The sequence below is a fragment of the Nocardia paucivorans NBRC 100373 genome (assembly GCF_000308675.1).
Taxonomy (GTDB): domain Bacteria; phylum Actinomycetota; class Actinomycetes; order Mycobacteriales; family Mycobacteriaceae; genus Nocardia; species Nocardia paucivorans.
The window spans coordinates 1-230,686 of the sequence record NZ_BAGE01000030.1; the positions used below are offsets into that span (position 1 = coordinate 1).

Here is a 230,686-nt window from a genome sequence, read left to right on the forward strand (position 1 = left end):
ACAGAACGCCGGGTCGACCGTGGCTCTGGGCCGATGTCGGTTGGCGCCCAATCACGCGGATTCAACCATGAACGGCGGTCGCGGCCACCTCAACGCGAGCCACCATTCGAAAAACCTGTGTGCCTTGTTGTGGTCCGCAAGCGAAGTCCTGGTAGGGAAGCCGCTACAAATGGGCCGGTTTTGCGGCTTCGTGGCCGTATCGCTTCGGTGTGGTGGCTTACCGCGTTTCCGATAGTGCGGCCGACGCGGCCGGGGCGGCGGCCGCGCGGTCGGCGGGAACCAGGCCGATACGGGTGCGGCGGTCGAGTAGGTCGCTCGCATCCATGGCGCCCTCATTGGTTACCCCCCAGACGAACTCGGCGGCGATGACATCCACGCCTGGAGCCACGGGATCGGCGAGAGCCGGATTCGTCTCGGCGAGGGCGGCAACGGCAGACGCTTCACCACCATAACGATCGATCAGGAGCCGCGGGGCGCGGATTCGGTCCCGGGCCGGACCGGTGACCGCGCCGACCAGGGGGAGATCTTCGGTGCGGCAAGGGCCCGCCGCAAGACCCGCGTGTCGAATGGCGGCGTCCACGGCGTCCTCGGCCATGCGGCGGTAGGTGGTGAGTTTGCCGCCGACCACGGTGACGACGCCGGCGGGTGAGAGCAGCACCGCGTGCTCGCGGGATATATCGGCGGTGCTGTCGGCCCCGGTGCGCAACAGTGGGCGCAGGCCGGCGAAGGCGCCCCGGATATCGGCATGGGTCAGGGGCGCGCGGAGGACGGAATCGACGGTGTCGAGCAGGAAATCGATCTCGGTGTCGGTGGGGCGCGGCTCGTCGGGGACGGGTCCGGGCGCATCCTCATCGGTGAGGCCCAGATAGACCCGGCCGTGGGCGGCCGGGAGAGCGAAGACGAAACGGCCGATGCTGCCGGGCACCGGAACGGTGAGGGCAGCGGTGAGCCCACCGAAGGACTCGGCATCGAACACCAGATGGGTGCCGCGGCTGGGACGTAGTTCGATACTCGGATCGATCCGGTCGGCCCAGACGCCGGTCGCGTTGATCACAGCCCGGGCACGCACGGTGAGGGTTTCGCCGGTACAGGTGTCGCGTAGCGACGCCGAGTCGCCGGTGACCGCGTCGGCCTCCACCCGGGTGAGCACGGACGCCCCGTAGGAGGCAGCCGTACGTGCCAGAGCGACCACCAGCCGGGCATCGTCCACCAGTTGGCCGTCCCAGGCCTGGATACCGCCACGCAGTCCGGTCCGGCGGAGGGTGGGGGCCAGTCGCAGCGCCTCGGCCGGCGACACCCGACGGGAGCGGGGCAGATGTGCGGCCGATGTGCCGGCGGCCCGGCGCAGCAGATCGCCCGCCGCGAAACCCACTCGGGTGAGGGTGCGTTGGGTCCGCGTGATACCTGGTAGCAGTGGAACCAGTTGGGGGAGCGGTCGCACCAGATGCGGCGCGGTGCGGGTGAGCAGAATCCCGCGTTCCACCGCACTCTCGTGGGCGAGTCCGATATGGCCGCTCGCCAGATACCGCAGACCGCCATGGACCAGCTTCGAGCTCCATCGGCTGGTGCCGAAGGCCAGATCCTGCCGTTCCACCAGGACGGTACGCAATCGGCGGGTCGCGGCGTCGAGGGCGATACCGGCTCCGGTCACTCCACCGCCGATGACCAGCAGGTCGATGTGAGGTTCGTCGCCCAGCGCGGTCAACTCACGCTGTCGTCTGGCGGCGTTCAGGGCGGAATCGGTATGCGGTGACGACATCGTCTCGGCCTTTCCCGGGCCGTCGGCCCGCCTTCCGGATACGAGCGCTTCCCTTATGCGGACGGGGACCTTCGTGGTCCGCGCCTTCGAGTCTGCCTCGTCGATATCCGATGGCGATGGAACCGAGGAACAGGTGACGTTCGTCGCAGTGCGCGGGTATCGGCCCGCCTGCGTCGACCTGCCCGAAATGTCGCTTTCATCCGCGGAGCAAACGGAGAGCGCATCCAAGTCGCGGACCCGGTTGGTTATGGTGACCGTGCTGGTAGATGCGGTGCGAGCATCGGATCGTGGCCGTTGGGCGCGTCCGGCCGCCCGGTGTGCGCACCGAGTGCCACACTGGGGCCCGTGAACCGGATGTGGCAACCTGCCGGCATCGACCCCACCGCAAATCCCCCCGCAGGTCGGGTCGCACCCGATATGGTGTGGGATGCCTGGGGTGTCCCCGAAGGGCATGCCCCGCTATCGGAGCGGATTCGCGGCCTGCTGACGCAGGTCTTCGGAATCTCCGGCGAGCCGGCGGCTCATCGTGATGAGGGCGATGTGCCGCTGCGCTCGTCGGAGCTTTCCGCCGACCACCGCGCCGGCCTGAGCACGGTGGTCGGCGTCGACCGGGTATCCACCGAGCATCGCGACAGACTGCGACACGCGGGCGGTAAGAGCACCCTCGATCTGCTGCGCCGTCGCGCCGAGGGTCCGCAGGACGCACCGGACGCCGTTGTCTTCCCCGCCGACCACGACCAGGTGGCGGCGGTGCTCACCTATTGCGCCGACCACGAGATAGCGGTGGTTCCGTTCGGCGGCGGCACCAGCGTGGTGGGCGGCCTCGATCCGGTGCGTGGCCGTTTCACGGCGGTGATCTCCCTGGATCTGCGTGGGTTGAACGAGCTGCTCGCGGTCGACCCGGTGAGCCGGACCGCCACCTTCGGCGCGGGTGTCACCGGACCGCGTGCCGAGGGGCTGCTGGCCGAACACGGTCTGTCGTTGGGGCATTTCCCGCAAAGTTTCGAATTCGCCAGTATCGGGGGGTTCGCCGCCACTCGCTCGTCGGGACAGGCCTCGTTCGGATACGGGCGGTTCGACGATATGGTGCAGCGTCTGCGTATCGCGACCCCCACCGGGACGGTGACCGTGGGCCGCGCGCCCGCCTCGGCGGCCGGTCCGGATCTGCGCGAGCTGTTCCTCGGTTCCGAGGGCACGCTCGGGGTGATCACGGAGGTGACCGTGCGGGTTCATCCGATCCCGGAGGACACCCATTACGAGGCGTGGACGTTTCCGGATTTCGACACCGGGGTCGCGGCGCTGCGCGCGTTGGTGGGATCCGGTGCCACGCCGACCGTCCTGCGTCTGTCCGACGAGGCCGAAACCGCGCTCAACCTGGCCCGCGCCGCGGATATCGGCGGCCCGGCGGTCGGCGGCTGCCTGGCGGTGACGACCTTCGAGGGCGCGCGGGCGCATATCGCGGCCCGGAGTTCCGAGGCGGCGGCCGTGTTGCGCGCCGCGGGCGGCGCCTCGTTGGGGCCGGAACCCGCACGACAGTGGGAACACGGTCGGTTCGCCGCCCCCTACCTGCGTGATGCCCTCCTGGATGTGGGGGTGCTGTGCGAAACCCTGGAGACCGCCGGCTACTGGAGTGTGTTACCCGAGCTGAAGGCGAAGGTCACCGCCGCGCTGGTGGACCGGCTCACCGTCGGGGCTACACCCGCGTTGGTGATGTGCCATATATCACACACCTATCCGGCGGGAGCCTCCCTGTACTTCACCGTGGTCGCGGTGATGGGCGACGATCCGATCGCACGGTGGCAGGCGGCCAAACGAGCCGCGGGCGACGCCATCATGGCCGCCGGCGGAACCATCACCCACCATCACGCCGTCGGCGCCGACCACCGGGACTGGCTCCCCCAGGAAATCGGTGAGTTGGGCGTTCGGGTGCTCCGCGCGGTGAAACGCGAAATCGACCCGGTAGGCATCCTCAACCCGGGCACACTGTTGCCATGACCGAGCCGCAGCGGGGCGCGGTACGCGCCGCCACCATGGTGACGAACCCGATGGCCGGGCACGGTCGGGGTCGCGATACCGCGGCGTCCGTCGCGGCCCGCCTGATCGAGCGCGGTATCGAGGTCGGCGAGGTGCACGGTTCATCGGTGGCCGAGACCCTGGCGCGGCTGCGTGAGAATCTCGTCGGCTCCCACCCGGACGTCGTGGTCTGCGTCGGCGGCGACGGCATGGTCTCGGTCATTCTGGACGGACTCGCCCACGGCGGGATTCCGTTGGCGCTGGTGCCCTGCGGCACCGGCAATGATCTGGCGCGCGAATTCGGCATCCCCGACGACGATCCGGTCGCCGCCGCCGATCTGGTGCTCGACGGTCGAGTGCGCGATATTGATCTGGGACTCATAGAATTCGAGCGTTTCGGCTCGGGGATCGGCGCCGATCGCCCTTCTGCGGGCGATACCGGCTCCATGTGGTTCGCGACCGTCGCCGCGACAGGCTTCGATGCCCGGGTCACCCTGCGCGCCAACCGAATGCGCCGTCCGCACGGTTCGCTGCGCTACAGCCTCGCCGCGCTCGTCGAACTCGTTCACGGCACCACGGTGCCGTATCACATCGAGCTTTCTCATCGCGGCGTGGCGCAGGCGACGATCCTGGACACCGAAGCGGTGATGGTGGCGGTGGGCAATACCGGCACCTATGGCGGGGGTATGCGGATCTGCCCCGATGCCGTCGTCGACGACGGGCAATTGGAGGTCACCGTGGTCGGGGCGGTATCGCGTCCGGAGATGTTGCGATTGTTGCCCGCTTTGGCCTCGGGCCGGCGGGTCGATCATCCGGCCGTCACCCGCTATCGCGCCGAATGGTTGCGGCTCGACTCTCCGGGGGCTCCGGTCACCGCGGACGGTGAACCCGCGGGCACCTTGCCGGTGACGATGCGCAGCGTGCCCAGGGCACTGTCGTTGTTGGTCCCCTCCTGAGGGTGGGCCTCGGTGGCCCACATCGCCGTAGCCGTCAGGCGGCGAAGCGTATGCGCCGCACCCGGTCCATACCGGAGCGGTCGATCACGATCACCGAGGCCGGTTCCGGACACAGCCGTTGCCCCCGGTCGACGGCGGTCAGTAGGCGATTCCACCGAGAACAGTGCCGGCGGAACGAGATTCCCCCGACCCGTCGCCCCCGAGCGAACTGTCCGGCCCGGGCGATGGCGGCGGGCACATCGAGCAGAATCATGTGGAACTCGCGTCCGTGCCGGGTGGCCCACCGGCCCAGCAGACGGCGGGACCAGCCGTAGGTGGCACAGTCGTGGATCACCACCGGACCGGTGTGGTCGCGTAGCGCCGAGCGGATGCGAGCGAAATGCGCGAGGTGCACGACCGGCCGCCACAGCGGATAGGGCAGCCGGTGCAGCCGATGTCGCCAGGTGTTGCGGACATGATTGGAGTCGAGCACGAGCGTGTCGTCGGGGCCGTTCGGTGGCTCTTCGGCCTCGGCCGGGGAGCGGAACAGTCGGTGCAGCGCGGTGCTCTTGCCCGCGCCCGGGATACCGGCGAACAACAGTGCAGCCGTGCTCGGATAGCGCAGTTCCCGCACGTCACCGATATCGCGACCGCGTAGCTCGTGTCGTCCCTCCGGTCGGATGATCTCCGAATCGGGTTGGCCCAGACCGTGTTCGGGTGGATCCAGTGGTGCGGTATCGAGAGGTGGACTCACCTTCCCAGATTCCACAGTGCCCGTGCTTTCGGCAAGGTCGAAGCGGCAAGCTGAGAATTACTTGTGGATTCGGGCCGACGGCGGCGATCGATTGTAGGCTTACCTCGTGGGCGGTGTTCTTCGATGTCCCTCATCCATCGAAGAGCACCGCCTGCGTCGTGTCGAAGGCCGGGCCCGTGGTCACGGGTAGGACGGCAACCCTGCGGCGACCCTCCTGCGCCTACCACTAGAATCGCGGCGTGACCAGCGCAGCCCCTGACCATACGCGAAATCGCGCCGATGCCCTCCCCAAGAGCTGGAAACCCGGCGAGGTGGAGGCCGACCTGTACGAGCGCTGGGTAGCCGCCGGTTACTTCACCGCCGATCCGTCGAGCGGCAAGCCCGCGTACTCGATCGTGTTGCCGCCGCCGAACGTGACCGGTTCCCTGCACATGGGCCATGCCCTCGATCACACCCTCATGGACACCCTTGCCCGTCGGAAGCGGATGCAGGGGTACGAGGTGTTGTGGCTGCCCGGTATGGATCATGCCGGTATCGCCACCCAGACCGTGGTGGAGAAACAGCTGGCCGCCGAGGGCAAGACCAAAGAAGATCTCGGTCGCGAGCTGTTCACCCAAAAGGTGTGGGACTGGAAGCGCGAATCCGGTGGTGCCATCCAATGGCAGATGCGGGCCCTCGGCGACGGCGTGGACTGGTCGCGGGACCGGTTCACCATGGACGAGGGCCTGTCCCGGGCGGTGCAGACCATCTTCAAGCGGTTGTTCGACGCGGGCCTGATCTACCGGGCCGAACGTCTGGTGAACTGGTCGCCGAAACTGCGCACCGCCATCTCCGATATCGAGGTCAAATACGCCGATGTCGAAGGTGAGTTGGTTTCGCTGCGATACGGCTCGCTCGACGACGCCGAACCGCATGTGGTGGTCGCCACCACACGAGTGGAAACCATGCTCGGCGATACTGCGGTGGCGGTGCATCCGAACGATCCGCGCTACCGCGATCTGATCGGCACCACCCTCGAACATCCCATCACCGGCCGGCGGATCCCGGTCATCGCCGACGAATACGTCGATCCGGAGTTCGGTTCCGGTGCGGTCAAGATCACCCCGGCGCACGACCCCAACGACTTCGAAATAGGTCTGCGGCACAACCTGCCGATGCCGACCATCATGGACGAGCGCGGCCGGATCACCGGTACGGGGACCGAATTCGACGGGATGGACCGGTTCGAGGCACGGGTGAAGGTGCGTGAACGGCTTGCCGCCGATGGACGCGTGGTCGCCGAGAAGCGCCCCTATGTGCACAGCGTCGGCCATTCGGAACGCAGCGGCGAACCGATCGAACCGCGGTTGTCCATGCAGTGGTGGGTGAAGGTCGAGTCCCTGGCCAAGGCCGCCGGCGACGCGGTGCGCAACGGTGACACCGTCATCCATCCGGAGAGCCAGAAACCACGCTGGTTCGACTGGGTCGACGATATGCACGACTGGTGCATCTCCCGCCAGTTGTGGTGGGGCCACCGCATTCCGATCTGGTACGGCCCCGAAGGCGAAGTGGTGTGCGTCGGCCCGGACGAGACGCCGCCGGAAGGTTGGGTGCAGGATCCCGATGTCCTGGACACCTGGTTCTCGTCGGGATTGTGGCCGTTCTCCACCATGGGTTGGCCGAACGCTACCCCGGAGCTGGAGAAGTTCTATCCGACCAGCGTGCTGGTGACCGGCTACGACATCCTCTTCTTCTGGGTGGCCCGGATGATGATGTTCGGCACCTTCGTCGCCGAGGACGCCGCGATCACCGCGGGGAAGGGCGGCGCTCCCCAGGTGCCGTTCAAGGACGTGTTCCTGCACGGTTTGATCCGCGATCAGTACGGCAAGAAGATGTCGAAGTCGCGCGGCAACGGTATCGACCCCCTGGACTGGATCTCCGATTACGGTGCCGACGCGCTGCGGTTCACCCTGGCACGCGGCGCGCAACCCGGCGGTGACCTGTCCGTCGGCGAACCGCACGTCCTGGCCTCACGCAGTTTCATCACCAAACTGTTCAACGCGACCAAGTTCGCGTTGATGAACGGTGCCCACCCGGGTGACCTGCCCTCCCGCGACACCCTCACCGACGCCGACCGCTGGATTCTGGACCGGCTCGACGAGGTGCGCGCCGAGGTCGACGCCGCCTTCGACGCCTACGAGTTCGGCAAGGCATGTGAGGCGCTGTACCACTTCGCGTGGGACGAACTGTGCGACTGGTATCTGGAACTGTCCAAGGTGCAGTTCGCGGCGGATGAGGACCGTGCCGAATCCACCCGGGTGGTGTTGGGCAATGTTCTCGACGCTGTGCTGCGGCTGCTGCATCCGGTGATCCCGTTCGTCACCGAGACACTGTGGCGGGCATTGACCGGCGGGGAGTCCGTCGTCGTCGCCACCTGGCCGCGGAGCAGCGGGGTACCCGGTGACGCAGACTCTGCGCGACGGATCGCCGATCTCCAGCGTCTGGTCACCGAGATCCGGCGGTTCCGCAGCGATCAGGGACTGGCCGACAAGCAGAAGGTCGCGGCCCGGGTGATCGGTCTGGACGAGGCCGGAATCGCGCATATGCGTGATTCGGTGGCCAATCTCGCCCGACTCACCGAACCCGGCGACGGGTTCTCCGCCACCGCATCCGTGGAGGTGCGGTTGGGCACGACCACCGTCACCGTCGAGGTGGACACCTCGGGTGCCGTCGATCTGGCGGCCGAACGGCGCCGGTTGGAGAAGGACCTGGCCGCCGCCCGGAAGGAACTGGACACCACCACCGCCAAGCTCGCCAACGAGTCGTTCCTGGCCAAGGCGCCCGAGCAGGTGGTGGACAAGATCCGTACGCGTCGTGATGTGGCCGCCGCCGAGGTGGACCGGATCGGCGCCCGACTCGCCGAGCTGAGTGGCAAGTGAACGATCCGCGAGGCAACCGCGAACCGGAGCCACAGCACGGGACGGGCGCTCGCCTCGGTAGCGGTCCGTCGCCGGTGGATCTGGCGGAGATGGCGCTGGTCGAGGCCGAACTCGACCAACGCTGGCCGGAAACCAAGATCGAGCCGTCGCTCACCCGGATCGCCACCCTGATGGACGTGCTGGGGCATCCCCAACACGGTTATCCGGCCATCCATATCGCCGGCACCAATGGCAAGACGTCGGTCTCCCGGATGATCGACGCCCTGCTCACCGCCCTGCATCGCCGGACCGGACGGTTTACCAGCCCGCATCTGCAGTTGGCGACCGAACGGATCAGCATCGATAACGCGCCCATCTCCCCGGCCCGCTATGTGGAGCTCTATCGGGAACTGCAGCCGTATATCGAGATGATCGATCAGCAGTCGATCGCGGCGGGCGGGCCGGCATTGAGCAAGTTCGAGGTGCTCACCGCCATGGCCTACGCCGAGTTCGCGGAGGCCCCGGTGGATGTCGCGGTGGTGGAGACGGGGATGGGTGGTGCCTGGGACGCCACCAATGTCATCGACGGGCAGGTTGCGGTGATCACCCGGATCGGCCTCGACCACACCGAGTACCTGGGCTCGGACCTGGCCTCCATCGCCAAGGAGAAGGCGGGCATCATCAAGCCCCCCGCCGACAGCCTGGTGCCGGTGGACACCGTGGCGGTGCTCGGCGAACAGGACCCCGAGGTCATGGATGTGCTGTTGCGGCGCGCGGTGGAGGTCGACGCGTCGGTGGCCCGGGCGGGTTCGGAGTTCCGGGTCCTGGCCCGCCGGACCGCGGTCGGCGGCCAGCAGCTGGAACTGCAGGGTCTCGGCGGAGTGTACGACGAGATCTTCCTACCGCTGCACGGTGAGCATCAGGCCCATAATGCGGCGCTCGCCCTGGCCGCGGTGGAGGCGTTCTTCGGTGCGGGTATCGACCGGCAGTTGGACATCGATGCGATCCGAGCCGGTTTCGCCGCCGTGACCAGTCCGGGCCGGATGGAACGGATGCGCAGCGCGCCCACCATCTTCATCGACGCCGCGCACAACCCCGCCGGGGCGCAGGCGCTGGCCGCGACGCTGACCGCCGAGTTCGATTTCCGCAAGCTGGTGGGTGTGGTATCGGTCCTGTCCGACAAGGACGCGGCGGGAATACTGGCCCCCCTGGAATCGGTATTCGACGAGATCGTCGTCACCGATAACGGTTCTCCGCGTGCCATGGATGTGGAGCAACTCGCCAACCTGGCCGTTCAGCGTTTCGGCGACGAGCGGGTGGTGACCGCCTCCACTCTGCCCGACGCGCTGGAAACCGCCATCGCACTGGCCGAAGAGGTCGGGGAACCGGGCGAGACCATCTCCGGCGCGGGAATCGTGGTGACCGGTTCGGTGGTGACCGCGGGAGCCGCCCGCGCCCTCTTCGGCAAGGCCCCGGCATGAGCATGAGCGGTCGACGCCCGGAGACGGTAGCGCAGTGTGATCACGGAGGGCGCCCGGGAGTGCCGCGGAAGGACACAGCATGAGTGGAGCTCAGGACGACCCCGCGGCTCGGCCGGCACCGCCCGATCCCTGGAAGGGGTTGCGCGGCGTTATGGCGGGCGCACTGGTACTCGAGGCCATTACGGTGCTGCTGGCCTTGCCGGTGGTCGCCGACCTCGGCGGTGGACTGAGTTGGCTATCCTCCGGCTATCTGGTTTCGGTGGCGTTGGTGATGGTCGCGGGCGCCGGATTGCAGCGCCGGTCGTGGGCCATTCCGTTCAATCTCGGTATGCAGGTGCCGGTGCTGCTCGGCGGGTTCTTCCATCTGTCCATCGTGGTGATCGGGGTGGTGTTCATCGGGGTGTGGGCCTTCATCCTACTGTTGCGCGCGGATGTGCGGCGGCGCATGGAGCAGGGCACACTGCCCGCGCAGCGGATGCGGGACCGCTCGTAGACGGGCGGTGCGGCCGGTTCGGTCGCGCCCGATAAGCTGGCGCCGTGACAGAGCAGACATTGATGCTGATCAAACCCGACGGTGTCGAGCGCGGCCTGGTCGGTGAGGTGCTGAGCCGGGTCGAGCGCAAGGGCCTGAGGATCGCCGCCCTGGAGTTGAAGCAGGTCACCCCGGAGTTGGCGGGCGAACACTACGCCGAGCACGCCGACAAGCCGTTCTACGGTTCGCTGATCGAATTCATCACTTCCGGTCCGGTGGTGGCCGCGGTCCTGGAGGGTCCGCGCGCCATTGCCGCGTTCCGACAGGTGGCCGGTGGTACCGATCCGGTGGAGAAGGCGGTACCGGGCAGTATCCGCGGTGATCTGGCCCTGGAAACCCAGTCCAACCTGGTGCACGGCTCGGATTCCCCGGATTCGGCCAAGCGCGAGATCGCGCTCTGGTTCCCCGATTTTCCGCTCTGATCCGGCCCGTCTCCTCGGAGCGTACGGGCGGGTGCCCTGCCCGGTCGTATCGTGCGGCGGCCATCGGTCACCGGGTGCGGTCACGGCCTTTCATTCGCTCGGTTACACCCCGATGGGCGGGTGGTCCACAGCGCCGGTGGCGAACATCGGGCGCACTGTGTGGGATACTGGCAAGTGGTTGCGATCGGTAACGGTCGCGATCGGATGACACTTTGCGGGGCGATGCCGCCATCGCTGCCGCGGATCGATAGCCGGGATACTGGGCCGTCGTCCGCCTCGGCGCGCTGGATGAGCGCACGTGCCGCGGAGTTCAGCCATAGCCAGGCGCCGCGTGCCCAGTTGGCCCGACCGAGGTTCGACAGAGACGACCGGGCACGCGGGGCGAGACCATTGTTCTCGCGCAACCGCGCGAGGCGGACGGAAAGCGCCCCCGCGACGGCCGCGTCACTCTTCGAGGGACGCGCCCGGGGGTCCGAGGAGACTTCGTGGCCGATCAAGAGCCGCTGGACACAACATCACAGGATGTCGATCAATTGCCGGAGCGAATCCGAGTTCATGCACTGGCCAAGCGACTGGGGGTGACGAGCAAACGGATCCTCGCCAAACTCAGCGAGCTGGGGTCCGAGGCCCGTAGTCCGCAATCGAATGTGGAGCGGTCGGTTGCCGAGACCGTCCGTGATTCGCTGCGAACCCCACCGATACCCTCGCCGCCCGATGCCGGCGAATCCCCGGCGGGCGCTGCGACGCCCGGCGGAGAGGAACCTGGTCGGCATACCGAGGCCGTGGTCCCGAAGCCCGGCGGTGGGTCCGGGCAGATACCGGAGACCGTGACCGACGCGCAGACGCCCACCCCGGCGGCCGCCGAGGACGAATCCGCCGCCGAAGCCGAGTCCGCCTCGCCGGAAGCCGCCGAGGCGGTGCCCCAGGCCGCGGCGCACAGCACACCCACCTTCACCGCTCCGTTCACCGCCCCGGCCGGCCTGTTCGCCAGTCCGGTGCCGGAGGAGCCGACGGTCGCCGAGCCGGTCGTCTTCGAAACGGCCGTCGCGGCCCCGCTGTTCTTGCCCCCGGACACCAAGGTCGCCGAGGAATTGCGACGCAGGCGGCGCGCCGAGCGGGCCACCAACCGGTCCGAGGAGCCGACCGGCACCGATACCGAGGACGAAACCGTCGCCGAGGGCAGGACCGAGGAACAGGCCGCCGGCGAGGAACAGCCGCGTCGTCGTCGCCGGGGGCGGCGCGGACGTGGCCGAGGACGGGGTGAGCAGCACACCGAGAACGAGACCGGTACCGAGCAGGAAGGCTCGGCCGCCGAGTCGGGCGAACCCGCGACGGACACCGAGACCGTCGAGGAGCGATCGGCCGAACCCGCCGATACCGAGACCACGGAACAGGACGAGTCCGGCGATACCGAGACCGGTGCGAGCGCCGAGCCGAACGAGGGCACCCCGAGTCGACGTCGTCGCCGACGGCGGCGCCGTAAGGCGGGCGAATCCGGGGAGACCGAACCCGCCGACGACGATCCGCCCAATACCGTCGTGCACGAGCGCGAACCGCGGAACAAGAGCCGGGGTCGCGCGGTGGTCGACGAAGTTCAGGGCATTGCGGGTTCCACCAGGTTGGAGGCCAAACGGCAGCGTCGTCGCGATGGGCGCGAGGCCGGCCGGCGGCGGCCGCCGATCCTCACCGAATCGGAGTTCCTGGCTCGGCGCGAATCGGTGGATCGCGTGATGGTGGTTCGGGAGAAGGCGTTCCCCGGGCATCCCACCGCCACCCAGGTCGCCGTGCTCGAGGACAACATCCTGGTCGAGCACTTCGTCACCAGCACCGGGTCGGCCTCGATGGTGGGCAATGTCTACCTCGGCAAGGTACAGAACGTGCTGCCCAGTATGGAGGCGGCGTTCGTCGATATCGGCCGTGGTCGCAACGGGGTGCTCTACGCCGGTGAGGTCGACTGGGAGGCCGCCGGGCTCGGCGGTAAGGAACGCAAGATCGAGCAGGCGCTCAAGCCCGGTGACCAGGTGCTGGTCCAGGTGAGCAAGGACCCGGTCGGACACAAGGGCGCCCGGCTCACCACCCAGATCAGCCTGGCCGGCCGCTTCCTGGTGTATGTGCCGGGCGGTACCTCCACCGGTATCAGCCGCAAATTGCCCGATACCGAGCGCAAACGGCTCAAGGAGATTCTGCGCGAGATCGTGCCCGACGACGCCGGGGTGATCATTCGCACCGCGGCCGAGGGGGTCAGCGAGACCGAACTGACCCGCGACGTCGAACGACTACAGACCACCTGGCGCAAGATCAAGGAGGCCGCCGGGAAGGACTCCGGCGCGCCCAAGACCTTGTACGAGGAGCCCGACCTGCTGGTCAAGGTCGTGCGCGATCTGTTCAACGAGGACTTCTCCAAACTCGTCATCGAGGGCGAACGCTCCTGGAGCACGGTGCAGAGCTATATCGGCACCGTCGCGCCGGATCTGCTGGACCGGGTGATCCGGCACGAGAACAACGGCGTCGACGTCTTCGAGGCCTATCGGATCGACGAGCAATTGGCCAAGGCCCTCGATCGCAAGGTGTGGTTGCCCTCGGGCGGCACCCTGGTCATCGACCGCACCGAGGCGATGACGGTGATCGACGTCAACACCGGCAAGTTCACCGGTTCCGGCGGCGGCAATCTGGAGGAGACCGTCACCCGCAACAATCTCGAGGCCGCCGAGGAGATCGTGCGGCAGATGCGCCTGCGCGATATCGGCGGCATGATCGTCGTCGATTTCATCGATATGGTGCTCGAATCCAACCGTGACCTGGTGTTGCGTCGGCTCACCGAAGCCTTGGGCCGGGACCGCACTCGGCACCAGGTCTCCGAGGTGACCTCGCTCGGTCTGGTTCAGATGACCCGTAAGAAGCTGGGCACCGGCCTGGTGGAGGCGTTCTCCACCACCTGCGAGCACTGCCACGGACGCGGCATCGTGGTGCACAGTTATCCGGTGGAGCCGTCGTCCGCCGAGGACGGCGCCGGCCGGGGGCGGGAGTCCGGTTCGCGGCGGCGCCGGGGGCGGGACAAGTCCGCGGCGCCGGCGACGCCCGCCGCGCCCGTCACCGAATCCACCGGTGAGGATGCCGCTGTCAAACGGGCGCATCCCGTTGCGCTGGCCATGGCCGCGCATCAGGCGGAGGAGGCGGACGGCCGGGCCGAGGGAAGCGCGGAGTCGGTGGACACCGCGGAGGTCGCCGCGGAAGCGGTGGTGTCGGAAGCGGTCGTCTCCGAGGTCATAGAGGCCGTGCAGACCGGTGACACGGTGGTCGGTTCCGAGCCGGAGAGCGCGGAAGCTCGGTTCGCCGACGAGCGAGTGGTCGAAGAGGCCGTTGCCGCACCGTCGAGCGGTGGAGCGACCGGTACCGCCACATCCAACGGAGTGTCCACCGAGAACGGCCGACCGGCGCAGGATCGTCCCGCGGGCGACGAACCGCCGCCGCCGCGGCAGCGCCGCCGACGTCGGGTGGTGCGTTCGGCCGCCGCGCCGGATTCCGTCGCCGGCCGTACGGCTGTGGTGGGAGCGGAGCCGGTGAGCGAGGTCGAAGCCGGTGACGACTCGGCCACCGTCCTCGAATCCGCGCCGCACGCCTCCGGTTCGGCCACCGCCGTGACCGGTGCGGAGACGACCTCGGTCGAGGCCGCACCAACCGGTGACGAACCGACTCCGGCCGCCGTCGAGGAGGTCTCTCCCGCGGTCGAGCCGAGCGGTGCGGAGTCGGCCACGACGGAATCGACCACGACGGAATCGACTTCGCTCGCGACCGGTTCGGCTCCGGCCGGAGCCGGGGATGCCGATGCGGTGTCCGCGGCGGTGGAGCCTCCGGCCCGTCCGGCGCGGCGTCGGGCGGCTCGTCCGGCGGCGGCACCGGTCGCCGGTGCCCAGGCGACGGTCGTGAGTGTGGAGGCCGTCGGTCACGGCATATCGCGATCGGACGGTGGAGCGAGCGAGACGGTTTCCGTCGAGGAGGCCTCGGCCGACGCCGAGACGGCGGCCGTGACCGCCGTCGAGTCCGCCGACGGCACCGCGGCGACGGGAACACCGTCGGATACCGCCGAGCCGTCCCCCGCGGCGGATTCGGTGGCCGTGGCTTCGGGTGCGGAGGATGCCGCCGTCCGACCGGCGCGCCGCCGCCGGGTGGCGCGTTCGGCCGCGGCGCCGTCGCCGGACAGCAGCGGTGCGGTGTTCGTCCTGTCCGCCTCCGAACAATCGTCCGCCCCGGCCGTCGATTTCACGTCCGATGTGACTGTGACGCAGGTCCAACCGTCCGCGCAGCGGACGCGTCGTCGAGGTGCCGGTCGACCCGCGGGCCCACCGGCGGAAGAGAAGAGCTGATTCGCCCGAAATCCGGTGGGCGGAAAACGAGACCCTCGTCACCCGAGGGTCTCGTTTCCGTCTCGAGGGTGTCCTGCGGCGCGGGTTCGTATGGCGAAACCGGGGACCGGTTTGGAGGGCTACGCTCGTGTCCTGTAATCTTGGCCAGTCGCTGCCCGGCGGCAGCAGTGTGCTGTTCCGTGGCCGGTTCCCGATACCGAGAGCCACCAGGTGCTGAGGCGGCGGTGATTACCAGACCAGTCGTACGGCGGTTTCCGGTCCAATCGGATTTCCGCCGTGAGCGAGTGCCGAGCACTAGAGGAAGAAGGGCAGCCGACCGATGGCAACGTACGCGATCGTCAAGACCGGCGGAAAGCAGTACAAGGTCGCGGTCGGTGACCTGGTGAAGGTCGAGAAGATCGAAGGTGAGCCGGGCGCTTCCGTCGCCTTGTCGCCGGTGCTGGTCGTCGACGGCGCCGAGCTGACCACCGATGCGGACAAGCTGGCGAAGGTATCGGTATCGGCCGAGGTGGTCGAGCAGACCAAGGGCCCGAAGATCCGGATCCACAAGTTCAAGAACAAGACCGGCTACCACAAGCGCCAGGGTCACCGTCAGCCGCTGACGGTCCTGAAGGTCACCGGCATCAAGTAACGACCCGCAGGGCTGCACGGCCCGCGCTGAAGGAGTATCAGCAATGGCACATAAGAAGGGTGCGTCCAGCTCCCGGAACGGCCGCGATTCCAATTCCAAGCGGCTCGGCGTGAAGCGTTTCGGGGGACAGACCGTCAAGGCCGGGGAGATCCTGGTGCGGCAGCGTGGTACCCACTTCCACCCCGGTGTGAATGTCGGCCGCGGTGGCGACGACACGCTGTTCGCGCTGGCCGCGGGTGCGGTCGAGTTCGGCACCAAGCGTGGTCGCAAAACCGTCAACATTGTGGTTCCGGAGCCGGTCGAAGCCTGACCGGCCGACGACTTCACCACAGCCAGCGGGTCAGGGTGTACCACCCTGACCCGTTTTTCGTGTTCGTGCCCCAATGGATCGGTGATTCCGCGCCCACGGCGGCGGTTTCGCCGGCCCCCGCTCGAAGGAGGATGATTCGGCGTATGGCCAAGTTCATCGACCGTGTCGTACTTCAGGTGCGGGCCGGGAAGGGCGGGCACGGGTGTGCTTCGGTGCACCGGGAGAAGTTCAAACCGCTCGGTGGGCCCGACGGCGGCAACGGCGGCCGTGGGGGCGATGTGGTGTTGGAGGTGGATACCGGTGTGCACACACTGCTCGACTTCCACTTCCATCCGCATGCCAGGGCCGGGAACGGCCGACCGGGCGAGGGTGGGAACCGGAATGGTAAACAGGGCGAGGATCTGGTGTTGAAGGTGCCCGATGGCACCGTGGTCCTCGACTCCGACGGGGAGGTCCTGATGGACCTGGTCGGGGCCGGTAACCGTTTCGTGGTGGCCCGTGGCGGACGCGGTGGTCTCGGCAATGCCGCCCTGGTGTCGCGGGCGCGTAAGGCGCCCGGTTTCGCGCTGCTCGGGGAGGAGGGCGAGGAACGCGATGTCGTGCTCGAGCTGAAGTCCGTGGCCGATGTCGGCCTGGTCGGATTCCCGTCGGCGGGTAAGTCCTCGCTGGTGTCGGTGTTGTCGGCGGCCAAGCCGAAGGTGGCCGACTATCCGTTCACCACCCTGGTGCCGAACCTCGGTGTGGTGGTCGCCGGGGAGACCACCTTCACCATTGCCGATGTGCCCGGCCTGATCCCCGGCGCGAGCGAGGGCCGGGGGCTCGGTCTGGACTTCCTGCGGCATCTGGAACGCTGTGCGGTTCTCGCCCATGTCGTCGACTGCGCGACATTGGAGCCCGGCCGGGACCCCATCTCCGACGTGGACGCTCTCGAGGCCGAGCTCGCCGCCTACAAACCGGCCCTGAGCGCCGACAGCGAACTGGGTGAGCTCGCCGATCGTCCTCGCGTGGTGATCCTCAACAAGACCGATGTGCCCGATGCCGCGGAACTCGCCGAACTGGTGCGGCCCGAGTTCGCCGCCCGCGGCTGGCCGGTTTTCGAGATCTCGGCGGTGAGCCGCGCCGGTCTGCGCCCCCTGACCTTCGCGCTGGCCGAAATGGTTCGCACCTATCGGGCCGAGCATCCCAAGGCCGCGCCGAAGCGGCCGGTCATCCGCCCGGTCGCGGTGGACGACAGCGGTTTCACCGTGCTCCCCGATCCCGACGAGCCGGGTGGTTTCATCGTCCGCGGCGCCCGTCCCGAACGGTGGGTGCGGCAGACCCAATTCGACAACGACGAGGCCGTCGGATACCTGGCCGATCGTTTGGCCCGTCTCGGTGTCGAGGAGGAACTGGTGCGGATGGGCGCCGAACCGGGCGCCTCGGTGACCATCGGGGATGTCACCTTCGACTGGGAACCGCAGATCGCGGCGGGCGTCGATATCGTGCCCACCGGCCGCGGCACCGATGTCCGGTTGGAGCGGACCGATCGGGTGAGCGCGGCGGAACGCAAACATGCCTCGAGAGTGCGGCGTGGACTGGTAACCGATGAGGAAAACGGAGAAGTAGGCAGGTGAAACGCACCCGCGGAGCAGGGGACCGGCCGTGACCGGAACCCAGGAACTCAGCGCCGCCCGGCAGGCCGTCGCCGGGGCACGTCGAGTGGTGGTGAAGATCGGTTCGTCCGCGCTCACCAGTTTGAAGGGCGGCCTGGACCGCGCCCGCCTGGATCGGCTCGTCGACGCCGTAGAGGCACGGATGCGGGCGGGTTCGGATGTGGTGGTGGTGTCCTCCGGCGCGATCGGTGCGGGCCTGGCCCCGCTCGGTCTCACCCGCCGCCCCCGTGATCTGGCCACCAAACAGGCCGCGGCCAGCGTGGGGCAGTTGGCGCTCGCCCATGCCTGGGGGACCTCCTTCGCCCGCTACGGCAGGACGGTCGGGCAGGTTCTGCTCAGCGCCGATGATTTCGCCCGGCGCGAGAACCATCGCAATGCCCAACGCACCCTCGATCGGCTCCGCTCGCTCGGCGCTGTGCCCGTGGTGAACGAGAACGACACCGTCGCCACCGAGGAGATCCGGTTCGGCGACAACGACCGGTTGGCCGCGCTCGTCGCCCACCTCGTCGGCGCCGATGCGCTGATTCTGCTCTCGGATGTGTCAGGCCTCTACGACGGGGACCCGCGCAAGGGTGGGGCCAACTTCATTCCCGAGGTCCGTTCCAGCGCCGACCTCGACGGGGTGATCGCCGGTAGCGGGGGAGTTCTGGGCACCGGAGGAATGGCGTCCAAACTGTCCGCCGCGCGTCTGGCCGCCGATGCCGGAGTCCCGGTATTGCTCGCCGCGGCCGCGGCCGCCGATATCGCCTTGAGCAGCGGCACCGTGGGCACCGCGTTCGCGGCCCGCCCGGTGCGGTTGTCTGCGCGTAAGTTCTGGGTTCGACACGCGGCCGACAGCCGAGGGGCCATCCATATCGATGACGGTGCGGTCGCCGCGGTGGCCAACTGTCGCCGCTCCCTGCTCGCGGCGGGTATTACCGGTGTGCGCGGCCGTTTCCACGGCGGCGATGTCGTCGATCTCCTCGCCCCGGACGGCCGCGTCGTCGCCCGGGGAGTGGTCGAATACGATGCGGCCGAATTGTCGACCATGCTCGGACGATCCACCGCCGAACTCCCGGACACCATGCAGCGCCCGGTGATTCACGCCGACGACCTGGTCAAGGTGTAGCGCCGGCCGTGGATCAACCGGCGGGGGTGATTCCGAGCGTTTCGACGGCGGTGCGGGCGGCGGCGGCCACCAGGGCGTTGTCCGGTTCCGCATCTTGTTCGGATTTGGCGGTGAGCACGGCGATGACGATCGGAGCCCGTCCCGGCGGCCAGGTGACGGCGATGTCGAGGGCGCAACCGTAGGCGGAGCTTCCGGTTTTGTCGCCGACGGTCCAGTCGGCGGGTAGACCGGCCCGGATTCGGCTGTCGCCGGTGGTGTTGGCGATCAGCCATGAGCTCAGCCGGGTGCGTTCGGGTTCGGCGAGACCGTCGTCGACGACGAGTGCGCGATAGTCGGCGGCCAGCGCCGAGGGTGTGGTGGTGTCGCGCTCGTCACCGGGGATCGCGGTATTCAGTTCGGTTTCCCAACGGTCCAATCGTGAGACGTCGTCGCCGAGGGTGCGGAGGAAGGCAGTGAAGCCGGCCGGACCGTCGAGCAGTTTCAGGATCTGGTTGCCGGCGGTGTTGTCGGATCGGGTGATGGCGGCCTCGCACAGAGCGGCGACCGTCATACCGGTATCGACATGCTGCTCGGTCACCGGTGAGTACTCGACGAGGTCGGTCCGCGGATAACGGATCACCTGGTCGAAGAATCCCGACGCCAGGGGATGCTCGCGTAGCAGGGCGCCGCAGGCCAACCCCTTGAACATGGAGGCCATCGGGAACCGTTCCCCGGCGCGATAGGCGACGCTGCGGCCGTCGGCGGTGTCGACCGCGAATACGCCCAGTCGGGCGCCGTGTTCTGCTTCCAGCGCGGCGAACGGTTGGTCCGCGACGATCCGGGTGGTGGTCTGTGTCGCGGCCGTGGTCTCGGGGTCGGAACCACATGCGGTGGCGGTCGAGAGCGTGGCCACCGCCAGTGCGACAGCGACGAGCCGACGGCGGCCGAGGGGGAGAAATCGAGCAGATGCGGAGAGATTCACCGCTACAGCACAGCATTCACAAGCGGGCCGCGGCCAATATCCAACCTCACCGCAAACGAGTCGAGACCGATATCGGTGCAGTTCACAGCGGGGAAATGCGCTCAGTGGCGAGCTGTTCGAGCGATGGGTGACCGGTCGGATCGGGCTCCGGTCGGGTTTTCACGAGGTGGCGGCGGCTCCTCGGCCCGGGGTGCGGGTGTGCACCGGTTTCGCGCGGGCGGTCCACCGGCCTCGGTCGTAACCGACCTCGACGGGATGGGCGAAGGCGGTGGTGACATGGTCGGTGGTGAGCGTGTCGCGGGCCGTTCCCGATGCCACGGTGCGGCCGTCGGCGATGAGCAGTGCGTGGGTGGTGGTGCTCGGCAGTTCCTCCAGATGGTGGGTGACCAGGATGGAGGCGACATCCGGGTGGGTTTCGTCGAGGGTGTCGACGGTTTCCAGGAGCTGTTCGCGTGCGGCGACGTCCAGGCCGGTTGTCGGCTCGTCGAACAACAGGAGCCGTGGTTCGGCGATGAGCGCGCGGGCGATCAGGCTGCGACCGCGCTCCCCCTGGGAGAGGGTGGGCCAGCGGGCATCGGCCTTACCGGACAGGCCGACCGTGGCGATCATGTCGTCGGCGCGGCGAAGGTCGTCCGGGGTAGGGGTCCAACGCAGGGGGAGGTCGATGGTGGCGGTGATTCCGGTGAGCACCACTTCGCGCACGCTCAGCGGTGTCCTTAGTGGGTGGCGCGGGTTGACATGGCCGATATCGCGGCGCAATCGCTGTAGTTCCACTCGGCCCAGTTGTTGCCCGAGCACGCGAACCGTACCGGAGGTGGGAAATGTGACGGCGCCGCAGAAACCGAGCAGAGTGCTCTTTCCTGCCCCGTTCGGGCCGAGCAGTGCCCAGTGTTCCCCGGCGCGCACGGTGAGGGAGATGCCGTGGATGATCTGTTTGCCCTCGCGGCGAAACGTCACATCGGTCAGTTCCAGCACCGGTTCGGTGTTCACGGGTGTATCTCCTTCGGGGTGTCCGGGTTCCGAACGCACGGGCGACGTTCGGCGTGGGTGGGTGTGCCGCTCAGATGAGTGCCTCTTTCAGGGCGGACAGGTGACCGCGGCCGGCTTCGGCGGCCGCGGCGGGATCGCGGCGGGCGATCGCGTCGGCAAGATCCCGATGTGCGGCGTGGTCGGCCGATTCGGAGGTCATGGGACGGATTTTCAGCATGTCGATCATGGCCGGCCGCAGGCGGGGCAGGAATGTGTCGAAAATCTGGGTGAGCACATCGTTGTGGGCGGCGGCGACAACCGCCCGGTGGAAGGCCATATCGGCATCCACGAGTTCGGCGGTGGACAGGCCGGCGACGGCCCGACCGGCCAGGGTGCGGCGGATCGTCCGCAGATCGGCCGGGGTGCGGCGGACGGCGGCCAGGGCGGCCGCCTCGGACTCGATGGCGATCCGGGCCTCGATCACCGAGACGATGCCGGCGCGGCGCAGCAGGGTGTCCCAGTCGTCGGGGACGTCCAGCGCGGTGACGAACACCCCCGCTCCCTGTCGGCTGTCGAGCACACCTCGGCCGGCAAGTTCTCGAATGGCCTCGCGGAGTGTGGAGCGACCCACCCCCAGCTGCGCGGCGAGGGTGGTTTCGCCCGGTAGCCGGTGGCCGAGTGGCCACTCACCGGCGCGAATCCGTGTCAGCAGGAGTTCGGCGGCCTGGGCGGCGAGTGGATGGCGACGTACCCGAGCCGGGGGTGCGGGGTCGGGTCCGATACCGCGCGTGGCCATATCACCTCTCTGCTTGTCTGAGGAGTTTCGATCGGCTACATTCTAGCCACCATGACGCGCACCATGCTTCTCCTCGGCTGCCACGGCGGGGTCTGACCGACCGGCCCCCTGCCGTGGGGTCCTGTCGCGGCCGGTCGCCCATCGCTGTCACCGACCGAGGACAGAACATGAGCACACGCGCTTTCCCAACCATCGCCACCCCCGCCGGTGCGGTTCCGTCGGACGCTCCCGCCTGGAACCGGCAGCGGCACTCACAGATGTCGTCGCACCGCTACCGCAATGTCCACGAGCGGGTGGAGGTGCCGTCGCTCGACCGGGAATGGCCCCACGCGCGAATCACCCGCGCACCGCTGTGGGTACCCGTCGACCTGCGCGACGGTAATCAGGCCCTGGCCGAACCCATGGACCCCGAGCGCAAACGGCGCTTCTTCGAACTGCTGGTTGCCATGGGCTACAAGGAGATCGAGGTCGGATACCCCTCCGCCTCGCAAACCGACTTCGATTTCGTCCGGTTGCTCGTCGAGACCGATCTCGCCCCCGACGACGTCACGATCGTGGTGTTCACCCCTGCCCGGCGGGAACTGATCGAACGCACCGTCGCGGCGGTGCGCGGGATGCGCAACGAGGTCGTGATCCACCTGTACACCGCCACCGCGCCCACCTGGCGCGAGGTGGTGCTGGGCATGGACCGTGCCCGGGTGCGAGAACTGATCCTGGCCGGCGGCCGCGATGTGCTCGAACTCGCCGGTGATCTGCCGAATACCCGGTTCGAGTTCTCCCCGGAGGTGTTCAACCTCACCGAACCGGACTATGTCCTGGATATCTGTGACCGCATGACCGAACTGTGGGATGCCGACCCGCAGCGGCCGGTAATCCTGAACCTGCCCGCCACCGTGGAGGTCGCGACCCCCAACGTGTACGCCGACCAGATCGAATACATGCATCGCAATCTGCGCCGTCGCGACAGCGTGATCCTGTCGGTGCACCCGCACAACGACCGTGGAACCGGTATCGCCTGCGCGGAGCTCGCGCTCCTGGCCGGAGCGGAACGGGTGGAGGGCTGTGTGTTCGGCAACGGCGAGCGCACCGGCAATGTCGATATCGCCACGCTCGCGTTGAACCTGCATGCGCAGGGGGTGGACCCGATGATCGACTTCTCCGATATCGACGAGATCCGCCGCGTCGTCGAATACTGCACCCGGCTGCCGATCCACGCCCGACACCCGTATGTCGGCGATCTCGTGCACACGGCGTTCTCCGGTACCCACCAGGACGCGATCAAGAAGGGGATGGCCGAGCACCACGCCCGATCCGCGGCCACCGGCGTACCGGAACGTGAGCTCGATTGGCGGGTGCCTTATCTGCCGATCGACCCGGCCGATATCGGTCGCGACTACGCGGCCGTCATCCGGGTGAACTCCCAGTCCGGCAAGGGGGGTATCGCCTATCTGCTGCACACCGAGTACGGATTGGAATTGCCGCGTCGGCTGCAGATCGATTTCGCCCGTAAGGTCCAGTCCCATGCCGACAGCACGGGACTGGAGATCACCGCGGCCGAATTGCGGGAGCTGTTCGACTCGGCCTATCTCGATGCCCCCGATCACGCGCCGGTGGTATTGAAGGACCGGCGCAGCACCGGCGGCGACACCGAAATCACCCTCGTGGTCGACGGGACCACTCGGGTCGGCACCTATCGGAGCGCCGATCCGGTCGCCGCCCTCACCGAGGCATTGGCCGCCGCCGGGTACCCGGTCGAGATCCTGGAGGCGACCCGGCAGTCGGTTGCCACGGCGACCGAGCGGTATGCCATCACCTACCTGGAGTATCGGCGTGGAAGTGCCGTCGAATGGACTTGCGGCCGAGGGGAATCCGAGGAAGTGTCCGCTCTGGACGCGGTGATCCGAGCGGCCAATCGGACGGCCGTCGCGGTCGGTTGAGAGGATCCCGTCGATGAGCGCGCCCGCGCACGCCGGCTGCGCGTGAACGGGCGTGGTCCCGGGATTTCGAAACGGCCGAAAAGCGCGCTCCAGGGGATACATCGGAAAGTGCCGTGCGAATATCGAAGTCGTGAGCCGATTTCGGATGTCGACGATCGCGAATCGGGCCGGGCGTCGTAGGTGTTATGGCCGGAATCGCCGTGGCGGCCGAACGCCACGGTGTCACGATACGGGCAATGCCCGGCCTGGATCTGGGGAGGGCCGGCCGATTTGGCCGAAGAATGCGCCACCTGGGCTGTGCGGTATCGGGATCGGGGCATTGTCGGGCTGGATGCCGGTGGCAACGAACCGGGGCGCGGTGATGTCTCGCAGTTCGATCGGGCGGTGGCCATTGCCCGCGACCTACCGCGCCGGGGTGGACGGTTCTCTGTGCGAGGATGCCGTGCGGCAGCAATTGCGTGAGGTCGGTGATGCGGCATTCGGTGCTCCACCCGACCGTATCCGGCACGAGCCATGTTGATCCCATCCGGCGGCGGCAGAATCTGCGGTTTGTCGCCGGCTCGAGCGCTGGTGATCACCGCACGCGTTGGCAGGCCACGGCCATCAAGGGCGAGGCGCATCCTGGTGCTCGGTCCGCCCTCCGATCGTCCGAGTGCTTCTCCGGAAACGTCTGTGGCGCCCCCTTTTTCCAGGCCCCGACAGCGTGCCGATGGGCTCGTATCACACTCCAATCGACCGAGACGACCCATGCGCCTCGCCGACCGAATCGTCCTTGACGATCACTTCACCGAGGACCTTCTGCCAGGTCCTATCAGCGGTCCAGGTCCGTAACCGCTCATGCGCGGTTTTCCACGGTCCGTACCGTCTTCCTTTCCACGCGGATCTCCGCCCGCAGCAGTGCTGGACAGCAGGCGTTAAGTCGAGGTTAAGCCGATTACAAGCCGGCGCCACAACCGTGGTCGGCAGTTGGTATAGCGCAGGCTGGAGTTGACACAACATGAATCGACGTGCGAGCACGGCTATCGGGATTGCCGCAGTGGGAATCGTGGCCACAGGGCTACTGGCACCGCAGGCCGCCGCCGACCCCGCTCCGCAGCGACATACACTCGCGCCCGGTATCTGGTGCGTAGGGACGACCTGCCGCAACGACACCGATCGGACCTATCGTATCGACTGGGATGCGATCTGCTGGAATCTCGGAGCGACGCAGGAGTGGGTCACGGTCCCGGGGCAGCATACCTGGGTGGGACCGCACAACTGGGCGGGCCTGGACACCGAATGCCCAACCGAGCAGGAACCGGGCAGATGGGTGCAGGACCCGCCCTACTACTACAGTCCCTTCGATGGCCTGGGCTACTACAGGACTCCCCCACCGCGCTGGGAGTCCGGCGATGTTCACACGGGTGTGGTCCGGGATGCACGGTACACCGGTGCGGTTCCGGATGACTCGCAGCCTCCCGCCCCCTCACCGCTCGAATCCCTCCTGGGGCTTCCCAGCGGGTCCCTCCTGGGTCTTCCCAGCGGGTCGGCGGGCGGCTGAACGAGTCTCCTCGACGAGTCCGGAAGCTTTCTCCACCGGAGCGGATCGAGTCGTGTCGTCGAGGACGAAGTACCCGGTCGGGTCGGGGTTTCGGCAGTAATCGCCGAAACACGAGGACAAGGACTCGACCGGCGGTCACGCCGGCAAAGAACGTGCCTCGAAGTGTGGCCTCGGCGCTTCTCGTAGCTACCGACCGACGCCAGGCCCTGTCCGGTGATCCTCTGTGCCGGTTGGCGTCGGCTGTCATATGTGGTTGGTCGGGGCGAGTTGCCAGATCGTGTACAGGCGCAGATCGATCTCCTGCTACCGGTGTCGGGGCGGGATCGACGGCGGCGCGAGCACCGGCAGGTGACCGATGCGATCCTGTGAAACCACGAACCGGTGTTCCGTGGCGTGACCTGCCCGAACGACATGGACCGTGGAAGACCGCCCGTGAACGGCTTCGACCGTGGACCATTGACGGGGCCTGGTAGGCGATCCCGGCCGTGCCCCGATCGAGACGCCACTACGGCTGTGTCGGAATAACCCCTGGCTGATCCGGGAGTCGGGGCTCTTCGCCCGGCACCGGTCCGGTGACACCGGGCTGTCCGGCGGGGTCCGCGACAGGTGGCGGGCCCGGTGATTCCGGGGGCGCCGGTACGGGCGGTGGTCCCGGCGGGGGTGCAGGCGGGGCCGGTGGTGCCGGAGGCGGTGGTGGCGACGGAGGCGGCTGCGGGATCGGGGGTGTTTCGGCCGGCGCCGGGGGCGCCGCGGGCGGGTCCTCGCCGTTGTCCGGGTTCTCCGGACGCGGAGTCTCGGTGGGACCCGGCTCCTGGAATGGAGCCTGCGGCGGTGGAGTGCTCGGGGACTCACCGGGGGTGTGCGGAGATTCGTTCTCGGGTGCCCGTTGTGGGGGAGTCGTCTGGGTATGGGGGGAGCCGGCGTCGGACTCGGTTGCCGGTGGCTTCGCGGGAACATCGGGAGTGGGGGCCGAGCCGTTCGGCCCGCCGGCATCGGACGAGAGCAGATGAGGCGCGGATGCCGGGTGCGGTGGCGTGAGCGGCGCCGGGGCCTCCGGGACGGGTGGGGGTGGCGGAAGTGCCGGAACACCGGTGCCGGCCGCGGTGTAGGCGGGTTTGTACACCATGTTCATGGTGAGCACGGCCTCTTGACGCAGCGCCTCCTGCGCCATCTGCGCGTCGATGACGTTCGCGGCCTCGAGCAGCCGGGCGATGGTCCCGACCGGACCGGACGAGCCGGGCGGCACGACGGCCAGTTTGACCGCCTCGGCGGCGGCGGCCACCGCGCCCAGCCGGGTGCCGACCTGGGCGAGAACATCGGCCAGGTCGTTCACCGACTCGGCGAAACTCCGGGCGCTCGTGTAGGCGGCGTCGGCGGCCTCGCCTTCCCAACCCGCGGCGTTCATGACCCGTTCGACACTGTCGCGGGTGAGCGGGAACGAGGTGCGCAGGCCGGCGGCGGCCTGAAGCCACGCCCCGGAGGTGCGCAGGATCTCCACGGCATCCATCTGCTGGGTGGCGGCGTAGATGTCCTCGTGGCGCATGGATTCGAAATGCTCCATGGCGCTGATGTAGTTCGGGTCGGTGCCGGTCATCGCGGCATCCTCGCTTCCAGGGCGTGGATGGCCGCGGTATTGGCGGCGTCGGCCTCCTCGTACAGACCCCCGCTGATCAGGAAGGCCTCCTTCATCCGGTAAGCGGCCTCGATGTAGTGGTCGAGCAGGGCGGCCGCGTCGCGGGCCTTGTGGCCGAAACCGGCCTGCAACTGTTGTGCGGAGACCAGTCCGCCGAATCCACGGGGTTCGGCGGCCGATTCCAGACTCCGGCGCAGGAAGATCAGACGTTCGGCCTGCTGCTCGTAGAAGTCGGCGCAGCGACGGGCCGCATCCGGGTCGAATTCGACCGTCCCGGTATGCGCGGCCTGGCGAAACCGGGCGATATCGGCTCGGCTGTCCTCGATGCTCATGACAACACCCCTCCGTCGGTCGACTCAGGGTAACCGGAACCGGGTCCGCCGGGCAGGGGTGTGAACGACTCAGGAAGGGATGCGTTTCTGCAGGAGGTTTGCGATCTGTTCGGCGGATGCGGGCGCCATATGGACGTTTTCGTCGGTTCGCAGCAGGTAGCGGCCATCGTCCGCCACGTCCAACCAGGTGTAGTGCAACGGTGGGGGCGGGATGGGGCGGTCGAGTCGGGTCTCGATGCGGATATGTCCCCGAGCGGTGTGCCGGGCCCGAAGCAGCCTGCGGATCCGTGGTGCGGCGGGATCGGTGGGGACGACGGTTTCCTCGTCCCGGACCGCCGTCGCCGAGGCCGTGCGGGACGGTTGGCGTCCCGGTGGGGCGGCCGGGAGCAGGGCGGTGAAGCGGGTGCCGAGCCGGGAGCTGTGGCCGATGGATACCCGGACCGACCCGCCGAAGTCGGGTGTCCGGCCCGGTTCCTGGACGGCGAGGACCGCGCGGTCGTAGACGGTGCAGGCCAGGGCGCGGATCTCACCGCTCGGCCCGGCGGTCTCGCCGATGGCGACCATCCGGGTGTGCGGTGCGGCGAGAATGCGCAGACAGGCGGACAGATCGGGATCGCCGCCGAGGGGTAGACGTCGGTCGAGTTCGGCGCGCAGGACCTCGGCATCGCGATCGGTGCGGGGAGTTTCCAGAATCCGCAACGGGTACGGGATGCGGTCCAGGTCGGTTTCGCGCCAGATATGGGCGAATTCGTCGGGTGTGAAGGTCCAATTCATACCACTCGTCCCTTCGTCGACTCCGCCGTCACCACCACCGAGCCCTCCACAGCCTAACGGGCCGGTGACAGGTCCACGAATATGTCGGTGTGGCCGTGCGAAACGGTCTTTTGCGGTACGGTCGCGCCAGGGATCTCCCTTGTGACGCAGTGTCGATGCCCGAGATCTCGAAGGCCGACACAAGTCCCGAACACCCGATACCCCGCGCCCTCTCGGGTCGACTCGAAAAGGGAGTCCTCGACGGTACGGCGATCGGAATGGAGGCCGGCGTGCAGGTTCTCGGACCGTGGAGCGACGCGGTTTCGGTGGCGACCTCGGGCGGCAGGACGAGCGAGAGTCTGTACACATTACAAACGGCCGGTCTCCGAGTGCCGGAGTGGGCCGTGCTCGGGACCGAGGTATTCGCGGCCTTTCTCACCGATGTGCCGTCGACCGTGCTCGATGGCGGACCGGAACGCGGAAAGGTCTCCGCGGTGGGCGGGCTCGACGAGTGGATTTCGACGTATGCCCGGGTGCCGGATTCGGCGGCGGCACTGGCCGCCGCCGCTCGAATACGGGCCGCCATCATCGACACCGAGTTGCCCGAGTCGGTTCGGGCGGTGGTGGTCGAGGCGTATCAACGGGTCGGCGGCGGGGCGGTTGCGGTGCGTCCATCGGTGGTGGGAGAAGAAGACAGCGACGACTCGTATGCGGGGGTGTTCGACGCTTTTCTCGATGTCGATGGGGTGGACGCCGTATTGCGTCGGGTGCGGGACTGCTGGGCCTCGGTCTTCTCCGAACGGTCCGTGCGGTACGCGTTCACCCGCGGGCGGCCTCCGGTCACGCGGATCGCGGTGGTGTTGCAGCGGTTGGTGGCGGCGCGGGCGAGCGGGACCGTGTCCACCGCGAATCCGGTGACGGGAACCGCGGACGAGTCGGTGATCAGCGTGGTCTACGGGTCGGGAGCGGAGGCGGTCGACGCCGATTCGGTGGTGGTGGACGCGGCCGGGGCCGTGGTGCGGACAGCGGTGGGCGACCGGAATGTCGCGTACCACCCCATCGGAGAAGACGGTGTGGTGACCGAGAAACTTCTCGCCGAGCGACGTGGGAAGCCGGTATTGACCGATTCCGAGGTCGGCGAATTGGTCGAGCGTGCCAGGACGGCGGCCGCTCGTCTCGGAAGCCCGCAGGAGATCGAATGGGCGCTCGACGTGGACGGATTCTGGTTTCCGCGGACCTGCCCGATCACCGCGTCCGCTGCCGGGAGTCCGGGTGAAGTGCCACCGGCCGTGGAGGTTTCACTCGCGCCCGGGCGGGCGACAGGTGCACCGGACAGCGGCGCTACCGGTCCGCCGGCCGCCGTCGACCGCGAAACGGTGCGGCGGGCTCGGATCATGGGCGCCGGGGAAGACCTGTCTGCCGGTGAGTCACGGATCTGGGACGATTTCCCCCTCGTCGAGGGTTTCGATGGCACAACCTCACCGCTCACCTTCACCACCGTCGCCGATATCCACGGCCGGATGTACCGCGAGTACATGGCGTCGTTGGGAGTGCCCGACGAACAACTCCGACAGGCCGACGACTGGACCCCCCACCTGTTCGGGTACTTCCACGGCCGGATCTACTACAACCTGCTGCACTGGTATCGCGCGATGGGCATCGCACCCGGTGGTTCGCTTGCCCGAAGGGCACTCGCGGCCATGTTCGGGGTGCCCGAGCCGATCCCCGAAGATATGGCGAAAACCCTGCGTCCCTTCGTTTTCCGGAATCCGTTCGAACGGTTTCGGATACGAGCGGTCGTCACCGCGACCTTCATTCGGCGATTCTTCGAAATCGATGTGCTGATGCGGCGGTTCCGCACCGACTTCCACCGGGTCTACGACCGCTTCGACGCCATCGAATACCGCGATGCCGCGCAGGCCTACGCGGTCTACCGTCGGGTGGATCGCGATCTGGTGCGCCGTTGGGGTCCGTTGTTGGTGCTCGACGCCATCCTGCTGACCTGTATCGGCCTGCTGACCCGGCTGTTCCTGCCGAACATCCCCACGTGGCCGCTGCTCGAACCGATGGGGCCGGACCTGGATGTCGAATCGGCCGAACCCACCCGCGCTCTGACCGCATTGGCCCGGACCGCCCACGCCGATCCCGCGCTGGTCGAACTGCTGAACACCACCGATCCCCGGGACGGCTATCGGGCATTGCGCGAGGCGGGCCGGACGGACTTCCTCGCGGAGATCGAAACCTACCTGGATCGTTACGGCCATTACGCTCCGATGGAGCCGAAACTGGAGGTTCCGGATCCACGGGAGGATCCGTCGGTCCTGTTTGTCATGCTGCGCAGCGCGTTGGCGCGGGTCGGGGAGATCGAATGCGGTCTGGATTCCGCCGGCCGCCGTGCCGCCGCTCCGGCCTATCCGGACACCCACCTGCGTGGGATCCGCCGTCTCCTCTACGACCGGCTGTGGGCCAAGACCACCCGCTGTATCGCGTACCGGGAGCAGTTGCGCTTCTGTCGGGCTCGGGCCTTCGGTACGGTGCGGCGGATTATTCGGGTAATGGGCCGGGACCTGTTCGAACGCGGAATCGTCGATGATCCCGCCGATGTTTTCTACCTGACCGAGGCGGAACTGCGCGGTTGTTACGAGGGGGCGTCCACCGATCGGTTGCACGAGCTGGTCACCACGCGCAAGGCGCTGCGGACCCGCGACGCCGAACTGGCCGCACCGGCTCGTTTCACCACGGTGGGGCCGACGTTCGCATGGGCCGAATCGGCGGCCCCGGGATGGGTGCCGACCGCCGATATCCCGGCCGCGCCCGTCGGGACGGTATTCACCGGTACACCGTCGGCGGCGGGAGTGGTGGAGGGAATGGCGGTGGTGTCGGCCGAACCCCGGGATGCGGCGGGCGGGATTCTGGTCGCCCATCGTGCCGATCCGAGGTGGGTGGCGGTACTGCCCTCGGTCTCGGCGCTGGTGATCGAACGCTCCGGCCCGCTCACCCATATCGCGATCGTCGCCCGGGAACTCGGGGTGCCGACCGTGGTGCGGGTGTCCGGGGCCGTGACGAGGCTACGTACCGGAATGCGAATTCGGGTCGACGGCGGAGCCGGAACGGTTACCGTGTTGTCCGAAGGAGAGCACGATCGTGGTATCTGAGGAAGTGGGTCGCGGGCTCGGCGACCAGGGGGCCGATGTGCAGATGAGGGCGCCGTGCCGTGGTGAGGTGACCGGGGCGCGAAAACCACCGGTTTCCACCGATGCGGAGGCGATGCGGGCATTGCTGTCCCGGCTCACCCCACAGCGGGCGAAGGTGGAGGCGTATCTGGGCGATACCTACGTCCTGGAGAGTGTGGAACAGCTGAGTCGTTTGCGGGTGGACCCCGCGACCTTCGCCACCGGCCATTCGTTGTTACTGCTCAAACCCGAGGCGATTGTGGCGCGAGCGGTGGAGAGAACCTTGAAATGGTTGGGCGACAACGGTTATCGCGTACTCGATGCGGCGGCCGTTCCGGTCGACCGGCATCTGGTGCTCGCGCTGTGGTATTACGCCTGGAATATCGTCTCTCCCGAACGGCGTCGGCTGGTCGACCTGTCGGTCGATATCTCCGATGCCCTGGTGTTGGTGGTGACCGGCTCCGATGGGGAGTTGCCCGTTCCGGTCCGCTTGGCGGCCGCCGCGGGTGCCGTCGACCCGCCGCGGCGCAAGCCGGGTGAACTGCGGTATCTGCTGGGACGGCACGACCATCCGTTGGATCTCGTACACACCCCCGACGACCCCGCCGACGTATTGCGCGAAATGGCGATCTATTTCTCCGAGGCGCGGCGCGCGCAGGTCGTGGTGCGCTCCTACACCGGCGCGGACGGTCGGGAGGCCGCCCGCGCGGCGGCCGACCGGCTCTATGCGCGGACCTCGGCCCGATCATTCGATCGTTCGGCCGCGTTGGAGCGCGTCCTGCGTGCCTTCGACCGTGACGGTGCGCCGATACCAAGGGATTTCGATCCCCGCTCCGATGCCGATTGCGCTGCCCTGCTGGCCCGGGCCTGGGCCGAGGAGCGGGAGCTGGATCCGTGGTCGGTGATCGTGCTCGGCTCGTGTGTGCTGCCTATGCGGGCCGGCGCCGGGCCGCAGACCTTGGCTCCGGTCACCGTCTCCGACTGGTCGGCGGGCCGGGAATGAGGCCGGTGCCGCACCTGCGGCGCGGGTCGCGGATGGGGTGTGGACCCGGGCGGTGTTCTTCGGAAAAACGGTGAGCGGTATCGTCCCGGTATGTCCCAGCGCGTCATTCGGATCGCCACCCGGTCCAGTCCCATGGCCGTGGCCCAGGCCGAGCAGGTGGCGGAGGGCCTCGCGGAATTCGGGGTGGAATCCGAACTGGTGAAGGTCACCTCGGCCGGTGACCGTTGGATGGGTGATCTGTCGAAACTGGGCGGTAAAGGGGCGTTCGTCAAAGAGATCGACGACGCGCTGCTGCACGGTGACGCGGATCTGGCCGTGCACTGTCTCAAGGACATTCCCGGCGATATTCCCATTCCGCCGGGGCTGGCGTTCGCCGGATTTCCGCCGCGCGAGGATGTGCGGGACGCGATCATCACCCGCGACGGCCGACCATTGGCCGAACTACCCGAGACGGCGGTGATCGGCACCAGCTCGGTCCGACGTGCCGCGCAACTGCGCCTGCACTACCCGCATCTGACGGTGAAGCCGTTGCGCGGCAATATCAATACCCGCCTCGCTCGGCTGGAGGCGGGGCATTACGACGCCCTCGTCGCGGCGGTGGCGGGTCTGCATCGGGTGGGCAGGCCGGAACGTATTGCCGAGATACTGCCCATCGAGGTCATGTGCCCGCCCATCGGCGCCGGCATCATCGCTCTCGTCTGCCGGGACGACGACACCGAACTGCTCGAGCTGGCCGGTCGGCTCGACGATCCGACCACCCGCCGCCGTGCCGACGCCGAACGGGCCATGCTGCACGCCCTACAGGGCCATTGCAATTCGCCCATCGCCGGTGTCTGCACCGTCGAGGCGACGGGACGGCTCTCGTTGCGCGGCAAGGTGTTCGACCTCGACGGCACGCGGTGGTTGGATTCGCACCATTGGGGTGTGCCGGAGGATCCGCAGGCTCTGGGCTTCTTCGTCGGCTCGGATCTGTTGCGCCAGGGCGCGCGCGCACTCATTGATTCCATACCTCACTGATCCACACCGCACTGATCCATACCGCACCGAACCGCTCCCGATTCGCGTCACCCGGTCTCGCGGGCCGGGGTGTCGGCTCGGGCGCGGTGTCGGGTGGGTGTCGTCGTTGTGGCACACAGTAGTTCGCGAAATCATCCTATGATTATTCGCGAAAGCTGTCGTACCGCAATGATCGAGCTGAAATTAAACCTATATATGATGGCGTGTTTGAGACATCGACCGCTATTCGAATTCGAGAGTTCGGATATATAACCGCTGGTATTCCGCCGTATTTCCGATGAATGGTAAGTGAGCGACTATTCGCATGTTGTTACGGCGGTGGTAGCGTCGTGAAATGGGCGTTATGCTCGGCCGCGTATCCGAAACCGTCCGTCGGAGCCGGTTTTTCGCGAGTTTGGAAAATTGATTCGTGGTGGGGTGCCGTCACGAAGTAGGCAGGGGAGTTGGGGCCGTGGCCGAGTCGTCGCTTTCACCGGCCATCCGTGAGATCACGGATCGCTCCCCGATCATATGGCAGGGACCGCTACCGGCGCTCGGGGTATGCGTATTGGTGAGTACGGGCCCCATTGTGGCCGCGATTGTTTCGGTGCCCGAATCCGTGCGAGTGTTGACCACGGTCTGGATGACCATCGCCGCCGCACTCGTCTGCGCCGCGGTGACCGCCGCGGTGTATTTCCGGGGGGTGGCGCGTGCCGCCGAGGCCGAGGCAGTGGCGGCGAACGTTCGCGCTGCCGACGCCGAGGCCCGGGCCGCCGTCATCGTGGAATCCGCGGCCGCCCGACAGGCCGAGGCGAAGGCCAGTGAACGACGGCGCGCAGCCGCGACCGCGGCGATGGCGAACGCCGCCGGCCGTATGCAGGCCATGACAACCGGCATGCTCGCCACGCTCCGAGACCTCGAACACCGGTATTCCGAACACGAAGTACTCGCCGACCTGCTGAAACTGGACCACGATACGGCACGGGCCGGACGACTCGCCGACAGTATCGCCATCCTCAGCGGTGCCCGCACCGGCCGACGCTGGGCCAAACCTATCGAAATGGAACGCGTCCTGCGGGCCGCCATGGGACGGGTGAGCGGGTACCAGCGGGTGCGGTTGCGCGCCGTCGCCGCTATCGCGGTGGTCGGACACGCCGCCGAGGGTGTGATCCACGCGCTGGCCGAACTCGTCGACAACGCCTGCCAATTCTCCCCACCCACCACCGAGGTCCACATCTACGCCGCCGAGGTCCCGGCCGGGGTGGTGGTCACCATCGAGGACAGCGGGCTCGTGATGAGCGAAACGGCATTGCGGCGCGCACAGGAGACGGTATCCGGGAAAACCGAATCGTCCGCCGACGCGATCCAGGACCTCTCCTCGCTCAACGGCACCCGATTCGGTCTCGCCGTGGTCGGCCGGCTGGCCCGCAAACACGGGCTCACCGTCAACTATCGGCCCTCGGCCCTGGGCGGAACGGCCGCCGTGGTGGTCATCCCTCGCGAACTCACCACCCGGCCGGAGAACCGCCCCCAGACCGTTCGGCCGCAGCCCCAGGCCTTCGCCCCGCCGGAATCACCCGAATCACCCGACCCGGCGAGCGTCGCCGATCCGGTGACCGAGAAGTACCGGCCGGTGAGCGTGGTGAAACCGGCCGATCGAGCCCACGGGACACATGGTTTTCCGGCGCCCCCGGGACCGCCTCATCCCCGGACCGCCCCCGGCGTGTCCCCCGTCGGGGCGCAGGGCTCCCCATCCACCACACCCGTGCTCCCGCAACGTCGCCGCGGCCACACACTCGCCGCCGCGCATCCCGAGGGTCTACCCGCCCCCGCCCCGGCCGGCGTACCCATGCCGGTTCACCCGCCGTCACCTTCGGCGCTGGGGGCATTTCAACGCGCAGTAACCGGTCGCGGCAACGAGGCCGCGGTGCCGTCCCCCAGTTCCCAGTTCGACGCTCGGGAGAACCAATGACGACCGCATCGGACCCATACCGGCTGGATTGGCTGCTCCAGCGTCTGTTGGACACCACTCCGCACACTCGACACGCTCTGCTGGTCGCCTCCGACGGAATTCGGATCTGTCACACCTCCGGGCTGGCGGTGGAGCAGGCCGACCGTCTCTCCGCCATCGCCGCCGGTATCCAGGCCCTGGCCGCCGGCGCCGCGGCCGATTTCGGCGCCGGACGCGGCGGGGTGCGGCAGTCCATGACCGAATTCGACGGTGGGATCCTGTTCGTGGTCGGTACCGGATTGGGTGCCCAGATTGCGGTCCTGTCGGATGAGGAGGCCGACGCCGGACTGGTGGGGGCGCAGATGGCCGCGCTGGTCGAACAGGTGGGGGAGCATCTGACGGTTCCGCCGCGAGTAGGCGGGGCGAGCGCGCTATGACCCGGCACGGCCGCGTGAACCAACCCGGCCGCGACGACGTCCCCGACCGTTTCTACACGCTCACCGGTGGTCGCGCCTATACCGACACCGACGCCTTCGACGTCGTGACGTTGGTGGTGAGCGAATGCGACCCGACCCCGGGGATGCCGTCCGAACACGCGGCGATTCTGAGTATGTGTCAGGCCCCCACCGCGGTCGTGGAGATCGCGGCCGAGCTGCGTCTGCCCGTCGGTATCACCATGGTGCTGCTGTCGGATCTGCTGCACGCGGGTCGGATCACCGTCCGTCATCCCACCCCCGTCGTCCCCGACGAGCACGGGTATGCCGTGCCCGACCGGGGCACCCTCGAGAAGGTGCTCGTTGGATTACGTAGCCTATGACAGTCGCCCGACCCGAGCCCAGTTCCCGCTCCACGATACCGCTCGGTATCCGCTGAAGATCGTCGTCGTCGGCGGTTTCGGGGTCGGTAAGACCACCCTGGTGCGTTCGGTCAGCGAAATCCTGCCGTTGGACACCGAAGCGGTGATGACCGACGCCGGTGCGGGGGTCGACGATATCTCCGGGGTTGCCGAGAAACGCAGTACCACGGTCGCCTTCGACTTCGGGCGGATCACCCTGTCGCCCCAGCATGTGTTGTACGTATTCGGCGCACCCGGCCAGGAACGGTTCTGGTTCCTGTGGGATCAACTGTTCGCGGGCGCCCTCGGCGCGGTGGTGCTGGTGGATCCGCGGCGCATCGCCGATTCCTGGTACGCCATCGACCGACTGGAATACCAACACACCCCGTTCGTAGTGGCCTGCAACAACTTCGAACCCATATCACCTCGACCCGCGGAGATCCGCGCGGCGCTGGACCTGGACCCCGACGTACCGCTGGTCGACTGCGACGCCCGCTCCCGCGGATCGTGCAAACAGGTCCTGATCACCCTGGTCGAACACCTGATGACGCGCGTGACCTCGTCCGCCGGATCGGAGCCACTGTCGTGACCTATTTCGAAACCGAGCCTTCCCCGACCGAGGAGATACCGCGCGCCGCGGACTACCCCGCCCAACGGGACGACGCGATCCTGTTGGACGGACCCGGATTCCACACCGATCCGCATCGCCTCTACACCCGGATGCGGGGCGAACACGGTCCGGTGGTGGCCGTGGAACTCCCGGGCGGTATTCCGGCCTGGCTGGTGATCGGCTACCGCGAACTGCATCAGGTGACCACCGACCCGGATCTGTTCACCCGCGACCGCACCCTGTGGAATCAGTGGTCGAAGATTCCGCCGGACTGGCAACTGTTACCCATGGTCGGTGCCCCGAGTCCAGGAATCTATCACTGTGGCAATATCGAGCACCGCCGCCATGTGGCAATGGTCGATTCCGCCCTGGAATCGGTCGACCCGTTCGCATTGCGCGCCATCTGCGAGCAGTTGGCCGACCGGCTCGTCGACGGTTTCTGTGGTCGTGGCCAGGCCGATGTGGTGGCCGAATTCGCCGAACCGCTTCCGGTTCTGGTGCTGTCCTGGATTCTCGGTGTTTCCGAGGACGACGGTCCTCGCCTGGCGCGGACCATGAAGGCCCTTGCCGACGGTGGAGCCGACGCCCTCGTCGCGTATCAGCATTTCATCGACCATATGCAACAGTTGCTGCAGGAGAGACAGGCACATCCCGGCGACGATCTGGTGTCGCGGATGCTTGCCCACCCCGAACCGTTCAGCGACGAGGAATACCGCCTGGATCTGCAGGCGATCACCGCGGCCGGACATCTACCGACCGCCGACTGGATCGGCAACTCGGTGCGATTGATGCTCACCGACGAACGTTTCGCCGTCGCGCTCGGCGGTGCCCGACACAGTATCGGGCAGGCCATGAATGAGGTGCTGTGGGAGGACACACCCACCCAGATCCTCGTCGGCCGCTGGGCCTCCCGCGATACCCGGCTCGGAGACAAGACCATCTACGCCGGCGATATGGTGCTGCTGGGTCTGGCCGGCGCCAACGCCGACCCACATATCCGACAGCACACCGGCGACGGCGTCGAGCCCACCCATTCCGGCAACGCCGCGCATTTCGCTTTCGGCCACGGCGAATTCCGTTGCCCCTACCCCGCCCAACAGATCGCGGAGATCATCGCCCGAACCGGTATCGAGGTGCTGCTCGATCGGCTACCCGACCTGGATCTGGCCGTACCCGAGCGCGAGTTGCAGCGCCGCCCCTCACCGTTTCTGCGCGGAATGACCTCGCTACCGGTTGTTTTCACCCCTGTTCCCGCTGTCGGAGGTCGACCATGAGTTCACAATGTCCGCACGCCCTGACCATCGATCCCATGGTCGCCGACCTGGCGGGGGAGACACGGCAACTCGGCGCGGGTCCGGCACTGGCCCGAATCGAACTGCTCGGGGTGCCCGCCTGGACCGTCACCCGACACCAGGTGGCCCGTCGAATGCTCACCGACACCCGACTGGTCAAGGACATCAATGCCTGGTCGTTGTGGCAGACCGGGGTGGTGACCCGTCAGTGGCCGCTGATCGGCATGATCGATGCGGGCCGCTCCATGTTCACCGTCGACGGCCCCGAACACCGTCGGTTGCGGATCAAGACCACCAAGGCATTGGGTCCCCGCCGTCTCGGCACCCTGCGGTCACGAATCGAGCAGATCACCGCCGAACTCCTCGACGACCTCGCCGCCGCCGGATCCGACGGCGCGGTGGTGGACCTGAAATCGGTCTTCGCCTATCCGTTGCCCATGCGGGTGATCGGTGAGCTCATGGGCGTCGATCCCGCCGACCAGAACATGCTGCTGACCTCCTACAAGGCGTTCTTCTCTTTGCTCACCCCGCACGAGGAGCGCCTACGGGTGCTGGCCGAACTCGACGAGTACTACGCCCGGATGGTGCGCGCCAAAACCGCCGCCCCCACCGACGATCTCACCTCCGATTTCATCCACGACACCGAGCCGGGTATCGAACCCCTCACCGAGGAAGAGGTCATCGGTAATCTCGAGGCGCTGGTTGCCGCCGGCCACGAGACCACCGTCAGTCTGATCCTCACCACCGTCCGCGCCCTGCTCACCCATCCCGACCAACTGCGGCTGGTACGTGATGGTGACTACCCGTGGGAGGCAGCGATCGAGGAGACTCTGCGCTGGGACGGTCCGGTCAACCATCTGCTCATGCGGTTCGCCACCGAGGACATCACCGTCGAGGACACCACCATCGAAAAGGGGGAGGGCGTCGTCATCTCCTATCGGGCGATCGGTCGCGATACCGAGGTCCACGGCCCTGACGCCGACGATTTCGATATCACCCGTCCCACCGCGAATCGCAATATCTCCTTCGGCTACGGCCCGCATATCTGCCCCGGCGCGGCCCTGGCCCGCCTCGAGGCCCGGATCGCGCTACCCGCGCTGTTCGAGCGCTTCCCCGATCTGCGGCTCGCGGTGCCGGTGGAGGAGATCGTGAACCTTCCGGTGCTCACTCAGAACGATCTGGCGGCGTTCCCCATTCGGCTCGGTATCTGAGCGGCGATCGTGACCCGAGGATCGGTTTCCCGGCGTGTCACCCCCGGCCCGAGATCCGGTTCGCCCTACCCGAGTGTTTCCCGGCTCCGCGACTCGCCGATCCCGGTGCGCCATCTCCCGAATCGGTAGAATCACCGGTCCGGGGCACACCGGCAGCATGTGGCCATCGCCCGATCCGGACCGGCCACAGGCCGATCGAATTCGGTGGAACCGCCCCGACACAACGCATGTGCCTTTTCTGCGGCTCCCCGTCGTCGTGGTCGTCGGATACTCCGTGCACTGACCGGTTGTTCACCTGATTCGGGAGTACCACATATCGATTAGCCTCCGGAATCGGTGTCCGGTTGTGCACGCCGGACCCGGGGCAGGATGCGCGCAGGACAGTGATACCGGATGCGGTTTCCACAGTGCTGTCCTTCGGTGCTCCGTGATCGGCGCTGTTCTCCACTCCGATGAATTCACCGAGGAATTCCCGCCATGTAGGGCCCGGCGGTGGCGGTCACCGGTGTGCCGTCGGCGTCGAGCGCGTCGGTGTAGATCACGATTCGATTGGGAAAATGGCGGTACCGGAGATCTTTGTTTTCCAGACAGCACAACGTAATGGAGTTCGCCGCACGCTGTACTGGTGTATCGCCGCAGTCGGACTGCTATACGCACCATTGGCATTCGGCTATGCATGGCATCTTTTCGCGTCGGAGACACCGCGGCTGCACGATGCCGTCACCGGTCTCGTCGCCGGTCGGGAATATGCGGTCGGACAATATTCGGTCGAGTGGGTACGTGCCGATGACTACGCTGCTCACCCGGTTTTGATATTGCTGCACACCTCCCTCGGTGCGCTGGCCCTGACGCTGATATGGCCGCAGATGTCGCATACCATAAGGACCCGGCGACCGACCGTGCACCGGTGGACCGGCCGGGTGTACTTCGTACTGATGGCCGCAAGTATGGGGGCGGCCATCACTTTTCTGCTGCTACGCCCGCCCGCCGATTATCCGGGCTTCACCGCATTCGATCTGCAACTGTGGACGCTTGCTCTGGCAACATTGTGCACAGGTGGATTGGCGCTTCGGGCGATCCGACACGGCGATATCCTCACCCACCGGGCCTGGATGGGATTCCATACAGCGTTGATGATGACCGCACCGCTGCTACGGATATTGTGGATTATCCTGGCACCGTTACGGCCGGAATACCATCTGCTGACAAATCTCGGTGCCGGGTCGATCATGCTCGGAGTAATCGCGCCGGCCGGTGGGGCCGTGGCTTTCATGCTGACCGTTCGTAGCCGTGAACACGACGACGAGCAGCAATGCGGTCCGGCGATATACGTGGTTCTGGTCGCGACGGCGGTGATCGGTTCGTTCCTTTTCGCGACGTATCACCGACCGCTGCTCGCCATGGGACGCACCGATCTGCTGAGTGTTCACCTGGTGCCGGCCTGGGTGTATCTGCTGATCTGTGCGGTCGGGGTTGCTCGGGCGCGTCGCGCCGGCCTCCTGTCGCGAGAACGACTGTGGCGGTGGATGATGACCGGTGCCGCATCGGCTTCCGCGGCCGCCGCGTTCGTCGGCATCGTCCGCGATGCCCACTACGACAATATGGACGGTTTCGCCGCCGGCGCCATGATCGGTCCGGCTCTTCCCATCACTGTATCGTTCGCACTGGGCGTGCGGTATGTGGCGAATGCGTGGCAGGCCCTGGATCGCCCCCGTGCCGAGCAGGCGATGTCACTCGACCGAATGGAGGTCGAGGGCGCATGAGGTTACCCACGCTGGGAAATGTGCAGGCAGGCCGGTTCTGGGGGCGAGTCGCGAAGACGAGCGCGGGGATTACGATCGTGGCAGCGGCGATCGGGATTGCGGGCCCGCGTGGTGCGGCGCCATGGTGGTGGTTCTGCGTTCTCGGCGTCGTCTCCTGGAGCGTATGGCTCGGGGCAGCTCTGCTGCAACGGCGATCGCATATCGCCGAGCTCAGCTGTTCGGGCATATCGGCCGCGGCGCGGGATATCGCTTCGAGCGACCGGGAGATCGCCGCAGGCCACGACGTTCCGAGCGATCCTCGGGCGCTTGCCGCGCGAATCGCCCTCGCCGACGCCTACTGGTCCGCCCGTGACCACTGCAGCGCACTCGATCTGTACGAGAGCGCACTGATCGATGGTGTCCGATATCTCGGCTCCGATCATCCGTTGTCGTGGACCGCGTGGATACGCCTACGAGAATCCCGACAGGGGACACCGTTCTCGGATGCGCGGGGCGGAATTCGACCTTTCCCGAAAGTCCGCCACTACCTCTGGCTCTTCACACGCAGACCGCGTATCCCTCGTCGGATCGTCGATATGGAAGCCCGGATCGGCTTCGTTCCCCCGTACGGATGGACCCCGAGCACGCCACCGCCACGATCGAAGGGGGTCACGGTGCTCTGCCATCGGTACCTGCCGGGGCTGATTCTCGTCGGCGGGTATCCCGAGACCGAATGCGTCGAACGCGACGACGCCCGGGTGATCGATCGCCTGACCGACTACCTGAAGGCCGTCTATGTGGCGCCCGGGCGGTGCGTCGATACCGAGACGCGTGTTCTGCGCGGCCCGGGGACATACGGTCGTTCGAGCTTCTTCCGCCTCGTCTTCGATTCGGATGTCGGTGCGGTGACAGGAGAGGTCTACATCGCCGTGGTCCGGGCCGGAACGCGATCCTGGTTCGTCGGATGGCTGAGTGATTCCGGCGCACCGATCGATATCGAGGACGCGGAAAACCTTGCGCGCTCACTGCGTCCCATCACCCTGCCGCCGAGGTCCGAGCACGTACCTTCACCCGACCTGCCTCGACCGACGGATCTGACGCAGATATCCGGTTTGTTCCACGACCACGAGCCGATATCCCGTGACGAGGGGTGACCGGGCTCGGGCCGTGTTCTGTCGTGTCTTCGGACCGGTGATTTCACCGATGCCGGAACCACTCGTCGGATGGCCACGTGACCATTTCCTTTGTCCTCGTTCCGCTTGCACCGGCGATTTCGGCGGATCCGTTCGACGCTCGGGGAAGATCGTGTCCACGACCGGCGATTTACGTCTTATCCCGCCATCGGCAGCGGCCGACAATGCATGGGAAGCGGTGAGTTCTCCACCGCCGAAGAGATCGGACAGGAGAGCGGTGTGAGCCGAGCGTTGTGGATCGACCCGGAGCGTCTCCGGGCTCGTGCCGCAGCGTTTCGGCAGATCGGTGACGAGGTTCGGCAGGTGATGACACAGCTGCAGGTGACGTTGGCCGCGGAGGGACGATGGTGGGGCGAGGACGAATCCGGTGAGGCGTTCGCCCGAACCTATGAACCGGATGTGGACAAGGTGCTCGCCGCGGTTCGGGATATCGCCGCTGCGCTGCACGGGTTCGGTGCCCAAATATCGGGGACCGTCGATGCGGTGGTGGCCGCGGAACAGACGGCCCACACCCGAATGGAGAACACGAAGCTCACCGTCCTCTCCGGGCACCGTCCGCCCGGTGATGGTGTCTTTCCACCGGTGGATGGTGTCTTTCCACCGGTGGACGGTGTCTTTCCACCGGTGGACGGTGTCTTTCCACCGGTGGACGGACCGCGGGTCGTCGAAACACCGACCGCCACGGCACCGACCTCTACCACCGCGTCCACGTCTTCGACCCCCGTGGTTCCCTCGGTCTCCGGCGCGAACCCGGCACGTGGAGGGACGGGTACGGAGTTCGATGGCGATGCACCCGCATCCGGCGAGGACCGAGCCGACCGGGTGGGGGAGGGTCCGCCATCCCCCACGGACGAGGGGCACCAGGGTGTCGGTCCTGTCGACGGTCGCAACGAACAGCGGTCTTCGCACCGTGGTCGATTTCCCCGAGACGATGCGCGTGCGACTCGTGAACCGTCCGCCGCCCGCAATGGTTCGCCGGCCGGACCCGGGCGGGGCGGTATCGCCGACCCCGCCGGCCCACCCCGCGGTGCCGTGCCCTCCACGATCGGTGCCGCGGGAGATCGGAAACCGCCGAGCCTCCCGGGTGCGGGAAATACGGACCCTTTCGGTTCGTCGCCCGGGCAATCGTCACCCGCTCCCGCATCCGCCCGCCGGGAGGATGGCAGGTCCACGAAGAAGGACGGACCGTCGACGGTGCGCCGGCCGGCCGACGGCGGCCGGCCGGTGGTTGCGGTGGGTTCGGCGTCCGGGCCCCGCGTCGAGAGCAGCCTTGTGTGGCTCGCACGAAGATTGCGGGAACGCCACGGTATGGCGGTGGTCGGATTCGACAACCGTGATCTCGACGAGACCGTCGTCGGTGAGGTTTTCACGGCTATCGATGACGTGCTCACCAGATACCCGGTGATCACCGTCCGCGATATCGAGCTCGGCGATGTGCCCGGGGGCGAGCTCGTTCGCGTCGCTTCCCGGAGGCCGGAACCGGGCGCGGGGTCGGCGCTCTCGGAATGGACCGTCACCGTCGACGAGGAGGCAGTGACGAACCCCGATGGACTCGCCGAGGTCCTGCGAAACCCCCACCGTTCGGAGGCCACGGTTGCGGGTGCGAGGGCACGCGTGGTGTACGAGGCCACGGTTCGAGAGTTCGGTCGCGCCATCGATCGTGCCGGTGACCTGAAGGCTCGTGGCCGAGCGCAACGGACCTTGATCGCCGAATACCTGGGCGCGGACACCGAATACCGGAAGATGAGACTGACCCGTGTGGTGGCCGGTTATCGCCGCTGGCGGGACCAGTTGAGCGGGGGCAGCTTCGACAAGGGTGTCTTCGATCCGGCGGCAGCCCTGGTGGATGCCTTCACCGAGGTGATGCTCAACGGTGACAAGGCAGTCGAGCCGGCGAAGACGCTGTGTCGCCTGCTCATCGATACCGCGGATACCGTGAAGAACGCGAATCGGATGCAGCGCACGGATCGGCGTTCTCGACAGCGGCCGGCGGCATCGGCCTGAACGGGGTGTACGGGACGCAGGGGCGAGATCTGCCATGACGACGCCATCGCAGTGGTTGGCGGAGTTGCCGGCGCCGATTCAGGTTGTCGTGTTCGGCGCGGAGGTGCCGACGGCCGACACCGAAAGTGGTGAGCGGGTCGGGGCGGCCTTCGAACAGGCTGCCGCCGGGCTCGCACGCGCGGCCGAGCGCCTCGATGCCGAGATCGCCGCGCTCCCGGACTGTGTTCGGGAGGAGCTGCACGACCAGATCGCGGGTGCCGCGCGGCAGTTGTCCGAGGCCACGGCCGGTTCCGGAGAGTTCTGCCGCCGGTTGGCCGAAAGCACCGGACAATTCAATGCCGACACCGTGAAAGAGGTGGCCTCGATGGTCGCCTTCGGTCTCATGACGGTGTACCAGATTCTGGTTGCCGGAGGTTGGCATCCCATCAGGGCGTTCCAGCTCTTGTCCCAGGCCAGGGCAAAGCACTTGGCTCGGTGGGCGGAATTCGTGGGCAGGCGCGCCGGCCAAGGGGCTGCGGCGGCTGCCGAACGCGCCGCTCTGTCGGCGATCCAGGTGGGTGGTTTCGCCGTCTTCGCCGGCGGTGTCGATGCCGGGATCCAGGCCTGGCAGGTGGCTCAGGGCAGCCGCGACCGCATGGATTGGAAGTCGGTGGAGGTCGCGACGGTGGCCGGGGCCGGAGCAGCGGTCGGTGGTGCACTGGGAGCCGGGATGGCGGGGTCGGTACTGTCCCGTGTGCAGCGGTTGCCACCCGGTAGGTCGTCGCTCCTGGTGGGGGGTTCGGTGGTCGCCGTGGCGGGTGGGCTCGGTGGCGCCGTCGGCGGTGCGCTCGGGGGCTACGCCATGACCGACCAGTTCTCGCTGACGTGGGCGGAGGTCGGCAGCAATGTACTGCTCGGGATCGCCGAGGCGGCGGCGCACATTCGGGGACACACCGTCGTGTCGGCGAATCGCGAAGTCGGCCCCTTGCCTTCGATTCCGGGCCCGAACGGAATCTCGCCACTCATGGCATCGGATCCGCTCCGGCACTTCGACTCCGAGGCGACGCTCGGCATCGAATCGGATCCCGCTCTTGCGACGGAGAGCGTTTCGGAGGAGAGCTCCTCGAAGGAGAACACTGAGAACATCGGGCCGACCGAGGCAGCCGACCCACGAACCGGTGCTGTCGAAGCGACGAGCGGACGACCGATGTCGACCGCACCCGTCGAGGTGTCGGTATCCGCGAAGGACACGGGCGCGAAGGGCGCGGCGACGAGCGGGTCAACGGCTGTTTCCGCATCCGGTGTGGTCGATCCGGGCAGGGTGACCGTGACCGAGCGCACCGCCTCGGTGGGGGGTGGAACCGAAAGGAGAGGGCCCGCGGCGGAGACGTTCGAGCCGGTGCTGCGGAAGAGATGGGTGCCCGGTGTCGCGGGTGAGCGCGGACATTGGGTGGCGGAACCGGGGCCGACCGAGCCCGCCGATGTCACCGTTCGCCCGGGACCCGAGGCCGCCGCACACGAACCACCCTTGGTTCTCGAACAGGTATCCGATGGTCCGGACGGTTGGGCGGTCGCGACGGTGGAGCAGGCGAAGGAACCACCTCGGGTCGTGGAGGTGGTGCCGGATGAGCCGGGTCATTCGCGGGTTCGGGAGCTCGGGTCGGCGGAGCCGTCGAGGTTCGAGGCCGACGAGAAGGCCGCGTGGTCGTCCTCGGAACCGGAGTCGGACGCACCGATGGTGGTGGACCTGCATCCGGTGCCCGGTACGGATCACTGGGCAGCGGGCGGGGTCGTGGCCGAACTGGGGGCCTCGGAATTCGAAGGTGCCGTCCGCACACAGGAGCAGGAGCAGCTCACCCCCACACAGCAACGATTACAGGATGCGGCCCAGGACATCCTGGACGACTACCACGCCCGTTCGGACTCCTCCGTGCCGGAGGAGTCGCGACCGGAGAACATATCCGAGTCGGCGCTGCGGGATATGTTGCTCAACGGCACCGAACACGAGTCACTTCTCGCGGCGATCGAAACGGTCCGGCGACGCACTGGCAAGCTGCTGTATCGAGAACAGCTGATGGGTGTGCTGGCCATGCGCGAGGGGCTGGTACCGGAAATGGTTCCCGGCAGCGGTAAAACGCTCACCGCGGCGGTGCACAATGTCTGGTCGGCGATACACCGTGGACCGGCATTGCTGGTCACCAGCTCCGATCCACTGGCCTACGAGGCATTCGCCGAAAGCTCCGCGATATTCGGTGACTCCGGTGTGACGTTCGTGCGGATAGACCCGGATCGACCGGTGCCGCTGCCGGAGAACGGCCGGCCCACCGTGTACATCACCACCCAGGACGCGCTGGGTTTCGCCGAACTGCGTGGCAATCTGGGCGAGCTGACCTTCACGGTGGGCACGATCGATGAGATCGACGCGGCGCTGTTCTACATGAACCCGCTCTATGTGCTCAGCGATGGTGCGGTGGCGCCCGCCGACGCGGAGATGAGGCAGGCCGTTGTCGCGGCACGCGATTTCGTCGACGAGAAGTTGGCTTCGGGTGCGTTGACGGAAGCCGATTTCGGACGTGACCCGACCCGGCCCCGCTCGCCCGCCCGCCTGACCGACGAGGGACTGGAGAAGGCCCGCCGGCTGTGGGACGGCCGACTGTCCGACGACGATGTGAAGCGGATCAATGCTGCCGCCGCGGTCGCGCTGGGAGATTTCGTCGAAGGCGACCATTTCGTGATGCACGACGGACGGCCGGTGATCATCGACCAGGTTTCCCACAAGGTCATGCGCGACCCTCGGACGGCGTTGGAGAGCCGGTGGCACGATATCGCCCCCGCCATCGAGGCCGCCATGATCAAGAAATACGAATCTCTCGGTCTGAGACACGATTTCGTTGTCCACGGCAATTCGGATACCGCTACGAGCGTCACCCTGCGCGAGGTGTTGCAGCGGCGTGTCGAGTCACTCACCGGTACCTCCGGAACAGTGCGGAATGTGGCCGATGTGCTCTCGCAGGTATACGGGACCGGGGAAGCGGTCGCGATTCCCCGTACCAAAGAACACCGCCTCGAGTACGGCGGAGCCATCGTCGCGGAGGACCAACAAGGCAAGCTGATCAACCTGGTGGAAAACCTCGTTCGCATCCATCGCGACGAGAACCTGCCGCAACTCGTGCCGGCCCAGCGCAACAGCGATGTCGACCGGATCCACACCGAGCTGAGCAAACAGCTACCGGATGCCTCGATCCGCGTCGTGGATGCGAAATGGATTCTCGAGCAGGGAGTCGACTGGGAGGATCGCCTGCACGAGATCGTGGAGAGCGCGGGCGAGCCGGGAACGATCACCATCATCAACATGCAGGGCGCCCGCGGTAACGACTACAAGGTCACGGACGCCATATCCCGGGCCGGTGGCATCGTCGCGCACCTCTACGGTCGTTCTCCGCTGTCGGAGGATGTGGACATCCAGGCCCGAAACCGGGTCGCCCGAAACGGTCAACGCGGTCGGGTACACGAATACCTCGCCTTCGACGACGCGGTATTCGATCGGCCCGACCATCCACTCGCCCAACTGGTCATCACCCGATACCGGGACGCCGAGGCCGCGTATCGGGCCGAACCCGGCGACGACCACCGTGCGGCACTGGACCGCGCCGAAGACGACATCGTCGAACTGGTGGACATACTGCAGGAAGAGGCCTTGCGCAGCCGAAAATCCGCCTTTCTGCGCGCGGCGAATGTGGTGGATGCCTCCGACGACGCGGATACCTCGACACCGGCCGAAATCGGTGCCGACCCCGTATCGGAGCTCTTCGGCGCACACTGGCTGCCACGCGCCGCGATATCGAATGCGGCGCAGGTGGACGATCCGGTATCGGATATCGGAGAAACGACCGATATCGCGGCACCGAGTGTCCCGGTCACCACGGCGGCGGCTGTTCCGGTGGAACCTGTCGAGAGTCCGCGGGCGACCTCGGATGAGAGGACTCCCGCGTCCGGGGCACTCCGTCCCGAGCCCATCGTCCCGATCGATCTCGCCCCGGATCCCGTCGACGGGAGAACGCGCGTGCCGGAAACACCCGGCGCGATTTCGCAGCGATCACGGCCGGGGAAACATTCGGAGTCGGACATGGTCGCCGCGATCGGCAATGACATGACCGATATCCGGGAAAACCGGACCGCTTCCTATGGTACCGAGCCCGCACTCGACGAATCGAATGCTCTACCAAGGGAAAACGCTGAGCTTTTCGAGGCGGACGCGGCAGCCCGTACGAGCGTCGGTAGGGCGGCGTCCCGCCATGGATTCGCCAGGGAACGTATCGGTTATCTGCTGGGTCCCTTCAGCGCCGATTATCACTCCGTTGTCGTGCCCCTCGTCGAATCGGTTCGCACGGGGGATGTTCGGGAGGTCATCGGCAGTCGTCTCTCGGACGAACCCCATTCTGCGCAACGTGGTGAGGCGCGATCCGGGCCGAACGACGATGTGAACGATCCGCCGCCGCGGCTGCCCGAGGTGGAGAGGAGGCGGGTTGCGGTCGGGCGTCGGAGTTCGCCCGATGAATATCGGGACGACATCGTCGTCCGATATGTGACGGGACCGGAACTCAGCGATCTGGCGTCTTCCCTGGTCGATTTGCATCCGGATGGTGATCCGGATCGGCTCGGCCTCGATTCGTGGGCGGAGCCGGAGAGCCGATGGGCAGCGGCGGTCGCCGAGCTGGGCGGACCGGGCGGGCGGCTCGTCGGATTCTGCCTCGGACAACGGAAGCAGGAATTCGATGGGACGTATGCGGGTATGCAAACGTCCCCGGATTCGGAGAATCGGGAGATATCGCACGTCCGGTTCGAGGAGCCCAACGTTCATATCACCGCGATGGTGGTGGACCGGAGCGCGCGTGGCTTCGACACGGCGGATGCGATGCTGAACGAGTTTCTCCTGAACCGATCCGAATCGTTGGTCAGCATGCAGGTGGATGCGAACGACAGGATCGCGATCGAGGTGGCCGAGCGGGTGGTCGGCCCGGGTTTTCATCCATGGGGGCACGAACTCGGCGCCGATAACCTGCTTTACCAGGGGCCGCGCTCCACCTCGAGGTTGCTCGAGCGGCGGCTACGGATGGATGGCCTCGTCCCCGCCCGAAGCGACGCGCGGCAAGGCGAGGAAAGCAAGCGGACGAATCCGAATATCGGTCGGGTACGGGCTCTGCTGCGGCATATCCCAGGTGCCCGAGGGTGCTATTCGGCACTCGCCACGGATTTCTTCCCCGACCTGACGGACGCGTCACCGCGGATCGGCGTGAATCTGCGGTCGATTCGGGAGCGGGCCCGGGTGGGGGCCGAGGAACTGGCGGCACGGCTGGGCCTGTCGGTGACCGAGCTCGACGGGTGGGAGACCGGATGGCAGGGGGAGGGTGACGGGAAGACCCGGAAACAGGTGCGGCTGTCGCAGGAGAACGTGTCCTGGTATCTGCGGGGACTGGCGTCGTTGTTGCCGGCCTCGGTGGCGGCACAGGCACGGATGGGGGCGGTGGCCCGCGGAGGTGACGGTGGTGAAGTGGGGGTGGCTCTTGCGGCATTGCGTATCGATGCCGGACTGGAGTCGGGGGTCATCGCCGACCGGGGCGGGTGGGCACCGGGGGCGGTGGAGCGGGTCGAGTCGGGGGTCACGAAATCTTCGGCGGAAGAGGTCGAGACATATCTGCGGGCATTGGCGCCCGGGGCGCCGCGGTACCCGGAGGGATATCGGAGTGTCGGGGAATATCTGAAATATCTTCGGCAAAGGTCCGGTGAGACGCTGTTCGAGGCGGCGACGGCGGTACGGACGACCCTCGGCGCGATGGACGACCAAGAGTCGGGACGGGTCGTGCCATCGCTGGAGACGGTGGGTACGTATCTCGACAGATACTCCGATGGCAGCGTGAGCATCGATGAGTGCGTCGAGGCATTTCCAGAGCTCAGGGCAGTGGCGTCACGGCGCGGGGGCGAAGCGGAGTCCGTCGGTTCGAAGTCCGATCGGGCCGAGCGCCGACAGGTCGCCGAGAAACCGGTGGCGTCGGTGACGACGAGTAGTGGCTCTCCGAAAGCGGTGCTGCTGCACGGGACGGCGGAGTCGACCGACGCCGCCGATCTCGTGTGGGCGATCGTGGCGGGTGCGGATGTGTTCGGAGGGCTCGACCGGCGGGCCGGGGCGATATTGCGGCGGTTTCCGGATTGGGAAGAGGTGACTTCGGCCGCCGATCGGAAGGACGGTGTGCGGTCCTTCGCGTTTCGGGTCTTCGCACGCAGGCCCGACGGCTCGGTGGACGACGGGCCGGATCGGATGAACGGCGGCGAGCCCGATACGGGGTGGGAGATGGAATACGAACCCGACCCGACGGTGGTGGGACGTCGTCGGCCGAAGGTGACCGAAGTGATTGTCCGGTTGAGAAGGTCGACGGTCGCGGGCGATTGGGTCGGTGAGGTGGCCGAGGTGTCGACCCGGCGGGATCCGGCATTGTGGAAGGCGGCGCGATGGCCGCAGGCCGCCCCGGATCCGGAGCGGGCCCAGCAGCTGGTCGGTGCCGGTGTGGGGGTGGCGGCCCGGGCGCTGCGACTGCTGGATGTCACAACGGTCGTCGCCGAGCACGGACCCGTCGACCACGGTACGACGGTTTTGGTCCGTACCGTCGACGGGACCGAGGAGATCCCGCTTCGGAACGACAATGCGTGCCGTTCGGTCACGGTGACGTTCACCGATGGAACCACGGCCGGATTCGATATCCGGGTCGATCCGGTTCATCGCCGCCTCGTGGTGAGTTCGCCGGATGGCCGATCGGTGTGGGCCGAGCAGATCCGGGTGTCGGGGTCGGCGTCCACACCGGAGATCGGGTCCGCGGTGACGATGGCGCTCACCCGCGCGTTGGCTCAGGTCGTGCATCGCCACCGCGGATTCGAGAAGGTGACGCCGACGGACCCACGGTATGTGCGGGAGAACGGGAAACTGGTGGCCACCCGGGCCGCCGTTCTGGATGCGGTGGTGTTGCTCGCGGCCGACGAGTTGCTTGCGTGGAAACCTCGGACGGACCGGCAGCGGCGATATTTCTTCGATCTTCGCCGCGAGGTTCTGCGTCGGCTGGAATTCGCTCGTGGGCCGCGCTTTCTGCAGCGTGAGCGCCTCGCCGCACTGCGTGCTGTCTCACCCCGGCTCGAGTATCCGATACGACGGCACTGGGGCCCGTTCAAGATCCGCAAACCGATGATGTTGCACTTCGAAGCGGCACCACCACTTCATGTGCACTATGGGCTGTCCTTGATAGCATCCGGATCCAATATTCTTCCCGCAATTATCGGTGATCCCGGGCAGACATTGCGATATTCCATCGGAAGTGCCACCGGATCTCTGTACATGGCCTTGAGCCGAAGTCAATCCTACCTCCATATCAGGCAGGCGGAAAATGCCGATACCGCCCCTCGATGGTTCATCTATCGAAACGACGGGAAGGATTTTTTCCGGGTACATGTCGGAGGAGCATTGGTGGATGCCACGGCACGAGTGGGGGGAAGCCTGGCCCTCATCGATGCCGGTGTGGCGATCAATCCTGCGCTGCTCGCCGAAATTTTCGGTCGACGCGTGGCGAGGGGGATATTACGAGGATTGCGGGCGAGTCGTATACAGCCCATGTACGCGGCCCCCCGCGATCTGGTGGAGCAGACTCTGGCCGTGGCGCGTCGTGAGGAGGTGTACGACCGGTACGCCGAACTGCGTGCGGAGTCGTTGCAGTGGGCGCGGCAGCTACGGAAATACCTCGACAGACCGGACGCGCCGGATGATGGCGAGTTGAACGAGCTCGCCCGGCTTCTGCACCATCTGTCCGCCGCGGCACAGGAGGCGGCCGAACAGATCGAACAGTACGGGCTCGGAGCTGCCGTATTGCGCACGAAGGCATCCCCGGTTCGGTCGCCGAGTATGTCTCGCATACTCCGGGTGAGCTGGTTGGAGCCCGTGGGCTCGATGGCCGTCGGTACTTTGGCCGGCCTGGTATTCGGCAACCCCTGGATCGGTCTTCTGGGAGCCGGTGGTGTGCTCTGGATGTTCCTCCGCGCTCGGCTCGGCGCGGTCGGCGAGCGGTACAAGGGCCGGGAACGAGCCACCCGGGTGCAGCGAAACAATGCGTATCGGGAAAAGCAATGGAACGACGGGATCCGGGATGCGCTCATCAGAATCGCCGAGCTACTCGAGAATTTGCCGGAGCTACCCGATCCGCTACCCGATGCGACGCGGAAGCCTCCTGGCATCTTTCCGTATTTCTGGTCCGGGCTGGTCGAAGCCGCCACGGAAATTCCGGCCGCCATCGCGGGCTTCTATATACCCGGCTACGGACCGACATTGGCGTGGGGTCTGTTCTTCGCCCGGATTCTCTCACCGATTGCCAATGCGTTACGGCAGTGCGGTGAGGAAATCTACGATGAACTCGGCGCGGCGCGGCGTGAGGTGATCGACGACCGGATCGCCTTGCACGAGGGCTCCGACGATCCGAGCGAGATCAAGCGTGGACTGACCGAGAGTTTGGCCGGATACATGGAGCTGGTGCGTAGTACCAAGGAGACATTCGTATCGGAGCACTACCCGGACTTCCCCGGTGCGGTATCGCCTGCGGCCGTATACCGGGAATTGATGAAACAAGGCGCGAACAAGAAGAGTTCAGGGGTGGTACTGAGACAATTCGGGCAGGTGGTGGCGGAGAAGGATACGCCGGAGTTGTTCGACGCTTTCGCCGCCGAGATCGCCGAGGGATTCGGCGAATTGGCGCCCGAGAAGCGTGCCGGGAAGGTGGCGGAGGCATTCCTGTACTGGCACGAGTCCCGTATGGCGGCGATCGGCAAGCTGGAAATGGTGGACCGGTATGCGGCCGAGTACCTTCCCCTCGAATTGCGTTTGGCGGGGTTGTTTCCCGAAGAGAAACGTACGCTGCTGAACCCGGAGTATTACGAGTTCGCTCGGGTGGTCGCGGAGCTGCCGATCGTGGCCGCGACCCCGGATTCTCATGAGATCGAGGACCACACCGGCCGATTCTTCGCGGTCCTGATGCTCGCCGCGGCCCGTAACGGGGTGTATGCGACCGATCACGACGATACCGGGATGTCGCGGCTCGATACCGTCTCGTTGGGCACCCTCCTGACCGTGGGGGCGAAGCTGATGGAACGGGATTTCGTGCGTTTGGCGCACGGAACGAGTTCGGACGATCTGCTCACCGATACGGTTCCATTGCGGGTGGGGGAATCGATCGATGCGCGGCAGGGGGCGAGCGTTGCCGCGGAGGGCGCGGCCGGGATCGGTGCGTACAGCCTGCGACTCGAGGGCGTCGAGGAACGGACGGCGTCGCGGAAGAAATTGCGTTCGGCCAGGCAGATTCTCCGTATTGCATTGGGGGACAAGTTTTTCCGTGAGGCATATATCGATCGCCTCGTTCGGTGGTTGGCCGATACGCAGGAGCCGATGGTCGAGGACGGTGGGCGGGTATTCGGTGGGTCCGATCCGATCGCGGTATGGCGTGTCGACCCCGCTACCGGTACGGGGCCGAATGAGGGTTTCACCCATGTGGCGAAGAACGGACCGACGGATAACGGTCCGGAGTCGGTCACTCGGCCGATTCCGGTGGTGAAACCTGTCGGTGACGGTCGCGAATATCCCCTCGAGAGGCTTCTTTCGTTCTACGCGGACGGCGTCGATCCGGTATTGCGTTCCGAGCTGCTGCGGGCCATGGTGAAGCGGGCCGCGGTGGGCGTGCGTATAGCCGACTCGAACGGTGGATCCGACAATGGAGCACACCGCCGGTGGGAAGCCGAGGTGGCCCGCCTGGAGGAGGAGATCGATCGGGTTCGGTCCGGGCATGATCCGACCGTTCCCCTCAACGAGGGCATCACCGCATTAAGGGTGGTCAACGATCTGGCCGGTCGCGATATCGTCTCCGAAATCGGTGAGCCGGGTTCGATATCCATGTCCGCGCAGGAATTGCAGGCGAATACGGCCGGCCGGGTCGTCATGCAGCCGAGTCACGTCGCACTGGCCGCCCGATTGGCGAACCCGCAGGATCGGGTTTCATCGGCACTGGTGGTGGACAGGGAGGGGGATCGGCCCTATGTGCTGACCGTCTGCGACGGCGTAGTGGTCAAGATCGATCCGCACAGTGGCCCGCCGCATGTCTTCGTGCCGACCACGGAAACCGAGAGCCCCTACGCGGTGCTTTTCGACTCGGATTTCGATGTGCTGCACCCGCTCGACGCCGGTGCGCACGTGCGTCCGCACACGGAGAATCGGTATTCGGAGTCGCTAGGGCGAAGGTTTCGCGGAGTCTATTCGACCGATATCACATTGGGTATCGTCTCGGAACGAATTGCCGCGGTCGCGGCCGAGGAAGGGGTCGATTCGGTCGTATCGGATGACAGAAGCCTGTGGGCACAAGCGTCCGACGAGCTGCGTCGACTGTTGCAGCGGCGTGAGCTCCTCGAACGGAAGTCTGCCGCGTTGCACACGCTGGCCGGTGAACACAAGCGGGCCGTGCTGGAGTATTTCTATTGCACGAACGAGTACGAGCGCCTCACCGCGCTGCGACGCTCGGTGCCGGAGGTGGCGTCACGGTTGCCCGAGATCGTCGAACGGCGCAAGCGAGCGGCGGACGAATATGTCCGACTCGGCAAACTTCTGGACACGAAGCTGGATGAACACCTGCCGGGGCAGGTGTTCATCCACCCGTCCGAGACGAACGATTACTGCGCGCCCGCCGCAGTGATGGACATGCACCAACTCACCGGCAACGACGGAATTCGATTCATAGGTCGCGACGTCAGCGGGTTCGGTGTGCCGACCTTCGAGATCGCCGCGGCATTGGGTGCCTACCCCACTGATTACGGTGATCACCTCGAGATGGCCGACGATCTCGTTTCCCTGGGACACGGCGCGACCATTCTGGTGGATGAGGAAGGGCACGTTTACGTACTGACGAACTATCGCGGCCTGATCCTGGTCAGCGACTGGAACGGCACGTTGTTGCACCTCTTCCCCCCGGAAGGCCGCGAGGTCGTGGAGAACCTCGAAGGCTATGTTTTCGCTCCCACGGCACAGGGCGGCATAGAACCTCTGCGGCCCATGGACGAGACGGTACGGGATGTGCTGATGGAGTTGGCCTCTCGATATGCTCGAATCGAACGGTCACAGGTCGGCCTCGAGGAAACGCGCGAGGCGCTGAAGAAGGTGCGTTCACACGATCCGGCACTCGTCGCCGATCTGACGGAGATCGAGAGGCGACTGAAGGACGCCCGAAGCGTTATCCGGCAACTCGAAGACGTCGGATACGCAATGGTGTACGAAGACCTCCCGGTCGTGGATCCCGATCACCTCGAGGTGATTCCGGATGGTTCGCTCGATGCGGTATCACTGAGAACCGTCCGGTACGAGCGGTTGCTCGACTCCTCGGATGCATTGTGGGGGGAACTGTTCCGCATACTGAAAGCCGGTGGTGCGGCAACCATCGATACGGATGTGGAACTGTTCCGTTCCGATGGCGTTCCCCGCGAGGTCGTGGATCGACTCACGCAGGCGGGTTTCGCCGACATCGCTTTCCTGTACAACGACGAATCGTTCACCCTCGACGCCGTTCCGATGGGATCCGACGGCCGATACACGGTTCGTGTGATCAAACCGGACGATGTGGCCGGCGAGTCCGATGGCCACTCCGTACGGCGGTCGGCTTCGCCGGCCGAGACGACGAAATCCCACCGTGATGCACGGTCCGGTACCAGGGCACACCGGACTCCGTGGGGAGACCGACCGGTGACGAACAGGGTCGACGCGGACCGGGCGGAGATCGTCGAGGCGGACGACGAGGCGTGGGAGGTGTACCTCGAAGGGGAGGAATCGGTATTGCCTCCCGAGTGGTACGAGCGATTCGAAGAGGAGCCGCCCACACATCCACTCGCCGGGTCGGGTCCGATTCGCGGCGCGCATTTCCCGGTCCCGGAGCTGAGGATGACAACCAACGATCCGGAGAAGATCGCGGCCTTGGGGGAGTTCTCGCTATGGCAGGCAGAGATCGCCAACACAGGGTTGTATCGGCTCTCCGAGCGGTGGGATTCGACGGATGAGCCCGTGGAAGGACATGTTCTGCTGTCACAACTGTATTGCTGGATATCGCACCAGCGGTATCTGCGCCAGGTATGGGCCATCGACCATGATCCCGCCGTCGCACGCACCGAATACGACCATCCCGAGGCCTTCCGTACCCTCCTCGACGACTACGACCACATCAATATCGACATTTTCGGAAACGTCCATGCGCGTCGCGAGGGATTCCGTTCCGACCCCGACCTGGCGAAGCGGTCTCTCGGCGCGGTGACGCCGGCATATCGGACCTCCCAGGCGATAGGTGAGATCATCCGGACACGGGTGGAGGCGGAGGCGCCGGATGGGGACGAGCTGCAGAACATCGTGGAATTGCCCGACGGCAGCCGGGTCGGCGGGACCGTTCTGTCCTGCCTCACCCCCGTCAGGCAGACCGTCGAGACGGCCCTGTCCGAAAACCGGGAAGCCATGTTCGCCGCCGCCATGACCGAACTCGCCGATATGTTCGGACATCGTCCACCCGATGTATCCGGTGACCTGTCGCGGCGCGCGGCGAATGTTGCCTACCTGCTTTTCCAGGCGCCGTTGACGACGCGGGGCAGTGATGCGACGATCCGGACCTTCCTCGTGGCCACGTTCACCTTCCTCTTCGGTCGACCGATCCGCCTGCCGCACGACATCGATGTGCGTGGCATATCGATGCGGCAGACGGACTTCGTCGAGTGGTTCACCGATATGTTGGACCGAGAATCGCGTGCCCACGAGCCAGGGTCGTCGGCAATACCGAGGACTCGCGATGTGGGGGGCTCGTCGTCCGAGAACAGGGCGGTCACGCAATCGGTCATCGGATCCGGGCCGCCCGGGGCCACACCATGGTCGTCGCGTGGAGGCGGCGCGCATCGCACCGTTGACGCCCACCCGCGCGGCGAAACAACGGAACCCGCCGCACGCCGAACCGATGGCGAAGCCGTATCCGCATCGGAACTCGCATCCGACTCCTCGGCCGTCCGTCCCGGGCGGTCCGCGGCCGTGATCGGACCGGCGGACAACGGTAAAGGTGTGGAGTCACGAAGTTCTCGAGACGAGCACCGACCGGAGCACGACGTGATGATCGGGCCGGAGGCATTCGGCGGGCTCGGTGCCTTGTTGTGGGAGCACGGTGTCGTGGTGGGCGCCGCCGCGGTATCGCTGACCTTGGAGGGCACGTTCGGTACGGGACTGGTCGAACTGTCGGTGCCCGAATGGGTGTACCGGCGGATGGCCGAACACCCGGAATGGGTGGAGTTGCCGCCGGACAGCGACGAGGGACAGCGAATGGTCGGTGGATATCCGGCCGATCACCTGCCTCGCCGCGGTGCGGGTCGTCCGTCCCTGGGATGGGGTCGGTTCCGCATATCGGTGGGGTGGCCGGGCCTGGTGCCGGTCCGGTACCGGGAGCGGACGGGACCGGACGGGCAGCGTCGCGATCCGATATCGCACGAGGAGCTGCGTGAGCGGGCATGGCGGGCCGAGGACGGTATGCGGGTCGCCGGACTGCCGGACGTGTACGCCTGGGCGCAGGAGCGGGACCTGCCCGCGGATGTCGAGCTCGCACAGACGATCAAGGATGCGCTACTGCATCCCACCCGCTCCCGGTTTCCGGCGCGAGTGCTGGAAGACGAAAGCGCGGAGATCATCGATATCCTGCGCACGCAATCACGTATCGTCGGCAAACCGTTCACCGAGGAAGCCCTGGCCGGAGACCCGAGAATCCGGCGTGCCGTGGCGCTGATCGCCGAGGGGGTGTACACCGCCCGAACGCTCTACGGCGATCCGCGGATCGGTCGGGCCAACCACCTGTACGGTTCGTTCGAACTCCGCGAATACCAGGTCGGTGCCTTCTACCACAACGGTGATCTCGCCGAGGGGCTGCGCGCCATCGTGCGCAACGGGCTGTTCCAGAACGGCGGGCCCGAGGACATTCTGCACGCCATGTGCGCTGCCGCATGGAGCGATGCCGTCTACGGCCACGGTCGTCGCAGCGACAACCCGGGCGGCCACGACGAGAGGCGCTCCGCCGAGCTCCTCGCGGCGCGGGCGCGGCTGTACGGTTTCGACGAAACCGTGGTGGCGGAGATGGTGCGGGCCGTGGAGGCCACCACATTCGTGGAGACGACGAAACGGCAGGCCGCCGCATTCACCGACGATCTGCGACAGCAGCAGGCGGCTGTGGCGGCGGGTGAGCGTCGTGGTATCGGTCAGTGGAATGCGGGCGAGGATCTGCACAACCTGTCGAGCCCCGAGATGGTGGTCGATGCCATCGGATTGGCGGTCGAAGACCTGATGTCGAAACGGGCCGGCGAACAGCGGATATTCGGTCGTATCCTGGCCCGGCTCGGTATCCGGGCCAACTACCTGCCCGAAGCATTGCGATTGATCGATGTCTACGGCGCCATGCGCTCGGGCGCCCCGGACGGCGACGGTATGACGGTGCGCACGGCATTCGCGGCGCACCTGCGAGGCAGCGCGGTGTTCGTCGACCCGGATGCCGCCGGCGGTCACCGCTACCCGGACGGCTGGCTGCTCGGTAATCGTGATATGCGCCGCGATCACGCGGTCCTGCTCCGCCGACTCGTCCATCGACTCGAAACCGATCCCGACTTCTCTCCTCTCGACGCCTTCTACGAGGCGTGCGAACACGCCGATCACATGCGGGAGAAATACTCGGGTTTCCGTTGGCAGCTGGTGATCCGACCCGGCGCGCAACCATGGAACCCGATCGCCGTGACGGAAGCCCTCCGGCGTCGGCTGCCCGGTGGGGACGGGCAGGGGGTGACGCGGGATGTGATCGACGGTGTGCTTCGGGTGATGGAGCTGGTCGCCCCCGATGCCGTGGATGCGCAACCGGCCCCGAACGGCAAGGCCGACGCGGCGATCGTGCTGACCATGACCGAGGATACGAATGGTCACCCCCGGTTGCGCGCGCAGTTGGATTACAGCGTGCTCGGGGCCCCGCCGAATCGGACGGCGTTGCACCGGGCACTGGCGGGAGTGGACTGCCGGATCTCGGTCGAGGAGCAACAGCCGCTCTGGATGACAGAGCAATTCCCCCGGTGTCGGGTACTGCTCGATTTCGCCCACCCCGTTGTCGACGACGAGCGTGATCGCACCGGATTCACGGACCCTGTGACGGAATCGGTGTCCGTGCCGATCACCATCGACGCCGATGCCGGGACGGTCACCCGCCGTGCACGGTCGCTGCTGGAGGCCGTCTCGGACAGGCGAGAGCACCTCGAGCGATTCGCCCTCCTCGTGGAAGCGCTGATGGTTCGTTGCGGGGTGATGGATATCGAGATACGTATCCATCGGAGCGACGACGGCGCGGTCGTCGATATGCGTGCCGGGAGTTGGGGTCTCGACCTGGAAATAGGGGAGGAACCGGCCACCACCGCGGTGCGGGTGCGATTCCCGGTGGCGCCGGAGCCGGGCGGAAGCGGACGTTCCGATGATCTACGGGAGATCCTTGCCGCCTTGTTACCGGACGCGCCCCTCTTCGCCGCAATGCTCACCGCGGAGGTGACCACCATCGGGTCCGGGGAGCTCACCATCGCGGTCACCGGGGTGCCCGGACATCGCACCGTAGAGTTCGTCCTCGACGGTGCCCGACCCGCACGAATCACCCGTATCGAACCTGCTTCCACTGTGCTCGAGCCGTCACCGGTCACCGCGGTGGATGTCCGGGACACCGATCCGACGATCACCGAGGACACCCCACACGACAACCTGTCGTTCACCATCCACATCTGCACCAAGGACGGCCCCGAGCGCCTGAGCGCACTCCTCTCCGATATCGCATCGGTGGCTCCCACTGTGGACACGGTGTTCGTCTACGACGATTCGGTGAACTGGGTCAGCCGGGTGCGTAATCGTTCCGCGTTGCAGAGCATGTCCTTCCGGACCGTTCATATCGATGAAAGTGCGCGTCGTGAGTTGTTGCGCGATATGCCCTGGCCCTCCCCGGAGGCGAAATCCTATGCGGCCTACGCTTTCAAAGAGCTGGGGAAGCCGAAGTGGGACTATGCCGGCGTCAGAGCATTGGTACATTTCATCGCGGCATCCGCATCGCCTGTGGAAAGCAAGCTCCTCTTTCTCGACGATGACTTGAGATTGATCGACGGCAGTTTCGGGGGGGAGAGGTATCGAGTCGATTCGGAGGCGATAGCACGGCTTCTCGCGGAACCGATATCTTCGGACGGTGTCGTGGGCGCCGAATTCGTTGGCCGACCGGACGTCTACGATGTCGAGTACGCCAGAAGTGCGATGAAGTTGGGCTACCGTGATGCCGGCCGCGGTGGGAACAATCGATTCGCCCTGGATTACGAAGATATCGAAAGAGAGGAGACCTGGGCCTCCAAGGTCTCCATCGGCGGCGGTTTCCTGCTGCTGAGCGGCAATGGTGCGCGGCAGGCTCCGATTCCGCATCACTACAACGAGGACTGTGTATTCATAACGGTATTGGAAGCATACGGATACCACGTAAAGGCGGCACCGTTCAAGCCATTGCATGCCGGTGGCAGAAGAGGCTTGGAATGGCGAATGTCCCTCGATCAACAGGTCGGTGCCATCGTGCAGAAATCGCTCGAGAAAGCCCTCGAAGAAGTGGGTATCGAGGATTTACCGACCCTGGCCGACAGAGCGATCGGGCATTGTGAAGACCACGCCAGGGCATCGACCGGGATCTGGAAGGAACTTTTCGCCGACCCCGACCGGCAGATCGATGAAATACATGCCCACAATGTGTATGCCCTGATGGATTATGAAAGGCTCGCGCGCGAGGCGCAAACGGTCATCGCCACCTACTTCCGGCAGTGGTTCGGGTGGCGGACGCTCATGGAGGACGCCGCGGTGTCGAATCATGTGCGACGGTTCATCGCGCGAGTGTCCACGCCATCGGTGTTCGACATCTCCTCGGCGGAACCCCGTGGGAAACACGATTGATCCGGAAACGAATTCGTCCGCATGGCGGGAACACTCGGTGAACTCGATCGGCTGCGATCCGAACCCTCGGCCGTCCCGCTCGCCGACCATGTCGACGCCGGGACACGCCATACGACATCACAGCCGGATTCGACGGTGAGGTGGTCCCGGGCAGTTCACGGAGCCGGGAAGCACGGAGAATGGCTGCAACAGGTTACGGTTCGGCCGGAAAGGGTGCGTGATTCCCGCACGATGCGGTAGTGGTGTGGTCCTTGTCGTTTCCGCTTCGACCGTGGGACATGGCGTCGAACTCGGTTTCGGTGGAGAAGGTGGGATTGCCCGTCGTCGGATGAAACCGAGGCGATGTTCATGCGCAGACGGCTCATCGGGTGGATCCGATATCGGAATCTGCTGCGGCCGGCTCGTCGCCTCGGCCACTTGCTCCGCGTTCGGGCAGTATCGCTGCCATCCAGGCCGGTACGTACCGCGTCGCGCGGGGGAAAAGTTCCAGCTCGTCCAGGACGGCTTGTCGGGGTGGTGTTCGCCGCCAACGGGTTTCGGTTCGGTATTCGACAGAGGTCGTGATCGGGTACTCGACCACCATGGCGGCCTCCGTCCAGGTGCCGACGCCGGTTCGGTACATTCCCGAACGCAGTTGCCGGAAGTATTCGGCCGACTCCTCGGCGGCCGGCTCCCATTCGCGGAGCCTGCCGTCGATACCCAGAACGTGCCCGATCGTTTCCTCGTGGTCACCGGTGGCGCGGTACATCACCCGGATCTGCGTCCGATCGGCCGGGGCGCGCAACACCAGCAGATCGGCGATCTTTCGGGTGAGATCACGTTGACCCTCGATGCCGAGCGGTGGGGAGACAGGGCCGCTCTTCTCGGACGGATCGGTGTTCGCCTCCACCGGCTCGAGCAGATGCCGAAGCCAGGAAGGAATCGTTTCCGTCGGACGGGGGTACGCCCCGAGATCGCGTCGGAACGCTTCGGGTGGTATCGGCGGATTCCACCGTGGGTCGTGGTCGTAGTTGTAGAAGACCCGGAACTCGCCCGGTGGATCGATCGTGTACCGCGCCGACAGCCAGGCACCGCGCTCCGGGACGTACATCACGGTGCGCAATCGTGCGAACATCTCCGCGATATACGGTGGCGGATCGATTGCCGCGTCGGTCGTATCCGGCATGATCACCGTGAGACCGACGTCCTGTATTCCCTTCACGATCCGCGCGATCAGATCGATCCTGCGCCACCCCACCGGCGCGATCTCGAGCAGCGCCGCGCCGATCCGCGGCAGCAGTTCCGCGTATTGCTGCTGTTGAGCCGCCGTGACCCGCGGTCCGGACATGATCACACCGACGGTCGTCCGATGACCGGTACCTTCCGGCGTGACCGCATGCCACGCACGTGGTCGGCCGAGGCCGTCGGTCGGGGCGAGCGGGGCGGCGCATATTCGATACCTCTGGTGTAGATCCTGCTGATGTCCATACTCTTTCCGAAGGTTCGTCACATCGACCGGCCTCGTACATTCTTGCCGCCTGTTCGCTGTTTCCGAATCGGTGAAGTTGCCGGTTCCGTGTATGTCACCGCGGCCGGGGTCGCGGTCGCCGGTTGGGTGTCGCGAGGGCCGGTATCGGTTGGTTGCCGAGGATTTGTGATGGCAATTTGCGATGGCCCGAGGACCGGTGATTTCGCCGATACCGCGACCGACCTACCGGGAGCACACTGGGCAGTGCTCGGTGTGGAGCCGCTCGCGGGTCGGTGACCGGCTCCATCCGTTGGTTCAGAAAGGCTGTTCCTTGTCCAGACCACTTCTCGTGCTCGCCGCGATCTACCTTGCCGTTATCGGTTTTTCGCTGCTTTTGGTACCGACACAGTTCGGTGTCGGCGCGGTGCCGAGCGATGCCTCACCGGAATTGCTCGCGTTGCTTCGGCTTCTCGGTGGACCGATGATCGGTATCGCGGTGTTGAACTGGATGTCCCGTGGGGCCGAGTCGGTGTCGATCCGTAACGCCGTTGTCCTGGCGAACCTGGTGGGTTTCGGTGTCGTGGCCGCCAACGATGTGTGGGGCGTGGCCACCGGTGAGGCACGTGACCTCGCCAAAATCTTTCTCGTAGTGCACCTGTTGTTCACGATCGCATTCGCCACCATATGGTTTCGCGCCGGCGGGCGGCGATCGGACGGTCGGGCGACGGCCGAAGATCGTTAGCCGCGAACCGGCTCGGTGGGTGCGGAAGCCGTCGGGCCACCGATGTCGGTGCACCACCACCGACGCCACCATCATCGGGATGCGCCCGAGAATTATCAGGTGTTCTCCGGAGAGAACGCCGGTCCGGTAGGGCAGCAGTAGTGCCGTGAACAGCAGATACATCGTCGCGGTCATCTCGGCCGCCTCGCGGCGTATCGTATTCGGCCCGCCGCGGCGACGGCCATTTCGGTTGCCGTGAGCATCTCCCGTGCGTCGGTGTTCGAACGCGACCCATCTCCGACGGTGGTGAGCCCCTGCCGCAGCAGTGGATCGGGTACCGCCACACCCACTTTCACGGCGGTCGTCATTTCCGGGTGGTGCAGCGCCATGCGGTGCAAGAGCATGCGCGATGTGGTCGAGGCGGTGCGGTGGCTGTGGTTGTGACGACCCCTTGATGGGTACCTTGACTATCCATAATGGAAAGTTAAACTATCCATTATGGATAGGTCCAGAGGCGAATCCGGTATGCGGATGGCGGAGTTGAGTCGGGAGTCGGGGGTGACGGTCGCGACGATCAAGTACTACCAACGAGAAGGGCTGCTCCCGCCCGGGGAACTGACCAGCCCTAACCAGGCTCGCTATGGCGCCACGCATGTGCGGCGCCTCAAATTGGTTCGCGCATTGATGGAGATCGGGGGATTGTCGGTGGCGAGCGTGCGGGAAATACTCGCCGCGATCGACGGATCGCAAAGCTCGACCCACGATGTCCTCGGATTGGTCCAACGCGGTTTGCCCACGCCTCGAACGGAAGTGAGCGATACGGACCGGGAATGGGCCCTGGAGCGTATCGAGCAGCTGCTCGCCGAGCGTGGTTGGCAGCCACCACCGTACTCTCCCTTGATCGAGACATTGGTCGGGGTGCTCTGCGCTCTCCGCGAGGTCGGTCACGAGTGGGTATTGGACGGATTGTCGTGTTACGCCGAGGCCGCCGACCGTATCGCTCGCGCCGATATAGATGCTGTCGCGCACCGTGGCTCCGTCGAGTCCATCGTCGAAGGCGCGCTGGTCGGCACCGTTCTCGGCGATGCCCTGTTGATCGTTCTGCGTCGTATGGCGCACGCCGAGATATCCAGAAGGCGATTCCGTGTTTCGCAGACCTGAGAGCCGGACCTCCGACAACGGATGCATGAACCGGGATGCCGTTGTCGAAACCAATGCGCACGAACCGCTCCGGTGTCCCTCCATCACAGAGAATGCAATGACGGAGACAACCGAGCCCACATTGATCGGTCGAGAGTCCGAGCGCGCGCTGTTGCACGATCTGCTGCGCCGAACCGCGGCCGGCAGCGGAGGTGCCGCGGTGGTGCACGGAGAGCCGGGCATCGGCAAGAGCGCCCTGGTGAACGATGTCGTGCGCGATACCAACGGGATTCGGATCCTGCGAGTGACCTGTGTCGAGCCGGAATCCGATCTCGGATACGCGATGCTGCATCGGCTGCTCACCCCCGCGATGAACCTGGTCGATCGATTGGCCGCGCCGCAGGCCGATGCGCTGCGCACCGTATTCGGGTTGGCCGCCGGCGACACCCCGGGCCGGTTCCTGATCGGTTCGGCGACGCTGTCCCTGCTGTCCGAACTGGCCGGCGAGCAGCCATTGGTGTGCCTGATCGATGATGCACAGTGGGCGGACCTTCCGTCCCGGCACGTTCTCGAGTTCGTGGCGCGGCGACTGGACACGGAACCGATCGCGGTGATCACGGCCGTGCGGGCCGAAGAACGGCCGTGGGTGGCCGACGATGTTCTCGATGTGCCGCTGACCGGACTGGACCGGGAATCGGCACGGGAACTGCTGCTGCACCGGGTCGGTGACCGATTGTCCATGGTGCAGCAGGAGGCCGTTCTGGATGCGGCGGCCGGGAATCCGCTGGCATTGTGTGAACTTCCGGTCGAGGTCCTGCGCGCGAACATGATGTCCGCACCGCTGCCGCTCGCCGAGGAATTGCAGCAGGCGTTCCTGCTCAGGGTGCGACGTCTCGCAGCGCCCGTACAACAGCTGATGCTGCTGATCGCCGCCGATGGTCATCCCCGATCCGATGTGGTGCGCCGCGCGTTGCCTCTCCTCGATCCACCGGTCGAATGGGAGACGATCGAACTCGATTCGGCGGAAAACCTGCTCGTCACCGACGAGACATCGGCCGTGGCGTTTCGCCACCCGCTGATTCGGTCGGCCGTTTATCACGGCGCCGACCCCATGGCACGCCGTCGCGCCCACCGTGCATTGGCCGTGGCACTGGAAGGTGAGGACGATACCCGCCGGGCATGGCATCTCGGGCAGGCCGTCACCGGACCGGACGAGGCGGTCGCCGAGGAGCTGCAACGGTCGGCCTACCGGGCGGGCCGTATCAGTACGGCGACCATGGCCGCCCTACTCGCGCGAAGCGCGGAGTTGAGCGCGATCGAGCCGCGGCGGTTGCGCCGCAGGGTCGAATCGGCCGCCGCGTGGTGGACCAGTGGGGACTTCGATCGTGCCGCGACGATGCTCGAGGGCATCGATCGTGACGACAGGATCGACGGGCCCCTACGGTGGGACATCCTCTGGCTGCGGGCCTCACTGGAATTGCATATCGGTAACCCTTCCGCCGTTCTGCCGCTCCTGCGACCGGTGCTGCCCACAGTGGCCGAGGCCGGTGTTCGGCACGCCCTTCCCCTGCTGGTGCTGTTCAACGAGGCCGCTTTCTGCGCCAACGCCGATGCGTGGTCACATGTTGCCGATGCCGCCGAGCGGCTCACCCCGAACGACAGCGGGGTGCAGGATGTACTCGCCCGGCTTCTTCGCGGAAGTTGCCGAGTTCGTGCCGGAAAGGACGCGGGACTGGCTCCCGACGATCTGGATGTGGTGGAGCAGCTCACCGATCCGGCCCATCTGTGGTGGGCCAGCGGATTCATGCTGGGACTCGGGCACCAGGACCGAGCGCGACGGTTGAGCAGACTGGCGGTGCATCATGCCCGGCGCCTGGGTGCCGTGGTCTTTCTCCCCTGGGCCCTGTGGCGGGTGGCCTGCGACGACATCGCATCCGGACGGTTCCGCTCGGCGGAGGCGCTCGCGGAGGAGGGCCGTCGGTTCGCGGAGGAAACCGGTCAGGTCAACGCGGGTTTGGCATTGCGCAGTGTGCTCGCCATGGTGGCCGCGTTGCGTGGTGACCCGGAGTCGGCCGCACGCCTTGCCCGGGAAGTGATGGTCGAGGCCCCCCCACGGGGCATGATGGGTGCCGTGGCTCTGGCCCATCGGGCGCTGGGGCTGCTCGAACTCGTCTCCGGCCGCCCCGAACGGGCATTGGAGCATTTGGCTCTCCCCTCGAGCGGCTCCTATCTCGGGCTTGCCATGGTGAACGTCCCCGATATGGTCGAGGCCGCGCTTCAGGCCGATCGGCGGGAAGCGATAGTCGAACCCCTCGCGCTGTTCACCCGGTGGGCGGATACGGCGGGCCTTCCGGAATTGAACGCCCTGGCCGCCCGGTGTCGGGCATTGCTCACCTCGGGGAAGGCCGCGTCCGAGGAGTTCCGTCGTGCCCTGACCCTGCACAGGCAGGCCGACCAACCGTTGGAATACGCGCGAACCCAGCTGTTGTTCGGTCGGCACCTGCGCCGCGAACGTCGCCCCTCCGCGGCCCGGGAACCCTTGCGGGTCGCCGTCGAAACCTTCGAAACCCTCGGCGCCGAAGCCTGGGCGAACCGTGCCCGTGCGGAATTGCGCGCCGCGGGTGAAACCCGTAGGGAGCCGACGGCCGAGGGGGCTGCTCTGCTCACGGCGCAGGAAGCTCGGATCGCCGATGCCGTCGCCGACGGGCTCACCAATCGGGAAATCGCCGCCCGCCTGTTCCTCAGCCCCCGGACCATCGACTACCACCTGCGAAAAGTCTTCACCAAGATGGGGGTCACCTCCCGCACCGAACTCACCCGAACCACCCTGGATGCCCGCGGCCGGAATCGAGAAGAGAGAAGTGATGCGTCCGATCGGACAGTCGAACATTCCTCGGCCGCGCTCACCCGTACCGAAAAGGCGTGGGCCGAGCGCGACCGGTCGACCGTTGCCCCTGCGGATCTACGAACCACACCGATCCGCAACGCGGGATAGCTTCGGGTCCATGCTGTACGGTCGCGACAAGGAACTGGCGGTATTGGCGACCATGGTGGAACGAGCACGTTCCGGGCACGGCGCGGCCGTGGTCGTACGCGGAGAGCCTGGAATCGGTAAGAGCGCACTCCTGCGCGATTTCGCGTCCCGGGTATCGGGAGTGCGGGTGCTGCGGGCCGCCGGGGTGGAACCCGAATCCGATATCGGTTACGCGACACTGCATCAACTGCTGCTACCGGTTCTGGATCGGGCCGACAGATTGCCGGCCCCGCAATCGGCTGCCCTGGAGGTCGTGTTCGGATTGGCCGCCGGCTCGGAACCCGATCGATTTCTGGTCGGTCTGGCGACCTTGTCGTTGCTGTCGGAGCTGGCCGGTGAACATCCCGTGGTGTGTGTGGTCGACGACATCCACTGGAGCGACCGCCTCTCGAAAGATGTATTGAGATTCGTGGCCAGAAGGATCGACACGGAGCCGATCGTGCTGGTGCTGGCATCGCGGACGAATGAGCGCCCCCCGCTGGGGCTACCCGGTGTGCTGGACATGCCCTTGCACGGATTGGATCGAGAAGCGGCGAAACGGCTCCTGGCCGAACGCACCGATATCCGGTTGTCGACGGATCGGCAGGACGCCATCGTGGACGCGACCGCGGGAAATCCGCTGGCGCTTCTCGAGCTTCCCTCGGCCGTCGTCCGCGACGGTGCCTCGGTGTCGCGGCAGGTCATTCTCAGCGATGGTCTGCGCGCTGCCTTCCTCACCAGGGTGCGGCGGCACACCCGACCGATACAGCGCCTGCTGTTGTTGATCGCGGCCGCCGGCCATCTACGGCGTGAGGTGTTGACCCACGCGGCCGCCGAGTTCGATGCCGCCTCGGTGGAGGAACTCGACGTATTGGACGACCTCGTCGAGACGGGGGCGGAACGAATAGCGCTTCGGCACCCGCTCATCCTCTCGGCCGTCTACCAGAGTGCCACCACATCGGATCGCCGTGACGCACACCGGGCGTTGGCAGCGGCAATGCACACCGTTACCGGAGAAAGCGATCGCTCCGTATGGCATCTGGGCCAGGCAACCGACGGTCCGGACGACGAGGTGGCCGAACAACTCGACCGGATGGCCAGAAAAGTTGTCCGAACCAGCTCGGCCACCGCGGCAGCGTTGTTCGCTCGCGCCGGTGAGTTGAGCACGGAAGGACCGCATCGCCTACGACGATGTTTCGAATCGGCCTTGGCCCACTGGAACAGTGGAGATGCCGACCACGCCCGGTCGATGCTCGAATTCCTCGACCGTCAGGAGCAGCTCGATGGGACACTGCGCCGGGACATCGCATGGTTGCGGGCTTCCATGGAATTACATACCGGGATACCGGCGGACGTGGTGGTCATGCTGCGTTCTCCCATCGCCGAAGCATTGGAAAACTCTCCACGGCAGGCCATTCCGTTACTGATGTTGTTCGGGGAAGCCGGCTTCCACGCGAACCAGTTCACCGCGTGGTCACAGCTCGTGGACGTCGCCGAGCGGGTACCTGCCTCCGGCAGCGACATGCACGACGCGCTGCTGGGACTGTTCCGGGGAGTGTGCCGGGTGTGGCGGGGCGAACCCGATGGATTGTCACCCGAGGACAAGGACATCGTGGAAACCCTCACCGACCCCGCCATGCTGTGCTGGGCCGGCGGCATGATGTGGAGTCTGGGCGAGCGGGAACGAGGGCGACACCTGAATCGGATGGCCGTACTGCACGCCCGCCGCACCGGAGCGGTCTCGCTGCTGGTGTGGGCCCTGGAACGGGAGGCGCTCGGCAATATCGTCGGCGGCGAATTCCGTGCGGCGGAGACGTCCGCGCAAGAAGGTTGTCAATTGGCCGAGGAGATCGGGCAGACCAACGCGAGCGTCTGCCATCGGAGCCTGCTGGCCTTGCTGGCCGCGTTCAGAGGCCATGAGCAGCGGGCACGGGATCTCGCCCACGAGGTGTTGGCCGAAGCCACGCCGCGTCGCCTCGCATTCGTCATCGCCACGGCCCGGCGGGCTCTCGCCGTGCTCGACCTGGCCGCCGGCCACCCGGGGGCGGCATTGGCGAATCTGCTCCCGGGAGCAGACCCCGTTCATCCGGGAGTTGTGCAGGTGTACATACCCGATCTGGTGGAGGCGGCGGTCAAGGCAGGAAGACCCGATGTGGCCACCAGATCGTTGAAACCACTCGCCCGATGGGCCGAATCGGTGAATTCGCCGGAGACGAACGCGCTGGTGGCACGCTGCCGGGCATTGCTCGCCGAGCCCGATACCGCCGAAGGCGAGTTCCGTCGGGCGCTCGTCCTGCACGAACGTGGTGATCAACCGATGGAATACGCGCGAACCCAGCTGTTGTTCGGCGAATACCTGCGTCGGCAGCGGCGTAGGGCGCAGGCCCGCGTGCCTTTACGCGCCGCGTACGACACATTCCGGTCTCTGGGGGCCATGGGGTGGGCCGAGCGTGCCTGCTCGGAACTGCGCGCGGCGGGGGAAAATGTCGAGCCCGTGTCGGTGGCGATCCGAACCGACGTGTTGACCCCGCAGGAAATACGTATCGTCACGGCTGTCGTCGAGGGCGCCACAAACCGTGAGATCGCCGCTCAAATGTTTCTCAGCACTCGAACGATCGACTATCACCTGCGGAAAATCTTCACCAAACTGGGCGTGAGATCCCGCCACGAGCTCATACGCATCACCCTAACCGAGTTCGGCCACCACTGACCGGGTGTTTCGGGAGGGTGTCGCGTTCGGAAGGGAGAAGTGTCTTCCACGGGACAGCCCGGGGTACCGCTGAATAATCGTGCGCTTGCTCATGGTTTCGCCAACTTCGTTTTCGGATCGGTTTTCCGATCGGTACGGGAGTCGGAGGGGAGTGGAGTTCCCGGTCGGGCGCGTAGCCGGCAAACACGCGAGAAGCCTCGACGGGACGGCGGATAGGGGCAAGGCTGCCGAGCGGCCGGATGAGAGTTCGGCGGAGTCATCGCCAAGTGAACAGATATTCGCTCGATGGTTCGGTGGTTTCCTTTGACCACGGTGTGTGCTACCTGCTCGGTAGTGAGATGGCATGCTGTCCGCTATGGCAGAATTCCCCCATTTCGGGGTTGAGCGGCCCCCGGCCGCCGATCGTGGGGTCGGTGGTGCACGCGTGCGGCGTCGGGGCGGTGACCTGTCCGGAGGATGAGGTCACCGCCATGGCGGCTCGTGGTCGGCCGCCGCCGATGACCGAGGTCAGTAGTTGTGGCAGGTGTCGGCGATGCGCCGGGCTATATCGCGATACCGCTGCGCTTCGGGGGCGTTGCTCCTTTCCTCCATGCGGGTGCGTGCCTCCGGGTGGGTGTCGAGATATTCCTGGGAGCGTTGTTTGCGCTGTTCGACGGGAAGTGCGAGGAATTCCTGTAGTTTCGTCTTCCCTTCCGGATTGGCGTCCAGGATGGCGGCGAGTTCTGGTGCCTCGGCCCGGATGGCGGCCTCGACCTGTGGATAACTGCAGGTGGTTTCGAGGAGCGCGGCCTCGATCGACTGTGCCGTGGCGCCGGTGGGGACCAGGAGCGGTCCTGCCGCCACCGCGCCGAGGACGAGAACCGTTCGCGCGATCCGCGCACGAAGGAAGGTCATACTGCAAACCCTTTCATATGGATGGTCGGATACCCGATCGTCGAGTACCCAGGACCCGTTACGAGTTCACCGATCCGAGAGTTCGGGTGCCGCCCGGAAAGGTGCGATGGTACGAAGAATCGTCGGTTATCGGTCGTCGTCGAGTTCGACCGCTTCCCGATCGGCCCGTTCGATCAGCGGGGACAGGTCGAAGACCGCGTTGTCGATATCGGCGTGTAGATCGCCGAGGCGACGGTAGCGTTCGGGCACGGTGGCGATGGTGAAATCGCTCGGGTGGATATCGGGGATCTCGTCCCAGCGCACCGGGGTGGAGACGGTTGCCTGCGGTGTGCCGCGCACCGAGTACGCCGCGGCGATGGTGTGGTCGCGGGCGTTCTGGTTGTAGTCGACGAACAACGCTCGCGGGTCGCGGTCGCGCCGCCACCAGGCGGTGGTCACATCCTCGGGTGCGCGGCGCTCGATCTCCCTGGCGAAGGTCGCCGCCGCGCGCCGAACCTCCCGGAAGCCGTAATCGGGTGCGATGCGGACATAGACGTGTAAACCGTGGCCGCCGGAGGTTTTCGGCCACCCGATCGCGCCGATCTCGTCCAGTACCTCGTGCACAACCCCTGCCACCCGCTGCACCCGCGACCACGGGCAGTCCGGCATCGGGTCCAGATCGATCCGCCATTCGTCGGGGTGTTCGGTATCGGTGCCGCGGGAATTCCACGGATGGAACTCCACGGTCGACATCTGTACCGCCCACAGCACATCGGCCAGTTCGCGGACGCAGAGCTCATCGGCGTGCCGGTCGTAGCGGGGAAAGTACACCCGCACCGTGGAGATCCAGTCCGGCGCGCCGGCGGGCAGCCGTTTCTGATGAACCTTCTTACCGGCCAGGCCCTTCGGGAAGCGGTGCAGCATGCACGGTCGGTCCCGCAGGGCGTTGACGATCCCGTCGCCGACACTCAGGTAATACTGCGCCAGATCCAGCTTGGTCGCGCCCGTCTCCGGGAAATACACCCGATCCGGATGCGTGATACGTATCGTGCGCTCACCGACCTCGAGCTCGACCGATGCCCCCTTACCGCTGCCCATGGCCCGACCCTAGCGGCGCGCACCGATATCGGCCGGGCGACACCGCGTCGGACATCACACTCGTGTCAGCTGCCGTTCGAGCCGGCGCAGCAGATCGTGGACGCGGGGATCGTGGGTGAGCACACCGTCGAGGACGGGGTTGACCACACCACGCAACAGTGCATAGGGCTGCCAGGTGGCGGGGGCGATGGTGCGTGCCGCCCGGCGTTCGATCCCGTCCGCGACGACCCGCGCGGCCCGGGTGGGGCTTATCCGCATCCGCAGCGGCCAGGGCAGCATCCGGTCCAGGGCGGCGCCGAGGTCGTCGCTGTCGAGGGTGTCATGGGTCATCGAGGTGTCGACGATGCCGAAATACGCGATTCCCGCCGTGGCGTCGAAGGGGGCCAATTCGATCCGCAGGGCACGGCCGAGTTGTTCCACCGCGGCCTTGCTGATCATGTAGGGGGAGCCGCCCATACCGGGGGTGAAGGCCGCGCACGAGGACACCACCACGATATGGCCGTGCGCGTCGACGACGTGCTCGAGTGCCGGGCGGACGGTGTTGAACACGCCGGTGAGATTGATATCGATGACCCGGTCGAAAGCGTCGCCGTCGATGGTGCGCAGGGTGGCCGGGCGGGGCACCACACCCGCATTGGCCACGACCACATCCACGTGGCCGAAGTGTCGCACCGCTTCCTCGACAGCGCCTTCCATCGCGGCGCGATCGGTGACGTCGGCGGCGACCGCGAGGGTGCGTTCGCCGACGGCGGTCGCCGCCGCCGCCACCCGTTCGGCGTCGATATCGACCAGGACGATCGAGGCCCCCCGTCGATACAGTTCGGTCGCCAGTTCGTACCCGATGCCCTGTGCCGCGCCGGTGATCAGCGCGACTCTTCCGGCGACCGGGTAGTTGTCGCGGAAGGGCAGTGTGCTGCGTAGCAGCTCCATCATCGGTTCACCTCGGGGTTCGTGCCGTTGTCCGGCGGGGTCCGGTGCGTGAAGCGCTGGAGTGGCGCGGGGATCTTCGATGCCGCCGGCAGCGCCCGGAACTGCCAGGTGTCGTCGCGGGGGAGGACACCGCCGCGTTGGGTGACGTCGAAGGCGTCGTACAGGGTTTCGCCCTCCTCCGTGAGGCCCTGTTCGTTGAAGTGATGACGGTCGACGGCCGGGCACTGGATGAAGCGACCGTTGCCGTCGGGAACTCGGGCGCTGGTCGTGCCGGCCGAGCCTGCGCAGGGCTTGCCGAAACTGTTCCTCATCGAACATGGCACTACCCTTCGACGGTCGCGCCCGCTCGTCCCAGGGGTGGTGGGTGTGGTCCGGCGCAACGAGAACACTCAACTTGAATCACATGATTCATGTTGAATCACCTGAAGTCAATGTCTCCGGTCGGGTGGTCGATGCGAGGATTGAGCCGTGAATGCACCCAAGCTGTGGCGCGGCCGGACGCTGCTCGATCGGTCGGCGGACCGGCGTGAGCAGCTGATCGAGGTGGGATTCGACCTGCTCGGCACAGTCGGTTCGGGCGCCGTGACCATGCGGGCCGTCACACGGCAGGCGAATCTGAGTCCGCGGTACTTCTACGAGAGTTTCGACAGTCGGGAAGCCCTGGTCACCGCTGTCTACGACCGGGTGGAGCAGGCATTGCTCGAGCGTTTGGGTGCCGTGCGTTACGACCCTGATCCCACCATTGCGGTCCGCGCGGCATTGGAGATCTGTGCCACCTATTTCGAGGAGGATCCCCGTCGGGCCCGTGTTCTGCTGCGGGAACCGCTCACCGATGACACCTTGCGTCGACACAGCGCCCACCGGACCCCGGCGTTCATTCGGGCGGTGGTGCCCAGACTCGGCGCCGAGGCTCTGGTGTCGAGCAATGACGAAACCCTGGCGATTGTCGGCACCGCGCTGGGCGGTGCCCTGATCGCGCTCTATGTGGACTGGGTCGACGGTCGGTTACCCGTTTCCCGGGACCGGCTGGTCGAGACGGCCGCCGAGATCGTCCTCTCGCTCGCACAGATCTGAAAAGACGGACGTCCCGCCGCCATGAGGCGTTACGGTTGAAGCGGAGCCTTCGGTTTCGGTTCGATCGATCGAGTGCGCTCGGCTCAACCGTGGCGAACGTATGTCGGTAGTTTGCGCAGCTCACGTACGTATTCGAGTCGTTGGACCGCTCCCGAGGTCGCGTTGTCGCTCAGGCCCGCGTCCAGGAGCGCGGCCCGAAGGTAGGTGGTGTCCACGTGGTCGAGGGCGGCCAGGATCTCCGGTCGTAGCTCCTCGTCTCTTCCTGCCCATTGGGCGAGGAAGTCGGATTTCATCGGTGCTGTGAAGGGGTCGGTGGATTCGGGGAATGCGCGGCCGTGGTCGATGGCGAGCAGGTCGAATGTGCCGTCGTCGTGGTGGACCGTGCGATAGTTCGCCGGGCGTCGGTCGAGGTTTCCCATGAGGTAGTCGAGTACCGCGACCTGTTGCTGTTGGAGTTCGTCGTAGTCGTGGACCGGTCTGGCGGGTTTCGATTCGAAGAATTGTTGGATCATGCCGGGTCCGGTGCGGTCGCCGTCCGGTTCCGGGGGTCCTGCTGTTCGGGCGGTGGGGGGAATTCGGTTGAAGCCGAGTATCTCGTCGAGGCGATATGCCGCGATCTCTCGATCCGTTTGCGCGCCCCGATATGGGCGGAAGTGGAACAGGCCGTCGTAGTCTTCTCCGCGTTCGGGTTTGTAGATGTTTACTGCCCCGTCGGTCGAACGCATCTTCCGGATGGTGGCGCTCGCGGCCTCACGGACATCCGCCAACATGTCCTCGTCGAATTCGACGTCGCTGCTCAATCGGCGTTCGGCCATGGCCCTTTCGGCCGCGCTGGGGCGATACGGTCGCGCCTCCGGCCGGTTCGGGCGCAGATGCAGCCGACCGTCCGGCGCTTCCCAGAGGAAGTGCGCACTACCTGTGCCGGGATGTTCGATCAGGTAGGCGCCCTCGCATATCAGGCCCCCGGTGGTGCGATAGAAGCGAACGATCGAGCGGGTGGCCTGATCCACTCGCTCGCACAAACCCAGAGCCAGGCGCTTGGAAACCTGTTCGAGGAGATCATCTTTTACCACCACCGGGCCGACCCATCGTGCGTTCGCCTCTATCGCTGTGCCGTATGCGGTGTCTTAGGGAATCAGAGCGGTGCGGTGAGTTCCAGTTGGATGCCGTCGGGGTCGTCGAAGGAGAGGATGACGATACCGAACTGGGCCATTTCGGTGATCTCGCCGTGTGGTATTCCGGCGGCGTCGAGTCGGGCCGCTGCGACGGCGAGTTCGTCACGGTCGGCCACGGCGAAGCTGAGGTGGTCCAGGCCTACGCGGTCCGGGTCGAATTGATCGCTCGGGTCCGCGACCGGGCGGAGGCCGAGCAGCATTCCGTTCGCCTGGAACACCACGCCGCCGTAGAGCCGGAACGGGTCGGTGCGTACCTCGGGGTCGTCGGGGCTGCCGGGGGATTCCGCGGCGACCGGGAAACCTAGCACTTCTTCGTAGAAGCGGCGAGATCGCCGGATATCGCGCACCGTCAACCGGACGTGGTGGGTGCCGGTGGTCGTGATCAAAGACATCAATGCTCCCGGAAAACGTGAGTTGTAATCGCCGGAGGCGTGTTCACGGCGGTCCGGCGAAATGGACGAGAAGACCGTATGGTCGGCCCGCCTCCGGGGCATAGCGCCGAATACGGCATTTTATGAGTCATTTCCGACACGGAGACGTGGCTCATTGCCCGAGGCGTGTCGTATGCGCCGGCGGTTGTTCCGATGCCTGCCGGGCAGGGGGACAACCGGGTGACGAACAATGGCAATACCTTGGCGATTGTCGGCGCCGCGCTGGGCGCTGCCCTGATCGCGCTCTATGTGGACTGGGTCGACGGTCGGTTACCCGTTTCCCGGGACCGGCCGGTCGGGACGGCCGCCGAGATCGTTCTCTCACTCATACAGATCCGCCGGGGCGAAGACCTGTCGCCGCCCCGGCGCGTTGTGACCGGTTTCGGTTCGATCGATCGAGTGCGCTCGGCTCAACCGTGGCGAACGTATGTCGGTAGTCTGCGCAGCTCACGTACGTATTCGAGTCGTTGGACCGCTCCCGAGGTCGCGTTGTCGCTCAGGCCCGCGTCCAGGAGCGCGGCCCGAAGGTAGGTGGTGTCCACGTGGTCGAGGGCGGCCAGGATCTCCGGTCGTAGCTCCTCGTCTCTTCCTGCCCATTGGGCGAGGAAGTCGGATTTCATCGGTGCTGTGAAGGGGTCGGTGGATTCGGGGAATGCGCGGCCGTGGTCGATGGCGAGCAGGTCGAATGTGCCGTCGTCGTGGTGGACCGTGCGATAGTTCGCCGGGCGTCGGTCGAGGTTTCCCATGAGGTAGTCGAGTACCGCGACCTGTTGCTGTTGGAGTTCGTCGTAGTCGTGGACCGGTCTGGCGGGTTTCGATTCGAAGAATTATTGGATCATGCCGGGTCCGGTGCGGTCGCCGTCCGGTTCCGGGGGTCCTGCTGTTCGGGCGGTGGGGGGAATTCGGTTGAAGCCGAGTATCTCGTCGAGGCGATATGCCGCGATCTCTCGATCCGTTTGCGCGCCCCGATATGGGCGGAAGTGGAACAGGCCGTCGTAGTCTTCTCCGCGTTCGGGTTTGTAGATGTTTACTGCCCCGTCGGTCGAACGCATCTTCCGGATGGTGGCGCTCGCGGCCTCGCCGCCGCCCACCAACGTGTTCGATTCGACATCGCCGACCAATCGGCGTTCGGCCATGGCCGTTTCGGCCGCGCTGGGTTGGTACGGATGCGTGCTCGGCCGATTCGGGCGCGGTCGCAACCGACCGGGCGGAACCTCCCAGAGAACATGCGTACTGCCCGTATCGGGGTGTTCGATCAGGTGGGTGACGTAGCACATCAGATCGCCGGCTGTGCGATAGCGGTCGGCCATCGAGCGGGTGACCTGCTTCGCCCGCTCACGCATGTCCAGAGCAAGACGGTTGAAGATCGTCTCGAGGGGACTGTCTTTCGCCGTCACCGGACCGGCCTACCGTTCGGTCGATCCGACCGCTGTGCAGTATTCGACGTTCTCGAAAATCTATGCATTGGCCTTGGAAATCAGAGCGGTGCGATGAGTTCCGGCCGTATTCCGGCGGCGTCGGGTCGGGCCGTTGCGGTGGTGGGTTCGGCGCGTACCTCGGGATCATCCGGGCCGGTGGGTGCTTCCGCGGCGACCGGGAAATCGAGCACTTCTTCGTGGAAGCGGCGAGATCGCTCGATATCGCACACCACCGGTTGGGCACGGTGGATGCCGCTGGCTGGGATCGAGGGCATCGAGGCTCCAGGAAGGCGGAAGTGGGGATCGCCGGAAGCGCGTTGGCGGCAGCCCAGCGAAATGGACGATAAGACCATATGACCGGTCCGCGTCGAAGAATAGTGTCGGTTCCGACATATTTTGTACTGTTTCCGACGTGGATATCGCGGTGTTCGCCATGGATGATGTCACCGACTTCGGGATGGCCGCTGTGTTGGAGGTCTTCGCCTTGGCCAACTCGCTCCGGGAGACGCTGGTGACGCCGCCGCCGCCCTGGCGGGTGCACACCGTATCGACCGCTACCAGTGTTCGGTCGGCCAACGGCTACACGATTCCCACCGTCCCCCTGTCCGGTAGCGCCGAAGAAGCCGTGGATCTCGCCGATTTCGGGGTGTTGATCGTGCCCGCCGTCCATGTGCTCGACGCAGAGGTGCTCATCCGGCGGGTATCGGCTTCCGAGAGCAGCCCGGTCCTGGAGTGGATCGCGCGGGCCCACGCGCACGGAATCCATGTGGCGGGCGCGTGTACGGGCACCTTCTTCCTGGCCGAGGCCGGTGTGCTCGACGGGCATTCCGCGACAACGAGTTGGTGGCTCGGCTCCGCCTTCCGGAAACGTTATCCGGCGGTCGTGCTGAACGAGCGCCTGACCTTGTGTTGCGGCGCGATGGTATCCACCGCCGGCGCCTCACTGTGCCATGTGGATCTGGCCCTGTCGCTCATCCACACGGTGAGTCCGGCACTGGCCGAGAAGGTGGCACGATGTCTGGCGGTGGGCGTAGGGCGGGCGCAGGCGGGGCACAGCGTGCCGGAAGCGGTGGCCCAGGGCAATGCGCTGATCGCCGACCTGGAGAGTTGGGTTCGGCAACACCTCGATGAACAGTTCCGCATCTCGGACGTCGCCCACGAGCTCGGCGTGACCGAACGCGGTCTGCAACGCGCGACGCAGGCAGAACTCGGCATGTCCCCCCGTGATTTCGTCAACGAGATCCGGTTGGAGCACGCCACGTATCTACTGCACACCACCTCCCTCCCGGTCGATGTGATAGCCGCCAGGGTCGGTTACCTCAATCCGGGCGCCCTGCGCGGCCTGGTACGACGACGGCGCGGCATGACCATCGCCCAGTTGCGTGCGACGCCGATGTCCTGGTGGGCGTTTTCGGCGAAAGGCGGAAATCATGCCCAACGGTATGGATCGGCGTTCGGTCCCGGCGGCTTCGACCGCGCCGGGTCGGATACGGCCCCCGAACCGACCCCGAATGCGCCTGTTCGGCCCCGGGTGTGACCCGGCGGTTCATCGACCGGGGCGTCGTGTACGCGTTCGCAGATGTGCCAGCGCCTGCTCGACGGACAGACAACCGGCAGTGGTCAATTCCAGGTCGGCCAGTGCGGACTCGTGGGCCTGCGTCGTGGCGGCGGCGGCGCAATCGACGATCGGATGTACGAACAGCCCGAGGTCGGTGCCGTGGCGGGCGGTCTGCTCGACGACGAGGTTCGTCGCCACACCGGTGATCAATACGGTGTTCAGATTCCGGGCCGCCAGCCACTGGGGCAGGGTGTTACCGGCCAGACACGATAGTTTTTGGGTATCGAACACTACTCCGGCTTCGGCCTGCTCGGCCATTTCCGGGATGATCTGCGCCCCGGCCGATTCCGGACGAAACTCCGTTTGCGCCTCGGCCGCCGCGCGCATGAACCCGGTATTGCGCACCAGATCGCCCTCTCCGACGGGAATGGTGAACCGTCCGAAAACTACCGGAATCCCCGCCTGCCGCGCGGCGGTGTGGAATGCGGTCGCGCGCTCGACCACGCCGCTGCGGGCGACCGGCTCGGCGAGCATGGGGCCGAAAAACCCTTCGGGCGCGATGACATTGACCTGCCAGTGCAGAGCGAGGACGGCGGTGCGGGCGGCATCGAGCGACATGCAGCCGATCATGCCGCAAACGAACTTCCGGCTCCGGCGTATCGGTCGACTCCGGTGGTCGCATGAGGTCATGGCCGCGGTATCGGACGGGTGGCGCCGACCCATGATACGGGCGGCAGCGTAGTGGTCCGGATCACCGGCGTCATCCGGTGCGGACATGTTAGCGAATGGTGGCGCGGGGTAGTCGCGGTAGCAGTGCGCTATGCACCCGACCCGATGCCGTTAATGCCGAAAGGACCAGATCCGCATGAGCACACCCGACACCACCACCCTGCAGACGCAGTTACGCGCCGTACTCGATCTGACCAATACCGAGATCCAGATCGCCGAGACCCGGATGGCGCAGGCCCGGACCGAGGCGGTGCGACGCGAGTTGTCCGAGAACGCCGACAATGGCCGGGCCCGTGCCGAGGCCATCGAGGCCGCGCTGCGTGAACTCGGCGGTGTACCGGAGGTGGTCGGCCCATTCCTGGGCCGGGCCGCCGCCATGATCAAGGCGATGGTCGAACAGGCCCAGCCGTTCGACGAAGCCCTGCTCGGCGACCTCACCCTCGAACACCAGCTGCTCGACCGGGCCCGCTATATCAAGGCTCTCGCGACCGCTGCTCGGCAGCCCGATGTCGTGGCGCTGGCGGAGCGGTTGATCACCGCACATTCGGCGACGGTGGACTGGTTGACCACCGTCCTGGCCGAGGATGCCCTCGGTGGGCCGGCCGCATTGCGCCGCACCCCGCTCCAAGCGGCCGCCGGAACCGCGGTCAAACTGGTCAACCTCCCGGTCACCTGGTCCACCCGCAGCCTGGACCGGGTATTGGACACCGTCCGCTCCACCCCGCCCGCGCTCGGTGAGTTGCTCGCCCAAGGGGCGCAGGCAGGTGATGTCGCGGTCAAAACCCTCACCGCCTCCCGCGACGCCGCCCTGCAAACCGCCGAGCAGGTCACCCGCCGCGAAGGTGCCGGTGTCGCCGCCGACGCCCTGCATTCGATCCGAACCGCGACCGGTGTTCTCGAACCCGACGAGTTGCCCATCGATGACTACGACGCTTTGAACGTGGGCCAGGCCGTCGCCGCGGTCAAGGAACTGACCGAACCCGCCGACGTGCGGGCGGTGGTGGCCTACGAGGAATCGCACAAGAATCGCAGCGGTGTCGTCTCGGCCGCTCAGACCCGACTCGCGGCGATCGCTCAGGAAGTCACCGGGATCGGCTGAATGCTCTGAGGACAATCGATTCCGCGCTTTCCGCGATAGTTTCCCGTGATAGGGGCATCGGCCCGGAATAGGTGCCGGGCCGATGCGGGATAGGGTTTTCGCTGTTCGTCGCGAGTTACTCGCTCGCCTCGCCGGCAGCGCCCTCGACCGCCTGCGGCGTGGCGCCGCGAACAGGGATCTTGCGCGATTCCGACTTCGGCGCCGCGATATCGTGCACCCGGATCCGCAGCAGGCCGTTGGCCTGCTCCGCCTCGACCGCGTCGGCGGTGACGTGCTCGGGGAGGGCGAACTCGCGGCGGAACGCACCACTGCGAATCTCTCGGATCAGCACGCCCTGCTTGTCGCCGGAGGTTTCCTCGCGGCGAGTGCCGCTGATGCACAGCCGATGGTCGACCACCTCCACCTCGACATCCTCACCGGACACACCCGGCAGTTCCAGGGTGATCACCACATCGTCGCCGTCTCGTACGACATCGGCGGCCGGTACGAACCCGGTCTTCGCCGGCGGCGTGGCGAAGGCGCGACGCATGATCGCATCGAATTCACCGTCGAACTGACGTACCAGGGCGGTGAACGGATCCCAACTCGTTCGAACGATGGCCATCTCTACCTCCTGATTTAGCACTCTGACTCCGAGAGTGCCAACGCATGGAGGGGGTGGATTGTTCCGGCGTCGACGCCCGGGACGGCAGACCGGTCACGGTGTGTCGGGACCGGCCTCCGTGGAATCGAACACCCACTGCCGGTAGCCCGGATGGGCATCGACGACGGGGACCGCGAGCACCTGTGGGGTTTCGTCGGAATGCTCGGCGTCCGCCCGTTCGATAATGGCCGGTACCAATGACCGGCGCGTATGCAGCACTACCAGGTTTTCGGTGTCGTCGTGGACCCGGCCGTCCCAGCGGTAAACGGAACGGACCCCCGAGATGATGTTCCCGCACGCCGCCAGGCGGGCCTCGACGAGGCGCCGGGTGAAACCGGCGAGCCATTCCGGGTCGCCGGAGGATACGGACACGTCTACGAGTTCGTCGTCGGACATGGGGTCAAGTTTCCCCGGCCATCGACCGAGGTTCACCTGTTCGGACGACAATGGCCACCCGAACGAGCGATAGGAGCCCACGGGAGGCGAGCAGATGACCGAGCGGCCCGAACGACATGTGAGAAGGGCGTGGCCGGCCACATGGTCCCGGATCGAAAGACCCACCCGGCGGGCATTACTCGGCTCGGCGGCCGGGCTGATCGTGACACCGGTGGCTCTCGGTATCGCGGCGAACGGGGCCGTGATCGCCAACCGATGGTGGGACGCAACGGACCGCTGGTTGGCGCCCGCCCAGTCCGTGCTCGGGGCGGGACTCCTGCTGCTGGTGGCCGTAACGGCGGTTTCCGCGCCGGGGGCGGCGATGGTGGCCGGACTGGTGTGGGGCATCGTGCCCGGACTGGTCCAGATCGCGTGCCCCGAGGACACCTACCGCATGATCGTCGCCGTACCCGGGCTGCCCACCGACCTGGACCGCGCCCTGCACACCTGGCTGTCGGGGGGAGTGGCGCTCATGATCGGGGTCCTGCTGTTCGGTGTGGGGCTCACCGCCACCGCGCGAGGGCGGAACCCGACGAGATAGCGGGTCGAAACCCGGACGTTCCGACCCGCTACCCACTCAACCCTTCACACACAGCACCTGACGCAGGGTCGCCACCACATCGACCAGATCGCGCTGGGCGTCGATCACCTCGTCGATGTTCTTGTACGCGGCCGGGATCTCGTCCACCACCCCCGCGTCCTTGCGCGACTCCACGCCCTCGGTCTGGGCGATCAGGTCCGCGACACTGAACTGCCGCTTGGCCGCATTACGGCTCATCCGCCGACCCGCGCCGTGCGAGGCCGACCAGAACGACGCCGGATTGCCCTTACCGCGCACCACATAGGAGCGGGTCCCCATCGAACCCGGGATGAGCGCGAGCTCGCCCGCGCCCGCGCGGACGGCGCCCTTACGGGTCACCAGCATGGGCGCACCATCGATCACTTCCTCGGACACATAATTGTGGTGGCAGCTGATCGGCGCGTCGAACCGGACCTCGCGGGTCGGGAATTCGTCGCGAACCGCCTGACACACCAGTGCCAGCATGACCGCCCGATTACGGGCCGCATACTCCTGTGCCCAGGTCAGATCGTGCCGGTAGGCGTCCATTTCCGGGGTGTTCGCCAGGAACACCGCCAGATCGCGGTCGACCAGGTTCTGGTTGTGCGGCAGTTTCCGGGCCACCGCCATATGGCGCTCGGCCAGTTCCTTGCCGATATTGCGGCTGCCCGAATGCAGCAGAATCCACACCCGATCGTCCTGGTCCAGGCAGATCTCGATGAAGTGGTTACCCCCGCCCAGGGTGCCCATCTGCTTGTGCGCCTTGGACTCGCGGTCGGCCACCGGGGCGTCGAGCTCGTTGAACCGCGACCAGAAGCGGTCCCAACCGGTGCGCAGGGTTTCGGTGGTCACCCCGGACGGCCGGGCTGCCAGCTTGTTCACCGGGACCGGATCGTTGTGCGCCGCGAATCCCACCGGTACTGCGGCCTCGATCCGGGAACGTAGCGAACGCAGACTGTCGGGAAGGTCGGCGGCCGTCAGATCGGTGCGGACGCTCTCCATCCCGCAGCCGATATCCACCCCGACCGCGGCCGGGGAGACGGCGTCGCGCATGGCGATCACCGAACCGACCGTGGCGCCCTTGCCGAGGTGCACATCCGGCATGACCCGGACCCCGTACACCCATTCCAACCGCGATATGTTCCGCAGCTGTTGCAGCGCGGCCGGTTCGATATCGCGCTCATGGGCCCACATCAACGTCCGTGCCCGGGTACCGGACAGCTCGACGGGAAACATTGTCTCGATCCTTCCGAATTTCGGGACGAGCGATTTCGGGACGAGCGGCTGCTCGTCCGCGCTATCCACGGTAGGCAGCGCGGCAGGGATCGGCACCTGAATTTCACCCCCGTCGGGCGGCACGCCGCTGGGCATCGCGTCGGCGGTCCGGACGGACGTCACCCCCGGTTGGGGGTCGGGTTTCGGCGTACGCGCTCGACAATCGCCGTAATCTCCGCCCGGTTCGGCAGGGAAGCGCTCGCGCCGAGCCGGGTGGTGGCGAGCGCGCCCGCGGCGCATGCCGGGGGCAGGGCCGCGGCCGGGCCGTCCGGCCAGAAAACGGCCAGGGCCCCGGTGAAGGCGTCACCAGCGCCGGTGGTGTCGATCACGTCGACCGCTATGCCGGGAACGGTCCGCTCGGCGGCGTCCGGGCCGCGGTAGCGGGCGCCGTTCGCGCCGAGGGTGACCACCAGATGCGGCACCGGGGCGAGTGTCGACCCCAGCCGGGTCGCCTCCCCGGAGTTCACCACCGCGACATCGACATGCGCCCACAGCTGCGGGGGAAGATCGCGTACCGGTGAAGGATTCAGCATCACGACGGTGTCGTGGGCGCGGGCATGCCGGACGGCGGCGGCCACCGTCGGGACGGGGATCTCCAGTTGACACAGCAGGATGTCGGCGGCGGCGATCACGGCCAGGTCGTCCTCGGCGAGTTCGGTCATCCGGGCATTGGCGCCGCCCACGACGATAATGGTGTTCTCCCCACTGTCGTCGACCACGATCGATGCGACACCGCTCGGTCCGTCGACGGTGCGCAGCCGTGCCGTGCCCACCCCGGATTCCGCGAGTGTGTCGCGCAATCGCGGCGCGAACACGTCGGTGCCGACGGCGCCGAGGAACTCCACCCGGCCACCGGCCCGGCTCGCCGCAATCGCCTGATTGGCCCCCTTCCCGCCGGGAACCGCGGTGAATCCGCTGCCGAGCACGGTTTCCCCCGGTTCGGGACGTCGATCGGTGGTTGTCACCAGGTCCATGTTGACGCTGCCGAGGACGGCGATCAGGGGTGCGCTCACCCGAAAAAACGTAGCGCGAATACGGAAAATCGACTCTTATACGACTCTTATACGTACGACTCTTATACGCCTGTCCGCGTGGCAGGGAGGTCGAATCTTATGTCGGGGAAGAAGTTATGGGAATTCCGGGTCGGTGTGTTCGCCACGGAAATCGAGGCGAGAGAGCTCGAGGAACGGATCGCCCGGCTGCTGTGTCCGGACCCGAACCATGCGTCGCCCTGTCCGGTTCCGTGGTCCATGTCGCTGTGTCCCGAGGAATATCTCGAGCCCGACGAGCAGGACATGTATCGCGATCTCGAGGAGCAGTACCGGATCGAGTCGCCGGGCCGGGACGAAACCCCGTAGTGGTGTGAGCCGGGTGCGCCGGCAGCCGGCGCGGAGGGACGCGCCGACAACGCTGCGGCTCGAGTTCTCGGGGTGCGTAGGCTATACCCCATGACCGTAGAAACGACGGCTGAGTTCGATGTGCGCGAAGCGGTCCACGATGCCGCGCGCAAGGCCCGTGTCGCCGCGCGGGTGCTCGCGCAGGCCACCACCGCAGAGAAGAACGAAGCCCTGCACGCCGCCGCGGATGCGCTGCTGGCCGCCGCCGATACCGTCCTGGCCGCCAATGGTGAGGATCTGGTGGCCGCGAAGGCCGCCGGCACCGCGGAATCGCTTTTGGACCGGTTGCGGCTCACCAAGGACCGGATCGATGGGATCGCCTCGGGGCTGCGTCAGGTGGCGGGGTTGCCCGACCCGGTCGGAGATGTGGTGCGCGGATCGACCCTGCCGAACGGGTTGGAGATCCGTCAGGTGCGGGTGCCGCTCGGGGTGGTGGGCATGGTGTACGAGGCCCGGCCCAATGTGACGGTCGACGCGTTCGGCTTGGCGCTCAAGTCCGGTAACGCGGCGCTACTGCGTGGGTCCTCGTCGGCGGCCCGGTCGAACGCGGCGCTGGTCGCGGTATTGCGTGAGGCGCTTGTCGCGCAGGGGCTCCCGGCCGATACGGTGCAGTTGCTGCCCAGCGAGGACCGGTCCAGCGTGACCCATCTGATCCAGGCGCGCGGACTGGTGGACGTGGTGATTCCGCGGGGCGGCGCGGGTCTGATCAATGCCGTGGTGCGCGACGCCCAGGTGCCGACCATCGAGACCGGCACCGGCAACTGCCATGTCTACGTGCACTCCGCCGCCGATCTGGACATGGCCGAGCAGATCCTGGTCAACGCCAAGACCCGGCGACCCAGTGTGTGCAACGCCGCCGAGACCGTGCTGATCGACTCGGCCATCGCCGACGCCGCACTGCCGCGCCTTACCCAGGCGCTCACCGACAAGGGTGTCACCCTGCACGGCGATCTGCCCGGTATGGTCCCGGCCACCGACACCGACTGGAGCGAGGAATACCTGGCCCTGGATATCGCGGTGAAGGTCGTCGACGATCTGGACGCCGCGGTGGATCACATCAACACGTGGGGCACCGGCCACACCGAGGCCATCGTCACCTCCGATCTGGCCGCGGCGCGGGCGTTCGCCAATCGTGTGGATGCCGCCGCCGTGATGGTGAACGCCTCCACCGCCTTCACCGACGGTGAGCAGTTCGGATTCGGCGCCGAGATCGGGATCTCCACCCAGAAACTGCACGCCCGTGGCCCGATGGGACTGCCGGAACTCACCACCACCAAATGGGTGGTGTGGGGTGAGGGACAGGTTCGGCCCGTCTGATGCGGACCCGCTCCCGGTAGCGTAGGGAGCAGAGTTCGATGGAAGGACGGCCGATGGAGCCTGCGAGCCCGATTACCCCACCGGTCCAGGAGCCGATTTTCGCATCGGTCGACGAGGTGACCGAACGTCTCGCCGAAACCGGTTACCTTGCCGATAAGGCCACCGCCACCTCGGTGTTCCTGGCCGACCGATTGGGTAAACCGCTGCTCATCGAAGGCCCGGCCGGGGTGGGAAAAACCGAGCTGGCGCGGGCCGTGGCGCAGACCGCCGGCGCGGAGCTGGTGCGATTGCAGTGTTACGAGGGCGTCGACGAGGCGCGGGCCCTGTACGAGTGGAATCACGCCAAACAGATCCTGCGCATCCAGGCCGCCGGCGAGAACGATTGGGCCGAGACCAAGGCCGATGTGTTCACCGAGGAGTTCCTGCTGTCGCGGCCGTTGCTCACCGCCATCCGGCGCACCGAACCGACGGTGTTGTTGATCGATGAGACCGACAAGGCCGATGTCGAGATCGAGGGCCTGCTGCTGGAGGTGCTCAGCGATTTCGCGGTGACCGTGCCCGAGCTCGGCACCATCACCGCCACCCGCCGCCCGTTCGTTGTGCTCACCTCGAACGCCACCCGCGAACTGTCGGAGGCGCTCAAACGGCGCTGTCTGTATCTGCACCTGGATTTCCCGGACGAGGACCTGGAGCGCCGGATCCTGGCGAGTCGGGTGCCGGAGTTGCCACAGGCGGTCGCCGCCCAGTTGGTGCGGATCGTGCACGTGCTGCGCGGTATGCAGTTGAAGAAACTGCCGTCGGTGGCCGAATCCATCGACTGGGGCCGCACCCTGCTCGCGCTCGGACATACCGATCTGGATGACGCCACCGTGCGTGCCACCCTGGGCGTGGTGCTCAAACACCACAGCGACCAGCAGCGCGCACTGGCCGAGCTCAAACCGGCGTGACATCGTGAACGAACGATCGGTCGTCGACGGGGACATGTCGCTGCACGCGCAGCACGGTCTGTCCGGGCATCTGGTGGGTTTCGTGGCGGCACTGCGGGCGCGCGGTATCGCGGTGGGACCGTCGGAGACGGTCGACGCCGGACGGGTGCTGTCGGTGCTCGACCTCATGGACCGGGAGGCGCTGCGCGAGGGCCTGGCGTGCGCGCTGCTGCGTCGCACCACCCACCGCGCCACTTTCGACGGATTGTTCGATCTGTGGTTCCCGCCGGCGATCGGTCTTCGGGAGGCGGAAACCGACGAGGTCGAGGTGCCGCGCCGGCCCGACGGCGCGGTGGATATCCCCGCCCTGCGTCGGATGCTGGCCGGGCTGCTCGCCGAGGAGGGTTCCGGCGACCGGTTGGCGGCGCTGGCCGGGGAGATGGTCGAACAGATGGGGCAGTACCAGTCGGCCCGGGGCACATCGTTCTCGGCGTATCAAACGCTCAAGGAAGTGCAGCTGCAAACCCTGTTGACGCAGGTCCTGGCCGGGATGAACAGACCGGACGCGAGCGATTTCGAGACCGAGGTGACGCGACGGGCCGCCCGCGCCCGGATCGACCGTTTCCGTGCCACCGTGGAGGCCGAGACCCGCCGGCGGATGGCCGAACGGATCGGTCGGGAGAAGGTCGCGAGCTACGGGGTGGCCAAACAGGCCGAGGAGGTCGACTTCCTGCGCGCCTCCCCGGCGGAACTGGCCGAACTGCGCCGCGGCACCCAACGATTGGCCCGGATTCTCGCCTCTCGACTTGCCGCCCGTCGCCGACACGCCCGACGGGGCGAGATCGACCTACGGCGCACCCTGCGCGCGTCCATGTCCACCGGTGGAGTGCCGATCGACCTGGTACATCGCAAACCGCGGCCCGGTCGACCCGAGCTGGTGCTGCTGTGCGATGTGTCCGGCTCCGTGGCCGGGTTCAGCCATTTCACCCTGCTGCTGGTGAGCGCGCTGCGGGAGCAGTTCTCCCGGGTCCGCATCTTCGCGTTCGTGGATCGCGCCGACGAGGTCACCCGGTTCTTCGACCCACACACCCAATTGGACGAGGCCATGCAGCGGATCTTCGCCGAGGCCGATATCGTCGGCTACGACGGACACTCCGACTACGGCAGCGCCCTCGTCGGATTCGCCCGGGACTTCCCCGGCGCCGTCACCAGCCGAAGCTCGCTGCTCATCCTCGGTGATGCCCGCACCAATTACCGCGATCCCGAGGTGGACACCCTGAGCGAGCTGGTCGCCACCGCCAAACACGCGCACTGGCTCAACCCGGAACCGCAGGCCCAGTGGGAATGGGGGGATTCGGCGGCGCGGCATTACCGGCAGGTCATCGAGATGCACGAATGCCGGTCGGCCGCCCAGCTGACGGCGGTGGTCTCCCGACTGCTTCCGGTCTGAGCCGTCGACCCACACCCGATAAGCTCGACTGCTATGCACACGACAGGCCGGGGCGGACGCAAGCTGGGGGTGATGGGTGGCACCTTCGACCCCATCCACCACGGTCACCTCGTCGCCGCCAGTGAGGTCGCGCACCGATTCGACCTCGACGAAGTGATCTTCGTCCCCACCGGGCAGCCGTGGCAGAAGGCGGATCGGCAGGTCAGCCCCGCCGAGGACCGCTATCTGATGACGGTGATCGCGACCGCGTCCAATCCGCGGTTCACGGTGAGTCGCGCCGACATCGACCGCGGCAAGGTCACCTACACGGTCGATACGCTGCGCGATCTGCACGCCCAGTATCCGGACGCCGAGCTGTACTTCATCACCGGTGCGGACGCGCTGGCGAATATCCTCACATGGCAGGATTGGGCGGAACTGTTCGATCTGGCGAAATTCGTGGGGGTGAGCCGGCCGGGGTACGAGCTGAACATCGATCATCTGGAGGAACATCTACATGATTTCCCCGATGACGCGGTGACCATGGTCGAAGTCCCGGCACTGGCGATCTCATCCAGCGAATGCCGCCGCCGGGCGGCGGAGAACCGACCCGTGTGGTACCTGGTGCCCGATGGTGTCGTGCAATACATATCGAAGCGGCACCTGTACGTGCCGCCCACAGTGGAGGGTAGTGAAATGAGCGGGTCGGACCCCGGCGAGGTGGCGCAGCGTGGCCCCGGAGGGTCCCCGTCCGTTTCCGATCACGACGGAATGAGCGAGGTGCACCGATGACAGCGTCGGCGGAAGCAGTGGAGATGGCGCAGGTCGCGGCGCTGGCGGCAGACGAGAAACTGGCCGCCGACGTGGTCGTGCTGGACGTCTCCGAGCAGCTGGTGGTGACCGACTGTTTCGTCATCGCCTCGGCGCCGAACGAACGTCAGGTGAACGCGATCGTCGACAATGTCGAGGAGAAGCTGCGTAACGCCGGGCATCGACCGGTACGTCGGGAAGGAACCCGCGAAGGACGTTGGGTGCTGCTGGACTATGTGGACATGGTGGTGCACATCCAGCACAACGACGAACGTAACTTCTACGCCCTGGAACGGCTGTGGAAGGACTGCCCCACTGTTCCCGTGGCGGGTCTCGGGGCCCCGCCCGCCGATCGTGATTCCGCCGGAGATACCGAGTGAGCAAGTACGCCGATGTGCGCACCCTGATTCTGCTGCGCCACGGACAAACCGAATGGAACGCCGACGACCGGATGCAGGGGCAGGTCGATACCGAACTCACCGATCTGGGTCGCCGCCAGGCCAAGGAGGCCGCGCGGGAACTGGTGACGCGCAAGGTGATCGGCATAGTCGCCTCCGATCTGAAACGCGCCTACGACACCGCGATGATCCTGGCCGAATCCACCTCGCTCGAGGTGAAACGGGATGAACGTCTGCGCGAAACCCACCTCGGCGAGTGGCAGGGTATGACCAGTCGCGAGTTCGACGCCGCCCATCCGGGCGCGCGGGTGGCCTGGCGGATGGACGCGAGCTATTCACCACCCGGCGGGGAGACCAAGCTCCAGGTCGGTGCGCGGGCGTTGCCGGTGGTGCGAGAACTGTACGCCGAACGGCAGGATTGGCCGGGCGCGACTATCATTCTGGTGGCGCACGGCGGGTTGATCGCTGCCCTCACGGCCGCGCTGCTGGATCTGCCGCCACGGAGCTGGCCCGCCCTCGGTGGTCTGGCCAACGCCAGCTGGGTGCAGCTGAGCAGTCACGGTCCGAGTATCGAACAGCCCGGGTGGCGCCTCGATGTGTGGAATGCAGCGGCAAAGGTAGCACCCGATGTCCTCTGAAGAACCGATCCGGCAGGTGCCGGACGAACTGTTTCGGAAAGTTTCCGCGAAACCGGAGCGACCCCTCCCCGACGCGCTGTTCGGCCCGCCGCCGCGCCCGGCCGAGAGCGAAACCGTCGCCGCGGACACGACCGACGCCGGTGACGACGGCGCGGAGGGCGACGAGCAGGCGGATTCGGAGGAAGTATCCGAATCCGGTGCGGGAGGTCGGCCCCCGCCCGGGTCGGATGCGGAACCGAGCCCATCGGCCGTAGCGGACGAGTCGACGCCGCAGCGGCCGGTGCTGCTCGTGATCGCCGATTCCCTGGCCTACTTCGGACCGAAAGGCGGCCTGCCCGCAGATCATCCACGGATCTGGCCGAATCTGGTGGCAGCCGAACTCGATTGGGATGTGGAGCTTGTCGCCCGAATCGGCTGGACCTGTCGGGACGCGTACTGGGCGTTGATCGGTGACCCGCGCGTCTGGGCGGCGGTGCCGCGTGCCGGCGCCGTGGTGTTCGCGGTCGGCGGGATGGACACCCTGCCCTCGCCGCTGCCCACCGCATTACGGGAGCAGATCCGCTATATCCGGCCGCCCGCGCTGCGCCGGGTGGTTCGGTCGGGGTACCAGTGGCTACAGCCGAAACTGTCCAGGCTCGGCCGGCCGGTGGCGCTGCCGCCGAAGGTGAGTATCGACTACCTGGAGAAGTCGCGGACGGCGTTGGCTCAACTGCGCCCCGACCTACCCGTGGTCGGGGTACTGCCGTCGGTACACGACTGCGCCGCCTACGGCCGGGTGCACAGCGGGCGGCCCGCCGCGGTACGCGCCCTCGAGGCCTGGTCGGCCCGTACCGGCGTGCCGTTGGTGGATCTCGCCGCCGCGGTACGCGACAATGTCTTCTCCGGAGAAGCGAATCCCGACGGTATCCACTGGGGATGGGCCGGGCACACCGCTGTGGCCAATGCGATGGTGAAAACTCTGCAGGAGGTCGGATAGTCCGTGGCGGTCGTGGTCGTCACCGATTCCTCCGCGAGTCTGCCCGCTCGGTTGGTCGAAGAGCTGGGCGTCGTCGTCGTCCCGTTGCACGTGCTGGTGGGCGACCGCACCCTGCGGGAAGGTGTCGACGAACTCGATATCGACTACACCTCCGACACCGTCACCACATCCGCGCCCGCACCCGGAGAGATGCGCGCGGCATACGAGCGTGCCTTGGAACACAGCGCCGGCGACGGTGTGGTGGCCGTGCACCTGTCCCGATTGCTCTCGTCCACTTGGGAATCCGGTCGGCAGGCCATCGAGGACATGGGCGCCGCCGACCGAGTTCGTCTGGTCGACTCCCTCGGCGCCGGTCTGGCGACCGGACTGCCGGTGCTCGCCGCCGCCCGCCGCGCCGCCACCGGCGCCCCATTGGCCGATGTCTACGACACCGCCGTCTCCGCCGCGGGCCGCTCCCGCTCGTTCATCCTGGTCAACCGCACCGAACAATTGCGCCGCGGTGGACGGCTCAGCTCCGTGGCCGGCTTCTTCGGCAGCGAATTGGTGACCAAACCCATCCTGCAACTCGTCGAGGGGCGGCTCGAACTCCGAGAAAAGGTGCGCACACGGTCGAAGGCGTACACCAAGCTGGTCGATGCGGCCGTGGCGGAGGTGCGTTCGAACAATGCGCGCGGGGCGACCGTCGCGGTGCAGCATCTGAGCGCGCCGGAGGGCGCCGAGGCGGTGACCGCGCAACTGCGGGAACGGATTCCGGAGATCGATGAATTCATTACCGCGGAGTTCGGACCCGTCCTGGCGGTGCATCTCGGAGTGGGGGCGGTGGGAGTGCTCGTCCTGCCCGACGGCTGCCGCTGAGTCCGTGCCCCGCGGTGTCGGCGCCGAAAAGGCCGTCGGCCCACATGATTCGAATATCGTTGCTCGCCGGCCGTTACCGGGACCGGGGAGAACGGGAACCATCTCGTTGCGGTCGTCATCCACAGGCCCGACTTATCCACAAACTTTTCGAAATACCTGGTAGGTCCATCTTTTCGGGGAAGAGATGACCCTAGCGTGGGTGGCATGTCACGTCACGACGAACGCGAGCGGATACGGCAACGATTGCTGGGGGCGAATATCGGATCTCGTGCCGGTACCCGTCGGGCCCCGGAACGCGACGCCGGCGGGAAGAGCAGTCGGCGTGAGGAGCCCCGAGTGGGACGACCGGAAGGGAAGATGCTCGAGCCCGATGAACTCGAGCCCGATGAACTCGAGCCCGATGAAAAGGCCACCGGTCGATGGCATCTCGACGCGCTTCCCGAAACGGATGAGTCCGACCGGGTCACGGATGCGCTCACCTTCGACCACGCCTCCACGCCCGCCGGCCGAGATCACGACGACCATACGGTGCGGATGCCCGGCCGGCTCGACGAGCCACCCGATACGGGGTGGCGAGAACGATTGGCGCCGGAGCGGTTTCGTGAGATACGTCTGGACCCGGGGCGACGCGGTGTACTCGCCATGGTCGGGATCGGGTTGCTGGCGGCATTGGTGACAGCCGTCGTCGTGCTGTGGGAGCGGCCGGTGGCGAACCCTGTGCCACCGCTGCCGCCCGCGCGTCCGATCGCGGCCGATGAGGCCGATCCCACGAAGGCGCCGATACTCGCCGCGTCGTCGACCGAGGCCCGCTCGGAGCGCAAACCCGCGCCGGAGTTGGTGGTGAGTGTGGTGGGGCTCGTGCACCGAGCCGGACTGGTCCGGCTGCCGCCGGGATCACGGGTGGCCGATGCCCTCGCCGCGGCGGGCGGTGTTCGCGCCGGGGCCGATCTCACCGGACTCAACCTGGCCCAACGCCTGTCCGACGGTGATCAGGTGCAGGTCGGCGCGGGCAACCCCGATTCCGGTGCGCACCGGTACGGCAGTGGTACCACCTCGAGCGGCGCCGCCGGTTCAGCGGGTTCGGGCGCCGATTCCACTCCGACATCGAGTGCACCGATCGACCTCAATACCGCCACCGAGGCCGAACTCGACGCCCTGCCCGGTATCGGTCCGGTCACCGCCCGCGCCATTATCGCCTGGCGAGAGAACAACGGACGCTTCACCGATATCGAACAGCTCGGTGAGGTCGACGGAATAGGTCCCGGCCGCTTGGCGCGTTTGCGCCGACTGGTGACGGTATGACACCGCCGGCCACCGCACCGGTTCCGAGTATCCGCGTCGGCGCACGCCCTGGATCGCCCGGTCGAACAGTACGTGTGCGCGCCGGGGATCGGTCGGCCGGAGAGGCGGTATTGGATGCTCGGCTGCTCCCCGCCGCGGTGTGCTGTTGGTTGGCAACGATTTCGGCGATAACCCTCGGGTGGCGGGTGGGTGTGGCCGTGGCGGTGGGAGCGGTCGTGGTGGCGTTCGGGCTGTGGGCGTGGTCGTCGGTCATCGGCCGACGCAACGAACGGAAGCGGGTTGTCGCTCTGGTTTTATTGGGCGCGGTTCTGTCGGGCGCCGGTTTCGCGGCGGTGGGCGCGTGGCGTGAATACCGCGTGTCCGAACATCCCTTGCGGGCGGTGCCCGCTACGGCATCGGTTCGAGTGGAGGCCACCGTCACCGATGATCCGAAACCGATACGTACCCGAATACCGGGAACCCACCGCCTGTGGATCGTGCGAGCCGACCTCCGCGAATACCATCACGGTGCCGAACGGATACGGGTCGGTGGAGCGGTGGTGATCCTGGCGAGCGGTGAGCAGTGGTCGGACCTGCTGCCCGGACAGCCGATCGAGTTCCGGGCCCGGCCGTCACCGCCGCGTCACAGCGACCTGACCGTGGCGAGTCTGCGTCCGCTCGGTCCACCGAGAATCACCGGCCCGCTGCCGTGGTGGCAGCGCCTGGCGGCCTCGGTACGGGCCGACCTGGTGGATGCCGCCACGCGGGCATTGCCACCGGAGTCGGCCGGTCTGCTCCCGGCTCTCGTCGTGGGAGACACCTCGGCCTTGTCCGACGAGGTGCGCGACGAATTCGGCACCGCCGGACTACAACACCTGTGTGTGGTCAGCGGAGCCAATTTCACTCTTGTCCTGACCGCGGTATTGGCCCTCGCCCGCCTGCTCACCCTCGGCCCGTATCCGTCCGCCACCTGCGCCGCCGTCGCGTTGGTGCTGTTCGTGGTGATCGCCCGACCGGATCCCAGTGTGTTGCGAGCGGCCGCCATGGGAGCGGTGACGCTGCTCGCCGTGGTCACCGGCCGCCGAAAACAGGCACTACCCGCCCTGTGCGCGGCCGTGCTCATCCTGCTCGCCGTATGGCCGGGCCTGGCCGTCCAGGCCGGATTCGCGTTGTCCGTTCTGGCCACCGGCGCGCTGATCCTGTTGGCTCCCGGCTGGGTCGACCGGTTGCGCGACCGCGGTTGGTGGCGGCTGCCGGCCGAGTCGGTCGCCGTCGCGGCGGCCGCGTTCGTGGTCACCACACCGTTGTTGATCGCCCTTACCGGGCGGCTCGGTCTGGTCGCCGTGGCCGCGAATGTTCTCGCCGCCCCCGTGGTCGCGCCGATCACCGTCCTGGGTGCCGTCGCCGCTGTTATCGCTCCGATGTGGATGCCGCTCGCCGAGGTGATCCTGCACTGCGCCGGGCCGCCGCTGTGGTGGCTGCTGACCGTGGCCGACCGCGCCGCCGCGATTCCCGGAGCCACGGTATCGGTGCCGGGCGGAACAACGGGTGGACTGGTCGCTGCCGTGCTCGTCGTCGTGGGTATCGGGGCGGTGCATTCCAGTGGCGTGCGCAGAGCGGTGGCCGCCGCCGCGGTGGGCGTGGTCGCCGTGCTGCTTCCCGTATCGGTTGTGAGCCACGCCCTGTCGGCATGAGCGGTATCGCGTTGATGATGAAGGCGGCCGAAGGATCGGGATGCAATTGCCCGGTCCGTGTTCCCTTCGGAGATCTGCCGTCTCCGGTGCGGCTATCCGGTGGGCCGTGTGCATCGCGGGCCTCGGAGCGCGAGTGCGAGCGCGACGACGGGGAAGAGCAGCAGCGACAGGTTGGGGAGCCGCCAGGCCGGACCGAAATGGCACGCCACCGGCAGCTCAGTGCGGTAACCAGCCCGGTTGTCCGGCCAACCACATGGCGGGCATCGGAATGGTCCGGTCCTCGACGATGCAGACCCATAGCGTCGCCTCCGACATTCCGTAGCGGCGCTTCATCTGCGTGATGTCGAGGTATTCCCGGGGTTCCTGCCGTTCGGCGCCGTTCAACCCGGGTTCCCATGTCGGCGGGATCTCGGGTTCCCAACCGGGACGCCGCTTTCCGCCCAGTACGACGGCGGGGGTCGGTACCCAGATGGGTCCGTTGTCCAACCAACGGGCCAAAGTACGCCAGTCGACGCCGGTTACGGACGAGAACTCGGACAGGTCCACGAATCGTGGAGCGTACGAGTCACGTTCGGCCCTGCCCCGCAGAATGGCACGTTTCCTCATCAGCCGGTGGGTCCTCGCTGCACAGCAACGGCGGTGTGGTCTGTTCGCGGACGATTCGTACTCCGACTTACGGACACGGCTCGCGTGTCGTGCGCTCGTGTGCGGTGACTCTCCGCCGATCACCGGCACAAGCGCGCTACACAGTAGCCCAAGGCATCTCGTCGAATCCAATGGAGGTGGGCGCGACCGCGACGACGTCGATCCTCAGTGCGATTTCGATGTATCACCTTGGGCCGCAGAACTACTCGCCGCAGCAAGGAGTCACTCGACGTTCGGCTCGGCCGAGACGCGGGCAACCGGGACCACCTCGGCGTCGGTGCTCGGGAAACCTGCCCGTGCCGGGTTGGCGGCTCCATCGGACACGGCGTGCCCGGGTTGGCGGGCCCGGTCGTAGGATCGGGCCGTGAGCGAACAGCCTGCGCCCGTGCATCTGGTTCTGGGAGACGAGGAACTACTGGTCGAACGGGCCGTGGCGGGGGTGACGGCCCAGGTCAGGGCGATCGCACCGGACCCGGAGGGGGTGCCGGTGGATCGGTTGCGCGCCGGTGACGCCAGTAGTGCGGAGTTGGCGGAGTTGCTGAGTCCGTCGCTGTTCGCGGAGGACCGGGTGGTGATCCTGGAATCGGCGGCGGAGGCCGGTAAGGATGCGGTCGCGGTGATCACCGACGCGGCGGCGAACCCACCGCCAGGAGTGGTGCTGGTCATATTGCACTCCGGTGGAGGGCGGGCCAAGGCATTGGTTCCCGCCCTGCGGAAGGTGGGGGCGATGGTGCACGACTGCGCGAAGCTCACCAAGGCCGGTGAGCGCGCGGAGTTCGTGCGGGGAGAGTTCCGGTCCGCGGGGGTGCGGGTGTCGGGGGATGTGGTGCAGGCGGTATTGGAGGCCGTGGGGTCGGATCTGCGGGAGCTGGCGGCGGCGTGCTCGCAGCTGGCGGCGGATACCGGGGGCAAGGTGGATGTGGCCGCGGTGCGGCGGTACTACTCCGGGAAGGCCGAGGTGACCGGGTTCGAGGTGGCCGATCGGACGGTTTCCGGTGATCGGGCCGCGGCGATGGAGGCGCTGCGCTGGGCCACCGACAGCGGGGTCCCGCACGTGTTGCTGGCCGATGCGTTGGCCGATTCGGTGCACACCATCGCGCGGGTCGGTGCGGCGGGGCGTGGGGATCCGTTCAAGCTCGCCGGTTCGCTGGGTATGCCGCCGTGGAAGGTGAAGAAAGCCCAGGCGCAGGCCCGGGACTGGACGCCCGAGGCCATCGGTTCCGCGCTACAGGTCGTGGCCGAACTCAATGCCGATGTCAAGGGCGGGGCCGCCGACTCGACATTCGCACTCGAGCATGCGGTTGTGCGAATACTCGCATTGCGCGGGCGGAACTGATCGCCGCGAGTATCCGTCGTGTTCGTCGGCGCGACGGCCGGACCGGGGCCCGGACGGTGTCATGACGACGCGCCACCGGGCCCCGACGGTTGTCGAGGGCTCAGTCCACCGAGCTGAGGTCGGGCATCTCGATCTCCTCGCCGGCCTCCTCGTAGCGTCCGTCCCAGTTCTCGTAGGTCGGGGGCTCCTCCTCGCGGGTGACGATCCACGCCAGCGCGTAACCGTCCTCCTCGTCGGGGACCAGCACATTCTCGATCTTCACGCCGAAGCCGAGAACTTCGGCGGCCTGGATCACGCCGGGCAGGTCTTCGGACCGAACCACGGCCTGGTTCGCATATACGGTCACCATGGGCGGCATGCTACGGCACATCCGCCCCCACTGTGTGGGACAGGTCCCTGGTAACGCGAAAAGCAGACCTCGAGGTCTCGGCGGGACGGACCGGCGGGTGGGCCCTCATCACCGCGGATCGCGGGCCTCTGTCCGCACGGCAGGGGCGGGTGTGTGGGATCCGATCGTGGCCGGTTCGGGCACCGGCACGGCTTGCGCAGCCGGTTCGACAATGGCGGCGGTCACCCGACGCACCACCGGTAGGACGATCAGCAGGGTGGGGAAGGCGATAACCCAGGACAGCAACCCAGGACAGCAACCCAGAACAGCAACCCAGGACAGCAGCCACATATCGAGCGCCGGACCGCTGCCGACCAGGGTGCTGACCAGCGAGACCACGCAGGTCATCAGGATCGACAGCAGCAGCGGCAGCGCTATCGGTGCGTATCGCGCGGGCAACTTGGCCGGACGGGAGAAGAAACCCGGACGGGAGAAGAAGCGAGAAATCCGAGAATCGGATACGGTACAACTCCGTAAGCGGTCGTGCGGCAACGGTCGCCGGACGGCGGACCGGTGCGTTGATTGACGTGAACGCTTACGGCGACCGAAATCGCGGCACCGAGAATGGAACACCCGGCGCCGCGAGGCAATCCCAGTGCTCAGCGGGTGGCGCCCTCGATCTTCAGGTCCCCGAAGACGACCTGTCGGGACATGGGACGCCGCAGGAACTCGTGCGGGAAGCCGAGGTCGACGGCACTGGCCGCATCCAACCGGGCCAGCTGTTCCTCGGCGAACTCGACCTCGAGCGCGCCCAGGTTGTCCTCCAGTTGCGCGGCGGTGCGGGCGCCGATGATGGGGGCGGTCACACCCGACTCGCGCAGCGTCCATGCGAGCGCCACCTGGGAGGGGGTCCGACCCATTTCGGCGGCGACCTCCTTGACCACATCGGCGATGGCCAACCCGCGTTCGGTCAGGGCGCCATTGGCGGCGGCGACGTTCTTGCGGGTGCCGGTGGGGGAGGCCTCCGCGGTGTGATCGAGATCGGCACGGCGGTACTTACCGGTGAGTACCCCGCTGCCCAGGGGCGACCACGGAACGACGCCCAGGCCCATTTCCCGAGCCATGGGGATCAGATCGCGTTCCACCGTGCGTTCGATCAGGCTGTACTCGATCTGCAAGGCGATGAGCGGGGACCAGCCGCGCAGGTCGGCGATCGTCTGCATCCGTGAGACCTGCCAGGCGGGTGCGTCGGAGATACCCACATAGAGCACCTTGCCGGCCCGGACCAGATCGTCCATACCACGCAGAATCTCCTCGACCGGGGTCAGGAAATCCCAGGCGTGCAGGTAGAGCAGGTCGATGTAATCGGTGTTCAGCCGGCGCAGGCCGGCCTCCACCGAGGCGAACATGCTCTTGCGGTGGTTGCCGCCGGAGTTGGGGTCGCCGGGCCGGCGCAGCATGGTGTACTTCGTGGCCAGCACCAGGGACTCCCGATTGGTGACGGTGAAATCGCCGAGCAGTTTCTCGGCCGTTCCATCGGTGTACTGGTTGGCGGTGTCGATGAAATTACCGCCCCGCTCGACGTAGGTGTCGAAGATCTTGCGGGCCTCGGCGGTGTCGGCGCCCCACCCCCAGTCGGTGCCGAAGGTCATCGTCCCCAGAGCGAGCGGGGATACCCGCAGGCCGGAACGGCCGAGAAGACGGTAGGTGTCCAGGGTGAGCGCGGCCATCGTGTTCTCCTGTGGTCGTCGGTGGTGTCGGGAGAATTCTGCGGCGGCGAAAAGCGCGCGGTAAGGGAAGATTCATCCTGGGAAAAGCAATCCCACCCAGCGGGTGCCGGGCCCGTACGATCGAAAACGATGACAGGAATGGTGAACGCGACATCGCCCCGAGGCGCGAGGCCCGGTAGCACGAGCTCGCGTAACCGCAAAGAGCCCGGTGGCCATGGTGTCGATCGAACACACGAGCTGGCGGCCTTTCTGCGCACCCGGCGGGAGCGGTTGGATCCCGGTGAGCTGGGTCTGCCGCTGCGCAGGCAGACGCGCCGCACTCCGGGGCTGCGGCGGGAGGAAGTGGCCGAGCTGGCGGGGGTCAGCACCGACTACATCGTCCGGCTGGAGCAGGGGCGCGGTCTGCGCCCGTCGCCGGAGGTGCTGGACGCGTTGGCCCGTGCGCTGCGATTGAGTGCCGACGAAACCGCCTACCTGTTCGATCTGGCCGAACAGCGCCGACCCGGTTCGGGGAAACCGAGTACGGTGGCCGAGCCGGCATTGGCCCTGCTGGTGGCGGAGCTGTCACCGCGGCCGGCCATGTTGGTGAACCATCGCTACGACATTCTGGTGTGGAACCCGGAGATGGCGGCCCTGATGCTCGATTTCGACACCTTGCCGCTCGAACAGCGCAACGCCATGTGGCTGTGTCTCATGCACGAGCGGCTGCGGGATTTCTACCTCGACCGAGAGCGGGTAATCCGGGAGGGTGTCGCGGATCTGCGCGCCGCCTGGGCCGGACATCCGGACGATCGCACGCTCGCGGAGCTGGTGGGGGAGTTGACGGCCCGCAGCCCGGAGTTCGCCGCGGCCTGGGCCGAAGGGGATGTGAAGGTGCGGGGGCGCGGGGTGAAACCGCTACGGCATCCGGAAGTCGGGACGTTGACCGTCGATTTCGAGGTGCTGATCCCGTTACAGGACCCGGATCAACGGCTGGTCATCTATCGGGCGGCCGATGCCGCCTCTCAGGTCGCGCTGGACCGATTGGCCGAAATGGCACGGGATCGCGCGCCACAGGTCGCCGACGCGGCATCGTAGTGGTGCTCGCGTGCGGCGGTAACACGAAAAGCCGCCGCGATCGTCGGAGCCGCGGCGGCGAACGTCGAAGTGAACGAGCTCGTCAGAGCTTGTTGAAGGCGAGCGCCAGGGCCGACTTCTTGTTCGCGGCCTGGTTGGCGTGGATAACGCCCTTGGAGGCGGCCTTGTCGAGCTTGCGGCTGACGACACGCAGCCGCTCGGCGGCGGCCTCCTTGTCACCGGCCTCGGCGGCGGCCCGGAAGCTGCGGATGTAGGTGCGCAGCTCGGACTTCACCGACTGGTTGCGCTGCCGCCGTGCCTCGTTGGTACGGATCCGCTTGATCTGGGACTTGATGTTGGCCACGCCTGTATCCTCTGATTCCTGTCGCTGGTTCGTCCGGAAAGTCTGTGCGCGCGCACCTGCCCCGAACGATTCCCGGCGCGGGGACAACGCGACGCCAAGGGGTCAGATTACCAGGACCGGGAAGCGTGGAGAAATCGCGGCTCGCCACCGGTAGGCAACCGGTACGCGGAGATCATTGAGAACGCGACACCACCGGCGTAACCTCCCAATCGTTTTTCGGCGCGAATTCAGCGGTACGACCAGGCATAACGGTGCTCCCGTTCCCGCGGGCGGCGCTCTTTTCGGAAATGATCGGGCCGGGCCCGAAAGCGACGGCACGACTCTCCGCGAGACTCGCTCGTTCCCACCGGATCCGGAAGGCGGACGTGTATGTCACCCACTGCTCAGGAAGTTGTCGAGAAGGACATCGAAACCCATTCCGATTTCGTGAAATGGGGTACGGAGACACTGGGCACCTTCGTCCTGGTGCTGGGCGGTGTCGGGACGGCGGTGCTGGCGGGGGAGAGGGTGGGCGCGCTCGGGGTCGCGCTGGCCTTCGGGCTGACGCTGATGTTTCTGGTCTACTCGATCGGGCCGATCTCCGGATGCCATGTGAATCCGGCGGTGACCGTGGGACAGCTGCTGCTCGGCCGGGTGTCCGCGCGCGTCGCGGTGGGCTATGTCGTCGCCCAGTTGATCGGCGCGTTCCTGGCGGGGCTGGTGCTGTTCGCGCTCGCGAAGAACCTGCCGTCCTACGACCGGTCGGTCGACGGCCTCGGCGCCAACGGCTGGGGTCGACACAGTCCCTCGGCGGTTCAGGGGCCGCTCGGTGCGGGCGTGATGCAGGACGGGTACGGGATGGCCGCCATGATCATCGTCGAGGTCGTGTTGACCGCGCTGCTGGTGTTCGTGGTGTTGGCCTCCACCGACCAGATCTCCGATGTGCCGTTGGCCGGGCTCTCGATCGGGGTCACCCTCGCCGTTGTCCATCTCGTCGCCATCCCGGTCGACAACACCTCGGTCAACCCGGCCCGCAGCCTCGGGGTCGCGCCCTACCAGGACGGTGCCCTGGGACAGGTGTGGGCGTTCGTGGTGTTCCCACTCATCGGTGGGATGCTGGGAGCCCTGGTCTACGGGCTGCTGTTCGGTCGGTCCCGGCAGATGGCGTCCTGACCATCCACGGTTTCCGCGCCGAGATCAGCTCCAGTGGTATTCGCGGACGAGTCGATGGGCCACCCGGTCGAACAGTTCCCGCGGCAGGATGGCGCCCTCCCGGCGGATACCGTCCTCGGGGACGTCGAGGACCCGATCCAGACGGACCCAGCTCGGCCTGCCCTGGTGATCCCAGACGCCGGCGCCGATGGCAATCCAATCGGGGTCGTGGTCGCGGACCGGATTCGACGACAGCATCAGCCCGAGCAAGGTGCGGTGGTCGCGTCCGACCACCAGGACCGGGCGGTCCTTGCCATTGCTCGGGTCCTCCTCGAACGGCACCCAGGTCCATACGATCTCGCCGGGGTCGGCCCGGCCGTCCAACTGCGGGGCGTAGACGATGCGCCGCGCCCGTTCGGAGGTCGGCACCGGGGTCGAGGCGGCCGGGCGGACCGGGATGGCGGGGGCGCGGCCGGCACGCCGGCGACCGCTCACGATATCGAGTGATGCCGCTCGCTGAAGTCGATCGACCAGCCGGGGAGCCTGCCGCCTGATCACCTTGGGGCCCTGCTCTTTCGCGATCGCGGTGAGCTGCTTGCCGAGATTGTTCCAATTGCGGGCCATCTCAGGAGGATAACGCCGTCCCACGACCGGTGGGGGCGCGTGCCGGTCGGTCGCCCGGGACCGGCGGAGGGGGCGGGGAGCCCACCATGGGACCATGGAGGGCAGCCGGCAATGAGTGGAGCCGAGGAAGTGGTCGCCGACGCGACCACGACCGACACCCGCTCGTTCCGATCGTCGACGCCGATACCCCTATGAGGAGTGGAGTGCCCGCCAGCTTCGCCGATACGACGTTCACCGATCCGTCCCGGATCCGGAACTTCTGCATCATCGCGCATATCGATCACGGCAAGTCGACGCTGGCCGACCGAATGTTGCAGTTGACCGGCGTGGTCGAGGAACGGCAGATGCGTGCCCAGTACCTGGACCGGATGGATATCGAACGGGAACGCGGTATCACCATCAAGGCCCAGAACGTCCGGTTGCCCTGGACCCCGACCAGTGGGGAGCACGCGGGCGAGAACTTCGTGCTGCACCTGATCGACACCCCCGGCCACGTCGACTTCACCTATGAGGTGTCGCGGGCGCTGGAGGCCTGTGAGGGTGCGATCCTGCTGGTCGACGCCGCGCAGGGCATCGAGGCGCAGACCCTGGCCAATCTGTATCTGGCTCTCGACAAGGATCTGGCCATCATCCCGGTGCTGAACAAGATCGACCTACCGGCCGCGGACCCCGATCGGTACGCCGCCGAGCTCGCCCATATCATCGGCTGCGAGCCCGAGGACGTACTGCGGGTGTCCGGTAAGACCGGCGTGGGTGTGCCGGAACTGCTGGATCAGGTGATCGCCCAGGTGCCGCCGCCGCAGGGGGAGGCGGACGCACCGGCCCGGGCGATGATCTTCGACTCGGTCTACGACACCTATCGCGGCGTGGTCACCTATGTGCGGGTAGTGGACGGCAAACTGACCCCGCGCGAGAAGATCAAGATGATGTCCACCGGCGCCACCCACGAACTGTTGGAGATCGGCATCGTCTCGCCCGAGCCCAAGCCCACCCAGGGCCTCGGGGTCGGTGAGGTGGGATACCTGATCACCGGGGTGAAGGACGTGCGCCAGTCGAAGGTCGGCGATACCGTCACCACGGCTCGAAACGGTGCCGTCGAGCCGCTCACCGGCTATCGGGAACCGCGCCCGATGGTGTATTCCGGGCTCTATCCGGTGGATGGTTCGGACTATCCGGACCTGCGCGACGCCCTGGAGAAGCTGCAGCTCAACGATGCCGCGCTCACCTATACCCCGGAAACCTCGGTGGCATTGGGCTTCGGCTTCCGCTGCGGTTTCCTCGGCCTGCTGCACATGGAGATCACCCGGGAACGGCTCCAGCGCGAATTCGATCTGGATCTGATTTCCACCGCGCCGAACGTGGTGTACCGGGTGCAGATGGACGACGGCTCCGAACATGTCGTCACCAATCCGTCGTACTGGCCGGAGGGCAAGGTGCGGACGGTATTCGAGCCGGTGGTCAAGTGCACCATCATCGCCCCGAGCGAATTCATCGGCGCCATCATGGAGTTGTGCCAGTCGCGACGCGGTGAACTCGGCGGGATGGACTACCTGTCCGAGACCCGGGTGGAGTTGCGCTATACGTTGCCGCTGGCCGAAATCATCTTCGACTTCTTCGATTCGCTGAAGTCGCGCACCCGCGGTTATGCCAGCCTCGACTACGAGGAGGCGGGCGAGCGGGAATCGCAGTTGGTGAAGGTGGACATCCTGTTGCAGGGCGAGGCGGTGGACGCGTTCAGCGCCATCGTGCACCGCGACGCCGCCCAGGCCTATGGACACAAGATGACCACCAAACTGCGGGAACTCATTCCGCGCCAGCAGTTCGAGGTGCCGATCCAGGCCGCGATCGGGTCGAAGATCATTGCCCGCGAGAATATCCGGGCCATCCGCAAGGACGTGCTCGCCAAGTGCTACGGCGGTGATATCAGCCGTAAGCGCAAACTGCTGGAGAAGCAGAAGGAAGGCAAGAAGCGGATGAAGACCATCGGCCGCGTGGACGTCCCGCAGGAGGCGTTCGTGGCGGCTCTGTCCTCGGATGCGCAAGCGGACAAACCCAAGGACAAGAAGTGACGACCACTCGGCCGTGCCGAGTCCGTCGGTTCCACGACTTTCCGCCGCGCCCGGTGCGTAGCACGTAGGCTCGACGAAAAACTCGACAACCGACGTGACAGCCGGCTTCGCCGCAAATATGGTGGTAGCGGTCTTCACTCGGCGGGCCCGGCGGTGAGGATGCGGGAGAGGCGAGAGTGGAGTTGTGGTATGACGCGTGATCTGCCCGGGGATGGCGGCGACGCGAATATCGCCGATGGCGACGCGAATATCACCGAACGTGGCGGTGATACCGCCTACACCATTGCCAATGGTGCTGCCACGGTGGCGCGGGGCGGTGCCTATGTGACCGGTGGCGCGTTGATGGCCGTCAACGGGGGTGGGGTCCCGGCGGGATCGAATTCGGAGAACGCGGACAGTCGTATCGCCGGGTGGGCCCACCCCGATGACCCCGACCCCGATACGCCGAGTCCGGTTGTCGAGTTCCCGGATCCGGTTCCCGACACGTCGGCGGCCCGGGGTTCGCAGCCCGGGATGGACGAGCCGCGCCCGGATATGAGCGTGACCATGCCGTTGCCGCGGCTGGACATCCAGGTCGGTATGGGGAATTCACATACCGGTTCCGCCCAGGCCGGTGGGGTGCCGCTCGAGGTGCCCGACACCAATGATCTGACCGAGATGGGCGTGCTCCCGGGCGGGGTCGGCACCGGTGTTCCGGCCGGTCCGCATCCGCCGGATCTCGGCGGGGAGGGCCTGCCCGGTCCGGCGCCGGGCGGCGGTATCCCAGGCCTGGAAGGCGTGCCAGGCCTGGGCGACGGTGGTTTTCGGCTGCCCGGTATGGGCCCCGGGGACGGTGCTGCGTCCCCACCCGGTTTCCACCTTCCGGATGCGGGACAGTTCACTCCCCCGGGACCGAATATCTTCGAACTGCCCGGTCTGAAAACCGTGTCGGCGCCGTTCGGCGAGGACGACAACTGGTCCGAGCTCGATACCGCGGTCCTGCCGATCATTGATCCGAACGCGCCGCCGCCCGATATCGAACCGGTGGCGGCTTCCGGGCCACGCGTTTCCGACAAGTCGGACGAAGAAGAGGAATCGGAGGGCGACGAGGGCGCCGGGTCGCTGTCCGATGCCATGCCGTGGGCGCATACGCCGGGGATGAACACCGGTGCCCCGTGGGCGGATACCTCCACGTCGCCGCTCGACGGCCCCGCCGACGCCGACCCCTTCGCCGGTGTGGGCGACGGCGGCGGGGTGGGCGCCGGTCTGTTCGTCCACTCCGGTACGAGCCTGGATTTCTCGGTCGGACCGGACGGCATCTACTTGAACGCCTCCTGGGATCTGCAGATCGACGTCCCCGTGGGGCGTGGTGTGGGCAACGAGTTGGACCAGTACAGCGACTGGATCACCGGCGGTTTCGATCCCACGTCCGCGCCCCGGGCAATGGCCGAACCCGACGAGACCGCGGGCCGGGACGGTTCGCTCGAACTCGGGTCCGGCACCACGGCCGGGTCGACCACCGGCACCGGTTCGACATCGGTGACGGGCCAGGCCGGGACACCGGCCGGTTCGGCGACATCGTCCGTATCCGGTGCCGCCGCGCCGGCTCCTGTCGCGCCGGCTCCTGCTACACCGATGGCCGCGGCCGCCCCGGCCACGCCGAGTGTTTCGTCTGCGCCGAGTGTTTCGTCTGCGCCGAGTGTTTCGTCTGCGCCGAGTGTTTCGTCTGCGCCGAGTGTTTCGTCTGCGCCGAGTGTTTCACCCGCGCCCGCTTCCATGCCCGCTTCCACGATGCCGGCTCCGGCCGCCGCGCCCGTCGCACCGGCGCCGCCCCCGGCTCCCGCGGCCTCGGTCGCGGCCGCCCCCGCCGCAGTGCAGCCGGTGGTGGCAACGCCATTGCAGACCACCATCCAGCCGGATGTCGCCACCACGCCCGTGGCGAATGTCATCACCCCGCCGGTGGGCACCTCACCGCTCGTCGTGCCCGCCGCCGATGTGCCCGCCCACTTCGGCCGTCCCCGCCCCGAGCCGGCGCGGGATACCCACTCCGGGCCGGGTGAGTATCCGGGGAACTCCGAGACCTTCGTTCCCTCGCCCACCACCGGCGGTGGGCCCGTTACGACGACCGACGCACCGACCACCGGCGCGGGGGTGAGCACCACGCCGACACCGGGAACCCAACCGAGCGTGCTACCCGGTGTGAGCGACACCACCTCGGCGGGTCGAACGCCGACCGGGACCGTCGAATCGGGTACTCCGACGACCGGGACCACCCTCCCGGGCACCACCGAGCCGGGAGCGACCACGAGCACACCCCTCGATCCGAGCGGTAGTGGCTCCGAAACCCCGGAGACCACGACCGGCGGTTCGTCGGTGGAGACGACGGGTAGCGCCCCACAGAGCCCCGACACCGCCGGGAGTACGGCGGGTACCACCACCGATTCGGGTGGTGCGAGCACCGGTTCCGAGGGTTCGCAGTCCGATACTTCCGACCAGTCCTCGTTCGTTCGTCCCACAACCGTCCCGGACTCGTCCGGCGGTGCGAGCACCTACGAGCCGCCGTCCACGGTCGATACCCCGCCCACCGTCGATACCCCGCCCACCGTCGATACCCCGCCCACGGTGGAGGTTCCGACGCTGGAACAGCCGAGCCCGGACGTATCGATACCGGATTACTCGACGCCGGACTACCCCACCCAGCCGCAAGTGCAGATCCCCACCAAACCGGCGCCGGTCCCGCAGCAGGATCTGCCGGGCCTGGGGTCGCCGGGCTTGGGGTCGCCGGGTCTGGGGTCGCCGGGCATCGGTACGAAACCGATCGCGGCCGACCACGCCGATCACACCGGTCTGCACGCGACGGTGGCCTCGATGAGCACGCAGGCCACCGACCATGCGACGCTCACGGGTAGCGGTTTGTCGGCGGGGCTGTCGCCGGACGTCGACCATGCCGCCGCCCATCTGGTTGCGAGTCCGGTGGACGACGTGTTTCTCTGAACTGCCGTTCGGTAACTCGTGTCCGGGAGGGGGCGGCGGCAAGGCAGGTGCATGCCGTGATCGAATGAGGGTGACGTAGTTGATGACAGTTAGGAGCCGGGCTTGTCTGCTGCAGCGGGACTGCAGCCCGCAACGGTGAAGAATCCGGAAGCCATGGCCCCGCTCATCAAGATCATCGATGAGCTGTACGGATCGGTTCGGTCCGCGGGCCGCGACGATCTCGGGGGTCGGCTCGGAATGGTGCGGGCCCGGGTCAGTGACACTCGGGTGCGGCTGGTGGTGGTAGGAGCACCCAAGAGTGGGATGAGCACCCTGGTCAATACCCTGGTCGGGGCACCGATCAGCGTGACCGACAGTCCGGCCGGTGTGCCGGTGGTCGTCGAGTACGGTCCCGAGCCGTCCGCGACGCTGGTGCGTTCGGTGGACGGTGGGCGGACCGAACGGCAACCGGTGGATCCACTCGATCCGCTTCCGGCGTTGACCGCCAAGGACGTGGTGCGCCTGGAGTTCGTCCATCCCGCTCCGCTGCTGGCGGAGGGGATCGTGCTGATGGACGCGCCCGGTACGGATGCCGACGATCGCGGCACCTGGTCGATGATCGCCGCCGCCGACGCCGTGCTCTATGTCGTCGATGCGGGCAACCGACTCGACAACGAGCAGATCGTCTACCTACAGCGGGTGCAGCAGCTCTGCCCGACCGTGATCTGTGTGCTCAACAAGATCGACCGGTATCCGTACTGGGCGCAGATCCAGGAAGAGAATCGGCAACTGCTCGATGCGGCGGGGTTGGCGTTCGCTGTCGCACCCGTCTCGGCGCAACTGCATCGTGAGGCGGAACACTCCGGCGATCGGCAGCGCGCCGTGGAGTCGGGGATACCGCAACTGCTCGAGCATCTGCGCGAGTATGTGGTGGCCAATGCCGACGCGGTGGCCACCGCGGCCGCGGTCCGCGATATTCGGCTGGTCAGCGACCATCTCGGTATGGGCCTGCGCAGTGAGGCGGAGACCCTGCGCGATCCGCAGCGCCGGGCCGAGATCACCCAACGATTGACCGCGGCCCGTGACGAGGCCGACCGGCTACGGCAGCGCAGCGCCAACTGGCAGATCGTTCTGGCCGACGGCAGCACCGAGCTGATGGCCGATATCGAACACGATCTGCGGCATCGGCTGCGCGGCCTGGTCCGGGACGCCGAGGCCAGAATCGCCAAGGGTGACCCGGGCCGCCGCTGGACCGCGTTCGGCTCCGACCTGGACGGGCGGATCGCCGACGCGATCGAGGAGAACTTCGAACTGGCGGAATACCGCGCCCAGGAGTTGGCCGAACAGGTGGCCGCGAAGTTTCCGGCCGATCATCGCATTCCCGATCTGCCGGATATGCGGGTGGATCCGGCGGAAGTGATGGAGCAGGTCACCCGACTGGAACCGTTGGAAAGCGGGCGGGACAGCATCCTGCAACAGGTGCTGTCGGTGCTGCGCGGATCGTACGGCGGTCTGCTGATGGTCGGTGTCGCGACCAGTCTGCTGGGAATGTCGCTGGTGAACTGGTATTCGGGGACGGCGGGTGTGCTTCTCGGCATCCATGCGTTGTGGGAGGATCGCCGCACCCGCACCCAACGCCGACAGGCCGAGGCCAAGGTCGCGGTGTCGCGGCTGATGGACGATGTGATCTTCCAGGTGGGCAAGGAATCCCGAAACCGACTGCGGGGAGTGCAGCGCGCGCTGCGGGACCACTTCACCGAGATCGCCACCGATACGATGCGCCGCGCCGAGGAGGCCCTGCGGATCGCCGAGGAAGAGGGCGAGAAGTACGGCGACAAGGGGCAGGCGCGGCTCGCGCACCTCGACGCCGAATTGCTCAAACTACGCGATCTGCGTCAGCGGGCCGACGGACTGCTCGCGGTCACTGCCTAGAGGAACGGGGGCTGCGTTTTCGGTGTTTTCGGCGGGGGCCCGCCGGCTTCACCCCACAGGCCGTATTCGTGGGGCGGATGGACCCCGTAACCTCCGCCGTTCCAGGTACCGTTCACCGGCATATGCGCGGGGCGGAAGGTACCGGCGAGCTGCGGTGACTCGGCGCGGATCACATGGGTGACGGCGTTGATGAGCGCCAGGTGGGTGAACGCCTGCGGATAATTGCCGAGGTGCCGGCCGGTGTGCGGGTCGATCTCCTCGGCGTAGAGCCGCAGCGGCCCGGCGTGTCCGAGCAGTCGTTCGCACAGCCGTCGGGCCCGGTCCACCTCCCCGATCTCCACCAGCGCCGAGACCAGCCAGAACGAGCAGATGGTGAAAGTGCCCTCGGACCCGGCCAGGCCGTCGTCGGTGGTCTCGGTGCGATAGCGCAATACCAGGCCGTTCTCGGTGAGCTCGTCGGCGATCCCGAGCACCGTCGCGCGCACCCGGGGGTCGTCGGCCGGCAGGAACCGGGTCAGCACCACCAACAGCAGGGACGCGTCCAAGGTGGTTCCGCCGTAGACCTGGGTGAACCGGCCGGCGGCATCCACACCGTGGGCGAGCACATCGGCCCGGATCTCCTCGGCGATCGCGGCCCAGCTCAGCGCGACCTCGGTCTGTCCGTGTAGTTCGGCCAGTTTCGCGCCGCGGTCCAGCGCCACCCAGCACATCACCTTCGACGAGGTGAAATGCTGTGGTTCCCCGCGTACCTCCCATATTCCGCGATCGGGTTCGCGCCAATGTGTGATGGCGGCGTCCACCTGCCGTTTCAGCATCGGCCACAACGACTCCGGCACGTGTCGACGCGATTTCACGTGCAGGTACACCGCATCCAGCATGGTGCCCCAGATATCGTGCTGCTCCTGGTTGTAGGCGCCGTTTCCGACCCGTACCGGTCGTGCGTGCTGATAGCCGCTGAGGTGTTCGAGACTGGATTCGACCAGTTCGCGTTCGCCGCCGATACCGTAAAGCACCTGCAGCGGTACCTCGTCGCCGTTGGGTCCGGTGGTGGCGTCGTAGAGAAAGGCGAAGAAGTCGTCGGCCTCCCGATCCAGGCCCAGGGTGTACAGGCCCCACAACGCGAAACTGGCATCGCGGACCCAGGTGTAGCGGTAGTCCCAGTTGCGTTCCCCACCCGGGGTTTCCGGGAGCGAGGTGGTGGCCGCCGCCATCAACGCGCCGGTGGGGGTGTAGGTGAGCCCCTTGAGGGTGAGCGCGCTGCGTTGGAGATAGTCGCGCCACCGGTGGTCGGGGAAGTTACCGAGAGTTATCCACTGCCGCCAGCATTCGATGGTCGTCCACATCTTCTGCGCGGCCTCGTCGAAGGTGCGGGGGGCGGGCAGCTCCGACCAGGTCAACGCCACGAACACCGAATCGCCCTCGCTCATGCGGGTGCGCGCCCGGGCTTGGCGGCCCTCCAGGCCCAGTCGCAGATCGGTGGTGAGTACCAGGGTCGGGCCGGTATCGGTGTCCGCGGGCACCGCGGTGGCCTCCTCGTACACCTTTCCGGTGTATTCCCAGGTGGCGGTGGCGCGGTGGTAGTCGAACGAGGGTTCGCAGCTCAATTCCAACTCGACCGTGCCGTTCACACATTTCACGGTGCGCAGCAGGATGTGCTCGGCATCCCAGTCGGTGGGGGTGCGGCGATGGGTTCGACTGCGCTGCTGAGTGCTGTGCCAGGGGCCGAGCACCAGCGCGTCGCGCACGATCAACCAACCCGTCTCGGTTTGCCAGGTGGTTTCCAGGATCATGCCGCCGGGCAGGTACCGGCGGGCGGCGGGAACATTGCACCCGTAAGGGCCGATGCGGAAATGACCGGCGCTGCGATCGAGGAGGGCGCCGAAAACGCTCGGTGAATCCGGACGAGGCAGACACATCCATTCGACCGAGCCGTTACCGGCGATCAGACAGTTGGTCTCACAGTCGGACAGGAATGCGTAGTCGTCGATCGGCGGGAAGTCGGCCGAGTACGGGGGCTCGACCGTTTCGTCGAGCGCCGCGGGACCGGGTGGGTCGGCTGAACTGTCGGTACTCGCCATACCACATCATGGGCCGACGGCGCTCGTCCGTCCACCCGGTCCCGGTCGCCCGGTGGTTCACACGCGCCGGATTCGGGCCAGCCAGGCGGCGGCCTCGACCGGACGGTCGGTGGGCAGCCCGAGCCGTTCGGCGTCCTCGGCGACGAGCTCGGTGACCCGCCCGCGGTAGTGCGCCGGGCTCAGCTCCTCCAGCTCCCACTCCGCGCCGGCGAAGGAGTCGCGGATGATGTGCTCGCCGATCCGGGGGCCGAAACCGACCTCCACATCCGACAGGGCCAGGATGTGGACGTATCCGCCCGGTGCGCAGACGGCGTGCAGGCCACGCACGTAGGTGTTGCGGGCCTCGGGGTTCTCTCCGAAGATGTGGAACAGCGCGCTGTCGACGACGGTGTCGAAGGTGCCGAGCCGCCCGGGGCCGTCGTCGGCGAGGGTGAGCACGTCCGCGACCTCGAAGCGGGCATTGGGCACGCCCTGTTCGGCGGCATTGCGGCGGGCGTATTCCACCGCGCTCGGGGACAGGTCCACGCCGAGTACGTCGTAGCCGAGCCGGGTGAGGGCGATGGTGTGTTCGCCCGCGCCGGTGCCGGGGTCCAGGACCCGGCCGCGGATCCGGCCGGCGCGCTCGAGGGCGACGATCGCCGGTTGCGGTTCGCCGATCACCCAGGGGGCGGTGTCGTTGTCATAGATCGCGTTCCAGTTATCGACCGACGGTGTCATGACCCCAGCCTGCAACCTCAATATGGGTTGAGGTCAAGGGCGGTGCCCCGGGCCGGTTGATCGTTGCCCATTCGTGCCGCTCGTTATCGACCCGTGACGTCGGCGTCCGTGCGGTGGACAGGTCGGTCGTCACAGATGTAGGTGATCGGAGCGCGTGGTTGTGACCCGCAGAGCGCGGGGCGGTACCTCGCCGATCGCGCGGATGCGTCGACGGTTCGCCGGCGGACCGATGTCCGGCCGGGTCGATTACGCTGGGTGCGTGGATCGTATCGCGGGATGGTGGGACGGTTTCGAACTGTGGGTGGCGGGACTTCCGTTCATCCCCCAGTTCCTGGTGGTGCTGGCCGGCATGGTGCCGATCAGCTTCGCCATCGCCTACCTGCTCGACCGTGGTTTGCAGAATGTCATGCGCCGGCTGGGCCGAGAGGAGAATCCCGGCGTCCCGGGACGAGTGTCGGCGGAAGCGGAGATACCCGAGTGGGAAGCCGAGGCGGTTCCGGCCGCAGTTGTGGTCCCGGCTCGGGAACATGTCGGAAGCGGTGCCCGCTGATGCCTCGTTCTCGCGTGCAATTGGCCCTGGTCGCCCTGTTGATCCTGGTGGTCGTCGCCTGGCTCTTCACCCGGTAGACGCAGTGGACGGGGCCTCGGGCCGGCCCGGGGGCGATGGTGGCCGGGGCCGATCCGGCCGGTTCGGTCCGATGACGATCGGGGCGGTGGACCACCCGGGTGCCGTCCTCGGAGCCGGTCGCCCCCGTTAGACTGGCTCGCGCCCCGCGGAACCATACGCGCTGTTCGCGCTCGTTTCGGCCGCCGGGCCGTGGCGGCGCCGTGACGCGGTTTCTCGTCCGAGAGCGCCGTCTTTGCTGTGCGCCGCCGATCTGCGGTCGATAGAAAGGTCCACCATGCCACGCACCCGTCTGCCCGCCGGGCGTCGACTCGTCGCCGTCCTCGTCGGCCTCGTGACCGTGGCGCTCTCCGCGTGCGCCGGCGGGCCCAGTGACGTGGTCGGGGCGCCGAGCGCCGACGGAAGCGGCGGCACCCTGGCCCTGTACGCCTACGCGGTCGCCAAACCCGGCTTCGACCTGGTGGTGCCGGAATTCAACCGGACCGAGGCGGGGGAGCAGGTGCGGGTCCAACAGTCCTACGGCGCGTCCGGGGACCAGTCGCGCAAGGTGGCCGACGGTGCCCCGGCCGATCTGGTGAGCTTCTCCACCGAACCCGATATCACCCGACTGGTGGACGCCGGGCTGGTGGAACGGAACTGGAATGCCGACGCCACCAGGGGGATCCCATTCGGTTCGGTGGTCGTGCTCGTCGTCCGCGCGGGAAATCCGAAGGATATCCGAGGCTGGGACGATCTACTGCGGCCCGATGTCGAGGTGGTGACTCCCAACCCGTTCAGCTCCGGTTCCGCGAAATGGAATCTGCTCGCCCCATATGCGGCCGTGAGCGAGGGCGGACGCGATCCTCGGGCCGGGCTGGACTACCTCACCCGGATGCTGGAGCGGGTCCGGGTGCAGCCGAAATCCGGCCGGGAAGCCACCGAGATGTTTCTGCAGGGCACCGGTGATGTGCTGATCAGCTATGAGAACGAGGCCTTGTTCGCCGAACGCCACGGCGACCCCTTCGAGCACGTCGTCCCCGAGGCCACCGTTCGGATCGAGAACCCGGTGGCCGTGTTGAAGAACACTCGAAACCGGGACCTGGCCGTTGCCTTCCGTGATTTCCTTTTCACCCCGGCCGGGCAGCGCGCGTGGGCGAAGGCGGGCTTCCGTCCCGTGGATCCGGGGGTGGCCGCCGAATTCGCCGCCGATTTCCCCACCCCGCCGCGGCTGTACACCGTTGCCGATCTCGGGGGCTGGGAGACGGTGAACGAGGAATTGTTCGCTCCGGACAGCGGCAGTATCGCCATCGTCTACGACAATGCCACCAAGTGACCGGTGACCCGGACCACACGCAATACTCGATAGTCGTGACCGATCCCAGCTTATGCACCGGGACCTCCCCCGATACCGCTTCCGGCGACCCTGCGGCCCCACGCGGACCCGCCGGGCGGTCCCTGCGCTCCCGACTGGGATTCAGCGGATCGGTGGGGCCGTTGGGGGTGGCCACGGCGGTGCTGTGGCTCAGCGTCATCGTGCTGCTGCCATTGGCGGCGCTCACCGTCAGCGCGTTCGATACCGGCTGGTCCGGGTTCTGGGACGCCGTCACCAGTCCGGTGGCATTGGCGTCGTTGCGGGTGACCGTTGTCGTCTCGGTGTTCGTGGCGTTGCTGAACGTGGTGATGGGCACCCTCGTGGCCTGGGTGCTGGTCCGGGACGAATTCCCCGGTAAAGGGATCGTCAATGCGCTCATCGATCTGCCGTTCGCATTGCCCACCATCGTGGCCAGTATCGTGCTGCTGTCGCTGTACGGGCCGAAGAGTCCGATCGATGTCCATCTCAACGCCACCCGGCCCGGTCTGGTGGTGGCCCTGGCCTTCGTGACCCTGCCGTTCGTGGTGCGGTCGGTGCAGCCGGTGCTCATCGAGGCCGATCGCGAGGTGGAGCAGGCGGCATTGTCGCTGGGCGCGAACAACTGGACCACCTTCCGTCGTATCGTGCTGCCCGCCCTGGCGCCGGCGATCATCAGCGGTGGTGGTCTGGCGTTCGCCCGCGCCATCGGCGAGTTCGGCTCGGTGGTGCTGATCGGCGGCAATATCCCGCGCGAGACCCAGATGGTTTCGCAGTACATCCAGCAGCAGATAGAGATCGACCGTCCGGTCGCCGCGGCTGCGGTGTCGGTGGCGCTGCTGGTCATCGCTTTCGCGACCCTGCTGGTGCTGCGGCTGTTCTCCGAGTGGACGGCCAGGAAGGAGCGCGCGGCCCGATGAAGTTGTCCGCCCCCACCCGTATCTCGCTGCGGGTACTCGCGCTCGGTTATCTGTTCGTTCTGTTGGTGCTGCCGTTGGGGGTGATCCTGGCCCGGTCGTTCGGCCGCGGGATCGCTGCCTTCATCGACCAGATCAGCACCCCCGCGGCCATCTCGGCGATCAATCTGTCGCTGCTCATCGTGGCCGTCGTGGTGCCGGTGAACGTGGTGTTCGGAGTGCTCATCGCATTGGCCCTGGTACGGGGAAACTTTCCCGGAAGGCGGTTGCTGCAAGGGCTGGTCGACCTCCCGTTCGCGGTATCGCCGGTGGTGGTCGGGGTCTCGCTGATCCTGCTGTGGGGGGCGGGTGGCTGGTTCGGCGGACTGGCCGAAATAGGGATCCAGGTGATCTTCGCGGTCCCGGGGATGATCATCGCCACCATTTTCGTGACCCTGCCGTTCGTGGTGCGTGAAGTGGAACCGGTGCTGCACGAGATCGGCGACGACCAGGAGCAGGCCGCCGCCACTCTCGGCGCGTCCGGGTGGCAGACGTTCCGGCGGATAACCCTGCCCGCCATCCGTTGGGGTCTCACCTACGGTGTGGTGCTCACCGTGGCCCGCGCGCTGGGCGAATTCGGTGCGGTGATCATGGTGTCGTCCGGGTTCGCCGGTGTCTCGCAAACCCTCACCCTGCTCGTCCATGCCCGCTATATCGACGATCACAACGATTTCGGCGCCTACTGCGCCGCCACTTTGCTGATGGGTATCGCGCTGCTCACCCTGCTGCTGATGACGCTGCTGGAACGCAAGCGGGAGACCCGTTGACCGCGTACGCCGGAGGCCGTCCATGATCACCGTGACCAATGCGCGCAAGCGCTACGGTTCCTTCGCCGCTCTCGACGATGTGAGCCTGGAAATACCGTCCGGGACGTTGACGGCGCTGCTCGGCCCGTCCGGGTCCGGTAAGTCGACCCTGCTGCGCAGTATCGCCGGATTGGAAACGCTGGATTCCGGGACGGTGCTGATCGCCGGTCGTGATGTCACCGGGGTGCCGCCGCAGAAACGCGGTATCGGCTTCGTGTTCCAGCACTACGCGGCATTCAAACATATGACCGTGCGCGACAATGTCGCCTTCGGTCTGAAGATCCGCAAACGCCCCAAGGCCGAGATCGTCGCCCGGGTGGACGAGTTGCTGGGCATTGTCGGGTTGGACGGGTTTCAACACCGTTATCCGGCGCAGTTGTCGGGTGGGCAACGGCAGCGGATGGCGCTGGCCCGTGCACTGGCGGTGGACCCGCAGGTGTTGCTGCTGGACGAGCCGTTCGGCGCGCTCGACGCCAAGGTGCGCGCGGATCTGCGCACCTGGTTGCGCCGCTTGCACGAGGAGGTGCACGTCACCACGGTCCTGGTCACGCACGACCAGGAGGAGGCGCTGGATGTGGCCGACCGGATCGCGGTGATGAATGCCGGTCGGATCGAACAGATCGGCAGCCCCTCCGATGTCTACGACCGGCCGGCCAACGAATTCGTCATGTCGTTTCTGGGGGCCGTGGCCCGGCTCAATGGGCATCTGGTGCGTCCGCACGATATCCGGGTGGGCCGCGATCCGAGTATGGCTTTGGCCGCGCACGAGGGAACCGCCGAATCGGCGGGGGTGACCCGGGCCGCCGTCGAACGGGTGGTGCGGCTCGGTTTCGAGGTGCGGGTGGAGTTGCGCAATGCCGCCACCGGCGATCTGTTCACCGCCCAGGTGACTCGTGGTGATGCCGAGGCATTGCGATTGGCCGAGGGGGAGACGGTGTACGTCCGTGCCACTCGGATCCCGGATCTGCCGAGGCGCTGAGCGGTTGCCGGCGGGGGAGATAACCGAGTGGCATATTTTCGGCAACCACCGGTAGGACATCGGTGCGTCCGCCGTGCGGATACGCGGCCGTCGGTGTAGTCCTGTTTACCGCGTGCCGGACCTGATCCACCTGCGGAATCGGTGGTTATGGTGTTGCTCGGGGGAGGAGGCGGTACCGGACAATGGGTTGTCCTCCGGTTGGCAGGTGTGATCGCGCAGTGGTTGCCTGTTGCCGTTCGAAGCGTGTCCGTTCGGCGATCAGGTGGGGTTCGATGGCTACAGGTCTCGGGTTGAGTATCGGCACGGTCAACGCGGTCTCCGCGCTGACGGGGATTCCGGAGGGGGCGGGGCGCGGGCGCCGGCGACGGCCGGAGTCGCCGTTCGTCACGACCCACCGCACCTCCCTCGTTTTCGACAGCACCGGCTTGGCCCGGCTGGGCACCATACCGCCGCACGGCCGGGTGATCACCGAATTCGCCGATCTCGGCCGGCCGGGGGCCAAGGGCGCGCGGATCGCGAACCACACCCTGCGGCCCGCCGATCTCGTGGCGGTCGTGGCGGACTGTCTGATCTCCGACGCCGGTCGCGATCCGCGTGGTGACGACGCCGAGGTCGTGCTCGCCCACCCGGTCGGGTACGACTCGGAGTTGGTGGCGATATTGCGGTCGGCGCTCGACGGGGCCGGGCTCGAACGGGTGCGATTGGTATCCGAACCGGTGGCGGCGGCAGCCTGGTTGGAGGCCGAATATGGTCCGTTGCTGCCGGGGGTGGCCCTGGTCTACGACCTGGGTGGTACCGCGTTGGACATCACGTTGGTGCGGGTGGGCGGTGGAAGTCCGGACGATCCGGTGATCGGTACGCCGCTGCGTTCGCGGGAGTTCGGCGGCCGGGCTTTCGGCGCATTGGTCGCCGAACGCTCCTGGGGCGGCCGGTTCGGCGGTGCGGGGGTGGGTTCGGATTCCGTGTCCGCCGACGCGTTGCGGGTGGATCATGTGCGCGAGTCGCTGGATCTGGTCTATCGCTGTCTGCGCTCGGCCGATGTCACCATGGCCGATGTCGACCGGATCCTGGTGGTGGGCGGTGCGTCCCGACCGGCGCAGGTGGCGCGGGTGTTGTCCGAGGAACTGGCCCGGCCGGTGGTCACCACCCCGGATCCGGAATGTGTGGTCGCGCTCGGAGCCTCCGTCCTGGCCCGGCGCGAGCGGGAGGCCGAGGTGTCGGAGCCGTCGGGTGCGCGTGGTCTTTCCCTTCTGTCCCGGCGTCGTCGGGTCGCCGTATCGGTCGGTTCGAGTGTCGCGGTGGTGGCCGCGGCCGGGTTGTCCGCCGATACGGTGTGGACCGGTCTGGCGCTGTTCGGGGCGGGCTGATCTCGGCGTCGGGTTGCTCGGTGGGTCCGCGGTCACTGTGTCCACCCCGTCTGATCAGGTGTGTTGACGGGGACCATTGTTGATGTAACTATTGGACACAGTAATGCGGACCCTATGAGAGGCAGTGACGACGATGTCTTCGGCCACGACGACCCCCGAGGTGGACCAGGTCCTCGCCCAGGCGCGGGAATACGCGGAGAAGCTGTTGCTGCTGTCGGAGGGATCGGTCAATCGACACTTCGATCCGTTCACCGACATCGACTGGGATAACCCCGATTTCGACGCCGACACCCGCCCCGAGCGGTGGATTCTGCCCGTTTCGGCCGATCCGCTGGGGCGTCACCCCTGGTATCGGGCGTTACCGGAGGACCTCAAGATCGCCATCGGCAAGTACCGGCAGGCCAATGTCGCCAAGGTCGGGCTCCAGTTCGAGGCCATCCTCATCAGTGGCATGATGCAGCATGTCTTCGGTCTGCCCAACGGCGATCCGGAATTCCGCTACTGCTCCCACGAGATGATCGAGGAGCACAACCACACCCTGATGTTCCAGGAGATGGTCAACCGGATCGGCGTCGATGTGCCCGGTATGGGTCCGCTGGTGCGCAAACTGCGTCATCTCGCGGTACCGGTGGCGGTGGCGTTCCCGAACCTGTTCTTCATGGCCGTGCTCGCCGGGGAGGAACCGATCGATCACATCCAGAAGGACATCCTGCGCTCGGGGGAGGAAGTGCACCCCATCATGCGTGGGGTCATGGCCATCCATGTGGCCGAGGAGGCCCGACACATCTCCTTCGCCCACGAATTCCTCAAGAAACACGTCCCGGAGGCCTCCGCGCGCGACAAGTTCGTGCTCTCGCTGGCCATGCCGGTGATCATGTGGATTCTGGGTCGGGCCATCGTGACCCCGCCGAAGAAGTTCTTCGAGGAGTTCGGTATCCCCGACAGCGTTCGCAAGGAATTGTTCTACGGGTCCGACGAGGCCAAACAGGTCTTCAGCGACTACTTCGGCGATGTTCGCGCCCTGGCCAAGGAGATCGGGCTGATGAACCCGATCGCCAAGCGGGTGTGGAAGGCCCTCGGTATCGACGGGCACACCACCCGCTACCGGTCCGAGCCGATGCGTGCCGCGGCGCGTCGCGCGGCCTGAGCGGCGGTAACGACCAGATGCCCTACGTCGTCACCCAGTCGTGCTGTAGCGACGCCTCCTGCGTCTACGCCTGTCCGGTCAATTGCATCCACCCCACCCCGGACGAGCCGGATTTCTTGTCGGCGGAAATGCTCTACGTCGATCCGCAGGCCTGCGTCGACTGTGGTGCCTGTGCGTCGGCCTGCCCGGTCGACGCCATCACCTCGTCCCGGAAACTGACCGCGGCGCAGCAGCCGTTCATCGAGATCAACGCCGACTTCTATCGGCAATCCCGGCCACGGCCGCTGCTCGCGCGCCCGGTGCCGCCCCCGCCGATCGATACCGCGCGGGGGCCGCTGCGGGTGGCGATCGTGGGATCCGGTCCGTCGGCCATGTACGCCGCCGACGAACTGCTCACCTGCCCGGACGTCTCGGTCACCGTCCTCGATCGGTTGCCGGTGCCCTACGGTCTGGCCCGTTTCGGGGTGGCGCCCGATCACGGCCGAACCCGACAGGTGTCGCGATTGTTCGACGTGATCTCCGCTCAGCCCGGCTTCGGCTCGTATCTCGATGTGGAGGTGGGCAAGCACATCTCTCACGAGGAACTGCTCGCCTACCACCACGCCGTGATCTACGCCGTCGGCGCGTCCGCGGACCGCAAACTCGGGATTCCGGGCGAGGGTCTGGCCGGAAACATCTCGGCCACCGATTTCGTCGCCTGGTACAACGGGCATCCCGACCACATCGATCGGGAATTCGACCTGTCCCACCGGCGGGTGGTGATCATCGGCAACGGCAATGTCGCGCTCGATGTGGCGCGGATCCTCGCCACCGACCCCGATGATCTGGCCGGCACCGATATCTCCCCGGTGGCGCTGGAGACCCTGCGACGCAGCGCCGTCGAGGAGATCGTGGTGTTGGGCCGACGCGGCCCCGCCGAATCGGCGTTCACCGTGCCGGAATTCGTCGGTCTGCTCGGCTCCGACGTGGATATCGTCATCGATGGTGACCTGCCGCCGATCACCGACGGCCTGACCTATCAGGTCGAACGGAAACTGCGACTGCTACACGGTGTGGCCGAGCGTCCGGTCGGCCGCCGCCGGCGCATCGTCTTCCGCTACCTGGCCTCGCCCCGGCGGATTCTGGGTCCCGATCGGGTGACCGGGCTCGAGGTGGTCCGCAACGAGCTCGTCACCGGCGACGACGGGCGGGCGCGGGCGGTGGCCACCGACGATATCGAGCTGCTCGAGGCCGGATTGGTGCTCACCTCCGTCGGTTATCGCGGGGTGCCGTTACCAGGGCTGCCGTTCGACGAGCGGGCCGGGATGATCCCCAACCGGGACGGCCGGGTGCTGGACGGCCCCGATGGCGCGGTGTTACCCGGAACCTATGTCACCGGGTGGATCAAACGCGGACCCACCGGGTTCATCGGCACCAACAAGTCCTGTGCCCAACAGACGGTGCGCCGGCTGGCCGAGGATTTCAATGCCGGGCGGCTGGCCGAACCGTCCGGCGGCGCCACCGGATTCGATCGGCTGTTGCGTGGTCGCCGACCGTCGGTGCGCGTGGCGGGTGCGGTCGTGCCGCCGGCCAAGGGGTTGCGCCGCCTGATCGCCCGCGCCTGAGCCCGGCGGCGCCCAGTATATGGTCGCGGTCGGTTTCTGTCGGTTGCCGACCGCGGCCGAGGGCTTGTGGGCAATCTATCGGCAATCTTTTGTGTAAGGGTTGGGAAGTGCGATACAGGGCGCTGTCGCCGGTTCGGATATTGCGCCGCAACGCGTTCCATGCGCTCGCTGTGAGATAGCGGAACCTTCCGGGTTGTCGGTGGATCGTGTTCCATCCAGGGGTGTGGATCACTTTTTTCAACGCTTCTACCTGGTGTTTCTGTTCGTGGTGTCGGAAGCGGTAATTTTTGGTTGCAATAGCTCTACGAAATCTCGCTCCGGCAGCTAACCTGTGGTGGCTGTTTGGAAGACGACCGCGGCCCATGGTTCTTCGCATGAGGGACGTGGTCACGGTGCGTTGACGGGATGGCGAATGACAACAGGGCTGGGTATCAGCATCGGCACAGTGAATGTCGTCTCGGCGCGGGTTGACGCCGAGCGACCGCGTCCGGCGGTGCGTATCCGCCGCACCGCCGTCGGATTCGACAGTACGGGCACGGCGCGACTCGGTGGTATCACCCGATTTCCCACCGCCGTGAACGAGTTCGCCGACCTGGGGCGCGACCCCGAATCGGTGTTCGTGGACGGGCGTATCTGGTCGCCCGCGAATATTTTCGCCTCGGTGGTGGCCGGGCTGCTCACAGGCGTGGAACCCGAGGTCGGGGTGGTGGCCACCCATCCCGCGGGCTATACCGACAAACAGGTCATGTTGCTGCGGCAGGCATTGGACCTGACCGGTGTGGGGCGGGTGCGGCTGGTTCCCGAGCCGGTGGCGGCCGTGCAATGGTTGGAACAGGAAAACGGCCCGCTCGACCCGGGTTTCGTTCTCGTATACGACCTGGGTGGCAACAGCCTCGACGTCACCATCGTGCGTACCGGGCCCGATTGGCCGGACCATCCGATGGTGGGAAAACCATTGCGTTCCTATGATTTCGGCGGCCGCCCGCTGGGCGCGATGATCGCCCGCTGCGCCGGCGACCGCCCGCTCGGCGCCCCCGCGGCGAAACCGGGCGGACTGTCGCTGCTGTCGATCGTCGACACCGAAAGCCTGCGCCGGGACCAGATCCGCGATTCGCTCGAACTGGTACGCGCGGCTGTCCGATCCGCCGGGATCACCATGTCCGATATCAACCGGCTGCTGCTGGTGGGTGGTGCGGCCCGCCCCCCGCAGGTGGCGAGCACCCTCGCCGAACTCGGCCTGCCGGTGACCGTTTCGGCCGACCCCGGACAGTGCACGGCCGTGGGCGCCGCCCTGCTGGCCGCACGCGACGCCGCCTCGGCGTCCGGGGGGCGGCCGCAGCGCGCCCCGCTCTTCTCCGGTGCCGCCCTGCTCTCCGCTGTCGCCATGTCGGCGGCGACCGTACTCGGTGGAAGCGCCGGTGATGCCGACCCACCTCCCGCATACGGTTATCCCGATCCGGGATCGGGAACGCTGCTGTACGAAATACACGGTCGGGCCATGGTCGAACGCACCCCCAGCGGTGGATGGAGTGTGCAGTACGGACCGCATGGCAGCGGCTCCACGGAGGTCGTTCCCGCCGGGATGGCCCATCCGCTCCTCGATCCGTCGCGCGTCGACAGCGGTTCGGCGCAGCGCACCGCCCCTCGGGGCATGCGTCACGGGCACCAACCGGCCCCCTATGCCGATCCCTCTCGCTTCGCCAACCCGCTGCCGTTCATCCGGCCGGCTCCGCATGTGCTGCATCCCCCGGCCGGTGCGTCGCATACGAGTCCGACGGCCCCATCCCCGGGGTCCCCGGATTCGGTTCCGTCGTCCGAACAACCCGCGAGCGGGCCGCTGCCCCGGCCCGGGGTTGTCCTGGGGGGTGGTTTCGGTGCGTCGGACGAGGACTCCACCGAGTCGCCCTCGTGGCCGATCGGTGTTCCGACGGTTCCGGGCATTACCGACGGTGTACTGCCGGGCGGTCCGAGCAAGTCGGATGCCGTCTCGGGTTCGGACACCGAAACGTCGTCGTCGAACGGTGTTTCCGGTGCGGCGGCCGCGAATGGGACCGCGACCCCGGCCGGTACCGGCGCGGGGAGGCAGTCGCCGAGTGGCACCCACGTGGGGAAGCAGTTGCCGGGCGGCCCGGTCGACGGGATATCGCCTGATACCTCCTCCGGCGTCGTCGCGCCGGGCGAGCATTTCTCGCCCGGCGGCCGCGGTGCGGCGCGCGCCGGCGATACCGGTCGCGGCGGTCGTCCCTCTCCCGGTGAGGTGCGTTCCGCGCCGTCCGGACCAGGTGCCGAGCCGGCGGGAAGTATCGGGGGGCGCAACCGAGCGGGTGCTTCCTCGTCCTCCGATCACGGCCCGTCACACCCTGCCGCGAAGCCCGGCAAGAGCGGGAAGGCGAGGGTATCCCCCGGTTCCCATGGCGGCTCCGCGCGAGGTGGCCGGGGTGGTCGATAGCCGGGATCTCCACCCCGTGCGGTCTTGTGACGATTCTCGGGAAAATCGGTGTTCGGATACCGGCGTGGGCGGCACAATCGAGCCGTGGGAAGTGATGGGGGAGCACCGCAGCTCATTGCTTTGGATGTGGATGGAACACTGTTGCAGACCGGTTCGCCGATCAGCCCCCGGGTGGTCGCCGCCGTGCGGGCGGCGGTCGCGGCGGGCGCGCATATCGTGGTGAGCACCGGGCGCACACTGCTCGCCACCCGTCCGGTACTGGCCGAACTGGGCTTGAGCCATGGGCATGCCCTCTGCTCCAATGGCGCCGTCCACCTCGATATCGCTCGCGATCGGCCGGTGGCCGTGCACTCCTTCGATCCGGCCCCCGCGATCGACGCTTTGCGCGCAATGTTTCCGGACATGATCTTCGCCGTGGAAAAGGTGGGTACAGGGACCTGGGCGAGTGGTATGAGCCCCGGCGAGTTCTTCCCGGGCGGGGAATATCTCGTGGTCGACGAGGCGATGCTGGGCAGCGAACCGACTCCGCGACTCAACTGCTGGTGGCCGGATGGCGAACCGGAGACGATGCGCCGGTTGCTCGCGACCTTGTCCGTACCGGATATCAGCTGGGTTCACGGCGAATTCGGTCCCTGGTTCACCATCTCCCGCGAGGGTGTTTCGAAGGGGTGGGCGCTGGAGCGGCTACGCCGCATACTCGACGTACCCCGCACCGCGACCCTCGCCATCGGCGACGGCTTCAACGATCGGGAAATGCTCATGTGGGCGGGGCATTCGGTCGCCATGGCGAATGCGCCCGCCGAGATTCACGCCCTCGCCGACGAAGTCACCGGTGATGTCGCCGCCGAGGGGGTGGCCGCCGTCCTGGAACGCTGGTTCCGTCGCTGACCGATCGCCGGAAGCGGCCGGTGTGGGCAGGGTTCAGGCCGAGAGCGGCAGCCGGTCGGCGATGGCGGAGTCATAGCGGTTCCACACGATTTCGGCCAAGGCATGGTGATCGCCCAGGACATCGGCGTGTACGACATCGGGTGCCGCACGTCGTAGCCGGTCGGTGAGCAGACCGGGGGCCAGAAACCAGGGAGCGACGACGATATGGTCGGCGCCGCGCTCTCGGAGGCGGGTCACGGCCTGCGTGATATCGGGCTCGGCGGTGGCGAAACAGGTTTCGGTTCGCCAGCCGGTCCAGGCCGCCAGATGTCGCGCGACCCGCATCGTGCGGATATTCGCCGTAGGCGACGAGGACCCCACGGCGGCCACCGCGACCGCGGGCCGGTCGGTGGTCGGGGGCGTGCCGGTGGTGGCGCACGCGGCCAGCACCCGGTCGCGCAGGACCGAGATCAGCCGAGGATCGGCCCCGAGCACCTGGGCCTGGGTCACCCGCTGCCACGGATACCGCTCGGCCGCGGCGGCCAGGATGCCCGGCAGGTCCACGCGGGCGTGGAAGGCGTTGCCCAGCAGTAGCGGCACCGCCACCGCATGGGTTTCGCCGCGCGCGGCGAGCGAATCGAGCACCTGCTCGACCGAGGGCTCGTTCAGATCGAGAAATGCGGTGCGCACCGCCGTCCCGGGACGCAGGGCGCGTACCCGGTCCACGATCGCGGCTACCGTGGTCGCGGACCGGGGATCACGGCTGCCGTGCGCCACCGCGACGAGCGTGGGAGCACCGGACATCAAGCGGAGGTTCCGACCTCGACGGAGGTGAGCACATCCCCGACCAGCCCGGCGGCGAGGGTATTGCCGCCGGCGGGATCGATGAGCAGGAAACTGCCGGTGTGCCGGTTGGCGCGGTAGGTGTCGACCGGGAGCGGTTCGGCCACCCGCACCGAGATCCGCCCGATATCGTTGAGCTGCAACGATTCCGGGTCCGGGTCGGCGGCCAGCCGCTGTTCGTCGAAACGCTCCAGCAGCCCGCCGACGATCGCCTGGGTGGTGCGGGTGCCGTGTTTGAGCAGCAGCCGGGCGCCCGGGCGCAGCGGCTTGTCGCCGAGCCAGCAGACGGTGGCGTCGAAGGTGTCGATCGGTTCCGGGGCGTCGTCGACCGAGGCGATGATATCGCCGCGGGAGATATCGACATCATCGGCCAGGATCAGGGTGATACTACGGCCGACCTGCGCCACCGCGAGCTCTCCGTCGGGGGTGTCGACCCGGGCGACGGTGCTGCGCACCCCGGAGGGAAGCACCACGATCTCGTCACCGGGGGAGACCGAACCGGCGGCGATCCGTCCGGCGTAGCCGCGATAATCCGGGTATTCGGGGGTGCGCGGCCGGATCACGTACTGCACCGGGAACCGTAGCCCCAGCGAACGAGCACCGGTGCTGTCGGCGTCGACCGGAACCGATTCCAGGTGTTCGATCAGCGAGGGGCCGTCGTAGTAGGGAGTGTTGGTGGAGCGAGAGGCGATATTGTCGCCGTGCAGCGCGGAGACCGGGATCTCCAGCACGTCCTCCTCCGACCAGCCGAGGGTGCCGGTGAGCTTGGTGAACTCGGCGGAGATCTCCTCGAACACCTTCGCCGCGGCCGTGATCCGCGCTTCCTCGGTGGGTTCGTCCCGGCCGATCAGATCGATCTTGTTCACCGCGAGCACCAGTTTCGGCACCCCCAGCAGCGCCAGGACCGCGGCATGCCGTCGGGTCTGCTCCACCACGCCCTTACGGGCATCCACCAGCAGGATCACCAGCTGCGCGGTGGACGCGCCGGAAACGGTGTTGCGGGTGTACTGGACGTGGCCGGGGGTGTCGGCCAGCACGAACGACCGTTTCGGGGTGGCGAAATAGCGGTAGGCGACATCGATGGTGATGCCCTGCTCGCGTTCGGCCCGCAGCCCGTCCACCAACAGTGACAGGTCCGGGGTCGACAAACCCTTGTCCACCGAGGCCCGGGTCACCGCATCGATCTGGTCGGCGAGCACGGACTTGGTGTCGTAGAGCAGACGTCCGACCAGGGTGGACTTGCCGTCGTCGACCGAACCGGCGGTGGCCAGTCGCAGTAGGTCGGACATATCAGAAGTAACCCTCTCGCTTGCGGTCTTCCATGGCGGCCTCGGAGACCCGGTCGTCCCCACGGGTGGCGCCACGTTCGGTCAGTCGGGACGCGGCGACCTCGGCCAGAATGGCCTCATTGGTGGCGGCGTCGGACAGGATGGCGCCGGTGGTGGAGCCGTCGCCCACGGTGCGGTACCGCACCGACCGGGTTTCGAGGACCTCACCCTCTCGAGGACCGCCCCACACCCCGGGCGTCATCCACATACCGTCGCGCTGGAACACCGGCCGCCGATGCGCGTAGTAGATGGTGGCCAGTTCCACGTTCTCCCGGGTGATGTAGCGCCAGATGTCCAGCTCGGTCCAGTTGGACAGCGGGAACACCCGCACATGCTCGCCCGGCGCGTGCCGACCGTTGTACAGGTTCCACAGTTCTGGGCGCTGCCGTTTCGGATCCCACTGACCGAAGGCGTTACGCAGCGAGAAGATCCGCTCCTTGGCGCGGGAACGCTCCTCGTCGCGTCGGCCGCCGCCGAAGACGGCGTCGAAACGATTCTCGCTGATCGCGTCGAGCAGCGGCACGGTCTGCAACGGATTGCGGATACCGTCGGGGCGCTCGGTGAGTCGTCCGTCGGCGAGATACTCCTCCACACTCGCCACGTGCAGCCGCAGACCGTACTGGGCGACCACATGATCGCGGAATTCGAGCACTTCCGGCAGATTGTGTCCGGTGTCCACGTGCAGCAGCGCGAACGGCAGCGGCGCCGGCCAGAATGCCTTGAGCGCCAGGTGCAGCAGCACGGTGGAGTCCTTGCCGCCGGAGAACAGGATCACCGGGCGTTCGAATTCACCCGCCACCTCGCGGAAGATATGGATGGCCTCCGACTCGAGCGCGGCGAGGGTGTCGAAATCGGTGATGCCGAGGGTACGTTCGGTGACTTCGGTCATGATGCGTGTAACCCACATTCGGTCTTCGAGAGGCCGGCCCACCGGCCACTGCGCGGATCGGAACCCGGCTCCGGCTTCCGTGTACACGGAGCGCAGCCGATGGACGGATATCCCTCCTCCACCAAGGGGTTGACGAGGATGGAGTGCTCATCGATGTATTCGGCCATGGCGTCGTCCGACCAGGCGGCAATGGGATTGATCTTGACCAGGCCGAATCCCTCGTCGAAGGAGATCAGCGGCGCATTGGCGCGGGTGGGGGCCTCCACCCGACGGATACCGGTGACCCAGGCGTTGTAGCCGGTCAACGAGTTCCGCAACGGCACCACCTTGCGCAGTCGGCAACATTCGTTGGCGTCCCGGGCGAACAGGTCCTTGCCGAGCAGCGCGTCCTGTTCGGCGACGGTGTGCTCGGGCCGGACGTTGATCACGTTCACCCCGTACACCGCTTCCACCGCATCCCGGGTGCCGATGGTCTCGGCGAAGTGATATCCGGTGTCCAGGAAGAGCACATCGACGCCGGGACGCACCTGGGCGGCCAGATGCACCAGCACCGCGTCCTGCATATTCGACGCCACGATATAGCCGGCCCCGAAGGTTTCGTCGGTCCAGCGCAGCAGGTCCGTCGCGGAGGCGTCGGGACCGAGTTCGGCGGCCCCTTTCTCCGCGAGAGCGCGCAATTCGTCGACCGGCAGCTTCGCGGGTCGCCGGTCGGATGTCGCTGTTGTCACAGTTGGATCTCCCATCACCGCAGGTCTGCTTCGTCGGCCCGAACGGCCCACTGCGCGAACCGTTCACCGTCGTGGCGGTTTTTGACGAAGTTGCGGACCACCCGCTCGATGTAGTCGCCCAGTTCGGCGCTGGTCACCTTGTGTTGGCGCAGTTTGCGGCCGAAACCGCTGTCGAGGCCGAGGCTGCCACCGAGATGAACCTGATAGCCCTCGACCTGATTCCCGTCGCCGTCGTCGACCAGCTGTCCCTTGAAGCCGATATCGGCGATCTGCGATCGGCCGCACGAGTTGGGGCAGCCATTGATATTGATCGTGATCGGCACGTCGAGCTGCGCGTTGATATCGGCCAGCCGCTGTTCCAGCTCGGGTGCCAGCACCTGGGAACGCTTGCGGGTCTCGACGAAGGACAGTTTGCAGAACTCGATCCCGGTGCAGGCCAGCAGATTGCGTCGCCAGATGGAGGGACGGGCCTGCAGACCCAGCGGTTCCAGTTCGGCGATCAGCTGCTCGACCTTGTCGTCGGGGACGTCGAGAATCACCAGCTTCTGGTAGGGGGTGAACCGGATCCGGTCCGATCCCACGCGCTCGGCCGCATCGGCGACCTCGGTCAGCACGGTGCCCGAGACCCGCCCGGCGATGGGGGAGAAGCCGACGGCGTTGAGGCCGTTGCGCAGCCGCTGCACGCCCACATGGTCGATCGGTTTGGCGGGCCGCTCCGGTGCCGGGCCGTCGATGAGCTTGCGTTTCAGGTATTCGTCCTCGAGCACCTGCCGGAACTTTTCGATACCCCAGTCCTTGACGAGGAACTTCAGCCGCGCCTTGGAGCGCAGACGGCGGTAGCCGTAGTCACGGAAGAGGCAGACCACCGCTTCCCAGACGTCCGGAACCTCGCCCAGCGGCACCCAGGCGCCGACCCGCTGGGCCAGCATGGGGTTGGTGGACAGGCCACCGCCGACCCACAGGTCCAGGCCTGGTCCGTGCTCGGGGTGGTTCACCCCGATGAACGCCACATCGTTGATCTCGTGCACCACATCCTGCTGGCCGGAGATCGCGGTCTTGAACTTGCGCGGCAGGTTGGCGTATTCCTTCTTGCCGATGTACCGGCGCACGATCTCCTCGATCGCGGGTGTGGGGTCGAGGATCTCGTCCAGGGACTCGCCGGCCAACGGGGAGCCCAGCACCACGCGCGGGCAGTCGCCGCACGCCTCGGTGGTCTGCAGACCCACCGATTCCAGGCGGCGCCAGATCTCCGGGACGTTCTCGATCTCGATCCAGTGGTACTGGACATTTTCCCGGTCGGACAGGTCGGCGGTATCGCGGGCGAATTCGGTGGAGATCCCACCGAGGGTGCGCAGCTGTTCGACATTGAGCGCGCCGCCGTCGCAGCGGACCCGCATCATGAAGTATTCGGCTTCGATCAGGTCGATGTTCTCGTCGCCGGTCCAGGTGCCGTCATAGCCCTGTTCGCGCTGGGTGTAGAGGCCCCACCAGCGGAAACGGCCGCGCAGATCGCCTTTGTCGATACTGTCGAAACCGTTTTTGGCGTAGATGTTCTCGATCCGGGCGCGAACGTTGAGCGGGTGGTCGTCCTTCTTGGACTGTTCGTTGGGGTTGAGCGGCTCCCGGTAGCCGAGGGCCCACTGGCCTTCGGCGCGGCGGCGCACCGGTTTGCCGGTACGGGCCCGGGGAGTGCGGGCGGGGCGGTCGGCGGCCGGACGAGCCGGAGAATCTGCCGCGGCAGTGGTATCGGCGTCGGTGCTCGACGTCATGAATTGCTCCTGCTGGGGTTTGTGGTACGTCCGTGCGGTCGGCGTGGGGGGCTGATCTCACGCCACGGTGTCAGCGCGGCCGGGGTCCTGGGGACAGGTGTCGCCGAGGGACCGAGAACGGGGCGCAGCTGAGCTACCGGGTGCAACCGGACAGACAGCAGGCGCTGCAGACGCGCTTGTAATCGACGTGGCGTCGTGCCACAAGTCGAACTCCCGATGCGCGCATGCGGCCCATTCTGCCACGTCAGAGGGGGCGCTTCGGCGGCGGATGGGATATTTCCCGCAAAATCACGGGAAATTCCCTGGAAGGCCGAAAAAATATGTGACAGTTGTCATATTTTCGCTGGGGAGCTCTGTGTGTGACCTGTTCCGGCCCCCGAGCGTCCCGGCTCGGGTTTGACCTCGAGTGCACTCGAGGTCCGAGAATCGGCGCCATGAGGTACGAACCTGCCGATACCGCCGCGGAACTGAAGGCGATCCACGACGTTATCGCCGCCGTGGAGCACACTCAGCGCCACGAACTGGTCGGCGATTTCGTGAACCTGTTCCGCGCCGATGCCATCTGGACCACCGCCCACGGCAAACGCCTGTTCGGGCGGGACGCCATTGCCGAATTCACCGCCAAGGTGCTGCCCGGTGCCATGAGCCCGGACGCGCTGCCGCGCTACGAGGTCGAGCATGTGCTGTTCATTCGTCCCGATGTGGCGGCGGTGAAGGTGCGCCAACGGTACGTGGATGTGACCGGCGCCACCGTGGGTGCCGAGGGCAGCCCGCTGTATGTCATGGCCAAGGAGGACGGTCGGTGGTTGCTCACCGCCAACCAGAACACCCAGGTGGTGGCGGACTGAACCGGCCGTTCACACTGGACGGGTGACTTCCGCGCCCTCGCTCGATTCCGAGACCCCGGTCCTGCGGGACTTCGGCGGCGGTCCGTTCGGCATCTACGTGCATGTGCCGTTCTGCGCCACTCGGTGCGGTTACTGCGACTTCAACACCTACACCGCGGGTGAACTGGGCAGCTCCTCCTCGCCGCAGTCCTGGCTGGAGGCGCTGCGCGGGGAGCTGGCCGAGGCGGCCCGGGCGTTCGAGCGGCTACCATCCCCCACTCCGGAGGTGGCGACGGTGTTCGTGGGCGGCGGTACCCCGTCGCTGCTCGGAGGCGACGGGCTGGCCTCGGTATTGGCGGCCGTACGTGCGGAGTTCCGCCTGGCCGCCGATGCCGAGGTGACCACCGAGTCGAACCCGGAGTCGACCTCGCCGGCCTTCTTCGAACGCATTCGCTCGGCCGGGTTCACCCGAATCTCGCTGGGGATGCAATCGGCGGCCGAACACGTGCTGGCCGTTCTCGACCGTACCCACACTCCCGGTCGGGCCGTCGCCGCCGCCCGCGAGGCCCGCACGGCCGGTTTCGAGCACATCAACCTCGACCTCATCTACGGCACCCCCGGCGAACGCGACAGCGACCTGGACGCGAGCCTGGACGCGGTACTCGACGCCGGTGTCGATCACGTCTCGGCCTATTCGCTCATCGTCGAGGACGGCACCGCGCTGGCCCGGCGGGTGCGCCGCGGCGAACTCCCCGCACCCGACGACGATGTTCTCGCCACCCGCTACGAACGGATCGACGCCCGCCTGGCGGCGGCCGGTCTCACCTGGTACGAGGTGTCGAATTGGGCGGTCGACGACGCCGCGCGCTGCCGGCACAACCTCGGTTACTGGGACGGTGGCGACTGGCTCGGGGCGGGCCCCGGCGCGCACAGCCATCTCGGTGGGGTGCGCTGGTGGAATGTCAAACACCCGGCCCGCTACGCCGACCGGGTCGCCCGCGGGGGGCTGCCCGCGGCGGGGTGGGAAGCGCTCACCGACGCGGACCGCTACCTCGAACGGGTCATGCTCGCCCTTCGGCTCCGCACCGGCCTGCCGCTGGGCGACCTCGACGCCACGGGTGCCGCCGCCGCGGAACAAGTGGTCGCCGACGGGCTCGCGACCATATCGGAGGAGCGTCTGATCCTCACCGATCGCGGACGACTGCTGGCCGACGGGGTGGTCCGGCGGCTACTCGCCTGATCGGACCGATCACCGGTCCGCACCGAGGAACCGATTCCCGATCGACGAGCGGTGTCGCAGCGGATGATCAGGACAACGACGACTCGATCGCGGAGTACGCGCACGCCACGGCGTCGTAGGGCGGCGGGAAATCGTGCGGCAGCATCGTTCCCCGATACGGCTGCGCCGCCTCGCCCGGGAAAAGGGGCCGGGAGCCGATGGACAGTCCGTCACTGCGGAGAACAATGCCGCACTGCGGAGAACAATGCCGTGGGGCTCTTGCGCCGGATTCCCTCGGTGAAACGAATAGCGGTGGGCACGCCGTTGCTGTCGATCGTTACGGTGACGCTGTCGTAGGAGGTCTGCGTACCGACAGCTGCTGCACCCGACCGTGCAGCGACCGGAATCATTGGGCTTTGCGCCCCATCTCCTCGGCCCATCGGGTCGGTCTTGCGGCGGCGCGGAACGGCTCGTCGGGCGCCCGGAATTCCCCCGCACACTTTGGATTCCGTTGTGAGCGGCCCGACGCTGTCACGAGGTGGGAGGCATGTGGCCTGGAAGATGGGTCGCGCGGATTTAGACTGAATACAGAACTCGGTGGTCCGAGGGCCGAGTTGGCAGGAAGTGGTGCGCCGGGAAACCGTGACGGCGTACAGGACAGCGAGGAGGTGCGGCCGATGTCGAGCACCGAGGATCGGCGCTTCGAGGTCCTGCGGGCGATCGTCGCAGACTATGTCGCAACCAAGGAGCCCATCGGGTCGAAGACGCTGGTGGAACGGCACAATCTGGGTGTGTCCAGCGCCACGGTTCGCAACGATATGGCGGTGCTCGAGGCCGAGGGTTACATCACCCAGCCGCACACCAGTTCCGGGCGGATCCCCACGGACAAGGGCTACCGACAGTTCGTCGACCGGATAGCCGAGGTGAAGCCGCTGTCGTCGGCGGAGCGCAAGGCGATTCTGAACTTCCTGGAGTCCGGCGTCGATCTCGACGATGTGCTGCGCCGCGGGGTGCGCTTGCTGGCCCAGCTCACCCGGCAGGTCGCAGTGGTGCAGTACCCGACGGTGTCCGCGTCGACGGTGCGCCACATCGAGGTGGTGGCGCTCAATCCGGCGCGATTGCTGCTGGTGGTGATCACCGATACCGGGCGCGTCGACCAGCGCATCGTGGAATTGGGTGCCCTCATCGACGACGAGGACCTCTCGGCCCTGCGCGCCATGCTGGGCGCCGCCATGGATGGCAAACGATTGGCCGCGGCATCGGCTGCCGTGGCGGACCTGCCCGAGCAGGCTCCGGTGCGGTTGCGTCATGTGCTGATCCGTGTGTCCACCGTGCTGGTGGAAACCCTGGTCGAACATCCGGAGGAGCGTTTGGTGCTCGGCGGGACCGCCAATCTCACCCGCAATGCGGCCGATTTCGGTTTCCCCGGTTCGCTGCGCGCGGTGTTGGAGGCACTCGAGGAGCAGGTCGTGGTGCTCAAGATTCTGGCCGCGGCCCAGCAACCGGGCACCGTGACGGTACGGATCGGCGAAGAGAATCAGGTCGAGGAGATGCGTAATACGTCGGTGGTCACCACCGGCTACGGCGCGGAAGGAGCGGTACTCGGCGGAATGGGTGTATTGGGGCCGACCCGAATGGATTATCCGGGCACGATCGCCTCGGTGGCGGCGGTGGCGCGGTATATCGGCGAGGTTTTGGCAAGCCGCTGACCCGCCTCATCGGGTTCGATACCGAGTCGCTGTTACTCTCGTGGGGCCGGCCGGATAAAGTTGAGTGGACCCGACTAAAAGTGTGCGGCCGCGGCAACCCTCGAACGAGCCATGCGGCCGGCCACGCGCAGTCGGAACGGTGGACAGCGACCAAGGACTAGAGAACTCAAGTGGCACGGGACTACTACGGACTGCTCGGCGTCGGTAAGAATGCGACCGACCAGGAGCTCAAACGCGCCTATCGCAAACTGGCCCGCGAACTGCATCCCGACGTCAACCCCGACCCGGAGGCGCAGGCTCGGTTCAAGGAGGTCTCCACCGCCTACGAGGTGCTGTCGGACCCGGAGAAGCGTCGCATCGTCGATCTGGGTGGCGACCCCTTGGAATCCGGTGGTGGCGCGGGCGGTTTCAGCGGCGCCGGATTCGGCGGCCTCGGCGATGTGTTCGAGGCGTTCTTCGGCGGTATGAGCGGGGCCGCGGGCGGTTCCCGCAAACCGCGCGGGCGAGTGCAGCCGGGCGCGGATTCGTTGGTTCGTACCCGCCTCAGCCTGGCCGAATGCGCGGTCGGAGTGACCAAGCACCTGACCGTGGACACCGCCATCCTCTGCGATCTGTGTCATGGATCGGGCACCAATGGCGACTCCAAGCCGGTGCGTTGCGAAACCTGCGGTGGCGCGGGTGAGGTCCAGTCCGTGCAGCGGTCCTTCCTGGGGCAGGTGATGACCTCGCGGCCGTGCCCGACCTGTCGGGGCGCCGGGGAAACCATTCCCGACCCCTGCCGCAAATGCGGTGGTGACGGACGGGTGCGGGCGCGCCGGGAGATCGCCGCGCCGATCCCGGCGGGTGTCGCCAACGGGATGCGGGTGCGGTTGGCCGCCCAGGGCGAGGTCGGTCCCGGTGGTGGGCACGCGGGCGATCTGTACGTGGAGATCGTGGAGCAGCCGCATGACACCTTCGTGCGCGACGGCGACGATCTGCACTGCACCGTGCGGGTGCCGATGGTCGACGCCGCGCTCGGCACCACCGTGGTGATCGATACCATCCTGGACGGTCCCGTCGAGCTGACCATTTCCCCCGGCACCCAGCCCGGCGAGATCGCGGTGCTGCGCGGGCACGGTATGCCGCGGCTGCGTTCCAGCGCCCGGGGCGATCTGATGGCCCACCTCGATATCGTCATCCCCACCAAACTGGACGGTAAGCAGGCCGATCTGCTGCGCAAGTTCAAGGGCATGCGCGAGCGCGACCGGGCCGAGGTCATGTCGACGCAGTCCGAGCACAACAGCGGCCTGTTCGCCCGGCTGCGTGCCTCGTTCAGCGGGCGCTGAGGCATTGGCCGCCACGGTCTTCTACCTGGACGAGATCCCCGAACCCGGCGCCGTCGCGGTCCTCGACGGCGCGGAGGGCCGGCACGCGGCGACGGTACGCCGGATCCGGGTGGGTGAGCCGATCACCCTGTCCGACGGGCGCGGGTTGCTCGCCGCGAGCGAGGTGGTCGCCGCGCAACGCGACCGCCTGGAATTGGTGGTGCGCGACCGAACTCGTGCCGAACCACCGGCACCACCGGTCACCGTGGTGCAGGCGCTGCCCAAATCCGATCGTTCCGAACTGGCCGTAGAGTTGATGACGGAGGCCGGGGTCGATGTGATCGTGCCGTGGCAGGCGGCCCGCTGTGTCGCGAACTGGGCGGCCAAGGCCGACAAGGGGGTGGGGAAGTGGCGTAACGCGGCCCGTGCCGCGGCCCGTCAGTCGCGCCGGCCTTACATTCCGGAGGTCACCGGTCTCCACGACACCGCGCAGGTGCTGGAGCTGGTGCGTTCGGCGCGGGCTGCCGGCGCGGTGGTGGCCGCATTGCACGAGTCGGGCGTCGCCCGTTTCGCCGAGCTGCCCTGGCGCGCGGCACCGGCGGTCGTACTGATCGTCGGCCCGGAAGGTGGACTCGACGACGCCGAGGTCGACGCGCTGGTCGAGGCCGGGGCCGAGGCGGTGCTGCTCGGTCCGACGGTGCTGCGCACCTCCACGGCCGCCGCGGTGGCGCTCGGTGCGCTGGGTGCGCTCACTTCTCGCTGGTGAGCCGGCCGAGGCCGCCGGAATCCGATCCGCGCCCCGGAGTCGTCGGGTAATCGGCTCGTTCATCGGCGGAAATGCCGGGTTCACCGAGGTGCGGGCCGCGGTTATTTCGGTGGGAGGCGTCGGTATCGCGCGTTAAACTTTGGAACGAAGACCTCATCACCGCGGATGCCCGTCGTCCACCGCGAGGGATTCGTGACAGCAGCTTCGAGACCGGAAAGCAGGCCATAGCCACTACGTGCGATCACAAGGCGATATCGGCGATCAGACCACTCCAGTGACCGGTGATGGCGCCGGCGGCAGTCGAAGCCCCGCGGCGCGTACCGTTCGCTCCAGTATCGAGCTCGCCCCCGAATCGGTATTCCCCTTCCTCGGCTCGGCCGATGAGAATCTGCGGGAACTCGAGCAGCTGATCGACGCCGATATCCATGTGCGTGGCAATACCGTCACCCTCACCGGTCGCGCCTCCGATGTGGCGCTGGCCGAACGGGTGGTGGAACAGCTGGTGGCGCTGACCGCCCGCAACCGGGTGGTGACCCCCGAGGCCGTGCGGCACACCGTGTCCATGCTCACCGAGGGCAGCGCCGAGTCCCCGGCCGAAGTGCTCAGTCTGGACATCCTGTCCCGACGCGGTAAGACAATCCGCCCCAAAACGCTCAACCAGAAGCGCTATGTCGACGCCATCGACGCCCACACCATTGTGTTCGGCGTCGGCCCCGCGGGTACGGGTAAGACCTATCTGGCCATGGCCAAGGCCGTTCAGGCATTGCAGACCAAACAGGTCGACCGCATCATCCTCACCCGTCCCGCGGTGGAGGCCGGCGAGCGGCTCGGTTTCCTGCCCGGCACGCTGAACGAGAAGATCGACCCGTATCTGCGTCCCCTCTACGACGCCCTGCACGACATGATGGACCCGGAGGCCATCCCGAAGCTGATGGCGGCCGGCGTGATCGAGGTCGCGCCCCTGGCGTATATGCGCGGACGCACCCTGAACTCGTCGTTCATCATTCTCGACGAGGCGCAGAACACCACCGGCGAGCAGATGAAGATGTTTTTGACCCGTCTCGGGTTCGGTTCGAAGATCGTGGTGACCGGCGATATCACCCAGGTCGACCTGCCCAGCGGGGCTCGGTCGGGACTGCGGGCCGCCACCGAGATCCTGTCCGCCATCGACGATATCCATTTCGCCGAGCTCACCAGCAGCGATGTCGTGCGGCACCGACTGGTCTCGGAAATCGTGGACGCCTACGACCGGTTCGAGGCCACGGCCCGCCCGCCGGTGGGACCGCATATGGCGGGCAATCGTGCCCAGCGTCGTGCGGCCGGGCGGGCGGGGCGGCGCTGACCGGCCCGGCGGCGGTGTGGTCCCGGGCAGGCCGACGGTCGGCGCGGGACGTTCCGGCGCGGGTTGCCGACCATGCCTCGGATAGGCTTGACCGGTGAGTATCGAGATCGCCAACGAGTCGGGTATGGACGTGCCCGAGGAAGACCTGGTGGGTATCGCGCGGTTCGTGATCGATCGGATGGAGGTGCATCCGGCCGCGGAACTGTCCATGGTGCTCGTCGATCTCGACACCATGGCCGATCTGCACATGCGCTGGATGGACTTGCCGGGGCCGACCGACGTGATGTCGTTCCCGATGGACGAACTCGAACCCGGGGGCCGTCCGGACAGCCCGGAACCCGGCCCCTCCATGCTCGGCGATATCGTGCTGTGCCCCGAATTCGCCCTCGACCAGGCCCGTAAGGCCGGACATTCGCTCGAACACGAGCTGGCGCTGCTCACCGTGCACGGAATGCTCCATCTGCTGGGCTACGACCATGCCGAGCCGGAGGAGGAGAAGGAGATGTTCGGGTTGCAGGCCCGGCTGCTCGAGGAATGGTACGAGAGTCTGCGCGAGGCGCGACGCCGGGCCGAATTGGCCGCCCGGGACGCTCGACTGCTGGGGAAAGCGGGTTTCACGGCGCCGGGTGACGCGCAGGCGTGAGCGAACCGGTTCTGCTGCTGCTCGCGGTTCTGCTCGTCCCGGTGGGTGGTGCGTTCGCGGCGCTCGATTCCGCGCTGAACACCATCTCCGCCGCTCGACTCGATGATATGGCCCGGCTCGAGCGACTCGGCGCGGCGCGGTTGAGCCGCATAATCGACGACCGACCGCGCTATGTGAACCTCATGGTGCTGTTGCGCATTCTGTGCGAGATAAGCGCCACGGTGCTGTTGGCCGCCGCATTGCTGACCATGTGGAGCAATACGGTGGCGCTGCTGGTCACGGCCGGGATCATGGTGTTGGTGAACTATGTGGTCATCGGGGTGGGGCCGCGCACCCTGGGCCGTCAACACGCCTATTCGATCGCCTTGACCGCGAGTCTGCCGCTGCAGTTCATCGGTGCGGTGCTGGGGCCGTTGAGCCGGCTGCTGATCCTCCTCGGTAACGCCATCACCCCCGGTAAGGGTTTTCGGAACGGGCCGTTCGCCTCCGAGATCGAACTGCGCGAAGTGGTCGATATGGCGCGTGAGCGTGGGGTGGTGGCCGATGAGGAACGCCGGATGATCCAGTCGGTGTTCGAACTCGGTGACACCACCGCCCGCGCGGTGATGGTGCCGCGTACCGAGATGGTGTGGATCGAAGCCGACAAATCGGTGGCGCAGGCCATGTCGCTGGCGGTGCGCAGCGGCCATTCCCGGATTCCGGTCATCGGCGAGAACGTCGACGACATCCTCGGCGTGGTGTATCTGAAGGATCTGGTTCCCTATGCCGATCGCGGTCGGAGTGTGCGGGTGCGCGAGGTGATGCGCGCGGCGGTGTTCTTGCCCGATTCCAAACCGTTGGACGCCCTGCTCGACGAGATGCAGCGGCGGCGTAACCATATGGCGCTGTTGGTGGACGAGTACGGCGGTATCGCGGGCCTGGTCACCATCGAGGACGTACTGGAGGAGATAGTCGGCGAGATCGCCGACGAATACGACACCGACGAGACCCCACCGATCGAGGAACTCGGCGACGGTCGCTACCGGGTGTCGGCGCGGCTGCCGATCGACGATCTGGGGGAGTTGTACGGATTGGAGATCGAGGCCGAGGACGTCGACACCGTCGGCGGGTTGTTGGCGCACGAACTGGGTCGGGTGCCGCTGCCCGGGGCGGAGGTCACGACACACGGTTTGCTGTTGCGCGGGGAGGGCGGTGCGGATGCACGCGGTCGGGTGCGGGTGCACACCGTGACGGTGCGGCGGACGCCCGAGCAGGACCGGGCGGACGCCACGAGCGCGGATTCGAACGATGAGGGGCCGGATCGGGAACACCCGTCCGGTCGGAACGAAGAGAGAGACGATGCCTGAACTGGATGCCGAGGACAACAAACTGTTGGTGTTGGCCCGCGGGGCGATGAGCCGCACCGGCGGAGGCAGCGGTGCGGCGATCCGCGATACCGACGGTCGCACCTATGCCGCCGGGGCAGTCGACCTTCAGGAGCTGCGGTTGACCGCGTTGCAGGCCGCGATTGCCGCCGCCATCTCCAGCGGTGCGGAGGGTTTCGAGGCCGCGGTCGTGGTCGGCGGCCGGTTCTCCGACTCCGGTGTCGCCGCGGTGCGCGAGGTGTCTCCCCAGGCCCGCATCATCTTCACCGACCGTTCCGGTGCGGTATTCGAGATAGCCGAAGGAGTCCACGGTGGCTGAACGAGGCGGGGAGTTCCGTTCCGGTTTCGTCTGTTTCGTCGGCCGGCCGAACACCGGCAAATCGACCCTGACCAATGCGCTGGTCGGCGCGAAGATTGCGATCACCTCGTCGCGTCCGCAGACCACCCGGCACACCATTCGCGGGATCGTGCACCGCGAACACGCCCAGTTGATCCTGGTCGACACCCCCGGTCTGCATCGACCGCGCACCCTGCTCGGGCAGCGACTCAACGATCTGGTGCGCGACACCTATTCCGAGGTCGATGTGATCGCCTTGTGCATCCCGGCCGACGAGAAGATCGGCCCCGGTGACCGTTGGATCGTGCAGCAGGTGCGGCAGATGGCCCCGAAGACCACGCTGCTCGGGGTCGTCACCAAGATCGATAAGGTAGGTCGCGAGCAGGTCGCCGAGCAACTGTTGGCGGTATCGCGATTACTGGGCCCGGAGGCCGAGATCGTGCCCGTCTCGGCGGTGAAGGGGGAACAGGTCGAGGTCCTCGTCGATGTCATCGCGGCGCAGATGCCGGAGGGTCCGGCGTTCTACCCCGACGGTGAGCTCACCGACGAGCCCGAGGAAACCCTGATGGCCGAACTCATTCGGGAGGCCGCACTCGAGGGTGTTCGCGACGAACTGCCGCATTCGCTGGCCGTGGTCATCGAAGAGGTGCTGCCGCGGGAAGGGCGGGAGGACATGCTCGATGTACACGCCCTGCTGTATGTGGAACGCCCCAGTCAGAAGGCGATCATCATCGGCAAAGGCGGTTCCCGCCTCAAGGAGGTGGGCACCAATGCCCGCAAGCAGATCGAACACATCCTCGGCACCCGTATCTATCTGAACCTGCACGTGAAGGTGGCCAAGGATTGGCAGCGCGACCCGAAACAGCTGGGTAAGTTGGGGTTCTGAGCGGCTTCCCGGTGAGGTCGGGTGTCACCACCACTGTTGGGGTCGGTGACGGTCCCAACGCAGTTCCGATTCCAGTTGTGCGGCCAGGGAAACCAGGCGGGATTCGGCGGCTGCCGGACCCATCAATTGAGCGCCGACCGGTAGACCGGTATCGGTGAACCCGGCCGGTACGTTCACGCTCGGCCAGCCGAGGACGTTCCACGGCCAGGTGTACGGGCAGGCGGCGGTGATGAGTTCGTCGGTGGCCCAGGAGCCGAGGCCGTCGATTTCCTGTACGCCGGGCGCGGGGGTGGCGGTGGTGGGGGCGAGGACCACGTCGAAGTCACGGAAGAACGCGCCGAATCGTTTGTGTAGCACTGGTTCCAGGCGACGGGCCAGTGTCAGGGCCGGGCCGCCGAGGAATCGCCCGAGACGGATATTGGCCCGGGTGCGGGGGTCGATCACGGCACCGGGGAATGCGCGGTGGGTGTCCCGGATACCGGCCATCGACCGGGGGAGAAACGATATGCCGGGCAGGATTCCGTAGGACAGGTCGGCGACCGTCACGGTATGGCCCAGTTTCCGCAGGGTGGTGGCGATTCGTCGCACACCGGCCTCGACCCGGGGATCGAGCGCGGTTCTGGTGGCGGTGAAGGGAATGCGCAGTGACAGTGCGATCCGCAGCCGGCCCGGGTCGCGGCCCACCGCATCGGACAGGACGAGCGGTTCCGGGGTGTGCAGATCGCCCGGATGTGGGCCGGCTGCCGCGTCGAGCAACAGGGCCGCGTCGGCGACCGTTCGGGCCAGCGGGCCGTTCACGGTGAGGCCGTGGAACGCCTCGGGTAGCGGCCAGGTGGATATCCGGCCACGTTGCGGTTTGATGCCCACCAGGTTGTTCCACGAGGCCGGAATGCGCACCGATCCGGCGCCGTCGGAGCCGAGGGCCGCGGGTACCAGCCCGGCGGCCACGGCGGCGGCCGATCCGCCGGAGGAGCCGCCGGGGGTGTGCTCGCGTGCCCACGGGTTGCGGGTGTAGCCGAAGGCGGCGCCGCTGGTGAACGGCCACTGGCCGTATTCGCAGGTGTGGGTTTTGCCGACGATCACCGCGCCCGCCGCGCGCAGTCGACGCACCGCTTCGGCGTCGGTGGTTTTCGGCGCGAACTCACCGCCGACGCCGAAGGCGGTGGGCTCACCGGCGATATCGGTATCGTCTTTGACCGCGATCGGCACGCCGAGCAGCGGTAGTCGCTCGCCTTTGGCGATTCGTCGATCCGCTTCGGCGGCCTCGGCGAGCGCCTTGTCCCGTCGGATGATCTTGAAGGCGTTGAGTGTGGTCCGGCTCGCCTCGATTCGGTCGAGCGCCGCGCTCACGGCCTGGACCGAACTGAGTCGCCCGTGCGCGATAGCCGCCGCGTGCTCGGCCAGTCCTAGTTCTTTCGCGGGTGGGGTGTCGGCGTCCGGGGCATTGTCGGTGAGCGGCATGAATACTCCGTCTTCTCGATTCTCGTTCTGCACGGTAACGCCGTATTGGTCAAACGTCCATATCTTGTCGGGTGTGGGTGCGGGTATCGGTCACCGGTCCGTGCAAGACTGTCGACGTGCGCTTGTATCGGGATCACGCCGTGGTGCTGCGCCAGCACAAACTGGGCGAGGCGGACCGTATCGTCACGCTGCTCACCCAACGGCACGGGTTGGTGCGGGCGGTGGCCAAGGGAGTCCGCCGCACCAAATCGCGGTTCGGGGCGCGATTGGAGCCCTTCGCCTATATCGATGTGCAACTGCACCCGGGCCGGAATCTGGACACCATCACCCAGGTACACACCGTGGAGGCCTTCGCGCCGGGCATCATCGACGACTACGGTCGTTACACCGCCGCCTGCGCCGTCCTGGAAACCGCCGAACGGTTGGCCGGTGAGGAACGCGCCCCCGTACCCCGGCTGCACACCCTCACCGCGGGCGCCCTGCGCGCCATCGCCGCCGGCCACCGCCCACACGAGCTGATTCTGGACGCCTATCTGCTGCGCGCCATGGACTGTGCCGGCTGGGCGCCCGCCCTGGACGAATGCGCCCGCTGCGCCACCCCCGGCCCACATCGCGCCTTCCATGTCGCCGCGGGCGGCGCGGTCTGCGTCAACTGCCGCCCGCCCGGTGCGACCACCCCGGCGCCCGAGGCGTTCCACCTGCTCTCGGCGTTGCGGCACGGAAACTGGGCCGAGGTCGACCGAATACCCGAACAGGTGCGGCGCCAGGCCAGTGGTCTGGTCGCGGCGCATCTGCAATGGCATCTGGAGCGGAAACTGCGCACCCTGCCGCTGTTGGAACGCTCGAACGAGGTGTCCGCCGACAGCCCCGGATCGGAGCCGAGCGCCACGGCTCCCGTGGGTGTGGGGGCCTAGGTTCGGCCGGTTCCCGGGAATTCCGACCGGCCTGCGGCGGGGCCGGCCGCATCAGGCAGGATGGACAAGGTGTTCCCGCGTCGTGACTCTTCCGGCCCGGACGTCTCGCCGTCCGAGGGCCGCCGTACAGTTCGTCCGCCGTCACCGCATCCGTCCGGGGCCCGTCCCCCGAAACTGCCCCCCGAACTGGTTCCCAGACATGTGGCGTTGGTGATGGACGGCAACGGTCGGTGGGCGCAGGAGCGGGGTCTACCGCGCACGGCCGGACACGAACGCGGTGAGGCCGTGCTCATGGATACCGTCGAGGGCTGTATCGAGATCGGTGTGAAGTGGTTGTCGGCGTACGCGTTCTCCACCGAGAACTGGCGGCGCAGCCCGGAGGAGGTGCGCTTCCTGATGGGCTTCAACCGGGATGTCATCCGCCGCCGTCGGGACGAGATGCACGAGATGGGTGTGCGGGTGCGTTGGGCCGGGCGGCGTCCTCGGTTGTGGCGTAGCGTGATCAAGGAGTTGGAGACCGCGCAGGAGCTCACCAAGGACAACACCGTCATGACGCTCACCATGTGCGTCAATTACGGGGGCCGCGCCGAGATCACCGACGCCGCCCGCGAGATCGCGCGCCGGGCGGCGGCGGGGGAGCTGGATCCGGAGAAGATCACCGAGGCCACCATCGCCCGGTTCCTCGACGAACCGGATATGCCGGATGTGGATCTGTTCCTGCGTCCGTCGGGTGAGTTCCGCAGTTCGAACTTCCTCATCTGGCAGTCGGCCTACGCCGAATACGTCTACCAGGACACGCTGTTCCCCGATTTCGACCGCCGCAATCTGTGGGAGGCCTGCCTGGCCTACGCCAAACGCGACCGACGGTTCGGAGGCACCAAATGAGCGATCCGGACACGACCTTGGCCCCCGATCTGGAACTACAGGCCCGCGCGGGTGCCTCGTTGGCGCTCTACGACATCGATGTGCGGGTCGACAACGACGGCTCGCTGCGGTTCGACTACGAGGGCGTGTTGTGTTCTCTGACCGCCGTCACCCTGACCCCCGGTCTGGATGTGCTGACCCTGACCTGCGTATTGGCCTGGGATCGCCCGCTCAAACCGCAGTTGCACAAACGGGTGGCCGAACGCAACAGCTCGTTGCAGTTCGGTTCGATCGTGGTGATCGGGCGCGACAAACTGGCCGATGTCATCCTGCGCTACACCTTCCCGGGTGCCGGTCTGGACGACCAGGCCCTGAGCACCATGCTGCTGCTGGTGCTATCGGGTGCCGCTCGGGCGCGTCAGGGTTTGCTGCCCTGATCCAACCGGGGGTCGAGCGTGTGGCCGTCAGCTCGTCGCCGATTGTCCGGGTTCGGAGGGAAACAGGGTCTCCACCCCGCGGATCAGGGTTTTCGCGTCGATATCACCGATGATCAGGCGTTGCAGGATATATCCGGGGAGCAGCCCGAACAGGGTGGCGGCGACGGCATCGATATCGGCATCGGCGGGTAGCCGGCCCGCCTCGCGCATTCGCTCGGCGTAGTCCCGCCATATCCCGCGGATGCCGACCATTGTCCGCTTCACATACACCGCGGCCTCGGAATCGGTCAGTCCCAGCGTCCAGGCCTGCGGCGCCAACCGCATTCGCCCCTCGTCCCCGCTCTGCGTATCGATCCAGGTGGTGGCGACGGCGATGACCTCGGCCGGGGACGGTAGTGGATCGCGGCGGATCACCTCGAGTAACACCTCGCGGACATCGGCCGACGCGTTCGAGGCCAGTTCGGCGACCAGGTCGTCCTTGCTCTTGAAATAGCGGTACACCGCGCCCGCCGACAGTCCCGATTCGGTGAAGACATCCTGCATGGACGTCTGGTGGAACCCTTTGCGGGCGAAGCAGCGCTGAGCTGCGTCGACGATCTGTTGGCGGCGGCGTTCCAGGTGTTCGTCACTGACCCGAGGCATGACCACAAAGTAAAACGAATATTCGTTCTTGACAACCGAGGGGGGCGGTGCGACGGTGGAGCCAACAAAAAGAACGAACCTCCGATTTTTGGGAGACGTCATGAAGTTCGTCCAGCGCGCCGTGGCCCTCGGACTCGCCGCCGCCCTCATCCAGGCGTTGATGCTGATCGCCTTCGCCTGGCCGGCCGCGCGTACCGCGCCGCGCGACCTTCCCATCGCCGTCAGCGGGCCCCAGGCCGACATGGTCGTGGGTCGACTGGAACAACAGAGCCCTGGCGCGTTCGAGCCGACCGTGCTACCCGACGAAAACGCGGTTCGGGCGGCGATCGCCGACCGTGAGGTCTACGGCGCGATCGTCACCGGCGGTGGGGCGCCGCGCGTGCTGGTGGCCTCGGCGGCGAGCCCGGTGGTCGCCCAACAGCTCACCCAGATCGGTCAGCTGATGGCCGGTGCGGCCATGACCCCCGTCGAGGATGTCGTGGCCACCGATCCCGACGATCCGCGCGGCGCCGGTTTCGGTGCCATGGCATTGCCGTTGGTCATGGCGGGTATCGCCGCGAGTGTGCTGTTGACGCTGCTGATCGACTCGGCGGCCGGTCGTCTCGTCGGCGCGCTCACCTTCGGGGTGGTGGGCGGTCTGCTGAGCATGGCGATCGTGCAGGGGTGGTTGTCCCTCATCCCCGGTGACTATCCGACCCTGTCCGCGGTGGCCGGGTTGATCTCGTTCGCGGTTGCCGGCTCGATCGTGGGCCTGAGCAGTGCGATCGGGCGGGCCGGAATCGCCCTCGGGGCGTTGACCATGCTGTTGGTCGGCAACCCGTTCTCGGGCGCCACCTCGGCGCCGGAGCTGCTGCCGCAGCCGTGGGGTGCCATCGGTCAGCTCCTGCCGCCCGGCGCGGGTGCGACCCTGCTGCGTTCGGTGGCGTTCTTCGACGGCGCCGGTGTCGGCAAGCCGTTGCTGGTGCTGCTGGGATGGGCCGCGGTCGGATCGGTGCTGCTCGGGATCGGAATGTTCCGGGACCGGCGCTCGAAAGGTTCGGCACCGACTCCGGAGGCGGAACCCGTTTCCGTCGCGGTGTGACTCGACGTCCCGCGAACACTTGCCGATATGGCTCGGGGCCCCTGCCGTCGGTGGTGGGGGCCCCGAGCCATATCTTGTCCGGGAAGGTCAATCATCCGGGTGGGTTTCGGCGCAGGCGCTGCAGCTGCCGAAGATTTCCAATGTATGGCTCACATCGGTGAAACCGTGCCGGTCCGCGACGGACTCGGCCCAGGCCTCCACGGTGGGACCCTCCACCTCGACCGTGCGCCCGCAGTGCCGGCACACCAGGTGATGGTGGTGGCCGGTGGAGCACTGCCGGTACATCGATTCCCCGGTGGAGGTGCGCAGCACATCGACCATCCCGGCGTCGGCCATCGACTGGAGGGTGCGGTAGACGGTGGTCAGGCCGATTCCCTCACCGCGGCGACGTAGTTCGTCGTGTAACTCCTGCGCGGAGCGGAAACGGTCGATATCGTCGAGCAGCGCGCTGATGGCGTTGCGCTGTCTGGTGCTGCGGATCCCCACCTTGTGCGTGGTGGCCGACTTGTCGATGGCCATGACTATAGGACCAATCACCCTTCTTCTTCGGCATGTGCGACTGCGTCGACCACGATATGCGCCAGATGGTCGTCGACGAGTTCGTAGAGGACCTCCCGGCCCGAACGCTCACCGTGTACCACCCCGGCGGATTTCAGAATCCGCAGGTGCTGGCTGACCAGCGGTTGTGTGACACCGAGGGCATCGACCAACTCGTGCACGCAGCGCGGCGACTCTCGCAGTTGTAGCACGATGGCGATGCGGACAGGGGCTGCGAGGGCGCGCAGTAGCTCGCCGGCGTTCTCCAACACACTCCGGGAGGGAATCGGGGCCGGGGCCGGGGAGCGGTAGGGGTTGTGCGGGGAAGCGGCGGCCGTATCGGTTGTCATCAGGGCAAACTCCTTATTGGAAACCGGTTCCATTTTGGTATGCACAGGTGCGCATGTCAAATATCGGTTCGGCTCACGGGTGTCGTGGTGCCGCTGTCCGTCCGTTCGACCCGGCTCGATAGGCTGTAACGGACCGCGATTTGTCTGCAAGGCGATACCGGGCCGGTGCAGTGCAATGCAGCCGAGGTCGCGTACGCCCGCTCCGGGCACCCCCGATTCCGACTCGTAGTGGATGGAGAAATCTCGCGTGGCACCCAAGTCGAAGGTGGACACCGTTGCCAACCTCGCCAAGCGCCGTGGGTTGGTGTACCCGTGCGGTGAGATCTACGGCGGTACCAAATCGGCGTGGGATTACGGGCCGCTGGGTGTGGAGCTCAAGGAGAACATCAAGAAGCAGTGGTGGCGTTCCATGGTCACCAGCCGCGAGGACGTGGTGGGTCTGGACTCCTCGGTGATCCTGCCGCGCGAGGTGTGGGTGGCATCGGGCCATGTGGAAACCTTCACCGATCCCCTGGTCGAATCGCTGTACACCCACAAGCGCTACCGCGCCGACCACCTACTCGAGGCGTACGAGGCCAAACACGGCCACCCGCCGGCCAATGGCCTCGCCGATATCAACGACCCGGAAACCGGCCAGCCCGGTAAGTGGACCGAACCCCGCAACTTCTCCGGTCTGCTGAAAACCTTCCTCGGTCCCGTCGACGACGAAGAAGGCCTGCACTACCTGCGCCCGGAAACCGCGCAGGGCATCTTCGTCAATTTCGCCAATGTGATGACCACCGCGCGGAAGAAGCCGCCGTTCGGCATCGCCCAGATCGGCAAGAGCTTCCGTAACGAGATCACCCCCGGCAACTTCATCTTCCGCACCCGCGAGTTCGAACAGATGGAGATGGAGTTCTTCGTCAAACCCGGCGAGGACGCCGAATGGCACAAGTACTGGATCGACACCCGTTTCTCCTGGTACACCGACCTCGGTATCGACCCCGACAATCTGCGACTGTACGACCACCCGAAGGAAAAACTGTCGCACTACTCGGCCGGCACCACCGATATCGAATACCGGTTCGGCTTCCAGGGTGGTGAATGGGGTGAGCTGGAAGGTATCGCCAATCGCACCGATTACGACCTGTCGACCCACTCCAAGCACTCCGGCACCGAACTGAGCTACTACGACCAGACCACCGGCGAGCGCTACATCCCCTATGTCATCGAGCCCGCGGCCGGTCTCACCCGCTCGCTGATGGCATTCCTGGTCGACGCCTATGCCGAGGACGAGGCTCCCAATGCCAAGGGCGGTGTGGACACCCGCACCGTATTGCGACTGGACCGCCGGTTGGCTCCGGTGAAGGCGGCCGTACTGCCGCTGTCGCGCAATGCCGATCTCACCCCCAAGGCCAAGGATCTCGCCGCGAAACTGCGCAAGAGCTGGAACGTCGAATTCGACGATGCCGGCGCCATCGGCCGCCGCTACCGACGCCAGGACGAGATCGGTACCCCGTTCTGCATCACGGTCGACTTCGACACCCTCGACGACCAGGCCGTCACGGTGCGTGAGCGCGACTCCATGGCGCAGGAACGCATCGCCCTCGACCAGGTCGAGGGATATCTGGCGCAGCGCCTGATCGGCTGCTGAACCCGCCTTTCGGTTCGCTCGGGCGGTGGGGCCTGGATGTCCGGCGGGTGCCGGAGGGTCAGGAGGCCGTGACCGCGGCCGCGACGAGCCGACCGATGGCCTGGCGGCGATGTTGCTGTCGCGCAGGATCGGCTGTGGCGTCGTCCAGGACGAGTCGGTCCAGGGTGGACAGCACCTGCCAACTGTGGCACAGCGACAGAATGGTCAGGAGCAGTTCTCGGGCCTGGGCATCGGTGAGCGAGGGAACTGCCCGGCGGATACCGGCGACTTTGTCGAGCATGCTTCGGTGTCGTTCGAGCTCGGCCACGGGGGCGCCGAGCTCGAGGCCTTCCCAGAACAGCAGCCGAGAGAAGGCCGGTGTCCGGCATACGTAGTCGAAATACCGCTCGGCGTAGTCGATCACCGCCTGCGGGCCGGTGCCGTCGATGGACACGGCATCGGCCAGTCTGGCCACCTCCCGCTCGACGACGATGGTGAACAGCCGATTCTTGGTCCCGAAGTATTTGTAGATGCGTTCCTTGTTGACCCCGGCCGCGGCGGCGATACGGTCCACGCGCGCCCCGGCGAGGCCGTGCTCGCAGAACTCCGCCGTGGCCGCGTCCAGTAAAAGCCGTTTGGTGCGTTCGGTGTCCCAGGCCATGGGCCTACCCTAACAAAATCTCCAACTAGATGGTTGCAATTCTGGTCGGACCTGGTGTCTACTCGATTTGCAACCAGTTAGTTGGAAATTAGGAGGGTTCCGTGTCCACTACTTGCGCCCCCGGTGAAGCCACCCGTGCAGCGCACGCCTTCCCGATGGCCGCCCCCTCGATACACGTCCGCGCCGTCATAACCTGGTTGGTCATATTTCCTCTGGTGGCCTTGGGTATGACCGTGATGGCCCCGTTCACCGGAGACTGGCCCCCGGTACTGCGTGCACTCGTCCTCACGGCCGTCGTGGTCCCCACCTCCGTCTACGTTTTGGTCCCACGACTACTCGCCGGTTACCAGCGGATCGTCGGTCGTTCGACCGAAAGGTCTCGCAGGCGGTGGGCGCCGTGGAACCGTCCGTCCGAGCCGGATGAAGGCCGGGTCGAATAGCGGTCGAGCCGGATCGTGCGGCGAGGAGAAACCCGGGGCTACGCGCCCTGATCGCGGTTTCCGTCGTCGCGGTCCGGCACGTCCCAGAAGGCGAGTTCGTGTCGCATACCGGTGCGGAAGAGTTGCTCGGCGCGCTCGGGATCGGTGACGGATTCGTCGAGCATCTGCGCGCAGCGGTGGGCGAGTTCGGCGAATCGGGGATCGGCATAGGTGTCGACCCACCGCCGGTAGCGCGGTTCGGCGGGCGGATTCCGGGCGAGCAGCGTTCCCAATGTCGAGTAACCCCACATACACGGGTACAACGCGGCCAGTCCATCGGGATAGGAGGCGGCCGAGTCGAGCAGAAACGACGTATAGGCGGCACACGGTTCGCCCTTGGTCGCGCCGGGTAGATCGGCTCCGAACTCGGCGGCCAGGTCGCGGTGCAGCGACAGCTCGTCGTGATAGGTCGAATACGCCAGATCGACCAGGTCTCCGAGGTGGTCGGGTGGGGCCTGCCAGGCCAGGCGGGCGAATACCCGCACATAGTCCAGCAGGAACAGATAGTCCTGTTCCAGCCATGATCGGAACACCGATTCCGGGAGATCGCCACGGGCGATACCGGCGACCGTCGGATGGTCGAGCTGTTCGAGGACCAGAGGTCGGCCGATGGTGTGCAGATACTCGGAGTACTCGGAGAAGCCCATGCCTCAGTGTGGCGTACGACCACTCGAAGGATTGCCGACTCGTAGGCGGCATACCTGAGCCCAACCGGGCACTGTTCGCAACGAGACAGGAGGTGGTCGTGAAGTACTTCGATACCGCTGGGCCGTGTCTGCCGGACCGGCACTATATTCTCGCCCGCGATCGAGCGTCACCCCAACGCCTGCCGCCATATCGCGCGTGGCCGGTACTTCGTGGCGCATGCGCCACGGCGGACGGGAAAGACCACCGGTCCGGCGGAGTTGGCGCATCGGCTCACTGCCGAAAGCGAGTATGTGACGCTGCATTATCGCTGCCCGGCCGTGGTGGTGCGGAAATCCGTGGCCGATCTCGCCGGCGCCGAGCAGAATCCTTGCCCGTGTTCGAGTTTCACGCAGAGCTGACCCCGGTGGACGGGCACGACCGTCTGCTCGATACGAGTGCGGGCCTCGACGGGTCGATGCTCGCATTGTGGACGACCGCGGAGGGCATGGAGATGCTCACCGCGCGATACCAGGATTCGGGTGGAGCATCGTTTCCGCGCAGCCGCGCCGAGCGTCCGGTGTCGGCGCGAGTGGTGATCTACGCGCCGCAGGTGTGCGCCGTCGTCCCGATCGCGGAACTGAGCTCCGCGTTCCCGACGGTGCAGACCTTCCCGGGCGGCGGGGTGTTGGTGGTCGGGAGCCGGTGTCGGTGGTCGCCGGAGGGCCCCGAGCACAATGCGGCCGTTTATGACCCGGATGGGTCGCTGGTGAGAGCCGGCGTCGTCGGTGACGGTATCGAGCACGTCGTGGTATCGGATTCCGGCGATATCTGGGTCGGCTACTTCGACGAAGGCATATTCGGGAACTTCGGATGGGGTGGTCCGGGACCTGAGCCGATCGGTAGGGCGGGGCTGGTTCGTTTCGATCGCTCACTGCGACCGGTATGGCACCTCGACGACCCCCATATGGCCGACTGCTACGCCCTCAATATCGAGGGTGATACGGCCTGGGCCTGCTATTACACCGAATTCCCGATCGCTCGGATCGTGGACGGCGACACGACGGTCTGGCAGACCCCGGAGGATATCGCCGGTGCGAAAGCCATGGCCGTGGCCGAGGGTCGGGTCGCGCTCTGCGGTGGGTACGGTCTCGACGGACAACGCCTGGTACTCGGTCGGCTCGACGGCGGACGATTTCATGTCGAGCGGGTGGATTCCCTCGACTTTCCGCGATCTCACGCATCGAACCACACCGCCCTGCACGGCCGAGGCGATACTTTTCATCTGATCGTCGATCGGCGTTGGTATCGAGCTCGTCCATTCGAATGACCAGCGGGTACGCGGTCCGGGAGCCGGAGAGGCGTCGTTTGACGGACTTTCGTCGGGAGCGGGCCGACCACATCCGATACGGCGCCGAACTTCCGGATCCGGTCGATACCGACCGCACCGCCGCGGTCGGTGTGGTGGTCGGTCAGAAACGCCCACCCGCGCTGAACCCGCCCGAATCGAACGACCCACCGAAGGAGGACGTGCGGTAGCCGCCGGAGGAACCGCCCGAACCGAGGCCGCCCAACATACCGCCGAGGAGGATGCCGCCGAGAACCGCACCGGTGTGGACCGTGCCGGTCGGCATATATCGCCCCTGCCATGCCTCCACGCTCATCTGCGCCTGCGCCAACGCCGTTCCGCCGAGTTCGGCGGCCCGACATGCCTCGGACAGAGCCTGATTCGGGTCGGTGTCCCGCAGCCGCCGCGCCTCGTCGAGATGGCGCTGCGCCTCGGAGAGTCGGGTGCGTGCCGTGGCATCGACCGCACCACGGCGGGGCGCGATGTAGTCGGCGGCGAACCGAATCCGGGTTCCCGCGTCGACGAGGGCCTGCTCGAGTTTGCGCTGTAGCTCCGCGGCCTCCAGTCGACGGCTCGAGGCGGCGGCGATCGCGCGGTCGAGGGCGGCGTCGGCGGCAACCGCGTCGTGGAAAAGGCCCAGGGGGTCGGATTCCCGGCGGGTTTCGGCGGCATCCAGTACCCGCCGCGCCGAGGTGGTGGCCGGGCCCAGGTCGGCGCCGCCGTAGTCGGTGAGTTCGTTCGCGGCGGCCAGATCGGTGCGCAGCTCCGCCAATACCGCCGGCAGCCCCTCCTGGGCCTGTCGGATATCCGCGCCCGCCCGCCGGACCGCTTCCAGCAGCTCGCGGGCCTGGCCGATGGATTTCTCGGCCGCTCGGATCGCCGCTACCGCGCCGCCCTGCTCACCCACCGGCCGGCGTAGCTCGGCGCGTCCGGAATCAATATTGTTCTCGGCGAAGGTAATTCGCTCCCGCGCCATGGCGATATTGTCCCGCACCGGGGCCAAGACCTCGGCCGGATAAGTATCGGTGAGGCGGCCCAGCTCCGCCTCCGCGTCCGGGATACGTCCGGTCACGTCCACCAGATCCCGAGTCAGGGTGTCCAGGCGGTCGCCCGCGTTGATGAGCAGATTCCGCATCTCGTCGAACTCGGTGACCCGGGCATCGAGTTCCCGGTCGGCGCGGCCGAGGGTATCGATCAACTCGAGCAACATGACCCGCTGCTCATCCGGAGTCTCCGGAATCGCGTCGTCGAGCCGTTGCCGCAACGAGAAAGCGTGCGCGACGGCCGCCCGCGCATTGTCCAAGGCGGTGCGAAACGGCAGGGTGGCGGTCTCGCCGAACTCCGCCACCGCCAGCTCCAGCTCCTCGGCGCTGGTGCGCACCGCATTGTCGACGGCGACGAGCAGCTCTCGTGAACGGGTGTGCAAAGTGTCCAGCGACAGCGAATTCAGCGCGGCGATATCCCCGGGTTCGATCTTCCGCGCCCGTGCCAACTCGGCTCGCTCCCGCTCACGCCGTCGTTTCCGGGAATACAACGCCAATACGCCGAGCGCCGCCGCGATAACCGCCGCGATAACCAGCACCGTCACCATATTGATCCCGCCCCCGGGCGCCGCCGCCGACCCGATCCCCTCGGCGGCCGCCACCCCCGCATCCGCCCACCGGTCGCTTCGCAGGGCGGGTTCGACATCCCGCGTGAGCACCGACTCCAGGTCCGAATCGGACACACCGCGCGGGCGTTCTCCGGTGAGGGCGTACTCGCGGCCCGCGACGGCCACCGCCAACAGCAGGTCCCGCTCGCCGAAACCGGACAGACGAGCCGTCCGTCCCGCCCACTGTTGCGGGGTGTGGCCCGCGAAGTCCCGCGCGTAATACACCCACAGCCGTATCCGGTGCTCGGCGTACAGTTCGTCCACCGCCGTGCGCACCCGGGCGTATGCGGGATCGTCGAGCGCTTCCGCCGTGTCCACCACATAGGTGTCCATCCGAGTGGGCGGCTCGGCCGTGGCGATCGGCACCCCCATCGGCAGGAGGACCGGCAGAAAGACGCCGAGGAGAAACCCGACCAGCGGGTGGGTACGGCGAGACGGCAGCGTCATGACCCGAATCTAGCGCGTGGCCGCCCGCCGGTCGCGTCTGTCGATAGAGTCGACATGTGATCGCCATCGACATCCCCTACACCGGCCATGTGTCCCCCGGCTCCGCACCGCAACGCCTCGATATCCCCGGCGCCCGGATGATCAAGATGGCGGTCGGCCCGATGGACAACAACACCTACCTGGTGCAATGCGCCGTCACCGGCGCCGCTTTGCTCATCGACGCCGCCAACGAGGCCGACCGGATCATCGAACTGATCGAACAGGAAGCCCCCGGCCGCGTCGGACTGATCGTCACCACCCACCAACACGCCGACCACTGGCAGGCCCTCGCCGCGGTCGCCGAGGCGACCGGTGCCCCCACCGCCGCCCACGCCCTCGACGCCGCCCCGCTTCCCGTCGCCCCGACCCGCACCCTCGCCGACGGCGACACCGTATCCGTCGGTGAGCTCACCTTCGAGGTCATCCACCTGGTCGGCCACACCCCGGGATCGGTCGCTCTCGCCCTCACCGACGGCTCCGGCCGGGTCCACCTCTATACAGGGGACTGCCTGTTTCCCGGTGGGGTCGGCAAGACGTGGAAACCGGAGGACTTCGACACCTTGTTCGCCGATGTCACCACCAAACTGTTCGACCGGTACGACGACGACACCATGGTGTATCCGGGACACGGGGACGACACCACCCTGGGCCTGGAACGGCCGCATCTGGACGAGTGGCGCGAGCGCCGGTGGTGACGTTCATTCCAGGTCGATCACCGTTTTCACCTCGTCGTCGGAGCGGGTGAACTCGTCGGCGACTCGGTCGAGCGGCACCCGGCGGGTGATCAGCGACGCCGTCCACGACCGGTCCGCGCGGGCCAGTATGTCGGCGGCCTTGCGGTAGTGACGCCTATTGGCGTTCACCGAACCGATCACCACGTCGTTTTCCAGAACGATCCCCCGGTTGAGCGCCCCGGCATCGATGTGGAGTGTCTGGCCTTCCGAGGACACACCGGTCAGGCAGGTGATGCCGTAGTGTCCGGTGCCGGCCATCGCCGCGACGATCACGGCCTTCGCGCCGGTGGCCTCGATCACCACATCCGGTTCGCACGCCTCGATCACCTGCTCCAGATCCCCGTGGTGATAGGTGGCGCCGAGCCCGCGAACCAGTTCCGGTTTCGAACCGTCGGTCACTCGATCCAGGACGTGGACCTCGAGGCCCTTCTGCACCCCGATCAACGCCGCCAACAGGCCGATCGGTCCGGCTCCGGTGACCAGCACACGCCGGGGCTCGAACCAACTGCGTCGGCCCACGTATTCGATCTGCTCCCAGGCCTTGGTCACCACACTCATCGGTTCGAGTAGGACTCCGACGTGTCCGAGTTCGGGGTCCACCCGCACCGCGTAGTCGGTTTCCACTGTCCACAGCTCACTGCCGTATCCGTCGAGTTCCTTGATGCCGCGTTCGCGGTAGCGGCCGTTGCGGCACATATCGAACTCTCCGTGCGCGCATGCCCCACACGGTTCGGGGTCGGGTCGACGCACCACCCCCACCACCAGATCCCCTTCGGCGAAACCCGATCCGGCGGGGGCCCGAACCACCCGGCCGAGGGATTCGTGTCCGAGCACCAGCCGGTCGCGGCCAGGCGGGGCCGTGCCGTAGGCGCCGTGGGCGATCTCCTTGTCCGTGCCGCACACTCCCAGCGCGATTCCTCGGACCAGCAGTTCGTCGTGGCCTGCCACCGCGTCGGGCACCTGCTCCACCCGCACCGAATCCCGTTGTTCCGGCCGCACTGTGATTGCCAGCATGCGCGGCGACTACCCGGTCCACCGCCGACCATGCCACGGGGTGGTCGCGCCGATGCTCAGGCCAGGTTCATCAGCTGCCGGCGCAGCCAGGTCAGTGGGGTGGTGCCGCCACCCACCTGGTACGACGGGTAGCTCTGATGGATACCGGATTTGATGAAGTCGTCGATCTGCTTCTTACGTTCTTCGTAGGCGGCACCGTTGAGTTGATCGTGCAGCAGACCGAGACCACCGGCGGCGAGGACGTCGTTGAGGAGGACGCTCGCCTGTTGCTGATAGTTACCGAACTGGGCGGGGTCCGGGTTGGAGATCTGGGCGAAGAAACCCGCGATGCGGGCGGCGAAATCCCCGGCGGGGGTGGAGCAGTACAGGTCGCCGATCGCGCAGAAGGTGTAGGTCCGTGGGCCGAGCAGACCGAAGCCGCCGAGGCGGGGACCGCCGGCCCCGGCGCCGGGAACCGCCGGGCCGATGAGGTTGTCGGTGGGGGATCGGCGCGGGTCGGCGACGAGCCCGACCAGGGCGACCCGATGCGGCGGTACCACGCCGAGGCCGGTGCCGATCTCGGCGGCGAGATCACCGGCGGCGTCGGCGCCCTGGCTGTAGCCCAACAGGGCGTAACGGGTTGCGCCGCAGCGCTGTGCGGTATCGGCGATCAGGGCGCGGGCACCGGCGATGGCCTCGTGCTTGGAACGGCCGTAGACCTCGCCTTCCCAGGGGAACGCGGTCGCCGAGTAGGCGACGTAGTCGGTGCGGGTGTCGCCCGGCAGATCGTCGGCGACCATGGCGAGCATCCCTTTGCCGGGGTCGGATTTCGAGGTTTCCCACGTGCCGGGGATGACGACGACATGAAGGTCCGGACAGGCCGTCGGGGCGGCGTGGGCGGCGGTGGTGGTGACGGTCGGTGCGGCGACGGCGGCGAGGGCGATCGCCAGGTGGACGGCGGTGTTCTTCCAGCGAGAAAACATTGGTACTCCGTGTGTTCACCAAGCGGCCACAGTCCGCCCGCCGGCCGTTCGGAGACCATCTACGCAGCCGTCGCGGATGCTGTCTGCCGGTTCCAACGCATTGAGTACATGGTGTGTGACAACAGAATTCGGCGCCATGACCGTGTGGTGGTCCGCTGCGTGGGCGCTCGTATTCCGAGTGTTCTACTACGTCACGGGCAACCGAGATTCGCTTCGACAGCAGTTTACCGGCGCCGTCGCCGCGACGGCTTCCTCGACACACCCGAACGAGCGCTTCGCGTGCGACCGGATGGATCGGTTTCCCGTTTCCGGTGGGCGCCGGTCTGTTCACCATCGGTCCTACGGGCGGACGGTGACCGTGAACTGCGGGCGGAACGGCCGCGTACGACGCCCACGAACTCCTCGACCGTCTCGGTGGTCGCCGCGGCGGGCCAGGCCAGGGCGATCCGTGTCGGCTCGATATCGGTGACCGGTCGATACACCACATCGCGTCGGGTGTGCAGGCGGGCGATGGAGTGGGGGACGACGGCGGCGCCGACACCCGCTGCCACCAGTTCGATCGTCATCGCGGCGGCATCGAGGTCGTCGGCGTCCTGCATGCGCTCCTCGGCCAGATCCGCGGTGGTGACCTCGGTGAACAGCGAGATCGGGTGCTCCTTGGGCACCACGACGACCGCCACCTCCTGATACAGCGGAATAACGTTGAGGCCCTCTCGTTCGATCGGCAGCCGAACGAAGCACATATCGACCCGGCCGGTGCGCAATGCCACCAGTTGCTCCGCCCCGGCCACCGGGAGCATCTCGAGTGGAATATCGGGGAACCGTTCCCGCCAGATCCGCTCCCATTTCGACACCGTGACCCCCGGGACGAACCCGATCCGCAACCCGGGATTCGGTCCGGGCGCGGATTCGGCGCCGGCCGCATCGAGCCGGGCCAGGGTCTGTCGGGCTTCGGCCAGCAGCTCGCGTCCGGCGTCGGTCAGCCGGGTCGGTCGCGCCCCCGGCACGAACAATGCCGTGCCCAGCTCCCGTTCCAGGTCGATGACGGTTCGGCTCAGCAGTTGGCGGGGAATGTGGAGGTTTTCGGCTGCCCGCGTGAAATGCAGCTCTTCGGCGACGGCGACGAATCGGCGCAGTCGTGTCACCTCGATGGAATCGGCCCGGCTCATTGCAGGCAGCGTATTGCACCTGCCCGGTGAGGCGGTACGGGTGGGCCGGATACGCTGGGGGAGTGAGTTCGGAGAAGAAACCGCAGATGCTGAAGCCGCTTACCGCGGCGAACAAGCTGGGCATTTACCTCGAGGCCGCCCCGGAGAGCTTCCGGAACTCACCGATTTCCCGAGAGGACCTCGACGCATTGCGTGCCGATCCGCCGGAGTGGCTGAGCGAACTGCGCCGGCGTGGGCCGTTCCCGCGGGATGTGGTCGCCCGCAAACTGGGCATCTCCAACAGCGGCCTGGCCCGTGCCGGAATCTCCGACGCGCTCACCGCCGACGAGATCGCCGCCCTGTCGGCCGACCCGCCGGAATGGCTGCTCCGGGAACGGGAAAGCTACGCCGCGGTCCGGCGGGAAAACGAACGGATCGAAGCCGAGCGGGAGCGCCGCCGGGCCGCGTCGAACCGGTCCGCCGGTAAACGGCGATAGTCCTTTTCGGACGGACCGGTCCGATACGAGGTCGTACCCGATCGGACCCGCGGGCTTCGTGGTCTCGTGGGGAAATCGTCACGGATAACGATTCGATCGAGAACTCCCACCAAGGTGGTTACGGTTGCGGGTGGATCGAGAGAGCCTCGGGTACTCGATAGGGCCGTTTTCGCACCCGAAAACCGGCTCCCACCAGGTCGAACCCGTGTCGTTTCCGCTTTCCGTCCCACTGTCTTCGCCCCGATGAGGCGGCACGGCCGGGTGCGGAGCTGCCGGCACACTCGACGACGTGAATTCGGCACCTCTGCGTACGCGCTCGGTATCGGTGAGGGAATCCAAGGTGACATCGGGGCTCGGCGCCGGGATGCTGCGCTGGGGAAGGCGGCTGCTCGGCGGAGCCATATTGATGGCATTGGTCCTGGTCGGGGGAACCGCGGTGCGGGTATGGCAGGTGGCGCGAATCAACGACTACACCCCGGCGGACGCGATCGTGGTGTTGGGTGCAGCACAGTACTCGGGGACGCCGTCGTCGGTGTTCGAGGCGCGGCTGGATCAGGCGTACAACCTGTTCGAGGCCGGGGTGGCGTCATTGGTGATCACGGTGGGTGGAAAGCAGGAAGGAGACCTGTACACCGAGGCCGCCTCCGGGAAGAACTATCTGATGGAGCGCGGGATCCCCGAGAAGAACATCCACGCTGTGGAAACCGGCTCCGACACCTTGCGCAGCGTCGAGGCGGTGGCCGAGGCGATGCGGGCGCGCGGACTGTCCTCGGCCGTGCTGGTGAGCGATCCGTGGCATTCGCTGCGCACCCGAACCATGGCGCGGGATACCGGACTCGACGCCTGGACCGCGCCCGCCCGCACCGGTCCGGCCGTCTACACCCGAGAGTCACAGCTGCACGGAATCACCCGGGAAACCCTGGCGCTGCTGTGGTATCAGCTCACCCACTTCTCCGCGGATTTCGAATACACCGCGCAGCAGTGACCTCGTCTCGGATCCGACGGGTGCCTTCCTCGACACCCCCGGAACGTGGACACGCGGCGTTCGGTTTGCCGAGTGACGGGCGGGAGCGCACCATCACCGCGTGATGTGGGATCAGGGTGATGCGGTGCGGATGCTCGCACCGTCCGAGCAGCGTTTCGTGCGGCACGGAACCTACACCGGACGCACCGTGTCGGTAATAGGTCGACTCGATATCGATGCCCTGCGAATAGCGTTCGCGGCATTGCGTCAGGAGTACCCGATACTGGTCTGCCGGATCGGTATCGATGCGGCCGGATACGGTCATCTGCTCAGACCTTCGCCCTTCGGACCTTCGGGGTTGTGGGTCGGTTACGGCGATCCCACGACCGTGCGATTGCCGGCCGCGCAGTTGGATCCGGGTGAGCAGTTGGCGTATCTCGACGTGGTGTGCTCGTCCCGCCCCCGAGCGCGAGTGACCCTGTTCGTACACCACGCCGTCGCCGACGGCGGGTTCTGCGTGGAGCTGTTCGCGCGGCTGTGGGATCACTACACCAGTTGGATGGAGACCGGCACCGCGCACATCGTCCGCCGCCCCTACCCCGAACCCCTGGAGCGGCATCTCGAACTACGCGGAATCACCCGTGGGACGCGTTCGGGACTCGAACGGGCCACCCACCCGCTACCGGTGGACACCACGGCCCCATACCTCGTCGGCTCCGACGGGAAACCGGCCGAGCCCGGCGAGAACTCGCTGGTGCGCCCCTGGCGACTCGTCTTCGACCGCGCCGATACGAGCCGGATCGTCGAATGGAGCCGTGCGCATCGGCTCACGGTGAACGCGCTGCTCACCGCGGCCGTCCTGCGCGCATACGCGTCGGTGACCGGGCCGTCCGTGGCTCCGGTCCACCTCGGGTGTCTCTATCCGGTGGATCTGCGGTCCCGGCTGGCCCCACCCGTGCCGGTTGCGGCGGGGACCAATATGGGTGGGCTCGCGTCGTTCGCGGACGATATCGACGAGTCCGTGGATCTGGTGGAGTTGGCGCGGCGGGTGGCGACGGTACTGCGCGACGATCTCGCCGACGGCGTTGTCGCGCAGTCGGCGCTGCATTTCCCCGACCATTTCGGTCCGAGTCGGATCTATTCGTCGGCCGGTCATATCGCGCTCACCAACACCGGGGTGGTGCCCGCCCCACGCACCCCGGCAGGTCTGCGGATCACCGACTACGAGATCGTCTACCTGTCCGCGCATCCGCGCCCGTCGCAGGGGGCGTCGGCGGCCGTCACGGTCCTGTCCTATACCTTCGCCGGACGGTTGGCCGTCGCCGTACTGGGCGGCCCCGACCCGGGACGGTTACTCGATACCGTCGCCACGGAACTCGGCGCGCCGGTACACCGGGAGGAGCCGCCGATGGCGGGCAGCCCGATCGGGTAAGTGGCGTGAGTTCGACGACCCGTCACCCGGTGGTGTGCGCACGCACGCCGTCCGGACACCACCGGGTGGCAGACTTGGGCCGATGAGTTACACCGAGCACGATCGGGAACGCATGGTCGGGGAAACCCCGAAAACCGCCGGGTTGGTCCCGAACGGAGCCCCCGGCAACGGGCACCGCAGCGATTTCGCACGTGATCGCGCCCGGGTGTTGCATTCGGCCGCGCTCCGCCGGCTCGCCGACAAAACCCAGGTCATGGGTCCGCGCGATGGCGACACCCCGCGCACCCGGCTCACCCACTCCCTGGAGGTTGCCCAGATCGGTCGCGGTATCGCCGAAGGCCTCGGCTGCGATCCGGACCTGGCCGAACTGGCCGGTCTTGCGCACGATATCGGCCACCCGCCCTACGGTCACAACGGTGAGAAGGCCCTCGACGCCTTCGCCGAACGTTATGGCGGTTTCGAGGGCAACGCCCAGAACCTGCGCATCCTCACCCGGCTCGAGCCGAAGGTGCTCGACGCCGACGGCCACAGTGTGGGCCTGAACCTCACCCGTGCCGCCCTCGACGCCACCGTCAAATACCCGTGGCAGCGCACCGGTCCCGGCACCAAATTCGGCGCCTACGAGGTGGACATCGACCGGTTGGCCTGGGTCCGCAAGGGCGCGCCGCCGCGCCGGCAGACCCTCGAATGCCAGATCATGGACTGGTCCGACGATGTCGCCTATTCGGTGCACGATGTCGAGGACGGCATCATCGCCGGTCGGATCGATCTGCGTGCCCTCGCCGATCCGGTGGAACGGATGGCGCTGGCCGAACTCGGGTGCGGACGCCATCCCGGACTGTCGGTGGACGATCTGGTCGCCGCCGCGCACCGACTGTGCGAACTGTCCGTGGTCACCGAGGTGTTCGACTACGACGCGACCCTGTCCGGGTCGGTCGCGCTCAAACGGCTCACCAGCGAACTCGTCGGACGGTTCGCCAATGCCGCGGTGGTGGCCACCCGGGAAGCCTGCGGGGCGAACCCGGTTCGCTACACCGCCGAACTGGTGGTTCCGCCGATAGCGGCGGCCGAGGTCGCACTCCTCAAAACGGTCGCGCTGCGCTATGTCATGTCCGATCCGGATCACAAACTCCGTCAGGCCGAACAACGCGCCCGTATCACCGCGGTCGCCGAACACCTGCTGGCCACCGCCCCCGCCGGCCTGGACCCGCTGCTGTTGCCCTGGTGGGACGCCGCCGGCGACGATACCGAGCGGGTGCGGGTGATCGTCGACCAGATCGCCTCCTACACCGAAAGCCGGCTGGAACGAATCGCGGCGGCATTGCCCGGCTGACGGTCGCGTCGGACCCCGGGGTTAGACTCTCGAGAGTGCCCGGACGAATACCTGATCGCGATATCGCGGCGATCCGCGAACGCGTCCGGATCGAGGATGTGGTCGGCGAGTACGTCGCGCTGAAAAGCGCAGGCCCCCACTCCATCAAGGGGCTGTGCCCGTTCCACGACGAGAAATCCCCCTCGTTCCACGTGCGTCCTCACCTGGGCTTGTTCCACTGTTTCGGCTGTAACGAGGGCGGCGATGTCTACGCCTTCCTGCAGAAGATCGAACACATCGGTTTCGTCGAGGCCGTCGAACAACTCGCCGACCGGATCGGCTACCGCATCAACTACGAGGGCGGCGGCACCTCGGTGCAGCGCGACCGAGGCACCCGTGCCCGGCTCGTCGCCGCCAATGCCGCCGCGCACGAGTTCTATATGGCCCGGCTGCGCGAACCCGACGCCGCCACGGCCCGCCGTTTCCTCGCCGAACGCAACTTCGACGAGGCGGCCATGACCCAGTTCGGTTGCGGCTACGCCCCCGATGGCTGGGACACGCTCACCAAACACCTGCTGAGCAAGGGATTCGAGTTCAAGGAGCTGGAGGCGGCCGGTCTGTCCCGGCAGGGCCGCCGTGGCCCCATCGACCGGTTCCACCGCCGGCTGCTGTGGCCCATCCGCAACCTCGGCGGTGATGTGATCGGCTTCGGCGCCCGCAAACTCTTCGACGACGACACCATGCCGGGTAAATACGTCAACACCCCGGAAACCGTGTTGTACAAGAAATCCCAGGTGCTGTTCGGTCTCGACCACGCCAAGCGGGAGATCGCCAAGAGCCGGCAGGCGGTGGTGGTCGAGGGCTACACCGATGTCATGGCCATGCATCTGGCCGGGGTGAAAACCGCTGTCGCCGCCTGCGGTACCGCCTTCGGTGACGAACATTTCGCGGTACTGCGCCGCCTGCTCATGGACGACAACTTCTGGAGCGGTGAGATCATCTTCACCTTCGACGGTGACGCCGCCGGTCAGGCCGCCGCGTTGAAGGCGTTCCTCGGCGACCAGAAGGTCGTCGGGAAGACATTCGTGGTGATCACCCCCGACGGCCAGGACCCGTGCGAGCTGCGGCAGCGTTCCGGCGATGCGGCGCTGCGCGATCTGGTGGCCCGTCGCGAACCCCTGTTCGACTACGCGCTGCGTCGCGAAATCGCCAAACGCGAGGACAGTCGCACCCACACCCTCGGTTATGAGAGCCAGGTGGAGGTCATGCAGTGGGCGGTGCCGATCGTCGCCCAACTACGCGACCACGGACTGCGTAAACGCTATGCCACCCAGCTGGCCGAATGGACCGGCTGGCACGATCCGGCGATGGTGCACCGTCGGGTCACCGAGGAGGCCCGGCGGCTACGCGGTGCCGCGGCCGGGACACCGGCCCGAGGTGGTTCCCGGGCCAAGAACGGCGGCGCGGAGGTCGCCGACCATCCGGCGGCCCGCCCCGACCCTCGCGACCCCACTCTCCTGTTCCAGCGGCAGGCCCTGGCCGCCGGTCTGCAATATCCGTCGATCGCCGGCCCCGCCTTCGACGCCCTGGAACCGGACGCCTTCACCCATCCCGCCTACCGCACCGTGCGCACCCTCATGGCCGAGGCGGGCGGGGTCGCGGCGGGTCGTTCGGGCGCCGACTGGGTCAACGCCGTCGGTGACCTTGCCTCCGATCTCACCATTCGCGCCCTCATCTCCGAACTCGCCGGTGAACCGCTTCCGGTGAAGAGCACCGACGATATTCCCCGGTTCATCACCGGGGTCCTGGCCCGCGCCCAGGAAGCGCTGGTAGGCCGGCAGATCGCCGAACTGAAATCGAAACTGCACCGGGTGTCGTCCACCGACCGGCCCGATGAGTACATGGCGTTGTTCGGCGACCTGGTGGCGTTGGAGCAGTACCGCAAGAGCCTGCTCGAGCAGGCCATGGGCAATTACGGCGACTTCGCCACCGGTTAGGGCGCGGTCCGCGGTTTCAGTTCGCGGGGCGAATATTGCGGTTGAACCGGAACATGTTCGTCGGGTCGTGGCGCGCTTTCAGCTCGGCGAGCCGAGCGTAGGTCTCGGGGCGGTATCCGGCCCTGGTCTGCGCTTCGTCGGCGGCGTGCCCGGCGCCGTACAGGAAACCGAGAATGTGCCCGACGGTCCACGGCGCCAATGCCGCTCGGACGGTGGCGGCGGGTTCCCCCGGTTCCGGTTCCGGTCCGGGCATGGTGATGGCGCGCACCACGTAACCGGCCGTGCGGTGATCGAGTGCCGGATCGGGATGACGGGGTTCGCGCAGGGCCCCACCCAGGTGCCGGATATCGATCACCACGCCCAGCCCGGCGTCGGGACCGGCCACCGCGAGCAGTGCCTCGATCGCTTCGGGGGTGAGGTCGTCGAGCAGCGCGTTGGTCGCGGCATAGGCGTGAGGATGGTCCGGGTCGGCATGGATGGTGTGCGAATCGGTGTAGGGCATGGCGCGCAGATCGTCCTCGAGCGGTGTGCCGATCGCGCGCAGCGGGGCGACGAGACGTTCGCATTCCTGGGTGTCGCCTTCGGCGGCGATGCGGATGGAGGCGGCGAACCGACCTCGTAGCGGTGCCGGGACCTGCGGGATATCCGGGTAGGCGAGCATGGTGAATGTCGAGGTGACCGTATCGGGTGCGGTCGCCGTCCAGTCCCGCCACACCTTCAGCGCCCGCGGGACCGACGGCGTGTCGAAGACGAGCCGGCCCCCGAATACGTCGGTGACCGGCACCAGACCCAGCTCCAGCGCGGTCACCACCCCGAAGTTGCCGCCGCTGCCCAGGACGGCGCCGAACAGTTCGTCGCCCGGCCGCAGTGTGTGGACCCGGCCGTCTGCGGTGACGAGTTCGATGGTCCGTACGTGATCCGCCGCATAGCCGTATCGACGGGCCAGCAACCCGACACCGCCGCCGAGTGTGTATCCGACGACACCAACCGAGGGTGACGAGCCGGTCAATGGCGCGAGCCCGTGCCGCGCCGCCGCCTCGATCAGCGCACCCGCCCGGACCCCGGCCTGGATCCACGCGCTTGCGCTCACCGGGTCGATCTCGATTCCGGTCATGCCGCGGGTGCTGATCAGCACACCACCCTCCGCGGCGACGGACAGTCCGTGTCCGGTGGCCTGCACCGCCACCGGCAATGCGTACCGGGCCGCGAATTCCACTGCCGCCCGGACATCCTCGGTGTGCCGCGCGGCGACGACCACGGCCGGACGGTGCCGGTAGGCGGTCTGGAAACCGGCGATCTCCTGGTCGTACTCCTCGGTCCCCGGACGTCGTATCGGCGCCGGGAAAGTGGCCGATTCGGCCTCGGCCGCGGCGGGGAGTTCGGTCTTCTCCAATGCGCTGTATCCCATACCTGCGACGATGCCGCACTTGATTTGATAAGTGAAACAGTTTGTTATTACCTTTGCGATAATCAAGAGTTATGGAGCTTCGGCAGCTGCGCTACTTCGTCACCGTGGTCGACGAAGGCGGTTTCACTCGTGCCGCACACCGTCTGCACCTGAGCCAACCCGGGCTCAGCGCCCAGATTCGGCAGCTGGAACGCGAACTCGGCCAACCCCTGTTGGACCGGGCCGCGCGCCGAGTGAAACCCACGGAGGTAGGCGCCGCGATACTGGCCGATGCCCGCGCCGCGCTCGCCGCCGCGGAACGGATCACCCACACCGTGGACGAATTCACCGGGCTGCTGCGCGGACAGGTCCGGGTCGGCCTCATCTCCGGCGCCGCGTCGGAAGAATTCGATCTGGTCCCCGTACTCGCCGCCTTTCACGAGGACCATCCTCAGGTGGGTATCGGCCTCGCCGAGGACACATCGGAACGCATGCTGGCCGCGCTGGTACGCGGGGACCTGGATATGGCGCTGGTCGGTCTGGCCGACGCGGAACTCGATCCGGGGCTCGGCGTGGACGTGATACTCGACACCCGCTTGGTCGCAGCCGTCGCCGCCCACGACGACCGGTACGGCCAGGTCATGCCGCTCACCGACTTACGTGACCGGCCGCTGATCTGCCTACCGGCCGGCACCGGGCTGCGCGGCGCTCTCCGACACGCCTGCGCGGCCGTCGGTTTCACCCCCGATATCGCTTTCGAAGCGGCGGCGCCACGCCAGTTGCTGCGGCTCGCCGCGCACGGATTGGGTATTGCGGTCGTCCCGGAGCTCACCACCGAGGAGGAAGAGGAATTCGGCGTCCGGACCCTGCCCATCGTGCAACCCGAACTGCGCGGCCGATTGGCCCTGGTCTGGCGCACCGATCGGCCCACCGTGCCGGCGGCGAAGGTTCTGCTCGGCCGGTTGCGCACAGCCCTCGGGTCGGGCGGCGTGTGAGGGGCAGACCGCCGCGATCGAAATCACCTCCGATGCGGTGGAACAAGATCGGCAACGCCGTCGCCGAACGGATGCCGCCCCCGATGCGGTGTGGCTGCCGTCTCAGCGGCGCAGCTGATCGTGCGGCACCATGAGCGTGGTGCGCTCGTCGATAGGCTTCATCGGCTCGAGCTTCGGTTGGGTGCTGAGCGAATCCGCCAGCTTCTGCCGCCCGATCTGCACCAGCTTGCGCGTCACCGGGCTTGCCGCGATCGCGCGCGCACCGGCGCTGATCTGCTCATAGCGCGCCCGCCCGGCCCTACTGCCCAGCACGTAGCCGGCACCGACGGCAATGATCAACCGCAGCATGTGGTCGAGCTCCTCCCAATCGTGACGTGCGGACACCATCCTGCCCGACGCCCACCACCCATGTCGATCCGCACCGCCGCGCAGCCCCCGGTCAACCCCGGTATTCGTCCGGGCCGCACGCCTGCGACTACGCGATTTGGGGGCTCGACCCTTCATAGGCTAGAGTTTCTCCTCGGTCCGACCGGAACGGGCGGGCCAGGGTAAACAATCCCCTATAGCTCAATTGGCAGAGCAGCCGACTGTTAATCGGCAGGTTACTGGTTCGAGTCCAGTTGGGGGAGCAGAAACAGCAGGTCGAGCCGTAAGAGCGTGTGGCCTGCTGTTGGTTTTTATCGATCACCAAAAATTTCCGCACCAATCTTTCATTCGTTCGAACGAGATGGTGATCGTTCTTCGTGAGTCCATGCCTTCGAGAAAGGCATCAGGCCGATCAATCCGAATCATCCGACCGCGCGTCACGCCGCCGATCCATCGGCGACCACCTGAGTGGTGAGGTGCCCGCTGTCGGCCCGTTCGACGAACAAGTCGAAAGGCCGGGTGTCGTTCCTGCCGTACTCCATCGTCCCGACCCGCATCGTCGAATACCCGCGGGCACAATTGCACACCCCGTCCGCCTTTTCGGCTTTGGAGGTGTCGTGAATGGCCCCTACATCGGAATCTCGACCTTGTCCGACAGGTCACGGTCATATCCGACCCGAACCGGCGGCCCGGAGCAGTTCGAACGGTATGTCGTGCTGGGCGTGGACGAACGGTGACTTGATATCGACGGTGAGTGGGTTGCCGAGTGAGAAGGACCGCCCATGATCGATGGCCACGACCTGCGTGTGCCCCTCCGCTATGACCGTGCGGTAGTTCCCCGTATGACGAATCCTCGCAAAATCCCCACCTCGCTTCCTCGGCTACGGCCATGGGAGCGAACTACTTCAAGGCGTGCCTCGTCGGATGCCGGGGCCAACGAGTGAGATCGCCTCGGGTTGTGGCTGCGGTGAAGGCCGTCCACTCGGCCGAGGTGAAGAGCAGGGTGGGGCCGGATGGGTTCTTCGAATCACGAACGCCCACGAGATTGTTCGGGAGGTAAGCAACTTCAACGCAGTTCGCGTTACCGCCGCTATGGCTGCTCTTGAACCACATGACCTTGGCGCTGCCGACCATGCCGTGCAGGGCCGACTCTCGAAGGATGACATCGAATGTCGCCGGTTGGTGTTTACGGGTGATCCTCATCTGCCGACGCATCCGCAACTTCACCCCCCCGGGCGTGTTCCTCAACGCCGTCATCGGGGTACACAGAACGGATGAGCACGCTCGCGTACGCGGAAGTCGGTAGCAACCCTGGCGCCGGCTCTGGTTCGTAGGTGGTGAGCCGCTGGGCCGATGCCTCCAGCCCGACGTAGAAGTCGAAGTTCTCGGGCATTACGTCGCCGTATTCGTACCATCAGTTCTTCTCATTGCCCTGGGCCGCCAACCCTTTCATGGCTGTGGTGTGTTCGGCATCGAAGCCGTAAACCTCGCACAGCGCGTCGAGGTCACCTTCACGTGCGGCCATCGTGCCCATCTCCATGCGTGGCAGGGTGCTGCTACCGCGGCCGATCAGGTCCGCTGCCTGACGCAAGGTGAGTCCGCATTCCTCCCTGCCGTTGCGCAGGTACTTTCTCAACTGCTGCCGTGCCAACGTCGAGCCGTCACCCGACATGTTCGCCTCCCTCCCAGGCCTTCCCTCGTGTGCATCAGCAGATCACGCCGGGATCGGCTCGGGTCCCGAGATGCGCATTTCCATGCAAACGATGCATAAGACCAGGACATATTGCAGAAATGGGGCAGGTCGAATGCAGTGATGACGATCGAACCGGCTCGGGCGGCCGTCCACCCGGCCGGCGAAGCCATCGAAGGGCGGCATCGGCGCAGTCCTCGGGGCCGGTGTTGAAGGCAATGGCCGCGGCGGGGGCATGTTGCCGGACCCGATTGATCACTTTCTCGAACAATCCGAGCAATGGCTCGTGTGTGCGGATACCACCCCCGATCACCACGCAGGCATAGTCCTTGCGGGTCAGGGCCGCCACGATCGCCCCTTCGGGGTCCTCGTCGAGTGCCACCTGGCAGTAGTCGGCCTCGATATCGAGTTCTGCGAACCGGTTCTTCTCTAGGGACAATTCCTTGTGAGCGCGATTGTCGACGATGATTCCCGTATCGATCGGGACCATCCGTACCTTCCTATGTGCATCAGGTCGTGTCGATACGACCATGCGTGCTTCGGGAACCGGGATGTTCCGGTGGTGACGTTCGAGCGGGTATGAGTGCCGTTCCACGGGATCGTCGGGGAGATGTCAGAACAGGTTTCCGCGGTGACACAGGCTTCCGGTGCGCCAGGAAGGCCCGGGGCGACTCGCATCGGAATCGAAGGTCCATTCGTCGATGGGGCCCGCGTTTTTCCAGTACAGGGTGCCGTGGGAATCGACGGAAACCTTGTACACGTATTCACGGCCCTCGACGAGTTGGTATCCGACGCAGTGGTCGTTGTGGTCGGTGCCGGGTTGGTGTGCTCCTACGCTGAACGAATCGGCCGGGTGTCCCAGGGCGCCCGGATTGTGGACATTGCTCGGGTCGTCCGTCGAGCCGCCGCGCACCCAGTGCGGTATACCGACATCGGTTGTCTCGCAGTGGAAATTCCTGCCGCCCGCTGTGACGGTTGTTCCGGAAGGGTACGGGATTCCGGCCCATAGGCACGGTTGTGCGGTTTCGGACGCGGGGGCGGGGGGTGCGGTGACGGCCGATCCGATAACGGCCGTGATGCTCGCCGCCAGCGCGATGGATGCGTACCGCATCGGTGCTGTTCGTGCGCCTCGAACTTCGGATGGACAATGGTTTTTCGGTCCCGTGTTCATGGTCGAGCTCTTTTCTCGGGATCTGTCCGTGCCGTGTCGTGGCAACATGTTTCATCACATATTAGGTAATGAAGCTCAATATATGGACGCTTTTCGAATTTATTCCTGATTTTTTGCAATCCGGAGGTGGGTGAGTCACCTTTGTGATAGGGGGTCCGGACGCTCGGGTAACGACTGCCATCAGGGGCATTGTGTCATCCGATGATTTCCATCCGCCGTCGGCGAGTTGGCTCTTACCGAAAATTATGGACCACGATCGGAGTCCGATCCGGGCGCGCCATCGCTCACCGCCCGCCTCGACATCCGGTCGCTCGAGCCGGCTCGGAACCGCACGATATGGCTGAAATGTGTTATCGGCGAGGGAATATGGTGTTGGCTTCTCGACCGCTGATCGGTTTCGTCCGGATCATGCGAATGCACAATCGATCCGGTTGAAATTCAGTAGTATTCATTGGTCGACGCGCGATTCGATCCTGAGCCCAAGGGGGGCGGAAGGGGACGTCGAATCGTGACCATTGGAGTTGCGAGGAGGGCGCATGTCCGTAACTCCATCGGTGCGCTCGAGCGCCGAGGAACGAGTTTGGCCCCGGGGAACACTCATGGCCAGATTGTCGGGGCGGGCCGGAAAAGACCTGTTGGCTCGGGCACGTCCGCGTGCGATATCGGCGGGGACGGTGTTGATGAGCCAGGGCGAGAAGCGCGACCATGTCCTTCTGCTTCGTTCCCGGGATGCGGAAACCGATGCCTGTGTGAAGATCAGCGCGACATCGCGCAGCGGACACGAGAGTCTGCTCGGTATTCGGGTCAGTGGTGATGTGGTCGGTGAGCTCGCCGCATTACGTGGTACACCCAGGACGGCGACGGTGACCACCTGCGCGGCGACTCTCGTGCACAGCATTCCACGTGACTCGTTCATCGCGTTTCTCAATGAACACACCGAGGCCTGGGAAGCCATGTGCCGCATGATCGCCGACCGGTTGGACTGGGCGAACCGTCGCCGGCTTGAGTTCACAGGTTATGACATCCCGGATCGGCTGGCCAGGGTGCTGTTGGAGTTGACCGAGCAATACGGGCGGGCGACGGCGAAAGGATATGACCTGGGGGTCCGGCTGTCGCATGCCGAGTTGGGGAAGTTGATCGGCGCGAGTGAGGACGCGATCGGGCTCGGTTTGCGTCGGTTGCGCGCACGACGGTTGGTGACCTCGGCGTATCGCAGCGTGACGATCAACGACCTGGATCGGTTACGTGAGTTCGCCGACGCCATGTGAATGAGTCCGGACCCCTGAATTTTCAGGAGTTTCGGTTTCCGATCCGTGCCACGCTCGGGGCGAGAGCCGTGCCGGGATGGCTCTCGCGGGGATATTCGCAGAGGGAGAGGTCTGTGGAAAAGGAAGTTGCTTTCAAACGGCGTTTGTTGATGTCGGTCGATGCGAAGGATTACGGCGCGGGGGACGACCGGCGTCAGTATGCCTTTCAGGATGCGCTCGTGAGGGTGTTGGACCGGGCCGCGGCTCGTTCGGGATTGGAGCGATCCACCTGGATCAAGCAGCCCGCGGGAGATGGTGAACTGGCGATTCTGCCATCGGAACAGTCGGAGCTGGAACACGTGGTCGTCGACGATTACGTCCGTGAGCTGGCGAATGCGCTCCGGGCGCACAATCACGATCTGCGTGACGAAGCCCGCCTGCGGCTGCGTCTCGCGATTCACTATGGGCCTTTCGCTCCGGCGGAGAACGGGTATGCCGGTCAGGGTGTTCTCACGGTCGCTCGACTGGTGGACGCCCCGCCGGTCAAGGAAACGCTCGAGGCGGTCCCCGCGGCCTGTCTCGCCGTGGTTCTCTCCGAACGGATATACATCGATACGATTGTGAATCGGCATACGTCACTGTCCGGGGACATGTTTCGCAAGGTGCGGATCCGGAACAAACAGTTCGACGGCGCCGCGTATCTGTATCTGCCGGGGCACGATGTTCACGCGATCCCGTTGTCCGAGGTGGATACGGTCGAGAAATCCGATTCGGATCGCACGGAGGTGGGTGCCGGTCGATATCGGCCGGCACCCGGTGAGGCACCGCCCGGCGTGAACACCACGATAAATGGTTATGTGAACATTCCCAGCGGCGTCATCGGTGTGGCATGGAATCGATGACGGAGGCGCCGGAACAGGGAAGTCCGGTGGGCGATATCGCGGCGGGTATGGCGGAACCGTCCGAAGCGATACCACGGGAGAACGGTGATCCCGTGAGGCCGTCGGACGAGTCGGTCCCGGAGCAGGAGGCCGGGATCGATGCCGATCAGATCAGACAGCTCAAACAGATATTCAACGGTCCGGTCATTGCCGACGGTGGTCGGTTCGGAATATTTACACACCCCACCGGGCCGGGGCGCCGCGAGGGAAGGATCGGCGGTTCCGAGATCGGTGAAATTCTGGCGGGTTTCGTTCCGCCGGAAGGTTACGATGCCGCTTTCGAAGCGTTGAGTGTCGACCATGTGGTCGTATTGAGGGGCCGGACCGGAACCGGGAAACGCACCGGGGCGCTATCTCTGCTGCGTGAGGTCATGGCGGGGGACCTGTTCGTCCTGCCGCCGATGAACGATATGGCCGGTCTCGCGGATCGGGAGTACGAAGCCGGGAACGGATACCTGCTCGAGGGCGTGGACGGAATTGCCCACGGGCACACGGAATTCAACTGGCGTCGAATTCGTGACCGCCTTCGTGCCGCGAATGCCTGGCTCGTGGTGACCGATGGTTCCGCGGAAACACCTCCGTCCGATCCGGTGGTGGGTGTGGCATGGGTTCGCCCCGACCCGCGGGCACTACTGACGGCGTGGTTCGGTGTCTCGGTCGGTCGGGCCGCCGATGCGCGGATAGGCGCGGAACTGGACGCTGTCGTAGCGGAATTACCGGATGATTTCCGGGTCGCGGAGCTGCGTGAGGTGGCACGGCGCGTCTTCGCGGGCGAAGGCGCTTCTTCCGCGCTACGGGTACTGGACTTTTCGGCTCAGAAGCGGGTTCGGGAATGGTTCGACTCGGCCGAGGCGCGAACGACGAGACAACTGCTCGAGGTCACCGTCCTGGTGTTTCTGGACCGAGTCGGTATTCGTCTCTTCGAGACATTGCTCGAACGGCTGGAACATCGGTTCGCCGAGCCGTCCGTGCCCGAGCCGGAGGAACCTGTGGCCGACGGGGCAGGAAACCTTCCCGATCATCGGCGAGCGTTGTTCGAGGACACCGGCCTGATTCGTGTCACAGACGGCGGATCTCGCGAGTTTCCGAAGCAATGGGTCGAGTTCCGAGAGGCTTCGTATCGCCGGTATGTCCTGGTGGAACTGTGGAAACGCATGGATACCGGGTACTGGGACACCGTTTGCGCGTGGGTGGGGGAGGTGATCACCGGTAGGAACGAAACCCATACGTCGCTACGCCGGTCCGTGGCGGACGCGCTCGGCGTATTGGCGTCGGTGGCCGTCGAAGAGGTGCAGGAGATGTATCTCGTGCCCTGGTCGAAGGGGAAAAACGGTGTGGTGGGACGGAATATGGCCGTCCTGGTCCTGTGGTCCATGTGTTTTTCGGAGCAGCGCGCCCCCTTTGCGCTGCGGACAGCGGTGAAGTGGGCGGAGGCGAGCAATCGAGCGCAACGACTGACCGCCGCCCTGGCCTTCAGCGGAGAGCTCGGTGTGACCTACCCGGACGAAGCCTGTCGACAACTGTGGCGGCTCGTCATCGGCAGTGATGATCCGAGAGATCGGTCCTCCGCGCAGGCGAGCCTTGTCGCCATGCTCACCGATGATTCCGCGGCCGATGCGGTATTGGCGATGCTCGAGGACGAGCATCGTCGGGACGATGCGGACCGGCGGGATCGACCGGCCGCCATGAATGCGACGGCCGCGCTGTTGACCTGCCCCGACGACACCGGTATGGACGGCGCCAGGCTCATGGCATACGTCCACCGGCACCGCGAGCGGTTACCCCGGGTGGCCGGGCTGTGGGCACTGCTGCTGCGCTACCGACCCTGCCGGCGTCGCGCGCTCGACGGTTTGCTCTCCGGCCTGGGAGCCCTGGCGCAGCACCCACCGGCGCCCGAGGAGACGGCGCGGGAATTGGGGGCGGCGCTCGCCGCCGAACTGCCCGCCCGGGAGCGGGTGGCGCTGGTACACGACCTGACCGTGCGTCTGGAATGGCTCACTCGCCGGCGAACGAATCCCTCGATACCGGATGGCCGTCGAATCGACGCCCTGGTGCGAATTCTGTTGACGTCCGTGGAAACGGACCATTCCATGTGGAGAACGTTCGATGAGATATCCCATCGTTGAACAACGCAATCTCGGTCCCGCCCACAGGCGAGGGCTGCGCCGACGTACCCGACGCCCCGGCGAACTGCCGATCCCGAATGCACACGAGGTGTTGGTCTACCGGGTTGCCGGCCGGTTCGTCACCGACAGCGGAGAATGGGGGCCCGACCACAAGCACGTGGTCGACGCGAATCACGTCAGCGTGGTCGATATGACCGTGAACGCGCCCGTGCTCGTGGTTCTGGCGGTGCCGACGGCCGATGCGAGCTTCTTCACCGTTCAGGTCACCTTCGAGTGCACGGTGGTGGACCCGGCTCTCGTGGTCCGCAATGGCAGAACGGACGCCCGGAACTCACTCGAGGGGTACCTGCGGAGCGCATACCGGTTGTTCGAGCTCGGACAGGATTTCCACCTCGTCGATATTGCCGGGTTTCGACGCGAGATCACGGCAGGTATCAGCGATTTCGTCCGGGAATCACCACCGTTCGACCCCGGAATCGAGACGAGGCTCGGTGGGATAGAGGTGACGCTTCCGAAAGACCTGGTCGAGTTCGAACAGCAACGTAGAAAGCTGTGGCATCAGAACATGCTCGCGGCCGAGGAATCCGGCCTCGTCCACAGCCTTGCCCGCAGATTGCAGGATCAGGAACAGGAGTTGCGAGAACTACGGCAGCTGCACGAGCAGATGCTGGAGCGGGACCTCGGCGCGTATCGGCTGGACGAGGCCCAGAAGTATTACGACAGGATCGGCTCGAACCCGCTGCTGGCGACCTATCTGGCCGTGGTCGGCGGCGAGATCGATCCGCGCGAGTTCGCCGAACGGTTGAGCGTGCGGGAGGAACGCGAACGAGACCGGCGCAACGAGATGACCGATCGTGTGTGGCGTGAACACCTCGACGCACTGAAGGTCTGGATGCGACGTGGGGGAGCCGACAATGTCAATGTCGACCCGGACAAGTTGGATCGCCTCTTCGACCGTTTCGTCGACGAAACCGTTGCCGCGCTCGAGACATTGCCCGCGAAGGACCGGAGGGGCTCGATCGAGGCGCGTCGGTCGCTCGAGGGGAGCGCCGATGTCGAGTGATCGCACGGATGTCGGGAAGCCGCGTCGAGCCGTGGGGCCGGTAGAAGCCGCGGCACGCATGGTGCGTCGATGGGGCACCGACGATCGGGAGGCCATCCAGAACACCTGGCGAGTTCTGGAGCTGGTGCTCGCACAGATCAAGCACGCGGAGACCAAGGCGATCGCCACCCTGGCCACCGCCGGGGTGCTTGGGCAGGTGTTGTTCACCGTTGTCCGGGCCGTTGGGGGCGAAGGTGGAAGTATCGTGTCGTTCGGCGCGGCCGTCTCCGCCGCCTTCGTGCTCTGCGCCGGGTTCTTCTCGATATGTGTGCTGTGGCCACGACTCAAAGCCGCCGAGACATCTCGCAACCTGTTCTATTTCGGCCGGTTCGCCGGCGACACCGACCTGACTCGCGACGCATACGTGCAGGCTCTGGTCGAGTTGAATCGACACCCCGAACACATGGTCGACCAGTTGGCGGCCCAGGTGTGGGACAACGCCGCCATCGCATACCGCAAGTACCGGCTCGCCAATGCGGCCGTTGCCGGCCTGCTGGCCGCGGTTGCTGCGCTGGCCATAACCGGTTGCGTCTTTCTGACGCAGAACGCCTGAGTTCGGAATGCGCCGATGGTCGTGTGTGGCCGAGGTGGACGGTTCTCCACCCGGGAGGGCTGCCGGGTACGGCATACGCCGTGCCGTATGGATGTAGGAGGTGCCGTGTGAGCCGTAAGCCATCCCGGTTCTCGGCGGAGATACGGTTGCGGTCCGGTATGCACCCCGCGGGGTCGAGCGGGTCGCGTGCGGTGTGCCGGGTACGGTCGCGGCGACAACAGGTGCCGGCGCCCCGATGCCGGTGCGCGAACGAGCGAGGTGGACCGAATGCTGTCGACTCCCTGGTCGCGGGATATGGGGTTACGTGCCCCGATAGTCAATGCGCCGATGGGCGGTGTCGCGGGCGGACGCCTCGCCGCGGCCGTCACCGCCGCCGGTGGACTCGGGATGATCGGGATGGGCAGTGCGGGCTCGGCCTCGCGGCTGACTGCCGAACTGGAACTGTTCGGTGGGGTCGGCGGGCCCTTCGGTATCGGGATGGTCGATTGGGTGCGGGCCCGGGAGCCGCAGCTGCTCGACATAGCCCTCGCGGCGCGGCCGACGGTGATCTCGATCGGTTTCACGGAGGATTTCTCCTGGGTCGAGCGGGTGCGTCGACACGGTGTGGTCGCGGTGACCCAGGTCTACGACGCGGCGCAGGCGCGTCGCGCTGTGGACGCGGGTGTGGATGTGATCGTGGCGCGGGGAGCCGAGGGCGGCGGTCACGGTGAGCCGTTGCTGGGCACACTGCCCTTGCTGGATGCAGTCCTGGACGCAGTCGATGTGCCGGTATTGGCGGCGGGTGGTATCTCCACCGGCCGGACCCTGGCCGCCGTGCTCGCGGCGGGCGCTTCCGGCGCCTGGCTGGGAACACGGCTGTCGATGTGCGCCGAGGCACTCACGCCGGACCGCGCCCGCGAGGCGTTGGTGCGCGCGGATGCGACCGACACCGTGGTCACGCGTGTCTTCGATATCGGCCAGAACCTGCCGTGGCCGACCCGTTTCCCCTCACGGGTATTGCGCAACGATTTCACCCGGCAGTGGGAGCACCATGAGGACGACCTGGCCGGCGCGTCGGCGGCCAAGGACGCATTGGCCGCGGCGATGGCCGGCGACGATCCGGCCGTGGCTCCGGTCGACGCCGGTGAAGGTGTGGGAATGCTGACCGAGAGCAGCCCGGCCGCTCAGGTCATCGACGAACTGTGCTCGACAGCGCATCGGTTGTTGAGCGGTTGGGGCGAGCGCTGAGGCAAAGGCCCCGATTGTTCGTTCGGTGCGAGCGGTGCCGTATCGCCAATGGTTGCTCGTTGGATTTCGGTCCTGGTGATTCCAATCGATGACGGGGCGCATTTCGTGCCCGATCATGGTGCGATCGCCGAGCCGTCCATGGGCGACCATGCGGCCCGTTCGGAATCGTTTCCTGCGCAGCAAGCGCCGAACATGAGGTCTTCCATGTCACGTGAATTACACCTTGCCGGTTTTCTGATCGCCTCACACGTAACGCATTCGCATGCCGCGTGGCGGCACCCCGGTTCGGAAACCGATTATCTGGGACCGGGTTATTACCGGCGGGTGGCGCAGACACTGGAACGCGGTAAGTTCGATTTCCTGTTCTTCGCCGATCTATTGGCAACGCCGGTGCGATACGGCAACGATATTCGGGTGCCGTTGCACAGCGGAACCCAGGCCTCGGCCACCATCGACCCTTCCCTGGTCGCCGCCGGACTGGCGAATGTGACCGACTCGCTCGGGCTCGCGATCACCAAATCCACCACCTATTTCCATCCCTATGAGGTGGCGCGGATCTTCGCCACCCTGGATCACCTGTCGGGTGGCCGGGCCGGATGGAATGTCGTCACCTCGCTCAATCAGGCCGAAGCGCAGAACTTCGGTCTCGACAACCACCTCGGCCACGACGAACGCTACGAGCGCGCGCACGAGTTCCTCGAGGTCGCCTACAAACTCTGGGGCAGTTGGGATGCCGACGCCCTCGTCCGGGACAAGGCCTCGGGGGTATTCGCCGATCCGGACAAGGTGCATGTCGTCGACCACAGCGGCACGTGGTTCAAAACCCGAGGACCGCTGACGGTGCCGCATTCCCCACAGAGCCGCCCGGTCATCATCCAGGCCGGTTCCTCGCCGATCGGTAAGGATTTCGCGGCCCGCTGGGCCGAGGCCGTCTTCGAGATCGACCCCACCCCGGAGGGTCGTAGGGCCTACTATGACGACCTCAAATCACGCGCATCCGACTTCGGCCGCAATCCCGACGACATCAAGATTTTTCCCTCGTTCGTTCCGTTCGTCGGCGAAACCGAGACCATCGCGCGCGAGAAACAGGCCTTCCACAACGAACTCGCCGACCCCGTTTCCGGCCTCATAACCCTGTCGGTGCACACCGACCACGATTTCTCCCGATACGATCTCGATGCTCCGATCGAAGACATCGTGGTTCCGGGCACCCAGGGTCTGTTCGATGTGGCCCGCCGCCTCAGCGTCCGCGACAACCTCACCCTGCGCGATATCGGGAAACTGTATGCCCAGGGTGTGCTCCTGCCCCAGTTCGTCGGCACCCCCGAACAGATCGCCGACCAGATCGAGGAGGGCTTCCGCGGCGGTGAGGCCGACGGGTACATCCTCTCCGCCGCCCAAGCACCGGGCACCTTCAACGATTTCGTCGACCTCGTCGTACCGGAACTCCAGCGTCGGGGTCTGTTCCGCACCGAGTACACCGGCACGACCCTGCGCGATCACCTCGGGTTGGGCCCGGCGAGTTTGCGGCCCGTACCGCGTGCGGTGCCGGCTGGGGCCGCGCGGTAACCCCGTCACTCGGTGTAGAGCCGCCTTCATCAATGTCTCGCCGAAATGTCTCGCCGAACCGGACGCAGATCCGGAGAATCCATCACGGCACGGGCCATACGATGTAGCTGTCTGCGTTCGTGAGATGATCTTTCGGCTCGGGGGCTGTGGTGGAAAGGATTTCGAGGGATCTCGAGGTGCTGCGGCGCAGCGGTACCGGTTCGGATCCGAGCTACGGGGAGCGCCTGGTGGGGTACGACCCGCTCGTATTGTTGGTCGACGCCGACAACAGTGTTCGGCGGCGGGCATGGGACGCCCTGAAAAGTACTCCCAAGGAGGAAGGTTTCCAGAGGCGTATCGCCGGATTCGTACAGTCGCTCGAACCCGAGGAGATACGGTTGCTGCTGACCGATCCGGACCCGGCGGTTCGGCGGCATCTATGGGATGTGCTCGACGGTTACGACGACGAGTCCGATACCGATCGGCTCGGTGCCGTGCTTCGGGTATTGGCGGACGACCGATTCGATTATGCCCGGTCGGACTGCGAGCAGATCATACGACGCGCTTGCCTCCGCGTGTTCGAGGATGTGGTGGAGGTGCTCGCCGACGATCCGCCACCGGGCCTGGCCGGGCGGCTTCGTCGTGCCTTCGGGATCTCCGCTCAGGAGCGACCGCTCGCATTATCGCCTCGTGCCGCCGATTCGATGATCCACTGTTGGCGGTGGTCGTGTGGACGGCACGGTGAGTTCGTCGCCGCACATCGATGCCGTCACCTGCCGGTTCTGGTGGCGTTATCGGCCAGTTCGTGTGCGGATATCCGCCGTTCGGCCGTGGAATCGTTGGTCGAATTCGGCCCTGGTGTGGTGGAGGTGCTGCGAGAGGTGCGGCGCAGCCGTTCGCCGTCGCGGTCCATGGCACTGGCCGTTATCGCGGAATTGGGCTGGCACAACTTGGATCCGGTGGACCTGATGGCCTTGTATCGGTTGATTCGCATCAAACAGCGAACCGAGACACCATCTCCTGTATCGCAGGAAGACTTCCACGCGTCGTGGTATGCGCTGCCGACCACCGATCGGGCGGCTGTCCTGGCGGCGTTCGATCTGCACGATCCGATTCCGGTGACGATGCGGATGGGGTTCGCGCCCTGGCAGGGGCATATGCCGGAGTACGTGGACGCGGATCTGCACGAGCTCGATGGTCCGTACCGGTATCGGTGGCTTCCGTACTCGCAGGTGTTCGTCACGCCTGCGTTGGACGGTTGGACCCTGGTGGTGTGGCAGGAGTTCTCCGGTGAATCCTTCGACGGGCGAATGTATCGCCGTCTCGAACGGTTGAGTCGACAATTCGGGGCGGCGCATTTCTATTCCCAAATGGACGACGGCAGTCTCGGTCTCGGCAGCGAGTGGTGCGTCGCCGAGTCGGGTACGGTTCGCGTGCACTGTGGCTGCTACGACGGTGAGGTACACGTCCACCGTTCCACCGAACTCGATCCGACGGTGCCCGCCGACGAGGCGGTTCGGGAATGGTTGGCCGCCAACGATCACGGCGAGGGGCATCGTCCCCCCGAACCGGAGCCGATCAATATAGATCTTCTGTCCGGGAAGAACCGGCTGCGAGCACGTTTCGGCCAGGATTCTCTCTCACTCGCCGAGGAGGATTATCAATACTCGAAAGAGGCCATGCAGGAGTGGGAGTGTGGTGTGCAGGGGGCGTCGTGGCGGTTGTCGGTGAGCCTGGAGACTCTCGGAGCCCATACCCGCGTTCAGGGATCCGGTGTGCTGGCCGTTCCGGCCGGTCGGCGCGATGTGGTGCGTCGCGGTCGGTTGCCGATCTGAACATCGGTCTCGATCGAGCGGTTTCCGGTACTTACGGCCGGTAATTTTGTTGTCGCACCTTGGATATCGCGATACCCAAGGGATAGATGACGGTGACCTCATCGGTCACCGGCTCGAAAAAGCGGCGGAGGCCGGACGCGGCGTGAACTCGTGGTGGTGTGCCGGGTGAGCAACGCTGGTAGGACTTCGGTCGTTCGTCGGCTCCTCAGGGGCCGGGGGTGCTGGGGTCAACCACAGCCCTGAAGTGTCGCGTCGGACAGCTCCGCGATGACGTCCTGTATGTCGTGGTGGGTGTGATAGGTGCGAAGCTGTCGCGTCGCGCCGTTGCCGCGGGCCAGGACGGCGTCCACCGTTTCGGCGACGAAGCGGTAATCGCCCAACTCCTCCAATGCCGGGCGGATACGGGCAATGAGTTCGGCCAGCCAGATCCGCCCCGGAATCTTCCGCCCATTCGTCGGGTCGACGAGTTCGCCCGCGATACCGTCACGTGCCGCCTTCCAGTACGCGAGCCGGAGCAACTCGTCGAATATCTTCGCCGGGGGTCGCTTCTGCACCGGTGCTGTGCGGGCGGTCAGCACCGTGGCGCGGATCAGGGTTGCCAGTAGGGCGGTTTCCTGTGCCGTTGCCGGGATATCGCTGATACGGATCTCCACGGTGGGATATCGCACCGACGGACGAACATCCCAGTACACCATTTTCCGGTCGAGGATGATGCCGTGGGACAACATCATCGCGACCATGGCGTCGTAGTCGGCCGCCGAATCGAAATACGGTGGGGGTCCCGCACTCGGCCACCGCCCCCACAGGATTCGGCGCCAACTCCGGTAACCGGTTTCCGCGCCGTGGTAGAGCGCCGAATTCGCGGTCAGCGCCAGGAACAGTGGCAGCCAGGGCCGCAGGAAATTACTCGCCCGAATGGCGGCATCCCGGTCCGGGACGCCGATATGGACGTGGCAGCCGCATACCTGCTGTTCGTGCGCCGGCCTGCCGTAGTTCTCGACGATACGCCGATTGCGCGGTGTCGCGGTGATCGGAATATCGTCCGAAACGGTCGGTGGAACCGCGACGGCGAGCAGGCGGGCTCCGTTCTTCTCGGCGCACGAGGCGATGGTGCGTCGCAGCTCGCACAGTTCCGTGAGCAGGTGGGACGAGCTGGAATGGACCCGGGTATTGGCCTCGATCTGGCAGCGGATGAGCTCCGGATACAGGTTGATACCGGCCTGTTCGGCCGTCCCCGCCACCTCGACGTTCTTCGCGACGGGAGCGCCGGTTTCGGGGTCGGTGAGGAAGAACTCCTCCTCGACCCCCACGGTCGAGGAGCCCGCCTCCATACTCATGGGTTTGCTCATCGGAGCCGGTCGGAGCTGCTCCGGGAATCCGGTGTGGTCGACCACCTCGGGATGGTCGATCACACCGGCGGTCGTCGGCTCGACCGCGGGTACGGAGAGCCGCGGTGAGCGCGGGGCGATTGGATCGATCACCGATGCGCCGGTACCCGCAGCCACGGCCGCAACAGATTCTCCTCCGTGGACGGACCCATCTGCCATTCGGCGATCCACGGACCGGTGCCCTCGCTCGGGTCGAGTACGCCCTCCTCCAGCCGGCGGTAGTGGCCGTCGAGCACATTGTGTGCCACCCGCATGTCCTCGTCGTCGGTGTTGTCCCACAGCGAGTCGAACAACCGGCGCACCCGAATGCGCGCCTGCCGGCAGAACATATCGGCCAGTTCCTCGGCGGCCGCCGCTTCGGCGGTGCCGTCGGCGCGTTCGGCCTGCGCCCGCACACACGCCGCCGACATGGCGAACAGTTCCGCGGCGATATCGACGATGCGGCCCAAGAACACCTGTCGGTATTCGAGCTTGGCCTGCCAGCGCGCCATGCCGTACATCAGGGCGCGGGCCTGTTTGCGTGACATTCGTTCGGCGAAGCGCATATGCCGCGCCAGTGGACCGAACTCGCCGAACGCGGCCGGTGCCGTGCCCGGACCGACGGTCAACTGTGGGAACCATTTGGCGTAGAAGCCGCCGGCGCCCACCGCCGCTTTCGCTTTCTCTTTGAACTCCGCTTTGCGGTCGACCAACGCCCCGGCGGCGGCCATATGCGCATCGGCCATCTCCCGGGCGATGAGCAGGCGCATGATCTCACTGGACCCTTCGAAGATCCGGTTGATCCGCAGATCGCGCAGCAGCTGTTCGGCGCCGACCGCGCGTTCGCCCCGTGCCCGCAGCGATGCCGCCGTCTCGTAACCGCGGCCGCCTCGGATCTGCACGAGTTCGTCGGCGATCTGCCAGGCCATCTCCGAGGCCCACAGCTTGGCCAATGCCGCCTCGATACGGATGTCGTTGCGGTTCTCGTCGTACATGGTGGCCGAGAGGTCGAGTACCGCCTCCATGGCGTAGGCCGTCGCGGCGATGAAGGACACCTTGGCACCCACCGCGGCGTGCTCGCCGACCGGCCGGCCCCACTGAACGCGGGCGCCGCACCATTCGCGGGCGATCTTCAGCGACCATTTGGCCGCCCCCGTGCACATCGCCGGAATCGCCAGCCGACCGGCGTTGAGGGTGGTGAGGGCGATTTTCAGGCCGTCGCCTTCCCGGCCGATGAGGTTCTCCTTGGGAACCCGGACATTGTGCATGCGGGTGACGCCGTTCTCGATACCGCGCAGACCCATGAACGAATTGCGGCGTTCCACGGTGATGCCCGGGGAGTCGGCCTCCACGACGAAGGCGGAGATACCGCCGCGATGGCCCTCGCTCTTCGGTACCCGCGCCATCACGACCAGCAGCTCGGCCACCACACCGTTGGTGGTCCACAGTTTGACGCCGTTGAGCTCGTAGGCCTCGCCGTCGGTCGTGGGGGTGGCGGTGCAGGCCATCCGGGCCGGGTCGGAGCCGACGTCGGGTTCGGTGAGCAGGAAGGCGCTCACCGCGCCCCGGGCGCAGCGGGGTAGAAACCTCTGCTTCTGCTCCGGGGTGCCCGCCAACTTCAGCGGCTCGGGCACACCGATGGACTGGTGCGCGGACAGCAGCGCACTCAGGCTCGAGTGCACGGAGGCGACCAGCATCAGCGCCTTGTTGTAGCCGACCTGGGACAGGCCCTGCCCGCCGTATTCCTCGGGGATCTTCAGGCCGAAGCAGCCCAGCTCGGCAAGGCCGCGCACATACTCTTCCGGGATGCGGTCCTGCTCCTCGATCACGTTGCCGTCGAGGGTCTCGCAGTAGGCCCGCAGTCGGGCCAGGTACGCGTCGGTCTTGGCGGTGTCCTCCGCGCTGGGGCGCGGGAACGGGTGGATGAGGTCCGTGCGGTAGTGGCCGAGGAACAGTTCCTTGGCGAAGGAGGGTTTGGTCCAGGTGGCCTCGCGCGACTCCTCGACCAACTGGCGGGACTGTTCCTCGGTGACGTCGACTTTGCCGGTAGTGGTCATTATGTCCTCCTCGGACGTGACGACGATCACAGTCGAGTGTAGGAGGCCGTGTTACCCGTCGGTAGGGCCAAATGGCGCAGGGTTTGCGCCGACCGTGTTCTCCCATGGTGTTCGGGCCGCTAGCGGCAGCCCGCACCCGAACAGGTGGTCAAGGTGGTGAGGCGACGGTCGAGAGCGGCGACCACATCGGTGTGGGCTGCGCGACCCTCGGGAGTTTTGATGAGGTTGGTGAGCTGGTAGGGGTCGGTCCACAGGTCGTACAGTTCGTACTCGCGCCGGTCGAGGGGGCGTTCCCGTTCGTACCACCGAACGTACAGGTACCGGTCGGTGCGTACGGCGCTCCAGGACGGCATATCGAGCGCGTAGACGATCGGGGTGTCGGTGCCGGGAATCTGTTCCTGGGCGATGCCGTCACGACCGGTGTACCCCGCGCCGCCGTACTCGGCGACGAAATCGTTACGCCACCCGCCGCCGGCGCCGGACAGCACGGGCACCAGGGACCGGCCGTCCATCCGGTCGGGGATCGGGATACCGGCCCAGTCGAGAACGGTGGGGGCGAGATCGATCGACAAGGCCATGGCATCGCTGCGTCCGGGATCGATACCGGGGCCGGCGATCGCGAGCGGAACCCGCAGGGACTCCTCGTAGGGGGCCATCTTCTGGGTGAGGCGGTGGGCGCCGAGACTGTAGCCGTTGTCGGAGGTGAAGATCAGATAGGTGTTGTCCAGTTCGCCGGTGCGGGCCAGGGTGTCGATGATATTGGCGACCATCTCGTCCAGGGATTTCAGCGCGCCCAGTCGGTTGGTGTAGTCGGCGTCGTTGGTCACGGCGATCGTCGCCGCCCGCGCGTCCGCCGTATCGATCAGCCACGACGGTTTGTCCGACACATCGGGCTCCTGATAGTTCGGTGACCGTGGTGCGGCCGTGGGCCGGGTTTCGGGCAGGTGCCGCGGCGCGGGCGGAATCGGGAAATGCGGGGAGGTGGAGGCGGCGTACCAGAAGAACGGTTGCCCCGACTCGGCGGCCTCGGTGATGAACCGCTCGGATTTGGCGCGGATCACGTCGGTTTCGTAATCCTGCGGTGCCACACCGTATTTCACGAATCTGCCGTTCTCGTTGAGGGTGTAGTTGTAACCGGTGTACAGGAAGTTGTCCACCCCGGCGTTCCAGTCGTCCCAGCCGGGCGGGATATGGCCCGGATCGTCCTCGAGGCCGTTGAGGTACTTACCGGCCATACCGGTCCGGTATCCGGCCGCGTGCAAAGCGGTTGCGAGGGTGTGGGATTCGTTGCCGCGGGCGCGGAAGGTCTCGAAGCCGCCCACTTCGCCGGCATTGGTGAGCACCCCGGTGTTGTGGCCGTATTCGCCGGTGAGGATGGAGGCGCGGGCCGCGCAGCAGATCGGCATGGGGGCGAAACTCTGGGTGAATTCCATGCCGCGATCACGAATCAGCGCGGCGGTGCGCGGCATCACCTGCCATACCGGGGTGGTCGCCGAGTCCAGATCGTCGGTGAGGATCAGCACCACATTCGGTCGCCGATCGGCGGAGTCCGCGACCGACACCGCGGATACGCACCCGGCCACCGTCATCAGCGCCGTGACCGCTGCGAGCAGGCAGCGACGCAGGGAGCGAACGGAATACATGGACAACTCCTCGACTCAGTTACGGGTCGGCGCACGTTCGGTGAGTGTGTCGATGACGGGTGCGAGTGTTTCGGCGTACTCGACGGTGAGGTGATTGTCGTCGCGGAAGACCAAATTGTCACCGATGACGAGAGGGCAACCGGTGGGAGCGCAGAACAGCGGGGTCAGGTCGGCGTACCGGCCGCCTCCGGCGATGGTCGCCGCCCGTTCGGCCGCAATCCCCGCGTCGTCGAGCGCATCCGCTCGGGTCGGGGCGCAGGCGGTGGGATCGTCGAGATGCTCGGACAGACACAGCGGGACATCGGTGTGCGGATCGGGAACCGGCCCCAGGACCAGTACGGTCGCTCCGGTCGAGCGTAACCGGGCGACCAGCCGGCGCAGGCCGTCGATCCAGGCGGGGTCGTAGGAGACGAAACCGAAGTCGGCGCCGTACCTCCGGGACATACTCAGCACGATCAACCGCGGTCGCTCGATCCGAAGCCGGGTCATGACCTGGTCGCGCCACCGCTCGCATTCGGTGTATCGGCGGCCCAGATACGGACTGGTGATGGGCAGGTCCATCAGTGGGCAGGTGACCTTGGCCATGGTCTCCAGCCGCCAGTGTCGTGCCGCGGCGACCCGTTCGAACGCCGGATGCCACATCGCGGCGTGGGAATCGCCGACCAAGGCCACCGTGGTGGCCGAGTCCGGGGCACCAAAGGCGCATTCGGCCTGTCCCACCTCGTGCCAGGACCGCACACAGCCGTTTCCGAACACCTCGGCCTTGCTTCCGGCCGCCTCGGCGAGCGCGGGAGCGAGGTTGGTGGGAACGGCACGCAGGTCGGTGGCCGCGGCAATGGCGGTCTGCGCCTGCTCGGTCTGCCGTCGGATCGTTTCCTCGATGGGGTCGACGACGGGGGTTGTCGGCGCTGCGGGGGCGGCGAGGGCAAGGGCCGGGGCCGGGGCGCCGCGGCCGATCGGGGCCGGGACGAGCACGAGCAGGGCGAGTGCGGTACCGCCGGCGATCGCGGTGGCCGCACCGCCGCAGGCGAGGCTGCGCGCGGCCGATACATGTAGTCGCTCGGCGAAACGCACCGGGTTCTCGACCAGCCACAACGTGAGCATGGCGAGTCCGCCCGCCACCATGATCGCGCCCAGCGATCCGCTCGGTCCCAGCGGATGGCCGAGCGCCCGAGGCGCGAGCAGCAGAACCGGCCAATGCCACAGATACCACGAGTAGGACCCGCGTCCGATCGCCCGCACCGGGGTGAGCGCCAGTCCGCGGCCGACACCGAACCGGGGCGCGCTACAGCCGGAGACGATCACCAATACGGTCCCCGCGACGGGCAGCAGCGCGGCGGTCCCCGGATACCGGGTGTGCTCGTCGAACCGCACGCAGGCGGCGATGATCAGCAGTAACCCGATCCAGCCGACGAGGGTGGCCGGTATTCGCGGTAGCCGGGACCATACCGTCGTCGACAAGGCGATCATGCCCCCGGCGGCCAACTCCCAGGCCCGGGTGGGCAGTGAGAAGAACGCCCACGACGGCAGGGTCTCGGTCCAGCTCAGCGATAGCGCGAAGGACGACCCGGCGACGAGGGCGAGTGCGATCAGATACGGCAGCGGTGTCACCGCGGCGGCTCGGCGGCGTATCACCCAGGTCGTCGCGGCGATCACCGCCGGCCACAACAGATAGAACTGTTCCTCCACCCCGAGCGACCAGAAGTGCCGGAACGGCGACGGGAGCGTATCGCCGGCCAGATAGTCTATATCGTGCAGCGCGAATCGATAGTTCCCGGCATACAGCGCGGCGGCGATTCCGTCGCCGAGCACCCGGCGGGCCGGTAGCGGCGGTAATAGTACGGCGGCGGCGATCGCGGTGGCGACGAGGACGACACCCGCCGCGGGCAGGAGTCGGCGGGCCCGCGCGCCGTAGAACCGTGCCGCCTCGATGGTGCCGGTGGCAACCGTTCGCCGATAAAGGATTTCGGTGACGAGAAAACCGGAAACGACGAAAAATACGTCCACGCCGATGAATCCGCCGTGCATACCGGGCAGGCCCGCGTGAAAGAGTACGACGGCCACCACGGCAACCGCTCGCAACCCTTCGATATCGGGTCGGAAGAATTTTCTCGGCACCGCGTTGTCGTCCCGGTTCGCCCGCCGATCATCCAATTCTTTGTCGGCCGCCACGGTCATGGCCGGCATTGTCATCGAACTTGCCGATGGTGTCACGACAACTCGCCGCGTACGAATATTCCGTATTCATTTCCATTGCGGCGATCGGCGTCATATACGAATAAATCGACCACACCTCACGACCGGTAACCCAGAGATTATGTCGACGCTATTTCGAAAACGGGATGTGTCCGAGCATCGTCGATGAATTGCTCGGGTGACGAGTCCGGCGCCGCATCCGGATACGGCAGGACGAACAGCCGCCGATACAGCGCCACGACGAGTTTCGGGACGCGCGGTGGTCCCGATATCAACGATGCCCGAAACACCTGCGCCGTGCGCTCGAGGGGCAACTCGATGGCCGTCACGGTTTCGACGTGCCGGCCGTGACGCAGGGTCGCTCTGCCCCGGGCCGCACGCAGGTTAAGCACCCGGTTCACCATCTCGTAGGACGTCACCGGGTAGCGTCGGCCCTCCTGCGCGGACACCGCCGGCGGTGTTTCGATCACGCGGCCGGTGCGTCGCCCGGACACGCCGAGAACGCGGAACGACCGTATCGGCAGACCGGCGCATAGCACGGCGCGCATCCACGCGTCGGACGCCCGCGCACCCGTCCCGTTCGATACGGTTTGGCCATAACCCGAGCGTCCTCCGGTGTACCCGCGCAGGCAAATATCTCGGAGTAGCCTTCCGGTTGCGGTTATCTGTTGCTGTGTCTGTAATGAGCTCGAAAACCCGCCGAGGCGGGTCGGATCAGGTGGGCTCGTATCGGTTCACCCCGTACTCAGGAGATCGCCATGACGACCGGTTATGTGTGGAACACCCTCTACGGATGGGTCGACACCGGCAGCGGAAGCCTGTTTCCGTCCGATGCCACGGTTGGTCTCCAACCCATCGGACACCACCTCGCGCATCCCGACACCAAACGGCGGTTCCACGAATTGGTCTCGGTGTCCGGCCTACTCGGCAAATTACATTCGATCGAAGCGAAACCCGCGAGTGAGACCGATATTCTGCGGGTGCACACCGCGGAGCATCTGGAGCGGATCAAAGCCGAGAGTTCGCAGCCGAAAGGTGGGGACGCCGGCGATGGTGTCTCGTCGTTCGGCAAGGGTGGATACGAGATCGCCGCGCTCTCGGCGGGCGGCGCCATCGAACTCGTGAAACAGGTGCTGGCGGGAACGGTCGACAATGGTTACGCACTGGTCAATCCGCCGGGCCACCATGCGACCCGTGCGACCGGTATGGGTTTCTGCGTTTTCAACAATGTCTCCATTGCCGCCGCCTACGCCAAGGAAGTGCTGGGCGTCGAGCGTGTCGCCGTCGTCGACTGGGATGTCCATCACGGCAACGGCACCCAGGACATCTGGTACGAGGACCGATCGGTGCTGACCCTTTCGATCCATCAGCACCTGTGTTTCCCGCCGAATTCCGGTTATCGCACCGAGCGCGGCGCGGGCGACGGGTACGGGTACGCGATCAATGTTCCGCTGCCGCCGGGGAGTGGCGACGCGGCCTATCTCCATGCGATCGAACAGGTCGTCGAACCGGCGCTGCGCGCCTTCGCGCCCGAACTGATCATCGTGGCGTGCGGTTTCGATGCGAGCATTCTCGATCCGTTGGCCCGGCAGATGGTCACCAGCAGCGGCTTCCGGACCCTGACCCGGCGCATGCTCGATCTCGCCGCCGAACTCTGCGCGGGCCGGATCGCCTTCGTGCAGGAAGGCGGCTACAGCCCGCACTATGTCCCGTTCTGTGGGGTCGCGGTGCTGCGTGAGCTGCTCGGCGAGGAATACGTGGACGATCCGTACACGCCGATCGTTTCGACGCAGGGCGGGGACGTGCTTCTCGATCACGAGGCCGCCGCGATCGCCGCAGCGGCGGAACTGGTCGCCGACCTGTGAGTCGATAACGCGCGGTCGGCGCCGGGTGGATGTGTTCGCACGGCGCCGACCGGGGGATCAGTCCGGTGACATCCGGTCGTGTTCGGCGGCGATGGCGGCCTCGTAGGCGAGTAGGGTGTCGACGACCATGCGCCGTTGCGCGGGTGTCAACGGGGTGAGGGCGTGCCGCCAGGCGCGGGCGTTGGGGGAGAGCCATTGAGAGATGGCCGGTCGGCTTTCGGGGGCGATATCGACGATACGTCGGCGGCGGTCGGCCTCGTCCTCGTGACGGATGAGCACCCCTTTGCGGCTCAGGTCGCTCACGAGCAGACTCACCGTGGTGGGTGCGACCTCGAGTTCCTCGGCCAGCCGGGAAACGGTTTGGGGGCCGTCGAGGAGCAGTAAGGACAGTAGGGACAGATGTCTCGGGGCCAGGTCGAGGGAACGCAGTTGTTCCGGTGGCGGGGTGCGTTTGGCCCGGCCGATCAGGCGCGGCATCAGCAACAGCAGCTTTCGGACGGTGTCGTCCGCGGGGTCGGGTGTTGACACTCGACTGCCTCCCAATTGCCTTTGTTTGCAAAGATTATTTGTTGTCAAACGTATTCTAGAGGGAGCGGTATGCCGCATCTGACAGTGCATGTCCTGGAAAGCGATCTCGCCGGCCGAGAAGTCGAGCTGATCGAGACATTGACCGAGGCGGTCGTCGGGGTCTACGGCGAATGGGCGCGAGAGATCGTCGAAGTGCGACTGATCGGATTGCCTGCCGAACGTTGGGGTATCGGCGGCTGTCCGGCGCAGGCGCCGTCGCCGAGTGTGACGTTCGGTATCCGGGAGGCGGCGTTCGAGCACCCGGACGCGCGGGACATTGTGGCCCGCCTGGTCGCGGGCGTTACCGACGCGATCGTCTCCGTATTCGGCGAACCCGTCCGAGCCGGGGTGACCGTCGAACTGGTCGGCACTCCGCAGGGACGCACCGGGGTCGGTGGTCTCGTGCTCGCGTCGTAGCGGAGGCGGTACCGCGACGGCAGGTCAGTCCAGCGGTAGGTCGATCGAACGCGACGGGATGCGGTCGAGTGTGTCGAGCGTCGATTCGTCGAGTCGAATCGCGCCCACGGCGATATTCGCCTCGAGGTGACCGGCGTCGGCGGTGCCGGGGATGAGGAGTGTGTTCGGGGTGTGGTGTAGGAGCCAGGCCAGGCCGATCTGGGCGGCGGTGACGCCGAGGCGCTGTGCCGCGGCCCGGACCGCCGGTTCGTCGGTGACCTTCGGGATGGCGGGGAACGCACCGCCGAGCGGGAAGTACGGTACCCAGGCGATACCCTCGGCGAGGCACAGGCGAAGGATATCTTCGTCCTCGCGGGTGACGAGGCTGTAGGCGTTCTGGACGCAGGCGATGCCCGCCGGAAGTGCTCGGCGCAGCGTGGCCAGGGTGATGCTGCTCAGTCCGATCGCACCGATTTTGCCCTCGTCCCGCAGTGCGATCATCACGGCGAGCTGGTCGTCGATATCGACCGCTTGCTCGCCCTCGGCGCGCAGGCCGGGGCCGGTTTCGAGACGGCGCAGATTCACCACCGGAATGTGTTCGAGTCCCAGACTTGTGAGATTGTCCTCGACACTGGCCCGAAGTTCCTCGGGTCGTTGCGCAGGTCGTAGCGGGATGGGGCCGTCGGGATCGGGGTCCGCGCCGACCTTGCTGACGACCACGACACCGTCCTGTGGGCGAATCGCCTCTCGGATGAACTCGTTGACCAGGCCGTTGCCGTAGAACTGGGCGGTATCGATGTGGTCGACGCCGAGCTCGACCGCGCGGCGCAGGAGTGCCAGGGCGCTGCCGCGGTCACCGTGCAGGCGCTCGAGTTGCATTGCGCCGTACCCGATGCGGGAAACGGTGTGGCCGGCCAGGTGGCCGGGTCCTCCGGGGTGTGCGGTGGCGGTGTCGGTCGCGGAGGAAGGAGTGTGGGTGGAGTGCATGTGTATCTGTCCTCGTAGAATCGGAAAAGAAACGGAGGAGCCTCCGTTAATTCGACGATAGCACTACCGGAGGGTCCTCCGCTTTGAATCGGTTCGACATCCGGCCCGGCGCGGGCCAAGCAGGGCGGTCCGCCGCGAAACGCGCGGTCCGCGCCGACGCGCGGCGAAATCGGGAAAAGCTCATCGCCGCCGCCCGTACCGCCTTCACGGAGGCCGACGACACCGTCCCGTTGGAGGGCATCGCCCGTGCGGCCGGCGTCGGTATCGGCACGCTCTACCGTCATTTCCCAACCCGCGAGGCGCTCGTCGAGGCCGTCTACGCCGCCGAACTCGACGATGTCACCGCCAGTGCCGCCACCCTGCTCGACAGGTTGCCGCCCGACGCCGCCCTTCGCGCCTGGATGAATCGCTACGCGGCGTTCGTGACGGCCAAGCGGGGAATGATCGACACCCTGCGCGCCGGGTGGGCATCGGGACGGATATCGACACCCACCACCCGGGCACGTATCACCGCCGCAATCGCCGAGATCCTCTCCGCCGGGGCCCGCGCGGGTTCTCTGCGCGCGGACGTGAACAGCGACGACATCACCGCCATGCTCCTGGGGGTATTCCTCTCCACGGCGACCGATGGCGACCCGGACCGGACCGGTCGCCTTCTCGATCTCGTCGTCGACGCGCTTCGCCCGCGAAACGACACCGCCGCTTCCGTCGATCGACATGCATCCGACATCGGTCCGGGCGGTGATACCGGGTGAAAGGTCGAAGGTGCCGGTGACGGGCAGGTCGTGCCCGAGTGGCCCGAACTCGCTTGTGCCGATGATCCGATCGTCGGTCCCGACGCCTCGGCGAGGCAATGGACAGTAACCGTCGGACAACAACCGTCGGAACGGGATTTTCCGAGCCGAGACGTGGGTTGTACGAGGGGACGATGTTGTCCGGGGGCCGATAATGAGGCGGACGAAGGAGGAAGCGTGACCGAAACGCGGAGGGCCATCCTGGCCGGTGGATGTTTCTGGGGTATGCAGGACCTGATCCGCAAACAACCGGGTGTGCTGTCGACCAGGGTCGGCTACACCGGTGGGCGCAACGACCATCCCACCTACCGCAATCATCCGGGGCATGCGGAGGCCGTGGAGATCATCTACGACCCGGAACGGACGGACTATCGCACGCTGCTGGAATTCTTCTTCCAGATCCACGATCCGACGACCAAGGACCGGCAGGGAAACGATATCGGCACCAGCTACCGTTCGGCGATCTTCTATCTCGACGACGAACAGAAGCGGACCGCGTTGAGCACCATCGTCGATATCGAGGAGTCGGGTCTGTGGCCGGGCAAGGTCGTCACCGAGGTGACCCCGGCGAGCGAGTTCTGGGAGGCCGAGCCCGAACACCAGGACTATCTCCAGCGCTACCCGGACGGATACACCTGCCATTTCCCGCGGCCGAATTGGAAGTTGCCGAAGCGAGAGCGGACCACCGCGTAGCCCGACCCGGCGGGTTTCGGAGCTTCCTCCGTGCGAGCGCCCGGTGTCACTTCGGCTCGCCGGTGTGTCGAAGCGATCGGTAATGTCGATCGGGTGAGTAGCTGGGCGCGCCGTAGGTTCCACAGGGTCGGACGATTCGATCGGGCGGTCGGCGAGGCGGTGGCCGGACTGCCCGCCTCGCGGATCGACCGTGGTCTGTTACACCTCACCACCAGCGCCGACCACAGCATGCTGTGGCTGGCCTGCGCGGCGTTGCTCGCCTCCCGCCAGGGTGCCACTCGCCGGGCCGCATTGCGCGGCGTCGTTGCTGTGGCCGGAGCCAGCTTCGTGGCCAATGTCGGGTTGAAAACCTTGTTCGCGCGGCGCCGCCCGGCCGCCGAACTGATGCCCGCGCATCGGCGTCTGAGCCCCGCTCCGAGATCATCGTCCTTCCCCTCGGGGCACAGCGCCACCGCGGCGGCCTTCGCCACGGCGGTGGCGATGGAAAGTCCGCGCACCGCGTTGGCCGTCGCTCCGCTCGCGGCCGCCGTGGCCTACTCCCGGGTGCACACCGGTGTGCACTGGGGCTCGGATGTGCTCGTCGGCGCGGCCGTCGGTTCCGGTATCGCCCTGGCCACCCGCCGCTGGTGGCCGGTGCGGGAATCCGACGAGGCGCAGGCCGCTCCCGCCCCCGAGGCGCCGGTTTTGGCGGAGGGCAAAGGGCTCGTGGTGATGGTGAACCCCATCTCCGGCGACCCGAACTACGACCCCACCGACGACATCCGTGAGGCCCTACCCGCCGCCACCGTACTGCGCACCCAACCCGACCTCGACTGCGCCGAACAACTCGAACAGGCCATCGACGAACACGACCAGCCGGTGCTGGCGGTCGGCGCCGCGGGCGGCGACGGCACGGTGGCGTCCGTGGCCGCGGTCGCGTTGCGTCGCGGGTTACCGCTGGTCGTAGTTCCCACCGGGACGCTCAACCATTTCGCCCGGGATCTCGGTGTCTACGATCTGCGCGAGGTGATCGATGCCACCGGTGTCGGTGAGGCCGTCGCGGTCGATATCGCCAGTGTCGAATACGGCGACGGAACCGATAAGCGCACCCGATACCTGATCAATACCGCCAGCCTCGGCTCCTATCCGGACCTGGTGCAGTTGCGGGAGAAATGGCAGAAGCGCTGGGGCAAATGGCCCGCCTTCGCCGCGGCGCTCGTGGTCACCCTGCATCGGGCCGAACCGATCGAGATCTGCCTGGACGGTCGCTGGCAGCGGGTGTGGTTCCTGTTCGTCGGCAACGGCCCCTATCACCCTCATGGCGCCGTGCCCGCCTTCCGCGACCGGCTCGATTCCGGTTTGCTCGATATCCGTTGGCTGCGCGCCGATCTGCGTTGGTCGCGCACCCGTGCCGTTATCGCGCTGCTGTTGGCCGCCATCGGCCACAGCCGGGTCTACGGCGAACGTCAACTGCCCGAGCTGCTCGTGCACCTGCCCGACGCCGAAGCGTTGGCCACCGACGGTGAAGTGGTGGGCAAGGCCACGCATCTGCGTTTCTCGATGGCGGGACGGCTCGCGGTGTACCGGCGCGACGAATCCAACCCCCTCTGGGTCGATCGCAGCCGCCCACACCATCGTCGGGCGCCCTGGCTGCGCGACGTGTTCCGCTCCGACAGCTGAGCGGAAACACCGGTCAGCGACCGAGCCCGCGCGACGCGGGTTTCCACCGGGTCCGGTACCGGACGGACCGGCTCGATCCGGTTATGAACCGGGCACTGCTCGATGTCCGCGAGACCGATGCCGGTGTCGACGGCCAACAGCGAGTCGCCCAGTTCGATCAACGGGTACCAGTCCGTGAAGCAGGGCGCGTCCCGGACTGTGGTACCTCCGGGGGATCGATTGTGCCGCAGTGTAATTCGTGAACCATCATGAGGACGACACCAGGGGTTGGAGTCGACTCGAAGCCAAGGGAGGAGGGTCGTGTTGGAGGAGCTACTGCGAATCGGTGAGGTCGCCCAGCGGCTCGGGGTGTCGACCCACCTACTGCGGCATTGGGAGGCCGAAGGGGTCATCACGCCGTACCGGTCGGCGACCGGGGAGCGTCGATACACACCGCAGCAGGTGGATGAGATCGCGGCGTGCCTGCGGTGCCAACGCGCGGGATTGAGCCTGTCCGACCTGGCGCTCCTGCTGCGTGGTTCCCCAGAGGAGCGCCGGGCAGTGGTCGAGCGACAGGTGCAGATCTTGCGCACCAGGCAAACCGAGCTCGGACAGGCGGCCGATTTCCTGAACCACACCCTGGAATGCCGCCACCCTGTCATACGGGAATGCCCACAGTGTCGCGACTTCGCCGGCCGCGCCGATGGCAATGGCCCAGCCTGACGGCGAAGTCGTACTCGTTTGTGGGAAGTATTCGATTAAGGGGTGGATGGTGCGTTCTCGGGACTTGTCGACGGGGGGCAACGGTAGTTGCGTAGTACCAGCATCAGGCAGGCCAGTGCTATGAGTGCTCCGGCACCCAGCATCGCCGGATAGCCGATTCCGGTCGTCTCGTGGATGAAGGCCAGCAGGGCGGGGGTGCCGAACCCCAGGTAGCTGACCGAGTAGAAGACGGCCGTGAGGCCGGCGAGGTCGTCGGGGCGGGCGATGCGTTCTATTTCCTGGAGTCCGGCCACCAGGCCGATCCCGTAACCTGCGCCCAATACGAGCGTGGTGGCGAGGGTCAGCCACTGGTTCAGCACGGTCGCCGCGGCCGCCGCGGTGACCATCCCGCAGGTGACCAGGATCAGCGATACCGTCGCGGCGCGGGCGGTGCCGGGCCGGTCGATACGCCGGGCCAGGGATTGAATGGTGAAACCGCAGCCGAGAGTGACGACGCTGAGCAGCGCCGAGTAGGCGATCGGAGCCGCCTGCACCCGGGAGGCCATCAGGGCGGGTAACACCGCGTATGCGGTGGCGGCAGAGGCGAAAAGCCACAGCGCGACCGGTAACGCCACCCGGAGGAATCGATGGTGTCCGGCCGCCGGGATCTTCAGATCTTCCAGTAGTGGCCGGGGGTTTTCCGGTGGGCACAGTGTTTCCGGGGCCCGGATGATCCAGACCGCGGCGCCCAGACACACCACTACATTGATCAGAAACGGCAGCGTGTTCGGCCAGGGACCCCATTGCGCCAGCGCGCCCGCGACACCGGCACCGAGGGCGAATCCGCCGGTCAGGCTCATCGCGGAGCGTCGTGCCCCACTGCCGGGCGCGGTTTCGGGGCTGTACGGCGGCTGCGCCAGCTCCTTGAGCCAACTGCTACCGACGGCCATGGCGAGCCCCAACGCCACCCCGCACAGTACCCGCCCGGCCGAGAGCAGCGGCACCGATCCGGACCCGAACGCCAGAAGCAGTGAACCGGTCGCGGCGATAACGGGGGCGGGGCGCATGAGCCGGCGACGGCCGTGCCGATCCGAAAGCGGACCACCGATCAGCAGAGCGGGGACAATACCCAACACATAGTCGAACAGCAGCACGTCGACGGTGGTGACCGGCATCCCGTTGTTCTTGTACATCACCAGTAGCGGGGTGAACTCGTTCCCGCCCCAGGCGATGGCGAACATTGCCGCCGCGACCCCCCACCAGCCGCGTGAGCGAATACGTGTCGGAGTGGGGGCGGTGCGGGTGATCGTCGGCGCGGTCACAGTAATCCCTTCAGTTCCAGCTGGTGCACCCCGCTCAGATGCGCGACGAGCTCCGTCGCGAAGGCCTCGGTGTCGCCTGCTTCGATATGGTCGGCCAGTCGCACATGCTGGTCGATGATCTGTTCGACATCGATCGAGCGCCGGTGCAGCGCGGCGCTGTTCATCCGGCGCTGCCGTTCCCGCAGCGAATCGTAGAAACCGGTGAGCAGCGGATTGTCCGCGGCGACCACGTAGGTGCGGTGAAAATCGGTGTCCACCACCGCGAACTGCTCGTAGTCGGCGGTTCGGGCCAGGTCGCGCTGTCGGTGCAGCGATTCCCTCAGGATCGGAACCACCTCGGCGCGAGTGCTTTCGTTCAATGCGCGGACGGCGGCGGTTTCCACGACATAGCGGGCGTGCACCACATGCTCGGCCTCACGGGCCGGGATCGGTGTCACCAGTGCGCCCCGCTTCGGGTAGAGCTTCATCCAGCCTTCGGTCTCCAGGCGGAGAAACGCCTCCCGAACAGGGGTGCGCGAGGTGCCGAGCTCGGCGGCGACCTCTCCTTCGCTGATGAGTTCTCCACCCGGCAGCGCCCCGCTCAGAATGCGTTCCTTGACCTCGCGGTAGGCCAATTCAGCGGATGAATACTTCTTAGGCACAAGATGTATATTACAGGTTGTCGATAGTCCGAGAATGAGGGCCGCCGACCGATGAGGTGGCGTACTCGACTGTCGCGTGTGGTCGGCGGGTGCGCGGAACCATCGAGGTCGTGACGTACCGACTTCGCGACACCGCTGCCCCCCGGAAACGTCGCGGAAGAAGTCGCCGCGATGATGACACGGCGGGCGAACTTCTCGTGCCGATCAACGGGTTGCCGGGCTCGGACAAGACGATGCCGGGTCGGAGGCTCGCTCCGACGGTGAACGCCCGGCTGCTATCCGGGGACGCGGTAGAAGAAGCGCCGGCCGGTTGCATCGGTGACGCCGAACGAGTACCTGCTCTGGGTGGAATCGCGATGGATGAGGTCTGGGCATTGGCGCAAGCAACACCCACGACCGCGGTCATCGACTCCTGGTGGTTCAAACCACGCGACCTGTTGTTCGCGAGAACCGGGATTCGGACCGTCGGCGCCGACCGACTCACGGAAATCCGGTGCGATGCCGGTCGGTTCTCGCTTCCGGGTCACATCGAGCAGCGGATACCGTGATAACGGATCCGTTTGTCGAGGGGATGGCAATTGTTCAGCGTTCGATCCAGGAAGCGGCGGCCAGGGCGGTGGCGTCGCTGTCGGATAGATCGATATCGAACACATCGTTCAGGATCTTGGGGAGTTCGCCCGGTTCCACCTCACGGGTCTCCCAGGAGCCGTCGGCGTGCTCGACCGTCCAGGCGAGGCCGTCGAGCACATGATGGGTTTCGGGATGGAAGCGCTGGACGAACGGGCGCACGGTGAACGGAGAACGGGGCGAGGTCGATACGAAGTGGTTGCCCACCGCGTAGTCGGTGCGGTATTGCGGTTCCTCGGTGAAGGTGTAGCGGTCGATCCAGCCGTCCCGGCCGAATTGGTACAGCGTCCACACCGGCCGGCCGAGTGGCCCTTCGGCGTGTTCCAATCGGAATCGCCAAGCGCCCAGGGAGAATTCGCCGCGACCCGATACCAGCTCGTACGGTTCCAGCGGGCCTCGGCCGAAGCCGACATCACACAGCCACGCCCGATGGTCGTCGCGGGTGGTCACCCGCAGTAGCGCGTGGGTGGCCGGACGTAGCCCCGCGCCGGCGCCCATGGTGACCCGGCCGCTGAGACCGGTGATACCGAATCCGAGTCGCTCGAGTGCGGCGGCGAACAGGGTGGTGTTCTCGTAGCAGTAGCCGCCGCGGCGGCGTCTCACCAGCTTGTCCTGCAGTGTCTCCAGGTCCAGCGGGATACCGCGGCCGAGGATGATCTCCAGGTTCTCGAACGGGATCGAGGTGGTGTGCAGGTACACCAGCCGCCGCAGGGTGGCCAGGGTAGGGGCGCGTTCTCCGTCGAACCCGATTCGTGCGAGGTAGGCGTCCAGATCCAGGTCGGCGCCGTTCCAGCGGTAGGACGGGTCGGTCGGCTCGGTCATCGTGTCTCGCTCTCGTCGCAGTGCTCCCTGTGGTGAACAGCTCCCGAGTGCGGACTTGTTCCCGTTCCGGCCTGTCTCTCGATGGTCGGCGCGGGTGAGGTGACCGTCGACCTGATCCCGCCCTACCGGTGCACGCGCTTCGAGCGGTGGGATGGAGGTCGGTCCTCGAGGTCGGTGACGGGTAGGCCGGCGGCTTTCCACGCCTGGAAGCCGCCTTCGACGTCGGTGGCCCCGGTGAGTCCGATGCGTTGCAGGGAAGCGGCGGACAGACTGGAGGCCATGCCGTGGTTGCACAGCACGACGATCGTGTCGTCGGGTCGGGGGACCGGTGGGAGCTCGGCTGCCTCCTCGGGGGTGAACAAGGGTCGGTGGGTGGGATCGAGGAAAACTTCGACGGCATTGCGGGGTACCCGGTAGGCGCCGGGGATTATGCCGTCGGCGGCTTGTTCTTCGCTGGTGCGGGTGTCTATGAACAGCACACCTCGCTTCAGTGCCTCGGCGGCCTGGTGTGGGGTGAGCCGGTCGAGGCGGGACTGGGCGTCGTGGATGATTTCCAGGCTGCGGCTGGTAGGGGTGTCGGTCACGGTTCCTCCGATGGAGTGAGGTTGTCGGTGGGGCCGCCGGTGGAGGCGGTGAAACGGTCGGTGAACAGGTAGCGGGGACGGAGCCCGGCGCGAACGAGTCGGTCGGCGACGATGTCGACGAAACGGTCGGGTCCGCACAGATATGCCTCGGCGCGGCGCAGCGGGATCGTGGTGGTATCGATCCAGCCGCCGACCAGGTCGGCGCCACGAGTGGCTTCCCCCTGTGCGCGAGGGGTGAGCGGGTGGTAGTGGAAACGGTCGTCGGTAGCGGCGAGGGCGGTGAACTCGTCGCCGAAGGCGAGGTCGGCCGGGGTGCGGGCGGTGTGGATCAGGTCGACGGGCGTGTGCAGGCGTCGACCGAGGGCGTCGTGGATCATGGCGCGGAGCGGACCGATACCGGCGCCGCCGCCGATGAACAGTTTGTGTCGATGGGAGCTGCGCACGGTGAAGGTGCCGAATGGGCCGCGGCAGCGGATCGTGTCTCCGGGGGCGAGCTCGTCGAGGGCGGTGGAGAATGCACCGCCGGGCACGGTACGGATCAGCAGGTCCATGGTGGCGGTGCCGGGCGGTGAGGCCGGCGAGTAGGCGCGCCATCCGGTGCGGTCGGGTAATTGCAGGTGCAGAAACTGTCCCGGCTCGAGCTGCCAGGGCGGCGGTGGGGTGGCCAGCCGCAGCAGACGCAGGCCATCGCCGACCTCGGCGACGGTGCGAATGGTGGTGGTGACGTCGTGAATGGTGGTGGAGCGGAATTCCTCTTCGGTGAGCCCTCCGGCGGTGATATCGATCGCGGCGGTGTCGCCGGACAGTCGCGTCGAGCACAGCAGAATCTGACCATGTGCGCGGGCTCGGCTGTCGAGGGTGGTGAGGGTGTCGGGCTGCTGGTGCACCTGTCCGGCGACGACCCGGGCGGCGCAGGTTCCGCAGCCACCGTGATTGCAGCCGAAGGGCACCCAGTGCCCGGCGCGGAGGATGGCGTCGAGCAGGCGTTCACCGGCGGCCACGGGCACCGCCACCCCGAAAGGTTCGACGGTGAGGGTGCCCGCGGGCGCAGTGGGGTTCGGATCGTTCATCAGGCCAGGGGATCTTCGATGGTGACGTCGAGCGCGCGGATGTCGTCGAGAGTCCACAGTCGATCGGAGCGCAGGTGGGGCTGGGCGATGAGGGTGCGCCCATCCGGACGTAGGAAACCCAGGTCCTGTACGACCTCGGCGAGGTTCCAACCGTGGTAGCGGCTCCAGAAGGTACCGAAAGCGGTGTAGGAGATCGGGTTCCAGTCGAAGTTGATCTGGCAGCCTTCGCTGCACAACGCGTATTTGCGGCCGGCGAACTCGACGATGCGGGTCTCCGGTGCCTCGAAGCGGGGGATGATGCACGGCAGCTGGCACACCTGGCAGAACGGCGGCAATGCGGGTAGTTCCTGCAACAGCAGCCGGCCGCCGGCCGGATCGGACAGGGCCGCGTAGGCCTCCCACAGCGGCTGGTAGATCGCCGACCAGCCGGGGTAGTTGTCCTCGAACCAGGCGAAGTCGGTTTCGTCGAGCGGGTCGGTGCGGAAGAAGTTCAACGGCCACAGCGCGGCCAATCCGATCGCCACGGCATGGTGCTGGGATTCCAGGCCGCGGGCGACATCGGTCAGGCGGGCGGGTTCCGACAGTCCGAAGGGGCCGAAGCGACGCGAGAACGAGCCGATGAAGTCGTCGACCACCCATTCCTCCCACGCATCGCGATAGGCCCAGGGGCGTTGGCGCACATAGTATTCGGCCACTACACCGACCAGAGTGTCCGCGCCTTGATGCTGATGCCAGAACGCGCGGTCCAACGATCCCTGAACCAGCGGAATGTTGTCGGGTATCTCGGCGACCGCGCGGAGGGTGCCGTGTCCATTGGCCATATGGCGGACCTCGTCGGATTGGATCGACAGATATGCCGTGGCGTAGGCGTCGTCGCCGTTGGCCGACGCGATCTGCGGCAGGGCGACGGTGAGCGGGTTGGTGTAAGCGGTTTCGAGGACCACATTGAGCGCGATCACGGCGTCGATGGGGTCGTTGACCGAGTTCGGCGCATACGCCGCGCGGGCGACCTGACCGACCGGGTGCCGGGACAGGGCGCGTGAGCCGAAATCCAGGCCCGCGGGTTCGGCGGCAGTGGCCAGATAGTGGCGGCGTAGCGCGCCGACCAGTTGCAGGTGTCGGGATTCGTCGAGTGCCTGGGCGGCGTAGCCCTGCTGTAGTTCGGGGTTGTCGATCGAGGAGATCAGCAGCCCGGCACCCTTCATCGCCTGGTATTCGGCTTCGGCGGTGGCCGGTAACGCCAGTTTCAGACCCTCGATCCAGCGGGGTTCGACCCGGTCACCGGCCATGGCCGCGGCGGTGTCGAGCGCTTTGTGTACGCGTAGATCCTTTTCGACCTCCATGCGCGCGTAATCACGCCACAACAGCTTGAAGGGGTCGCGGCCGCGTTCGGGAACCCGGTAGCGGGTCGGGAACACCGCCGCCGGTGGTGCGCTGGTCGGCGTCCAGGTGTAGTTCTTGGCGATCTCGTGGACACGGGTGGGGTCGGTCATCGGCTGTTCTTCTCCGGTTCGGATACTGCTGTGAGGTTTTCGGCGCGCAGGATCAGTCGCCCACTGCCGGGGCCGCTGCCGCGCTGCGGATCGATCTCGCCGAAATAGCTGGCCACCACGATCAGCACGTCTTCGATGGTCAGGGCGCGGCCCAGTCGCTCGGACAGATCGGCGAGGTCGATCACGATCTCCTCGGCCGCGGCGGCCTTGAGATACACACCTCGGTCGGCGATCTCCACCTGCGGTTGGGTGCGGAGCAGCTGATCCCGGATCGCGGCGGCCTCCTCACCGCGAATCAGGCTGATACCCACCCCATGTCGAGCGGAGGTGGCCGGGCTCGTACGGGTGCTCATCGCAGACCTCCCACCGTGAGGCGCGAATTCCAGCGTCCCCCGACCGCGGCGTGATATTCGCTCACCACCGTCGCCCATGCCGCCGCTGCCTCGATCGGCCGGCCCGGCGCGTTGGCCGGTAGTGGTGCCAACGCCTCGGCTGCGGCCAGGGCGTGCGTTTCCCACCGGTGTGCCCATTCGGTGATCACGGCCGCGTTGGCGGCACCATGTGCGGGATCGGCGAGCAGATGGTCCACCAGCGACAATGTCCAGGTCTGGGAGCGTGCGGTGTCGGCGCGCCAGGCCTGCACCAGTACCGGGGTGTAGGCGTCGCGGTTGGCCTCCGCCGCCACCACCAGATACTGCTCCCGCAGATAGCGTCCGATCAGCGGATCGATGATCAGGTTCGCGGCCACCACGGCCTCCACCCAGTCCTCGGTCGCCAGCAGCGCCTCCACCGCCGACCGCAACGGCTGCCACCGCGCATCGGTGAACCACACCTGGTGTACGTCGGCGAAAATATCGGGTGCCCCCGCGGATTCGACCTCCGCGCGCAATGCGGCCACATGTTCGACATGGCGCAATTTGTCGGCCGCCTCGAATACCAGCGGCAAGGTCACCGTGTCCGACAACGCCAGCCGCTGCGCCCGGCTGAGCACCCGAAACAGGGCCCGATCGGTGAACGGCAGTATCACCAGATCCCGGCCGATGCCCTCGACCAGCCAATCCGGTTCCACGACGTCCAACGCTCCGTCGCCGCCCAGTAGCGCGATCGCCGCTGCCAGCTTCGACTCCGTTTCGTGTACCGCGGCGACCCACCGCACATAGATGGACTGGTTCGGGTCTCGGAACCCGTACCAGTCGTCGGCGGCCACTGCGGTCGAGTCCGTCGACAGCGGTGCGCTGCCGTCGGGGAAATGCAGCGGCCAGCCCTGCACCGCATCGGTGCCCGGGCCGATTTGTTGCCGGACCGTCAAGTCCTCGTACTCGGTGGATATTGCGGTCATGAGCACCTGTCTTCGTTCATGCGAGGAATGGTCTGTTCCCTCAGCACAACCGAAGCCGAGCAGCGCCGATAGTTTAAAATCAGAACTGTTCCAGTTCTGGATCGCAACCTTCTCGGCTCGTAGTTTGTGCGGTTATGTCTGCACCCGCCGAGTACTGTCCGGTTTCGATCGGCGCCGGCCTGTTGGCCGATCGCTGGAGCCTGTTGATCGTTCGAGAGATCATGGTCGGCTCACACCGGTTCAATGCCATCCTGCGCGGGCTGCCCGGCCTGTCGCGTAGTCTGCTCGCCTCTCGACTCCGGCACCTCGAACGGCACGGGGTCGTCACTCGCATCCCCGGAGTCACCGGCCGCTCCCACGAATACCGGCTCACCGAATCCGGCGAGGACCTGCGCGAACTCATCTACGCCCTCGGGCGCTGGACCGTCCGCTGGTGGTTTCCCGAACCGCGTCCCGATCAGGTCGACAACGCATTGCTGTTGTGGCGTATCCGCGCCGGGATCCGCCCCGGAATCCCCAACGGTCGCATCACCATCCGATTCGATTTCACCGATGGCGAGGTTCGCCGCGGTTGGATCGTGGCCACCACCGCCGAAACCTCACTGTGTCTGCACGACCCGGGTTTCGACCCCGACCTCATCGTCACCGGTAGTGGCCATACCTGGCACAAGATCTGGTACGGCCATCAACCTCTCACCCAGGCCCTCACCGCCGGGGCCATCACCCTCACCGGCCCCACCAAACTCACCCGGGCCTTTCCCAAATGGTTCGCTCTCAGCCCCTTTGCCCCCGATACCGCCGCTCGGCATCGGACCTGAGCAATGCCGGTCCCCGGGTGCATCCCGAAACCGGACCGGATGCCCCGGCAGTGAATCGATCCCTGCCGGAAACTGCTTGCCCTGCCGGAAGCTGCTTGCGAGTTCGCCCTGTCGATCACGGGGTGAGCGCGGTCCGTGGCACGGCCGGCGCCGGGGCGAACCGCATGGTGGTGCGGGCGTTGTCGTGGGCCTTGCGCAAATCCTCCGTATCGCGGCCGGGGCGGTGACCTCGGCGCCTTGTCACGGGTGTGCGGTGGCGGGGCCCCGCAGTGCGGCGTCGTATTCCCGACGTGCCCGCTCCACCTTCGGCAGGTTCTCGCTCCACTCCGCGACCGCGGCGAATACGGGGGCCAGGCTGCGCCCGAGTTCGGTGATCTCGTATTCCACCCGCGGTGGCACCTCTCGGTGATAGTTGCGCACGACCAGTCCGTCGCGTTCCAGTTGGCGCAGTCGCTGGGTGAGCACCTTGGGGGTGATGCTGCCGATTCGGTGCTCGAGTTCGACGAAACGCTGTCGGCCGTATTCGTTCAGGGCCCACAGGATGGGGGTGGTCCATCGGCTGAAGATGAGGTCCACCACCGGTGCGATGGGACAGGCGGTTTCCGGGGTGGCGTCGGTGTTCTGGATCACATTGTCGTCTTTCGCCGTTACTTTCCTCTAGGTATGTACTATCTCCAGGATAGTAGCGTCTTCGCATCCAGACAGGATTTCGAAGACGGAGTGGCACATGATCGTGGTAACCGGAGCGACCGGAAATGTGGGGCGGCCCTTGGTGCAGGCGCTGGTCGCCGCGGGGGAGCAGGTGACGGCGGTATCGCGGACGGCATCGCCGGGCGTCGACCCCGACGGCGTGCGTCGGGTGCGGGCGGACCTGGTCGAACCGGAGGGGTGGAAGTCCGTACTGGACGGCGCGAAGGCGTTGTTCCTGTTGACGTCCGGAGATTTCAGCGGTGCGGGTGGTGACCTGTCCGGCGTATTGGACCTGGCACGTGATCGGGCGGTTGCACGGGTTGTCCTGCTGTCATCGCAGGGTGTGGGAACCGGACGGCATCCGGGCGACTACGAACAGGCCGTGCAGAACTCCGGTCTGCCGTGGACGATATTGCGGCCGGGCGCATTTCACTCGAATGCCCTCATGTGGGCGGAGGCGGTCCGTGTACAGCGCGCCATCGCCGCACCTTTCGGTGATATCGCGCTTCCGGCGATAGATCCCGCCGATATCGCCGAGGTGGCGGCAGTGGCGCTGACCGCGTCCGGACACGAGGGGGCAACCTATGAACTCACCGGACCCGAGGCGATCTCGCCGCGGCAACAGGCCGCTGTACTCGCGGAGGTGCTGGGTGAACCCATCCGGTTCGTGGAGCTGAGTCGGGCGCAGGCGCGAGCGCACATGATCCGCACCATGCCCGAAGCCGTGGTGGAGGCCACCTTGGACATTCTCGGCGCGCCCACGGAGCGTGAGCGGCGGGTGAGTCCGGATGTGGAGCGGGTGTTGGGTCGTTCGGCGCGGCCGTTCGCGGAATGGGCGCGCCGAGGTATCGCCGCGTTCCGTTGACCGTTGTCGAGGTGGTGGCCCGGATGCGGCGGGGATCGGATCGTCGTCCGCCGTGTCCGCCCGGTTGCCGCCTCCGGGCGCTGTCGGTCGGTTCGTCGGCCGCGGAATCGGGTGGGGCGAGAGCCCGCCGATTAAAGTAGAACGTGTTATAGTTTTCGCGGTTTGCGAGCTTCGGCGGGACCGTTCGCGGATCGCGGATCGTAATGGGCGGTCGCGCCGCTCTCGATCCGATCGACGGCTTCACCGGGGCCTGGTCAACTCGCCGGCCCGTTCCCGTGACGCGGCCCGAAAGGACGACGATGAACACTGAACCGCACGTCGACGACACCGCTTTGCTGCACCGTGAACCCTTGGCGGTGGAACTGCTCGCCAAGGCGCTCGAGCGTTACTCCGAGCGCACCGCGGTGCATATCGGTGACAGCACCCTGACCTATCGCGACGTGCGGGATCAGATCAGCCGGTTCGCGCAGGCCCTGGCCTCGCTGGGGCTGGGGGTCGGCTCGCCGGTGGCGGTGCTGTCGGCGAACCGGCCGGAGGTGCTGTTCGCGCAGGGCGCCAACAATGTGACCGGCACCCGCGCCATGGCGCTGCACCCGATGGGATCGCTGGACGACCACGCATACGTATTGCAGGACGCGGGTGTGGAGACGCTGATCTTCGATCCGACCGGGTTCGCCGAGCGCGCCGCGCAACTGCGGGAGAAGGTGCCGGGCCTGCGGAACCTGTTGTCGTTCGGCCCCGCCGATGTGGGCACCGATCTGATCGAACTGGCTTCCGGATTCGAACCCGCCCCGCTACAGGCGCCGCTGGTCGATCCCGACGCGACCATGAGCCTGGCCTATACCGGCGGCACCACCGGCAAACCCAAGGGCGTGGAGATGAGCTATCGCGGCAGTGCCGCGATGCTGCGCATCCAGATGACCGAATGGGAGTGGCCGGACGAGGTGCGGTTCCTGGTGTGCACACCGCTCAGCCACGCCGGCGCCGCCTTCTGGAACCCCACCGCCCAACAAGGCGGATCGATCGTGGTGCTGCCCTACTTCCAGCCGACCAAGGTGCTCGAGGCGATCGAGAAGTACAAGATCACCGCGACCATGCTGGTCCCGACCATGCTGTACGCCCTGCTCGATAGCCCCGACCTGGACAAATACGATCTGTCCAGCCTGCAAACCGTCTTCTATGGGGCCTCCGCGATCTCCCCGACCCGCCTCGCCGAGGCCATCCGGAAGTTCGGCCCGATCTTCTTCCAGTTCTACGGCCAGGCCGAAAGCCCCATGACCATCTCGGTGCTGCGCAAGGCCGAACACGACCTGAACAAACCGGAACGTCTGGCCAGCTGTGGTCGACCGGTGCCGTGGTTGAATGTGGCGCTGCTCGACGAGAAGGGCAACGAGGTGCCGCAGGGGGAGCCGGGCGAGGTGTGTGTGCGGGGGCCGCTGGTGATGAACGGCTACCTGAACAAACCGGAACAGACCGCCGAGGCCACCGAATTCGGTTGGTTGCACACCGGGGATATAGCGCGGCAGGACGAGGAGGGCTTCCTCTATATCGTCGACCGCAAGAAGGACATGATCGTCTCCGGTGGTTTCAATGTGTATCCGCGCGAGGTGGAGGATGTGCTGTCGGCGCATCCGGCGGTGAGCGCGGCCGCGGTGATCGGTGTGCCGGACGAGAAATGGGGCGAGGCCGTCAAGGCGGTGGTGGTGCCTCGCACCGGGCAGACGGTATCGGCCGAGGAATTGCAGGCTCTGGTCAAGGAACGCAAGGGCGCGGTGTACACGCCGAAAACAATCGACTTCGCCGACAGCATTCCGCTCAGCGCGCTCGGCAAACCCGATAAGAAGGCACTGCGGGCCAAATACTGGACCGCAAGCGAGCGGCAGGTGAACTGAGGGGTGGCCGGTTGGTCACCGTTCGTAGATATCGCGGTGGTGACCTGCGGTGATGACAAGGAAGACCAGTTTTCCGTCGTCGACCTCGTACACGAGACGGTAGTTGCCTACCCGAAGTCGGAAGCCCGATCGACCGGTGAGTGCCTTGACGTCTACTCCGTCACGGCGGTATGGGTCGTCACCCAAGAGAGTGAGCGTGAGACGGATAGCGTCCTCCCACTCCTCGAGTTCGGCAAGCATGAACAATGGAATGACCGCGGCCGCCGGTTCGCCTTCACGGGTGATGATGGTGATATGGCCATCGTGGGCTGCGGCGTTGACCACGGCCGGTAACTGTGTACGAGCTTCACGGATGCCCAGCCGATCGTCCATACCGGATGGATACACGCTTTCGGGTACACGTCCTCGGTGGTAATGGTTCGGCTTCGCGGGTCAGCGGTCCGGGGGACCCGCGAGGATGGCGGTGACGGTGTCTACGAGCTCCGGCCCGATTTCCTCGGGGGACAGGCGAGTTCCGCTGAGGGCCAGCATGCCGCGTAGCCGGTCCGGATCCCCGAGGGTCTGGAAGGTGAGGCTCATGGCCTGGGTGAGTCGGAAGCGGATGGTGCGGGGGGATGCGACCGGATCGATGCGGGCGAGCAGAGCGGTGAAACGGCGCGCCTGGGGAGCGAAACCCTCGGTGAGTCGGAGGAGGGCCGGGTGGTTGCTGTTCATGATCCCGGCGACAATGGTGATCCACGCGGTGCCGCCCGCCGCGGCGAGTTCGGCGACCGGGCGGACGAACGCCTCGGCAAGGGCACGGGCGGTGGGGGTTTCGGATTTCTCCACCGCGTCCAGCAATTCGTCGCGGCGGGTGTGGATCTGGTCGCTGCGCCGGCTGATCAGGGCCTCGACCAGGGCGTCCTTGGAGCCGAAGTGATAGTGCACCGACGCGACATTGGTCCCGGCCTCCGCCATGACGGCCCGCAGCGATACCGCGTCGATACCGCGTTCGGCGAACAGTTTCTCCGCCGCCGACAGCAATCGCTGTTCGGTGGGCAGCGGCGCGACCGGTGGGGTGTCGTCCTCCGCCGTGGACCGCTGCCTACCGGATGTCATGCCCGAAACTCTATGCGGCCGTTTCCGGCGCCCCGTACACGGTGACCACGCAGGCGCCGCCGAGACCGAGATTGTGCGCCAAGGCCAGTCGGGCGCCGTCCACCTGACGTGGCCCCGCCTCGCCGCGCACCTGCGTCACCAGTTCCGCACACTGCGCCAAACCGGTGGCGCCCAAGGGGTGGCCCTTGGAGATGAGACCGCCGGACGGGTTGACCACCCAGCGTCCGCCGTAGGTGGTGGCGCCGGAATCGATCAGTGCCCCGGATTCACCCGGCCCACACAGGCCGAGCGCTTCATAGGTGAGCAGTTCGTTGATCGAGAAACAGTCGTGCACCTCGAGCACATCGATATCGTCGATGCCCACCCCGGCCGCCTCGAGCGCGCGTCGTCCCGCGATACGTGTCATGGGCGCGCCCACCACATCGATCATCGACCCGGATTCGAACGAGGAGGCGTCGTCGGTGACCAGTTCCTGAGCCAGAATCGGCACCGCCCGCCCGGACAGGCCGTGTTCACGCACGAACCGTTCGCTCACCAGCACCGCCGCGCCCGCCCCGTCGGACATGGGGGAGCACTGGGACCGGGTCAGCGGTTCGTGCACCATCCGATCGCCGAGCACTTCGTCCAGAGTGTAGGGATTCTGGAACTGCGCCTTGGGATTTCGGGTCGAGTGTTCATGATTCTTCACCGCCACCCCGGCGAGTTGTTCGCGGGTGGTGCCGTAGCGCTTCATGTGCTCCACGGCGGCCGCGGCGAAGAATTGCGCGGTCATCGGCGCATTGCCCAGGGCGGTGGCGGCGGTCAGGGCCGAGATGTGCCGGTCGACGGTGGTGACCTTCGGAACGCTGCCGTTACCGGCCATCGACTCCTTGGTCATCTGCTCGAAGCCGACCGCCAGGGCGATATCCACCAGGCCCGCCTGCACCCATTCCCGGGCCAGGGAGAGCGCGGTGGATCCGGTGGCGCAGTTGTTGTTGACATTGACCATGGGGATACCGGTGAGCCCGATATCGTAGAGCGCCCGCTGTCCGGCGGTGGACGGCTGGAAGACATAGCCGATGGCGGCGCGCTGCACCCGGTCGTAGCCGATTCCGGCATCGGTCAATGCCTGTTCCACGGCCTCGGCGACCATTTCCGGGTAGGTCCAGTCCCGGCTGGTGATCTTCTCGAATTTCGTCATACCGACACCGGCGACGAATACCCGTTCGCTCACTGCAACTCCTCGTTTCCATCTGGTGTGCCGCGCCGGGCTCACCGGTCGGGCGGTATCGCGGATATCGGCGGTTTCAGGAATCCGGCGGTTCGGAGCCGACCACCCACAGCGCGTGGAACTGTGAGGCGCCGCCCATGGCGTGGCCGATGGCCCGACGGGCCCCATCCACCTGGTGCGCGCCCGCGGTACCGCGCACCTGCAATGCCGCCTCGGCGAACCGCAACAACCCGGTCGCGCCCGTCGGGTTCCCCGACAACACACCCCCGGACGGATTCACCGGCAGATCCCCGTCGAATGCGGTGCGTCCCGCATCGACCAACCGCCATCCTTCGTTCGGTTCGGCCAGTCCGATGTTCTCCAACCACATCGGCTCGTACCAGCTGTAGGGGATATAGAGCTCGGCGGTATCGATCTCCCGCGCCGGATCGGTGATCCCGGCCTGCCGATAGGCCTCGGCCGCGCACTGCCGGCCCGCCTCCGGATTCACCTCGTCGCGTCCGGCGAAATGCCCGGTTTCGGTGCGCCACGCCATGCCGTGGATCCATGCGGGCGGTCGGGGGGCGTGTTCCGCATCGGCCGCCCCGGCGATCACCACCGCGCACGAACCATCCGACGACGGGCACGATTCCAGATAGCGGATCGGATCCCACAGCATGCGGGAGTTCCGCACCTCTTCGATGGTGATATCCGGCCGTTGGATATGCGCGTACGGATTGCGGGTCGCATTGAGCCGATGATTCACCGCCACCTGCCATCCGATATGTTCCGGCGCACCCGAGCGGCGGATGTATTCCCGGATGACCGGCGCGAAATGCGCGCCCGCCCCGGCTCCCAGCTGTGCGCTGAACGGCATCCCACGCGACAGCGCCCAGGTGAAATCCCCTTCGGACTCCTTGGAATACGCCACCACCAACACCCGGCGAGCCAGCCCGGCCCGCACCAGGTGCGCGCCGTAGATCGCGGCGTGCCCGCCGACGCTGCCGCCGGTGAACACCCGGGTCACCGGCAGGCCGCGCGCGCCCATGGCATCGGCCAGATACAGCTCCGGGTTCATCACCCCGTCGAACAGATCGGGGGTTTTGGACAGGACCACGGCATCGATATCACCGAAATCCAATTCGGCATCGGCCATTGCCGCGTCGACCGCCTCGCGCACCAGCGCGCCAATGGTGACCTTCCGCTTCTTGGCCTGAACACTCTGTCCGATGCCGACAACCGCGAGTTTCACCGGTCTGCCTCCATCAGGCAGATCAGGTTCTGCTGTAGGGCCGGCCCGCCGGTGGCGTGGGCGAGGGTCCGGTCGGCGTGGCCGGTGAGAATATGTCGGGCCGCTTCGCCGATGCGGATCAGGCCGGTGGCGGTGGTGGGACGGGCGGTCAGCGGTCCGCCGCCGGGGTTGATCTCGGCGTCGGACAGGCCGAGCAGATCGACCAGCAGTGGTTCCTGATAGCTGTATTCGGTGTGCAGCTCGGCCACATCCACCGCGGTGGGGCCGAAGCCGGCGAGTTCGGCGGCCCGTGCCGCGGCCTGCGGGACCGTATCGGCCCGGGTGAGGTCGCGGGTGCCGGGATAGTGGGAGTCCATCCGGTGGTCGGCACCGCGGATCCAGGCCGGACGTTCGACCAAACGGCGTGCGGTAGCGCCGGCGGCCAACACCACGACCGCGGCGGCGTCCCCGATCGGGCCGCTATCGTGTTCCCGCAGCGGTGATGCCGTGTAGGGGGCGGCCAACAGTTCGTCCGCCGAGAACTCGCCCGACACCACCGCCGCCGGGTTGCCCACCGCCGCCGCCCGACAACGGGACACCACCTGGGCCATTCGCTGCTCGTCCAGCGCGCCGTCGGCAATGAGGGCCTGTGCCTGGAGCGCCGCCAAGGCGTCCCGGTGGGGGCGCAGCGGCGCCAGGTAGTAGGGATCCAGCTGCGTCGCCATCACCTGATCGAGGTCCTGAGCCAACGAGCCCCGGCCGACGCCGTAGGCCACGGCGATATCACCTTCGCCGAGCTGCAACCACGACCACGCCTCGTAGCAGGCCCAGGCCGCGTCCATCTCCACATGCGATTCCGAGATCGGCGGCCAGGCACCGACCGCGTCGAGCGATTCGATATAGGCGAAGGTTCGGCCCTCGTAGAAGTCGTGGCTGCCGGAGGCGTAGAAATCGATCTCGCTTCGGTCGATGCCGACCGTGCCGAGCGCCTCGCGCATAACGGGCAGCAGGATTTCGGCCATATCGTGGGTTCGGTCGGCCGCCGTGCCCGGCGACTGCGCGAACGCCACCACCGCGACATCACGCATCGGCGTCTCCCGGGGGGTCGATCGGGCGGTAGTAGCGGATGCTGTTCATCGACGTATCCAGTTCCTCGTCCGGGCACCAGACCGGCTCCACCCGCATACCGATGCGCACCTCGGCGGGGTCGATCTCCCGGATCAGGTGCATGAGCCGGGTGTCGGCGCCGTCCACCCGGATGTAGGCGACCACGTACGGCGGGTCGAACACCTGCCCGGGGAAGGGGAAGTTCACCGTGCAGAACGTCGATACGGTGCCCACGCCGTCGAGTTCGAACGGTTCGGACAGCTCGACCAGACAGCGGGAGCAGAATCGGGGTGCGGGCAGGTATACGCGCTCGCAGGTTCCGCAGCGGCGGGCGAGCAGTTTTCGTTCCCGCATACCGCGCAGGAACGTCGAACGCCCGATTCCGGCAACGAAGGTGTAGTCCATTGCGAACGGGCTGGTGAACGCTTCGATCGGGGTCGGTGCGTGGCCGCTCATCACGACTCCAGCGGTTCGAAGCAGGCGATATCGCCGATACTGCCCACCCGTTCGGCCCGCCAGCGCGGCCGGACCCGTAGCCCCGCCGCCATCCGCTCGCCGTCGCCGGCGGTGTCGACGGCGTGGAACAGGGCCCCGTCGGCGCCGTCGAGGCGGATCAGGGCCCAGGCGAAGTGGTCGGCGGTGATCTCGTCGCCGGGTCGGGTCGGGACCCAGGTCCAATGCAGTACGGTGCCGGAGCCCGGCAATGGAACGAGTTCACCGGTGGGTCGGGCGGTGTGCGGATCGAATTCCGCCACCGGACACAGCACGGCGCCCGATTCGGTGCGCACACCGTAGAGTCGGCCGTCGCGCAGCCCGCCGAGGAAGGCGCCGATCTTCTCCCCGACGGTGCGGGTGAACGGGAATTCGATGCGATAGGGAGCGCTGAGGCTCTCCGGGGACGTCTGTGCTGTCTCGGCTGTCATGGGGCTCCTGCCGATCGGGTGCCGCGGTCCTCGCCCGGGCCGCGCCACGATCGTGTACCCCGGTTGGGGCCACTGTCAATCACTCGATTGAATCGAGTGATTGAGAAGCCGGTGCATGTGTATCTTGCGGGCGATGAATGTCCGCTTCGTCCGGTGCATTGCGTGCGGGTATGGCGTAAGCTCCGAACAAAGTAGAACCTGTTTCAGTTCCTCGGGTGAGGAGAATTCCATGGCCATCGTTGAACAGCTCGAGCCGACCACCGAGGGGCGGCGCCGACTCGAGCTGCGCAATCCGGCGAACCGTGAGCGCATCGGCGAGATCGAGGTCGGCACCGCCGACGACGTGAAAGCGGCCATCGCCCGTGCCCGCGCCGCGCAACCCGGCTGGGCGGCCCGGCCCGTCGCGGAGCGGGCGGCGATCGTGCGCAAGGCCGTCGAGGTGATGATCGCCCACCGCGACGACATCGTGGCCACCGTGCAGCAGGAAACCGGCAAACCGCGGGTCGAGGCGCTGGCCGTGGAAATCGTGCCGTCCTGCGACTTCCTGAACTATTGGAGCGGTCGGGCGGTCAAGGACCTCTCCGATGAGAAGCGGCGGATGCACGGCTACCTCATGCCGCTCAAGAAGCTGGTGATCAACTACCAGCCCTTGGGTGTGGTCGGCGTGATCACCCCGTGGAACGGCCCCTTCGTCCTGTCGCTCAATCCGGTCGTCCAGGCGCTGTTGGCGGGCAACTCCGTAATACTCAAACCGTCGGAGGTCAGCCCCCGCTCGGGTGAATGGGCGGCGAAAGTGCTGCACGAAGCAGGCGTTCCGCAGGATGTGCTCCAGGTCGTGCACGGTGACGGCGAGACCGGAGCCGCCCTGGTGAACGGCGATATCGACAAGATCTCCTTCACCGGCAGCGTGGGTACCGGTAAGAAGATCGCCGCCGCCTGCGCACAGCGACTCGTCCCGTGCACCCTCGAACTCGGCGGCAAGGATGCCATGATCGTCTGCGCCGACGCCGACCTCGAACGCGCCTCGCTCGGCGCGGTGTATCTGTCCATGTTCAACAGCGGCCAGGTGTGCGTTGGTGTGGAACGCATCTATGTGGTCGACAGCATTGCCGACGAATTCATCGAACAGGTGCGCAAACGGGCGCAGGAGGTGACCTACGGCAACGCCCCCGGCGACGACGTGGGCCCGTTGTTCTGGGACCGGCAACTGGATATCGTCGCCCGCCACGTCGAGGACGCCAAGGCCAAGGGCGCCACCATTCTGGTCGGCGGCGAACCCGATACCGAACGCGGCGTGTTCTTCAAACCGACCGTGGTCGTGGACGTCACCCACGATATGGATCTCATGCGGGAGGAGACCTTCGGTCCGGTGGTCGCCATTATGCGCGTCAAGGACGAGGACGAGGCGATCCGGATGGCCAACGACTGCAAGTACGGGCTCAGTGGCAGCGTGTTCACCAAGGACACCGCCAAGGCCATCCGCATCGCCAAACAGCTGAAAACCGGTTCGGTCGTCCACAACGACGCGTCGGTGATCTACGGCGTGCCGGAGGCCCCGTTCGGGGGACGCAAGGACAGCGGGCTCGGTCAGGTCAACGGTCGGGAGGCATTGCGCGGCTACACCCACCCCCAGCCGATCCTGTTGGACCGGTGGAAGCTGAAGAAGGAACAGATCTGGTACCCGTACGGTCCCGACATCGTCAAGACCATGGAGAAGACGATTCAGACCCTGTTCGGCACCAGGTTCGCCCGGCGGCTGATGCGCTGAGCATCCGCTCCTCGGGGCGGGGCCGGCGGCCCATCGCGTGACGTCGGACTCCGCCCCGTTCCGCCCGGTACGTCGCGGTCATCGCTCGGTCCGGCGGAGTCGTTTCCGTTCCCGTGGCGTTTCACCGATCCGCGGGAGTCGAAGTCGATATGCCTTCGGTCCAGGGGTATTCGTCGTTACCGCGGGTGGATGGAATTACCCATCGTGACGGCCGCCTTCGTTCTGGCGCCGATCGTTCTCATCGTCGCGATCGTCGTCGTCGCGGTGACCACCGTCGACCGGTCGAAGTCACGCCGGCGCGGCCGCCGATATCGAAGCTCCGGTGCGGCGGGTCGGTGGGCCGGTGGCAGTGGGTCGGTGCCGACGGGAGCGGCTTCGATGGTGGTTCGGGCGGTTTCGGCTGCGGTGGAGGAGGCGGCTGCGGTGGCGGTGGCGAGAGGTGGATGGTCGGACGTCCGAGAATTCCGGCCGGTCAATATATTCCGCTTCCGCACAGTGATCGCCTTTGCGGGTTGTGACATGTGAACCATTCATATTTCAGTGGTGCACAACCATTTTCATGCGGCTAATGTTCCCGTGTGATTACCGCCATTGTCGTTGTCGCAATCCTCCTTCTCGTCCCTTCCGTCATACATCTGGCCAGCAGGATTCCCGAAGATGTGAACGAACCGCGTCGGCGTCCCGTGCGGGCGAACCGCCGTCCGACCGGCGTGCGCGGTTGATTCGGATCAGCCTGTAGGCGTCAACACCACCACGGCGATGGGTCGCGTCGTCTTCTTCTGATACTCGCTGTATCGGCCCTGATTCACCTGGTCCACAATGCCCCAGCGGCGCGCGTATTCCGGATCATCGGGCAGGGTCGCCCGTGCACTCACCGGAATCGTGCGCCGCCCAACCTGGATCTCGCATTTCGGCTCGGCCCGCAGATTCGCCAACCACCCCGGAGGGCGCGGCGCCCCTCCGTTCGAGGCCGTCACCAGATAATCCTCCCCATCCCGTGCATATGTGAGTGCCGCGGTCCGTGGACGCCCCGTCTTCCGGCCCACCGTCCGCAACAGTAAGGTCGGATTACCGAAGAGCAACCGGTGCCCCACCAGCCCGCCGCTCTTCTCGTACACCCACTGATGCGCCCGCAACACCCGCACGAACAATCCGGACATCACACCCTCCTCGGCGTCGGCATCGCGGCCCACCCTAATGTGCGACGCGGCCCCACGCCCGTAGGACTCAACTGGCCGTAAACACCTCGACCGGGTACCATCTTGGCCTTGCGGCATCTTGTCGTGGTTGGGGGCGGTAGCTCAGTCGGTTAGAGCCGCGGACTCATAATCCGTTGGTCGTGGGTTCGAGCCCCACCCGCCCCACAAAATCCCTCTCACCAGCGGAAACGCTGAGAGGGTTGCTGTCGGTTGATCTAGAACAACGCTTGTTGAGCTTTAGACTTTGCACGTATCGCCCCAGGGGCCACCTCGGCCTCGAGCGATATCGAGAACGTGCGGAGGGGTTCGTCACCGAGCCATACCGAAAACTGCGGTCGGTCCATCATGGCCGCCCGTTTTCGCGAAGCTCGTCGCCTCGTCATGGTGGCAGGTTTGCCGATGTTTCGTTCAGGGCCTGCCCGACGGGTTCTCCACGCTCGCCCTCGGTGGATCCGGAAGAGCGCTGCCGGAGCGGGAGGAAGTTCGGATAGCGCACCACCAGGGGTGGCTACGGTGCGGCGGTTCGGGTCGGGAGAAATTCCGGCATATCGCCCGAACGGTTCCCGAACTCGAGTTAACTTCGGAGAGAAGGTTTTTCGCGGTGGCCTCAGGGGGTGAGGTGACATGGCCGACGGGAACGGGCAAGAGTGTCCCGGCAAGAAGATGACCGATGCGGTGGCCCCGTACGGAGTTCGCATCGATATCCGCGATCCGGATACCTTCGCCCTGTGGACGTCTCGTCGGGGACTGCGCTGTGAACTGTGTAACGGTCACATGCAGGTCTACCGCCGGGGCAATGGCAACCGATATCTTCGCCACCGGCTGTGCGGTTCGCCCCGGCTCAATCGGCACGAGCGGAACCGTCCGAGGTACTGGTTACGCGATCGGTTTCTGGAATACGGTCTGACCGATGTCGCGGTGCGGCAATACGGCGACAGTCGATACCCGCACGTCAGCGGTACTCGTGGCGAACATCGTTACGCGGTGATGGTCCAATACGATCCGCTGTCCGCCGAGGAGGCGGGGCAACGCACGGATGAGCTCGTCGAAGCGGGATATGACCAAGTTTTGTGGCTGACCCACCACTGTGATGAGGTCGAACACCTACCCTCCCTCGGGATATCCGGGTTCGCTCCGGACGCTGCCGACGACTACCACGCCCACACCGGATTCCTCGTTCGGCGCGCGCACACCCGGGGTCTGGATGTGCAGTGCTGCTCCTTGCGGGAGTTCCTTCGCCGGTGGATCGAGCCCGACACGCTCGCCTGGGCGCATCTCACCCCCGAGACCACAGGATGGGCCGCCGTGACCGACTGGAAGCAAATCACCTTCGAGCACCTTCGCATCATCGAGGAACAGAACGCGCGTATCCGGCAATTGGAGCAGCAGCTCGCCGCTCTGCGGTCGGGACCCGAGGAGGAATCCGACGTCTCCGCCGCCGGTCGGCAAGCGGTCGAGACCGGGGACGCGCGACGTATACCGAGCGAAGTGATCCGTGGGGTGTTCGAGGAGACGGAGGATATGGATCGGGAGCCTCCCGAGGGCCCGGGAAGCGAATCCGACGTGGATCTTCCCGTTGTTGTCCGGGAACCGCGAAACAGCGAGGACCACGGTTCGATCCCGGTCGTCGCGCGCGCGACCGCCACGGGTCGGACGCCCTCGGTCGGGCTGGGCGCCGCCCTGGTCGCTGTCTGTCTGATCCTGATTCTGCTGTCCTGGCTCGGATTCCGTGGATCCGACAAGTCGACGCGAAAGCGATAGGGGTTTTCTCCTTCGAGCCGCGGGCTGTGGTGTATCCGCTGCCGAGGTTCTGTTCGGGTAGGGAGACGGGGAAGGCGCGATCGGGGAAAGTGTCGGGTTCCCGCGTGGTTGTCGTTGCTTCCGGCATGTCCGTTCCGAGGTGACGAATGACGTGTAAAGCCGTGGGCGCCGACGGGTCCGAAGTGGAAGAAGTTGTTCCTTCAGGACTATGGGACGGCGACGGGGGTGAGTATTTCGAAGGGCTCGATGGTGAACAGGTGAATCCACCTCCGATGAACCGGTGTTCGTCAGGTCGTTGCTCATCGGTATGGCCTGGTGGAGATCCCGACATCATTCGGTCGGCCGCGAACGGGCGCACTGTGCCCGCGTAATACGAAGCCGAGGTTCGAGCTATGCGCAGGGCTGATAGCGGTCTTGACAAACCTGTTGATCGAGCCGTCGTTTGACGGTACATTGAGCGGCGTCGAGATTTTCTCGATACCAGGCATATCGAGCCATTGATCGTGCGGATTTCCGATCGAATCGGCGCCCATCGATCGGTGCGCTCGAGACAAGCCGAAAACACAGGCCCACAGGGAGTTTCGATGTCGCAATCCACTGTATCCGTTCGCGCTCGTCGCATGATCGCCGGCCTCGCCGCCGCCGCGGTCGTGTTGGGCCCGGTAATCGCCATCGCGCCCGCCGGTGCAGAGCCGCTGCCGGTCGAGCCGGCGCCCGCCGTTACCGATACCGCACCGAACCAGGCCGTGCACGGTCGGGGTCGCCACGGGTGGGGGCACCACGGATGGGGCCACGGTGGGTGGAACCGCGGTGGCCTCTGGGGCAACCACGGGTGGGGCCACCACCACCACCACGGCTGGGGGCACCCGGGCCGCGGTTGGCTGCCGCGCACCGGAAGTGCGTTCTGATCCGGTGCATTTCTCGTCCCTGTGGTCGGCGTCCCTGTAGGGGCGCCGACGGGGACTTTCGATACCCGACGCCGAGGCGTCATCGACGGGCCGTGGACGGTGAGGAACAACGCGCCGGAGAGCGGGCCGTGGGATCACGGATCTCGAGCCCACTCTCCGCCGGTCGTCGGACCAGAGCTGTTCCATGTTCTCGAAAGCCCCGCTCGCCCGCTGTGGTCGGTGGCGGGCAATTCCGGGATCGAGTTCGTTTGGCCCGATAACGATTTCCGAACTTGCGCCGATAACGGGGGTGTACGTTCTGTTCGGTATGGCCCACGCGGAGGCGGGCCACCCGAAACCCACGCAGTCACCGGCCATGACGACCGCACCGTTCGACCTCATCTGCCCGCTCTGCTTCATTCGTGAATGGATCGAGAGCGGCTTTCGGTCGTAGGCGGGAAACCTTGCGGCCGGCCGAATCGTGGGCGAGTTCTCCTGCCGTTCACAGCTCAGGGTGATTCCGCGAGCGGGCGGCGCAACCATGTGAGCAACGCCTGTGTGACTTCGGTGGGCCGTTGTTCCATGACGTAGTGGTCGGCATCGAGCAGCACCAGTTCCGCGTCGGGGATTCTCGCGGCGAGTTCTCGTGCCGTACGAACCGAGATGCCGGGGTCTCGGGTACCCCAGATCACGGTTGTCGGGCAGGCGACCGCGGGTAGGCCGGCGGCGAGTTCGGGGCGTACCCGCACGCGATAGCCCGACCAGAAGTGGGCATACCAGCGGCGTCCTTCGCGGGTACGCAGCATCGCCAGATAGTCGTCGAGCCGGTCGGAATCGAACGATCCGTTGCGGACGTAGGGGCGCAGACCCCATCGGTGGAGCGCGTGGATGGCGGGCACGGTCAGTAGTGACCGGGTCGGCGCGCACCGGGCGAGTGTGGTGAGGAGCCCGAACAACAGCCGGTACCGGAAGGCGAAGGTGCGGTGGGCCCGGGAATTCAGGATGGCGAAACGCCTGATCCGGTTCGGGTATCGGCGCAACAGGCCCAATCCGAGAAAACCGCCGTAGTCGTGACAGGCCAGGTCCACGCGGTCCAGGCCCAGTGCGTCGAGCATACGAGCGAGGCGTTCGACCTCGCTGTCGTAGTCGCAGCTCAGTCGGGTGTCGCGTTCCGATGCGCCCCAACCGAGCAGATCCGGGACGATGACCCGGCGTAGCTCGGATAGCGGCCCGATCTGGTGTGTCCAGGCGTGATGATCTTCCGGCCAACCATGGAGAAGGACCAGTGGTTCGCCGTGCCCCGCCGTCACATAACGCAATCGGGCACCGTCCACCGTCGCCTCGTGGGTCTCGAACCTTCGGGCGTCGAGGGAAAGAATGTGTTCGATCGTCATCAGCGCCTCCTGTCGGGTGTGGCACCGCGTGCCTCGGGTGCCGGCGCCGGTTTCCCGCCGGCCGCTACCGGTATGGTCGGTCCTGTGACGCGGTCGGCACTTCCGGAAACGTGCGGTGTGAGTACGGGGGCCGCACGGTTGTGGGTGCGGCTCGGACACGCGGTATATCTGGGGCCGAGTCCTCGATTGGCGCCGCACTCCACCGCCATCGCCTCGCTCGGTGTCGGTGTGGACGCGCCGTTTCGGGTGCGGGTTGCCGACCATGGGGATATCCTCGCGCGCAGTTTTCTGTTCCGGGCCCGGGTCGCCCATCACGTGGTCGACAGCGATGGTCGAATGTTGTACTGCTTCTTCGACCCGACCTCCGCACGTATTGCGCGCTGCCTGGGTGGGATGACGGGCACGGTCGGCGGCTACCCGACGGATCATCGGCACGAAGCCGAGTTGATCGAGTTGTGCCGACGGGACGAGATCGATATCGACCGCGTGCTCGAGTTGGTCGGCGCGCCGTTACCGGTGATCAGGGATGCGCGTATCGCGGCCGTCGCGGAGCGCATTCGCAGCGATCCCGCCCGGCCGCAGCGCGCGGCCGAGCAGGCCGGTGCGGTCGGGTTGTCCACCTCGTACTTCCTTCGGACCTTCGCCGAGCAGACCGGAACCAGTTTCCGCCGTTACGTGCAGTGGGCACGTATGTTGCGGGTCGCCACGGCCTATGCCGCCGGCCACGATATGACCCGCGCCGCGGTCGACGCCGGTTTCGCCTCACCGTCGCATTTCAGCGACACCTTCCGCGCCATGTTCGGGCTCACGCCGTCCGCTTTTCTCGGACTCGGGGGTGCGCTGCGGATCATCGAACGATGAACCCGCCGTGGCCATCGGTGGGTCCGCGCCGCTCGCGGTCCGCGTGAATGTCGGTGCCCGTTGCTAGCTTTCGCGTGAAAGCGCAACAACGACGAGCGGGACCGGATATGACCATTGCGACCACGACCTATCTCGAGCTGTCGGAAGAAGGGGGATCGGCGCACAAGTTCTACGAGGTCGTCGTGGACGGTACAGCGGTCACGATCCGATACGGGCGGATCGGTGATCGGGGACAGACCAAGACCAGCTCCTTCGCCACACCGGAGAAGGCGCGGGCGGCGGCGCAGAAGAAGATCGGCGAGAAGCTGCGCAAGGGCTACGCGCCCGCGGTGAGGGGGGCGCGGGCGGCGCGTCCGGTCACTCGGCGCACGATCACCAGCAGCCGCTCCACCGCCCGTTCGGCGCCCGTGCTGTGGACCTTCGATTCGGGCGCGGCAGCATTCGGAATCTTCATCGATGCCGACCGCTGCTGGGTGGGCAACGAGAACGGCGATGTCTTCACCCTGACTCCCACCGGCGAGGTCACCGGCCGTTTCCGACTGCCGGACGCGGTGAAGTGCATTGTCGCCGACGATTTCTGGATCTACGCCGGATGCGACGACGGTCGCGTCTACGACCTGTCGGGCAAGGTGCCGCGGGCGGCCTACGATATCGCCGCCGACGTGGATATCTACTGGCTCGACATCCACGACGGGATACTCGGTGTCTCCGACCGGGAGGGCGGGCTCACCGTGATCGATCACGAGGAGGAATCCCTGTGGACCCGGCGCAGCGACGGTAACGGGGGTTGGATGGTGCGTATCGATACCGATCGGGTGTATCACGGCCACTCCGGTGGAGTCACCGCCTACGATCTGGCCACCGGTAACCACCGGTGGCACCGGGGTACCGGTGGGGCCGTGCTCTTCGGTTGGCAGGAAGCGAACGCGGTATACGCGGGCACCGCGACCGAGGAAGTGCGCATGCTCGACAAGAACGGCCGTTCGGATCGTGCCTTCCGATGCGATGCCGCGGTCTACTCCTGCGCTACCTCGCCGGACGGTCGATACGTGTTCGCCGGGGACAACTATTCATCCGTCTACTGTTTCGATGCCGATGGGCGGCGGATCTGGAAACTCGCCACCGGTTGCGGTTCGGCGTTTTCGATGCAGTACCACGACGAGAAGCTGTACCTGGTCACCACCAATGGCACCCTGGCCTGCCTGGATGTTCGCGATACGGCCATCCGTGACGCGGAAGGGGGTGTGCTGCCGCGGACCGTCTCCGTCAAAGCCCCCGAACTCGCAGCCGTAATGCCCAGCAGCACCGTGGAGGTGGTTTCCGATGCCGGGAACGGGGTAGTGGTCGAATGTGTGGAGGAGCACGGACGGTTGCGGGTGCACATCGTGTCACCGGGGTATCGGCGGGAGTGGAATGTGCAGTTCCCACGTGATATTCGGCAGGCCGGGGCGCGGTATGTGGTCGATGGGGTGGCCGAGTCCGCGCGGGGCGGGTTCTATCGGGTGCGGGGAGACATCCGCAGATTGTCCTGAACCTTATCGGGCGCACCGGCCGCGGGAAATCGCGGAATTCTCCTCGATCCCATCCCGCGGCAATGGTCGTGATCGAATGTGTTCGTAATCGAAAGTTGTTGAGAAAAATGGTATTTCGAGGTGTTGGGAGTGTCGACGGTGGGATGACGATTTGAGATCATGCCGAACGCAACCCTTGAGTCCGCTCGGAAGATGACGTGTGATCGTTCGACGATGAGCATGTCACCTCCTAGGGGCCGTGCGCAGTGACGAAGCCGTCGCAGAACATTCGAGTTGTGCTCGCGTGGAAGGAAAGTCGAAATTATTACGCCCATCTCGGGTAGAGGTGCCGGTTCCGTTCTCTCGGATCGCTTTGCGCACCGTAACCCGTTTTCTTCGTCGACCACGGACAATCGTTCGATCGGCCGTGCGGCCGCGCGAAATGCCGCGACATGGCTGGAGCGGTGTCGGTTCGGTGGTAGGGAGGTCATGACACGGTCCGCTGTGTAGGCGGTGGTTGTCGTGCGATCGACGGATACGCAGCTTCGTAAACGGTCCGTTCTCGAGGGGGAACAGTGGCGGAGTCGGCCGGTATACGCCAGAGGCGGCGCCGCGCTCGGCGTGAGCGCCGGTGGGCGCGGGTTCGGTGCCGGGCCCGCCGCTCTCGGTACCATTACCAACTCGCCGGTTACCGCCTGGTTCGCCGGTGCCATCACCGAGTTCGGTCCGCTGTCCGAGGAAAAGATACGCGAGACACGGGCGGGTATCGCCGCCGTGTTCTCCCCGGCCGAGACATTCGAATGGTGGCGTATGGTGCATCGCACTCGACAGTCGCCGCTCCGGGAGGAGATCAACCGCTTCGGTGGTATCACCGGCGAACTGGGGGTTGCTTGCGCTCTGAAAATGATGTGGGACAACAGAATTCCCAGATCCCAACTCCCCTCCGCCTTGTTGTCCGTGGGCGCGTCCGGCGAATTCGCCGCCAACGCGTTGCGCGCTTTGGCGGCGCAGGAGGAGACCCGATCACGGAAGCCGTACGGTTTCCTCCCCCTGCGGAAGGCCGTGGCGGCCGGTTACGTGGTGCGCAACCACGTCGGGGATATCGCCGAACGTGCCTTCGCCGCACAGGCGGTGGTGGCCGCCGACGACTTCGCGCGCAACACTGGCGCGCCGTTGCCCGGTGCCGTCATCGATACGGTGTTCGTGCGCCGGGTGGAACAGATCTGGGATTCCGATCGGCCGCTGCGGGCCGCTGTCACGGTGAACGAGTGGAACGGTGCCGGCCGGGATACCCGCGCATATATCGGGTACACCGCGGCTCGGGCCCATCTGTGGGCGGCGCGGGCCTATTACGACGAGCCGACGGAGGTCGATCTGCACCGGCTGACCCGGTCCACCATGCGACTCGCCGATCTCGACCAGCTGAATCCCGTGCAGGGTTTCGTTCCGTGGGAGGGGCGAGACGGACGCCGGAGCGCGCCCACCGTGGCACCGATAGATCACTCGTCGGACCGGATGTTCACGATGGAAAAGTGCATGGCGATCTCACCACGGTGAGATCGCATGTCGTGGGCCGGGTTCGATGGGACGGATGGTGGTGGCGGTCGGCGATGCGAATCGACGCTCGATGCCGGATGGGTGGTGATTCATCCGTCCCGCGGAACGAAACGGCCCCGACCACCGAGCTCGGTATCTCGGTGTCGTCGAGGCCGTATTCCTCGGTCGCTCAGCGAGGGGTGTAGGTCATACAGCGTGCCGCGTGGTCCCCGCCGCCCGGACCGACGCGGATCTCGCCGGCCGCGCATTCCAGGGCCTGGTTGTGCACGCAGTCGGCGCGTTGGCAGGCCCCGACCATACTGGTCACGGTGTCCAGGCCACCTTTGACCGACATCGGGATGAACGTCGCGCAGTCGGCGCTGCCATTGTGACCGGCGACGCTGATCGCATAGGCGTGACATCCGTCGTGATTGTAGGAACAGTCGTTGACTGTACATTCGCTGACGTGCGGCATCGACATGGTGGTCATGTGCGTGTCCTCCGAAGGTGTCGGCAGTCTTGCTCATGCGACTACCACCGTAACCTGCTTTTATTCGCTATGGTCGGCGCGTTCGGGTCGGTTTTCCTCGTGTCTTCGCTCCATATCGGCAGATTATTCGATGATTGCCTGTCGATTGCGGATGGAGAGGGTGGGTGATCCGTTTCGGGGGCGGGTTCGGCGTCGTGGATCCGGTGTGCAAGCGGTATGGGATATGAGGAGGCGCGACGACGGGGTCCGGGCAATGGTCTCGGGCAGCCTTTGCGAAGGCGGAGAACTGGAACGTGTTGTAATCCTGAAGTGTCCGCGCGAAAGGAGTCGATACCGTGGCGGCATACTTCACCGTTCGGGGCGAGCAGTACCTGCCCACCTCCATCGCGATCTCCCGATGGTCACCGACCCAGGTCGGGGGGCCCGCGATATGCGGTTTGCTGGCGCGTGAGCTGGAAGCCCGCCGCCCGTGTGCGGAGTTCGTGCCCGCGCGATTGACGGTGGATCTGTTCCGCCCGGTGGTCGACGAGCCCCTGACACTGCGCAGCGCGGTGATTCGAGAAGGGAAACGGATCTGCGTCGTGGACGCCGACCTCGTCCAGCGTGACGAGGTGCGCACCCGGGCCACGGTGGTGTTCCTGCGGAGAGGGGAAGCGCCACCCGGGCAGGTATGGCAGGCGCACCAGGAACTGCCGGTTCCACCCGCGGATCTGCCTTTGAAGGGGTCGTGGCCATTGTTCCGGAGCGCCGACGGAAGGTGGAGTCACGATTTCGCCGAGCATCAGAACGCCGAACGCAAATGTATCTGGCAGAAGCCGCCGCGACTGATCGATGGGGAAACCGCCACGGGTTTCCAGCGGGCCGCGATGCTGGGCGACAACACCAGCATGGTGTGCAACTGGGGGACGCGGGGGATCGGCTATATCAACGCCGATATGACGTTGACGCTGATACGCGACCCCGAGGGGCCCGCCTTGGGACTGCTGGCGCAGGACCATATCGCCACGGCGGGTGTCGCCGTGGGCACGGCCGTACTGTACGACCGCGACGGGGCATTGGGCACCTCCGTGGTGACCGCGGTATCGAACGCCAGGCGGCAGGTCGACCTGTCCGCCCTCTGATCACCGACCGCGACGGGATAACGGTGGGCGGGACCTCCGCGCGCCGCGCTCGGTGGATGTCGCACCCGATCTCGCCGGTGGGAGGGCGGGACACCGCGCGGGGTGAGGGGTGCCGTAATCCGGCCGTGCCGGTGGCGGAACCGGTCGATGGACTTCACCGCGGGGGATCCGGGGTCGGTGCCTCGTGTTCTTGTACGGTCTTGCGTGGGTACGTCGTATTCGTGTTCAACGTGCAGTGCCGGCCGAAAGGACGCGGATCCATGTCGACCGATTCCGATGAACCGGGCAAGGAAGCATCCGTGCCGATCGGACGGGTGCGGTTCGCGCGGAGAACGGATCCATGGGTCTTCGGTATCACCGCAATCGGATCCGTGGCCTTCGTGGTCTGGGGCATTGTGGATCAAGCGGGCCTCGCCTCCGCCGCCTCCGCCGCACAGCGGTGGGTGATCGTCGACACCGGTTGGCTGTTCGTGCTGGCCGCCACCTTTTTCGTCGGGTACGTGCTGTGGTTGGCGATCGGCCGCTATGGCCGAATCCCCCTCGGTGAAGACGGTGAGCAGCCCGAGTTTCGCACCGTGTCCTGGATCGCGATGATGTTCAGCGCCGGTATGGGGATCGGCCTGATGTTCTGGGGAGTGGCCGAACCGCTGAAGCATTTCGTCGAGCCGCCGCCGAACACCGTCGCCCCGAACAGTCCGGAGGCTGCGCGAGTGGCGATGGCGACCACCCTGTTCCATTGGACCCTGCATCCGTGGGCGATCTACGCCGTGGCGGGTCTCGCCATCGCTTACAGCACATTCCGGCGGGGCCGTTCCCAGCTCATCTCCTCGGTCTTCCGGCCGCTCCTGGGCCGGCATTCGAACGGGCCGGTCGGTAAGGCCATCGATATGATGGCGATCTTCGCGACGCTGTTCGGTTCGGCGGCATCACTGGGGTTGGGGGCGTTGCAGATCGGTTCCGGTCTGGAGTTCAACGGCTGGTCCGACGCGATCGGCAAGCTCGGTCTGGTGGTTATCATCGCGGGGCTCACCCTGGCGTTCATCGTGTCCGCGGTGTCCGGGATCGAACGCGGGATCCAGTGGCTGTCGAATATCAACATGGTGCTCGCGCTGCTGCTCGCGCTTTTCGTGTTCGTGGCCGGCCCGACCCTGGTGATGCTCGATTTCCTTCCCGCCGCCATCGGCGACTACCTGGGCGATCTGCACACCATGGCCTCCCGGACCGGGGTCAGCGGTGAGGCGGAGACACAGCGCTGGCTGTCGACCTGGACCATCTTCTACTGGGCCTGGTGGATTTCCTGGACACCTTTCGTGGGCATGTTCATCGCCCGTATCAGCCGGGGGCGCACCATCCGCCAGTTCGTCACCGGGGTGTTGCTGGTGCCGAGCCTGGTCAGCCTGGTCTGGTTCGTGATCTTCGGGGGCGCGGGCATTCGGCAGCAGGCCGAAACCGGTGATCTGACCGAACCGGACGGCACGGTGAACGAAGATTTCGCCCTGTTTCACCTACTCGACCACTATCCGATCGCGACGGTGACGACCGTGCTGGTGATGGTTCTGGTGGGGATCTTCTTCGTCTCCGGCGCGGATGCCGCCTCGATCGTGATGGGGACGCTGTCCGAACGCGGCAGTATCGAACCCTCCCGGACAACGGTGGCCTTCTGGGGGGTCGCCACCGGAGCGGTTGCGGCGATCATGTTGGTGATCGCCGATTCGGCGGATCTCGCGGGTGCGCTCACCGGATTGCAGGCCCTCACCACAGTGGTGTCGTTGCCTTTCCTGATCGTGATGGGGGCCATGTGCGTGGCGCTGTACCGCGATCTGCGCGCCGATCCCATGATCCGCCGACGGCTACGCGCCGTCGAGCTCGTCGAGGATGCGGTGGCGCATGGGACGGTTCGACATCGAGGCGAATTCGCGCTGGTCACCGAGCCGGTGGACGGCACGGTCGCGAAACCCTCGGCCGAAACGGGCCGAGATCTCGGCGATCAGGCCCCGCGGCCGCGGTAGTCCAGGCAGGCGCGGCCGCGGAGGGCGGGGCCGCGCCCGGCCGGCGCGCCGGCGTTCTGGGTGGCCTGGACATAGATCCGCAGGCCCTCACTGATCTTGTGGGCCAGGGACTCCAGCTGATCCGGGGACAGCGATTCGCCGAATGCCGCTGCGGCGAGCAGTCTTTCCCGCACCTGTTCGAGGTTCAACCGAGCGAACGGGAGGGGCGCGAGTTCGGGCATGGACAGACCATACCCGAATTCGAACAGATTTTCGATAGCTGCTCGTCGATGTCTCGATGGATCAACCGGCTCGGCGGATCAACCGATGACGGCGTTCATGATGGTGCCCGCGCTGGTGGCGACCACGCCGCCGATCATGGCGCCGGCCACCATCTTCGGTGATTCCAGGCCGCCGCCGGTCCACTTCTCCCAGGCGAACTTGCCGCCCGCGTAGATGATCGCGCAGATACCCGACAGCAGGACGAACCAGGTCAGATACCGGACGAGCTGGAGAAACTTATCGGAGATGGGGGGCGCTTCGGGGGTGGGATTGCCGATTTGCGCCAGCGTGTCGGTAACGGCGGCCAGTATCATCTCGCGGCTCACTCTGTTTCGGGTGGGGCGTGAACGCTACCGAATCGTAGTCGGGGTCGAGCGCGAAGCAGTAGCCATGCCCGGGTGTGAATATTTCCGAACAGGTCATATAGCGCGAAATCCGCTGTGGGGCAACTACTTGCGTCCGGGGTGCGACGATCGGGATGATGGGGGGCGGGGCTCCGGGTCGCCCGGGTTCCGTTCGTACCCGTGTCCGGCGGCGAATCCGACCGGGACGCAACCGCAGTCGGTGCCGGGTGCGGGGTAGGTGGTACCGGAGAGGAATCGGACGTGAGCAGTATGTCGGCAGCGGTCGTGGACACCGTCACGATACTCGCGCAACTCGAGGACCCCACTCCGGAGCCGCCGCCACTGGCCGACAAGGCCATGCAGTTCATCCGGTACGCGACCTGGTTGGCCATGATGTCGGGCGTCACCAGCATCATCTACGCCGGCGGTAAGTTCGCCTGGGAGAAATGGTCCGGCAATGGGGGAGACTCGCCGAAGATGGTGGCCGGCGCCATGATCGGCGGCGTGGTCGCCACCAGCGCGGGCACCATCATGAACGCCGTGATCGGGATCTGAATCCCGCGCGGTCGCCCTGCTCTGCCCGGTCCGGCCGCTTCCGGCTACCGCGCAGCTATAATCCTGGCGAGTCTTGCGGTCCGTCCGAGCGGTAGTCAAGAGCAGGGAGAACGGGATGGGCGACAGCGTGCGCGGGCCCGCGGACGACTCTCCCACGTGGGGGTCGGTATCCACCCGGCATCCGATCACCCGACGTGCCGCCCTGGGTTTGCTGGCGGCCGGTGCGGGCCTCGCCGCCTGCGGCGACGGCGGTGACGGTGGTGACGGTGGTGACGGTGGTGAGGCCGATATCGCCCCTCCGGGTACGGCCGCCGGCCGGAGGCGGGTGGCCACCGACGCCTATATCTTCGGGTACCCGCTGGTCCTGCTCGATGTGCTGCGGTCCCTGAACATCGCGGCGGCGCCGGTCAACCGTCTCCGACACGCCGATTCCCTGCCCAACTCGGAATTGCGCGGGGTGATCCGCGTCGACGTCGACACCCTGTACTCCACGGCGTGGCTGGACCTGCGGCGCGAGCCGGTGCTGTACCGGATGCCGGAGGTCGAATCCGGACGGTACTGGATGACCCAGCTGGTGGATGCCTGGACCAATACCGCCCACAGCCCCACCAGTGTGCGCCCGCGAGTACCGCCCGGTAGTACCCCGCCCTACACCTATGCCGCCATCGGGCCCGGGTGGTCGGGAACGCTGCCGGAGGGGGTGGTCCCCCTACCGGTCGGCACACCCGACGCGTGGTTCATCGGGGGTATCGAGGTCAATGGCGAGTCCGATGTGCCCGCCGTCCGGGCCATCCAGGACGAAATGCGGTTGGCTCCGCTGAGCGAATGGGATTCGGCGGGCGATACGGGACTCGATATCCCGACCCCGCGGGTGTTCTCCCGGGCGCCCGCGGTGGAGCTCGAGAAGATGTACGCCCGCGACTTCTTCGAGCGGATGTGCGATCTGATGGAACGCAACCCTCCCACCGCCGCGGACGAGCCGGCGTTACAACGGTTCGCCACCATCGGTATCCGGCCGGGTGGGGGACCGCAGGGTATCTCGACCAACGAGTTGCAGGCGGGCGCGGACGCCGCTCGCCGGCGTATCGCCGCCTATGTGGACCCGGGCACCCAACAGCGCAACGGCTGGGTCATCGACACCCGGATCGGGAGCTACGGCACCAACTACCTGCTGCGCGCGACCACCGCGTGGCATGCCCTCGGCGCGAATATCTCGGAGGAAGTGCTGTACATGGCGCTGTTCGACAGAGCCGACGAGAAGGGGGAATCCATCCCGTTCCGGTTGCGCTTCGTACCGGGACAGACTCCGCCGGTGGATGCGTTCTGGTCGATGACCGCCTACGACAGCCAGGGTTTCCTGGTCGCGAACCCGGCGAACATCTACTCCGTCGGGTATCCGAGGACGGTGCAACCCGCTCCTGACGGGTCGGTCGAACTCGCCGTCCAATACGCCGATCCGGTACCGTCGGTGCCGGCCGGTAACTGGCTGCCCATTCCGCAGACCGGCCCGTTTTCGCTGCTGCTGCGCCTGTATGCCCCGAAACGCGAGGCGCTCGAGGTCCAGTGGTATCCGCCGCCGTTGACCCGGTAGCCACCGGACCCGTCCTCAGATATTGGCGCCTTTGGCCCGATTGCAGCCCCGGCACAGGATCTGCAGGTTCGCCGCGCTGGTGGCGCCGCCGCGGCTGAGCGGAATGATGTGGTCGAACTCCAGGTAGTGGCTCGATCCGCATTCCACACAGCGTCCGCCGTCGCGTTGCCACACCTCGGCCTTCACCTCCTGCGGGATACTGCGGCTGTCGCGTTGGCCGGGGGCGAGGGTGAGACGTTTCGCGACCCGCAGGGCGCCCTCGATGGTGGCGGCCACCTGCTCCGGGTCGGCGACGGCGAGTGTCGCGCCACCGCGGGCCGAGGTGGCGGATACGACGACGGTGCCCCGCTCCACGGCCACCGACACGATGCGCGACCAGGCCAGCTCGATTCCCGAACCGTTACCGACGAACCGGAGCTTCTTGTTGCTGACGATCAGCCTGCCCTCGAACAACCGAGGGCCCTTGGCGAGCTGCCGGACCTGCGTCGCGTCGACGTCGAGATAGACCAGTTCCTCGGCGTCCAGGTGGAGATTCGGGACGCGGACGGTGGGGAGGTCCCCGGCCCGCAACCGGGTCAGGGTATGACCGCGCCGCATACGGGCCCGCAGTTCGTCGATCAGGGGCCCGGACAGGCCGAGTTCGGCGATCGCGTGTTCGAAATCGTCGTATTCCTCGGTCGTTATCTGTCCGTCGGCGAAGGCGAACGCCACCCGTCGCTCCACATAACTCAGGGCGTGGGGCTGGAGCGTGGCGCGGGCGGCGGATTCCTCGATGCGCTGGTAGCGCAGTGAGGCCCACAGCTGGTCCCATTCGGCGCCGCGCGGCCCGGATCGGGTGAGCACTCGCCAGGCGCGGGTGTGCCAATGGGTGAGGAACTCCTCGATCTCCTGCGCGCACACCCGGCACGGATGGTGGCCGCCGAGGATTCGACGCCGCAGCCGGGTGCCGCACCGGGGACAGTCGTGCGGGTGGGCCGGCACCGCGGGGCGGGTGTCGGTCGTCCAGCGCTCGCCGTCCCACCAGCGCAGCCGGGCGGGATCGTCGGGATCCCGATGCCAGTCGGCTCGCTCGGGATTCGGCGGTGGTGCCGGGGTGGGCGCGAGCTCGGGCACGGTGAGCCGACGGAGGGTGACCGTGCCCGATATCCGGCGGGTCGCATTCGGCTCGGTGGTGTCGTCGCCGGACGGGGCGGTGGGGGCGGGGGTCGCCGGCGCGTCGCTCGACCGCTCGTCCAGACGATAGTTGGCCACGCCGGGGTGTGCTTCCCCGTTCGCTCGGGCGGTGCCGTTCGGGATGCGCCCGGCCGCGGGGCGCCGGGGCACGGCTACCGTCACGCCGTCGCCGGGATCGGCGTGAACCCGGGTCCGTTGGTCCGTGGCATCGGGTCCGACGGCGGTGGTGGTGTCGTCGTCCTCGAGCCGGACACCGAATTCGGTGACGAGGCCGGCCATCCCG

At 66.7% G+C, this 230,686-nt stretch carries 198 protein-coding genes, 2 tRNA genes and 2 pseudogenes (1 of these 202 cut by a window edge); 117 read left to right on the forward strand and 85 right to left on the reverse strand.

Annotated elements, in window-relative coordinates; translation table 11 throughout:
• Positions 1 to 217: 217 nt before the first annotated feature.
• Positions 218 to 1,759, reverse strand: coding sequence for a glycerol-3-phosphate dehydrogenase/oxidase (locus tag ON32_RS06205; RefSeq protein WP_040789501.1), 1,542 nt, complete (start codon positions 1,757 to 1,759; stop codon positions 218 to 220).
• 417 nt (positions 1,760 to 2,176) lie between these two features.
• Here ON32_RS06205 and ON32_RS06215 point away from each other — a divergent pair, with 417 nt between their 5' ends.
• Together ON32_RS06215 and ON32_RS06220 are read left to right on the forward strand one after the other, a co-directional pair.
• Positions 2,177 to 3,754 (forward strand): FAD-binding oxidoreductase, encoded by a 1,578-nt coding sequence (locus ON32_RS06215; protein ID WP_040789763.1) that lies wholly within the window; start codon positions 2,177 to 2,179, stop codon positions 3,752 to 3,754.
• On the forward strand, positions 3,751 to 4,728 hold the full coding sequence (locus ON32_RS06220; protein ID WP_040789503.1) for a YegS/Rv2252/BmrU family lipid kinase: 978 nt from the start codon (positions 3,751 to 3,753) through the stop codon (positions 4,726 to 4,728). Before ON32_RS06215 ends, ON32_RS06220 begins: the two co-directional genes overlap by 4 nt.
• 34 nt (positions 4,729 to 4,762) lie before the next feature.
• Here the strand turns inward: ON32_RS06220 and ON32_RS06225 are convergent, their stop codons facing one another.
• Positions 4,763 to 5,461, reverse strand: a complete 699-nt coding sequence (locus tag ON32_RS06225) for an AAA family ATPase (RefSeq protein WP_245550837.1) — start codon at positions 5,459 to 5,461, stop codon at positions 4,763 to 4,765.
• A 239-nt stretch (positions 5,462 to 5,700) separates the two neighbouring features.
• Between ON32_RS06225 and ON32_RS06230 the strand changes: the two genes are divergently transcribed.
• The 9 genes from ON32_RS06230 (at position 5,701) to proB (ending at position 18,858) form a co-directional block, all read left to right on the forward strand.
• On the forward strand, positions 5,701 to 8,379 hold the full coding sequence (locus tag ON32_RS06230; RefSeq protein ID WP_040789505.1) for a valine--tRNA ligase: 2,679 nt from the start codon (positions 5,701 to 5,703) through the stop codon (positions 8,377 to 8,379).
• Positions 8,376 to 9,839 carry a bifunctional tetrahydrofolate synthase/dihydrofolate synthase gene (gene folC / locus ON32_RS06235; protein WP_444543715.1) on the forward strand — a complete coding sequence of 488 codons (1,464 nt, stop codon included), beginning with the start codon at positions 8,376 to 8,378 and terminating at the stop codon, positions 9,837 to 9,839. Before ON32_RS06230 ends, folC begins: the two co-directional genes overlap by 4 nt.
• Before the next feature lie 79 nt (positions 9,840 to 9,918).
• A complete protein-coding gene (locus tag ON32_RS06240) occupies positions 9,919 to 10,332 on the forward strand; it encodes a DUF4233 domain-containing protein (protein ID WP_040789506.1) in 414 nt (137 codons plus the stop codon).
• A gap of 44 nt (positions 10,333 to 10,376) precedes the next feature.
• Complete coding sequence (gene ndk, locus ON32_RS06245) at positions 10,377 to 10,793, forward strand: nucleoside-diphosphate kinase (protein ID WP_040789508.1); 417 nt, start codon at positions 10,377 to 10,379, stop codon at positions 10,791 to 10,793.
• A 485-nt stretch (positions 10,794 to 11,278) separates the two neighbouring features.
• Positions 11,279 to 15,157 carry a translation initiation factor IF-2 N-terminal domain-containing protein gene (locus ON32_RS06250; protein WP_040789510.1) on the forward strand — a complete coding sequence of 1,293 codons (3,879 nt, stop codon included), beginning with the start codon at positions 11,279 to 11,281 and terminating at the stop codon, positions 15,155 to 15,157.
• A gap of 319 nt (positions 15,158 to 15,476) precedes the next feature.
• Positions 15,477 to 15,788, forward strand: coding sequence for a 50S ribosomal protein L21 (gene rplU, locus ON32_RS06255; protein ID WP_040789512.1), 312 nt, complete (start codon positions 15,477 to 15,479; stop codon positions 15,786 to 15,788).
• A gap of 43 nt (positions 15,789 to 15,831) precedes the next feature.
• On the forward strand, positions 15,832 to 16,098 hold the full coding sequence (gene rpmA, locus ON32_RS06260; protein WP_040789513.1) for a 50S ribosomal protein L27: 267 nt from the start codon (positions 15,832 to 15,834) through the stop codon (positions 16,096 to 16,098).
• Positions 16,099 to 16,241: 143 nt separating this feature from the next.
• Positions 16,242 to 17,711 carry a GTPase ObgE gene (gene obgE / locus ON32_RS06265; RefSeq protein WP_040789514.1) on the forward strand — a complete coding sequence of 490 codons (1,470 nt, stop codon included), beginning with the start codon at positions 16,242 to 16,244 and terminating at the stop codon, positions 17,709 to 17,711.
• Positions 17,712 to 17,739: 28 nt separating this feature from the next.
• A complete protein-coding gene (proB, locus tag ON32_RS06270) occupies positions 17,740 to 18,858 on the forward strand; it encodes a glutamate 5-kinase (RefSeq protein WP_040789516.1) in 1,119 nt (372 codons plus the stop codon).
• 13 nt (positions 18,859 to 18,871) lie between these two features.
• Here proB and bla read toward each other — a convergent pair whose 3' ends face one another.
• The 3 genes from bla to ON32_RS06285 all read right to left on the reverse strand — a co-directional run bounded on the left by bla (position 18,872) and on the right by ON32_RS06285 (position 21,584).
• The gene (gene bla / locus ON32_RS06275) at positions 18,872 to 19,756 is read right to left on the reverse strand and encodes a class A beta-lactamase (RefSeq protein ID WP_051132952.1); all 885 of its coding nucleotides are present in this window, start codon (positions 19,754 to 19,756) and stop codon (positions 18,872 to 18,874) included.
• Positions 19,757 to 19,978: 222 nt separating this feature from the next.
• The gene (locus tag ON32_RS06280; protein WP_040789518.1) at positions 19,979 to 20,809 is read right to left on the reverse strand and encodes an ABC transporter ATP-binding protein; all 831 of its coding nucleotides are present in this window, start codon (positions 20,807 to 20,809) and stop codon (positions 19,979 to 19,981) included.
• Positions 20,810 to 20,879: 70 nt separating this feature from the next.
• Complete coding sequence (locus ON32_RS06285; protein ID WP_051132925.1) at positions 20,880 to 21,584, reverse strand: FadR/GntR family transcriptional regulator; 705 nt, start codon at positions 21,582 to 21,584, stop codon at positions 20,880 to 20,882.
• A gap of 167 nt (positions 21,585 to 21,751) precedes the next feature.
• Between ON32_RS06285 and ON32_RS06290 the strand changes: the two genes are divergently transcribed.
• Both ON32_RS06290 and ON32_RS06300 read left to right on the forward strand, forming a co-directional pair.
• Positions 21,752 to 23,521, forward strand: coding sequence for a 2-isopropylmalate synthase (locus ON32_RS06290; RefSeq protein ID WP_040789520.1), 1,770 nt, complete (start codon positions 21,752 to 21,754; stop codon positions 23,519 to 23,521).
• Positions 23,522 to 24,566: 1,045 nt separating this feature from the next.
• Positions 24,567 to 25,061, forward strand: a complete 495-nt coding sequence (locus ON32_RS06300) for a hypothetical protein (RefSeq protein ID WP_157224099.1) — start codon at positions 24,567 to 24,569, stop codon at positions 25,059 to 25,061.
• Between the two features lie 505 nt (positions 25,062 to 25,566).
• Here ON32_RS06300 and ON32_RS28740 read toward each other — a convergent pair.
• From ON32_RS28740 to ON32_RS06320, 3 genes are all read right to left on the reverse strand, one after another.
• Entirely contained in the window at positions 25,567 to 26,655 is a 1,089-nt protein-coding gene (locus ON32_RS28740; RefSeq protein WP_040789523.1) for a WXG100 family type VII secretion target, read from the reverse strand.
• Positions 26,652 to 27,026 (reverse strand): hypothetical protein, encoded by a 375-nt coding sequence (locus ON32_RS06315; protein ID WP_040789524.1) that lies wholly within the window; start codon positions 27,024 to 27,026, stop codon positions 26,652 to 26,654. Before ON32_RS06315 ends, ON32_RS28740 begins: the two co-directional genes overlap by 4 nt.
• Before the next feature lie 69 nt (positions 27,027 to 27,095).
• Entirely contained in the window at positions 27,096 to 27,800 is a 705-nt protein-coding gene (locus tag ON32_RS06320; RefSeq protein WP_040789525.1) for an ESX secretion-associated protein EspG, read from the reverse strand.
• A 155-nt stretch (positions 27,801 to 27,955) separates the two neighbouring features.
• Between ON32_RS06320 and ON32_RS06325 the strand changes: the two genes are divergently transcribed.
• The 13 genes from ON32_RS06325 (at position 27,956) to ON32_RS06385 (ending at position 60,839) form a co-directional block, all read left to right on the forward strand.
• Positions 27,956 to 30,934, forward strand: a complete 2,979-nt coding sequence (locus ON32_RS06325) for a PEP/pyruvate-binding domain-containing protein (protein WP_245550839.1) — start codon at positions 27,956 to 27,958, stop codon at positions 30,932 to 30,934.
• Positions 30,924 to 31,955, forward strand: a complete 1,032-nt coding sequence (locus ON32_RS06330; RefSeq protein WP_245550840.1) for a nucleoside-diphosphate kinase — start codon at positions 30,924 to 30,926, stop codon at positions 31,953 to 31,955. Before ON32_RS06325 ends, ON32_RS06330 begins: the two co-directional genes overlap by 11 nt.
• A 90-nt stretch (positions 31,956 to 32,045) precedes the next feature.
• A complete protein-coding gene (hemC, locus tag ON32_RS06335; RefSeq protein ID WP_040789527.1) occupies positions 32,046 to 32,972 on the forward strand; it encodes a hydroxymethylbilane synthase in 927 nt (308 codons plus the stop codon).
• A 451-nt stretch (positions 32,973 to 33,423) separates the two neighbouring features.
• Positions 33,424 to 34,923: an ATP-binding protein gene (locus tag ON32_RS06340; RefSeq protein WP_083874120.1), complete on the forward strand. Its 1,500-nt coding sequence runs from the start codon at positions 33,424 to 33,426 to the stop codon at positions 34,921 to 34,923.
• Complete coding sequence (locus ON32_RS06345) at positions 34,920 to 35,339, forward strand: roadblock/LC7 domain-containing protein (RefSeq protein WP_040789528.1); 420 nt, start codon at positions 34,920 to 34,922, stop codon at positions 35,337 to 35,339. The genes ON32_RS06340 and ON32_RS06345 overlap by 4 nt, the downstream gene beginning before the upstream one ends.
• Positions 35,336 to 35,719, forward strand: a complete 384-nt coding sequence (locus ON32_RS06350) for a DUF742 domain-containing protein (protein WP_174361603.1) — start codon at positions 35,336 to 35,338, stop codon at positions 35,717 to 35,719. Before ON32_RS06345 ends, ON32_RS06350 begins: the two co-directional genes overlap by 4 nt.
• Before the next feature lie 52 nt (positions 35,720 to 35,771).
• Positions 35,772 to 36,326, forward strand: a complete 555-nt coding sequence (locus tag ON32_RS06355; protein ID WP_040789777.1) for a GTP-binding protein — start codon at positions 35,772 to 35,774, stop codon at positions 36,324 to 36,326.
• Complete coding sequence (locus ON32_RS06360) at positions 36,323 to 37,621, forward strand: cytochrome P450 family protein (RefSeq protein WP_040789529.1); 1,299 nt, start codon at positions 36,323 to 36,325, stop codon at positions 37,619 to 37,621. Before ON32_RS06355 ends, ON32_RS06360 begins: the two co-directional genes overlap by 4 nt.
• Positions 37,618 to 38,850 (forward strand): cytochrome P450 family protein, encoded by a 1,233-nt coding sequence (locus tag ON32_RS06365; RefSeq protein WP_040789531.1) that lies wholly within the window; start codon positions 37,618 to 37,620, stop codon positions 38,848 to 38,850. Before ON32_RS06360 ends, ON32_RS06365 begins: the two co-directional genes overlap by 4 nt.
• Before the next feature lie 815 nt (positions 38,851 to 39,665).
• A complete protein-coding gene (locus ON32_RS26895; protein WP_157224101.1) occupies positions 39,666 to 40,613 on the forward strand; it encodes a DUF2306 domain-containing protein in 948 nt (315 codons plus the stop codon).
• Positions 40,610 to 41,746, forward strand: a complete 1,137-nt coding sequence (locus ON32_RS06375) for an APA family fibronectin-binding glycoprotein (protein ID WP_157224102.1) — start codon at positions 40,610 to 40,612, stop codon at positions 41,744 to 41,746. The genes ON32_RS26895 and ON32_RS06375 overlap by 4 nt, the downstream gene beginning before the upstream one ends.
• A 258-nt stretch (positions 41,747 to 42,004) precedes the next feature.
• On the forward strand, positions 42,005 to 43,789 hold the full coding sequence (locus tag ON32_RS06380; RefSeq protein ID WP_157224103.1) for a hypothetical protein: 1,785 nt from the start codon (positions 42,005 to 42,007) through the stop codon (positions 43,787 to 43,789).
• 34 nt (positions 43,790 to 43,823) lie between these two features.
• Complete coding sequence (locus ON32_RS06385) at positions 43,824 to 60,839, forward strand: hypothetical protein (RefSeq protein ID WP_040789535.1); 17,016 nt, start codon at positions 43,824 to 43,826, stop codon at positions 60,837 to 60,839.
• A gap of 361 nt (positions 60,840 to 61,200) precedes the next feature.
• Here ON32_RS06385 and ON32_RS26900 read toward each other — a convergent pair whose 3' ends face one another.
• The gene (locus ON32_RS26900) at positions 61,201 to 62,166 is read right to left on the reverse strand and encodes a hypothetical protein (protein WP_051132928.1); all 966 of its coding nucleotides are present in this window, start codon (positions 62,164 to 62,166) and stop codon (positions 61,201 to 61,203) included.
• 451 nt (positions 62,167 to 62,617) lie between these two features.
• Here ON32_RS26900 and ON32_RS06395 point away from each other — a divergent pair, with 451 nt between their 5' ends.
• From ON32_RS06395 to ON32_RS26905, 5 genes are all read left to right on the forward strand, one after another.
• Complete coding sequence (locus tag ON32_RS06395) at positions 62,618 to 63,028, forward strand: hypothetical protein (RefSeq protein ID WP_040789783.1); 411 nt, start codon at positions 62,618 to 62,620, stop codon at positions 63,026 to 63,028.
• A 234-nt stretch (positions 63,029 to 63,262) separates the two neighbouring features.
• Positions 63,263 to 63,451: a hypothetical protein gene (locus ON32_RS29540; RefSeq protein ID WP_157224104.1), complete on the forward strand. Its 189-nt coding sequence runs from the start codon at positions 63,263 to 63,265 to the stop codon at positions 63,449 to 63,451.
• Positions 63,452 to 63,505: 54 nt separating this feature from the next.
• A complete protein-coding gene (locus tag ON32_RS06405) occupies positions 63,506 to 64,168 on the forward strand; it encodes a MerR family transcriptional regulator (protein ID WP_217998027.1) in 663 nt (220 codons plus the stop codon).
• Positions 64,169 to 64,265: 97 nt separating this feature from the next.
• Complete coding sequence (locus tag ON32_RS06410) at positions 64,266 to 67,142, forward strand: ATP-binding protein (protein ID WP_169331592.1); 2,877 nt, start codon at positions 64,266 to 64,268, stop codon at positions 67,140 to 67,142.
• 10 nt (positions 67,143 to 67,152) lie between these two features.
• Positions 67,153 to 69,870, forward strand: a complete 2,718-nt coding sequence (locus ON32_RS26905; protein ID WP_051132929.1) for an ATP-binding protein — start codon at positions 67,153 to 67,155, stop codon at positions 69,868 to 69,870.
• A 507-nt stretch (positions 69,871 to 70,377) separates the two neighbouring features.
• Here the strand turns inward: ON32_RS26905 and ON32_RS06420 are convergent.
• From ON32_RS06420 to ON32_RS06435, 4 genes are all read right to left on the reverse strand, one after another.
• Entirely contained in the window at positions 70,378 to 70,764 is a 387-nt protein-coding gene (locus tag ON32_RS06420) for a hemophore-related protein (RefSeq protein ID WP_051132930.1), read from the reverse strand.
• 126 nt (positions 70,765 to 70,890) lie between these two features.
• Complete coding sequence (gene ligD / locus ON32_RS06425; RefSeq protein ID WP_040789541.1) at positions 70,891 to 71,841, reverse strand: non-homologous end-joining DNA ligase; 951 nt, start codon at positions 71,839 to 71,841, stop codon at positions 70,891 to 70,893.
• A 54-nt stretch (positions 71,842 to 71,895) separates the two neighbouring features.
• Complete coding sequence (locus ON32_RS06430) at positions 71,896 to 72,774, reverse strand: SDR family oxidoreductase (protein ID WP_051132931.1); 879 nt, start codon at positions 72,772 to 72,774, stop codon at positions 71,896 to 71,898.
• Positions 72,771 to 73,082, reverse strand: coding sequence for a hypothetical protein (locus ON32_RS06435; protein WP_040789543.1), 312 nt, complete (start codon positions 73,080 to 73,082; stop codon positions 72,771 to 72,773). Before ON32_RS06435 ends, ON32_RS06430 begins: the two co-directional genes overlap by 4 nt.
• Before the next feature lie 157 nt (positions 73,083 to 73,239).
• Here ON32_RS06435 and ON32_RS06440 point away from each other — a divergent pair, with 157 nt between their 5' ends.
• Complete coding sequence (locus ON32_RS06440; protein ID WP_040789545.1) at positions 73,240 to 73,845, forward strand: TetR/AcrR family transcriptional regulator; 606 nt, start codon at positions 73,240 to 73,242, stop codon at positions 73,843 to 73,845.
• An 83-nt stretch (positions 73,846 to 73,928) separates the two neighbouring features.
• On the opposite strand, the gene ON32_RS06445 is transcribed toward ON32_RS06440, so the two are convergent.
• The 5 genes and pseudogenes from ON32_RS06445 to ON32_RS06465 form a co-directional block, all read right to left on the reverse strand.
• On the reverse strand, positions 73,929 to 74,921 hold the full coding sequence (locus ON32_RS06445; RefSeq protein ID WP_040789546.1) for a protein kinase family protein: 993 nt from the start codon (positions 74,919 to 74,921) through the stop codon (positions 73,929 to 73,931).
• A 59-nt stretch (positions 74,922 to 74,980) separates the two neighbouring features.
• Positions 74,981 to 75,412, reverse strand: coding sequence for a VOC family protein (locus tag ON32_RS06450; RefSeq protein ID WP_040789790.1), 432 nt, complete (start codon positions 75,410 to 75,412; stop codon positions 74,981 to 74,983).
• Between the two features lie 449 nt (positions 75,413 to 75,861).
• Positions 75,862 to 76,209: pseudogene (locus tag ON32_RS06455) on the reverse strand (hypothetical protein); the annotation flags it as partial.
• Between the two features lie 69 nt (positions 76,210 to 76,278).
• The gene (locus ON32_RS06460) at positions 76,279 to 76,848 is read right to left on the reverse strand and encodes a hypothetical protein (protein WP_040789548.1); all 570 of its coding nucleotides are present in this window, start codon (positions 76,846 to 76,848) and stop codon (positions 76,279 to 76,281) included.
• Between the two features lie 80 nt (positions 76,849 to 76,928).
• Entirely contained in the window at positions 76,929 to 77,144 is a 216-nt protein-coding gene (locus tag ON32_RS06465; protein ID WP_040789549.1) for a VOC family protein, read from the reverse strand.
• Positions 77,145 to 77,281: 137 nt separating this feature from the next.
• Between ON32_RS06465 and ON32_RS06470 the strand changes: the two genes are divergently transcribed.
• On the forward strand, positions 77,282 to 78,406 hold the full coding sequence (locus tag ON32_RS06470) for a GlxA family transcriptional regulator (RefSeq protein WP_083874127.1): 1,125 nt from the start codon (positions 77,282 to 77,284) through the stop codon (positions 78,404 to 78,406).
• A gap of 9 nt (positions 78,407 to 78,415) precedes the next feature.
• Here the strand turns inward: ON32_RS06470 and ON32_RS06475 are convergent, their stop codons facing one another.
• Positions 78,416 to 79,045 carry a cysteine hydrolase family protein gene (locus ON32_RS06475; RefSeq protein WP_040789794.1) on the reverse strand — a complete coding sequence of 210 codons (630 nt, stop codon included), beginning with the start codon at positions 79,043 to 79,045 and terminating at the stop codon, positions 78,416 to 78,418.
• 247 nt (positions 79,046 to 79,292) lie between these two features.
• On the opposite strand from ON32_RS06475, the gene ON32_RS06480 reads away from it, so the two are divergent.
• Positions 79,293 to 80,255 carry a DUF8129 domain-containing protein gene (locus ON32_RS06480; protein WP_040789550.1) on the forward strand — a complete coding sequence of 321 codons (963 nt, stop codon included), beginning with the start codon at positions 79,293 to 79,295 and terminating at the stop codon, positions 80,253 to 80,255.
• 115 nt (positions 80,256 to 80,370) lie between these two features.
• Here the strand turns inward: ON32_RS06480 and ON32_RS06485 are convergent, their stop codons facing one another.
• Positions 80,371 to 80,859, reverse strand: a complete 489-nt coding sequence (locus tag ON32_RS06485; protein WP_040789551.1) for an Hsp20/alpha crystallin family protein — start codon at positions 80,857 to 80,859, stop codon at positions 80,371 to 80,373.
• 93 nt (positions 80,860 to 80,952) lie between these two features.
• Complete coding sequence (gene cutA, locus ON32_RS06490) at positions 80,953 to 81,294, reverse strand: divalent-cation tolerance protein CutA (protein ID WP_040789552.1); 342 nt, start codon at positions 81,292 to 81,294, stop codon at positions 80,953 to 80,955.
• Positions 81,295 to 81,388: 94 nt separating this feature from the next.
• Here cutA and ON32_RS06495 point away from each other — a divergent pair, with 94 nt between their 5' ends.
• Positions 81,389 to 81,874 carry a hypothetical protein gene (locus ON32_RS06495; RefSeq protein WP_051132932.1) on the forward strand — a complete coding sequence of 162 codons (486 nt, stop codon included), beginning with the start codon at positions 81,389 to 81,391 and terminating at the stop codon, positions 81,872 to 81,874.
• Positions 81,875 to 81,910: 36 nt separating this feature from the next.
• Here ON32_RS06495 and ON32_RS06500 read toward each other — a convergent pair whose 3' ends face one another.
• Together ON32_RS06500 and ON32_RS06505 are read right to left on the reverse strand one after the other, a co-directional pair.
• Positions 81,911 to 83,128 (reverse strand): RtcB family protein, encoded by a 1,218-nt coding sequence (locus ON32_RS06500; RefSeq protein ID WP_040789798.1) that lies wholly within the window; start codon positions 83,126 to 83,128, stop codon positions 81,911 to 81,913.
• A 158-nt stretch (positions 83,129 to 83,286) separates the two neighbouring features.
• On the reverse strand, positions 83,287 to 84,180 hold the full coding sequence (locus ON32_RS06505; protein WP_040789553.1) for a ribokinase: 894 nt from the start codon (positions 84,178 to 84,180) through the stop codon (positions 83,287 to 83,289).
• Between the two features lie 99 nt (positions 84,181 to 84,279).
• Between ON32_RS06505 and ON32_RS06510 the strand changes: the two genes are divergently transcribed.
• The 11 genes from ON32_RS06510 to ON32_RS06560 all read left to right on the forward strand — a co-directional run bounded on the left by ON32_RS06510 (position 84,280) and on the right by ON32_RS06560 (position 94,888).
• A complete protein-coding gene (locus ON32_RS06510) occupies positions 84,280 to 84,525 on the forward strand; it encodes a hypothetical protein (RefSeq protein ID WP_040789554.1) in 246 nt (81 codons plus the stop codon).
• A gap of 90 nt (positions 84,526 to 84,615) precedes the next feature.
• On the forward strand, positions 84,616 to 85,881 hold the full coding sequence (locus ON32_RS06515) for a glutamate-5-semialdehyde dehydrogenase (protein ID WP_040789555.1): 1,266 nt from the start codon (positions 84,616 to 84,618) through the stop codon (positions 85,879 to 85,881).
• A 53-nt stretch (positions 85,882 to 85,934) separates the two neighbouring features.
• A complete protein-coding gene (locus tag ON32_RS06520; protein WP_040789557.1) occupies positions 85,935 to 86,828 on the forward strand; it encodes an AAA family ATPase in 894 nt (297 codons plus the stop codon).
• Between the two features lie 34 nt (positions 86,829 to 86,862).
• Positions 86,863 to 88,257 (forward strand): vWA domain-containing protein, encoded by a 1,395-nt coding sequence (locus ON32_RS06525; protein WP_040789800.1) that lies wholly within the window; start codon positions 86,863 to 86,865, stop codon positions 88,255 to 88,257.
• A 72-nt stretch (positions 88,258 to 88,329) separates the two neighbouring features.
• The gene (nadD, locus tag ON32_RS06530) at positions 88,330 to 89,028 is read left to right on the forward strand and encodes a nicotinate-nucleotide adenylyltransferase (RefSeq protein WP_083874155.1); all 699 of its coding nucleotides are present in this window, start codon (positions 88,330 to 88,332) and stop codon (positions 89,026 to 89,028) included.
• On the forward strand, positions 89,025 to 89,426 hold the full coding sequence (rsfS, locus tag ON32_RS06535; RefSeq protein WP_040789558.1) for a ribosome silencing factor: 402 nt from the start codon (positions 89,025 to 89,027) through the stop codon (positions 89,424 to 89,426). The genes nadD and rsfS overlap by 4 nt, the downstream gene beginning before the upstream one ends.
• The gene (locus ON32_RS06540; RefSeq protein ID WP_040789559.1) at positions 89,423 to 90,082 is read left to right on the forward strand and encodes a histidine phosphatase family protein; all 660 of its coding nucleotides are present in this window, start codon (positions 89,423 to 89,425) and stop codon (positions 90,080 to 90,082) included. Before rsfS ends, ON32_RS06540 begins: the two co-directional genes overlap by 4 nt.
• 280 nt (positions 90,083 to 90,362) lie before the next feature.
• Positions 90,363 to 91,058: a diglucosylglycerate octanoyltransferase gene (gene octT / locus ON32_RS06545; protein WP_040789803.1), complete on the forward strand. Its 696-nt coding sequence runs from the start codon at positions 90,363 to 90,365 to the stop codon at positions 91,056 to 91,058.
• A gap of 3 nt (positions 91,059 to 91,061) precedes the next feature.
• Positions 91,062 to 91,913: a DegV family protein gene (locus ON32_RS06550; RefSeq protein WP_040789560.1), complete on the forward strand. Its 852-nt coding sequence runs from the start codon at positions 91,062 to 91,064 to the stop codon at positions 91,911 to 91,913.
• 204 nt (positions 91,914 to 92,117) lie between these two features.
• Complete coding sequence (locus ON32_RS06555; RefSeq protein ID WP_245550844.1) at positions 92,118 to 93,215, forward strand: ComEA family DNA-binding protein; 1,098 nt, start codon at positions 92,118 to 92,120, stop codon at positions 93,213 to 93,215.
• 74 nt (positions 93,216 to 93,289) lie between these two features.
• Entirely contained in the window at positions 93,290 to 94,888 is a 1,599-nt protein-coding gene (locus ON32_RS06560; RefSeq protein WP_217998028.1) for a ComEC/Rec2 family competence protein, read from the forward strand.
• Between the two features lie 216 nt (positions 94,889 to 95,104).
• Here ON32_RS06560 and ON32_RS26910 read toward each other — a convergent pair whose 3' ends face one another.
• Complete coding sequence (locus ON32_RS26910; RefSeq protein WP_157224105.1) at positions 95,105 to 95,494, reverse strand: hypothetical protein; 390 nt, start codon at positions 95,492 to 95,494, stop codon at positions 95,105 to 95,107.
• A gap of 403 nt (positions 95,495 to 95,897) precedes the next feature.
• Here ON32_RS26910 and holA point away from each other — a divergent pair, with 403 nt between their 5' ends.
• Positions 95,898 to 96,869: a DNA polymerase III subunit delta gene (holA, locus tag ON32_RS06570; protein WP_040789562.1), complete on the forward strand. Its 972-nt coding sequence runs from the start codon at positions 95,898 to 95,900 to the stop codon at positions 96,867 to 96,869.
• Between the two features lie 100 nt (positions 96,870 to 96,969).
• Here holA and ON32_RS06575 read toward each other — a convergent pair whose 3' ends face one another.
• From ON32_RS06575 to ON32_RS06585, 3 genes are all read right to left on the reverse strand, one after another.
• The gene (locus ON32_RS06575; protein WP_040789564.1) at positions 96,970 to 97,218 is read right to left on the reverse strand and encodes a hypothetical protein; all 249 of its coding nucleotides are present in this window, start codon (positions 97,216 to 97,218) and stop codon (positions 96,970 to 96,972) included.
• Positions 97,219 to 97,326: 108 nt separating this feature from the next.
• Positions 97,327 to 97,656, reverse strand: coding sequence for a DUF2798 domain-containing protein (locus ON32_RS06580; protein ID WP_245550846.1), 330 nt, complete (start codon positions 97,654 to 97,656; stop codon positions 97,327 to 97,329).
• Positions 97,657 to 97,856: 200 nt separating this feature from the next.
• Positions 97,857 to 98,927 (reverse strand): aldo/keto reductase, encoded by a 1,071-nt coding sequence (locus tag ON32_RS06585; protein ID WP_040789565.1) that lies wholly within the window; start codon positions 98,925 to 98,927, stop codon positions 97,857 to 97,859.
• 129 nt (positions 98,928 to 99,056) lie between these two features.
• On the opposite strand from ON32_RS06585, the gene ON32_RS06590 reads away from it, so the two are divergent.
• Positions 99,057 to 100,004 (forward strand): helix-turn-helix domain-containing protein, encoded by a 948-nt coding sequence (locus tag ON32_RS06590; protein ID WP_245550848.1) that lies wholly within the window; start codon positions 99,057 to 99,059, stop codon positions 100,002 to 100,004.
• 82 nt (positions 100,005 to 100,086) lie between these two features.
• Here ON32_RS06590 and rpsT read toward each other — a convergent pair whose 3' ends face one another.
• The gene (gene rpsT, locus ON32_RS06595) at positions 100,087 to 100,347 is read right to left on the reverse strand and encodes a 30S ribosomal protein S20 (protein ID WP_040789566.1); all 261 of its coding nucleotides are present in this window, start codon (positions 100,345 to 100,347) and stop codon (positions 100,087 to 100,089) included.
• Between the two features lie 369 nt (positions 100,348 to 100,716).
• On the opposite strand from rpsT, the gene ON32_RS06600 reads away from it, so the two are divergent.
• Complete coding sequence (locus ON32_RS06600; RefSeq protein WP_040789567.1) at positions 100,717 to 101,499, forward strand: aquaporin; 783 nt, start codon at positions 100,717 to 100,719, stop codon at positions 101,497 to 101,499.
• A 24-nt stretch (positions 101,500 to 101,523) separates the two neighbouring features.
• Here ON32_RS06600 and ON32_RS06605 read toward each other — a convergent pair whose 3' ends face one another.
• A complete protein-coding gene (locus ON32_RS06605) occupies positions 101,524 to 102,102 on the reverse strand; it encodes a type II toxin-antitoxin system PemK/MazF family toxin (protein ID WP_040789568.1) in 579 nt (192 codons plus the stop codon).
• 191 nt (positions 102,103 to 102,293) lie between these two features.
• On the opposite strand from ON32_RS06605, the gene lepA reads away from it, so the two are divergent.
• The 3 genes from lepA to ON32_RS06620 all read left to right on the forward strand — a co-directional run bounded on the left by lepA (position 102,294) and on the right by ON32_RS06620 (position 109,055).
• On the forward strand, positions 102,294 to 104,171 hold the full coding sequence (gene lepA / locus ON32_RS06610) for a translation elongation factor 4 (protein ID WP_040789569.1): 1,878 nt from the start codon (positions 102,294 to 102,296) through the stop codon (positions 104,169 to 104,171).
• Positions 104,172 to 104,360: 189 nt separating this feature from the next.
• Entirely contained in the window at positions 104,361 to 107,144 is a 2,784-nt protein-coding gene (locus tag ON32_RS06615; RefSeq protein ID WP_040789571.1) for a hypothetical protein, read from the forward strand.
• A gap of 102 nt (positions 107,145 to 107,246) precedes the next feature.
• Entirely contained in the window at positions 107,247 to 109,055 is a 1,809-nt protein-coding gene (locus tag ON32_RS06620; protein ID WP_040789572.1) for a dynamin family protein, read from the forward strand.
• Positions 109,056 to 109,168: 113 nt separating this feature from the next.
• On the opposite strand, the pseudogene ON32_RS06625 reads toward ON32_RS06620, so the two are convergent.
• Together ON32_RS06625 and ON32_RS06630 are read right to left on the reverse strand one after the other, a co-directional pair.
• Positions 109,169 to 111,133, reverse strand: a pseudogene (locus ON32_RS06625) (glycoside hydrolase family 15 protein); the annotation flags it as partial.
• Positions 111,134 to 111,190: 57 nt separating this feature from the next.
• Positions 111,191 to 111,850, reverse strand: coding sequence for a class I SAM-dependent methyltransferase (locus tag ON32_RS06630; protein ID WP_040789573.1), 660 nt, complete (start codon positions 111,848 to 111,850; stop codon positions 111,191 to 111,193).
• Positions 111,851 to 112,109: 259 nt separating this feature from the next.
• On the opposite strand from ON32_RS06630, the gene ON32_RS06635 reads away from it, so the two are divergent.
• The 10 genes from ON32_RS06635 to ON32_RS06680 all read left to right on the forward strand — a co-directional run bounded on the left by ON32_RS06635 (position 112,110) and on the right by ON32_RS06680 (position 123,998).
• Complete coding sequence (locus ON32_RS06635; RefSeq protein WP_040789816.1) at positions 112,110 to 112,400, forward strand: hypothetical protein; 291 nt, start codon at positions 112,110 to 112,112, stop codon at positions 112,398 to 112,400.
• Positions 112,401 to 112,752: 352 nt separating this feature from the next.
• Complete coding sequence (locus tag ON32_RS06640; protein ID WP_040789574.1) at positions 112,753 to 113,787, forward strand: sulfate ABC transporter substrate-binding protein; 1,035 nt, start codon at positions 112,753 to 112,755, stop codon at positions 113,785 to 113,787.
• A 122-nt stretch (positions 113,788 to 113,909) separates the two neighbouring features.
• Positions 113,910 to 114,722, forward strand: coding sequence for a sulfate ABC transporter permease subunit CysT (cysT, locus tag ON32_RS06645; protein WP_085995133.1), 813 nt, complete (start codon positions 113,910 to 113,912; stop codon positions 114,720 to 114,722).
• Positions 114,719 to 115,525, forward strand: coding sequence for a sulfate ABC transporter permease subunit CysW (cysW, locus tag ON32_RS06650; RefSeq protein WP_040789576.1), 807 nt, complete (start codon positions 114,719 to 114,721; stop codon positions 115,523 to 115,525). Before cysT ends, cysW begins: the two co-directional genes overlap by 4 nt.
• A gap of 22 nt (positions 115,526 to 115,547) precedes the next feature.
• Positions 115,548 to 116,543, forward strand: a complete 996-nt coding sequence (locus ON32_RS06655) for a sulfate/molybdate ABC transporter ATP-binding protein (protein WP_040789578.1) — start codon at positions 115,548 to 115,550, stop codon at positions 116,541 to 116,543.
• A gap of 272 nt (positions 116,544 to 116,815) precedes the next feature.
• On the forward strand, positions 116,816 to 117,910 hold the full coding sequence (locus ON32_RS06660; protein WP_040789579.1) for an Hsp70 family protein: 1,095 nt from the start codon (positions 116,816 to 116,818) through the stop codon (positions 117,908 to 117,910).
• A gap of 133 nt (positions 117,911 to 118,043) precedes the next feature.
• Positions 118,044 to 119,057 (forward strand): AurF N-oxygenase family protein, encoded by a 1,014-nt coding sequence (locus tag ON32_RS06665; RefSeq protein ID WP_040789581.1) that lies wholly within the window; start codon positions 118,044 to 118,046, stop codon positions 119,055 to 119,057.
• Between the two features lie 17 nt (positions 119,058 to 119,074).
• A complete protein-coding gene (locus ON32_RS06670; protein ID WP_040789583.1) occupies positions 119,075 to 120,661 on the forward strand; it encodes an FAD-dependent oxidoreductase in 1,587 nt (528 codons plus the stop codon).
• A gap of 412 nt (positions 120,662 to 121,073) precedes the next feature.
• On the forward strand, positions 121,074 to 123,110 hold the full coding sequence (locus tag ON32_RS26915; protein ID WP_157224106.1) for an Hsp70 family protein: 2,037 nt from the start codon (positions 121,074 to 121,076) through the stop codon (positions 123,108 to 123,110).
• A gap of 84 nt (positions 123,111 to 123,194) precedes the next feature.
• Positions 123,195 to 123,998 carry an HAD family hydrolase gene (locus ON32_RS06680; RefSeq protein WP_040789585.1) on the forward strand — a complete coding sequence of 268 codons (804 nt, stop codon included), beginning with the start codon at positions 123,195 to 123,197 and terminating at the stop codon, positions 123,996 to 123,998.
• Between the two features lie 33 nt (positions 123,999 to 124,031).
• Here the strand turns inward: ON32_RS06680 and ON32_RS06685 are convergent, their stop codons facing one another.
• The 5 genes from ON32_RS06685 to ON32_RS06705 are packed head-to-tail and all read right to left on the reverse strand — an operon-like array spanning position 124,032 to position 129,534.
• Complete coding sequence (locus ON32_RS06685; RefSeq protein ID WP_040789587.1) at positions 124,032 to 124,781, reverse strand: sirohydrochlorin chelatase; 750 nt, start codon at positions 124,779 to 124,781, stop codon at positions 124,032 to 124,034.
• Positions 124,781 to 126,109: a sulfate adenylyltransferase subunit 1 gene (locus ON32_RS06690; RefSeq protein ID WP_040789588.1), complete on the reverse strand. Its 1,329-nt coding sequence runs from the start codon at positions 126,107 to 126,109 to the stop codon at positions 124,781 to 124,783. The genes ON32_RS06685 and ON32_RS06690 overlap by 1 nt, the downstream gene beginning before the upstream one ends.
• 1 nt (position 126,110) lies before the next feature.
• Positions 126,111 to 127,055 (reverse strand): sulfate adenylyltransferase subunit CysD, encoded by a 945-nt coding sequence (gene cysD, locus ON32_RS06695; RefSeq protein WP_051132936.1) that lies wholly within the window; start codon positions 127,053 to 127,055, stop codon positions 126,111 to 126,113.
• Positions 127,034 to 127,780, reverse strand: a complete 747-nt coding sequence (locus tag ON32_RS06700; protein WP_085995125.1) for a phosphoadenylyl-sulfate reductase — start codon at positions 127,778 to 127,780, stop codon at positions 127,034 to 127,036. The genes cysD and ON32_RS06700 overlap by 22 nt, the downstream gene beginning before the upstream one ends.
• Entirely contained in the window at positions 127,780 to 129,534 is a 1,755-nt protein-coding gene (locus tag ON32_RS06705; protein WP_040789594.1) for a nitrite/sulfite reductase, read from the reverse strand. The genes ON32_RS06700 and ON32_RS06705 overlap by 1 nt, the downstream gene beginning before the upstream one ends.
• A gap of 434 nt (positions 129,535 to 129,968) precedes the next feature.
• Here ON32_RS06705 and ON32_RS06710 point away from each other — a divergent pair, with 434 nt between their 5' ends.
• On the forward strand, positions 129,969 to 130,382 hold the full coding sequence (locus ON32_RS06710) for an SgcJ/EcaC family oxidoreductase (protein ID WP_040789596.1): 414 nt from the start codon (positions 129,969 to 129,971) through the stop codon (positions 130,380 to 130,382).
• 22 nt (positions 130,383 to 130,404) lie between these two features.
• Complete coding sequence (hemW, locus tag ON32_RS06715) at positions 130,405 to 131,601, forward strand: radical SAM family heme chaperone HemW (protein WP_040789598.1); 1,197 nt, start codon at positions 130,405 to 130,407, stop codon at positions 131,599 to 131,601.
• Between the two features lie 209 nt (positions 131,602 to 131,810).
• Here hemW and ON32_RS28750 read toward each other — a convergent pair whose 3' ends face one another.
• The gene (locus tag ON32_RS28750; protein ID WP_157224107.1) at positions 131,811 to 131,990 is read right to left on the reverse strand and encodes a hypothetical protein; all 180 of its coding nucleotides are present in this window, start codon (positions 131,988 to 131,990) and stop codon (positions 131,811 to 131,813) included.
• Positions 131,991 to 132,257: 267 nt separating this feature from the next.
• Between ON32_RS28750 and hrcA the strand changes: the two genes are divergently transcribed.
• The 8 genes from hrcA to era all read left to right on the forward strand — a co-directional run bounded on the left by hrcA (position 132,258) and on the right by era (position 139,931).
• Positions 132,258 to 133,289 (forward strand): heat-inducible transcriptional repressor HrcA, encoded by a 1,032-nt coding sequence (gene hrcA, locus ON32_RS06720; protein ID WP_040789600.1) that lies wholly within the window; start codon positions 132,258 to 132,260, stop codon positions 133,287 to 133,289.
• A gap of 170 nt (positions 133,290 to 133,459) precedes the next feature.
• On the forward strand, positions 133,460 to 134,614 hold the full coding sequence (gene dnaJ / locus ON32_RS06725; RefSeq protein ID WP_040789602.1) for a molecular chaperone DnaJ: 1,155 nt from the start codon (positions 133,460 to 133,462) through the stop codon (positions 134,612 to 134,614).
• A 4-nt stretch (positions 134,615 to 134,618) separates the two neighbouring features.
• On the forward strand, positions 134,619 to 135,359 hold the full coding sequence (locus ON32_RS06730) for a 16S rRNA (uracil(1498)-N(3))-methyltransferase (protein WP_040789604.1): 741 nt from the start codon (positions 134,619 to 134,621) through the stop codon (positions 135,357 to 135,359).
• Positions 135,360 to 135,633: 274 nt separating this feature from the next.
• Positions 135,634 to 136,701 carry a PhoH family protein gene (locus tag ON32_RS06735; protein ID WP_040789606.1) on the forward strand — a complete coding sequence of 356 codons (1,068 nt, stop codon included), beginning with the start codon at positions 135,634 to 135,636 and terminating at the stop codon, positions 136,699 to 136,701.
• Positions 136,702 to 136,795: 94 nt separating this feature from the next.
• Positions 136,796 to 137,344: an rRNA maturation RNase YbeY gene (gene ybeY / locus ON32_RS06740; protein ID WP_040789609.1), complete on the forward strand. Its 549-nt coding sequence runs from the start codon at positions 136,796 to 136,798 to the stop codon at positions 137,342 to 137,344.
• Positions 137,341 to 138,690: a hemolysin family protein gene (locus ON32_RS06745; RefSeq protein ID WP_040789611.1), complete on the forward strand. Its 1,350-nt coding sequence runs from the start codon at positions 137,341 to 137,343 to the stop codon at positions 138,688 to 138,690. The genes ybeY and ON32_RS06745 overlap by 4 nt, the downstream gene beginning before the upstream one ends.
• Positions 138,683 to 139,027 carry a cytidine deaminase-like protein gene (locus ON32_RS06750; RefSeq protein WP_040789613.1) on the forward strand — a complete coding sequence of 115 codons (345 nt, stop codon included), beginning with the start codon at positions 138,683 to 138,685 and terminating at the stop codon, positions 139,025 to 139,027. Before ON32_RS06745 ends, ON32_RS06750 begins: the two co-directional genes overlap by 8 nt.
• On the forward strand, positions 139,020 to 139,931 hold the full coding sequence (era, locus tag ON32_RS06755; protein ID WP_040789615.1) for a GTPase Era: 912 nt from the start codon (positions 139,020 to 139,022) through the stop codon (positions 139,929 to 139,931). Before ON32_RS06750 ends, era begins: the two co-directional genes overlap by 8 nt.
• 24 nt (positions 139,932 to 139,955) lie before the next feature.
• Here era and ON32_RS06760 read toward each other — a convergent pair whose 3' ends face one another.
• Positions 139,956 to 141,392: an amidase gene (locus ON32_RS06760; protein ID WP_040789618.1), complete on the reverse strand. Its 1,437-nt coding sequence runs from the start codon at positions 141,390 to 141,392 to the stop codon at positions 139,956 to 139,958.
• A 116-nt stretch (positions 141,393 to 141,508) separates the two neighbouring features.
• Between ON32_RS06760 and recO the strand changes: the two genes are divergently transcribed.
• From recO to ON32_RS06775, 3 genes are read left to right on the forward strand one after another with little or no spacing between them, the layout of a single operon-like run.
• Positions 141,509 to 142,306: a DNA repair protein RecO gene (gene recO / locus ON32_RS06765; protein ID WP_040789822.1), complete on the forward strand. Its 798-nt coding sequence runs from the start codon at positions 141,509 to 141,511 to the stop codon at positions 142,304 to 142,306.
• A gap of 60 nt (positions 142,307 to 142,366) precedes the next feature.
• Entirely contained in the window at positions 142,367 to 143,191 is an 825-nt protein-coding gene (locus tag ON32_RS06770; RefSeq protein WP_040789620.1) for an isoprenyl transferase, read from the forward strand.
• Positions 143,188 to 143,607, forward strand: a complete 420-nt coding sequence (locus ON32_RS06775) for a CesT family type III secretion system chaperone (protein ID WP_040789622.1) — start codon at positions 143,188 to 143,190, stop codon at positions 143,605 to 143,607. Before ON32_RS06770 ends, ON32_RS06775 begins: the two co-directional genes overlap by 4 nt.
• A gap of 27 nt (positions 143,608 to 143,634) precedes the next feature.
• On the opposite strand, the gene ON32_RS06780 is transcribed toward ON32_RS06775, so the two are convergent.
• Positions 143,635 to 144,249, reverse strand: coding sequence for a TetR/AcrR family transcriptional regulator (locus ON32_RS06780; protein ID WP_040789624.1), 615 nt, complete (start codon positions 144,247 to 144,249; stop codon positions 143,635 to 143,637).
• A gap of 100 nt (positions 144,250 to 144,349) precedes the next feature.
• Here ON32_RS06780 and ON32_RS06785 point away from each other — a divergent pair, with 100 nt between their 5' ends.
• Positions 144,350 to 145,330 carry an ABC transporter permease gene (locus ON32_RS06785; RefSeq protein WP_040789626.1) on the forward strand — a complete coding sequence of 327 codons (981 nt, stop codon included), beginning with the start codon at positions 144,350 to 144,352 and terminating at the stop codon, positions 145,328 to 145,330.
• A gap of 87 nt (positions 145,331 to 145,417) precedes the next feature.
• Here the strand turns inward: ON32_RS06785 and ON32_RS06790 are convergent, their stop codons facing one another.
• Complete coding sequence (locus tag ON32_RS06790; RefSeq protein ID WP_040789628.1) at positions 145,418 to 145,849, reverse strand: Fur family transcriptional regulator; 432 nt, start codon at positions 145,847 to 145,849, stop codon at positions 145,418 to 145,420.
• Positions 145,850 to 145,863: 14 nt separating this feature from the next.
• Complete coding sequence (locus ON32_RS06795; RefSeq protein WP_040789824.1) at positions 145,864 to 146,217, reverse strand: ArsR/SmtB family transcription factor; 354 nt, start codon at positions 146,215 to 146,217, stop codon at positions 145,864 to 145,866.
• 232 nt (positions 146,218 to 146,449) lie between these two features.
• Between ON32_RS06795 and ON32_RS06800 the strand changes: the two genes are divergently transcribed.
• Positions 146,450 to 147,850: a glycine--tRNA ligase gene (locus ON32_RS06800; protein WP_174361604.1), complete on the forward strand. Its 1,401-nt coding sequence runs from the start codon at positions 146,450 to 146,452 to the stop codon at positions 147,848 to 147,850.
• A 58-nt stretch (positions 147,851 to 147,908) separates the two neighbouring features.
• Here the strand turns inward: ON32_RS06800 and ON32_RS06805 are convergent, their stop codons facing one another.
• Positions 147,909 to 148,490 (reverse strand): TetR/AcrR family transcriptional regulator, encoded by a 582-nt coding sequence (locus ON32_RS06805; protein ID WP_040789630.1) that lies wholly within the window; start codon positions 148,488 to 148,490, stop codon positions 147,909 to 147,911.
• A 101-nt stretch (positions 148,491 to 148,591) separates the two neighbouring features.
• Between ON32_RS06805 and ON32_RS06810 the strand changes: the two genes are divergently transcribed.
• Positions 148,592 to 148,930, forward strand: a complete 339-nt coding sequence (locus tag ON32_RS06810; RefSeq protein WP_051132937.1) for a putative antibiotic biosynthesis monooxygenase — start codon at positions 148,592 to 148,594, stop codon at positions 148,928 to 148,930.
• Between the two features lie 38 nt (positions 148,931 to 148,968).
• Here ON32_RS06810 and ON32_RS06815 read toward each other — a convergent pair whose 3' ends face one another.
• Positions 148,969 to 149,616, reverse strand: a complete 648-nt coding sequence (locus tag ON32_RS06815; RefSeq protein WP_040789632.1) for a TenA family protein — start codon at positions 149,614 to 149,616, stop codon at positions 148,969 to 148,971.
• Between the two features lie 374 nt (positions 149,617 to 149,990).
• Here ON32_RS06815 and ON32_RS26920 point away from each other — a divergent pair, with 374 nt between their 5' ends.
• Positions 149,991 to 150,923, forward strand: a complete 933-nt coding sequence (locus ON32_RS26920; RefSeq protein WP_051132938.1) for a YxiH-YxzG fusion protein — start codon at positions 149,991 to 149,993, stop codon at positions 150,921 to 150,923.
• Between the two features lie 142 nt (positions 150,924 to 151,065).
• Here the strand turns inward: ON32_RS26920 and ON32_RS30485 are convergent, their stop codons facing one another.
• Entirely contained in the window at positions 151,066 to 153,039 is a 1,974-nt protein-coding gene (locus ON32_RS30485) for a TPM domain-containing protein (protein WP_040789636.1), read from the reverse strand.
• 56 nt (positions 153,040 to 153,095) lie between these two features.
• On the opposite strand from ON32_RS30485, the gene ON32_RS06835 reads away from it, so the two are divergent.
• On the forward strand, positions 153,096 to 153,773 hold the full coding sequence (locus ON32_RS06835; protein WP_040789638.1) for an MBL fold metallo-hydrolase: 678 nt from the start codon (positions 153,096 to 153,098) through the stop codon (positions 153,771 to 153,773).
• 3 nt (positions 153,774 to 153,776) lie between these two features.
• Here ON32_RS06835 and ON32_RS06840 read toward each other — a convergent pair whose 3' ends face one another.
• From ON32_RS06840 to ON32_RS06850, 3 genes are all read right to left on the reverse strand, one after another.
• Positions 153,777 to 154,826, reverse strand: coding sequence for a glucose 1-dehydrogenase (locus ON32_RS06840; protein ID WP_040789640.1), 1,050 nt, complete (start codon positions 154,824 to 154,826; stop codon positions 153,777 to 153,779).
• 56 nt (positions 154,827 to 154,882) lie between these two features.
• Entirely contained in the window at positions 154,883 to 155,788 is a 906-nt protein-coding gene (locus tag ON32_RS06845) for a cutinase family protein (RefSeq protein WP_040789643.1), read from the reverse strand.
• A gap of 224 nt (positions 155,789 to 156,012) precedes the next feature.
• Positions 156,013 to 156,957: a LysR family transcriptional regulator gene (locus tag ON32_RS06850; protein ID WP_040789645.1), complete on the reverse strand. Its 945-nt coding sequence runs from the start codon at positions 156,955 to 156,957 to the stop codon at positions 156,013 to 156,015.
• 62 nt (positions 156,958 to 157,019) lie between these two features.
• On the opposite strand from ON32_RS06850, the gene ON32_RS06855 reads away from it, so the two are divergent.
• The 5 genes from ON32_RS06855 (at position 157,020) to dnaG (ending at position 163,138) form a co-directional block, all read left to right on the forward strand.
• On the forward strand, positions 157,020 to 157,433 hold the full coding sequence (locus ON32_RS06855; RefSeq protein WP_040789647.1) for a DUF5997 family protein: 414 nt from the start codon (positions 157,020 to 157,022) through the stop codon (positions 157,431 to 157,433).
• Between the two features lie 289 nt (positions 157,434 to 157,722).
• A complete protein-coding gene (locus tag ON32_RS06860) occupies positions 157,723 to 158,418 on the forward strand; it encodes a YdcF family protein (RefSeq protein ID WP_040789648.1) in 696 nt (231 codons plus the stop codon).
• Between the two features lie 103 nt (positions 158,419 to 158,521).
• Positions 158,522 to 159,829: a phthiocerol/phthiodiolone dimycocerosyl transferase family protein gene (locus ON32_RS06865; protein ID WP_051132939.1), complete on the forward strand. Its 1,308-nt coding sequence runs from the start codon at positions 158,522 to 158,524 to the stop codon at positions 159,827 to 159,829.
• An 82-nt stretch (positions 159,830 to 159,911) separates the two neighbouring features.
• The gene (locus tag ON32_RS06870) at positions 159,912 to 161,162 is read left to right on the forward strand and encodes a deoxyguanosinetriphosphate triphosphohydrolase (RefSeq protein ID WP_040789651.1); all 1,251 of its coding nucleotides are present in this window, start codon (positions 159,912 to 159,914) and stop codon (positions 161,160 to 161,162) included.
• 35 nt (positions 161,163 to 161,197) lie between these two features.
• Positions 161,198 to 163,138, forward strand: a complete 1,941-nt coding sequence (gene dnaG, locus ON32_RS06875; protein WP_040789654.1) for a DNA primase — start codon at positions 161,198 to 161,200, stop codon at positions 163,136 to 163,138.
• Positions 163,139 to 163,154: 16 nt separating this feature from the next.
• Here the strand turns inward: dnaG and ON32_RS06880 are convergent, their stop codons facing one another.
• Positions 163,155 to 164,546, reverse strand: a complete 1,392-nt coding sequence (locus ON32_RS06880) for an FAD-binding oxidoreductase (RefSeq protein ID WP_040789656.1) — start codon at positions 164,544 to 164,546, stop codon at positions 163,155 to 163,157.
• Positions 164,547 to 164,617: 71 nt separating this feature from the next.
• On the opposite strand from ON32_RS06880, the gene ON32_RS06885 reads away from it, so the two are divergent.
• Complete coding sequence (locus tag ON32_RS06885) at positions 164,618 to 165,520, forward strand: LysR family transcriptional regulator (RefSeq protein ID WP_040789658.1); 903 nt, start codon at positions 164,618 to 164,620, stop codon at positions 165,518 to 165,520.
• A gap of 102 nt (positions 165,521 to 165,622) precedes the next feature.
• Here the strand turns inward: ON32_RS06885 and ON32_RS06890 are convergent, their stop codons facing one another.
• Complete coding sequence (locus tag ON32_RS06890; RefSeq protein WP_040789834.1) at positions 165,623 to 165,868, reverse strand: hypothetical protein; 246 nt, start codon at positions 165,866 to 165,868, stop codon at positions 165,623 to 165,625.
• A gap of 208 nt (positions 165,869 to 166,076) precedes the next feature.
• Here ON32_RS06890 and ON32_RS06895 point away from each other — a divergent pair.
• Positions 166,077 to 166,149: transfer RNA gene (locus tag ON32_RS06895), tRNA-Asn, on the forward strand.
• 402 nt (positions 166,150 to 166,551) lie between these two features.
• On the opposite strand, the gene ON32_RS30490 is transcribed toward ON32_RS06895, so the two are convergent.
• The 6 genes from ON32_RS30490 to ON32_RS06915 all read right to left on the reverse strand — a co-directional run bounded on the left by ON32_RS30490 (position 166,552) and on the right by ON32_RS06915 (position 168,687).
• Positions 166,552 to 166,683 carry a hypothetical protein gene (locus ON32_RS30490; protein WP_281032219.1) on the reverse strand — a complete coding sequence of 44 codons (132 nt, stop codon included), beginning with the start codon at positions 166,681 to 166,683 and terminating at the stop codon, positions 166,552 to 166,554.
• Between the two features lie 103 nt (positions 166,684 to 166,786).
• A complete protein-coding gene (locus ON32_RS06900; protein WP_281032220.1) occupies positions 166,787 to 167,143 on the reverse strand; it encodes a DUF397 domain-containing protein in 357 nt (118 codons plus the stop codon).
• Positions 167,073 to 167,279: a Scr1 family TA system antitoxin-like transcriptional regulator gene (locus ON32_RS30780; protein WP_051132940.1), complete on the reverse strand. Its 207-nt coding sequence runs from the start codon at positions 167,277 to 167,279 to the stop codon at positions 167,073 to 167,075. Before ON32_RS30780 ends, ON32_RS06900 begins: the two co-directional genes overlap by 71 nt.
• 21 nt (positions 167,280 to 167,300) lie before the next feature.
• Positions 167,301 to 167,558, reverse strand: a complete 258-nt coding sequence (locus tag ON32_RS26930; RefSeq protein WP_051132941.1) for a helix-turn-helix domain-containing protein — start codon at positions 167,556 to 167,558, stop codon at positions 167,301 to 167,303.
• Between the two features lie 34 nt (positions 167,559 to 167,592).
• Positions 167,593 to 168,066, reverse strand: coding sequence for a hypothetical protein (locus ON32_RS06910; RefSeq protein ID WP_174361605.1), 474 nt, complete (start codon positions 168,064 to 168,066; stop codon positions 167,593 to 167,595).
• Between the two features lie 123 nt (positions 168,067 to 168,189).
• Positions 168,190 to 168,687, reverse strand: coding sequence for a hypothetical protein (locus tag ON32_RS06915; RefSeq protein WP_040789662.1), 498 nt, complete (start codon positions 168,685 to 168,687; stop codon positions 168,190 to 168,192).
• Positions 168,688 to 169,283: 596 nt separating this feature from the next.
• On the opposite strand from ON32_RS06915, the gene ON32_RS06920 reads away from it, so the two are divergent.
• From ON32_RS06920 to ON32_RS06955, 8 genes are all read left to right on the forward strand, one after another.
• Positions 169,284 to 170,015 carry a Crp/Fnr family transcriptional regulator gene (locus ON32_RS06920; RefSeq protein WP_040789664.1) on the forward strand — a complete coding sequence of 244 codons (732 nt, stop codon included), beginning with the start codon at positions 169,284 to 169,286 and terminating at the stop codon, positions 170,013 to 170,015.
• A gap of 113 nt (positions 170,016 to 170,128) precedes the next feature.
• Positions 170,129 to 170,896: a hypothetical protein gene (locus ON32_RS06925; RefSeq protein WP_051132942.1), complete on the forward strand. Its 768-nt coding sequence runs from the start codon at positions 170,129 to 170,131 to the stop codon at positions 170,894 to 170,896.
• A complete protein-coding gene (locus tag ON32_RS06930) occupies positions 170,893 to 173,061 on the forward strand; it encodes a hypothetical protein (protein WP_040789665.1) in 2,169 nt (722 codons plus the stop codon). Before ON32_RS06925 ends, ON32_RS06930 begins: the two co-directional genes overlap by 4 nt.
• Entirely contained in the window at positions 173,042 to 174,124 is a 1,083-nt protein-coding gene (locus ON32_RS06935; RefSeq protein WP_157224108.1) for a hypothetical protein, read from the forward strand. The genes ON32_RS06930 and ON32_RS06935 overlap by 20 nt, the downstream gene beginning before the upstream one ends.
• Positions 174,114 to 174,716: a Pycsar system effector family protein gene (locus tag ON32_RS06940; protein ID WP_157224109.1), complete on the forward strand. Its 603-nt coding sequence runs from the start codon at positions 174,114 to 174,116 to the stop codon at positions 174,714 to 174,716. Before ON32_RS06935 ends, ON32_RS06940 begins: the two co-directional genes overlap by 11 nt.
• Positions 174,717 to 174,983: 267 nt before the next feature.
• The gene (locus ON32_RS06945) at positions 174,984 to 175,943 is read left to right on the forward strand and encodes an NAD(P)H-dependent flavin oxidoreductase (protein WP_040789672.1); all 960 of its coding nucleotides are present in this window, start codon (positions 174,984 to 174,986) and stop codon (positions 175,941 to 175,943) included.
• A gap of 204 nt (positions 175,944 to 176,147) precedes the next feature.
• On the forward strand, positions 176,148 to 177,512 hold the full coding sequence (locus tag ON32_RS06950; protein ID WP_040789840.1) for an LLM class flavin-dependent oxidoreductase: 1,365 nt from the start codon (positions 176,148 to 176,150) through the stop codon (positions 177,510 to 177,512).
• A gap of 176 nt (positions 177,513 to 177,688) precedes the next feature.
• Positions 177,689 to 179,326: a hypothetical protein gene (locus tag ON32_RS06955; RefSeq protein WP_157224110.1), complete on the forward strand. Its 1,638-nt coding sequence runs from the start codon at positions 177,689 to 177,691 to the stop codon at positions 179,324 to 179,326.
• A 227-nt stretch (positions 179,327 to 179,553) separates the two neighbouring features.
• Here the strand turns inward: ON32_RS06955 and ON32_RS06960 are convergent, their stop codons facing one another.
• The 5 genes from ON32_RS06960 to ON32_RS06980 all read right to left on the reverse strand — a co-directional run bounded on the left by ON32_RS06960 (position 179,554) and on the right by ON32_RS06980 (position 187,137).
• Positions 179,554 to 180,807 carry a carboxylate-amine ligase gene (locus tag ON32_RS06960; RefSeq protein WP_306307648.1) on the reverse strand — a complete coding sequence of 418 codons (1,254 nt, stop codon included), beginning with the start codon at positions 180,805 to 180,807 and terminating at the stop codon, positions 179,554 to 179,556.
• Positions 180,804 to 182,750, reverse strand: coding sequence for an acyl-CoA dehydrogenase family protein (locus ON32_RS06965; protein ID WP_040789845.1), 1,947 nt, complete (start codon positions 182,748 to 182,750; stop codon positions 180,804 to 180,806). Before ON32_RS06965 ends, ON32_RS06960 begins: the two co-directional genes overlap by 4 nt.
• Positions 182,751 to 182,869: 119 nt before the next feature.
• Positions 182,870 to 184,393, reverse strand: coding sequence for a sulfatase family protein (locus ON32_RS06970; RefSeq protein WP_040789676.1), 1,524 nt, complete (start codon positions 184,391 to 184,393; stop codon positions 182,870 to 182,872).
• A 15-nt stretch (positions 184,394 to 184,408) separates the two neighbouring features.
• Positions 184,409 to 186,571, reverse strand: a complete 2,163-nt coding sequence (locus tag ON32_RS06975; RefSeq protein WP_040789847.1) for an acyltransferase family protein — start codon at positions 186,569 to 186,571, stop codon at positions 184,409 to 184,411.
• Between the two features lie 137 nt (positions 186,572 to 186,708).
• Positions 186,709 to 187,137 (reverse strand): hypothetical protein, encoded by a 429-nt coding sequence (locus ON32_RS06980; RefSeq protein WP_051132943.1) that lies wholly within the window; start codon positions 187,135 to 187,137, stop codon positions 186,709 to 186,711.
• A 210-nt stretch (positions 187,138 to 187,347) separates the two neighbouring features.
• Between ON32_RS06980 and ON32_RS06985 the strand changes: the two genes are divergently transcribed.
• Positions 187,348 to 188,454 (forward strand): histone deacetylase-like amidohydrolase, encoded by a 1,107-nt coding sequence (locus tag ON32_RS06985; protein ID WP_040789679.1) that lies wholly within the window; start codon positions 187,348 to 187,350, stop codon positions 188,452 to 188,454.
• 57 nt (positions 188,455 to 188,511) lie between these two features.
• On the opposite strand, the gene ON32_RS06990 is transcribed toward ON32_RS06985, so the two are convergent.
• Positions 188,512 to 188,982 (reverse strand): MarR family winged helix-turn-helix transcriptional regulator, encoded by a 471-nt coding sequence (locus ON32_RS06990; protein ID WP_040789681.1) that lies wholly within the window; start codon positions 188,980 to 188,982, stop codon positions 188,512 to 188,514.
• A 69-nt stretch (positions 188,983 to 189,051) separates the two neighbouring features.
• Here ON32_RS06990 and ON32_RS06995 point away from each other — a divergent pair, with 69 nt between their 5' ends.
• Positions 189,052 to 189,438: a tautomerase family protein gene (locus ON32_RS06995; protein ID WP_040789682.1), complete on the forward strand. Its 387-nt coding sequence runs from the start codon at positions 189,052 to 189,054 to the stop codon at positions 189,436 to 189,438.
• A gap of 24 nt (positions 189,439 to 189,462) precedes the next feature.
• On the opposite strand, the gene ON32_RS07000 is transcribed toward ON32_RS06995, so the two are convergent.
• Positions 189,463 to 190,404, reverse strand: coding sequence for an aldo/keto reductase (locus tag ON32_RS07000; protein ID WP_040789684.1), 942 nt, complete (start codon positions 190,402 to 190,404; stop codon positions 189,463 to 189,465).
• A gap of 98 nt (positions 190,405 to 190,502) precedes the next feature.
• Here ON32_RS07000 and ON32_RS07005 point away from each other — a divergent pair, with 98 nt between their 5' ends.
• The 4 genes from ON32_RS07005 (at position 190,503) to ON32_RS07020 (ending at position 194,252) form a co-directional block, all read left to right on the forward strand.
• A complete protein-coding gene (locus ON32_RS07005; protein ID WP_051132962.1) occupies positions 190,503 to 191,159 on the forward strand; it encodes a TetR/AcrR family transcriptional regulator in 657 nt (218 codons plus the stop codon).
• Between the two features lie 216 nt (positions 191,160 to 191,375).
• Positions 191,376 to 191,891, forward strand: coding sequence for a peptide-methionine (S)-S-oxide reductase MsrA (gene msrA, locus ON32_RS07010; protein WP_040789686.1), 516 nt, complete (start codon positions 191,376 to 191,378; stop codon positions 191,889 to 191,891).
• A 93-nt stretch (positions 191,892 to 191,984) separates the two neighbouring features.
• Entirely contained in the window at positions 191,985 to 193,550 is a 1,566-nt protein-coding gene (locus ON32_RS07015) for a bifunctional phosphatase PAP2/diacylglycerol kinase family protein (protein ID WP_245550850.1), read from the forward strand.
• A 300-nt stretch (positions 193,551 to 193,850) separates the two neighbouring features.
• Complete coding sequence (locus tag ON32_RS07020; RefSeq protein WP_051132944.1) at positions 193,851 to 194,252, forward strand: MerR family transcriptional regulator; 402 nt, start codon at positions 193,851 to 193,853, stop codon at positions 194,250 to 194,252.
• A gap of 35 nt (positions 194,253 to 194,287) precedes the next feature.
• On the opposite strand, the gene ON32_RS07025 is transcribed toward ON32_RS07020, so the two are convergent.
• Positions 194,288 to 195,553 carry an MFS transporter gene (locus ON32_RS07025; protein WP_051132945.1) on the reverse strand — a complete coding sequence of 422 codons (1,266 nt, stop codon included), beginning with the start codon at positions 195,551 to 195,553 and terminating at the stop codon, positions 194,288 to 194,290.
• Entirely contained in the window at positions 195,550 to 196,194 is a 645-nt protein-coding gene (locus ON32_RS07030) for a GntR family transcriptional regulator (RefSeq protein WP_040789690.1), read from the reverse strand. The genes ON32_RS07025 and ON32_RS07030 overlap by 4 nt, the downstream gene beginning before the upstream one ends.
• 356 nt (positions 196,195 to 196,550) lie before the next feature.
• Between ON32_RS07030 and ON32_RS29545 the strand changes: the two genes are divergently transcribed.
• Positions 196,551 to 196,742 carry a hypothetical protein gene (locus tag ON32_RS29545; RefSeq protein ID WP_157224112.1) on the forward strand — a complete coding sequence of 64 codons (192 nt, stop codon included), beginning with the start codon at positions 196,551 to 196,553 and terminating at the stop codon, positions 196,740 to 196,742.
• A gap of 34 nt (positions 196,743 to 196,776) precedes the next feature.
• On the opposite strand, the gene ON32_RS07040 is transcribed toward ON32_RS29545, so the two are convergent.
• The 6 genes from ON32_RS07040 to ON32_RS07065 all read right to left on the reverse strand — a co-directional run bounded on the left by ON32_RS07040 (position 196,777) and on the right by ON32_RS07065 (position 202,129).
• Positions 196,777 to 197,643 carry an arylamine N-acetyltransferase family protein gene (locus ON32_RS07040; protein WP_040789693.1) on the reverse strand — a complete coding sequence of 289 codons (867 nt, stop codon included), beginning with the start codon at positions 197,641 to 197,643 and terminating at the stop codon, positions 196,777 to 196,779.
• Between the two features lie 122 nt (positions 197,644 to 197,765).
• Entirely contained in the window at positions 197,766 to 198,227 is a 462-nt protein-coding gene (locus ON32_RS07045; RefSeq protein ID WP_040789695.1) for a rhodanese-like domain-containing protein, read from the reverse strand.
• On the reverse strand, positions 198,224 to 199,297 hold the full coding sequence (locus ON32_RS07050; RefSeq protein ID WP_040789697.1) for a 2Fe-2S iron-sulfur cluster binding domain-containing protein: 1,074 nt from the start codon (positions 199,295 to 199,297) through the stop codon (positions 198,224 to 198,226). The genes ON32_RS07045 and ON32_RS07050 overlap by 4 nt, the downstream gene beginning before the upstream one ends.
• Positions 199,297 to 200,790: a ferritin family protein gene (locus ON32_RS07055; RefSeq protein WP_040789699.1), complete on the reverse strand. Its 1,494-nt coding sequence runs from the start codon at positions 200,788 to 200,790 to the stop codon at positions 199,297 to 199,299. The genes ON32_RS07050 and ON32_RS07055 overlap by 1 nt, the downstream gene beginning before the upstream one ends.
• On the reverse strand, positions 200,787 to 201,143 hold the full coding sequence (locus ON32_RS07060; RefSeq protein ID WP_157224113.1) for an MmoB/DmpM family protein: 357 nt from the start codon (positions 201,141 to 201,143) through the stop codon (positions 200,787 to 200,789). The genes ON32_RS07055 and ON32_RS07060 overlap by 4 nt, the downstream gene beginning before the upstream one ends.
• A complete protein-coding gene (locus ON32_RS07065; RefSeq protein WP_051132946.1) occupies positions 201,140 to 202,129 on the reverse strand; it encodes a ferritin family protein in 990 nt (329 codons plus the stop codon). The genes ON32_RS07060 and ON32_RS07065 overlap by 4 nt, the downstream gene beginning before the upstream one ends.
• A gap of 134 nt (positions 202,130 to 202,263) precedes the next feature.
• On the opposite strand from ON32_RS07065, the gene ON32_RS07070 reads away from it, so the two are divergent.
• Complete coding sequence (locus ON32_RS07070) at positions 202,264 to 202,947, forward strand: winged helix-turn-helix transcriptional regulator (protein ID WP_040789703.1); 684 nt, start codon at positions 202,264 to 202,266, stop codon at positions 202,945 to 202,947.
• 115 nt (positions 202,948 to 203,062) lie between these two features.
• Here the strand turns inward: ON32_RS07070 and ON32_RS30495 are convergent, their stop codons facing one another.
• A complete protein-coding gene (locus ON32_RS30495) occupies positions 203,063 to 203,191 on the reverse strand; it encodes a hypothetical protein (protein ID WP_281032221.1) in 129 nt (42 codons plus the stop codon).
• The gene (locus ON32_RS07075; RefSeq protein ID WP_245550852.1) at positions 203,188 to 203,577 is read right to left on the reverse strand and encodes a winged helix-turn-helix transcriptional regulator; all 390 of its coding nucleotides are present in this window, start codon (positions 203,575 to 203,577) and stop codon (positions 203,188 to 203,190) included. Before ON32_RS07075 ends, ON32_RS30495 begins: the two co-directional genes overlap by 4 nt.
• Positions 203,578 to 203,674: 97 nt before the next feature.
• Here ON32_RS07075 and ON32_RS07080 point away from each other — a divergent pair, with 97 nt between their 5' ends.
• Complete coding sequence (locus ON32_RS07080; protein WP_040789704.1) at positions 203,675 to 204,502, forward strand: NAD(P)H-binding protein; 828 nt, start codon at positions 203,675 to 203,677, stop codon at positions 204,500 to 204,502.
• A gap of 299 nt (positions 204,503 to 204,801) precedes the next feature.
• Positions 204,802 to 206,394 (forward strand): AMP-binding protein, encoded by a 1,593-nt coding sequence (locus tag ON32_RS07085; protein WP_040789861.1) that lies wholly within the window; start codon positions 204,802 to 204,804, stop codon positions 206,392 to 206,394.
• 15 nt (positions 206,395 to 206,409) lie between these two features.
• Here the strand turns inward: ON32_RS07085 and ON32_RS27610 are convergent, their stop codons facing one another.
• From ON32_RS27610 to ON32_RS07120, 7 genes are all read right to left on the reverse strand, one after another.
• On the reverse strand, positions 206,410 to 206,766 hold the full coding sequence (locus ON32_RS27610; RefSeq protein ID WP_083874163.1) for a type II toxin-antitoxin system prevent-host-death family antitoxin: 357 nt from the start codon (positions 206,764 to 206,766) through the stop codon (positions 206,410 to 206,412).
• Between the two features lie 60 nt (positions 206,767 to 206,826).
• The gene (locus tag ON32_RS07095) at positions 206,827 to 207,492 is read right to left on the reverse strand and encodes a TetR/AcrR family transcriptional regulator (protein WP_040789706.1); all 666 of its coding nucleotides are present in this window, start codon (positions 207,490 to 207,492) and stop codon (positions 206,827 to 206,829) included.
• A gap of 10 nt (positions 207,493 to 207,502) precedes the next feature.
• Positions 207,503 to 208,705 (reverse strand): thiolase C-terminal domain-containing protein, encoded by a 1,203-nt coding sequence (locus ON32_RS07100; protein ID WP_040789708.1) that lies wholly within the window; start codon positions 208,703 to 208,705, stop codon positions 207,503 to 207,505.
• 73 nt (positions 208,706 to 208,778) lie between these two features.
• Positions 208,779 to 209,933, reverse strand: coding sequence for a thiolase family protein (locus tag ON32_RS07105; protein ID WP_083874146.1), 1,155 nt, complete (start codon positions 209,931 to 209,933; stop codon positions 208,779 to 208,781).
• Positions 209,930 to 211,000: a thiolase family protein gene (locus ON32_RS07110; RefSeq protein ID WP_040789712.1), complete on the reverse strand. Its 1,071-nt coding sequence runs from the start codon at positions 210,998 to 211,000 to the stop codon at positions 209,930 to 209,932. The genes ON32_RS07105 and ON32_RS07110 overlap by 4 nt, the downstream gene beginning before the upstream one ends.
• A complete protein-coding gene (locus ON32_RS07115) occupies positions 210,993 to 211,475 on the reverse strand; it encodes a Zn-ribbon domain-containing OB-fold protein (RefSeq protein WP_040789714.1) in 483 nt (160 codons plus the stop codon). The genes ON32_RS07110 and ON32_RS07115 overlap by 8 nt, the downstream gene beginning before the upstream one ends.
• The gene (locus tag ON32_RS07120) at positions 211,475 to 211,942 is read right to left on the reverse strand and encodes an OB-fold domain-containing protein (protein WP_040789717.1); all 468 of its coding nucleotides are present in this window, start codon (positions 211,940 to 211,942) and stop codon (positions 211,475 to 211,477) included. The genes ON32_RS07115 and ON32_RS07120 overlap by 1 nt, the downstream gene beginning before the upstream one ends.
• 229 nt (positions 211,943 to 212,171) lie before the next feature.
• Between ON32_RS07120 and ON32_RS07125 the strand changes: the two genes are divergently transcribed.
• Entirely contained in the window at positions 212,172 to 213,710 is a 1,539-nt protein-coding gene (locus ON32_RS07125) for an aldehyde dehydrogenase family protein (RefSeq protein WP_040789719.1), read from the forward strand.
• Between the two features lie 189 nt (positions 213,711 to 213,899).
• The gene (locus ON32_RS29550; RefSeq protein ID WP_040789720.1) at positions 213,900 to 214,235 is read left to right on the forward strand and encodes a hypothetical protein; all 336 of its coding nucleotides are present in this window, start codon (positions 213,900 to 213,902) and stop codon (positions 214,233 to 214,235) included.
• Positions 214,236 to 214,438: 203 nt separating this feature from the next.
• Here the strand turns inward: ON32_RS29550 and ON32_RS07135 are convergent, their stop codons facing one another.
• Positions 214,439 to 214,870 (reverse strand): nitroreductase family deazaflavin-dependent oxidoreductase, encoded by a 432-nt coding sequence (locus tag ON32_RS07135; protein WP_040789865.1) that lies wholly within the window; start codon positions 214,868 to 214,870, stop codon positions 214,439 to 214,441.
• A gap of 130 nt (positions 214,871 to 215,000) precedes the next feature.
• On the opposite strand from ON32_RS07135, the gene ON32_RS07140 reads away from it, so the two are divergent.
• The 3 genes from ON32_RS07140 (at position 215,001) to ON32_RS07150 (ending at position 217,578) form a co-directional block, all read left to right on the forward strand.
• A tRNA-Ile gene (locus ON32_RS07140) sits at positions 215,001 to 215,074 on the forward strand.
• Between the two features lie 459 nt (positions 215,075 to 215,533).
• Positions 215,534 to 216,670, forward strand: a complete 1,137-nt coding sequence (locus tag ON32_RS26935; RefSeq protein WP_157224114.1) for a hypothetical protein — start codon at positions 215,534 to 215,536, stop codon at positions 216,668 to 216,670.
• 584 nt (positions 216,671 to 217,254) lie between these two features.
• On the forward strand, positions 217,255 to 217,578 hold the full coding sequence (locus ON32_RS07150) for a hypothetical protein (RefSeq protein WP_157224115.1): 324 nt from the start codon (positions 217,255 to 217,257) through the stop codon (positions 217,576 to 217,578).
• A 488-nt stretch (positions 217,579 to 218,066) separates the two neighbouring features.
• Here the strand turns inward: ON32_RS07150 and ON32_RS07155 are convergent, their stop codons facing one another.
• Positions 218,067 to 218,951: an alpha/beta fold hydrolase gene (locus ON32_RS07155; protein WP_040789724.1), complete on the reverse strand. Its 885-nt coding sequence runs from the start codon at positions 218,949 to 218,951 to the stop codon at positions 218,067 to 218,069.
• Between the two features lie 117 nt (positions 218,952 to 219,068).
• On the opposite strand from ON32_RS07155, the gene ON32_RS07160 reads away from it, so the two are divergent.
• The 3 genes from ON32_RS07160 to ON32_RS07170 all read left to right on the forward strand — a co-directional run bounded on the left by ON32_RS07160 (position 219,069) and on the right by ON32_RS07170 (position 222,880).
• Positions 219,069 to 219,812, forward strand: coding sequence for an AraC family transcriptional regulator (locus ON32_RS07160; protein ID WP_245550854.1), 744 nt, complete (start codon positions 219,069 to 219,071; stop codon positions 219,810 to 219,812).
• Positions 219,813 to 219,919: 107 nt separating this feature from the next.
• Positions 219,920 to 221,344, forward strand: coding sequence for a WGR domain-containing protein (locus tag ON32_RS07165; protein ID WP_040789726.1), 1,425 nt, complete (start codon positions 219,920 to 219,922; stop codon positions 221,342 to 221,344).
• 501 nt (positions 221,345 to 221,845) lie between these two features.
• Positions 221,846 to 222,880 carry a hypothetical protein gene (locus tag ON32_RS07170; RefSeq protein ID WP_157224116.1) on the forward strand — a complete coding sequence of 345 codons (1,035 nt, stop codon included), beginning with the start codon at positions 221,846 to 221,848 and terminating at the stop codon, positions 222,878 to 222,880.
• 169 nt (positions 222,881 to 223,049) lie between these two features.
• Here the strand turns inward: ON32_RS07170 and ON32_RS07175 are convergent, their stop codons facing one another.
• Complete coding sequence (locus ON32_RS07175; protein ID WP_040789730.1) at positions 223,050 to 223,349, reverse strand: DUF1540 domain-containing protein; 300 nt, start codon at positions 223,347 to 223,349, stop codon at positions 223,050 to 223,052.
• 335 nt (positions 223,350 to 223,684) lie between these two features.
• Between ON32_RS07175 and ON32_RS07180 the strand changes: the two genes are divergently transcribed.
• Together ON32_RS07180 and ON32_RS07185 are read left to right on the forward strand one after the other, a co-directional pair.
• The gene (locus tag ON32_RS07180; protein WP_040789732.1) at positions 223,685 to 224,470 is read left to right on the forward strand and encodes a thioesterase family protein; all 786 of its coding nucleotides are present in this window, start codon (positions 223,685 to 223,687) and stop codon (positions 224,468 to 224,470) included.
• Between the two features lie 260 nt (positions 224,471 to 224,730).
• Entirely contained in the window at positions 224,731 to 226,479 is a 1,749-nt protein-coding gene (locus ON32_RS07185) for a BCCT family transporter (RefSeq protein WP_083874148.1), read from the forward strand.
• Here the strand turns inward: ON32_RS07185 and ON32_RS07190 are convergent.
• Positions 226,458 to 226,700 (reverse strand): DUF6374 family protein, encoded by a 243-nt coding sequence (locus ON32_RS07190; protein ID WP_040789735.1) that lies wholly within the window; start codon positions 226,698 to 226,700, stop codon positions 226,458 to 226,460. The genes ON32_RS07185 and ON32_RS07190 overlap by 22 nt on opposite strands.
• A gap of 78 nt (positions 226,701 to 226,778) precedes the next feature.
• A complete protein-coding gene (locus ON32_RS07195; RefSeq protein WP_040789873.1) occupies positions 226,779 to 227,054 on the reverse strand; it encodes a hypothetical protein in 276 nt (91 codons plus the stop codon).
• A 300-nt stretch (positions 227,055 to 227,354) separates the two neighbouring features.
• On the opposite strand from ON32_RS07195, the gene ON32_RS07200 reads away from it, so the two are divergent.
• Positions 227,355 to 227,639 (forward strand): hypothetical protein, encoded by a 285-nt coding sequence (locus ON32_RS07200; RefSeq protein WP_174361607.1) that lies wholly within the window; start codon positions 227,355 to 227,357, stop codon positions 227,637 to 227,639.
• 115 nt (positions 227,640 to 227,754) lie between these two features.
• Positions 227,755 to 229,230, forward strand: a complete 1,476-nt coding sequence (locus tag ON32_RS07205) for a DUF1254 domain-containing protein (protein WP_083874149.1) — start codon at positions 227,755 to 227,757, stop codon at positions 229,228 to 229,230.
• 15 nt (positions 229,231 to 229,245) lie between these two features.
• Here the strand turns inward: ON32_RS07205 and ON32_RS07210 are convergent, their stop codons facing one another.
• On the reverse strand, positions 229,246 to 230,686 hold the 3' portion of the coding sequence (locus ON32_RS07210; RefSeq protein ID WP_040789737.1) for a TerD family protein. Its footprint extends 455 nt past the window's final position; 1,441 of the gene's 1,896 nt are visible here — the last part of the coding sequence; its start codon lies beyond the right edge, outside the window — the gene reads right to left on this strand; it ends in the stop codon at positions 229,246 to 229,248.

Excerpts from the sequence above, each read along its gene's own strand:
- ON32_RS06205 (WP_040789501.1), bottom strand. The coding sequence starts at position 1,759 with ATGTCGTCACCGCATACCGATTCCGCCCTGAACGCCGCCAGACGACAG.
- ON32_RS06215 (WP_040789763.1), top strand. The coding sequence starts at position 2,177 with ATGGTGTGGGATGCCTGGGGTGTCCCCGAAGGGCATGCCCCGCTATCG.
- ON32_RS06220 (WP_040789503.1), top strand. The coding sequence starts at position 3,751 with ATGACCGAGCCGCAGCGGGGCGCGGTACGCGCCGCCACCATGGTGACG.
- ON32_RS06240 (WP_040789506.1), top strand. The coding sequence starts at position 9,919 with ATGAGTGGAGCTCAGGACGACCCCGCGGCTCGGCCGGCACCGCCCGAT.
- rplU (WP_040789512.1), top strand. The coding sequence starts at position 15,477 with ATGGCAACGTACGCGATCGTCAAGACCGGCGGAAAGCAGTACAAGGTC.
- rpmA (WP_040789513.1), top strand. The coding sequence starts at position 15,832 with ATGGCACATAAGAAGGGTGCGTCCAGCTCCCGGAACGGCCGCGATTCC.
- obgE (WP_040789514.1), top strand. The coding sequence starts at position 16,242 with ATGGCCAAGTTCATCGACCGTGTCGTACTTCAGGTGCGGGCCGGGAAG.
- ON32_RS06285 (WP_051132925.1), bottom strand. The coding sequence starts at position 21,584 with ATGGCCACGCGCGGTATCGGACCCGACCCCGCACCCCCGGCTCGGGTA.
- ON32_RS06290 (WP_040789520.1), top strand. The coding sequence starts at position 21,752 with ATGAGCACACGCGCTTTCCCAACCATCGCCACCCCCGCCGGTGCGGTT.
- ON32_RS28740 (WP_040789523.1), bottom strand. The coding sequence starts at position 26,655 with ATGACCGGCACCGACCCGAACTACATCAGCGCCATGGAGCATTTCGAA.
- ON32_RS06315 (WP_040789524.1), bottom strand. The coding sequence starts at position 27,026 with ATGAGCATCGAGGACAGCCGAGCCGATATCGCCCGGTTTCGCCAGGCC.
- ON32_RS06320 (WP_040789525.1), bottom strand. The coding sequence starts at position 27,800 with ATGAATTGGACCTTCACACCCGACGAATTCGCCCATATCTGGCGCGAA.
- ON32_RS06325 (WP_245550839.1), top strand. The coding sequence starts at position 27,956 with ATGCCCGAGATCTCGAAGGCCGACACAAGTCCCGAACACCCGATACCC.
- hemC (WP_040789527.1), top strand. The coding sequence starts at position 32,046 with ATGTCCCAGCGCGTCATTCGGATCGCCACCCGGTCCAGTCCCATGGCC.
- ON32_RS06345 (WP_040789528.1), top strand. The coding sequence starts at position 34,920 with ATGACGACCGCATCGGACCCATACCGGCTGGATTGGCTGCTCCAGCGT.
- ON32_RS06350 (WP_174361603.1), top strand. The coding sequence starts at position 35,336 with ATGACCCGGCACGGCCGCGTGAACCAACCCGGCCGCGACGACGTCCCC.
- ON32_RS06365 (WP_040789531.1), top strand. The coding sequence starts at position 37,618 with ATGAGTTCACAATGTCCGCACGCCCTGACCATCGATCCCATGGTCGCC.
- ON32_RS06375 (WP_157224102.1), top strand. The coding sequence starts at position 40,610 with ATGAGGTTACCCACGCTGGGAAATGTGCAGGCAGGCCGGTTCTGGGGG.
- ON32_RS06385 (WP_040789535.1), top strand. The coding sequence starts at position 43,824 with ATGACGACGCCATCGCAGTGGTTGGCGGAGTTGCCGGCGCCGATTCAG.
- ON32_RS26900 (WP_051132928.1), bottom strand. The coding sequence starts at position 62,166 with ATGTCCGGACCGCGGGTCACGGCGGCTCAACAGCAGCAATACGCGGAA.
- ON32_RS06405 (WP_217998027.1), top strand. The coding sequence starts at position 63,506 with ATGGATAGGTCCAGAGGCGAATCCGGTATGCGGATGGCGGAGTTGAGT.
- ON32_RS06410 (WP_169331592.1), top strand. The coding sequence starts at position 64,266 with ATGACGGAGACAACCGAGCCCACATTGATCGGTCGAGAGTCCGAGCGC.
- ON32_RS26905 (WP_051132929.1), top strand. The coding sequence starts at position 67,153 with ATGCTGTACGGTCGCGACAAGGAACTGGCGGTATTGGCGACCATGGTG.
- ON32_RS06420 (WP_051132930.1), bottom strand. The coding sequence starts at position 70,764 with ATGACCTTCCTTCGTGCGCGGATCGCGCGAACGGTTCTCGTCCTCGGC.
- ligD (WP_040789541.1), bottom strand. The coding sequence starts at position 71,841 with ATGGGCAGCGGTAAGGGGGCATCGGTCGAGCTCGAGGTCGGTGAGCGC.
- ON32_RS06430 (WP_051132931.1), bottom strand. The coding sequence starts at position 72,774 with ATGATGGAGCTGCTACGCAGCACACTGCCCTTCCGCGACAACTACCCG.
- ON32_RS06435 (WP_040789543.1), bottom strand. The coding sequence starts at position 73,082 with ATGAGGAACAGTTTCGGCAAGCCCTGCGCAGGCTCGGCCGGCACGACC.
- ON32_RS06450 (WP_040789790.1), bottom strand. The coding sequence starts at position 75,412 with ATGTCTTTGATCACGACCACCGGCACCCACCACGTCCGGTTGACGGTG.
- ON32_RS06465 (WP_040789549.1), bottom strand. The coding sequence starts at position 77,144 with ATGCCCTCGATCCCAGCCAGCGGCATCCACCGTGCCCAACCGGTGGTG.
- ON32_RS06475 (WP_040789794.1), bottom strand. The coding sequence starts at position 79,045 with ATGTCGCTCGATGCCGCCCGCACCGCCGTCCTCGCTCTGCACTGGCAG.
- ON32_RS06480 (WP_040789550.1), top strand. The coding sequence starts at position 79,293 with ATGAGCACACCCGACACCACCACCCTGCAGACGCAGTTACGCGCCGTA.
- ON32_RS06485 (WP_040789551.1), bottom strand. The coding sequence starts at position 80,859 with ATGGCCATCGTTCGAACGAGTTGGGATCCGTTCACCGCCCTGGTACGT.
- cutA (WP_040789552.1), bottom strand. The coding sequence starts at position 81,294 with ATGTCCGACGACGAACTCGTAGACGTGTCCGTATCCTCCGGCGACCCG.
- ON32_RS06495 (WP_051132932.1), top strand. The coding sequence starts at position 81,389 with ATGACCGAGCGGCCCGAACGACATGTGAGAAGGGCGTGGCCGGCCACA.
- ON32_RS06500 (WP_040789798.1), bottom strand. The coding sequence starts at position 83,128 with ATGTTTCCCGTCGAGCTGTCCGGTACCCGGGCACGGACGTTGATGTGG.
- ON32_RS06510 (WP_040789554.1), top strand. The coding sequence starts at position 84,280 with ATGTCGGGGAAGAAGTTATGGGAATTCCGGGTCGGTGTGTTCGCCACG.
- ON32_RS06515 (WP_040789555.1), top strand. The coding sequence starts at position 84,616 with ATGACCGTAGAAACGACGGCTGAGTTCGATGTGCGCGAAGCGGTCCAC.
- ON32_RS06520 (WP_040789557.1), top strand. The coding sequence starts at position 85,935 with ATGGAGCCTGCGAGCCCGATTACCCCACCGGTCCAGGAGCCGATTTTC.
- ON32_RS06525 (WP_040789800.1), top strand. The coding sequence starts at position 86,863 with ATGTCGCTGCACGCGCAGCACGGTCTGTCCGGGCATCTGGTGGGTTTC.
- nadD (WP_083874155.1), top strand. The coding sequence starts at position 88,330 with ATGGGTGGCACCTTCGACCCCATCCACCACGGTCACCTCGTCGCCGCC.
- rsfS (WP_040789558.1), top strand. The coding sequence starts at position 89,025 with ATGACAGCGTCGGCGGAAGCAGTGGAGATGGCGCAGGTCGCGGCGCTG.
- ON32_RS06555 (WP_245550844.1), top strand. The coding sequence starts at position 92,118 with ATGTCACGTCACGACGAACGCGAGCGGATACGGCAACGATTGCTGGGG.
- ON32_RS26910 (WP_157224105.1), bottom strand. The coding sequence starts at position 95,494 with ATGAGGAAACGTGCCATTCTGCGGGGCAGGGCCGAACGTGACTCGTAC.
- ON32_RS06575 (WP_040789564.1), bottom strand. The coding sequence starts at position 97,218 with ATGGTGACCGTATATGCGAACCAGGCCGTGGTTCGGTCCGAAGACCTG.
- ON32_RS06585 (WP_040789565.1), bottom strand. The coding sequence starts at position 98,927 with ATGGCCGCGCTCACCCTGGACACCTACCGTCTTCTCGGCCGTTCCGGC.
- ON32_RS06590 (WP_245550848.1), top strand. The coding sequence starts at position 99,057 with ATGACAGGAATGGTGAACGCGACATCGCCCCGAGGCGCGAGGCCCGGT.
- ON32_RS06600 (WP_040789567.1), top strand. The coding sequence starts at position 100,717 with ATGTCACCCACTGCTCAGGAAGTTGTCGAGAAGGACATCGAAACCCAT.
- ON32_RS06605 (WP_040789568.1), bottom strand. The coding sequence starts at position 102,102 with ATGGCCCGCAATTGGAACAATCTCGGCAAGCAGCTCACCGCGATCGCG.
- lepA (WP_040789569.1), top strand. The coding sequence starts at position 102,294 with ATGAGGAGTGGAGTGCCCGCCAGCTTCGCCGATACGACGTTCACCGAT.
- ON32_RS06615 (WP_040789571.1), top strand. The coding sequence starts at position 104,361 with ATGACGCGTGATCTGCCCGGGGATGGCGGCGACGCGAATATCGCCGAT.
- ON32_RS06630 (WP_040789573.1), bottom strand. The coding sequence starts at position 111,850 with ATGACACCGTCGGTCGATAACTGGAACGCGATCTATGACAACGACACC.
- ON32_RS06640 (WP_040789574.1), top strand. The coding sequence starts at position 112,753 with ATGCCACGCACCCGTCTGCCCGCCGGGCGTCGACTCGTCGCCGTCCTC.
- cysW (WP_040789576.1), top strand. The coding sequence starts at position 114,719 with ATGAAGTTGTCCGCCCCCACCCGTATCTCGCTGCGGGTACTCGCGCTC.
- ON32_RS06655 (WP_040789578.1), top strand. The coding sequence starts at position 115,548 with ATGATCACCGTGACCAATGCGCGCAAGCGCTACGGTTCCTTCGCCGCT.
- ON32_RS06660 (WP_040789579.1), top strand. The coding sequence starts at position 116,816 with ATGGCTACAGGTCTCGGGTTGAGTATCGGCACGGTCAACGCGGTCTCC.
- ON32_RS06665 (WP_040789581.1), top strand. The coding sequence starts at position 118,044 with ATGTCTTCGGCCACGACGACCCCCGAGGTGGACCAGGTCCTCGCCCAG.
- ON32_RS06670 (WP_040789583.1), top strand. The coding sequence starts at position 119,075 with ATGCCCTACGTCGTCACCCAGTCGTGCTGTAGCGACGCCTCCTGCGTC.
- ON32_RS26915 (WP_157224106.1), top strand. The coding sequence starts at position 121,074 with ATGACAACAGGGCTGGGTATCAGCATCGGCACAGTGAATGTCGTCTCG.
- ON32_RS06685 (WP_040789587.1), bottom strand. The coding sequence starts at position 124,781 with ATGTCCGGTGCTCCCACGCTCGTCGCGGTGGCGCACGGCAGCCGTGAT.
- ON32_RS06690 (WP_040789588.1), bottom strand. The coding sequence starts at position 126,109 with ATGTCCGACCTACTGCGACTGGCCACCGCCGGTTCGGTCGACGACGGC.
- cysD (WP_051132936.1), bottom strand. The coding sequence starts at position 127,055 with ATGTGGGTTACACGCATCATGACCGAAGTCACCGAACGTACCCTCGGC.
- ON32_RS06700 (WP_085995125.1), bottom strand. The coding sequence starts at position 127,780 with ATGGGAGATCCAACTGTGACAACAGCGACATCCGACCGGCGACCCGCG.
- ON32_RS06705 (WP_040789594.1), bottom strand. The coding sequence starts at position 129,534 with ATGACGTCGAGCACCGACGCCGATACCACTGCCGCGGCAGATTCTCCG.
- ON32_RS06710 (WP_040789596.1), top strand. The coding sequence starts at position 129,969 with ATGAGGTACGAACCTGCCGATACCGCCGCGGAACTGAAGGCGATCCAC.
- ON32_RS28750 (WP_157224107.1), bottom strand. The coding sequence starts at position 131,990 with ATGATTCCGGTCGCTGCACGGTCGGGTGCAGCAGCTGTCGGTACGCAG.
- hrcA (WP_040789600.1), top strand. The coding sequence starts at position 132,258 with ATGTCGAGCACCGAGGATCGGCGCTTCGAGGTCCTGCGGGCGATCGTC.
- ON32_RS06750 (WP_040789613.1), top strand. The coding sequence starts at position 138,683 with ATGCCTGAACTGGATGCCGAGGACAACAAACTGTTGGTGTTGGCCCGC.
- ON32_RS06760 (WP_040789618.1), bottom strand. The coding sequence starts at position 141,392 with ATGCCGCTCACCGACAATGCCCCGGACGCCGACACCCCACCCGCGAAA.
- ON32_RS06770 (WP_040789620.1), top strand. The coding sequence starts at position 142,367 with ATGGACAAGGTGTTCCCGCGTCGTGACTCTTCCGGCCCGGACGTCTCG.
- ON32_RS06775 (WP_040789622.1), top strand. The coding sequence starts at position 143,188 with ATGAGCGATCCGGACACGACCTTGGCCCCCGATCTGGAACTACAGGCC.
- ON32_RS06780 (WP_040789624.1), bottom strand. The coding sequence starts at position 144,249 with ATGCCTCGGGTCAGTGACGAACACCTGGAACGCCGCCGCCAACAGATC.
- ON32_RS06785 (WP_040789626.1), top strand. The coding sequence starts at position 144,350 with ATGAAGTTCGTCCAGCGCGCCGTGGCCCTCGGACTCGCCGCCGCCCTC.
- ON32_RS06790 (WP_040789628.1), bottom strand. The coding sequence starts at position 145,849 with ATGGCCATCGACAAGTCGGCCACCACGCACAAGGTGGGGATCCGCAGC.
- ON32_RS06795 (WP_040789824.1), bottom strand. The coding sequence starts at position 146,217 with ATGACAACCGATACGGCCGCCGCTTCCCCGCACAACCCCTACCGCTCC.
- ON32_RS06800 (WP_174361604.1), top strand. The coding sequence starts at position 146,450 with ATGGAGAAATCTCGCGTGGCACCCAAGTCGAAGGTGGACACCGTTGCC.
- ON32_RS06805 (WP_040789630.1), bottom strand. The coding sequence starts at position 148,490 with ATGGCCTGGGACACCGAACGCACCAAACGGCTTTTACTGGACGCGGCC.
- ON32_RS06815 (WP_040789632.1), bottom strand. The coding sequence starts at position 149,616 with ATGGGCTTCTCCGAGTACTCCGAGTATCTGCACACCATCGGCCGACCT.
- ON32_RS30485 (WP_040789636.1), bottom strand. The coding sequence starts at position 153,039 with ATGACGCTGCCGTCTCGCCGTACCCACCCGCTGGTCGGGTTTCTCCTC.
- ON32_RS06840 (WP_040789640.1), bottom strand. The coding sequence starts at position 154,826 with ATGCTGGCAATCACAGTGCGGCCGGAACAACGGGATTCGGTGCGGGTG.
- ON32_RS06845 (WP_040789643.1), bottom strand. The coding sequence starts at position 155,788 with ATGTTTTCTCGCTGGAAGAACACCGCCGTCCACCTGGCGATCGCCCTC.
- ON32_RS06850 (WP_040789645.1), bottom strand. The coding sequence starts at position 156,957 with ATGAGCCGGGCCGATTCCATCGAGGTGACACGACTGCGCCGATTCGTC.
- ON32_RS06865 (WP_051132939.1), top strand. The coding sequence starts at position 158,522 with ATGTGGGATCAGGGTGATGCGGTGCGGATGCTCGCACCGTCCGAGCAG.
- ON32_RS06870 (WP_040789651.1), top strand. The coding sequence starts at position 159,912 with ATGAGTTACACCGAGCACGATCGGGAACGCATGGTCGGGGAAACCCCG.
- ON32_RS06880 (WP_040789656.1), bottom strand. The coding sequence starts at position 164,546 with ATGGGATACAGCGCATTGGAGAAGACCGAACTCCCCGCCGCGGCCGAG.
- ON32_RS06885 (WP_040789658.1), top strand. The coding sequence starts at position 164,618 with ATGGAGCTTCGGCAGCTGCGCTACTTCGTCACCGTGGTCGACGAAGGC.
- ON32_RS06890 (WP_040789834.1), bottom strand. The coding sequence starts at position 165,868 with ATGCTGCGGTTGATCATTGCCGTCGGTGCCGGCTACGTGCTGGGCAGT.
- ON32_RS06900 (WP_281032220.1), bottom strand. The coding sequence starts at position 167,143 with ATGACGGCGTTGAGGAACACGCCCGGGGGGGTGAAGTTGCGGATGCGT.
- ON32_RS30780 (WP_051132940.1), bottom strand. The coding sequence starts at position 167,279 with ATGCCCGAGAACTTCGACTTCTACGTCGGGCTGGAGGCATCGGCCCAG.
- ON32_RS26930 (WP_051132941.1), bottom strand. The coding sequence starts at position 167,558 with ATGTCGGGTGACGGCTCGACGTTGGCACGGCAGCAGTTGAGAAAGTAC.
- ON32_RS06910 (WP_174361605.1), bottom strand. The coding sequence starts at position 168,066 with ATGGTCCCGATCGATACGGGAATCATCGTCGACAATCGCGCTCACAAG.
- ON32_RS06915 (WP_040789662.1), bottom strand. The coding sequence starts at position 168,687 with ATGCGGTACGCATCCATCGCGCTGGCGGCGAGCATCACGGCCGTTATC.
- ON32_RS06920 (WP_040789664.1), top strand. The coding sequence starts at position 169,284 with ATGTCCGTAACTCCATCGGTGCGCTCGAGCGCCGAGGAACGAGTTTGG.
- ON32_RS06930 (WP_040789665.1), top strand. The coding sequence starts at position 170,893 with ATGACGGAGGCGCCGGAACAGGGAAGTCCGGTGGGCGATATCGCGGCG.
- ON32_RS06935 (WP_157224108.1), top strand. The coding sequence starts at position 173,042 with ATGAGATATCCCATCGTTGAACAACGCAATCTCGGTCCCGCCCACAGG.
- ON32_RS06940 (WP_157224109.1), top strand. The coding sequence starts at position 174,114 with ATGTCGAGTGATCGCACGGATGTCGGGAAGCCGCGTCGAGCCGTGGGG.
- ON32_RS06945 (WP_040789672.1), top strand. The coding sequence starts at position 174,984 with ATGCTGTCGACTCCCTGGTCGCGGGATATGGGGTTACGTGCCCCGATA.
- ON32_RS06950 (WP_040789840.1), top strand. The coding sequence starts at position 176,148 with ATGTCACGTGAATTACACCTTGCCGGTTTTCTGATCGCCTCACACGTA.
- ON32_RS06965 (WP_040789845.1), bottom strand. The coding sequence starts at position 182,750 with ATGACCACTACCGGCAAAGTCGACGTCACCGAGGAACAGTCCCGCCAG.
- ON32_RS06970 (WP_040789676.1), bottom strand. The coding sequence starts at position 184,393 with ATGTATTCCGTTCGCTCCCTGCGTCGCTGCCTGCTCGCAGCGGTCACG.
- ON32_RS06975 (WP_040789847.1), bottom strand. The coding sequence starts at position 186,571 with ATGACCGTGGCGGCCGACAAAGAATTGGATGATCGGCGGGCGAACCGG.
- ON32_RS06980 (WP_051132943.1), bottom strand. The coding sequence starts at position 187,137 with ATGCGCGCCGTGCTATGCGCCGGTCTGCCGATACGGTCGTTCCGCGTT.
- ON32_RS06985 (WP_040789679.1), top strand. The coding sequence starts at position 187,348 with ATGACGACCGGTTATGTGTGGAACACCCTCTACGGATGGGTCGACACC.
- ON32_RS06995 (WP_040789682.1), top strand. The coding sequence starts at position 189,052 with ATGCCGCATCTGACAGTGCATGTCCTGGAAAGCGATCTCGCCGGCCGA.
- ON32_RS07000 (WP_040789684.1), bottom strand. The coding sequence starts at position 190,404 with ATGCACTCCACCCACACTCCTTCCTCCGCGACCGACACCGCCACCGCA.
- ON32_RS29545 (WP_157224112.1), top strand. The coding sequence starts at position 196,551 with ATGGATGAGGTCTGGGCATTGGCGCAAGCAACACCCACGACCGCGGTC.
- ON32_RS07040 (WP_040789693.1), bottom strand. The coding sequence starts at position 197,643 with ATGACCGAGCCGACCGACCCGTCCTACCGCTGGAACGGCGCCGACCTG.
- ON32_RS07050 (WP_040789697.1), bottom strand. The coding sequence starts at position 199,297 with ATGAACGATCCGAACCCCACTGCGCCCGCGGGCACCCTCACCGTCGAA.
- ON32_RS07055 (WP_040789699.1), bottom strand. The coding sequence starts at position 200,790 with ATGACCGACCCCACCCGTGTCCACGAGATCGCCAAGAACTACACCTGG.
- ON32_RS07060 (WP_157224113.1), bottom strand. The coding sequence starts at position 201,143 with ATGAGCACCCGTACGAGCCCGGCCACCTCCGCTCGACATGGGGTGGGT.
- ON32_RS07065 (WP_051132946.1), bottom strand. The coding sequence starts at position 202,129 with ATGACCGCAATATCCACCGAGTACGAGGACTTGACGGTCCGGCAACAA.
- ON32_RS07070 (WP_040789703.1), top strand. The coding sequence starts at position 202,264 with ATGTCTGCACCCGCCGAGTACTGTCCGGTTTCGATCGGCGCCGGCCTG.
- ON32_RS07080 (WP_040789704.1), top strand. The coding sequence starts at position 203,675 with ATGATCGTGGTAACCGGAGCGACCGGAAATGTGGGGCGGCCCTTGGTG.
- ON32_RS07085 (WP_040789861.1), top strand. The coding sequence starts at position 204,802 with ATGAACACTGAACCGCACGTCGACGACACCGCTTTGCTGCACCGTGAA.
- ON32_RS27610 (WP_083874163.1), bottom strand. The coding sequence starts at position 206,766 with ATGGACGATCGGCTGGGCATCCGTGAAGCTCGTACACAGTTACCGGCC.
- ON32_RS07095 (WP_040789706.1), bottom strand. The coding sequence starts at position 207,492 with ATGACATCCGGTAGGCAGCGGTCCACGGCGGAGGACGACACCCCACCG.
- ON32_RS07110 (WP_040789712.1), bottom strand. The coding sequence starts at position 211,000 with ATGCGTGATGTCGCGGTGGTGGCGTTCGCGCAGTCGCCGGGCACGGCG.
- ON32_RS07115 (WP_040789714.1), bottom strand. The coding sequence starts at position 211,475 with ATGAGCGGCCACGCACCGACCCCGATCGAAGCGTTCACCAGCCCGTTC.
- ON32_RS07120 (WP_040789717.1), bottom strand. The coding sequence starts at position 211,942 with ATGACAGCCGAGACAGCACAGACGTCCCCGGAGAGCCTCAGCGCTCCC.
- ON32_RS07125 (WP_040789719.1), top strand. The coding sequence starts at position 212,172 with ATGGCCATCGTTGAACAGCTCGAGCCGACCACCGAGGGGCGGCGCCGA.
- ON32_RS29550 (WP_040789720.1), top strand. The coding sequence starts at position 213,900 with ATGGAATTACCCATCGTGACGGCCGCCTTCGTTCTGGCGCCGATCGTT.
- ON32_RS07135 (WP_040789865.1), bottom strand. The coding sequence starts at position 214,870 with ATGTCCGGATTGTTCGTGCGGGTGTTGCGGGCGCATCAGTGGGTGTAC.
- ON32_RS26935 (WP_157224114.1), top strand. The coding sequence starts at position 215,534 with ATGGCCGACGGGAACGGGCAAGAGTGTCCCGGCAAGAAGATGACCGAT.
- ON32_RS07150 (WP_157224115.1), top strand. The coding sequence starts at position 217,255 with ATGTCGCAATCCACTGTATCCGTTCGCGCTCGTCGCATGATCGCCGGC.
- ON32_RS07155 (WP_040789724.1), bottom strand. The coding sequence starts at position 218,951 with ATGACGATCGAACACATTCTTTCCCTCGACGCCCGAAGGTTCGAGACC.
- ON32_RS07165 (WP_040789726.1), top strand. The coding sequence starts at position 219,920 with ATGACCATTGCGACCACGACCTATCTCGAGCTGTCGGAAGAAGGGGGA.
- ON32_RS07175 (WP_040789730.1), bottom strand. The coding sequence starts at position 223,349 with ATGACCACCATGTCGATGCCGCACGTCAGCGAATGTACAGTCAACGAC.
- ON32_RS07185 (WP_083874148.1), top strand. The coding sequence starts at position 224,731 with ATGTCGACCGATTCCGATGAACCGGGCAAGGAAGCATCCGTGCCGATC.
- ON32_RS07190 (WP_040789735.1), bottom strand. The coding sequence starts at position 226,700 with ATGCCCGAACTCGCGCCCCTCCCGTTCGCTCGGTTGAACCTCGAACAG.
- ON32_RS07195 (WP_040789873.1), bottom strand. The coding sequence starts at position 227,054 with ATGATACTGGCCGCCGTTACCGACACGCTGGCGCAAATCGGCAATCCC.
- ON32_RS07200 (WP_174361607.1), top strand. The coding sequence starts at position 227,355 with ATGTCGGCAGCGGTCGTGGACACCGTCACGATACTCGCGCAACTCGAG.
- ON32_RS07205 (WP_083874149.1), top strand. The coding sequence starts at position 227,755 with ATGGGCGACAGCGTGCGCGGGCCCGCGGACGACTCTCCCACGTGGGGG.